191 protein-coding genes, 2 tRNA genes and 4 pseudogenes (1 of these 197 cut by a window edge) are annotated in these 230,686 nt (G+C 60.7%); 94 read left to right on the top strand and 103 right to left on the bottom strand.

The features are described 5' to 3' along the window. Positions 1–17 precede the first annotated feature (17 nt). The 3 genes from HX830_RS15300 to HX830_RS15310 all read right to left on the bottom strand — a co-directional run bounded on the left by HX830_RS15300 (position 18) and on the right by HX830_RS15310 (position 3,619). Positions 18–2,012 (bottom strand): RHS repeat domain-containing protein, encoded by a 1,995-nt coding sequence (locus HX830_RS15300; protein WP_256350515.1) that lies wholly within the window; start codon positions 2,010–2,012, stop codon positions 18–20. Between the two features lie 118 nt (positions 2,013–2,130). Continuing rightward, positions 2,131–2,934: a metallophosphoesterase gene (locus tag HX830_RS15305; RefSeq protein ID WP_177101030.1), complete on the bottom strand. Its 804-nt coding sequence runs from the start codon at positions 2,932–2,934 to the stop codon at positions 2,131–2,133. A gap of 394 nt (positions 2,935–3,328) precedes the next feature. Next, the gene (locus HX830_RS15310) at positions 3,329–3,619 is read right to left on the bottom strand and encodes a nucleotidyltransferase family protein (RefSeq protein WP_177101032.1); all 291 of its coding nucleotides are present in this window, start codon (positions 3,617–3,619) and stop codon (positions 3,329–3,331) included. A 549-nt stretch (positions 3,620–4,168) separates the two neighbouring features. Between HX830_RS15310 and HX830_RS15315 the strand changes: the two genes are divergently transcribed. After that, positions 4,169–4,489 carry a DUF6124 family protein gene (locus HX830_RS15315; protein WP_152739992.1) on the top strand — a complete coding sequence of 107 codons (321 nt, stop codon included), beginning with the start codon at positions 4,169–4,171 and terminating at the stop codon, positions 4,487–4,489. A gap of 191 nt (positions 4,490–4,680) precedes the next feature. On the opposite strand, the gene HX830_RS15320 is transcribed toward HX830_RS15315, so the two are convergent. The 6 genes and pseudogenes from HX830_RS15320 to HX830_RS15340 form a co-directional block, all read right to left on the bottom strand. Continuing rightward, positions 4,681–7,590, bottom strand: a complete 2,910-nt coding sequence (locus HX830_RS15320; RefSeq protein WP_256350516.1) for an RHS repeat-associated core domain-containing protein — start codon at positions 7,588–7,590, stop codon at positions 4,681–4,683. Between the two features lie 48 nt (positions 7,591–7,638). Further along, a complete protein-coding gene (locus tag HX830_RS15325; protein ID WP_177101034.1) occupies positions 7,639–13,257 on the bottom strand; it encodes an Ig-like domain-containing protein in 5,619 nt (1,872 codons plus the stop codon). Then, complete coding sequence (locus HX830_RS15330) at positions 13,254–17,939, bottom strand: neuraminidase-like domain-containing protein (RefSeq protein ID WP_256350522.1); 4,686 nt, start codon at positions 17,937–17,939, stop codon at positions 13,254–13,256. The genes HX830_RS15325 and HX830_RS15330 overlap by 4 nt, the downstream gene beginning before the upstream one ends. Positions 17,940–17,975: 36 nt before the next feature. Continuing rightward, positions 17,976–22,883, bottom strand: a complete 4,908-nt coding sequence (locus HX830_RS15335; RefSeq protein WP_177101038.1) for a Tc toxin subunit A — start codon at positions 22,881–22,883, stop codon at positions 17,976–17,978. Between the two features lie 74 nt (positions 22,884–22,957). Next, positions 22,958–24,211 (bottom strand): Ig-like domain-containing protein, encoded by a 1,254-nt coding sequence (locus HX830_RS32135; RefSeq protein WP_255916949.1) that lies wholly within the window; start codon positions 24,209–24,211, stop codon positions 22,958–22,960. Beyond that, positions 24,209–28,513, bottom strand: a pseudogene (locus HX830_RS15340) (SpvB/TcaC N-terminal domain-containing protein); the annotation flags it as partial. The gene HX830_RS32135 and the pseudogene HX830_RS15340, both read right to left, overlap by 3 nt. 391 nt (positions 28,514–28,904) lie before the next feature. On the opposite strand from HX830_RS15340, the gene HX830_RS15345 reads away from it, so the two are divergent. Continuing rightward, a complete protein-coding gene (locus HX830_RS15345) occupies positions 28,905–29,309 on the top strand; it encodes a thioredoxin domain-containing protein (RefSeq protein ID WP_152739998.1) in 405 nt (134 codons plus the stop codon). A 9-nt stretch (positions 29,310–29,318) separates the two neighbouring features. Beyond that, positions 29,319–30,143, top strand: coding sequence for an SDR family oxidoreductase (locus tag HX830_RS15350; RefSeq protein WP_152739999.1), 825 nt, complete (start codon positions 29,319–29,321; stop codon positions 30,141–30,143). A gap of 144 nt (positions 30,144–30,287) precedes the next feature. On the opposite strand, the gene HX830_RS15355 is transcribed toward HX830_RS15350, so the two are convergent. Further along, positions 30,288–31,178 carry a LysR family transcriptional regulator gene (locus tag HX830_RS15355; RefSeq protein ID WP_152740000.1) on the bottom strand — a complete coding sequence of 297 codons (891 nt, stop codon included), beginning with the start codon at positions 31,176–31,178 and terminating at the stop codon, positions 30,288–30,290. A 109-nt stretch (positions 31,179–31,287) separates the two neighbouring features. On the opposite strand from HX830_RS15355, the gene HX830_RS15360 reads away from it, so the two are divergent. From HX830_RS15360 to HX830_RS15375, 4 genes are all read left to right on the top strand, one after another. Further along, positions 31,288–32,508 (top strand): MFS transporter, encoded by a 1,221-nt coding sequence (locus HX830_RS15360; RefSeq protein ID WP_152740001.1) that lies wholly within the window; start codon positions 31,288–31,290, stop codon positions 32,506–32,508. Then, positions 32,505–32,903 (top strand): DUF4440 domain-containing protein, encoded by a 399-nt coding sequence (locus tag HX830_RS15365; RefSeq protein WP_152740002.1) that lies wholly within the window; start codon positions 32,505–32,507, stop codon positions 32,901–32,903. Before HX830_RS15360 ends, HX830_RS15365 begins: the two co-directional genes overlap by 4 nt. Positions 32,904–33,038: 135 nt before the next feature. Then, positions 33,039–33,443, top strand: a complete 405-nt coding sequence (locus HX830_RS15370; protein ID WP_152740003.1) for an antitoxin Xre-like helix-turn-helix domain-containing protein — start codon at positions 33,039–33,041, stop codon at positions 33,441–33,443. Further along, positions 33,437–34,129 (top strand): RES family NAD+ phosphorylase, encoded by a 693-nt coding sequence (locus tag HX830_RS15375; protein WP_152740004.1) that lies wholly within the window; start codon positions 33,437–33,439, stop codon positions 34,127–34,129. Before HX830_RS15370 ends, HX830_RS15375 begins: the two co-directional genes overlap by 7 nt. Positions 34,130–34,377: 248 nt before the next feature. On the opposite strand, the gene HX830_RS15380 is transcribed toward HX830_RS15375, so the two are convergent. The 5 genes from HX830_RS15380 to HX830_RS15400 form a co-directional block, all read right to left on the bottom strand. Beyond that, positions 34,378–34,713, bottom strand: coding sequence for a DUF6124 family protein (locus HX830_RS15380; RefSeq protein ID WP_152740005.1), 336 nt, complete (start codon positions 34,711–34,713; stop codon positions 34,378–34,380). A 469-nt stretch (positions 34,714–35,182) separates the two neighbouring features. Beyond that, a complete protein-coding gene (locus HX830_RS15385) occupies positions 35,183–36,043 on the bottom strand; it encodes an efflux RND transporter periplasmic adaptor subunit (protein WP_152740006.1) in 861 nt (286 codons plus the stop codon). Positions 36,044–36,053: 10 nt separating this feature from the next. Continuing rightward, positions 36,054–36,254 (bottom strand): DUF1656 domain-containing protein, encoded by a 201-nt coding sequence (locus tag HX830_RS15390; RefSeq protein ID WP_040064387.1) that lies wholly within the window; start codon positions 36,252–36,254, stop codon positions 36,054–36,056. Continuing rightward, positions 36,244–38,418 (bottom strand): FUSC family protein, encoded by a 2,175-nt coding sequence (locus tag HX830_RS15395; RefSeq protein WP_152740007.1) that lies wholly within the window; start codon positions 38,416–38,418, stop codon positions 36,244–36,246. The genes HX830_RS15390 and HX830_RS15395 overlap by 11 nt, the downstream gene beginning before the upstream one ends. 10 nt (positions 38,419–38,428) lie before the next feature. Further along, positions 38,429–39,940 (bottom strand): efflux transporter outer membrane subunit, encoded by a 1,512-nt coding sequence (locus tag HX830_RS15400; protein ID WP_103498500.1) that lies wholly within the window; start codon positions 39,938–39,940, stop codon positions 38,429–38,431. 329 nt (positions 39,941–40,269) lie between these two features. On the opposite strand from HX830_RS15400, the gene HX830_RS15405 reads away from it, so the two are divergent. Next, positions 40,270–41,226 carry a LysR family transcriptional regulator gene (locus HX830_RS15405; protein ID WP_152740008.1) on the top strand — a complete coding sequence of 319 codons (957 nt, stop codon included), beginning with the start codon at positions 40,270–40,272 and terminating at the stop codon, positions 41,224–41,226. A 183-nt stretch (positions 41,227–41,409) separates the two neighbouring features. Continuing rightward, positions 41,410–42,384, top strand: a complete 975-nt coding sequence (locus tag HX830_RS15410; protein WP_103496597.1) for a 2-hydroxyacid dehydrogenase — start codon at positions 41,410–41,412, stop codon at positions 42,382–42,384. A 17-nt stretch (positions 42,385–42,401) separates the two neighbouring features. On the opposite strand, the gene HX830_RS15415 is transcribed toward HX830_RS15410, so the two are convergent. The 3 genes from HX830_RS15415 to HX830_RS15425 all read right to left on the bottom strand — a co-directional run bounded on the left by HX830_RS15415 (position 42,402) and on the right by HX830_RS15425 (position 55,924). Continuing rightward, positions 42,402–48,737, bottom strand: a complete 6,336-nt coding sequence (locus tag HX830_RS15415; RefSeq protein WP_177101040.1) for an NEL-type E3 ubiquitin ligase domain-containing protein — start codon at positions 48,735–48,737, stop codon at positions 42,402–42,404. A 59-nt stretch (positions 48,738–48,796) separates the two neighbouring features. Beyond that, positions 48,797–54,937 (bottom strand): NEL-type E3 ubiquitin ligase domain-containing protein, encoded by a 6,141-nt coding sequence (locus HX830_RS15420; RefSeq protein ID WP_177101042.1) that lies wholly within the window; start codon positions 54,935–54,937, stop codon positions 48,797–48,799. Between the two features lie 84 nt (positions 54,938–55,021). Next, positions 55,022–55,924 (bottom strand): DMT family transporter, encoded by a 903-nt coding sequence (locus HX830_RS15425; RefSeq protein WP_152740012.1) that lies wholly within the window; start codon positions 55,922–55,924, stop codon positions 55,022–55,024. A 138-nt stretch (positions 55,925–56,062) separates the two neighbouring features. Between HX830_RS15425 and HX830_RS15430 the strand changes: the two genes are divergently transcribed. Continuing rightward, complete coding sequence (locus HX830_RS15430) at positions 56,063–56,938, top strand: helix-turn-helix domain-containing protein (protein ID WP_103496594.1); 876 nt, start codon at positions 56,063–56,065, stop codon at positions 56,936–56,938. A gap of 138 nt (positions 56,939–57,076) precedes the next feature. Here the strand turns inward: HX830_RS15430 and dacB are convergent, their stop codons facing one another. From dacB to HX830_RS15455, 5 genes are all read right to left on the bottom strand, one after another. Beyond that, positions 57,077–58,600 (bottom strand): D-alanyl-D-alanine carboxypeptidase/D-alanyl-D-alanine endopeptidase, encoded by a 1,524-nt coding sequence (dacB, locus tag HX830_RS15435; protein ID WP_152740013.1) that lies wholly within the window; start codon positions 58,598–58,600, stop codon positions 57,077–57,079. 170 nt (positions 58,601–58,770) lie between these two features. Further along, on the bottom strand, positions 58,771–59,823 hold the full coding sequence (locus HX830_RS15440) for a hypothetical protein (RefSeq protein ID WP_152740014.1): 1,053 nt from the start codon (positions 59,821–59,823) through the stop codon (positions 58,771–58,773). Then, positions 59,823–62,273 (bottom strand): TonB-dependent siderophore receptor, encoded by a 2,451-nt coding sequence (locus HX830_RS15445; protein WP_152740015.1) that lies wholly within the window; start codon positions 62,271–62,273, stop codon positions 59,823–59,825. The genes HX830_RS15440 and HX830_RS15445 overlap by 1 nt, the downstream gene beginning before the upstream one ends. A gap of 114 nt (positions 62,274–62,387) precedes the next feature. Further along, positions 62,388–63,377 (bottom strand): FecR domain-containing protein, encoded by a 990-nt coding sequence (locus HX830_RS15450; RefSeq protein ID WP_177101044.1) that lies wholly within the window; start codon positions 63,375–63,377, stop codon positions 62,388–62,390. Next, the gene (locus HX830_RS15455; RefSeq protein WP_177101046.1) at positions 63,374–63,976 is read right to left on the bottom strand and encodes an RNA polymerase sigma factor; all 603 of its coding nucleotides are present in this window, start codon (positions 63,974–63,976) and stop codon (positions 63,374–63,376) included. The genes HX830_RS15450 and HX830_RS15455 overlap by 4 nt, the downstream gene beginning before the upstream one ends. A 357-nt stretch (positions 63,977–64,333) precedes the next feature. Here HX830_RS15455 and HX830_RS15460 point away from each other — a divergent pair, with 357 nt between their 5' ends. Together HX830_RS15460 and HX830_RS15465 are read left to right on the top strand one after the other, a co-directional pair. After that, positions 64,334–65,026 carry a hypothetical protein gene (locus HX830_RS15460; protein ID WP_152740018.1) on the top strand — a complete coding sequence of 231 codons (693 nt, stop codon included), beginning with the start codon at positions 64,334–64,336 and terminating at the stop codon, positions 65,024–65,026. 80 nt (positions 65,027–65,106) lie between these two features. Beyond that, a complete protein-coding gene (locus HX830_RS15465) occupies positions 65,107–66,024 on the top strand; it encodes an EamA family transporter (protein ID WP_177101049.1) in 918 nt (305 codons plus the stop codon). A 63-nt stretch (positions 66,025–66,087) separates the two neighbouring features. Here HX830_RS15465 and HX830_RS15470 read toward each other — a convergent pair whose 3' ends face one another. Both HX830_RS15470 and HX830_RS15475 read right to left on the bottom strand, forming a co-directional pair. Continuing rightward, the gene (locus tag HX830_RS15470; RefSeq protein WP_103496590.1) at positions 66,088–66,501 is read right to left on the bottom strand and encodes an HPF/RaiA family ribosome-associated protein; all 414 of its coding nucleotides are present in this window, start codon (positions 66,499–66,501) and stop codon (positions 66,088–66,090) included. A gap of 299 nt (positions 66,502–66,800) precedes the next feature. Next, positions 66,801–68,000, bottom strand: coding sequence for a benzoate/H(+) symporter BenE family transporter (locus HX830_RS15475; protein ID WP_103496600.1), 1,200 nt, complete (start codon positions 67,998–68,000; stop codon positions 66,801–66,803). Positions 68,001–68,146: 146 nt separating this feature from the next. Between HX830_RS15475 and HX830_RS15480 the strand changes: the two genes are divergently transcribed. Beyond that, the gene (locus tag HX830_RS15480; protein ID WP_177101051.1) at positions 68,147–69,535 is read left to right on the top strand and encodes an aminotransferase-like domain-containing protein; all 1,389 of its coding nucleotides are present in this window, start codon (positions 68,147–68,149) and stop codon (positions 69,533–69,535) included. 158 nt (positions 69,536–69,693) lie between these two features. Continuing rightward, positions 69,694–70,059: a DUF3509 domain-containing protein gene (locus HX830_RS15485; RefSeq protein WP_103496588.1), complete on the top strand. Its 366-nt coding sequence runs from the start codon at positions 69,694–69,696 to the stop codon at positions 70,057–70,059. Between the two features lie 7 nt (positions 70,060–70,066). On the opposite strand, the gene HX830_RS15490 is transcribed toward HX830_RS15485, so the two are convergent. Then, positions 70,067–71,266, bottom strand: a complete 1,200-nt coding sequence (locus HX830_RS15490) for a DUF1501 domain-containing protein (protein ID WP_103496587.1) — start codon at positions 71,264–71,266, stop codon at positions 70,067–70,069. 28 nt (positions 71,267–71,294) lie between these two features. After that, entirely contained in the window at positions 71,295–72,833 is a 1,539-nt protein-coding gene (locus HX830_RS15495; RefSeq protein WP_177101053.1) for a DUF1800 domain-containing protein, read from the bottom strand. 264 nt (positions 72,834–73,097) lie between these two features. Between HX830_RS15495 and HX830_RS15500 the strand changes: the two genes are divergently transcribed. After that, the gene (locus tag HX830_RS15500) at positions 73,098–73,439 is read left to right on the top strand and encodes a YXWGXW repeat-containing protein (RefSeq protein ID WP_103496585.1); all 342 of its coding nucleotides are present in this window, start codon (positions 73,098–73,100) and stop codon (positions 73,437–73,439) included. A gap of 57 nt (positions 73,440–73,496) precedes the next feature. On the opposite strand, the gene HX830_RS15505 is transcribed toward HX830_RS15500, so the two are convergent. Further along, the gene (locus HX830_RS15505; RefSeq protein WP_177101055.1) at positions 73,497–73,997 is read right to left on the bottom strand and encodes a phosphate-starvation-inducible protein PsiE; all 501 of its coding nucleotides are present in this window, start codon (positions 73,995–73,997) and stop codon (positions 73,497–73,499) included. Between the two features lie 429 nt (positions 73,998–74,426). Here HX830_RS15505 and HX830_RS15510 point away from each other — a divergent pair, with 429 nt between their 5' ends. Further along, a complete protein-coding gene (locus HX830_RS15510) occupies positions 74,427–74,693 on the top strand; it encodes a YebG family protein (RefSeq protein ID WP_152740026.1) in 267 nt (88 codons plus the stop codon). A gap of 30 nt (positions 74,694–74,723) precedes the next feature. On the opposite strand, the gene HX830_RS15515 is transcribed toward HX830_RS15510, so the two are convergent. Next, on the bottom strand, positions 74,724–75,743 hold the full coding sequence (locus HX830_RS15515; protein ID WP_103496578.1) for a Leu/Phe/Val dehydrogenase: 1,020 nt from the start codon (positions 75,741–75,743) through the stop codon (positions 74,724–74,726). 178 nt (positions 75,744–75,921) lie between these two features. On the opposite strand from HX830_RS15515, the gene HX830_RS15520 reads away from it, so the two are divergent. The 3 genes from HX830_RS15520 (at position 75,922) to HX830_RS15530 (ending at position 77,403) form a co-directional block, all read left to right on the top strand. After that, a complete protein-coding gene (locus HX830_RS15520; RefSeq protein WP_103496577.1) occupies positions 75,922–76,725 on the top strand; it encodes a SirB1 family protein in 804 nt (267 codons plus the stop codon). A 121-nt stretch (positions 76,726–76,846) separates the two neighbouring features. Beyond that, positions 76,847–77,125, top strand: coding sequence for a CopG family ribbon-helix-helix protein (locus tag HX830_RS15525; RefSeq protein WP_152740027.1), 279 nt, complete (start codon positions 76,847–76,849; stop codon positions 77,123–77,125). After that, positions 77,122–77,403 carry a type II toxin-antitoxin system mRNA interferase toxin, RelE/StbE family gene (locus tag HX830_RS15530; protein ID WP_177101057.1) on the top strand — a complete coding sequence of 94 codons (282 nt, stop codon included), beginning with the start codon at positions 77,122–77,124 and terminating at the stop codon, positions 77,401–77,403. The genes HX830_RS15525 and HX830_RS15530 overlap by 4 nt, the downstream gene beginning before the upstream one ends. A gap of 10 nt (positions 77,404–77,413) precedes the next feature. Here HX830_RS15530 and maiA read toward each other — a convergent pair whose 3' ends face one another. From maiA to hmgA, 3 genes are read right to left on the bottom strand one after another with little or no spacing between them, the layout of a single operon-like run. Beyond that, the gene (gene maiA / locus HX830_RS15535; protein WP_177101059.1) at positions 77,414–78,052 is read right to left on the bottom strand and encodes a maleylacetoacetate isomerase; all 639 of its coding nucleotides are present in this window, start codon (positions 78,050–78,052) and stop codon (positions 77,414–77,416) included. 12 nt (positions 78,053–78,064) lie between these two features. Continuing rightward, on the bottom strand, positions 78,065–79,369 hold the full coding sequence (gene fahA, locus HX830_RS15540) for a fumarylacetoacetase (RefSeq protein WP_177101061.1): 1,305 nt from the start codon (positions 79,367–79,369) through the stop codon (positions 78,065–78,067). Positions 79,370–79,372: 3 nt separating this feature from the next. Beyond that, a complete protein-coding gene (gene hmgA / locus HX830_RS15545) occupies positions 79,373–80,671 on the bottom strand; it encodes a homogentisate 1,2-dioxygenase (protein WP_177101063.1) in 1,299 nt (432 codons plus the stop codon). A 185-nt stretch (positions 80,672–80,856) separates the two neighbouring features. Here hmgA and HX830_RS15550 point away from each other — a divergent pair, with 185 nt between their 5' ends. After that, the gene (locus HX830_RS15550; RefSeq protein ID WP_177101065.1) at positions 80,857–81,651 is read left to right on the top strand and encodes an IclR family transcriptional regulator; all 795 of its coding nucleotides are present in this window, start codon (positions 80,857–80,859) and stop codon (positions 81,649–81,651) included. Positions 81,652–81,662: 11 nt separating this feature from the next. Here HX830_RS15550 and HX830_RS15555 read toward each other — a convergent pair whose 3' ends face one another. Beyond that, on the bottom strand, positions 81,663–84,212 hold the full coding sequence (locus HX830_RS15555) for a LuxR C-terminal-related transcriptional regulator (RefSeq protein ID WP_177101067.1): 2,550 nt from the start codon (positions 84,210–84,212) through the stop codon (positions 81,663–81,665). 227 nt (positions 84,213–84,439) lie between these two features. On the opposite strand from HX830_RS15555, the gene HX830_RS15560 reads away from it, so the two are divergent. After that, on the top strand, positions 84,440–86,230 hold the full coding sequence (locus tag HX830_RS15560) for a glycoside hydrolase family 3 protein (protein WP_177101069.1): 1,791 nt from the start codon (positions 84,440–84,442) through the stop codon (positions 86,228–86,230). 85 nt (positions 86,231–86,315) lie between these two features. Here HX830_RS15560 and HX830_RS15565 read toward each other — a convergent pair whose 3' ends face one another. Together HX830_RS15565 and HX830_RS15570 are read right to left on the bottom strand one after the other, a co-directional pair. Then, entirely contained in the window at positions 86,316–87,683 is a 1,368-nt protein-coding gene (locus HX830_RS15565; protein WP_103496571.1) for a DUF1329 domain-containing protein, read from the bottom strand. Between the two features lie 24 nt (positions 87,684–87,707). Beyond that, complete coding sequence (locus HX830_RS15570; RefSeq protein WP_371317532.1) at positions 87,708–89,474, bottom strand: DUF1302 domain-containing protein; 1,767 nt, start codon at positions 89,472–89,474, stop codon at positions 87,708–87,710. Between the two features lie 554 nt (positions 89,475–90,028). Between HX830_RS15570 and HX830_RS15575 the strand changes: the two genes are divergently transcribed. Beyond that, positions 90,029–90,814, top strand: coding sequence for an N-acetylmuramoyl-L-alanine amidase (locus HX830_RS15575; protein ID WP_177101073.1), 786 nt, complete (start codon positions 90,029–90,031; stop codon positions 90,812–90,814). Positions 90,815–90,974: 160 nt separating this feature from the next. On the opposite strand, the gene HX830_RS15580 is transcribed toward HX830_RS15575, so the two are convergent. From HX830_RS15580 to HX830_RS15595, 4 genes are all read right to left on the bottom strand, one after another. Next, the gene (locus HX830_RS15580; protein WP_100941749.1) at positions 90,975–91,886 is read right to left on the bottom strand and encodes an SDR family oxidoreductase; all 912 of its coding nucleotides are present in this window, start codon (positions 91,884–91,886) and stop codon (positions 90,975–90,977) included. Positions 91,887–92,047: 161 nt separating this feature from the next. Further along, positions 92,048–92,830 carry a class II aldolase/adducin family protein gene (locus HX830_RS15585; protein WP_177101075.1) on the bottom strand — a complete coding sequence of 261 codons (783 nt, stop codon included), beginning with the start codon at positions 92,828–92,830 and terminating at the stop codon, positions 92,048–92,050. Between the two features lie 117 nt (positions 92,831–92,947). Next, the gene (locus tag HX830_RS15590) at positions 92,948–93,634 is read right to left on the bottom strand and encodes an LrgB family protein (protein ID WP_177101077.1); all 687 of its coding nucleotides are present in this window, start codon (positions 93,632–93,634) and stop codon (positions 92,948–92,950) included. Continuing rightward, on the bottom strand, positions 93,624–94,010 hold the full coding sequence (locus HX830_RS15595; protein WP_177101079.1) for a CidA/LrgA family protein: 387 nt from the start codon (positions 94,008–94,010) through the stop codon (positions 93,624–93,626). The genes HX830_RS15590 and HX830_RS15595 overlap by 11 nt, the downstream gene beginning before the upstream one ends. Before the next feature lie 97 nt (positions 94,011–94,107). Between HX830_RS15595 and HX830_RS15600 the strand changes: the two genes are divergently transcribed. Further along, a complete protein-coding gene (locus HX830_RS15600) occupies positions 94,108–95,004 on the top strand; it encodes a LysR family transcriptional regulator (RefSeq protein ID WP_103496564.1) in 897 nt (298 codons plus the stop codon). On the opposite strand, the gene HX830_RS15605 is transcribed toward HX830_RS15600, so the two are convergent. Further along, complete coding sequence (locus HX830_RS15605; RefSeq protein WP_152740037.1) at positions 94,988–95,440, bottom strand: flavodoxin; 453 nt, start codon at positions 95,438–95,440, stop codon at positions 94,988–94,990. The genes HX830_RS15600 and HX830_RS15605 overlap by 17 nt on opposite strands. A 158-nt stretch (positions 95,441–95,598) precedes the next feature. Here HX830_RS15605 and HX830_RS15610 point away from each other — a divergent pair, with 158 nt between their 5' ends. Continuing rightward, positions 95,599–96,063 carry a PAS domain-containing protein gene (locus HX830_RS15610; RefSeq protein WP_103496562.1) on the top strand — a complete coding sequence of 155 codons (465 nt, stop codon included), beginning with the start codon at positions 95,599–95,601 and terminating at the stop codon, positions 96,061–96,063. A gap of 44 nt (positions 96,064–96,107) precedes the next feature. Here HX830_RS15610 and HX830_RS15615 read toward each other — a convergent pair whose 3' ends face one another. Continuing rightward, the gene (locus HX830_RS15615) at positions 96,108–97,079 is read right to left on the bottom strand and encodes a MerR family transcriptional regulator (RefSeq protein WP_103496561.1); all 972 of its coding nucleotides are present in this window, start codon (positions 97,077–97,079) and stop codon (positions 96,108–96,110) included. Positions 97,080–97,290: 211 nt separating this feature from the next. Here HX830_RS15615 and HX830_RS15620 point away from each other — a divergent pair, with 211 nt between their 5' ends. The 7 genes from HX830_RS15620 to HX830_RS15650 all read left to right on the top strand — a co-directional run bounded on the left by HX830_RS15620 (position 97,291) and on the right by HX830_RS15650 (position 101,709). Then, positions 97,291–97,860 (top strand): antibiotic biosynthesis monooxygenase, encoded by a 570-nt coding sequence (locus HX830_RS15620; protein WP_103496560.1) that lies wholly within the window; start codon positions 97,291–97,293, stop codon positions 97,858–97,860. Positions 97,861–97,962: 102 nt separating this feature from the next. Next, positions 97,963–98,673, top strand: coding sequence for a dihydromonapterin reductase (folM, locus tag HX830_RS15625; RefSeq protein WP_152740039.1), 711 nt, complete (start codon positions 97,963–97,965; stop codon positions 98,671–98,673). A 24-nt stretch (positions 98,674–98,697) separates the two neighbouring features. Then, positions 98,698–99,258 carry a GTP cyclohydrolase I FolE gene (gene folE, locus HX830_RS15630; RefSeq protein ID WP_103496558.1) on the top strand — a complete coding sequence of 187 codons (561 nt, stop codon included), beginning with the start codon at positions 98,698–98,700 and terminating at the stop codon, positions 99,256–99,258. 2 nt (positions 99,259–99,260) lie between these two features. Then, positions 99,261–99,632 (top strand): dihydroneopterin triphosphate 2'-epimerase, encoded by a 372-nt coding sequence (gene folX, locus HX830_RS15635; RefSeq protein WP_103496557.1) that lies wholly within the window; start codon positions 99,261–99,263, stop codon positions 99,630–99,632. A 74-nt stretch (positions 99,633–99,706) separates the two neighbouring features. Beyond that, positions 99,707–100,003, top strand: coding sequence for a DUF1244 domain-containing protein (locus tag HX830_RS15640; protein WP_103496556.1), 297 nt, complete (start codon positions 99,707–99,709; stop codon positions 100,001–100,003). Next, positions 99,996–100,334 carry a HopJ type III effector protein gene (locus HX830_RS15645; protein ID WP_103496555.1) on the top strand — a complete coding sequence of 113 codons (339 nt, stop codon included), beginning with the start codon at positions 99,996–99,998 and terminating at the stop codon, positions 100,332–100,334. The genes HX830_RS15640 and HX830_RS15645 overlap by 8 nt, the downstream gene beginning before the upstream one ends. Positions 100,335–100,458: 124 nt before the next feature. After that, the gene (locus tag HX830_RS15650; protein ID WP_177101081.1) at positions 100,459–101,709 is read left to right on the top strand and encodes a 2-aminoadipate transaminase; all 1,251 of its coding nucleotides are present in this window, start codon (positions 100,459–100,461) and stop codon (positions 101,707–101,709) included. Positions 101,710–101,763: 54 nt separating this feature from the next. Here the strand turns inward: HX830_RS15650 and trxB are convergent, their stop codons facing one another. Then, entirely contained in the window at positions 101,764–102,726 is a 963-nt protein-coding gene (gene trxB / locus HX830_RS15655; RefSeq protein ID WP_177101083.1) for a thioredoxin-disulfide reductase, read from the bottom strand. 300 nt (positions 102,727–103,026) lie between these two features. On the opposite strand from trxB, the gene cysZ reads away from it, so the two are divergent. The 3 genes from cysZ (at position 103,027) to HX830_RS15670 (ending at position 107,028) form a co-directional block, all read left to right on the top strand. Further along, a complete protein-coding gene (gene cysZ / locus HX830_RS15660; protein WP_177101085.1) occupies positions 103,027–103,782 on the top strand; it encodes a sulfate transporter CysZ in 756 nt (251 codons plus the stop codon). 85 nt (positions 103,783–103,867) lie between these two features. Beyond that, the gene (locus tag HX830_RS15665) at positions 103,868–105,157 is read left to right on the top strand and encodes a DUF6538 domain-containing protein (RefSeq protein ID WP_177101087.1); all 1,290 of its coding nucleotides are present in this window, start codon (positions 103,868–103,870) and stop codon (positions 105,155–105,157) included. 323 nt (positions 105,158–105,480) lie between these two features. Next, entirely contained in the window at positions 105,481–107,028 is a 1,548-nt protein-coding gene (locus tag HX830_RS15670) for a DEAD/DEAH box helicase (RefSeq protein ID WP_177101089.1), read from the top strand. 862 nt (positions 107,029–107,890) lie between these two features. On the opposite strand, the gene HX830_RS15675 is transcribed toward HX830_RS15670, so the two are convergent. Then, on the bottom strand, positions 107,891–108,172 hold the full coding sequence (locus HX830_RS15675; protein ID WP_177101091.1) for a hypothetical protein: 282 nt from the start codon (positions 108,170–108,172) through the stop codon (positions 107,891–107,893). A 24-nt stretch (positions 108,173–108,196) separates the two neighbouring features. Next, entirely contained in the window at positions 108,197–108,721 is a 525-nt protein-coding gene (locus HX830_RS15680) for a hypothetical protein (RefSeq protein ID WP_177101093.1), read from the bottom strand. 191 nt (positions 108,722–108,912) lie between these two features. Between HX830_RS15680 and HX830_RS15685 the strand changes: the two genes are divergently transcribed. Together HX830_RS15685 and HX830_RS15690 are read left to right on the top strand one after the other, a co-directional pair. Then, the gene (locus HX830_RS15685; protein ID WP_177101095.1) at positions 108,913–109,164 is read left to right on the top strand and encodes a helix-turn-helix domain-containing protein; all 252 of its coding nucleotides are present in this window, start codon (positions 108,913–108,915) and stop codon (positions 109,162–109,164) included. A 112-nt stretch (positions 109,165–109,276) separates the two neighbouring features. Then, entirely contained in the window at positions 109,277–109,483 is a 207-nt protein-coding gene (locus HX830_RS15690; protein ID WP_177101097.1) for a hypothetical protein, read from the top strand. A gap of 49 nt (positions 109,484–109,532) precedes the next feature. Here HX830_RS15690 and HX830_RS15695 read toward each other — a convergent pair whose 3' ends face one another. Continuing rightward, the gene (locus HX830_RS15695) at positions 109,533–109,811 is read right to left on the bottom strand and encodes a bacteriocin immunity protein (RefSeq protein WP_177101099.1); all 279 of its coding nucleotides are present in this window, start codon (positions 109,809–109,811) and stop codon (positions 109,533–109,535) included. A 7-nt stretch (positions 109,812–109,818) separates the two neighbouring features. Then, the gene (locus HX830_RS15700; protein WP_177101101.1) at positions 109,819–111,153 is read right to left on the bottom strand and encodes an S-type pyocin domain-containing protein; all 1,335 of its coding nucleotides are present in this window, start codon (positions 111,151–111,153) and stop codon (positions 109,819–109,821) included. A 489-nt stretch (positions 111,154–111,642) separates the two neighbouring features. Between HX830_RS15700 and HX830_RS15705 the strand changes: the two genes are divergently transcribed. Further along, positions 111,643–112,212, top strand: a complete 570-nt coding sequence (locus HX830_RS15705) for a recombinase family protein (protein ID WP_177101103.1) — start codon at positions 111,643–111,645, stop codon at positions 112,210–112,212. A 419-nt stretch (positions 112,213–112,631) separates the two neighbouring features. Here the strand turns inward: HX830_RS15705 and HX830_RS15710 are convergent, their stop codons facing one another. From HX830_RS15710 to HX830_RS15730, 6 genes are all read right to left on the bottom strand, one after another. Then, positions 112,632–113,366: an HNH endonuclease gene (locus HX830_RS15710; protein WP_177101105.1), complete on the bottom strand. Its 735-nt coding sequence runs from the start codon at positions 113,364–113,366 to the stop codon at positions 112,632–112,634. A gap of 805 nt (positions 113,367–114,171) precedes the next feature. After that, positions 114,172–115,155: an anti-phage protein KwaB gene (gene kwaB / locus HX830_RS15715; RefSeq protein ID WP_177101107.1), complete on the bottom strand. Its 984-nt coding sequence runs from the start codon at positions 115,153–115,155 to the stop codon at positions 114,172–114,174. Further along, the gene (kwaA, locus tag HX830_RS32505) at positions 115,155–115,739 is read right to left on the bottom strand and encodes an anti-phage protein KwaA (RefSeq protein WP_371317525.1); all 585 of its coding nucleotides are present in this window, start codon (positions 115,737–115,739) and stop codon (positions 115,155–115,157) included. Before kwaA ends, kwaB begins: the two co-directional genes overlap by 1 nt. Positions 115,740–115,929: 190 nt before the next feature. Then, a complete protein-coding gene (locus tag HX830_RS15720) occupies positions 115,930–116,580 on the bottom strand; it encodes an Eco29kI family restriction endonuclease (RefSeq protein WP_177101109.1) in 651 nt (216 codons plus the stop codon). Further along, the gene (locus HX830_RS15725) at positions 116,577–117,788 is read right to left on the bottom strand and encodes a DNA cytosine methyltransferase (protein WP_177101111.1); all 1,212 of its coding nucleotides are present in this window, start codon (positions 117,786–117,788) and stop codon (positions 116,577–116,579) included. The genes HX830_RS15720 and HX830_RS15725 overlap by 4 nt, the downstream gene beginning before the upstream one ends. Continuing rightward, complete coding sequence (locus tag HX830_RS15730) at positions 117,785–118,204, bottom strand: very short patch repair endonuclease (protein WP_177101113.1); 420 nt, start codon at positions 118,202–118,204, stop codon at positions 117,785–117,787. Before HX830_RS15730 ends, HX830_RS15725 begins: the two co-directional genes overlap by 4 nt. Before the next feature lie 181 nt (positions 118,205–118,385). Between HX830_RS15730 and HX830_RS15735 the strand changes: the two are divergent. Continuing rightward, a pseudogene (locus HX830_RS15735) lies at positions 118,386–118,613 on the top strand (EI24 domain-containing protein); the annotation flags it as partial. 80 nt (positions 118,614–118,693) lie between these two features. Next, a complete protein-coding gene (locus tag HX830_RS15740) occupies positions 118,694–119,917 on the top strand; it encodes a glycosyltransferase family 4 protein (protein WP_103498236.1) in 1,224 nt (407 codons plus the stop codon). A gap of 6 nt (positions 119,918–119,923) precedes the next feature. On the opposite strand, the gene HX830_RS15745 is transcribed toward HX830_RS15740, so the two are convergent. The 3 genes from HX830_RS15745 to HX830_RS15755 all read right to left on the bottom strand — a co-directional run bounded on the left by HX830_RS15745 (position 119,924) and on the right by HX830_RS15755 (position 122,299). Continuing rightward, positions 119,924–121,027, bottom strand: coding sequence for an NADH:flavin oxidoreductase (locus HX830_RS15745; protein ID WP_152740044.1), 1,104 nt, complete (start codon positions 121,025–121,027; stop codon positions 119,924–119,926). A gap of 166 nt (positions 121,028–121,193) precedes the next feature. After that, positions 121,194–121,676 carry a glutathione peroxidase gene (locus HX830_RS15750; protein WP_177101115.1) on the bottom strand — a complete coding sequence of 161 codons (483 nt, stop codon included), beginning with the start codon at positions 121,674–121,676 and terminating at the stop codon, positions 121,194–121,196. 137 nt (positions 121,677–121,813) lie between these two features. Then, positions 121,814–122,299 (bottom strand): FKBP-type peptidyl-prolyl cis-trans isomerase, encoded by a 486-nt coding sequence (locus HX830_RS15755; RefSeq protein ID WP_103498239.1) that lies wholly within the window; start codon positions 122,297–122,299, stop codon positions 121,814–121,816. Between HX830_RS15755 and HX830_RS15760 the strand changes: the two are divergent. The 3 genes and pseudogenes from HX830_RS15760 to HX830_RS15770 form a co-directional block, all read left to right on the top strand. Then, positions 122,296–122,607: pseudogene (locus tag HX830_RS15760) on the top strand (DUF3565 domain-containing protein); the annotation flags it as partial. The gene HX830_RS15755 and the pseudogene HX830_RS15760 sit on opposite strands and share 4 nt — an antisense overlap. A 57-nt stretch (positions 122,608–122,664) precedes the next feature. Beyond that, positions 122,665–124,764 (top strand): phosphate acetyltransferase, encoded by a 2,100-nt coding sequence (gene pta / locus HX830_RS15765; protein ID WP_103498240.1) that lies wholly within the window; start codon positions 122,665–122,667, stop codon positions 124,762–124,764. Continuing rightward, positions 124,765–125,670: an acyltransferase gene (locus HX830_RS15770; RefSeq protein WP_177101119.1), complete on the top strand. Its 906-nt coding sequence runs from the start codon at positions 124,765–124,767 to the stop codon at positions 125,668–125,670. A gap of 82 nt (positions 125,671–125,752) precedes the next feature. Here the strand turns inward: HX830_RS15770 and cysN are convergent, their stop codons facing one another. The 3 genes from cysN to HX830_RS15785 all read right to left on the bottom strand — a co-directional run bounded on the left by cysN (position 125,753) and on the right by HX830_RS15785 (position 129,477). After that, entirely contained in the window at positions 125,753–127,651 is a 1,899-nt protein-coding gene (gene cysN / locus HX830_RS15775; RefSeq protein ID WP_103498058.1) for a sulfate adenylyltransferase subunit CysN, read from the bottom strand. A gap of 13 nt (positions 127,652–127,664) precedes the next feature. After that, positions 127,665–128,582 (bottom strand): sulfate adenylyltransferase subunit CysD, encoded by a 918-nt coding sequence (gene cysD, locus HX830_RS15780; RefSeq protein ID WP_100942227.1) that lies wholly within the window; start codon positions 128,580–128,582, stop codon positions 127,665–127,667. Positions 128,583–128,718: 136 nt separating this feature from the next. Beyond that, positions 128,719–129,477 (bottom strand): Nif3-like dinuclear metal center hexameric protein, encoded by a 759-nt coding sequence (locus HX830_RS15785; RefSeq protein WP_177101127.1) that lies wholly within the window; start codon positions 129,475–129,477, stop codon positions 128,719–128,721. 102 nt (positions 129,478–129,579) lie between these two features. On the opposite strand from HX830_RS15785, the gene algW reads away from it, so the two are divergent. Then, positions 129,580–130,737 carry a Do family serine endopeptidase AlgW gene (gene algW / locus HX830_RS15790; RefSeq protein WP_103498061.1) on the top strand — a complete coding sequence of 386 codons (1,158 nt, stop codon included), beginning with the start codon at positions 129,580–129,582 and terminating at the stop codon, positions 130,735–130,737. A 120-nt stretch (positions 130,738–130,857) separates the two neighbouring features. Here the strand turns inward: algW and hisC are convergent, their stop codons facing one another. The 10 genes from hisC to HX830_RS15840 form a co-directional block, all read right to left on the bottom strand. Beyond that, complete coding sequence (gene hisC, locus HX830_RS15795) at positions 130,858–131,910, bottom strand: histidinol-phosphate transaminase (RefSeq protein WP_177101129.1); 1,053 nt, start codon at positions 131,908–131,910, stop codon at positions 130,858–130,860. Next, positions 131,907–133,241 (bottom strand): histidinol dehydrogenase, encoded by a 1,335-nt coding sequence (hisD, locus tag HX830_RS15800; RefSeq protein WP_103498063.1) that lies wholly within the window; start codon positions 133,239–133,241, stop codon positions 131,907–131,909. Before hisD ends, hisC begins: the two co-directional genes overlap by 4 nt. 141 nt (positions 133,242–133,382) lie before the next feature. Further along, entirely contained in the window at positions 133,383–134,018 is a 636-nt protein-coding gene (gene hisG, locus HX830_RS15805; RefSeq protein WP_103498064.1) for an ATP phosphoribosyltransferase, read from the bottom strand. An 88-nt stretch (positions 134,019–134,106) separates the two neighbouring features. After that, positions 134,107–135,372 (bottom strand): UDP-N-acetylglucosamine 1-carboxyvinyltransferase, encoded by a 1,266-nt coding sequence (gene murA, locus HX830_RS15810; protein WP_100942234.1) that lies wholly within the window; start codon positions 135,370–135,372, stop codon positions 134,107–134,109. 24 nt (positions 135,373–135,396) lie between these two features. Continuing rightward, positions 135,397–135,636, bottom strand: coding sequence for a BolA family protein (locus HX830_RS15815; protein ID WP_103498065.1), 240 nt, complete (start codon positions 135,634–135,636; stop codon positions 135,397–135,399). 116 nt (positions 135,637–135,752) lie between these two features. Next, positions 135,753–136,058: an STAS domain-containing protein gene (locus HX830_RS15820; RefSeq protein WP_177101131.1), complete on the bottom strand. Its 306-nt coding sequence runs from the start codon at positions 136,056–136,058 to the stop codon at positions 135,753–135,755. Beyond that, a complete protein-coding gene (locus HX830_RS15825; RefSeq protein WP_152740052.1) occupies positions 136,051–136,710 on the bottom strand; it encodes an MlaC/ttg2D family ABC transporter substrate-binding protein in 660 nt (219 codons plus the stop codon). The genes HX830_RS15820 and HX830_RS15825 overlap by 8 nt, the downstream gene beginning before the upstream one ends. Before the next feature lie 11 nt (positions 136,711–136,721). After that, positions 136,722–137,189 (bottom strand): outer membrane lipid asymmetry maintenance protein MlaD, encoded by a 468-nt coding sequence (gene mlaD, locus HX830_RS15830; RefSeq protein ID WP_103498067.1) that lies wholly within the window; start codon positions 137,187–137,189, stop codon positions 136,722–136,724. After that, positions 137,189–137,986, bottom strand: a complete 798-nt coding sequence (mlaE, locus tag HX830_RS15835; RefSeq protein ID WP_177101133.1) for a lipid asymmetry maintenance ABC transporter permease subunit MlaE — start codon at positions 137,984–137,986, stop codon at positions 137,189–137,191. Before mlaE ends, mlaD begins: the two co-directional genes overlap by 1 nt. A 2-nt stretch (positions 137,987–137,988) precedes the next feature. Further along, complete coding sequence (locus HX830_RS15840) at positions 137,989–138,798, bottom strand: ATP-binding cassette domain-containing protein (RefSeq protein WP_103498069.1); 810 nt, start codon at positions 138,796–138,798, stop codon at positions 137,989–137,991. Positions 138,799–139,089: 291 nt separating this feature from the next. Here HX830_RS15840 and HX830_RS15845 point away from each other — a divergent pair, with 291 nt between their 5' ends. The 10 genes from HX830_RS15845 (at position 139,090) to HX830_RS15890 (ending at position 146,118) form a co-directional block, all read left to right on the top strand. Then, a complete protein-coding gene (locus HX830_RS15845) occupies positions 139,090–140,064 on the top strand; it encodes a KpsF/GutQ family sugar-phosphate isomerase (RefSeq protein WP_103498070.1) in 975 nt (324 codons plus the stop codon). Then, on the top strand, positions 140,065–140,589 hold the full coding sequence (locus HX830_RS15850; RefSeq protein ID WP_177101137.1) for a KdsC family phosphatase: 525 nt from the start codon (positions 140,065–140,067) through the stop codon (positions 140,587–140,589). 8 nt (positions 140,590–140,597) lie between these two features. Further along, on the top strand, positions 140,598–141,170 hold the full coding sequence (gene lptC, locus HX830_RS15855) for an LPS export ABC transporter periplasmic protein LptC (protein WP_103498072.1): 573 nt from the start codon (positions 140,598–140,600) through the stop codon (positions 141,168–141,170). Continuing rightward, entirely contained in the window at positions 141,157–141,702 is a 546-nt protein-coding gene (gene lptA, locus HX830_RS15860; protein ID WP_103498073.1) for a lipopolysaccharide transport periplasmic protein LptA, read from the top strand. Before lptC ends, lptA begins: the two co-directional genes overlap by 14 nt. Next, positions 141,702–142,427 carry an LPS export ABC transporter ATP-binding protein gene (gene lptB, locus HX830_RS15865; RefSeq protein WP_152740057.1) on the top strand — a complete coding sequence of 242 codons (726 nt, stop codon included), beginning with the start codon at positions 141,702–141,704 and terminating at the stop codon, positions 142,425–142,427. The genes lptA and lptB overlap by 1 nt, the downstream gene beginning before the upstream one ends. Before the next feature lie 187 nt (positions 142,428–142,614). After that, positions 142,615–144,111, top strand: coding sequence for an RNA polymerase factor sigma-54 (locus tag HX830_RS15870; protein ID WP_103498075.1), 1,497 nt, complete (start codon positions 142,615–142,617; stop codon positions 144,109–144,111). Between the two features lie 78 nt (positions 144,112–144,189). Then, entirely contained in the window at positions 144,190–144,495 is a 306-nt protein-coding gene (gene hpf, locus HX830_RS15875; protein ID WP_017126531.1) for a ribosome hibernation-promoting factor, HPF/YfiA family, read from the top strand. Between the two features lie 9 nt (positions 144,496–144,504). Beyond that, positions 144,505–144,969, top strand: a complete 465-nt coding sequence (gene ptsN, locus HX830_RS15880) for a PTS IIA-like nitrogen regulatory protein PtsN (RefSeq protein WP_103498076.1) — start codon at positions 144,505–144,507, stop codon at positions 144,967–144,969. Positions 144,970–144,971: 2 nt separating this feature from the next. After that, positions 144,972–145,829, top strand: coding sequence for an RNase adapter RapZ (gene rapZ / locus HX830_RS15885; RefSeq protein WP_152740058.1), 858 nt, complete (start codon positions 144,972–144,974; stop codon positions 145,827–145,829). 16 nt (positions 145,830–145,845) lie between these two features. Then, the gene (locus HX830_RS15890; protein WP_103498078.1) at positions 145,846–146,118 is read left to right on the top strand and encodes an HPr family phosphocarrier protein; all 273 of its coding nucleotides are present in this window, start codon (positions 145,846–145,848) and stop codon (positions 146,116–146,118) included. 209 nt (positions 146,119–146,327) lie between these two features. Here HX830_RS15890 and pmbA read toward each other — a convergent pair whose 3' ends face one another. Continuing rightward, positions 146,328–147,674, bottom strand: coding sequence for a metalloprotease PmbA (gene pmbA, locus HX830_RS15895; protein ID WP_177101139.1), 1,347 nt, complete (start codon positions 147,672–147,674; stop codon positions 146,328–146,330). 122 nt (positions 147,675–147,796) lie between these two features. Between pmbA and yjgA the strand changes: the two genes are divergently transcribed. Further along, on the top strand, positions 147,797–148,318 hold the full coding sequence (gene yjgA / locus HX830_RS15900) for a ribosome biogenesis factor YjgA (protein WP_103496431.1): 522 nt from the start codon (positions 147,797–147,799) through the stop codon (positions 148,316–148,318). 51 nt (positions 148,319–148,369) lie between these two features. Here the strand turns inward: yjgA and tldD are convergent, their stop codons facing one another. The 8 genes from tldD to mreB all read right to left on the bottom strand — a co-directional run bounded on the left by tldD (position 148,370) and on the right by mreB (position 159,640). Continuing rightward, a complete protein-coding gene (gene tldD / locus HX830_RS15905; protein WP_100942256.1) occupies positions 148,370–149,812 on the bottom strand; it encodes a metalloprotease TldD in 1,443 nt (480 codons plus the stop codon). A 19-nt stretch (positions 149,813–149,831) separates the two neighbouring features. After that, positions 149,832–150,677: a carbon-nitrogen hydrolase family protein gene (locus tag HX830_RS15910; RefSeq protein ID WP_177101141.1), complete on the bottom strand. Its 846-nt coding sequence runs from the start codon at positions 150,675–150,677 to the stop codon at positions 149,832–149,834. Between the two features lie 92 nt (positions 150,678–150,769). Beyond that, positions 150,770–154,585 (bottom strand): YhdP family protein, encoded by a 3,816-nt coding sequence (locus HX830_RS15915; protein ID WP_177101143.1) that lies wholly within the window; start codon positions 154,583–154,585, stop codon positions 150,770–150,772. A gap of 76 nt (positions 154,586–154,661) precedes the next feature. After that, the gene (gene rng / locus HX830_RS15920; RefSeq protein ID WP_103496434.1) at positions 154,662–156,119 is read right to left on the bottom strand and encodes a ribonuclease G; all 1,458 of its coding nucleotides are present in this window, start codon (positions 156,117–156,119) and stop codon (positions 154,662–154,664) included. A 59-nt stretch (positions 156,120–156,178) separates the two neighbouring features. Continuing rightward, entirely contained in the window at positions 156,179–156,784 is a 606-nt protein-coding gene (locus HX830_RS15925) for a Maf family protein (protein WP_152740062.1), read from the bottom strand. 103 nt (positions 156,785–156,887) lie between these two features. Further along, positions 156,888–157,376: a rod shape-determining protein MreD gene (mreD, locus tag HX830_RS15930; protein WP_100942261.1), complete on the bottom strand. Its 489-nt coding sequence runs from the start codon at positions 157,374–157,376 to the stop codon at positions 156,888–156,890. Beyond that, positions 157,376–158,455, bottom strand: coding sequence for a rod shape-determining protein MreC (gene mreC, locus HX830_RS15935; RefSeq protein WP_177101226.1), 1,080 nt, complete (start codon positions 158,453–158,455; stop codon positions 157,376–157,378). Before mreC ends, mreD begins: the two co-directional genes overlap by 1 nt. Before the next feature lie 147 nt (positions 158,456–158,602). Then, positions 158,603–159,640: a rod shape-determining protein MreB gene (gene mreB, locus HX830_RS15940; RefSeq protein ID WP_002555108.1), complete on the bottom strand. Its 1,038-nt coding sequence runs from the start codon at positions 159,638–159,640 to the stop codon at positions 158,603–158,605. Positions 159,641–159,896: 256 nt separating this feature from the next. Between mreB and gatC the strand changes: the two genes are divergently transcribed. From gatC to HX830_RS15970, 6 genes are all read left to right on the top strand, one after another. Then, on the top strand, positions 159,897–160,184 hold the full coding sequence (gatC, locus tag HX830_RS15945; RefSeq protein ID WP_152740064.1) for an Asp-tRNA(Asn)/Glu-tRNA(Gln) amidotransferase subunit GatC: 288 nt from the start codon (positions 159,897–159,899) through the stop codon (positions 160,182–160,184). Positions 160,185–160,200: 16 nt separating this feature from the next. Then, positions 160,201–161,652, top strand: coding sequence for an Asp-tRNA(Asn)/Glu-tRNA(Gln) amidotransferase subunit GatA (gatA, locus tag HX830_RS15950; protein ID WP_103496438.1), 1,452 nt, complete (start codon positions 160,201–160,203; stop codon positions 161,650–161,652). 10 nt (positions 161,653–161,662) lie between these two features. Further along, positions 161,663–163,108 carry an Asp-tRNA(Asn)/Glu-tRNA(Gln) amidotransferase subunit GatB gene (gatB, locus tag HX830_RS15955; protein WP_152740065.1) on the top strand — a complete coding sequence of 482 codons (1,446 nt, stop codon included), beginning with the start codon at positions 161,663–161,665 and terminating at the stop codon, positions 163,106–163,108. Positions 163,109–163,280: 172 nt separating this feature from the next. Then, a complete protein-coding gene (locus HX830_RS15960; protein WP_103496440.1) occupies positions 163,281–163,652 on the top strand; it encodes a septal ring lytic transglycosylase RlpA family protein in 372 nt (123 codons plus the stop codon). A gap of 51 nt (positions 163,653–163,703) precedes the next feature. Next, positions 163,704–164,747: a calcium/sodium antiporter gene (locus HX830_RS15965; RefSeq protein ID WP_177101237.1), complete on the top strand. Its 1,044-nt coding sequence runs from the start codon at positions 163,704–163,706 to the stop codon at positions 164,745–164,747. Positions 164,748–164,758: 11 nt separating this feature from the next. Beyond that, positions 164,759–165,139, top strand: a complete 381-nt coding sequence (locus HX830_RS15970; protein ID WP_040064245.1) for a carboxymuconolactone decarboxylase family protein — start codon at positions 164,759–164,761, stop codon at positions 165,137–165,139. Positions 165,140–165,339: 200 nt separating this feature from the next. On the opposite strand, the gene HX830_RS15975 is transcribed toward HX830_RS15970, so the two are convergent. From HX830_RS15975 to HX830_RS15985, 3 genes are all read right to left on the bottom strand, one after another. Then, complete coding sequence (locus tag HX830_RS15975) at positions 165,340–166,281, bottom strand: AEC family transporter (RefSeq protein WP_103496441.1); 942 nt, start codon at positions 166,279–166,281, stop codon at positions 165,340–165,342. Positions 166,282–166,360: 79 nt separating this feature from the next. Then, on the bottom strand, positions 166,361–166,834 hold the full coding sequence (locus HX830_RS15980; protein WP_152740066.1) for a WbuC family cupin fold metalloprotein: 474 nt from the start codon (positions 166,832–166,834) through the stop codon (positions 166,361–166,363). A gap of 3 nt (positions 166,835–166,837) precedes the next feature. Then, positions 166,838–167,395 (bottom strand): hypoxanthine-guanine phosphoribosyltransferase, encoded by a 558-nt coding sequence (locus HX830_RS15985; RefSeq protein ID WP_103496443.1) that lies wholly within the window; start codon positions 167,393–167,395, stop codon positions 166,838–166,840. Positions 167,396–167,558: 163 nt separating this feature from the next. Here HX830_RS15985 and upp point away from each other — a divergent pair, with 163 nt between their 5' ends. Together upp and HX830_RS15995 are read left to right on the top strand one after the other, a co-directional pair. Further along, the gene (upp, locus tag HX830_RS15990; RefSeq protein WP_103496444.1) at positions 167,559–168,197 is read left to right on the top strand and encodes a uracil phosphoribosyltransferase; all 639 of its coding nucleotides are present in this window, start codon (positions 167,559–167,561) and stop codon (positions 168,195–168,197) included. A 1-nt stretch (position 168,198) separates the two neighbouring features. Beyond that, the gene (locus HX830_RS15995; protein ID WP_103496445.1) at positions 168,199–169,473 is read left to right on the top strand and encodes a uracil-xanthine permease family protein; all 1,275 of its coding nucleotides are present in this window, start codon (positions 168,199–168,201) and stop codon (positions 169,471–169,473) included. A gap of 176 nt (positions 169,474–169,649) precedes the next feature. Here the strand turns inward: HX830_RS15995 and hemH are convergent, their stop codons facing one another. Both hemH and HX830_RS16005 read right to left on the bottom strand, forming a co-directional pair. After that, positions 169,650–170,675, bottom strand: coding sequence for a ferrochelatase (hemH, locus tag HX830_RS16000; RefSeq protein ID WP_177101145.1), 1,026 nt, complete (start codon positions 170,673–170,675; stop codon positions 169,650–169,652). A gap of 13 nt (positions 170,676–170,688) precedes the next feature. Continuing rightward, positions 170,689–171,591 (bottom strand): TIGR01777 family oxidoreductase, encoded by a 903-nt coding sequence (locus HX830_RS16005; protein ID WP_152740068.1) that lies wholly within the window; start codon positions 171,589–171,591, stop codon positions 170,689–170,691. Between the two features lie 195 nt (positions 171,592–171,786). On the opposite strand from HX830_RS16005, the gene HX830_RS16010 reads away from it, so the two are divergent. The 10 genes from HX830_RS16010 (at position 171,787) to HX830_RS16055 (ending at position 180,968) form a co-directional block, all read left to right on the top strand. Continuing rightward, positions 171,787–172,773: an NAD(P)/FAD-dependent oxidoreductase gene (locus HX830_RS16010; RefSeq protein ID WP_103499268.1), complete on the top strand. Its 987-nt coding sequence runs from the start codon at positions 171,787–171,789 to the stop codon at positions 172,771–172,773. Then, on the top strand, positions 172,770–172,985 hold the full coding sequence (locus tag HX830_RS16015; protein ID WP_152740069.1) for a TIGR02450 family Trp-rich protein: 216 nt from the start codon (positions 172,770–172,772) through the stop codon (positions 172,983–172,985). Before HX830_RS16010 ends, HX830_RS16015 begins: the two co-directional genes overlap by 4 nt. A 112-nt stretch (positions 172,986–173,097) precedes the next feature. Then, positions 173,098–174,063, top strand: coding sequence for a YbgA family protein (locus HX830_RS16020; protein ID WP_177101147.1), 966 nt, complete (start codon positions 173,098–173,100; stop codon positions 174,061–174,063). Position 174,064: 1 nt separating this feature from the next. Next, entirely contained in the window at positions 174,065–174,988 is a 924-nt protein-coding gene (locus HX830_RS16025; protein WP_177101149.1) for a MerR family transcriptional regulator, read from the top strand. A gap of 29 nt (positions 174,989–175,017) precedes the next feature. After that, a complete protein-coding gene (gene phrB / locus HX830_RS16030) occupies positions 175,018–176,463 on the top strand; it encodes a deoxyribodipyrimidine photo-lyase (protein ID WP_177101239.1) in 1,446 nt (481 codons plus the stop codon). After that, positions 176,456–176,878 carry a nuclear transport factor 2 family protein gene (locus HX830_RS16035; RefSeq protein ID WP_177101151.1) on the top strand — a complete coding sequence of 141 codons (423 nt, stop codon included), beginning with the start codon at positions 176,456–176,458 and terminating at the stop codon, positions 176,876–176,878. The genes phrB and HX830_RS16035 overlap by 8 nt, the downstream gene beginning before the upstream one ends. After that, positions 176,875–177,657, top strand: a complete 783-nt coding sequence (locus HX830_RS16040) for an SDR family NAD(P)-dependent oxidoreductase (RefSeq protein ID WP_177101153.1) — start codon at positions 176,875–176,877, stop codon at positions 177,655–177,657. Before HX830_RS16035 ends, HX830_RS16040 begins: the two co-directional genes overlap by 4 nt. After that, positions 177,654–178,901: an NAD(P)/FAD-dependent oxidoreductase gene (locus HX830_RS16045; protein WP_177101155.1), complete on the top strand. Its 1,248-nt coding sequence runs from the start codon at positions 177,654–177,656 to the stop codon at positions 178,899–178,901. Before HX830_RS16040 ends, HX830_RS16045 begins: the two co-directional genes overlap by 4 nt. Further along, positions 178,898–179,710, top strand: coding sequence for a DUF1365 domain-containing protein (locus tag HX830_RS16050; RefSeq protein ID WP_177101157.1), 813 nt, complete (start codon positions 178,898–178,900; stop codon positions 179,708–179,710). The genes HX830_RS16045 and HX830_RS16050 overlap by 4 nt, the downstream gene beginning before the upstream one ends. Then, entirely contained in the window at positions 179,697–180,968 is a 1,272-nt protein-coding gene (locus HX830_RS16055) for an SAM-dependent methyltransferase (protein WP_177101159.1), read from the top strand. The genes HX830_RS16050 and HX830_RS16055 overlap by 14 nt, the downstream gene beginning before the upstream one ends. Before the next feature lie 29 nt (positions 180,969–180,997). Here the strand turns inward: HX830_RS16055 and HX830_RS16060 are convergent, their stop codons facing one another. Beyond that, positions 180,998–185,872, bottom strand: a complete 4,875-nt coding sequence (locus tag HX830_RS16060) for a dermonecrotic toxin domain-containing protein (RefSeq protein ID WP_177101161.1) — start codon at positions 185,870–185,872, stop codon at positions 180,998–181,000. A 195-nt stretch (positions 185,873–186,067) separates the two neighbouring features. Then, a complete protein-coding gene (locus HX830_RS16065; RefSeq protein WP_177101163.1) occupies positions 186,068–190,729 on the bottom strand; it encodes a hypothetical protein in 4,662 nt (1,553 codons plus the stop codon). Positions 190,730–190,927: 198 nt separating this feature from the next. Between HX830_RS16065 and HX830_RS16070 the strand changes: the two genes are divergently transcribed. After that, positions 190,928–191,233 (top strand): YkgJ family cysteine cluster protein, encoded by a 306-nt coding sequence (locus HX830_RS16070; RefSeq protein ID WP_103497627.1) that lies wholly within the window; start codon positions 190,928–190,930, stop codon positions 191,231–191,233. 147 nt (positions 191,234–191,380) lie between these two features. Then, on the top strand, positions 191,381–198,019 hold the full coding sequence (locus HX830_RS16075; RefSeq protein WP_177101165.1) for a TcdA/TcdB pore-forming domain-containing protein: 6,639 nt from the start codon (positions 191,381–191,383) through the stop codon (positions 198,017–198,019). 17 nt (positions 198,020–198,036) lie between these two features. On the opposite strand, the gene HX830_RS16080 is transcribed toward HX830_RS16075, so the two are convergent. The 6 genes from HX830_RS16080 to hemA form a co-directional block, all read right to left on the bottom strand. Continuing rightward, positions 198,037–198,552, bottom strand: coding sequence for an acyloxyacyl hydrolase (locus tag HX830_RS16080; RefSeq protein WP_177101167.1), 516 nt, complete (start codon positions 198,550–198,552; stop codon positions 198,037–198,039). A gap of 110 nt (positions 198,553–198,662) precedes the next feature. After that, the gene (gene murI, locus HX830_RS16085) at positions 198,663–199,454 is read right to left on the bottom strand and encodes a glutamate racemase (RefSeq protein ID WP_177101169.1); all 792 of its coding nucleotides are present in this window, start codon (positions 199,452–199,454) and stop codon (positions 198,663–198,665) included. Next, positions 199,447–200,202: a molybdopterin-synthase adenylyltransferase MoeB gene (locus HX830_RS16090; RefSeq protein ID WP_177101172.1), complete on the bottom strand. Its 756-nt coding sequence runs from the start codon at positions 200,200–200,202 to the stop codon at positions 199,447–199,449. The genes murI and HX830_RS16090 overlap by 8 nt, the downstream gene beginning before the upstream one ends. After that, positions 200,196–201,026 (bottom strand): peptide chain release factor N(5)-glutamine methyltransferase, encoded by an 831-nt coding sequence (gene prmC, locus HX830_RS16095; RefSeq protein ID WP_152740080.1) that lies wholly within the window; start codon positions 201,024–201,026, stop codon positions 200,196–200,198. Before prmC ends, HX830_RS16090 begins: the two co-directional genes overlap by 7 nt. Further along, positions 201,027–202,109: a peptide chain release factor 1 gene (gene prfA / locus HX830_RS16100; RefSeq protein ID WP_103497632.1), complete on the bottom strand. Its 1,083-nt coding sequence runs from the start codon at positions 202,107–202,109 to the stop codon at positions 201,027–201,029. It lies immediately after the preceding gene. Beyond that, complete coding sequence (gene hemA / locus HX830_RS16105; RefSeq protein ID WP_152740081.1) at positions 202,106–203,395, bottom strand: glutamyl-tRNA reductase; 1,290 nt, start codon at positions 203,393–203,395, stop codon at positions 202,106–202,108. Before hemA ends, prfA begins: the two co-directional genes overlap by 4 nt. A 184-nt stretch (positions 203,396–203,579) precedes the next feature. On the opposite strand from hemA, the gene HX830_RS16110 reads away from it, so the two are divergent. The 8 genes from HX830_RS16110 (at position 203,580) to ychF (ending at position 210,484) form a co-directional block, all read left to right on the top strand. Further along, a complete protein-coding gene (locus HX830_RS16110; RefSeq protein ID WP_103497634.1) occupies positions 203,580–205,304 on the top strand; it encodes a tetratricopeptide repeat protein in 1,725 nt (574 codons plus the stop codon). A 4-nt stretch (positions 205,305–205,308) separates the two neighbouring features. Next, the gene (gene lolB, locus HX830_RS16115) at positions 205,309–205,926 is read left to right on the top strand and encodes a lipoprotein insertase outer membrane protein LolB (RefSeq protein WP_177101174.1); all 618 of its coding nucleotides are present in this window, start codon (positions 205,309–205,311) and stop codon (positions 205,924–205,926) included. Position 205,927: 1 nt separating this feature from the next. Continuing rightward, entirely contained in the window at positions 205,928–206,779 is an 852-nt protein-coding gene (ispE, locus tag HX830_RS16120; protein WP_103497636.1) for a 4-(cytidine 5'-diphospho)-2-C-methyl-D-erythritol kinase, read from the top strand. Between the two features lie 34 nt (positions 206,780–206,813). Continuing rightward, a tRNA-Gln gene (locus tag HX830_RS16125) sits at positions 206,814–206,888 on the top strand. A 46-nt stretch (positions 206,889–206,934) separates the two neighbouring features. After that, positions 206,935–207,876 carry a ribose-phosphate pyrophosphokinase gene (locus HX830_RS16130; RefSeq protein ID WP_003171603.1) on the top strand — a complete coding sequence of 314 codons (942 nt, stop codon included), beginning with the start codon at positions 206,935–206,937 and terminating at the stop codon, positions 207,874–207,876. A gap of 138 nt (positions 207,877–208,014) precedes the next feature. Continuing rightward, positions 208,015–208,605, top strand: a complete 591-nt coding sequence (locus HX830_RS16135; RefSeq protein WP_152740082.1) for a 50S ribosomal protein L25/general stress protein Ctc — start codon at positions 208,015–208,017, stop codon at positions 208,603–208,605. A 171-nt stretch (positions 208,606–208,776) separates the two neighbouring features. After that, positions 208,777–209,361, top strand: a complete 585-nt coding sequence (pth, locus tag HX830_RS16140; protein ID WP_100942297.1) for an aminoacyl-tRNA hydrolase — start codon at positions 208,777–208,779, stop codon at positions 209,359–209,361. 22 nt (positions 209,362–209,383) lie between these two features. After that, complete coding sequence (ychF, locus tag HX830_RS16145) at positions 209,384–210,484, top strand: redox-regulated ATPase YchF (protein ID WP_103496901.1); 1,101 nt, start codon at positions 209,384–209,386, stop codon at positions 210,482–210,484. A 74-nt stretch (positions 210,485–210,558) separates the two neighbouring features. Here the strand turns inward: ychF and HX830_RS16150 are convergent, their stop codons facing one another. The 5 genes and pseudogenes from HX830_RS16150 to HX830_RS32730 all read right to left on the bottom strand — a co-directional run. Next, positions 210,559–211,152, bottom strand: a complete 594-nt coding sequence (locus HX830_RS16150; protein WP_152740083.1) for a hypothetical protein — start codon at positions 211,150–211,152, stop codon at positions 210,559–210,561. Positions 211,153–211,156: 4 nt separating this feature from the next. Then, a complete protein-coding gene (locus HX830_RS16155; protein WP_152740084.1) occupies positions 211,157–211,600 on the bottom strand; it encodes a DUF3592 domain-containing protein in 444 nt (147 codons plus the stop codon). Positions 211,601–211,977: 377 nt separating this feature from the next. Further along, positions 211,978–213,030: a GGDEF domain-containing protein gene (locus tag HX830_RS16160; protein ID WP_152740085.1), complete on the bottom strand. Its 1,053-nt coding sequence runs from the start codon at positions 213,028–213,030 to the stop codon at positions 211,978–211,980. Positions 213,031–213,167: 137 nt separating this feature from the next. After that, positions 213,168–213,935, bottom strand: a complete 768-nt coding sequence (locus tag HX830_RS32725; protein WP_432443527.1) for a methyl-accepting chemotaxis protein — start codon at positions 213,933–213,935, stop codon at positions 213,168–213,170. Positions 213,936–214,022: 87 nt separating this feature from the next. After that, positions 214,023–214,910: pseudogene (locus HX830_RS32730) on the bottom strand (cache domain-containing protein); the annotation flags it as partial. Here HX830_RS32730 and HX830_RS32140 point away from each other — a divergent pair. After that, a complete protein-coding gene (locus HX830_RS32140) occupies positions 214,911–215,258 on the top strand; it encodes a hypothetical protein (protein ID WP_256350531.1) in 348 nt (115 codons plus the stop codon). It abuts the pseudogene before it with no gap. 61 nt (positions 215,259–215,319) lie between these two features. Here the strand turns inward: HX830_RS32140 and HX830_RS16170 are convergent, their stop codons facing one another. Continuing rightward, on the bottom strand, positions 215,320–216,537 hold the full coding sequence (locus HX830_RS16170) for an MFS transporter (RefSeq protein ID WP_177101176.1): 1,218 nt from the start codon (positions 216,535–216,537) through the stop codon (positions 215,320–215,322). A gap of 1,224 nt (positions 216,538–217,761) precedes the next feature. Here HX830_RS16170 and HX830_RS32510 point away from each other — a divergent pair. Beyond that, positions 217,762–218,916, top strand: a complete 1,155-nt coding sequence (locus HX830_RS32510) for a methyl-accepting chemotaxis protein (RefSeq protein ID WP_370868288.1) — start codon at positions 217,762–217,764, stop codon at positions 218,914–218,916. Positions 218,917–219,031: 115 nt separating this feature from the next. Further along, positions 219,032–219,108: transfer RNA gene (locus HX830_RS16180), tRNA-Met, on the top strand. Positions 219,109–219,112: 4 nt separating this feature from the next. On the opposite strand, the gene HX830_RS32515 is transcribed toward HX830_RS16180, so the two are convergent. Continuing rightward, a complete protein-coding gene (locus HX830_RS32515; RefSeq protein WP_371317530.1) occupies positions 219,113–219,355 on the bottom strand; it encodes a hypothetical protein in 243 nt (80 codons plus the stop codon). A gap of 41 nt (positions 219,356–219,396) precedes the next feature. Here HX830_RS32515 and HX830_RS16190 point away from each other — a divergent pair, with 41 nt between their 5' ends. Beyond that, a complete protein-coding gene (locus HX830_RS16190) occupies positions 219,397–220,242 on the top strand; it encodes a LysR family transcriptional regulator (RefSeq protein WP_256350518.1) in 846 nt (281 codons plus the stop codon). A gap of 621 nt (positions 220,243–220,863) precedes the next feature. On the opposite strand, the gene HX830_RS16195 is transcribed toward HX830_RS16190, so the two are convergent. Continuing rightward, the gene (locus HX830_RS16195) at positions 220,864–221,157 is read right to left on the bottom strand and encodes a helix-turn-helix domain-containing protein (protein WP_177101177.1); all 294 of its coding nucleotides are present in this window, start codon (positions 221,155–221,157) and stop codon (positions 220,864–220,866) included. Continuing rightward, positions 221,157–221,471 carry a hypothetical protein gene (locus tag HX830_RS16200; RefSeq protein WP_177101179.1) on the bottom strand — a complete coding sequence of 105 codons (315 nt, stop codon included), beginning with the start codon at positions 221,469–221,471 and terminating at the stop codon, positions 221,157–221,159. The genes HX830_RS16195 and HX830_RS16200 overlap by 1 nt, the downstream gene beginning before the upstream one ends. 649 nt (positions 221,472–222,120) lie before the next feature. On the opposite strand from HX830_RS16200, the gene HX830_RS16205 reads away from it, so the two are divergent. From HX830_RS16205 to HX830_RS16220, 4 genes are all read left to right on the top strand, one after another. Then, positions 222,121–222,462 (top strand): DUF6124 family protein, encoded by a 342-nt coding sequence (locus HX830_RS16205; protein ID WP_177101181.1) that lies wholly within the window; start codon positions 222,121–222,123, stop codon positions 222,460–222,462. Positions 222,463–223,022: 560 nt separating this feature from the next. Beyond that, entirely contained in the window at positions 223,023–223,487 is a 465-nt protein-coding gene (locus HX830_RS16210) for a hypothetical protein (protein WP_177101183.1), read from the top strand. A gap of 2 nt (positions 223,488–223,489) precedes the next feature. After that, complete coding sequence (locus tag HX830_RS16215) at positions 223,490–224,419, top strand: AMP-binding protein (protein WP_177101185.1); 930 nt, start codon at positions 223,490–223,492, stop codon at positions 224,417–224,419. Positions 224,420–224,857: 438 nt separating this feature from the next. Further along, positions 224,858–225,124, top strand: a complete 267-nt coding sequence (locus tag HX830_RS16220) for a hypothetical protein (RefSeq protein WP_103497528.1) — start codon at positions 224,858–224,860, stop codon at positions 225,122–225,124. Positions 225,125–225,227: 103 nt separating this feature from the next. Here HX830_RS16220 and HX830_RS16225 read toward each other — a convergent pair whose 3' ends face one another. Together HX830_RS16225 and HX830_RS16230 are read right to left on the bottom strand one after the other, a co-directional pair. Continuing rightward, on the bottom strand, positions 225,228–225,533 hold the full coding sequence (locus HX830_RS16225) for a hypothetical protein (protein ID WP_256350529.1): 306 nt from the start codon (positions 225,531–225,533) through the stop codon (positions 225,228–225,230). 453 nt (positions 225,534–225,986) lie between these two features. Next, positions 225,987–226,301, bottom strand: coding sequence for a hypothetical protein (locus tag HX830_RS16230; protein ID WP_370868286.1), 315 nt, complete (start codon positions 226,299–226,301; stop codon positions 225,987–225,989). A gap of 250 nt (positions 226,302–226,551) precedes the next feature. On the opposite strand from HX830_RS16230, the gene HX830_RS32145 reads away from it, so the two are divergent. From HX830_RS32145 to HX830_RS16245, 3 genes are all read left to right on the top strand, one after another. Beyond that, positions 226,552–226,773 (top strand): hypothetical protein, encoded by a 222-nt coding sequence (locus HX830_RS32145; RefSeq protein WP_248764372.1) that lies wholly within the window; start codon positions 226,552–226,554, stop codon positions 226,771–226,773. Positions 226,774–226,865: 92 nt separating this feature from the next. Further along, positions 226,866–227,528 carry a helix-turn-helix transcriptional regulator gene (locus tag HX830_RS16240; RefSeq protein WP_306110044.1) on the top strand — a complete coding sequence of 221 codons (663 nt, stop codon included), beginning with the start codon at positions 226,866–226,868 and terminating at the stop codon, positions 227,526–227,528. Between the two features lie 104 nt (positions 227,529–227,632). Beyond that, the gene (locus HX830_RS16245) at positions 227,633–228,004 is read left to right on the top strand and encodes a VOC family protein (protein WP_152740098.1); all 372 of its coding nucleotides are present in this window, start codon (positions 227,633–227,635) and stop codon (positions 228,002–228,004) included. A 92-nt stretch (positions 228,005–228,096) separates the two neighbouring features. On the opposite strand, the gene lysA is transcribed toward HX830_RS16245, so the two are convergent. Beyond that, positions 228,097–229,335: a diaminopimelate decarboxylase gene (gene lysA / locus HX830_RS16250; protein WP_152740099.1), complete on the bottom strand. Its 1,239-nt coding sequence runs from the start codon at positions 229,333–229,335 to the stop codon at positions 228,097–228,099. Between the two features lie 151 nt (positions 229,336–229,486). Between lysA and HX830_RS16255 the strand changes: the two genes are divergently transcribed. Further along, entirely contained in the window at positions 229,487–230,422 is a 936-nt protein-coding gene (locus HX830_RS16255) for a LysR family transcriptional regulator (protein WP_177101187.1), read from the top strand. Positions 230,423–230,432: 10 nt separating this feature from the next. Here HX830_RS16255 and HX830_RS16260 read toward each other — a convergent pair whose 3' ends face one another. Further along, positions 230,433–230,686 carry the 3' portion of a nuclear transport factor 2 family protein gene (locus HX830_RS16260; protein WP_103497536.1) on the bottom strand. Its footprint extends 178 nt past the window's final position, so only the last 254 of its 432 coding nucleotides appear in the window; its start codon lies off the right edge, out of view; the stop codon is at positions 230,433–230,435.

Raw genomic sequence — 230,686 nt, forward strand, 5'->3', positions numbered from 1 at the left:
CCGGAATTAGTTGACCACTACACTGAAAAGTCCCGATAGACGATTGGATTACCGGCACACATGGAAAACATATTCAATCCGTCCACCTCCCTCATCGGGTCAGGATTAATCCACCGTTGCAACCAAGGTGCGTAATACCTGAATCCATAGTAGTAAAGCCCCGTTGCATCCCGCTCCTTGCCCGAATAGCGCACGGTCTTGTAACTCGCCTCCACTTCACTTCGTCCGGCAAACCAGGCCGTACTGCCGTAGGGGTGATAGCTTTCCTGGCTGATCACCTCGGCCTGGCTGTCCAGTTCCAGGCTGCTGGAGCCCAGATGGTCGGTGAGGTTGTAGCGATATTGATCGTTGGCGATGCCGGACGGAGGAGCGGTTTCCCAGTGCAGTACCTGCATGGCGCTGCGTCCGGCCTGCACGCAGATCACCTGCAACACTTCCCCAGTGCCTTCACGGGTGCGGATTTCCAGGCCCGACAAGTAGCGGACTTCGGATATCAGCGAACGGGCTCTGGTCTGGGTGGAGCGGACCTTGCGTTGCCGCATGCCATCACCGCCGTACAGGTACAGCTCGCGATCATCGTCAGCACTTTCACGCTCAACCGGTTGCACTTCGCGCAACTGATCGCGTAGATCCCAACTCATCGTCTGTCCCGGTTGCAGCTCCAACAGATTGCCATTGCCGTCAAAAGCCGCAGCGATCTCCTCTTCAGTGGGAGGCCGGCCGTTCTGCTCAGGCAGGCAGCGATTGCTGTAGCGCGCCGCCGTCAACTTACGGCTGTGGCTTTGCGGGCCGACATGGACCAACTCCAGCAAATTGCCACCGGCGTCATAGCGGTAAGTTTGATGGTAGTTGGCGACGGCACCTGGATCGTCGAAGCGATTGAAACCCGGTCCTCGACTGGCGGCGCCCGCTTCCCAACCGGTCGCTTCGATCAGTTGGTAGAGACTGTCGTAGTCATAGCGCTTGATCGGTTCAACCCGCTGGTTGGCGAAATAACGAATCGGCAAGGCACCGTCTTCAATGCTCAACACATTGCCCACCGGGTCGTATTCATAATGCAGGTCTTGCAGCGCCGCTTCAGTTCCATGTCGAGCCTGAAGCCGGATCAAGCGGCCATCTTCAGGGCGATAGGTCAGCGTACTGACCACACCGTTGCCGGCGGTTTCCTGTACAACCTGAACGTAGGCGCTGTAGGCAATGGCGCTGACCAGGGTTTGCGGGGTTGCCTGAGCGCTGAGTTGCAGGTGACTAGCCAACAATTGACCGTCGAAGGTGTAGTCGAACAATTGCCGATTACCCTTGGCATCTGTCTGCTCCAGCACATCGCCCAGCGGGTTGAAGCGCGTCGCGCTGGTTGCCGCTTGCGCCACGGGTTCCAGCAGCGCATCCCGCGCAGGCAGCCCTGGCGGCCAATCCGGTGATTCCAGCGCACTCAGAAAGCGCTGGGTCTGCTCAAGCACTCCGCCCGTCAACGCGTAGTCATCTACCGTCAACGTGCCCGCCGGATCATCATGTCGGATCAACTGCCCACATTGATTGTGAGCGGCGAAATCGGCGCTGGCATCAGCGTATCCATAACGTTCGGTACATCGCGCTGCTTCACCTTCGCCCTGTTCGAAAATGGCCAGCGGTCGTAGCAGATCGTCGTACTCGACCCACCGCTCACTGCCCCGGCTATCCCAGGTTTGAACAAGCTGATCCCCATCGCCAAACAAGCTGACCCGCTTGCCCGCATCGACGCTGATCGACCCCAACACCTTCCCGGACAGTGAATAAGCATTGGTGAGATTGGCAGGCGTTGCGGCGTCTTCCACACTGAGCGCCCAAAGCCTGGGATCCCATTGCTCGACCAACCGCCCCATCGCGTCATAGGCACTGCGGTTGATCCGCTCTTCTGGCTCCTCCGTCTCGACGGAACGGCAATAAGCAACCACCCGCACCGCCAGCCCACGCGGATCAATCACAGACAGCGTCGGCGTATGAGTGTGAATACCACCCGTTAATATCGACATGACCCAGGCTCATCGTAGGATGCGTCAATCCAGTAACTACCTGATCCACGCCGCCGACTACTGTCAGAAATGACAGTACCGACAAATGGTAGATGCTCAATCTTTCGTACTGGGTTGCTCAGATCTCGACGACCTTGTCCCATCTGAACAACGGGTTTTCAGGCGCCCTCGAACGTTGATCGCTATATCCACGCGGATTACAGATCACACGTGTTCCCTCTGCGAAATAATCGAATGCAGTATGGGTGTGACCATGGATCCACAGCGCAACCGGCGCGCGCACGAGAGCAGGCAGATCGCTCACATAACCCGCCGAAGCTCGATCCGTCGCGAACTTTTCCGCCAGGCTTGGCCTGAGCGGCGCATGGTGCGTGACCACAATCGTCTGGCCATCGAAGGGCTTTGCCAGCTCACCTTCCAGCCATGCCCGCGCTTGCTTGTGGAGTGCCAGCGAGTCGCGGGGAGTAAACGAACGTGGCGAGGCTTCGAGCTCGGGCGACAAGACCTGAATCACGCCCTGGTAGTCGAGTATGACCCGCTCGGCCTCTGCAATGGACTCGCGCAGCGCCGCATCGCCAGCGCCGAACAACGAGAAGTCTGTCCACAACGTGGTACCGAGCACCCGCCATTGGCCATTTCGCTCAATGAAGGTTGTGTTGTTCAGGAAATGCACATTGGGCAAGCGGCGCGCGGCGGCTTGCATCGCGCTTTCAAGGGCAGCGAATTCACCACCGTAATACTCGTGGTTGCCCGGCACATAAATAACCGGCACCTGTGAACCGAAGTTTTCCGCCGCCCAACGCAAGCCTTTCGCATGGTTGTGGATATCACCGGCCAGCACGACCAGATCGGCTTCCACGTAGGGGATGGAAAGCGGTTCGTCGTACTCAAGATGCAGATCGGACAGAACGCGAATCTTCACGACACGGATCTCCTCAGTGCGGTTCCCGGTGCATCTGAGTATGGATGCTACTGATCAAACCGACATAACTCAGGTTTTGCCTGGGATACCGGGTCTAGTAATCACCTGATCCACGCTACCGGCTACTGTCAGAAATGACAGGGCCGATAAATAGTATTGAAAACACCACATAACCTGTAGGCCGGCAGTCAAACCGTGCTCGCGCGCCCCTCAAACATCGCTACTATCTCAGCATCCAGAGCCTTCGAAACCTCCACGTCGAACGCCGCATGGGATAGCATTCCTCGCCGCTTGGAGGCTGCGACGTGAACACGTTTGGCGATGGGTATGCTTGCTCTACCTGCGACAGCATCGGACAAAGCTTCGTAACGGGCGTCCATGCGCATATCACAACTCATACCGGCACAGCTTCGGCCAGTACGGTGTCGCGGAATTTGTCCGGCAACGCTTTGGGTGTCAGCACATCGACCGACACGCCCAGCAGCCGACGCAGCTCATGGCGGATGGCACCAATGTCGAACAGCGTTGTTTCCGGTGTCGGATCGACCAGGAGATCAAGGTCGCTGTCGTCAGTATCATCACCATGGGCGACTGAACCAAATACGCACGCATTACTGGCACGATGTGCCGCGACCACACGGCGGATATCGTCGCGGTGGGCCTGGAGAGCAATGGATGGCTTCATGGTCGTTCTCCCAATTATCCGGTCTCTGCTTGTCAGTTTGGGCCACACCCTGCCTGGCGTCCGGCGATGCGAATAAACAGGATCAAGGGGCCAATGTGATTGATATCTGCCGTCAAATCGCATGGGCAGTGCTGGCTTGGGTATCTTCACGCGCTACCGGTTATACCTCGCTGCGCGGGTCCCAGCCTATCACCTGTTCTGGATAGGCCCCCCCACGAAGACTATTCCCTTTCACTTGACTGAAATTTCCTAGAAAATCCCAACCCGTTGCTTCTGCCCATTTCGATGACTAGTCTGCATCCATCACCGTAAATTCGGTGATACGGACGTGCAAGTCCGGACTGGTGAACGAGCAATGACACCTGACCAAAATCTCAGAGACTTGTCTCTGAGATGCCGCGTTATGGTGGCTGTGCGTGGGAGATCTTCGGATCTGCCGGGATTTTGCTCCGATAACCACCGGTCTTGCACACCTGCGTACAGCTGCCACCCTACTTCGCGTGCAAGCGAAGCGTGGTTGCTCCCCATAACGGTTAACGGAGTATCACCATGTTCAAGATCACCCCCAATCCGCCTGTCGCGGAAGACCTCAGTTCCCCAGCATTCCGGCTCGCTGCCGAGCGTGCCTTCGCTCACTACGAATTACCCGCGACTCGTATCAGCCCCCGGAAACGGCAATCACGTAACACCGAAGAAACCCTGCTCCATATTTATGAAATACTCCAAAGCGCCTCGGCGACCGCCTACGAATCGGCGGACAATCTCCAGGGCTCGCAGCGCAAACTCGCCTTGGGGACCGTGCACTTGATCGATATGGCGCAACAGGAAATGGATGGGCTGCTCGATGACCAACAAGCAGTAACCACCTGATGGTGTGAAACAGCTCCCCCGCACAACCGTGCGGGGGGCAGCGGATTCATAGCCTTGCCCTCACTTCGAAGCTAACTCGCAAAATCAATTCGTCCCAGTAACGCCGATTTTACTTCCAATTTACTGTCTAAATCCGCTACAAGCACATGTAGATCCTAATCGACTTATCCTATGTTTCCATCCCACAGGCCCTATTGCTTTCTCATTGAAAAAGCAATGAAGCTCCCAACTTTCCTTTGGGGGTTCCCTCGCGCCTGAGCATCCATTAACGCGACTTTCGGACTGAGGACACCAAGCGCACTTGAGTCACCACCATCCAAATTTATCGAGCGTCCGGGCGTGGCATTCAAACGGTCGAGTCTATTTGTTACTTCGGCCCACTCCGCGAGAGTGAACCCCGGAGAATTATCGCCTCGTCCAACACCCAGACCAATCACAAGCCGAGTACGAGCATCCTTGCCTCCCGATTCAGCAGGCAAACTAATAGCCGATCTGTTATTGGGTCTGTTTGCGTGCACCAAGTATCCTGGTATATTTTTTTCTTCAGAGAATTGAAATTTTGGATCATCCAATTTATCTGAAGTAAATGCCACCGACCCACCTTCCGCCAATAAAGGTCCTGTATAAATAAATGAAGCATCATCCATTGTCAGCTGCACATAATCATCTTTATATTGGTCCGGCAAAGCCACTGACCTTTTGAGCTCCCCACCCACTGAAATAGGCCCGATCGACGCCCAAGCAGGTGCATTGGCGTCGGCTCGCCGACCCGCATTATAGAATCCTGAATTAATGTAAGCCGTAAACTCTGAGTGCGGACTCCCAATCGCAGCGTTCAAGCTATCGGCCGTGCTTGATTTTAATGGAATAGGCCCATCCCCTCCTACGATCTTGCTTTCATATCTTGAGTCTATGGACAAGTAAAAAAGTGAGCGTGCACCTACAAAATCGCGCGTAAGGGAAATACCTATTCGCTCAAACACTTCCGCACCTCCCATCATCACGACACCAATGATACCGGGAGCAAGCGTAACTATATCTCGCGTATCACGCGCCTGAATAACGCTCTCAATTGCAAATTTCCAAAGCCCCCGGGCCCGCTGAGGGGCCATCCCATCAGGATCAATATTTGCGATAGGATTACTGTTCAGCATTCGATAAAAGTTCAACCCATTGACAGCCCTACCTGGGTCAGGGTTTATCCACCCGCATAACCAAGGTGCGTAATATCTGAATCCATAGTAATAAAGCCCCGTCACGTCTCGCTCCTTGCCTGAATAGCGCACAGTCTTATAACTGGCCTCCACTTCACTTCGCCCGGCAAACCAGGCCGTACTGCCGTAGGGGTGATAGGTCTCCTGACTGATCACCTCGCCCTCACTGTCCAGTTCCAGGCTGCTGGAACCCAAATGGTCAGTCAGGTTGTAGCGATATTGATCGTTAGTGATTCCAGAAGGCGGCGTGGTCTCCCAGTGCAGCACCTGCATGGCGCTGCGTCCGGCCTGTACGCAGATCACCTGCAACACTTCGCCAGTGCCTTCGCGAGTGCGGATTTCCAAGCCCGGCAAGTAGCGGACTTCCGATATCAGCGAGCGGGCGTTGGTCTGGGTGGAGCGGACCTTACGCCGCCGCATCCCATCGCCACCGTACAGATACAATTCAAGATCATCGTCAGAGCTCTCACGCTCAACCGGTCGTACCTCGCGCAACTGATTACGCACATCCCAACTCATTGCCTGTCCCGGTTGCAGTTCCAGCAGATTGCCGTTGCCATCAAAAGCGGCAGCGATCTCCTCTTCGGTGGGAGGCCGGTCATTCTGCTCAGGCAGGCAACGATTGCTGTAGCGCGCCGCTGTCAGCTTGCGGCTGTGGTTTTGCGGGCCGACATGAACCAACTCCAGCAAATTGCCACCGGAGTCATAGCGGTAAGTTTGATGGTAGTTGGCAACGGCACCCGGATCGTCGAAGCGATTGAACTCCGGCCCTCGACTGGCGGCGCCCGCCTCCCAACCGGTCGCTTCGATCAGTTGGTAGAGACTGTCGTAGTCATAGCACTTGATCGGCTCTACTCGCTGGTTGGCGAAGTACCTGATCGGCAAGGCAGCGTCTTCAATGCTCAGCACATTACCCACCGGGTCGTAGTCGTAACGCAGATCTTGCAGCGTTTCACTTCCATGTCGAGCCTGAAGCCGAGTCAGACGACCGTCTTCAGGGCGATAGGTCAGCGTACTGACCACACCGTTGCCCGCGGCTTCCTGCTCAACCTGAACGTAGGCGCTGTAGGCAATGGCGCTGACCAGGGTTTGGGGTGTGGCCTGCCCACTCAGTTGCAGATGGCTCGCCAATAACTGGCCATCAACGGTGTAGTCGAACAGCTGCCGATTGCCCTTGGCATCAATCTGTTCCAGCACATCGCCCAGCGGATTGAAGCGCGTCGCGCTGGTTGCCGCTTGCGCCACGGGTTCCAGCAGCGCATCCCGCGCAGGCAGCCCTGGCGGCCAATCCGGTAATTCCAGCGCACTCAGAAAGCGCTGGGTCTGCTCAAGCACTCCGCCCGTCAAGGCGTAGTCATCCACCGTCAACGAGCCCGCCGGATCATCATGTCGGATCAACTGCCCACATTGGTTGTGAGCGGCGAAATCGGCACCGGCATCAGCGTATCCATAACGTTCGGTGCATCGCGCGGCTTCACCTTCGCCCAGCTCGAAAATGGCCAGCGGTCGCAGCAGATCGTCATACTCGACCCACCGCTCGCTGCCCCGGCTATCCCAGGTTTGAACAAGCTGATCGCCATCACCGAACAAGCTGACCCGCTTGCCCGCATCGACGCTGATCGACCCCAACACCTTCCCGGACAGTGAATAAGCATTGGTGAGATTGGCAGGCGTTGCATCATCCTCCGTACTGAGCGCCCAAAGCCTGGGATCCCATTGCTCGATCAACCGCCCCATCGCGTCATAGGCACTGCGGTTGATCCGCTCTTCAGGCTCCGCCGTCTCGACGGAACGGCAATAAGCAACCACCCGCACCGCCAATCCACGGGGATCAACCACCGCCAGTGTCGGTGTATGAGTGTGCATACCCTGCGCCAGAACCGACATAACCTACGCTCCTTGTTTGATGCCTACACGTGATCAGAGTCGCTCTGGTCACCCCTGATTATCGACAAACCTTGCAAGCTGTGGCTGCCCTATAGGGGCACCATCCTCGAAGGTCGCCGTAATGGAATAGGTGCCCTCAAGCGTTGAGGTGATATTCGTGCTGGTGGTTGCACTCCCCTGTTCAAAATGACATTCAAGAGGGTCAATGGTGAGGCCGGGCACCTCGGGGGACCGTATGTAGACGGTCGACGCCATCCCCGGAGTGGGGTTACCGTAGACATCACGAAAAGTCACTGTCGCACGGTGCACATCCACACCATCGGCCAATCGGGTTCCCTCGATCGGTTCCAGGGTGCAGGCGGCAGGGCTATACCACTTGGGAAGGAATGTCGTGTCGACCTGCGCCACTGAAGCGTCCCCCTCGAGCCTGGCAGTGATCGTGTGCGTCTTCGCCACGGTACTGCCCACCGACACAGTGCACTTGCCGGTATTGCCCGCGGTCCGGCAAGTGGTCGGGTTAAAAACAACGTCATCGACCGCGTCAAACGTTACCAGGGTACCCTCCGGAGCCGGGGAGCCATCGCTCATACGCACCTTCGCATACACCCTGTTATTTTGTTCCGTATCGCTGACGACCTTATTGTCAGGGAGCATCTCCAACGACAGTTGAGCCGAAACATCCGCGACGAACTCGACGATCTTCGGACTGCCGGCCACCGCCGTACCACCAAACAGCGTGGCGCGCACCGTCTTGGGACCGGGCATCGTCGAGGTGATGGTGGTTTCGCATTGCCCCTGCGCATCGGTCGTACCGGCTACATGCTGGAGCGAGGCGTTCGCGATTTCGGGAAACATCACCAGAACATCCTTGAGCGGACGGCCCTCGGCATCCTTGGCGGTGACGGTGACCGTATAGGCATCCACGCCATTGGCGAGTTTTGTGCCCGTGCTCACGGTCAAGGCCGTGGTCGCAGGACGGCCGACCTCATCCTGGGCTTCGACAAACTGCACCAACGGCTCGACCTGGGTAGCCAGCACCTTGCCGCCGTCCACCGCCAGGTAACGCACCTGCAGGATAATGTCGGTCAACGAATCGAAGACTTCTTGCTGATGCGCCGAGGCATGCCGGGGGAAGCTCAGTATCCAGCTCGACACCGCGCCCGTTCCCTCGAACGGCAGGTAGCGCTCATCGTCGAAGTTCAGGGTGAACAGGCCATAATCATCCAGGCCGCTGGACAAGCCGATTTGCTGGCTGATCCTTGGGTTGAACACAATGTGCCTTGGATCGAGTTCGATATCGCTGTCGGCGGCCAGTTCCCCGGCCTGGCTATAGAGACTCGCCACACCGCCCAATGAAGGTTTCAACAAGGTGCTGCTGCGCGTTTGCACCAGGGTGGCATGGATATCCTGATACCGCCCCAGCACTACCGGGAACGACAGGCTCACGCCCACCAGCTGACGCAGGTAATGGCCGGGATAATCCTTGTCGAACAGCGAGCTGTTCAGCTTGAACGGGATCTCGCCATGATCCCTGAGCTGATCCAGCACGGCATCCCAACCGGTCGCCATGGGTGTAGCGCCATGGCGGCCGGCATTGGGGTCGTAATCCTTGAGCAAGGCCTTCAGGGAGATCGTCTTGGTCAGTTCCAGGCGGCGTTCATGGCGGTTGAGAAACGCCGATTCCATGCGCAGCAAGCCCAGTTTCAAGGCTTCGCCGGCGTTCAGACCCTGACGGTTGTCGGCCCAGGCGTCATGGGGAATAAAACGCGTGTCATGATCGCCCAGCTCATATTGCCAACCCGATTCGGTGGCCAAGCACATCGACAACACGGCGTCATAAGCCTGGAAATACAGCGTCGACATCTGGCTGAGCAACCACTGGTACAGCCCCGGGCCGGCAGCACGGTGTTTGAGGAAGTCGTAGTAGATCTGGGCCTGTTCGCGGGCTTTTTCGGCTTGCCGCAAACCGGTGTTGGCGGAAGCGATAACGATGCGCTGAGCGTCTATCTGTTTATCGATCACTGCGATTTCAGCCTTGGCCTGCTCGATCATGAAGTCCCATTCTTCGCGTCGGCGGCGATACTGATCTTTCTGAGTTAGAAAATCGGCATGGACTACCAAACCTTTTGCAGCAGCATCGACAGCCGTTATTGCCGCGAAGGCAAGCGCGGCAGGCTTGCGTACGCCACCAGACGTCCCGACGAGATTCACCGTGACTGCATCCATTACCTGCGCGGCAGTCGTTGCCCCAGCCAAGCCCGCTGTAATGCCCCCCCCAACCACACGTTCATACATGGCCAATTTTTCATCGCCGGAAACGTCTTCTCTACGCAACCGCTCGTAATAATCTTGACGGGCAGCCACCATCGCCTTGCTGGCCGTCAGGGCATCCCTGCTGCTGCGGGCCTGCTCAATGGCCTGATCCTGCAAGGTCACAGCAAACTCGGAGAGTTCCTGCACATGGGCCTGCAGCAGCTCTTCCTGCTGGGTGCGGTCACGCAGCTCCATATAACCGCGTACCTGCTCGCCAAAGCGGATCAAGGTGTCAACGGCGCCCTGCACACGGGGCAACATGGCGCGGAAACGGTAAGGCGGGATAATCGCCAGGGACCCCAGCCGCCGGGCGCCGCCGCCTTCGCCGGCCAATTGCGCGCGCAACAGGTCGAACGGATTGGCCGGCGCCTCGTAAAGCGCCAGCAGCAAGGGTTTGCCGTCCAGAGTGAGGTTGTTGCGCAGGTTGCCCAGGCGCAAATCGAGGTTGTCCCACAGGTCGAGCAATTGCGTGTTCACCGGCAAGCGGAACCAGGGCGCGTCGATCAAGCGCAACCAGGGGTCGCCCTGGATATGCTGGGGAATATCCTCGGCGAACAGCGTCTGGATCGACGATTCGAAGGCGCTGAACAACGCGCTGTCATAGGCCGCCGCGTCCACCAGCGGCATGGGCTCCCAGCGGCTGATGCTGCGGCCCTTGGACAAGGGGCCGAGCAAGGACAAGGCACGTACATACAGGAGCTTGGCTTCGTTGAGGGCATCGCGGTTCAGTTGCCGGTAAAGCATGTCGCCTCGGGCAATCAGGTTTTTCACATAGTCGGTAAAGATCGCCTTGCGGTAGTGCGAAGGCACGCTGTAGGCAATCGCATCCGGATCGCGCAGGCCACCCAGGCCAAAAAACTGCTCGGCGGGACGGTCGGGCTGGGCTAGGGGCCTGACACACCAATACGGATAGTCCACCGCAGGCGGAGGATCGAGCGGCTGGATCCGCGCCAAGGGGTTGAACATGTGGTGATACCAGGTTTCCGCGCCCAGGTAATCGAACTCGCTGTGCAAGCGCTGTGCGACCAGGTGCGGGGCATGGAAAAACAACTCCCAGAAGTAACGACCGTTGGCACCGTTGAAATCCACGGGAACCGCTTGCGAAGAACCGGGAACGGGGGGTTCCTCCGTGTGCTGACTCTCCCAGCTCAAGGCCGCTTCCACGGAGAATGCCGCCTTGGTGACCAACTCGGCGGCGAACAAGCTGTTTAGCCGAACATAACGCAGGTCGTCCAGCGCCAATGCCTGCAGATCAAGAAACTGCGCGCCCGCCGCGGTGGTCATCACTTTAGGGGCGTCACGGAGCATGGGACTGAGACTCACCAGAAATCTATTCCAACCTATTCCAGGATCGGTAGATTTCGCCACACCAAAAGGAAAGGCATAAGAAGTGTTGGTTGCGCCAGTCCAACTTTTTGTGAACAAGGGAGTTTTAGCTGCACCGTTTAACGTAAGCGCCGCTGAGCCCAACCGCTCCTCCATATAAGCACCGTCACTCTCATAAGCGTACCAAACTCCAAAATCACGCGTCAGCGGGGCAAAAGTCTCAGAGAATATATTTGATTTATTTATAAAGTTAAAAGTCCCTCCGACCGAACCACCCCATTTGAGAGCGACTGTCGATACCACCTTAAATGAAGCCCCTTCCTGAACGTCTTCAAGTGTGAGAGGCAGGAGCGTATCCAGTTCCAGGCCCAATGGAATTTTGTAGCGCATCCGCCTGACACGCCCATTATGAAAAGAGCTGTTCCAATCCGCGCCTTCTGGGGTGCACGGCGTATTTTGATCTATCGTAACAAGCGCTGTTCCATCATGACTAAATACATGACTGTGATTTATTTTTTCCTCAAAATAGAGCACATGATTAATCATCTCGCACAGTGCCCAGGTCTGCCCTCCCTCATAATAAACTCCCCAAAGAACCTCAACCCGGCATAAACCAACCGGACTCGAGTATTCCCAAACGTGTCGATCCTGAAGGGAAAGCTTGATATCCACCCGTTCCATACGGACACTTGAACACGCGCCTTGAACCTCAAGTTTTCCTCCAATCAGCTCCTGCTGAGCGTTCTTACTCATGTGCAAGGTTGCACTGAACTCCAGATAGGAATTCAAGGCATCCGGATATTCTCCCGGAGAGGGATAGTAATTATAGGAGCTTTCACGATCCCACATCACCGAACCGATGATCCAGTCAATATTCGCCGAGCCGCTATCGATGCCCACATAAGGAAACTGCAAGCGCATTGGGTCGTTGCCGAACATCGAACTCGCCACGAGAGACAACTCATTCTGTTCTGCCACACTCAATATAATCTGATTGAATGACTCATCGTACACTCGCAGATCCGCATTCGCGCCCAGTTTAAAGGCTACGACTAACCGAGGGCTCGAGGCAATACGAACATCCATGGCCACCGAAAACGCACCACTCCGGATATAGACCTCCGCCGCCAACTTATCTGTCAAGGTGTTCACCGAGGTGAGCCCTGTATAAAGTATCGTCGCCGGCGACCATTGATCATTGAGTTGCTTATAAGCCATCTTGGCCGAATAAAAGTATTTTCCGGTTCTATGGCCGTCATCGTTGATCTGCGGCTGGCCGGCTTCGACCCAGACCACGTGCAATCGCTCGCGAATCACCACGGGGCGAACCTGGGTGACGCCAGCTTCAAAAGCAACATCGATGGTTTTCCATTCACTCCAGGCCGAGGGCGAAACGTGGGTACTTGAATCACTCAGGTCAATCGCCGCCTTGCGCCAATAGGGCGCAAAAGGTTCGACGTTTTGCCGACCGACAAAATAATAATTCGCGTGCCTGAAGTCCGTGCCGTCGATATAACCCGAGACCATCTTCAGGTTACTCACCAACTCAAACTGACTGAGGTAGTTTTTCAGCGCCACCTGCACGCTGTCCTCGGTCAAACGGCTTTGCCCCAGATCATTTTCCAAGGTCTTGAACTGGCTGGTCTTGCCCAGGCGCAGGGTCGGGTCGATGTAGTTTTCCGGGTAATCCTCGATCATCTGGTAACCGGCCCAGATGCTGTACTGACTCATGCTCTCGCGCCACAGACGCAGTTCCTCGGCGCTGAACCCATAGGGGTAACCGGGCTCCATGCCGTTGTAGATGGCGTGGATATACTGCTGGAGGCTGGCAATGCCCTGGGCGACACGGCTGGTTTCCACCTGGGCACCGACCTGGTTGTCGATCAGCAGGTATTCGTAGAGGTCCTCGGGGGTGGTCAGGCGCAAGGGCGCCGCCGTGTTCGATGACGGCACGATCTGGCCCAGGTAATAGGCGACCAGGGCGTCACGGCGTTGTTCTTCGAGTTCATGGATAATTCCGCTGTTCATAACTCACCCTGCTGCTGTAACAGTGGTGTTGAAAGCAAGGCTCGCACAGACTCTTGTTGCTCCACATAGGCCACCAACGGCTCGACCTGGGTAGCCAGCACCTTGCCGCCGTCCACCGCCAGATAACGTACCTGCAAGATAATGTCAGTCAACGAATCGAAGATCGCCTGTTGATGCTCCGAGGGATACCGAGGGAAACTCAGCGTCCAGCTCGACACGGCGCCCGTTCCCTCGAACGGCAAGTAGCGCTCATCATCGAAGTTCAGGGTGAACAGACCATAATCATCCAGGCCGCTGGACAGCCCGACCTGCTGGCTTATCCGCGGATTGAAGACGATGTACCGCCGATCGAGTTCGATATCGCTGCCCGCAGCCAATTCACTGGCATCGCTATAGAGACTTGCCACGCCACCCAATGAGGGTTTCAACAAGGTACTGCTGCGCGTTTGCACCAGGGTGGCATGAATGTCCTGATACGGACCCAGCACCACCGGGAACGACAGGCTCACGCCCACCAACTGACGCAGGTAATGGCCGGGATAGTCCTTGTCGAACAGCGAGCTGTTCAGCTGGAACGGGATCTCGCCATACTCTCTGAGCTGGTCCAGCACCGCATCCCAGCCGGTGACCCCAAGCGTAGCGTTATCAAGCGCGGCATTGGGGTCGTAATCCTTGAGCAAGGCTCTCAAGGAGATGGTCTTGGTCAGTTCCAGGCGGCGCTCATGGCGGTTGAGAAACGCCGACTCCATGCGCAACAAACCCAGCTTCAAGGCTTCGCCAGCATTCAGGCCCTGACGGTTGTCGGCCCAAGCATCATGGGGAATAAAACGCGTGTCATGATCGCCAAGCTCATATTGCCAACCAGCCTCGGTGGCCAGGCACATCGACAACACGGCGTCATAGGCCTGGAAATACAGCGTCGACATCTGGCTGAGCAACCACTGGTACAGCCCCGGGCCGGTGGAACGGTGCTTGAGGAAGTCATAGTAGGCTTCTGCCTGTTCGCGGGCTTTTTTGGCTTGCAACAAACCGGTTTCAGCGGAAGTGATAACGATTTTCTGAGCCTTTATCTGCTCATTGATCACTGCGATTTCAGCCGTGGCCTGCTCGATCATGAAATCCCATTCTTCGCGTCGGCGGCGATACTGCTCTTTCTGAGTTAGAAAATCGGCATGGACTACCAAACCTTGTGCAGCAACATCGACAGCCGTTATTGCCGCGAAGGCAAGCGCGGCAGGCTTGCGTACGCCACCAGATACACCGACAACATTCACCGTGATTGCATCCATTACCTGCGCGGCAGTCGTTGCCCCAGCCAAGCCCGCTGTAATGCCCCCCCCAACCACACGTTCATACATGGCCAATTTTTCATCGTCGGAAACGTCTTCTTTACGCAACCGCTCGTAGTAAGCGTGACGGGAAAGCACCATCGCCTTGCTGGCCGCCAGGGCATCCCTGCTGCTGCGGGCCTGTTCAATGGCCTGCTCCTGCAAGGTCACGCCAAAATCAGAGAGTTCCTGCACATGGGATTGCAGCAGCTCTTCCTGCTGGCTGCGGTCACGCAGTTCCATATAGGTGCGTACCTGTTCGCCAAAGCGGATCAAGGTGTCAACGGCGTTCTGCACACGGGGCAGCATGGCGCGGAAACGGTAAGGCGGGATGATCGCCAGGGACCCCAGCCGCCGGGTGCCGCCGCCCTCGCCGGCCAACTGCGCGCGCAACAGGTCGAACGGATTGGCCGGCGCCTCGTAAAGCGCCAGCAGCAAGGGTTTGCCGTCCAGGGTGAGGTTATTGCGCAGGTTGCCCAAGCGTAAGTCGAGGTTGTCCCATAAGTCGAGCAGTTGCGTATTCACCGGCAAGCGGAACCAGGGCGCGTCGATCAGGCGCAACCAGGGGTCGCCCTGGATATGCTGGGGAATATCCTCGGCGAACAGCGTCTGGATCGATGATTCGAAGGCGCTGAACAAAGCGCTTTCATAGGCCGCCGCATCCACCAGCGGCATAGGCTCCCAGCGGCTGATGCTGCGGCCCTTGGACAAGGGGCCAAGCAAGGACAAGGCGCGAACATACAGGAGCTTGGCTTCGTTGAGGGCATCGCGGGTCAATTGCCGGTAGAGCATGTCGCCACGAGCAATCAGGTTTTTCACGTAGTCGGTAAAGATCGCCTTGCGATAGTGCGAGGGCACGCTATAGGCAATCGCGTCCGGATCGCGTAGGCCACCCAGGCTGAAAAACTGCTCGGCGGGACTATCCGGCTGGGCCAGGGGCCTGACACACCAATAGGGATAGTCCACGGAAGGCGCGGGAGAGAGCGGCTGAATACGCGCCAGTGGATTGAAAATGGCGTGATACCAGGTTTCCGCGCCCAGGTAATCGAACTCACTGTGCAAGCGCCGTGCGACTAGGTGCGGGGCATGGAAAAACAATTCCCAGAAGTAACGCCCGTTGGCACCGTTGAAATCCAGGGGAACCGCTTGCGAAGTACCGGGAACGGGGGGTTCCTCCGTGTGCTGGGTCTCCCAGCTCAAGGCCGCTGCCACAGAGAATGCCGCCTTGGCGATCAGTTCCTTGGCAAACAGATTGTTGAGCCTTACATAACGCAATGAAGGCAATGCCAATGCTTCAAGATCGAGGAACTGAGCCCCTTGATTGGAGACCACGCGGGGGGCCGCACGGCTGAGCTCGGGAACCAGGTGAACGTCATATTGGTTGTAGGTGTGCTCGCCGACCTGATGACCAAACTGAAAATAGTAAAGTTCTTCCAGACTGGCCGCCGTGACTATCCGGGGGATCGCTGGAGTCGATGCGTTACCATTCAGCGTAAGCTTGCCTGTCCATATGGGCGTTCCCACTCTGCTACCGTCTTCCTCATACCAATAGGTCCAGATCTTGAAATCCTTGGTGACCGGCCGCTGCTTTTCCACACAAATATTACTCGCACTCCCCAATCCGAGTTCCAGCCCTCCCGACAACTCAACCTTGAACATGTCTGCTCTTTTTATCTCACCCGGTCCATAAGACGGAAGAGTGGCTATGTCAAGGTCAAGCTCCACTTGCGCAAAATAATAGAAATACCCCGACGGTTCGATGTACTTTTTATAGGTCCCCGGCTGAAAACTACCGACCACTACGCCTTCGTGAAGCCATTCTCCAGCCGGCAGCGGCAACGTGGAAAACCCCGCATCTACTCTCACCTCCCCGTATAACCTGCGATCACGGGTGGTGATTAACGCCGTGGCTTTCATATTATTGCCGATCGCCACCTGGGCTGAACTATTGCCCATGAAAATTTCAAGCGTATCCCTCTCCAGTTCGATAGCCGAACAATGCCCCTGGAGCAGGAACAACCCGACCGCTCCCGGCCCAGGGTCCATGAACAAAGCCGCGCTAAACTCCAAGCGCTGGTTCAATGCATTGGGTGGGTGTGGCGTGGACCACGGCGAGTCGGGTTGATAAACAATTTCTTTCAACCGCCACTTTATATTGACACCGCCATCATCGATTTCCGCATAGGGGAACTGCAAGCACTCGGCGTTGCGGCCAAACATCGCCTTCGCCACGGTCATCAACTCCCGCCCCTCTCCCGTGGTGCTCGACAAATTAACGACTTTGAAAAAGCGATCCATCACCAGGACCACCTCTTCAGTCGTAGTCTCTATCACTTCGTTTGCCCCCGAAGGGGCCCAGGCCGTGAAGCAAATAACCAGGTTCGTCTGACCAGATTTTCGGATATCCATGGTCACGGTAAAGACAAAGCCGCGAACAAAATCTCCATTGCTGGCCAGTTCATCTTCGAAGCGCTCTTTATCGGTATACCCGCTAAACAGCGTCGTGGAGGGCGCCCACTGGTCATTGATTTGTTTATAGGCCATCTTTATAAAATACGAATAGCGGCCGGTCTTCTGGCCATCCGCGTCGACCTCCGCCGGGCCGGGCTCCACCCAGACCACATGCAGACGGCCCATGATCGTCACCACCCGAACATGCGCCACCTTCGAATCGAAGGCCACATCAATGGCTTTCCATTCACTCCAGGCCGCAGGCGAGACATGGGTGCTGGAATCATTCAGGTCAATCGCCGCCTTGCGCCAATAGTGCGCAAAAGGCTCGACGTTTTGCCGACCGACAAAATAATAATGGGCGTGCCTGAAGTCCGTGCCATCGATATATCCCGAGACCACCTTCAGGTTACTCACCAACTCAAACTGGCTGAGGTAGTTTTTCAGCGCAGTCTGCACGCTGTCCTCGGTCAGGCGGCTTTGCCCCAGGTCGTTCTCCAGGTTCTTGAACTGGCTGGTCTTGCCCAGGCGCAGGGTCGGGTCGATGTAGTTTTCCGGGTAATCCTCGATCATCTGGTAGCCGGCCCAGACGCTGTACTCGCTCATGCTCTCGCGCCACAAGCGCAGCTCTTCGGCACTGAACCCATAGGGGTAACCGGGCTCCATGCCGTTGTAGATCGCGTGGATATATTGCTGGAGGCTGGCGATGCCCTGGGCGACGCGGCTGGTTTCCACCTGGGCACTGACCTGATTGTCGATCAGCAGGTATTCGTAGAGGTCCTCGGGGGTGGTCAGGCGCAAGGGCGCCGCCGTGTTCGATGACGGTACGATCTGGCCCAGGTAATAGGCGACCAGGGCGTCGCGGCGTTGTTCTTCGAGTTCGGGGATAATTCCAGAATTCATATCAAACACCTCCACTAGATCACGACAGCAAAACAATCAAGACGAAATATTGGTATCTGAAGCTGCGTATATGGCGTCGCCATTCGAAACAATATATTCGCTTGTGAACAGGCGCTGAGTCGCGATGGGTTGACCTTCGCTCTGTGCGATTAAAAAATTAACCATCCATTTCGAAGATTCATAGACCAGCTCAGCAGTACCTCTCCAGGGTGCCTCAGGCACTTCTCCGGTTATATAAACACCTTCGAGATCCCATCCCTTGACGGGGGCAGTTATTACACCATTAGTCCGTAGAGAGAACGAAGCCTTTATATAACCATCACGAATCAAGGCATGGTTCAGCCAATAAATCATGCCCACTCTATAATCCCTCGCCCATATCTTTTTCCCGCCAACGTCAAGTGACAACGACAAGAGGCCCGCGTACAAATACTGACCAGAGCTCCCTGGGAGAAATATGTCAAAGTCAACCCCTTCGCGCGTTGACTCAACGACCTTATCGATATCTTCAATCTCCACCCGGATGATCGACAAGCTAGTGCCCACATTTTTCAGCGCAAATGGAATCCCTTCCAGCGCCACACCGGTGCCATCAACCGTTTTCACATTAAGTTTATAACGCGCAAACCTGGCCAAAAACTCCGGAGCACGAGGATAGATATCTTTGCCGGACAAACTCACTTCAAACACAAAATAAGGTAATACAAACACAGAAAACTCAACATGCTCCGTCGTACCGGCAACAGTCGCCGAAACTATATATTCAGCCACCCCCTGCCCCGAGGATATAAATTTCGAACTAAATTTCGACAGACCTTCCTTATCCGTAAGGATCGTCGCCTTAACTTCGCCATTGATCGCCCAATCAACCGGTGTTTTTATAGCGGCCTCTCTATCCACTTCCAGCCAAACAGAAAACACGACGGGATCAGGCCTACCCAGAATATAATGTGTGTCGGAAGATTCATGTTTCACAATAACGGCCTGAGGATAAATCACTGTCTGAGCCGTAGACTTATCCTGAACGTCATTCTCAGCACTCACTGTCACGATTACCAAGCCTGCGACATCGGATCGAAAGCGAGAAAGTGCAATACCATTACTGTCGGTCCGACTGGTCACTTCCAACAGACCCTCCACATCGGCTGTCCAAGTGACCTCCGTTCCGGAAGACACCGGATCACCATTAAGCTCGACCAGCCGACAAGAAAGTTCTACCTCAACACCCTCAATGACAGTATTGGCAAACCGAACATATTGAAAATACGGCGTGCTGGTAAATTCCACGATTGGAAACGTCCACTGACTGCCGTTTTCGTATCGTGCGATCACCGTTGCTTCGCCCAGTGGTCCGCTGCGCAGACTCGAATAGCTGATGCCCTCATGGTTGGTCATCGTCTGGTAGCGCTGGAACTCGCCCAAGGTCGTTCCCCACTCGACCAGACGATCAATACCCAGGTTGGTAAAAGCATCCACCAGGGTGATGCTGAAATTGATCGCTTCGAGTTTGTTGGACAACGCTTGCGAAGGATCATAAGTCGGCGCTGAAAAGTGCAACGAGGCTTCATCACAACCAATGGTCACCGCCGGCGCAAGCACCTTGTCGCCCAGTCCATACTCGGCCACCACACGAGCAATGCCCATGGTGTTGCCGCTCGCCAGCGTGACGCTGCTTTCGCCGTACTGGTCGGTGACGGTCGAGGTCTGCTCCAATTCCCCGAGTTGGTTGGTACTCCAGTTGATGGTGACGTCTTCGAACGGCTCATCCATGAAGTCGCGCAGGGTGATGAAGTAGGTCGCGCTCTCGCCCGATTTGTTGGCCACCAGATAGTCCGGCGTCACCGTGATCACGCTGCTGTGACTCTGTCCGACCTCACCCGCCGGTGTTCCCGGCACAGGTTCGGTGAGGCTGGCCAAGGCCAACTCCGCGGCATAACGAAAGTCTGCCACATCACTGATCGGCGTCAGTCGGCCCAGCGCCAACAGCGCCTCGGCATCCAGATCGGTATGCCGCGCCAAGCGACAGGTGCGCACCAGCAGATCCAGCTCGGCGAGGGTAAAGATCACCCCCTCCTCCGGGTTCAGATGCGAGGCCACCACCAGCACCTGGCGCACGCCCCAGTCGAGAAAACCGGCCAACCTGTTCGCCGCGCTGTCGCGGATCAGCCGTTTGTCACCTTCCAACGCCTTGTCCCACAGGGTGTTGATCAGTTGCAGATAGTCCAGCAACCGCTCTTCCGGTTGTGCGCTCAGGCGTACCGTTGCAGCATATTGGGTGAAAAAGTACAGGGTCTGCAGCGACAACCCAACATCGCCGAGGCCGAACCACTGCGGCTGTTGCACACACTGATCGACAAATGCCGGGCTCAGGTCCAGGTGCGTGGTGACGGCGGCTCGCTTGACCAGGCTGTCAAGCACCAGCAGGACTTCGTCGCCAATGGCCAACTGCAAGGGGGCACTGCTGTTACCCGTTTGCCCATAAACCCGCAGCACCTCTATCAACAGCTGATAGCGATTGCCCTCGGCCCAGAACAGCAGCACCTTGACCAGATCGACGGAACAGTCCAGATAGCCGGCCAGTCCTTCCATCAGCAAGGCTTCCTGGGCGCCGCGAGCACGCATGATCATATTGCAGATCTGGGCGTGCTGGCCTTCGATCGGCAGATCGAATCGTTCCAACACCTCCGCCACAGTGCCGCTCAAGGCCGCTTCATAGTTCTCTTCGGTTTCCCCTTCCAGGTATTTGACCAGGCCCCTGGCCGCCCGAATGGTTTCTCCCGCCTCGATAAACTCTTTCAGTTCCTCGAACCAATCGATGGCGACCGAGGAGAACACCTCTTGGCCTCGCTCATCGATATTCACGACCACGCGGCTTTGCGGCGCACCGACTTCGGCAAAGCTGCTGTCACTGATCAGTGCCGCCGCCAGGCGCGAGTGCATCTGCTTGAGCAGGTTGAGCTCGGCCTCGCTGGCCACCGGTTTGGTCAGGGCCGGCAGCACGATCCGACAGACCTGGCCGACCGTCCACTTGTGCTCGGCCAACCAGGCACTGGCTTCGACCAGGGCGTGGATCACGCTCAAGGTGTCGGTGTTACCAGATGTCTGGTAGGAGGCGATATGAGTCGGCCCGGCCAGTTTCGCGACCAATTGGCTGCCGCCGTTATCCAGCAGTTCGAGCAACGCCAGGGCCTCAATGGTGGTCAGCCCCAGATAATGGGGCAGCCGGACCAACCGGTAGAACGCCGACACCACCGCTGTGTTCCAGCGCAAAGGCTCACCGGCGTAGGCCTGTTCGATGACCTTGGCGGTAAAACGGTACATCTCGAAGGTCATGCCCAAAGCGGCGCACAAATGATCGATTTTCTGGCGCTCGGCCTCATTGCCGGGAGTGATGTCGAATACCTCCCCATCCAGGATCAGCGGGCCGGGAAACAGCGCCTGGCTGTTGAACACCAGGTCAAACTGCGTCGACTGCTTGCCCCGGGCGTGCACGCCCAGCCCCCGGAGCAAGGCGGCAAAGTCGTCCGCGCTGACCTTGTAGCGCGTACGCAGACTCTGGAACAGGCCAAGGGCGCGCAGGGTATCGGTAGTGATCCGATAATCCGACGTTTTCCCTTCGGCGCCAATCGAGGCCACCAGCAGGCGATCAACCTGGTCGAACGGCAGCTTGAGCCAGCTCGCCAGACGGATCATGCGATTGAGCCGATCAAAACGATCATGGGACCAATTGACGATCTGGTGTTGGGGAGCACTCTCATCGTCGCTAGTCGTTTCAATGGCCATGGCCGGACTGAGACCCGCGTTGACGTACACCGAACCGAACACCGCGCCATCCACCGGCACGTCGTCTGACGCAATGAAATTGGCCGACGAATAGGGCGCATAAGCCCCCACGGACAACAGCGATTCGAGTTCATCGGTCTTCAGCCCGGTGTGCAGGCAGAAGGTTTGGGTATCGAGCAACCTGAAAACATCGCCCTCGCCAAAGTTGGCCCTGAAGAAGCTCTCGGGATCGGTGCCGGAGGTGTCGAGCCGATGGGTTCTCGGGTTGATACGGGCCAAGGCAAAGGTTTGCTCGGGTTCTTGATTGGGGTCGAACTCCGGAAAATAGGGCGCCTCCAGCAAAATCCCCTGCTGTACCGGGCCGAAGCCGGTGTCTTGCACCAGGGCAATATCCGACAGCAGCGAATGCACGCCGGGTTCCTTGAAATACGGATAGGCCCGGTCGGTGCAGCGGATAACGTCGCCGGGCAGGCGCTCCTTGCGCTGCAAGATGTAATTGATCTGTTGCTGATAGCGCTCATACGGCAAGGTCGTGGGGTAACGAACATCCAGCAGCACATCGTCCAGCGAACGTTCGTCGCCGAAGCTCTCCAGATAGCGGTACGCCGAGGTTTCCAGTATTTCGTTGACCAGCACCAAGGTCGGTTCGACACGCTCGAGGGCACTGTGATCCAGCCACAGGTCCGCCAGGTCCGGACGTCGATCGGCCAACAGAATACGGTTGCCCTGCCCGTCCCCCGGCCTGCCGCTCTGCTCGATCTTCTGTACTTCACGGTAGAGATCGGCCAGGTAGGCGATGGGCGAGGTCGTGGCTTCAATCGCATCCGTCGGGCAATGATTGGCCCAGTCCGGCCGGAACAGATCGTTGTAGGTCGGGGCATCCACCAGCCCGCGGATGCCGGAACCGGGCTCGAAGGCACGGTGTATCGCCGTGGTCAGCCGCTGCTCGCGAAACTGCCGCAGCGTAACGGCGCTGATGGCCCTGGCTTGCTCATGCAAGGCCCGCGCTTCGGTGATGTGCAAGGTTCTGTCGGTGCTCATCAGTTGCTCGAGCGAACCCTTGGCGATCTCCAATACCGAGTCGTAATGCTCCAGTAGCTGGCTGCGACTGCGCGCGTTCTTGTTCAACAACTGCAACAGTGAACTGGGTTTGTCGTTCATTGCCCGTCTCCGGTTGAGAACTTTTCAACTGTTAGAGGCGTCCTTACCCATTGAGGATTCTTCCAAGGTTCGGCTCAAGAAAACTGCGCAGACTGAGGATTGTTACTCAGGTAAATCAGCGTCCCACCCACCCTGCGATTGAGATTGGCCCTCACTTCTTTCGTACCTGGCGTGGTCGCGACCAGATCCACCGAACAGGTCCCATCCGGCCCGGTGACACAGGTTGTCTCTAGCAACGTCGCGCCCGTCGTTCCGAAATACACGGTAGCGCCCGCAAAGGGGTTATCGGCGGAATCTAGGATCAAGGCCGTGACGGTATGCGCGGTCAAGCCATCGGCCGGCTGGCTCCCCTCGCTGACACTGAAGGTCGAACGGCTTTCATCCCCGGCGATACCAATAAACCTCGCCGTCTGCGGTTGTCCTATGCCAGCGCCATTGCCAAAGGTCGCCGTAATGGAATAGGTGCCCGCGAGTTGCGACGTGATACGGGCACTGGTGGTGGCGCTACCCGGCACAAACTCGCAGCGGTCTGGCGCGGTAGGGTCAATGGTGACGCCGGCGACCGCCGGGAACAGGACATAGGAAGATGCTGTAGTCGCGGTGTAAGGGTTGCCGTAGGTATCACGCAACGTCACGGTTGCCAGGTGCGCGTCCACCCCATCGGCCCTCTTGTCACCCTCGATAGGTTCCAGGGTGGAAGCGGCTGGATCGTACGCCCCGTGAAGGAATGTCGCGTCGACCTGCGCTTCTGAAAGTTCCCCCGCGAGCCTGGCAGTGATGGTGTGCGTCTTCGCCACGGTACTGCCCAGCATCACAGGGCATCGGCCGGTATCGCCCGCGGTCACACAATAGCTCGCGCTAAAAACAACGTCATCGACCGGGTCAAACGTTACCCGGGTGCCCCGCGGAGCCGGGGAGCCATCGCTCAGACGTACCGTCGCCATGATCCAGTTGTTTTTTTCCGTATCGCTGACGAGCCCATGGTCAGTGTCCATCTCCAACACCAGTTGAAACGAACCGAATTCGACGGTCTTCGGAACGCCCTCCACCATGCCATCAGTCCGCGTGGCGCTGACCCTCTTGGTGCCAGGCACGGTCGAGGTGATGTGGGTTTCGACCAGCCCCTGCGCATTGGTATCGCCGTAGGGAGGATTGCGGGAGGCGTCCGGGATAGCGGGAAACACCACCGTAACGCCCTCGACCGGACGGTTATTGGCATCCTTGACGGTGACAGTTGCCGTATGGGCATCCACACCATTGGCAGCTCTTTGACCAGCGCTCACGGTCAAGGTAGCGACCACCGGAAGCGTTGGGGACTCTTCCTCCACCTCCCCCCAGGTATCGTTTTCGTCCTCGGCGATCCCGTACCACCCCAGGTACCGCTGGCGGCGCTTGTAGCCCATGGCGGTGAGGGTCAGGGTCGGGCGCCCGAGCGGATCGTAGAATTGCTGGTCGCAATGCCCGAAGACGCGAAAGGACTCGTCCTTGATATAGCGGTAGCCATCGGCGAAGTAAGGTCGGTAGACCCGTACCGCCAGGCCCTTGTTGTTGTATTCGACCCGTTCGCTGACCCGCCAGCGCTCGGCGGCCGGGGCGCTGACGGGCTGGTCGCCGTCCAGCACCAGAGTGCCGTCGGCCGCGATCTGGTAGGCGTCCCCCGGTTCGACTTTCTGCTTGGTCTGCAAGGCGCGGCCGAAGCCGTCCCAGCACTGGACGGCGATACGGATTTTTCGCCCGGGATTGTCCGCAGGTGCCGGGTAACGGTCGGCTTGCAGGACCGCCGCATGGACCGGCTCACGCTGCCGCATCCAACTGAACGCATCACGAAAGCTGGCACTGGCCGCCCCCTGCAACGCCGCGTCCGGATCGGCGATGGCTTCGGCGGGTAGGCGGGCCACAGGCTGGTACTCGTCTATCGGATCGAAACCGAGCGCAACGCCCGCCTCGGTGCCATGGAAACTGCTGGCCGACAGCTCGCCAAAACCGTCATAGCAGGCCTCCTGGATATTCTGGTTCGGATCGACGATGCGACGGGGCAACAGGAACCGGTAATCGGCGGCGTCCACGCGGGTGACACACTCATCGGCCGTGGTGACACTGATCGGCAGGCAGTAATAGGCATCGAACTCGATGTCCGTCGGCCCCTGGCTTTCGGTGGGCCGGGCACTGATCAGCCGATAGAAGCCGTCCAATTCAGCGTAGGTCATAAAGCCCTTGCGGGTCGACCACAACACCCTGTCCGGTTCCGTCGGCAACATGGCCTCAATGGGCCGATAACCGAGCCCGGGCAGTTTGTCCTCCAGCTCCGCGGGACTGAGCACAGACGCATACGCCTGCAGCGCCGCCTCATCCAGCTCGGCGGACTCCAGGAAGTCGACCAGCGCCTCGAAACTGGCCTGCCCCGCCGGCAGGGTCTGGCCGGCCTGTTGATAACGCTGCACGGAAAACTGCGTCAGCACCCGCTGGTAGTCACCCGCTGGCGGCGCATTGAGACGGTCGAGCATCGACTCATGGGAAATATCCTCCGGCCCCAGCACCGCCTTCGGCAGCACCAGCGCGTTGCCACGGGACAGGTAGGGCAAGCCCAGACGACAGCCTTCCGGATCATCCAGGTGAATAAATTGGGCGCGGCTTTCGTTCAGGTAGTAAAAGCGCTGGGCGTCGTCGTGGGCGGCGCGCCACCAGGTTTGCTCATGGACTTCGCTGAACGGTGGATCGTCGCTGACGCTCTTGCGCCGGGCATAGTCGACCGTCACCTCATGGATCAGCCCGCCATAAGGATCCCAGGCCAGGCTGATATGGTGCTGACACAGAGGGTCGTCAGGTTGACGCTCGTAGGTATAAGCAATCGACTCCAGTTCCAGCGGCTGCATTCTGCAGTACGGCTGGAATTCGTTGCGCCGTTGCAACAGACGCACGGCATAACGCGATTGCTGCACCGAGTAGGGCCGGTCCTGCAACAGGTCGTCGGCGTCGAGACCGAATACCTCGACCCGCAGCGGCATGCCGGCCAGGGCGTAGGCCATGTCGTGCCAGGTCAGATCATCGGCGTCGCTGATGATGTCGTCGGTCGAATCGACTTTCGGCGCCAGCAACAAGGCCGTACCCAGGGGCCGAGCCGCGCTGTCCGAGCGGTCATAGTCCAGGCCCGGCAGGTCGGGCAGGCGCCCGGTATGGAACCAGCTCTTGCGCAGCACCGGCGCGGTAAAACCGGCCAGTTGCTGTTCGTCGCCGGTGACGTCGCTGTCGGTTTGCAGCACCAGGCCAAAGCCGCGGAACTCGCGCTCCTGGCCATCGTAGAAGCCCTGGCAGTATTCAAAGCGCTGGGTCAGCCGATTGCCGGTGATTTCATCGAGCTGGATCTGCTCGACGGCCACCGGCATCGGAAACGGCACATAGCTGACAGGCTCCAGATTCGCCGCCAGCAACGCCTGTTTTTCATCCAGCCATTCCTGGGCCGAACTGCGGTAGATCACCTCCCCCACCGCGCCCATATTGTTGTTGGTGCTGTGCAGCAGATACGGCTTGGCCTGGACAAAATCGACACGCCAATGCTGGGGTTTCATATGGGGGATGGTGATTACCAGGCTGGAACAACCGAGCCCTTGCAGGTCGGCGGTGCTGACCTGGCACAGCCGGTCATAACGCACGCCCGGCGGCCAGGGCTGGATCAGTGGCGTGCCCTCAAACCCCATGCCGGTGCGGTTCATGAAGATCTCGGCATGGTCGCTGGTGAGGTAGATCAGGTCCGCCGCGCCGGAGCCGTCAAGATCGGCCAGCAACACCCGCGAAGCGTCGAAGGACTCGTAGGTATAGGGCAAGGTGCCCAGGCGAAAGCCCGGGTCGAAACGACCGTGGCCGCGGTTGGGCCAGCAGACGATTTCGTTATGGCGAATGCGCACCAGATGCTGCTGGCCGCTGCCCAATACATCGCTGAACGCCACCAGTTCAGTCGGCGCCGGACTCAGCACGGGGAGACGATCATCGGGCGCGGTTTCGATGAAGTGCGCCACATCCTTGCCCGAGGCAAAACCTTCGCGCCGGCGGTTGGCATACAGCCGCACGCTGCGCGGACCGATCAAGGCCAGGTCGGACAGGCCGGCGCCCATCAGGTCGGCCAGTTGGCTCTGCGGGTGGAAGAACTCCACGGGAAAGGCGTCAAAGGTGACGAACCTGGACCAACTGCGATCCGGGTTGAGGGTGAAAAAACCACTGACGCCGGGTTGCGCCATCACCCAGTCCAGGCGGCCGTCGCCGGTGAGGTCCATCAGCGACTGGCGCACCGGTTTGCGGCTGTCCATCACCGGGATGGCGTCCAGTCGCCGCCACGAATCGTAGACCACCTCATCGGCCGTTTCCGCCGGCTGCGCCCGTAGCGGCTCACGGTAGTACCAGGCCTTGTCGCTGCGATAGAGCACACCCGGCAGGCCCTCTCCATACAGGTCGACCAGTTGATACTGCTGACCGTCGTTCAGGCCGGGCATGGCATCGAATTCTTGATACTCACTGTCCTCGGGTTCAAACGCCGAGTAGCTGAACTCAACGGGCGGGCGCGACTGGATTTGCCCCTGCTCGTCATAACCTTGCTGGTGCGCGGCGGACAGCAGGTTGTAGCCCAGTTCAGTGGTCCGATATTCAAGCAGCAAGCGCTGCACCAGCAGCGGTTCGCTGCCCAGTTCAGGGAACTGGTGGAACATCAGCACCTGTCGGCACAGGCGCAGGTTACCCAGCAGGAAGCCATAGCCGTAGGTTGCGAAAGGATCGCTGCGCACCGGCCACACGCCCGTCGGCTCGTAGGCGGGAATGTCCTCCACCCCGGTGTCGCGCTCGCCGTAGTCAAAAATCAGATCGAAGTGCCACTGCACCTGCTCCAACTGTCCCGGCACCCAGTGGTAGAGGTGCGCGTTCGCCTCGGCATTGCCATAACGCACCCGGCTCAGATAACACTGGGCGCGAAAGTCGCGCGGCGTATCGTCAGGCATCCCGGCATGGTCTTCGCCAGCGTACTCATAGAGGATATGTTCACCAAGGGCATTGAGGCTTTCTTCCAGCAGCCATTCGCCGACGCGCAGGTGATCTTCCAGGTCGGTACTGCGTGACGAGCTGTTGTAGCCGTACAGGTGCAGGCTGCCGTCGGCCCCGTGAATCAACCAGAACCCCGGGTAGTCGTCCGCCGAACGCCAATGTTCGATCCGTTCGAACGCCCCTTCGATACGGGGGAAGTAACGCGCCACCTGATAGTCGATGCCCAGCTCCAGGCCTCGATAGCTATTCACGGGCCTGCGAATGATCTTCCCGTCGGCATCACGCTCGGCCATCCACACGGTGCCGTCGGGGCCGAGCATGACATCGTCATCGGTGTAATCCGGAACGCCCTTGCTGGTACGCCGTGCCACGCAACCCAACGACAATACCCAGCCGATGCCGAACAGGCTGTTACCGACGCTGCTGCCATAACCGAGGGTCAGGGCCGGGGCGAAACCGCGTCCGGGCGAGATCGGCAACGGCAGGTCAAAGGAGGCCTTGCCGGTGGAGCCTACCTCGCCCCAACCCTTGCCGATGCTTTGAATCGCGCCGCCGCCCTTGGGCAGCGACGGCGGCGTGATGCTGAAGTTCTCTTGTGGGTCCATCGCCGGGCTCCAGGCAGATCTGCTGGGAGCTAATGTGGGCGCAATCCGGGGGCCTCATCTACTGTCAGAAATGACAGTTTTTTAGTGATTAACGAAATAAGAAAGCATCAAACAGGGCATATGCCGGCCGGCCCCAGGCGATAACGTGACCCCATGACTCACTATTAACGACCAAGATCGAGCATAAAACGACCCATCCATTACAACGTAGTCCTCCGATTCCTGCCCGCAACCCCTTGAATTTATGGAAGTACACCTGCTGTAACACTCTTTCAGCCGACTCGCCTAGCAATGATGGCACTTTGACACCCGTCATTTCTGACAGGTTACATTGGATCACATTTGACGTTGAATACTCCCAACACCGAAACAGGGCGGCAGGGTATCGAGCATGAAAGGGACGAACACGGTCATCGAGATAAAAACTCGACAAGCGTTCAGGGCAGAGCTGGGCAGCCTGGAGGTGCCATTGATCCGGCCCCGACCCGCCGTGGTGCTGGTCTATAAACGTCACTGTCCGCCGTGCGAGAAGCTCAAGCCCTTGCTCGAAGCCCTGGCATCAGGGCCTTACCGGGATCGGGTGGCGTTCTATCAGATCAGTTATCCGATCTTCAAACTGTTCCAGCCGGAGATCAAGATTGAGTTCGTTCCGGCCTTGTTTTTCCTCGATGGCCATGGCGCCCAGACGCACATGTATGGCACGCAAAAGGACGAGGTAAAGAAGGGCCTCGATTCGCTCATTTTTGTCCCGAACGGGGTATTCTCGGAGATCTTCGACTCTCGACAAGCCCACTAAGGAAGTGCCATGCCCGTTGCCCTGATTACCGGATGTTCCAGCGGCATCGGCCGCGCGTTGGCGGATGTGTTCAAGCACGCGGGTTACCAGGTCTGGGCTTCGGCGCGTCGGGCCGATGATGTCGCGGCGCTCGCGGCAGCCGGGTTCACCGCCGTGCAGTTGGACGTCAATGATGGCAATGCCCTGCGGCGACTCGGCGAACGGCTCAACACCGAGTGCGGCGGCCTTGATGTGCTGATCAACAATGCCGGTTACGGCGCCATGGGACCGCTGCTCGATGGCGGGGTTGAAGCGATGCGTCGGCAATTCGAAACCAATGTGTTCTCCATTGTCGGGGTGACCCGGGCGATGCTCCCGGTGTTGCGCCGCGGCCGAGGGCTGGTGGTGAATATCGGCAGCGTGTCCGGGGTGCTGGTGACGCCGTTCGCCGGGGCTTATTGCGCCTCGAAGGCGGCGGTGCATGCCTTGAGCGATGCCTTGCGCATGGAGTTGGCGCCGTTCGGGATCCGGGTGATGGAAGTGCAGCCCGGGGCCATCGATACCCGCTTTGCCAAGAATGCCGGGCATGAGGCTGAACAGTTGATTGGCGAGCAATCGCCCTGGTGGCCGCTGCGCGAGGGTATTCGCGCACGGGCCAATGCCTCGCAGAACAATCCGACCCCGGCGGCCAGCGTGGCCGCCGACTTGCTCAAGGCCGTGCAACAGGCCCGGCCGCCGCGCCTGTTGCGCCTGGGTAATGGCAGCCGGGCATTGCCGTTGATGGCCTGGTTGCTGCCCAAGGGGTTGCTGGAAAAGGTGTTGATGAAGCGCTTTGGTTTGAGCGTACGGCTGTAACAACCGGTCACGCTCACTCAAGCCTGGCAGAGAGCGCTTGTGTGGGAGCGGAGCTTGCCCGCGAAGAACGATAACGCGGTGTACCTGAAAAACCGCGGTGCCTGCATTCGCGGGCAAGCTCCGCTCCCACAGCCAGCCTTGTGCTCAGGCGTGGTCTTTCATGAAGTCGATAAACACCCGCACCTTCAACGGTAGATGCCGGGTGTCCGGATACAGCGCGTAAATTCCCTGTTCGACAAAGCGGAAGTCATTCAACAGGCGACACAGCCGCCCCGCTTCCAGATCTTCGCGCACCAGCCAATCCGGCAAAATCGCCACGCCCTGCCCCGCCAGGGCAAAACCGCGCAGCACCGAGGAATTGTCCGCGACGATCCGTGACTGCTCGGCCGCCGGCCGGAAGAAAAACGGCTCGCCGCTCTGCACATGGGTCAGGCCCAGATCGCCCAGGCGCCGATGCACCAGGCTCTGCACCTGTTGCAAGTCCTCGAAGGTGTGCAACTCGCCGCCGGGTAGCCCGGCAACAAACTCCGGCGAGGCCACGGCAAAGATCTTGAAGGTGCTGAGCTGCGTCGCACGGTGATTGGAATCGGAGACCTGGCCGAGCCGGATCGCCACGTCGAAACGTTCCGAGATCAGGTCGGCGTGGGTCGAGGAGGTCGACAGATGCACCTTCAACTCCGGGTGAATCCGCCGGAACAGCTCCAGCGCCGGAACCACCTTGGCCAGGGCATATTCGACCGTGGTGGTGATCCGCAGCGTGCCGCGCAGTTGCGTATGTTCCGAACGCGCCTCGTCGATCGCCAGCCGGGCCTGTTCCAGCATGCTCAGACAGCGCCCGTAAAAGCGCTCGCCGGCCTCGGTCAGGGCCAGGCGCCGGGTGTTGCGGGTCAACAGGGTCACCCCCAGTTCGGCCTCCAGGCGCTTGAGGGTAAAGCTGACCACGGCCCGGGTCTGCCCCAGGCGTTCGGCGGCGGCGGTCAGCGAACCGGCCTCTACCACGGTCTTGAAGGTCTCGAAACGATCCAGGCTGACCATGGGTCAAGGTCTCCATTGTCAAAATATTTTTGACAAACTAGCAGTCAATGCGCGGTTTCCCAAGCCTTGCCGGCGACCTAACCTGTCGCCTTATCCGATGGAGACCGTCATGAGCTATCGCTCGAAAATCGCCCTGGTGTATCTGCTGGGGTTTTCCCTGGACCTGGTGAACATGTTTGTCGCCAATGTCGCCTACCCGGAAATCGGCCATGAGCTGCGGGCCACGGTGACGCAACTGGCCTGGGTCGGGAACGCCTATATGCTCGGGCTGACGGCGATCATTCCCCTGAGTGTCTGGCTGGCGGCGCTGGTCGGCGAGCGACGCTTGATCGCGGCCTCGCTGGTGCTGTTCGCCGTGGCCTCCTGGTGCGTGGCCCAGGCCGGCTCCATCGAGGCGCTGATCGGTTGGCGGTTGGTGCAGGGCCTGGGCGGCGGTTTGCTGATCCCGGTCGGACAGGCCATGGCCTACCGCAACTACCCGGTGAACGAACGCGCCGGTCTGACCTCGCGGATGATGCTGGTGGCCCTGTTGATCCCGGCCTTGTCCCCGGCGCTGGGCGGGCTGATTGTCGACCATGCGTCGTGGCGCTGGATCTTCTACGCCAATATCCCGCTGGCACTGCTGCCTCTGCTGCTGACCGGGTTGTGGTTCAAGCCGGACGTGCGCCCGGCCCAGCGGCCAGGGTTCAGCCATCGCGGCCTGTGGAGTGCAGCCCAGGTGGCACGTATTCCGCTGTTGCGCCTGGCGATGCTGGTGTACCTGTTCGTCCCCGGGGTGTTTATCGGCACCCAGTTGGTGGCAATTCTCTATCTGCGTGGCCTGGGGGCGAGCGCGGCGCAGACGGGCGCCCTGATGCTGCCCTGGGCACTGGCCTCGGGGGTGGCGATTGTGTTCGGCAAGCGCCATTTCAACCGACTCGGCCCCAAGCCCTTGTTGCTGGCGGGCCTGTTCGCCCAGGCACTGGGCATCCTGTTGTTGGTATTGATCATTGATCCCCACGGACCGCTGCCGATCATCGCCTATGCGCTGATGGGCCTCGGCGGCAGCCTGTGCAGCAGTACCGCGCACAACTGCGCGTTTCTCGATGTCGAGTTACCGCGCATGGGCCACGCCAGCTCGGTGTGGAATATCAATCGGCAACTGAGCTTCTGCCTCGGCGCGGCGCTGCTGATGGGACTGCTGGATCAGTTGGGTAGCACGCCGTTCGGGTTTCACGGCTGTTTTCTGATTGCCGCGGCGTTGACCCTGGTGCCGCTGTTCGCCGTCTTTCGTCTCGATACGCCAGCGGTGCTGGCACTGTTAACCCCCAAACAAGGAGAACCTGCATGAGCGATAAAGCGCTGTACCTCAATGAAGTGATCGAAGCCCATAAAGTCATCGAGCAATGGTTTGCCGGAGCCCTGGAGAACGACGCGTTGGCGCCGCTGCTGGCGCGGTTCTCGGAAGCCTTTTCAATGGTCACGCCGACGGGCAGGCAATTGGACAAGTCGGGATTGGGCGAGCTGTTTGCCGGTGCGGGCGGACGTCGACCGGGTTGCGCCATCACCCTGGGCGAGCTTGAAGTGTTTGCGTTGCACGAAGCCGGCGCCATCGTTCGTTATCGCGAATGGCAGGCCGATGACACGGGCACGCGTACAGACCGGCTATCGACGGCGGTGTTTGAGAAACAGTCGGATGGGCCGGTGCTGTGGCGGCATCTGCATGAGACCTTCACTCAGGCCTGAGAAATCAGTACATGTTTTTTTGGGGCAGTCATAAGGCAGCCTGTGGCACTGTCAGCCTTGGAAGAGTAGGATTAAAATCTACAGACTCAATTTTAATATTATTGAGTCTACAGATTATACTTCAAGGATATGATCATGACAGTCACCTCACCTGCTCCAGGACTGACCAAAGCGCATGGCGTGACAGGTCTGAGAGCCGCCGTGGGCGTACTCGAAAAATGGCAGGCCTCGAGTGACCAGGCCTGTCGTATCTTGCGTATTTCCCGCAGCACCTACACCCGTGCCAAACAGCGTGATCCCGAGTGGTCCGTTGGACTGGATGCCGACCAGATGCAACGAATCAGCTTCGTTTTGAACATCCACGCGGCCTTGCGCGGCATTTTCGATAATCCCGAGAACGCCTATGGTTTTCCGGCGATGGCGAACGATAACGAGTTTTTCAACGGACGTGCCCCGCTGGACATCATGGCGCAGGGCGACATGATCTCGCTGTACGAAACGTTTCGGCGGATTGACGCCCTGCGGGGCGCGCAATGGTGAAAACAGGCGATTTGCCGACGTTGCCCGGTGAGCACTTGCAAGCTTACCGATTGGTCAATTCCAAGTTCCCACCGATTGCCTTGTTCGATGACGTGGCGGACGCGGATGAGTTCGAGGTGCTTTACCAGATTCAGGCCCTCACCAATCCAAGGCTGCAGAATGAGCTGGGTCGGCTGGAACTGATCCCACGTGGCGAGATCCCCTTCGGCATTCCCGGATGCGCCTACGCGACGGCGCCCTTCACTCACGTCAATCCGGCGGGGTCGCGGTTCAGCGATGGCAGTTTTGGCGTGCTGTATCTGGCCGATACGATGGAAACGGCACTGGCCGAGGTGCGGCATCACCAGAACCATTACTGGTCGAAGGTGCAGGGCCTCAACTACGAACGTTTTGTTTTCCGGGGGCTTTCTTGTCAGTTCACTGACGCGGCGATGAAAGATGCCATGTCCATCCCTCTGGCAGACCCCATTTATGATCCGGATGACTACACCCATTCCCACGCATTGGGGAAGGCGGTCAAGAGTGACCGGTGCCCCGGCCTGCGCTACCGATCCGTGCGCCATCCGGGCAACCACTGCTGGGCGCTGATGACCCCACGCCCGGTCTTATCGATCATTCAAACCGCTCATTACGAAATGATCTGGAACGGCAAAATCACCGGTGTCAACCAGATCACCGGCGCCTGATCGTGATGGTGCGAGAAGCGGGTGTTTGTGGAGCCCCTAAGATCGCCAAGAGCTTCGCGGGCAAGTCGGGACGCCGAACCGCCTGCTCCTACAGGGTTGTGTCGTACACAAGATTGGTGAGCGGCAGCTTACTGTAGGAGCCGGGCTTGCCCGCGAAGAGGCCGGCGAGCCTTGCGTCGGTTGTGCGGACGCCATCGCCAGCAAGCCGGCTCCTACAAAATGTGTGTTTCAGGCCTGACTGATCGCGGTCAGTTCGTGACGGCGCCAGCCTGCTCATCCAACACCAAATCCACCCACCGCTGAGCCAACTCGATCAAGTGCACCACCCCCATCGCCACCTGTCGGTTGGAACCGCTCTGGTTGTCGGCGTGCTCATAGGCCGTGGCCGCTGCCGATTGCAGGACGGCATAGGCGTTGACGAGCGCATCTTCGCGGCTTTTGGATGGCGGCATTGGGTAAGCGCAGGAGGATTTCGGACGCTGATGCGGCCCCAGGTCATAGTGTGCGAAAGCACGATCGGCAGCTTGGGGGTCGATGATTTCGGCGCTGGTTGATAGCGGAGGATTGGGCGTGATCTTGAACATAGTACAAGTACTCCAAGTGCATGTTTGGGAGCCGCCACCATCGCTGCTAAACGAGGGGGTGGCAGCCGTACGCAGGTTAGCAGACCGGTGCACTAGGAACCCGGCGCGCCGTGAGGCGCCCTGCGCACGACCACCATAAAAGCAGGGCCGAAAAAAAGCGCCTTGCTGAAGGTGGCGCTGTGCGCCTAGTTACACGACGAGCTGCTAAACCCGGTCACTGAATTGGCAGTGACGAAATCAAGCCTAGTCGCGCAATCAGGCACAAACAAGCGCCCAGGATTTTCTAGGAAATTTCACTCAAGGGAAAGCGAGTTGTCTTGCTGTTCGAGGTTAACCCCAAAGCTTTTAGCGCTCTGGAGGACCTCTTCGCGGGCAAGCACCGCTCCCACAGTTTTAAGTCGTACCTGAATACTGCATACGACTGAGAACCTGTGGGAGCGGTGCTTGCCCGCGAAGCTTTTAGAGATCTTCAGGCTCCCGCCGGCTTGACGATCACCGTGCAGGTAATCCCCGCCGCCAACAGCACCCCGTCCGGCACCTGGTCGATATGAATCCGCACCGGCACCCGCTGGGCCAGGCGCACCCAGTTGAACGTCGGGTTCACATCCGCGATCAGCTCGCGGCTCTCAGGGTTGTCACGGTCATAGATCCCCCGCGAGATACTCTCCACATGCCCCTTGAGTACCTGGCCGCTCATCAGTTGCATATCCGCCGGATCACCCACCTGGAGATGCGGCAACTTGGTCTCTTCGAAGAAGCCATACACCCAGAACGAGTTCATATCGACCACCGCCATCTTCGCCTCGCCGATCCGCGCATAGTCGCCACGGTGCACATTGAGGTTGGTGACGTAACCGTCCACCGCCGCCCGCACTTCGGTGCGCGCCAGGTTCAACTGCGCCGCCTCCAGCTGCGCCTGGGCCTGCTGATAGTCGGCCAGGGCCGCGTCGGCGGTGTTGCTGGCGTCGTCGCGGCTTTCCTTGGAGATCACCAGGTTGTCCAGGTCGGCGCGGCGATGAGCGTTGAGCTTGCGCATCTCCCAGGTGGCCTTGCGCGAGTCCACCAGCGACTGCGCCTGCTTGACCGCAATCCGGTAGTGCTCGGGGTCGATGCGCATCAGCAAGTCGCCCTTTTTCACCACCTGGTTATCCCGCACCGGCACCTCCACCACTTCACCGGTGACGTCCGCCGCGACGTTGATGATATCCGCGCGTACCCGGCCATCGCGGGTCCAGGGGGTTTCCATGTACTGGACCCACAGGACCCGGCCGATCCAGATCGCCAGGGCCAGGACCAGCAAGGTGGCGATCAGGCTGAAAAGCTTTTTCATCAGGTCGTTCTCAACGGTAGACAGTGAGCGCCAAGGCGCCGAACAAGCAGCAGAACAGGCTCAGGCGCAACAGCGCCGGATGCCAGAAAAAACGGTACAGGTCATGGCTGGCGATAAAACGGTCCAGCGCCCAACCAAGCCCGGCCGCGATCAGGAACATCAGGGTCATGGTCGGCATATAGACGCCGTGGAAAGCGATTTCACGGGGCATGAGAGAGTCTCAGGTCGGCCAACGGGGATTGCGGGTCCAGCAACGAGGTGCGGATAAAGTGCAGGTAGCTCTGCACCCGGCGCAGCGCCGAGGTGTCGAAGTGCCGGGCAAAGGGTTCGTCGGTGGACTGGACCCGGCTGATAGCGTGGTCCACCGCCACCAGGGCGCGCTCCAGGTTGCTCGCGTTGGGCTGGATAAACAGGCGCATCAGCGCCCGCCCCATGACCCGGATCGACTGGCGCCACGGCTGCGATTCGGCATAGGCCGGGTGCACCGGCAGGATCGCCTGTTCCTTGCGCAGCTCGATAATGGCGTGGCCGACTTCCAGCACCACGAACATCCAGCGCAACAGTTGGCTCTGCACTTTCGGCTGCCGGACGGCCAGGCCATAGGCCTGGTGCAGCAGGTCGCGGGTGCCGCTTTCAAAGGTCGACCCGAGGCCCTTGAGCTTGCCGCTGATGGCGAACACCACCTGTTCGCGCAGGTCCTGCTCCAGCCGCCGCCATAGCCAGCGGCTGTTGGGCGGCAGGATGATCGCCCCCGCCGCCGCGCACACCAGCATGCCAATGACCATGCCGATGTAGTCGTTGATAAAGGCATAGGGGTTGTAGATCGTCAGGTTGTCCGGCACCGAACCGATGCTGAAAAAGATCAGCAGGCCCAGGCCGACACCCGCGTACGCCGGGCGCGAGGCCAGGAAGGCGCCGAGCACGATCACCGGCGCAAGCGTCAGGCACAGCAGCGCGAAGCCGTCGATGTAGGGGAAGACGAAGAACATCTCGACAAAACCGATCAACGCCCCGAGCAAGGTGCCACAGGCCATCTGGAACGCCATGCGCTTGGGGTTCGGCGTGGCCGCCGCCAGGCCGACCGTGGCCGCGGCGACCAGGGTCATGGTCGCCCCGCTCGGCCAGGCGGTTGCCACCCAGTAGCTGCCGAGCACGATCAGCACGAAGGCAGCGCGAATCCCCGAGGCCGAGGCCGCCAGCCAGTTGGTTTTCGGTACATAAGGCTCGTCCCACTGTTCGCGTTCGTGGTGGTGATCGGCCAGGGAGGCATGGGTCAGGGCGTAGCTGTGCAGTTCCTCGACGAAGCGATAAAGCAGTTCATACGCGGTGTGGAAATCCAGCAGGTCGGCTTCGCTCGGTTCGCTTTGCAGGAAACTCGCCCGCAGGCTGCGTACCTGCTCCGGCAACCCCAGTTTGTAATCGGCCAGGCGGCTCGCCAGGCGCTGGGCATCGGCGTCGGTCAGGGCGCGTCCGGCAAAATCGTCGAGCAGTTCGCCCAGTCCCGGAAAACCCGGTTCGATGGCCGCCAGCACCTGCGTCCGATCCCGGCTGCGCAGGCGTTCGAGCAACTGGTGCAGGGCGTTGAAACGGGTGGTCAGGGTCATGAATTCGCTGTTCAGGCGATTGAGCCGGCCATTGCGTCGACGCATGTGCGGGTCTTCGAACACCGTGACACTGCGCAGGCCCTCAAGCCCCACCGCCTGGGCGATAAAACCGATATTGGCGCTTTCAAACGCCGCGCTGGCATGGGGACCGCGCAAGCCGGCGCTGACAAATCCGGCAAACACGCCGAAGCGTTGATAGAGCGCATTGCGCATGGCCGCACTGGAGGTCTGCGGCAGGATCGCGGCGCTGACGAAGGTCGAGCAGACAATCCCCAGGGAGATTTCCAGTACCCGCCATACCGCCGCCATAAAGGCCCCTTCCGGATGGGCCAGGGCCGGCAGGCCGACCATCGCGGCGGTGTAGCCAGCCAGGACAAAACCGTAGGCGCGGAAGTTGCGGTTGCGTTGCGCGCCGGCCGAGCAAAGCCCGACCCAGATCGCCAGCGCGCCGATAAACAGTTCGGTGTACTGGGCGAACAGGGCGATCAGCGCGACCATCACCGCCGACCCGGCCAGGGTGCCGAGGAAGCGGTAGAAACTCTTGGCAAACACATGGCCGCTCTGCGGCTGCATCACGATAAACACGGTGATCATCGCGGTGCGCGGCTGCGGCAGTTCCAGGCGCATCGCCAGCCACAGAGTGAGGAAGGCGGCGGCCAGGACCTTGAAGATATAGATCCAGGTCACGCCGTCGCTACGGGCCCAGTCAAAGAAGCCGCGACGCCATTCCAGGGAGTACAGCCAGCGCACCGGGGCGGGCAAGGGAGTCATGACGCGGTTCTCAATGATCGAAGGCGGCCAGCACGGCCGGAGGTTTGTTCGCCACGGTGCGGTTCTCGGCCGGTACGTCGTTGCCCGCGCCCAATCCGCCACCCAGTTCGGTGACCAGTTCGGCATGGGCACTCAGGCGCGCCGCCTGGACCTGCTGTTCGACCTGCTGCTGGTGGAACAGCAGGGTCTGGGCGTTGAGCACATTGAGGTAGTCGGTCAGGCCGCGTTGGTAGGCGACCATGGCGATGTCGTAGGTTTTCTGCGCCGAGGCCACGGACTGGGCGGCGAACACCTGCTGCTTGTCCAGGGACTCGCGGCGGATCAACTGGTCGGAAATGCCCTTGAGGGCGTTGACCAGGGTCTGGTTGTATTTCGCCACGGCGAGGTCATAACCCGCCGCCGCTTCGCCCAGTTCGGCGCGCAGGCGGCCGCCGTCGAAGATCGGCAGGGACACCGCCGGGCCGACGCCATAGTTGAATTTCTTGCCGGTGAGAAACGCCAGCGGGCCGCCGCCGGTGGCCATGTAGCCGAGGTTGCCGACCAGGTCGATGTTGGGATAGAAGCCGGCGTGGGCGACATCGATGCCACGGGCCTGGGCCGCCACTTGCCAGCGACTGGCGACCACGTCCGGGCGCTGGCCGAGCAATTGCGCGGGCAGTGCCGAGGGCAGTTTCAACGCGGTGTGCAGGGACAGCGACGGGCGTTGCAGCTGCGCACCCTCCCCTGGACCGACGCCAGCCAGGGCGGCCAGCTGGTTGCGGCTCAGGGCGATCTCTTCGTCCAGCGCATCGAGCTGGCGATGGGTTTCCGGCAGCGGTGTCTCGGCCTGGCTGACTTCGAAATGGGTGCCGATGCCGCCGTTCAGGCGTTTTTGCGCCAGGTCGAGAATCTGCATCTGCTGCTTGAGGGTGGCTTCGACGATATCGCGCTCGGCGTAGTGCAATGACAGCTGGATATAGGCGTGGACGATGCTGTTCTGCAATTCGAGCCGGGCCTGGCGTGCTTCGGCGACGCTCATATGGGCGAGGTCCACGGCCCGTTCGCTGGCGTTGCTTTCGCGACCCCAAAGGTCCAGGGAATAGCTCAGGCCCAGCCCGGCATTGTTGTCCCAGGTGGTGGTGCTCGCCAACTCGCCGGGGCCGTAGAACTGATCGTTGGCCCAGTTATGCCGTTTGAGCGCGGCGTCGCCCTTGATCTGCAGCGACTCGGCGGACTCGGCCAACCCGGCCATGGCCCGGGCCTGGCGCACGCGGGCGGCGGCCATGGCCAGGCTCGGACTGCCCTGCACGGCGCGGTCGATCCACTGGTCGAGTTGGCGGTCGCCATAGGCTTTCCACCACTGCGCGGCCGGCCAGTGCGCGTCGCGCTCGGCGCCCTGGATCGCCTGGTCGGTCAGCAGGGTATTGGCGGCCAGGGCCTGACCCTGTGGAGCAATACCTCCGGTGCCGATGCAGCCGCTGATAGCCAAGGATAAAGCCCAAACACTGAGAGTCTTCAGCTCTCTGCTGATGCGACGCGGCACTGCTGCAAATTCCTGGGGTGGGGAGAAAAGCGGTTTTCTGTGAGCACGGGATTGGTCACAACGCCGTCCTGTAGGAGCAGGGCTTGCCCGCGAAGGGGCACTTGAGGCCGCCAAAAGCTTCGCGGGCAAGCCCTGCTCCTACAGTTATGGGGGTGTTCTTGAGATTGGAGGGTGCACACAGGTCGGGGCAATTCTAGAGGGCAGCCTGTCAGACGATAAGATGGCCTTTCTGTGAAGCTTTGTTACCGTTAGCGCGATAATCCCTTGGTCGTATGCCCATCACCCTGTTACTTCGTGTCACAATTTACCGTCACCCCAGAGAGCCTTCCATGGACACTTTGCAAAATATGCGCGCCTTCAGTTGCGTGGCCGAAGCCGGCAGTTTCACCGCCGCCGCCGTGCAACTGGACACCACGACGGCCAACGTCTCGCGCGCGGTCTCGGCTCTTGAGGCCCACCTGCAAACCCGCCTGCTCAACCGTACCACCCGGCGTATCGCCCTGACCGAGGCCGGCAAGCGTTATCTGCTGCGTTGCGCGCAGATCCTGGCCTATGTCGAGGAAGCCGAGGCCGAGGCCAGTGACGCCCATGCGCGCCCGGCCGGGCAGTTGAAAGTGCACTCGATGACCGGGGTCGGCCAGCATTTCGTGATCGATGCGATTGCCCGTTATCGCAAGACCCATCCGGACGTGACCTTCGACCTGACCCTGGCCAACCGCGTGCCGGACCTGCTCGACGAGGGGTATGACGTGTCCATCGTGCTGGCCAGCGAGTTGCCGGATTCGGGGTTTGTCTCGCAGCGCCTGGGGATCACCTACAGCATCGTCTGTGCCTCGCCGGCCTATGTCAAAGCCAACGGCTGCGCGCAGCGGCCCAGCGACCTGCTCAACCATGCCTGTTTGCGCCTGGTGAGTCCGGTGATCGCCCTGGACCGCTGGGCCTTCGATGGTCCGGATGGTCAGGAAGTGGTGAACATTGCGACCTCGCCGTTTCTGGTCAACTCCGCCGATGCGATGAAGGCGGCGATCACCAGCGGCATGGGGGTTGGGGTGTTGCCGGTGTATGCGGCGATCGAGGGGCTGCGCAATGGAAGCCTGGTGCGGATGATGCCCAGCTATCGGTCCCAGGAGCTGAATGTGTATGCGATCTATCCGTCGCGCCAGTACCTGGATGCCAAGATCAAGACCTGGGTCGAGCACTTGCGCAGTACATTGCCGGAAATCCTCGCGGGCCATCAGGCCGAGTTGGCGGCGTATGAGTTGAAAAACGTGCGTATCGCCAACTGAATGTTGTTGTAGGAGCGAGCTTGCTCGCGATGGGCGTCAACGATAACGCGGGGCATCTGATACCCCGCGGTGTCTGGACCACCATCGCGAGCAAGCTCGCTCCTACAAAGTCAGAATCCACCGCACAAATCCGACGAAAAATGATAGCGTGCTTGGCATTCCCGCCGTTCGATGAGCCCTGCGATGAAAAAGACCGTACTCGCCTTCAGCCGCGTCACCCCCGCCATGGTCGAGCACCTGCGCCAAGACTTCGAAGTGATTGTCCCCGATCCCAAGCTCGGTGATCTCAACGCTCAGTTCGACGAAGCCCTGCCCCATGCCCACGGCCTGATCGGCGTCGGCCGCAAGCTCGGGCGCGCCCAGTTGGAAAACGCCGCCAAGCTCGAAGTGGTCTCCAGCGTCTCGGTCGGCTACGACAACTATGACGTGGCCTACTTCAACGAACGCGGGATCATGCTCACCAACACCCCCGACGTGCTCACCGAAAGCACCGCCGACCTGGGCTTCGCCCTGCTGATGAGCAGCGCCCGCCGGGTCGCCGAGCTGGACGCCTGGACCAAGGCCGGGCAATGGCAAGCCAGTGTCGGCCCGGCCCTGTTCGGCGGTGATGTGCACGGCAAGACCCTGGGCATCGTCGGCATGGGCAATATCGGCGCCGCCGTGGCCCGCCGTGGTCACCTCGGTTTCAATATGCCGATCCTCTACAGCGGCAACAGCCGCAAGCCGGAACTCGAACAGCAACTCGGCGCCCAGTTCCGCAGCCTCGACGCGCTGCTGGCCGAGTCCGACTTCGTGGTGCTGGTGGTGCCCCTGAGCGACAAGACCCGTCACCTGATCAGCCATCGCGAACTGGGCCTGATGAAGTCGGACGCGATCCTGGTGAACATTTCCCGGGGTCCGGTGGTGGACGAACCGGCACTGATCCAGGCCCTGCAAAACGGCACCCTTCGCGGCGCCGGCCTGGACGTCTACGAGAAGGAACCCCTGGCCGAGTCGCCGTTGTTCCAACTGAAGAACGCCGTGACCCTGCCGCATATCGGCTCCGCCACCCACGAAACCCGCGAAGCCATGGCCAATCGGGCGCTGGCCAACCTGCGCAGCGCCTTGTTGGGCGAGCGCCCGCGCGACCTGGTCAATCCCCAGGTCTGGAAAGGCTGAGCGAACACCGGGCCCGGCTAATCCTGCCGGGCGTCGAGGTCTACCCGGAAAAGCCTGGGCAAGGCCTGGCGCGTGAGGATTCGCAGCCAGTTTTCACGCCGCTTCAGGTACTCACGCTGCAACGCTTCGCCACGGTTCTTGTAGTCCTGCGTGGTCTCGCCTTCCAACGGTTCATAGTCGAAGAACTCGCCAAAGAGCCGGTCGTGCTCGCTGATATGGCTGTTCTTCAGGAACGTCTGCCAGTGACGGTTGCCCATCAATATATTATCCAGCCCTTGTTCGGTTTCGACGTGCAGGACGAGCAGGCGCATGGACTCGACCGCCCTTGGATCAACGGCCCTCGGCGCCACGTCGTCAAGAAACAGCGGCGGCAGGTGCAGATCGCCGAGCTCGGAGACGTACCCCCGAAAACGCTCCTCCGGATACTGGACGTTCTGTCTGTACACCTCATTGTGCAAGGTGAAAAAGCGGAACTCTCCCCGGGCCAGAACAAAGACCCCCAGCTCCGTCTCACTCACCTCGGTCTGACGGCGCGCGAACGCATAAAACGCCTCCAACTCCATCTGCCGGAAAATCTCAAAGGCCGTCGAGTCCCCCAGCCCACCGTAGTGAACGATATCGAATAACCGGGTGCGCAACTCCCGGTCCTGTGCGCCCAAAGAGAGGAGGTACTCCATATGCCTGACCAGGTCGTCGCGAATCGCATCCTTGCTCTCCAGATACAACTCGGGAAGCTTGGCCAATTCCCTGAAAAAAACCAGGAACTCCTCCCCCGAGGCGTCGGACAAGCTCCGCCAGGCCTGCGTAAGCGCCTCGTCGAGGCCTTCCGAATGCCCCCCCAGCCACAGATCGAGCCCCTCCACTTCCGGCACATCAAAACCGAAACGGCTAGAGGGATGACTCAGTTTGAAGTATTGAAGGCGCCGCCGCGTATTGCCTGAAAGCGGGTTGTTGGTCAGCGTCACCGCTACCGGTTCAGCATTCTCGGCCCTGGCGGCCGCGAACCCGGTGAAGACCCGTCCCGAAATATCCCGAATGCGGTTGTTGCTCAAGTCGGCAAAGACCAGTTGGCGCAGCTGCTCGATCCCCTCAGGCAAGGTTTCTATCCGGGTATTGTGCAGATCCAGCTTTCTCAGCAAATGCAGCTCGTCGAGATCGGGTGGATACCCCAGCGGATTGTCACTCAGGTCCAGCTGGACCAGTTCGCTCATGCCGGCCAGGCGCCGATGACCGCCCCGGGGAAAGGCAATGCGGTTATGCGCCAGCTTGAGCCGGCGCAACTCGCGCATCGAGCCTTCCAATACAGGAAAATCGGACAGCCGATTGTGGGACAGATCCAGTTCCTGCAACGACACGAACTGACGCAGGAACTGGTCGAGAAACACCGGCGCCTCGATTTTCATGCTGCGCATCGACAAGCGCGTGACGTGGGAAAAATCGGCCACTCGGGGAAACAACGGAAAGCGACTGACCTCCAGGCGGTCCAGGTTCAGTAGGTAACCGGCTTCTCCACTGTTTTGCGCGGGGGCGCGCAAGGTTTCCCGGCGCCAACACTGCTTGATGCGTTTGGCGAACTGATACAAATGCGCCCGTGATTCAGCGTTATACCTCGTCTGGCGCCAGCGCTTGAGATCGCCTCGGAGTGCGTCCAGCTCCCGAACCCGTTGACGGATCACCCCGTCACGACTGGCGAAATCCTCCCCCAGCAACGCCAACTGTCGAGATGCTTCGGCATAGGAATAGCCCGAATACAGGCCTCTGAAACGCTTCAATTGCCGATTGTGCCGCCCTTCACCACCACTCAGTTCATAGCCGACCCGGCCGTCGGCCAGACGCCGGGGCGGCACGAAACCGGGGATCTCGGGGCGCATGCCCAACAAGCGCTTCGCCCGCCCACGGTCAGCGACCGCCGCACCGGCCAGGTCTCGCCGCAACTGGCTGGCAAACCCGCTGGGGACCAGCGCCCTGCGCGCGGGCTCCGGCAACGCGGCCACTATCGAGGGAATCAGGTTGCGACTCACCGGACGCAGGCCACGACCCTGACCGGCGGCAGGCGCGTAGCCTTCGGCGGACTTGACGATCACTGCCCGCTGGGACGCATCGGCACTGCCCAGGCTGTCGAGCAGCGTCCCCGAGGCCGAGGTCTCGCGGATCTCGATACGCAGGTCGGCCGGCCATCCCGGCAGATGTTCGAGCAGATGCAAGGCCAGCCGGTCGTTGTCGCCATTGATCAAGCTGTCGACCTGAAACCCTTCCAGCGCCCGAGCGAGCCGGACATCCTGAATCCACCAACGCGCCTCTTGCCCCAGCGCCAGGGGCAGCTTGCCGGTTTCCATCTCGCGGATCTGCGGGTCATCGGCCTGCTCGACGATCTCCCGGGCCAGCGGCTCCGGCAGGCTGGGGAAAAGCCGACGAATCAGCGCGGTCGACGGATCGCTGTCAGGCGCCCGGGCCCGCTCAAGCGCATTGCCCAGCAGGCTCTTGAGTGCCTGGGTATCCTCGCGGTTTTTTTCACCCAGCGCCTGCACACGGCTCGCTTCATCCCGTTCGCTGTCACCGAAGAGTGCGAGGCGCTCCTGATCGTTCAACTGTTCGAGCGCCCGGCTCAGCACCTTGTCGAGCTGGCCGGTGCTACCCAGTCGATCGAGGCTGTCACCGACCCGCACATGACTGTCCACCCGCTGCAGCGTATCCATCAGCAGGCCCGGTGCCCGCAAACGGGTCACATGCACCTTGCGCAACTGGTTCTCGCTGACATCACAGATCGCCATCAGTTGTCGCGCCAGCTCATCGGATTGCGCCGCCGCCCGCTCACCCAGCCGCCGAAACAGCTTCAGCCCTTCCCATTCCAGCGGCTGCTCCTGCTCATGCCACCAGGCACCGGCGCCGTTGTGCTCCAGCTCAAGCCGGTAAGCTCCGGGCAAGCGCGGATGCTCGATGCCCCAGTCGTCGAACAGCGGATGCCGGTCGACCTCGAACACCCCGTCATCCAGGGGCAGCCAGGTCTTGTCCTGCCAGCGATACAGCCCCAGCGAATCGGGTTCCAGCTCGGCAGGCAGGTCGACGGGTTGCCGATAGGCCTGCGCCGAATCGTTCCAGGGCCGTATATCACCGTCCTCGGTGCGCCGGTCCGTCAGGGCGTCCCCCGCGTCGCGGCGCAATCGCCCGGCATTGTCCGCGGTCGCATCGTTGATCCCCAGGCGGATCTGATCATCACGGTTCAACGCGCGGTTGAACGCCTTGTAGAAGTTGTCATCGCCCGCCGGGACCGGGCGCTCATCCTGGCTGAGCGTATCGAATACCGCATAACGTCCCTGCCCGTGATGGCGCAGCAACACCTGCTTGCCCGCCGGGTCGGCGGCCACCGACGCCACGGGTTGCCCAGGCCGGACCTCGGTAATCTCCAGGGTCATCCCGAGTTTTTGCCCGAGCAGCGCCGCCATGCCTTCACGGGCCCAGGCATCCGTCGACGCATTCCAGGCCCGGCGGTGATAGATGCCATCGAGCGCCCGCTCCAGGCTCAGGCTTCTGGCTGCTTGCGCGAGCCCATGGCGAGGGCCTTCGGGCAACAGGCCCGAGGTCATGAACCCGGCCCGTTCGGCGCTCGACAATGGCTGGCTGCGCCACCACTCGGCAACCCGCGCGGGGGACAGGTCCGGATGCAAGGTCAAGGTCTGTTCGAGCAACGCCGGTCGCGGCGTGCTCGCCACCGGAAGAAACCTGCGCAGACCCGGCGCCAACTCCGACCGCTCGGACTTCAGCCGCCCCGGATAACGGCTCAGGGCTTCGAACAAGTGGACTCTTTCACGAATGACAAGATCAACCACCCGCCGCCTGAGGATAACGGCCCTGCTCGAAAACGCCTGGTTGGGCGCAACGGGCCGGCTTATCACCGCATCGCTCGGCAACAACCCAAGAATCAACCCCACCGGCCCCAGATCGTGATCGGCGATGGCCTCCGGCGCAGCGTGATCCACATACCCGCCATCCGCCAGACGGCGTATCGAAACATGCAGGTCATGTTCGGCCAGGGTGTCTTTTTTCCCGTAGGCCTCCAGCAGCGTGCCCTCCTGGTCATGAATACTCAGGGCCAGCTCGTCCGGCCAGTCCGGCAATTGCGTCAGCGCCGAGAACAGTGCCCGATCACCTTCCTCCGGCAACGGCAGCCGCGACACCAACGGTGCGCTCAAGGCCTGCAGGGCGCGGTCGGTGTTATGCCGCTTGATGGTGTCGACCAGCGCGGCCGGCGCCGGCTCGCCCGCCCAGACCCGCTGCAGGGTGTGCGAGCGGCTCCCGCTGATCCGGCTCAAGCGGGTCAGCTCCTGGCCGGTCAAGGGCCCGCCGGGCAGCAGTCGCTCGCCCAGTTGGCTAAGGGTCGGCGGCTCGGGGTTGTCCAGTGCCAGCTGCCAACGCTGCAGGTCCGGATCGAAATTCACCGCCGGGCGGAATACGTCGGGGTCCGGATGCACCAGGGTGTATTGCCCGGAGACGGGGTCGTGGGCCAGCTCGAATGCCCGCCGTTCGCCCTCGACCAGAAACTCGCCGTATGGCTTGCCGCCCCGCTCGATCACCCCGGAGGCCCGCACCGCTTCGCCATGCAGCAGACCGATTTTCACGCTGACATAACGGTCCAGCCGGGAAGCCCAGAGGGTATGCTTGCCCGCCACCTGGACCCGGTGCACGGCGCCCAGACAACCCTGCAGTTCCCGGTGACGGCGTATCGACCACTTCACCGCGTTGCGATGAAGGCCCGCGCTGATCAACAGATTGCCGATATCGATGACCGACTGGGCCAGTTGCTCCGGACGCCCTTTCGCCGCTTCCGTCAGGCCCTGGATAAAGTTGTAGCCCAGGCTCCCGAACAGGGCGATCTGCACCACCCGCCCCATGCCGCGCAGCCCGCCCGGCACCGGCAACAGCAACAGGCCGAGCACTTCATCCAGCACCGCACTGGCACCTTCGATAAATGCGCGCCAATCCTGAACCGAGCGTTCGACCGCCAGTTCGTTAAGGTTCTGCTGGTCACGTTGTCGGTAATAGTCTCGCAACGCCTTCGCGGGCGTGCTCGTCAGTTCCAGGTACTTCCACTGGAGTGTTTCGAGCAGCGGCGCCGGAAAAGCCCAATGGAAGGCATCGTAGAGCCCGCCGGTCACGGCGTTCAGCCCTTCCGGGCGTGGATGCTCGGTGACGATATCGCGCACCACGGCCTGCTGCTTGATGCTCAATGGCGCCAGGAACCAGTTGAGGCGCTTTTGCCCATTGTCGTCCTTGAGCTGCTGCTTGAACTCGGTCTCGAACGTTGACCTGTCGCAGTGATAACGCAACGCCCCGCCCAGGCGGTTCGGGTAGTAACTGAAAACACCGTCGAACCGCTCGATTTCGAAGGTGAACAACGGCAGTTCGAGAAAACTGGAGATCACGTCGCTCTCGCCAAAAAGCGCCTTGCCCAGTTGATAGGAGAGGTTGACCTTTTTCAGAATGGCCACGACTTCGTTGTCCGGGAGCCGGATCGATACGGCATTCACCGTCACGCTGTCCGGCGCGCTCCATAAAGCATGGCGCAGGACAGTGAAGGGCGCGTTGGTGACCCCGGTGGCGGCGCCATTGCGATAGGCCTCGTAGGGATGGAACAGGATCTCGGCCCAGGCCATCTGCTCCAGGTGCTGGCCCAGCACGCCCCCCTCGCCCAGCGCCTTGTCCACGCGCGCCTTGAGATCGCGCCCGAAATCCAGGTCGCGGGCGATGCTCACGAAGTCGTGGATCGGCATCATGCTGACCTTGTTGATTTCATGGGGCGGGAAGCCCCATCGATAGCCGGGGCCGGGCCGCTCGTTGATCCAGCTGGCACGCACCTGGTTGGAGCTGAACAGATCGCCGAAGCCGAAGTTGAGGCAGGCCGCCTGCCAGAGCGACAAACTGTAGACATGGGCCAACGGTGCGTTGGAGTCGTAGGCCCGCTTGTTGCGTTGGCCGGGTACCCAACCGCTCTCCTTGAATTCCATGTGCAGGGTGTGGATATAGATCTTGCGGGGGTCCAGGTCGCGCCCGGTGCTTTCGCGCAAGGCTTCACGCAAACGCTTGAGCCCGTCCTGCTCGAAGGTGCTGCCGAGCTTGCGATTCTCGGCTTCGACAGCCTCGGTCATTTTGCTGAGGTAGCGAAACGCGCTGGCATAGGTCAGCCGCTCGACCTCGTTCAGGGGCCCCATCGCCGCGGCGGAAACGGACAACAGATGATTGCCGATGTCCGCGAATCGCCAACTCTTGCGCGAGTGCACAAAACGTTGCTGCTCCTCGATAAGCGATTGGGTCTCAAGCTCGACAGCGGGGTCGGGAAGGGGGTGGGAAGCGTCCATGGTTGCTCTTTTCATTGCTGGAAAAGCCCAGCCTAGCCCTCCCTCCCCGGGCAACGGTTCTAACTAAATACGACAGGGGTCGTGTCACTCAGGGCACTGATCGTCAGCGTGTCGATCCGCGCGTTACGCTCCGGCTCGGGCAACGATTGGAAATCCTCCCGGTAGGCCCGCTCCAGAAACCTGCGCCAGGCAATGTCCGACTTCAGGTAACGATGCAGGCCCGCCGGCTCCGCCGCCGTTTCCATCCGCCGGACATGCTGGACCATGACCTCGAGCTGAGCATCGCTCAACATCACCTGCTCCTTGTAGAAACGTCCGTTGAACAGGTCGGGCAATTCCAGCCGCTCGGCCAACAGCTCCCAATAAGCCCGGTAAACACCCAGATCGGCGACCTTGTTCCAGAGCACCTGCAAGCGGAACTTGCCTTTGAGCAAGCGCAGCAGCCGGGCCTGGGCCGTGGCCTTGTCGACCTCGTTCAAGGCCTGGCGGCAGAGCACCGCGAACTCCAGTTCGTTGAACACCCGCAACCTGCCCGTCCCCTCGGCCGTCAACACCAGTTGCCGGATAAACAGCTGTTCGCAAAAATCCGCGCTTTCGGCTATCGCCTCGAGCACCCGCCAGACACGTTGAGTCAGATCTCTGCGCACAGCGGAAAACTGCGGATCATAGAAGGTCGCCAAGGCGCTCAATTGCTCCAGGAAGTCGAAGAATGCATCGGCGTCCGGATCATCCCTGAGCCGTTGCCAGATCCAGTTCTGCTCATCGCTACGCTCCACGGCCGAGCCCCAGGCTTCGATACCGACAGGCCCTGAAAGCTCGGCGATGGCCAGCCCGAAGGTAATGCCCTCGCCCTTTTGTTTGCGGGCATCGACCGATAGTTTGGCCAGCGCGTCCTGCTCCAGCGGATTACCCTCCAGATGCACGCCACGCTTGAGCAGCCGCGGAGCCGAGAGCAGGGTATCGGGTACCTGGCGGATCCGGTTATGGGCCAGGTTCATGTAGGCCAGGCTCTTGAGAAAGACCGTACCCGAGGGCCATGAATCCATGCCGGTCCGGCTCAGGTTCAGTGACTGCAAGTCGGACAGGGCACCGAAATCGGGGAGCAGCTTCAGTGGATTCCCGCGCAAGTTCAGTATTTTCAAGCTTTTCAGCCCGACCAGTTGCAAGGCCGCAGGCTCGGTCAGGACAATCTGGTTTTCCTCCAGGTCGAGTTCTTCCAGCGCCTTCATCTGGCCAATCTCAGGGGGCAGACGCTTGAGGCCGGCGCCATACAGGCGCAGGTGCTTCAAGGCAGGAAACGCGCTCAGGAACGCATTCACATAGCTGATCTCAAGGTTCATGTCGCGCACCAGCAGTTGGGTAACGTGCCTGAACGACACACTGAGCCTGGGCATCTGCTCGACCGCAAAGCCTTCGAGCAGCAACAGGCCGCCCAGCAGATTGCGGCTTTCCCAGCGCCAGCAACGCCTGATCCGCGACGCCATGGCCATGCGCATCCTGAAGTTCACGTCCCATGCCATTCCGTCCGCGCCGCGCGGGGCATCGACCCAGGTCACCAGCTCGTTTTTCAACGTGATGTAGTCGCGCTCCAACGCCTCGACCGCCCGCCGTTGCTCCGCGCTGGTGCTACCTGCCGCGCGCAGCAGGTCGAACAACTCCTGATTGGTGGCACCGCGATAGAGTTTTTTCAACCGGCCAAACAGCTCCACCCCTGGCAGGCTTCGGCCGCGCCCGCTCAGCGCGAGGCCAATCTGACCGCTGCGCTGGCGCACCAGACGGCGCGGCAGTGAGGCCCAGGGCGGAGCGGGACGCAAGCCGAGCCGTTGGCGCAGTTCGGCGCGCTGGCGAATCGCCTGCTGGCTGATCAGGTTTTTCAACAGCGCCTCCGGTCCTTGCGCGCCTCCCCAGGGCAAGCGGGCGGGCAGATCCTGGACCACGCGGGACAAGGCCAGCAGCAGGTCGCTTTGCGCCGTGCCCTGTCGGGAAACCTGCTCGCCCTCGACGATAAACGACTCATAACCGTCGGGCCGCTTGACCACTACGCGTCGCTTGTCGATATCGGCGCTGCCGCTGCTCTCCAGCAGCGGACCGTCGACGCCCGTCTCGCGGATTTCGATCCGCGCCTGCTCCGGCCAACCCGGCAGGGCCTTGAGTACCACCAACAAGACCTGATCGCTATGGGCATTGCTCAAGCCGTCGGGGCTCAAACCCATGAGGGCCCGGCCCAGGAGAGCTTCCTCGCACCACCAGTGGGCCTCTTCGGCCAACGCCAGCGGTATACGTCGCGAGTCGGTGATCAGCTGACGTTGCCATGATTCGCTGTGCTCCAGTATCTCCTCGGCCACCCCGCCAGGCAGGTCGGCAAAAACCTGTTCCAGCAGTCTCGGCAAAGGCTTCGCCGCTTGGCCGCGCTGGCCGGACAGACCATCGGCCAGCGCCTGCCTGACCCGTCGCGGATCACTCGCCAGGCGACGCAGCAGGTAGCCGACCAACTGGTTTCCCGACAAGCCCGGATCGAGGGCCAGCCACAGATCATCCGCGGAGCCGAGACCATTGAGCGCCGTTTTGAACAACGCCGGCAGTTCCGCCGAGCGCCAGGTCAGCGAGGCGATATTCCGCTCGATATCCAGGTAATCCCTGAAGCGCTGCATGACCGACAGCAGGAAGGCCGGAGGTCGTTGATTGCAGAAAATCGTCTGGCGCAACAGGCTGTCGGAGGTATCGCTCACCGCCAGTATCTGCCGCGCGACCGTCTCGGAAAACGATGCCGCCTGCCCACCCAGGCGACGAAACGCCGTCGGCCCCTCCCACTCCAGCGGGTCTTCGAACTCGTGCCACCAGGCACTGGCGTCGTTATGTTCCAGGCGCGGTGTATAGGCCCCCGGCAGATCGGCGGGGTTGATTCGCCAATCCTCGGGCAACCCCGTGTTTTCAATGCGATAAAGGCCGCCCTCAAGCGACAGGTAGGTGTTGTCGCCCTGGCGATAGAGACCGGCGGCGTCGGGGATCAGGGTCGACGGCAGGGCGACCGCCTCCCGGTAATGCTCGATCGGCAGCAAGATACGCCCGTCAGCCGCCCGCCGGCGCTCCAGGACATTGGCGAGCAGGGTTTGCAGGGCCTTCACATCGGTCGCCGAAGTGACACCCAACTGGCTCAGCTCATGGGGTTTGAACAGCGCCGCCAGGGCGAGATAGAAGCTGTCGTGGGTCGGGCTGGTGCTGACCCGTGGACACAGGGCCGTTCCCAGTTGTTCCCGGACCAGCAACTCACCGGCCAGTTGCAACCATTGATCGGTATCGCGGTGGAACGAGCGAGCCTGATGGATTCCGTCCAGCGCACGACCCAGGCGGGTCATGGCTTGCGCATCGGCCAATGCCCGGGCATGGGTGCCGGATAATTCGCCGTGCTCCAGCAGCCGTTGGCGCTGAAGCGGCTCCAAGGGCATACGCCGTAGATATTCGGCGATGCGCGCCAGCGACAGCGCGGGGTACAAGGCGTGGAGCTTGAGCACCAGCGACGGCAGGGACGGCGCGACCAGCGACAGGTAATGGCGGGCGGGTGCCAGCGAGGCGGAGCGGTCCATGCCGTCGTGGGCGCCAAGCATCTCGAACAACGCCTGGCGTTCAAGCCGGGCCAGGGCGTTGACCTGCTGGCGTATCGCCTTGTTCCACTGGCGACGGACAAAGGGCTGGAAGTCGCCCTTGAGCGGGCAACCGTCGGGCAACAGGCCGAGGATCAGTGCCTGTACCCCCTCTTCATGGGCGAGACCGTCGGAAAGCAGCAGTGGATCGGCCGGCTGCTCGATATACCCGCCCTCTTCCAGGCGCCGGATCGCCACCCGGTGCTCGAAGTCGGCCGGCCGCGCCTGCCGGCCATGGACCGCCAGCAACTCGCCCCCGGGCCCATGGATAAACAACCCGGTGGTTTCGGGCCAATCGGACAAGCGCGGCAGCAGGCAGAACAGCACACGCTCGGCATCCGCCGGCAAGCTCAGCCGCGCATCACGGCTGCCGATCAAGGCATCGAGGCCCGCGTCGATCTGTCGGCGGCGCTCGGCCTCGACCAGCGACGCCGGGGGCAGCCCGCCCGCCCAGACCTCTTCCAGCGCCTCACGGCGAACACCGCTGATGGTCAACAGCGTCTCGGCCTCTTCGGCATTCCCCTGGACCATCATCCGTTCCAGCCAACGGGCATCGCTCAGGGTATGGCTGTCATCCAGGTCCGGCTTCCAGCATCGCTCTTTCCGGTCATAGCGCATGGCCGGACGAAATCCCGACGGGTCGGGCGCAACCGCCACATAACGCTTGAGCACGGCATCGTATTCCAACCTGACCTGAATCGGTCCGCCGGGCTCGCGCACCTCGCCGAACAGTACCCCGCCCTCCTCGAAAAGCCCGCGCTCATCGGCGGCAAAGCGTTCCCGCAGCCCTCGCACGGAAACCCCATAGCCGCTCAGGTCGACCTTCCACAGCCGGGGCGGGCCCTGGGCCGCCGTCACCTTGCGCCAACGTCCGACCTCCAGGGACAAGGCCTGCAGCCGCCGCTCCAGGACCTGTCCGGCATAACCGAGCGCCGCCCCGGTCAGGATCGCCATGCCGACGCTGGCCAGCGCTTGCCCCAGCGCCTTGGGACGCCCCTGGAAAGTCGCCAGGATGCCATCGGCCAATTCCACGCCCAACTGGGCGAACATGGTCACCGCGAGTATCCTCCCCAGGATCCCGAAACCGCCCGGCACCGGCAGCATCAGGACATTGAGCAGCAGGTGCATGACTTCAAGGAAGCCCTCCTTGACGGCTTGCAGATCGTGTTCGGTCTTGGAGACCGCGATCGCTTCGGTATTCAAGCGAAAACGCCAGGCATAGAACTCGGCCAAGGCCTGGCCGGGGCTGAAATCGGCAAGCGTATCGCCATACGCGAAAGCCAGGTCCTCAACCCCGCCCCCCGACCAGATCCACTTGTAGAGGTCCTCGAAGGTCGACATCCAGGTGAGGCGCCTGGGCTTGGGGTGATCCTTGAGCCACTGCCAGAACTGATGCTGCTGCTTGAACGCCAGCGACGAGATCAACCAGCCCAATTGCCCGCTGCTGCTGTCTTTTTCCAGTTGCGCCTTGAAGTCCTGCTCGAACGCCGCTCTTGAATCGTGGTAACGCAAGGCTCCCCCGGGACGGTCGACGCAATAGCTGTAAAGACCCGACTGGCCCGACACCTCGAAGACTTGCAGGGGCAGGTAGATCAGTTGCAGGGGCTCGTGCTCGACCTCGAACAGATGCAGCAACGCGCTTTCGACGGACTCCAGCACCCGGTCCAGGCGCGCCTGCAGGCCGCCGGTCAGGCGCAGCGCGACATAGGCGCCCTTGAGTCGGGGACGCGCCGTCGCCAGTTCGTCCCGCAAGGCGACGAAGGCGCCGTAGCTCAGGCCGGTGAGAGTCGGCTGGCGGGCCGCGTCGTACAGCGCAAAGTGAATCTGCGCATGAGCAAACGCCAGTATCGACTGATACAACCGCCCTTCCACGGCCATGGCTCGCGCCACATGGGGCTTGAGCACGGCGCCCAGATTGAGCTCGCGGACGATCCGGACAAACACCTCCGTCGCCAGCAGCCAGCGTCGATCGGAGATATCGACTTTTTTGTCGAAGGAAATCCAGCGCCGCTTGAGGTTGGCGTAGCTGGAATCGGAGAAGGCGAAATTCAGGCAGGCGGCCTGCCACAAGGTCATGGTCGAGACCGTGACCGTGCCGATGCGCCGCTCGAACGACTCCACCTGCACCGGCGGGCCTTCAGCCACGGGTTGCCGGACAGCCGCCGCCGAATCGATCACGGTGTGCAGATAGGTGGTCTGCGGGTCGAGGTCCAGGCCCGAGGCTTCCCGCAGGCGTTCGCGCAGCTTGGCCAGACCGGCCTTTTCGAAGGTGTCGACCACCTTGTGGCTCTCCTCGTCGAGGGTCGCCCGGGCCTCCATCAACCGGCGATAGCAGCCCAGCCAGGTGCGCTGTTCGGCTTCATGCAGCGGCCCCATGGCCGCCTTGAACGAAATCGCCAGTTGCTCGACGACCTGCTGTCGCGCCCAGCTTTCCTCGCTGTGCAGCAGGTCGCCGTCGCGCTGCATGAACCCCGCCAACAAGGGATCGTCGACCTCGGCGGGAGGCGGAGGCTCATCCCCCGGGTCGACAGCGGTGCCTGGTTCAACTGATCGGTTCATGGCCTGTCCTTCCTGATACGCCGTGGAAAGCGTCAGGTTATCGGGCCATGGAGCGGCGGCTGATCTACATAAATCTGCTGTCCGTCAGGCCATCCTGGCCGACGTCGGCCGCGGCACGGCCCTTGGCTTGCGGAACACCAGCACGTTGCCCGCCATCACCGCCACCAGCCCGAGCAGGGCCGGCGCGCTCCAGTGATACCCCTCGGCATAGGCCGAGACATTCAGCGCCACCAGCGGAAACAGCACCGTGCAGTAGGCCGCGCGCTCCGGCCCCATGCGCCCGACCAGGGTCAGGTAGGCGGTGAAGCCGATCACCGAGCCCGGAATCACCAGGTACAGCAAGGAGCCGATATAGCGGATGTTCCATTCCATCGCGAACGGGATGCCCTGGACCAGGCAGTAGACCGCCAGCATCGTCGCGCCGTAGAGCATGCCCCAGGCGTTGGTGGTCAGCGGCTTGAGCCCGGCCTTCTGCTGCAGGCTGGACAACAGGTTGCCGGCCGAGAAAAACAGCGTGCCGAGCAAGGCCAACCCCAGGCCCAGCAGGGTGTGCGGGCCGGCAGTGTGCCCGGAGAGTTCCGGCCAGAACAGCAAACCGAGTCCGAGCAGGCCAAGAGCGCCGCCCATCAGCACATTGCGGGCAATCTTCTGCTTGAAGAACACCCGGGCATTGAGGGCATTCCACAAGGTCGCGGTGGAAAACACCACCGCCACCAGGCCGCTGGGCACCCACTGGCTGGCGGTGAGGAAACACATGAAGTTCAGGCAGAACAGGCACAGGCCCTGGGCCAGGCAGATCAGGTGACCGCGGCGGTTCATCGGTTGCAGGCGGCGACTGAGCAGCAGCAGGACGAACAGCACCAGCGCCGCCAGGCCGAAGCGATAGACGATGGAAACCGGAATCGCCACCACCCCCAGTTGCAGTTTCAGGGCGATCCAGGTGGTGCCCCAGATCAATACGGTCAGCAGGTAGAGAAACAGGTTCATGCGGCAGACTCCAGAAGACAGGCTTCAGTGTCTGCGGACAAGCCGCTCCCGCGCTTGCAAAAACTTGCGCTTTTATCGGCCCGCGACTGCCAGGGCATTACGCGACGGAGTAGGATGCAAGGCGTTGGAGAACAGACCATGCCCGCACTGGATACCCTACAAGTCTTTCAAGCCCTGAACCGCTCGCCCCATTCGCGCCTGGAGCACAGCGCGGAGCTCGGTGACGGTTTGGCCGCGGCGTTGTGGAGCAACCACCACGACGCCCAGGACTACGAGGCGCCCGGTCATCACACCCTGTCCTGCTACATTGCCGGCGGTACCGGGACCTTTCGCCGTGACCGCCCGGACACCAAGGGCGGCCCGGACAAGCTGTGTATCCTGCCCGCCGAACATCAGTCCGGTTGGGTGATCAACGGCAGTATTCGCCTGGCTCACCTGTATTTCAGCCCGGAACAGTTTGCGCTCGGTTGTGTGACGCTGTTGGACCGTGAGCCCCGTGAGCTGCAGTTGCAGGAACATACTTTTCTGGATGACCCGCAGCAGGCCCTGCGCTTTCGCCAACTGATCAGCCTGGACTGGGATGAACCGGGAGAGCGCCTGCTCAGCAGCAGCCTGGCCCATGAGTTGCTCGGCCATACGTTGCTCAATCAGGTGGGGATGCGCCAGGGCTTGCGATTGAAAGGCGGTTTGGCGGCGCATCAGCGACGGCTGTTGGTGGAGTGCATCGACAGCCGCTTGGACCAGCCGTTGAGCCTGGGTGAGTTGGCCGGGTTGTGCGCGCTGTCGGAATACCACTTTGCGCGGATGTTTCGTACCAGCTTCGGCTTGCCGCCCCATCAATATGTACTGGCGCGGCGCCTGGAGCGGGCGCGGCTGCTGTTGCGCGGTAGCGGGCAACCACTTGGGGAGATTGCCCTGGCGTGCGGGTTTGCCAGTGCCAGTCATTTCGCCAATCGGTTTCGCCAGGTGCTGGGCGCAACGCCCGGCGAGTACCGGCAAGCCTTCGCGCACTAAAGCCGAACACCGTCCCTGTGGCAACCCCATTCCGGTAGGAGCGTGGCTTGCCCGCGAAGCTTTTGGCGATCTCAGGGGCCTCTTCGCGGGCAAGCCCTGCTCCTACAGGTTATGCGGTGTTTTCAAGATGCCGTTTTTTCAGTCAACCTTGTTGGCCAACGCCGTCACCACCTGGTCCTCCACCGCCTTGACCTGCCGCCCACCGACCAGGTAGTTGTTGCTCAGCATGGCGAACACCAGCAGCCGCCCATCACGGCTGGTGACATAACCGGCCAGCGACGACACACCGCCCATGCTACCGGTCTTGGCATGCAGGTTGTTCGCCGCCGCCGTACCATGCAGGCGTTTGCGCAGGGTGCCGCCGATCATCCGCTCGGAATTACCGGCAACCGGCAACGCCGCATACCAGGCCTGGAACCAGGGGCGACTGCGCGCCACCAGCAGCAAATCGCTGAGGGTCTGCGCCGACACCTGGTTACGCCGTGACAAACCGGAACCATCGAACTGCAGCAACTGCGCCGACGCCACCCCGTGCCCCTGCAGGAATCCGTTGACCGCCGCCACACCTGCCGCCGCCGTGCCCTCATGGGCGGTCTTGCGGCCCATGGACTTGAGCAGGATCTCCGCCATATTGTTGTTCGACAACTTGAGCAGCGGCGACATCAGCTCCGCGAGGACCGGCGACTGGTGCTCGACCAGCGGCTGCGCCGCAGCCGGCGTGGCAACACCCAGCAAGCTGCCGCCTTCCACCGCGATCCCCTGCTGGAGCAGGGCGCTGCGGAACAGATCGGCCACCAGCCCGGTCGGCTCCCAGACGCTGACCTGGGCAATGCGCTCCGCGCCCTTGGGCAACGCGCCGTCAATGCGCAACAGGTTGCCACCATGGCCGCGACTGACCACCAGCGGACCGCCACGGCCCGTCGTGGCCCGGTTGAGCACGTTCATGTAGTGGTTGGCCGGGGTGAAGCTGACCCGAACCGGCTGGCGCGCGGCGCCACCGGCACGCACATTCACCAGGATCGAACCGACATCGAGGTCCGCGTTCGGCGACACGCTCAGCGCGGAAATCTGCGCCGCAAAATACTGTTGCTCGTCATCGGCGGACCAATCGACCCCCAGCCGTTCGTGGTCGAAGGCGGTGTCATCGAGGATCAGCCGTCCGCGAACCCGCGTGATGCCTTTACGCGCCAGCCCGGCCGCCAGGGCCTGGTAGTCTTCCTGGCGCATGCTCGGGTCGCCCGTGCCGCGCAGGTACAGGTCGCCGTTCAGCACGTTGCCCTGCTGCACACCGGTGCTCAACAGGGTGGTGGAAAACCGATAATCGGCACCGAGGATTTCCATCGCCGCCGCCGTGGTCACCAACTTCAGGCTGGAAGCCGGAATCAGGCGGAATTGCGGATTGTATTCACACACCAGTTTGCCGGTGTTCGCCTCGCGTATCACCAGCGAGGTCATCGCGCCTTGCAGCGCCGGGGCGCGCAGGACACTGTCGAGCCCGGCGCAAAAAGCCGAGCGTGGCAACGGCAATGGTAACTGCGCTGCTTGCAGGACCACCGTCCGGGCCGGCTCGGGAGCCTTCGGCGCCTTGCTCGAACAGGCCGCCAACAGTACGCATAACGCCAACGCGACGCCCTTGCCCATGAAACCCTGTACCGAATTCATCTTCCGCCTCGAACTCAACCAATAAACACACAATAGCCGCTACCCGCGACTCATCACTCAGGAGGCACGTAAGAACAAGGTACTTAGCGAGTCAACGGGGGAATTATGCGGGAACACCGTCCCCGGAATCCATGCGTGGCGATTCGCTTTCCGGGGACAGGGTTTGTGGTTCAGGGCGCCAGGGTGGTGACGGAAAAGCTGTTGGCGTGAAACAGTGGATCGGCCTTGGCTTCGCCCTTGGCGGTCGCCGGCAGGGTGAAGTCCATGGCGGGCAGGTAGACCTTGCCGCTCAGCGGGTCGAACGCCATGTTGTAGGCCATCGGCAAGGTGCTGACGCTACCCAGCGTACGGTAGTGATCGAGGTCCGTCTGTTCCACCAGCGTCAGGTTGGCGTCCACCCCGCTGGGGATGATCAGCCGATGTTGTCGGGCATCCCAGGCCAGGGCGTTGACGTCCCGGGTGATCGGCAGGCTGGCCTTGACCGCGCCGCTCTCCAGGTCGGCCACGATCAGCCGGGGTTGCTCGCCGCGACAGGCGACGAACAATCGCTGCCCTGGCTGATCCTCGGCCAGGGCGCTGGGTTTGGGGCAACCCTCGAAGCTCCAGCTGTCGAGCACTTCGAAGGTGCTGGCGGAAAACCGCGCCACCTTGCCTTCGTCGCGCATCGGCAGGAAGAAACTGCCGTCGCCCTTGACCAGCAGCGGATCGATTTTCTTCACGTCCAGTTCATGGGCGGCGGTGATCTTTTCCTGCTTGGGGTCGAAGACAAACAGTGTCGAACGATCCGCCCGCCGTCCGCTGACGACGATCACCTGGCCGCTGCGCGGCTCATACACCGCGCTGTTGAGATTGCTCTGGGCCACGGGAATGCGTTTGAGCAGCTTGAGGCTCGACAGCTCCACCACGCCGAGGCTGCCGTCGGTATTGAGCACGAACACGCGATTGCGTTCGGGCACGAACACCACGGCGTTGGCCCCTGCCGAATGCTCGAGGGTTTTCACCAGGCGCTGTCTGGCCACGTCGAACACGCTCAGGCCGTTTTCCCGCCGGGCCAGGAACAGGTAGGGCCGGGTTGGATCGAGGGCAGCGAACCCCCAGCTGTCGCCGGAGCCGGGCAAGGTCACCTGATGCTCACGCTGGTACAGGCGCCCGTCCTCGGGTGCAGCCGCCAGGGCGGCACCACTCAGGGTCAGGGCCAGCAGGACTGCACTGATTCGTTTCATCAAAACTCCAGGGTGCTGGAGACAGACACCTGGCGCGCATCACCCATGGACACGAACAGCTGGCTGACCGCCGAGGTGTAGTAGACCTTGTTGAACAGGTTCTTCACGTTGAGCTGGAACTTGACCTTCTGCCCTTCGAGCTGGGTGTCGTAGGTGGCGAAGGCATCGGCCACGGTGTAACCCGGCAGGTCGAAGGTGTTGGCCGCATCCCCGGTGCGATGACCGATATAACGCGCGCCGGCGCCGGCCCGCAGCTTGTCGCCACCGCCCATGATCGAACCGAAGTCGTAGACCGCCGACAGCGACCCAGCATTCTTCGCCACGTTCTGCAGGCGGTTGCCCTGGTAATTGGCGTCCTGGGTGACCTGGGCATCGGTGTAGGCGTAGCTGCCGATCAGGCTCCAGCGATCGCTCAACTGACCGCTGGCATCCAGTTCCAACCCGCGCGAACGGACCTGACCGGCAATGCTGTACTGGGTGGTCAGGCCGTCGGCGACGGACACCAGCACGTTGCGCTTGTGGATATCGTAGATCGCCGCCGTGGCGGTGATGCGCCCTGGAATATCCAGCTTGGTGCCGATTTCCCAGGCCTTGGATTGTTCCGGTTCAAGGGAGCCGTCCAGCACCAGGCGGGTATTGCTGGTCACCGCCAACGGGGCGATGGTGGAGTTGGGCTTGAAAGATTCGGTGTAGCTGCCATAGAACGACAGCTCGTCGGTGTAGCGATACACCAGGCCGGCGCGCGGCACGAACTTCTCGCCATTGCCGTTGGTGTTGACCTGGAACGGCCGGCCCTTGCCCGCGAACTGGTCATACATCTGGTAGCGACCGCCGGCGACCAGGATCCACTGGTCGTTGAGGTGGATCGAGTCCTGGGCGAACAGCGAGTCGCTGCGCAACAGGTCGGTCTGGTCGCTGTCCTTGGGGCTGACGGTGGAGCCCGGGACTTCGCGTCCGTAGATCGGGTCCAGGTAGCTGAAGGTGTTCAGCGGGCTCTGGCGGATCAGGTCGGAGCGGTAGATCTTGCGGTACTCGTCGTCCATGCCGAACACCAGGTCATGCTGCATGCCGGCCACATCGACCTTGCCTTCGAGGCTGGCGGTGGTGAAGCGGTCGGTGGTCAGAGCGCCTTTGGTGCCGTCCATGCTGCGCACCAGGGTGCCGTTGGCCGGGTTGACCGAAACCACCCGGACCTGGCTGGCATCGTAGGTTTCGCGGTTCCAGCTGTAGCCGAGGTGCGCTTTCCAGCTGTCGTTCAGGTCGTGGTCGGCTTCGAAATGGACCAGGTCGGAACGGCCTTCCATGTTGTTGAACGGCTCATCCAACCGGCGATCCTTGGGGATGGCCAAGGGGTGGTTGGTCCGCGGGTCGATGGCCGTGCCACGGTCGAACGGGGTCAGGAACTCGCGGTGCTCGTAGGACAGCAGCAGCTTGGTGGTCTCGCCGAACCAGGCCAGGGACGGGGCGATCAGGGTCTCGCGGTGGGCACCGAAGTCGCGCCAGTAATCTTCGTCTTCACGGTCGAGGACCATGCGGTAGGCCAACCCGGAATCGCCGAGGGCGCCGGTGCTGTCGAGGCTGCCGCCGCTGCCGTTCTTGCCCGAACCGTAGGTCGAGCCGCGCAGGGTCACGGCGTTGTACTGCTCCAACTGGGGTTTCTTGCTGACCAGGTTGACCACACCGCCCGGGTCCTGGATGCCGTAGAGCAGGGAGGCCGGGCCCTTGAGCACTTCGACCCGATCGGTGGTGGCGTTCAGCGCGCGGCCCTGCACCAGCGGCATGCCGTCCTGCATGATCGAACCGTTACGGTTGTCGCCGAAGCCGCGAATCATCACCGCGTCCTGGGTGCTGCCGAGGGTGTTGGCCTGGGTGATGCCGCTGATGTTGTTCAGCGCGTCATCAAGGTTGCGCGGGGTCTGGTCACGCAGGACCTGGGCCGAGACCACGTTGATGGTCTGCGGGATTTCCTGCAGCGAGGCGCTGGACCGGGCCACCGAGGTGACCTGTGGCGGCTGGTAGCTGGTGGAGGACGCCTGCGGGGTGCCGTTGATGGTGGTGGCGCCGAGGTTCAGGGCGCCCTGGGTCGGCAAGGGTTCGAGGGCCAGGGTGTGGTCGTCGGTGCGGCGGAAGGTGAAACCGGAGTTGCTCAGCAGCTGTTGCATGGCCTGCTCGGCGCTCATCTGCCCGTTGATCGCCGGGGCCTGGTGACCGTAGGCGGCTTCGTCGGTGTAGACCACGCTCAGGCCGGTCACCCGACTGAAGTCGTTCAGGGCCTGGGGCAGCGGTTTGGCGGCAATGGCGAAGGTGAACTGCGCGCTGTGCTGCGCCGCGAACTCGGCTGCCAGGACCACGCCCGGGGGCAGCAAGGCCAACCCCGATACCGCCAGCGCCGACGCGCCGAACCACCGCTTGACCGAACTGCCTGCCACCGATTTTGCCCTGGACTTCATGTGTGCCTGACCCATACGTAGAGAAATCATTAATGCGAATGAATCGCACTTTCAACCACTACACGGATGGGCTTCGCGTTTACCTCACCTTTATTTTGAAAATATTTTCCCAGGTCAGCGCAAGACGATGACCCGACCCAGCAGACTGTGCTGTTCAAAGCCCAGCACGCCTTGCAACGAATCGAGCACCGCCCGCGGATCCTTGTTCGGAAAACTGCCGCTGATCCGCCGTGCCGCCAGGCTGTCGTTGAATACCAGGATCCGTCCCGGGTAATACCGGCCCAGGTCCTGGACCACCTCGGCGACGCTGGCTTTCGAATAGTTCAGCCAACCCTGGCGCCAAGCCAGCAACTGGTCGCTGTTCACCGGATGCAACGGTTGCGCCGAACCATCGACATAGGCCACCTGCTGGTTGGCGCCGAGAATCTGTTGCGGCGCGCCCGCACTCGCGCGAACCCCGACCCGCCCGGACAACACCGTCACCCGCGCACCACCCGGTTGCAAGCGCACTTCGAACTGCGTGCCGAGCACCCGCGCCTCGCCCCCCTGCGCATCCACCACAAAGGGCTCGCCGGTATGGGTCACCTGGAAAAACGCCGAGCCCCGACGCAGCCGGACATGCCGTTCGCCCGCGCTGAAATCCACGGAGATCGCACTGTCGGTGTCCAGGGTGACTTCGGAACGGTCGGCCAGGGTCACCGTGCGCACCTGCCCCGGCACCGACACATAGTCGGCGCCGAGGTCGTCGAGCCAACGACCGGGCTCGAAACCCAGGCCCATGGACACCGTCAGCAGCAGGCAGGCGGCCATGGCCAGGCCCGCCGACCAGCGCCAGCGCGTTGCCGGCTTGGGCCGGTCCATGGCCGCGAGCAAGGCTTGCAAGACCACGGCCTCCTCTTTGGCCAAGGTACTCGCCGGCACTTCGCTCAGTTCCCAGAGCACCTGGGCCTGGGCATAGGCCTCGACATGGGCCGGATCGGCTTGCAGCCAGAGACTGAAGCGCGCCTGGTCACCCCGGCTCGGTTGATTGTGCAACAGGCTGAGCCAGGCCAGGGCGGCCTGTTCCTGGTTGGGTGTCACGGCAATGCTGGAAGAATGGATCACGATGCTTTCCCTGGCAGACGTGTGGCGGATGGCGCTCGATGCCCGGCCGAAGGCTCTCGCAGACTGGCCTTGCAAGCCTCAAGGGCACGCATCATGTGTTTTTCCACGGCACTTTGCGAGAGGCCCATGACCTTGGCGATCTCGGTGTACTTGCGACCATGGATCCGGTTGAGCAGGAAAATCTGCCGGGTGCGCTCCGGCAGGCTGCGCAGCGCCGCCTCGACATGACGCAGATCGTTACCGGCCTCCAGGGCCGCCTCGGGCTCGCAGCCCTGGTTATCCTGCTGCTCGGGCAGCCAGCCTTCATTGACCCGCACGCGAACACCCTCGCTACGCAAATGGTCGATGGCAATGTTGCCGGCGCAGCGCAGCAGGTAGGTGCTCAGCTCCTCCACCTGCACCAGGGGCCGACGCCAGAAACGCAGGAACAGGTCCTGGACCAGGTCCGCCGCCGTCGCCCGACAACCGACCCGGCGACTGACCAGCGCCTCCATCTGCGAACGCTGGGACAGGAACACTTGCAGGAAGTGCGCGCGACCGGCGTGCAACTCGGTCCTCTCGGCATCCGGGTTCTCGGGGGGGCGCAGGGCCAGGTTCATCACGACACTCCCAGCAACAGTCAGCCGCCGAGCAGCAGTAGGCCAGCGGAAAGGACGCCAATATTAATGATAAAAATTCTCATACGCAAAAACATCCGACGAGCCGTGGTGGCACAAGGACATTTACCGGTGGCTATCCGAACGGATAGTCATGCTGAAAAAAACTGGAGGATGGGCCGAATGCTGGGCTAATTTCGGGCGGTCGACGGTTGCCGTCCCAGCACGGGCCGCCGACCCGTCTCGGGTTCTCATACGTGGAGGAGTCCCCGGGCCGGTCTTACTTGATCGTCCAACACACGGCCTCTTCAGCCAGGCAGTCGAGGGGAATGCCGTCCGCTAACCGAGCAGGGAGCTTCCATGAACAACACGCCGTTCAATCTCAACAAACATATTGCCGAATATCATTACGACTACGTCACGGTCCTTGACGACATCGTCCCCCCCGAGTTGTGCGACACCTTGAAAGAACGGGTCGAGCGCACCATCGAACAAGGTCGGGTCAAGCTGGTCAACCATCAGGGACTGGGCACCCGCGAGGTGTCCGATGCCGGCGGGCAATACCTGCACTACATCTTCCTGGGCCAGGATGTGCGCGATCACTTGCCGGAACTGACGGCGATCTATCACTCGTTGCTGCCGCTGATCAGCCTGGTCACCAGCCAGGCTGCGATTGTCTCGCCCCACAGCCGCTCGGACATCAATATCAAGGTCTACCCCGAAGGCGGCGGGACCTTGGGCGAGCACTACGACACCAACGCGATCACCGTGCTGTTGTTCCTCACCAGCAACCGCGAAGCCCCGCTGCGCATGCAGATTCCCCGGGCCCATCCGAGCAAGCCGGAACCCTGGATCGAACACCGGCATATCCACGCCAAGGCCGGTTCGGTGCTGGTCATGAAGGGCCGGGAAATCCTCCATGACTGCGAACCGACGGTGACGGAAAAGAAGATCACCGTGGTCCTGAACTACTACACCCGGGATGACGTATGGCGTCCGGAAAAATTCGATGCCTTCGTCTATGACGGCGTCGATCCGGAGATCGCCGCCTGAACCTCGTCCACGTCCTTGTCGTCGCCATTGCGGCGGCAAGGACGCCCTCCCCGCCTTCGCCAACAGGACCTCGAATCCCCATGAAATTTCAACCGCTGGACCTGGCCCTCGGGCTATTGGTCACGATTATCTGGGGCAGCAACTTCTCGGTGATCGAACTGGGCCTTGAGCAGTTGGACCCGTTTCTGCTCACCGCCCTGCGCTTCACCTGCTGCGCCTTGCCCCTGGTGTTCTTCATGAAACGACCGGCGGGCGTCAGTCTCACCGCCATCGCCGGTTACGGCCTGCTGTTCGGCGTCGGGCTCTGGTGGGTGGTGAACTACGCCATGCACCTGGGACTGACCCCAGGCCTGGCCTCGCTGATCCTGCAATTCAGCGCCTTCTTCACGATCTTCCTCAGCGCCTGGCTGCTCAAGGAAAAGATCGCCGGGCCGCAGATCGCCGGGGTGATCCTCGCCAGCCTCGGCCTGCTGTCGATCATTCACTTCACCGAAGGCCAGGCGGTGCTCACCGGCACCGTGCTGGTGCTGCTGGCAGCCCTGAGCTGGAGCGCCTGCAACCTGATCGTCAAGCAGACCCGCCCCGGCGATATGGTCGCCTTTATCGTCTGGTCCAGCCTGTTCGCGGCACCGCCGCTGTTTCTCATGACCTGGCTGGCCAAGGGCAGTGCACCGTTTTATCAACTGGGCACGAACCTGACACCTGCGGCGATCTTTTCGGTGCTGTTCCAGGCCTATGTCACCACGCTGTTCGGCTACCGGGTGTGGAACAACCTGATGAAGAAATACCCATCGTCCATGGTCGCGCCGTTGTCGCTGATGGTGCCGATTTCCGGTGTCACCACTTCGTGGCTGATGTTCGACGAAAGCATCGGGCCCTATAAGCTGGCCTCGATCGTGGTGATCCTGCTGGGCATTGCGCTGTTTATCAATGCCGCGCTGATTGCCAACTGGCTGCAGGCCAGGGCCGCACGTCAGGTCGACGAGCCGCTGGGTTGAGCGTTGTAGCCCAGAACGAAAACGGGCCTGCAAATGCGGGCCCGTTATGGTCAGTGTTGAAGATCAGCCGTTAGCGGCCAGCCGTACACGTTCTTTCTCTTCGAACTCCTCTTCCAGCAGTGCGTCTCCCAGGTCACGGCGCTCGCCCTTGATGGCGGTCGCGCGTTTGGCTTGCAGTTTGCCGAACAGATGCTCCAGTGCATGTTCCAGTTTGGTGGCCGCGCCATCGATCGCCTGTTCCAGCGTATCGGCTTTATGGGTGACCGAAATCGGTTGATGGCCTTTTGGCCGCGCTTCCATCTGGCAGCGCATATCGTGGGGACCCGGCTTGTCGCCGTTCTCGTCCGCCAGGTGAACTTCGACCCGTGTCAGGTCTTCTTCATAACGTTCGAGCGCGGTCTCTACGCTCGTCCGGACCCACTCCTCCAGTCGAATGCTGCTTTGAATATGGTTATCACTATTGACTTGGATTTGCATAGTTATTCCCTTATTTCAGCTAGCTAGTAAGAGACTCGTCGGCAGCGCCTGAAGGCGTGCTGAACATGACCTCTTAATGACAGAGTTGGGCAGTTGGAAAAACAATTCAACCCCTTTGAAAAGATAAATAATTATCCGACGAAATAGCCGGACAAGCCGGTAAAGCGCTGTTAATGTCGGGAGTTGGGTCGAGTCGCTTTCCTGTCATTTCCTGCAACAACCTTCCTGAAAAAGCCCCACTACAAGCTCGGCCAAAACGCCTTGAAACAGCGGACATCCTTGTCCGGCACTCGAACACATCAAGCCTCGCGCAACCCTGGCACCACCTTGCGTTCACGGGTGTAGCTCAGCACGAAATGCGCCACCAGGCCGAAGATCAATCCCCAGAACGCCGCCGCCAACCCCAGGTAACTCATGCCTGAAGCGGTCACCAGAAAGGTGATCAGCGCCGCTTCCCGCTGTTTCTCCTCGGCCATGGCCCCCGTGAGCCCGGCACTGATCGCGCCGAACAGCGCCAGCCCGGCCAGGGACGCGATCAACTCCTTGGGCAAGGCGCCGAACACCGAGGCCAGGGTCGCGCCAAAGGTGCCCATCAGGATGTAGAAAACCCCGCAGGCGATGCCGGCGATATAACGCTTGTCGCGGTTTTCGTGGGCCTCGCGACCAGTGCAGATGGCCGCCGTGATCGCCGCCAGATTGAGGCCATGGGCACCGAACGGTGCCAGCAACACCGCGCCCACCGCCGTCAGCGAAATCATCGGCCGGGCCGGCTGGGTATAACCGGCGGTGCGCAACACGGCCATGCCCGGCACGTGCTGGCCGGTCAGGGTCACCAGGGCCAGCGGCAGGCCGATATTGATGATCGCGTGCCAGCTCCACTCGGGCGCGGTGAAGATCGGATGGGCCACCGCCACGGTGATCGCCCCCTGGTTCAACTCGCCCATCAGCGCGGCGAAACCACAGCCGACGATCAACACCGAGAGAATCGCGTAGCGCGGCGAAAAGCGCTTGCACACCAGGTAGACAGCGATCATCGACAACACCAGCGCCGGTTGCAGGCGGATCGAGGTGAACAGCTCGGCACCGAAGCGAAACAGGATCCCCGCCAGCATCGCCGCGGCAATCGCCTTGGGCAGGCGGCTCATCAACTTGTCGAAGGCTCCCGACAGCCCGACCACGAGGATGATCACCGACGCCACCACATAGGCGCCGATCGCTTCGGCGAATGACACCGTCGGCAGCATCGATACCAGCAGCGCCGCACCGGGGGTCGACCAGGCGGTGATCACCGGGATCCGCAGGCGCCAGCTCAACAGCAGGCCGGTGACGCCGCTGCCGATGGAAATCGCCCAGATCCACGACGACACCTGGTCGCCGGACAGATGGGCCTGGGACGCCGCCTGGAACACGATGATCAGCGGGCCGGCGTAGGAAATGACCACGGCGATAAAACCGGCGATCACCGCGGATAACGAAAAGTCCTGTCTGAGGCTGCTCATAAGCGTCGGTACCTGGAGGTGGAAGTCATTGAGTCGATTGATGCGCATATAACCGCATAAATTGATTCGATTCAATAGAATCAATTTTGATTCATACACCCTGTGATAAGCTTGCCCGCACTTTTCAGGATCGGTAGCCATCAAGCATGTGGGTTCCTCGGCTCAGCGACTTCAACCAACCGGTGTACCTGTCCATCGCCGACGCGCTGGCGCGGGATATCGCCAGCGGTACGCTGAAAACCGGCAGCCGCCTGCCGACCCTGCGTGAACTGGCCCAGGCGCTGGAGGTCACGCCCGGTACCATCAGCCGCGCCTACAGCGAGGCGCAGCGGCGCAAGCTGGTGCAGGGCGAAGTCGGACGCGGCACCTATGTGCTGGAACAGGGCGCACCGATGCCGACCCGCCAACAGGCGCCGGCATTGCTGGCGCCGGGGCCGACCGACCTGCTCGACCTGTCGATCATCAAGCCCCACGGCGAGCCCCTCGAACACGAGCTGCGCGATGCCCTGGTGAACATGGCCAACGACTCGGATTTCGCCCGCGCCCTGGACTATGCCCCCGACGGCGGCCACCCTGCCCACCGCGAGGCCGGCGCGCAGTGGTTGCGCCAGTCGGTGCCGGATGCGCAATGGCAACAGGTGGTGATCACCGCCGGTGCGCAACATGGGCTGATGGTCGCCATGAGTGCCCTGAGCAACAGCGGCGACCTGGTGCTCTGCGAAGCGCTCTGCTACCCCGGCATCATCTCCCTGGCCCATGGCCTGGAGCGCCGGCTAGGCGGTGTGGAAATGGACGCGGAAGGGATCATTCCCGAGGCCCTGCGCGAGCGTTGCCTACGGGAAAAACCGGCGCTGCTGATCTGTGTCGCCACCTGCCAGAACCCGACCACGGCGATCATGTCGGCGGCGCGCCGGGCGCAGATCGCGGCGATTGCCGAAGAGTTCGATTTCATCATTATCGACGACGATATCTACGGTTTCCTCGCCAACGATCCGTCGATCAGACCGCTGTCCAGCTACGCCCCGGAGCGTTCGGTGTACCTCACCAGCCTGTCGAAATCGGTGATGCCGGCCCTGCGCATCGGCTACCTGTACAGCCCGCCGAAACTGCTGTCGCGCCTGACGTCGATGGTGCGCAGCAGTATCTGGATGCCCTCGCCGCTGACTGCTCAACTGGCCAGCATGATGCTCAGCGAAGGGCTGGACACTCGGTTGGTCGCGGTCCAGCGCGCCGAGGCGGCCGCGCGCCAGGCCATCGCCGCCGAAGTCTTCCACGGCTTGCAGATCACCACCCAGCCCCACAGTTATCATCTGTGGCTGACCTTGCCCGAGCCCTGGAGCGGCGATGAGTTCACCCTGCTGGCGCGGGCCAACGGCGTGCTGGTGCTCAGCGGCACACAGTTCCAGGCCGAGCGCCTTGGGCATACCCGCAGCGTGCGGATCGTGCTGATGTCACCCACCAGCCGCGACGAACTGCGTTTCGCCCTGACCAAGCTGGCCAGCCTGATCGACGCCGACCCGCGACGTTTCTACTGAACGGTCGTTTACCCGGCACAAGCCTTGCAAATTCAAATGGTGTAGTTGTGCCCCGACATGAGGTCAGGGCACCGATCTGCCGCCGGTCCGGAAGCGACGAACCAACCCGCCCGGCGCGCAGTCAATGAATGCAGGTTTCGATCAGAGTGGTGACACACATGGATAACCCCTTTCAGTTGATCAACGAGGCTTTCCAGCCCGAATACCGAGTCAACCTCAGCCTCCAGGGACTGGACGGCGACGTCATGCTGACCCTGTCCAACGCCGATGGCGTGGTGGCCAAACGGATGATCAGCGCCGAGCAACGCAATGATCCCAGACGACTGAAACGCCTGATCCAGAGCGTTCAGTTCGGCATCGCCATCGAGCAGGGGCACAGCGCGATGGATATCCTCACGGCCATGACCGACAGCGACAGCCTCAAGCTGGGAACGCTCCCGGCACCGGTCTGGAGCGGTGCCGGCCATCGTGTCGGGCGCCCGGTCACACCGACCGGACGGGTAGTGACGCTGCCGGTTCGTTAAGCAGCCGCTACACCAACTGCAACCCATTGGGGCGCGCGCCGGGAAAAACGCTCTGAAGTTGCGCAGTGGACAAACCCCAAGTGCGGCCCAACAGGCCGCCCAGCAAATCGCGGTAGTTGTTCAGCACTGGATAGTCGCGGTTCTGCAACAGGCTGCCCGGCGCCACTGCCACTTGCTCGCCGACGATGCGCCCACCGTGCACGCTGCCGCCCAGCACCCAGTAGACCGTGCCATGGCCATGATCGGTGCCGCGATTGCCGTTCTCGCGAAAGGTGCGGCCAAACTCCGAGACCACCACCACGGTGGTGTCCTTCCACTGATCGCCCATGGCGTCGGCAAAGGCCGCAAGGCCCTGCCCCAGGTTCGCCAGGTTGTTGGACAGCTGACCCTGGGCGCCGCCCTGGTTGACGTGGGTATCCCAGCCGCCGACATCGACGAAACCCAGTCGATACTGATCGCGCATCAGGGTGGCGATACGTCGGGTTTCCGCGGCGAAGTTCTGCGCCGTCTGCGCACCACGCCCGGCCTTGGTCATTTCATCCTGCAGGTCCTTCGACACTTGCTGGCGCAGTTGCAGGCCGTCGGTTACCGGTGCGGCCAGCGTCGTACCTTTGTACATCGAGGCGAGGATCGAGGACTGGCGCTCGTCGAACACCGGTTTTGAAACCCCACGCAACGACAGATTGGGAATATCCCGACCGCCCTGGAAACTCAGGGGCAAGGCGTCGGTAAAGGCAATCGGCGCACTGCCGGGCATGGCCCCGGCCAAACGGGCGAGAAAGCCCGAGCCATAGTGCCCATGCTGGTCGCCGGCCAGCCCGGCCTCGATATTGTCCTGGGTTTCGAAATGGCTGCGCGACAGGTCGTCGGTGCCGGCAAAGGGCACGAAGGCGAGCTGCTTGCGTTGCCAGAGCGGATAGAGCGAATCGTGCAACACCGGGTTTAGCCCCCAATGGCCGTCGAGAGCAATGGCGCTGTTGGGGTTGTGCGGGTCGGGCCGGGCAATCGCCAGGGTCGGCCGCGACTCGTAGTAGAAATCGCTGGCATAGGGCACCAGCAGGTTGTTGCAGTCGTAGCCGCCACGCAGGAACACCATCAGAAAACGCGGTGCCGACGCGGGAGCGGCGAACAACTTGCCGGAGAACGACAAGGTCGGCAGGGTCGCGGCGGCGACCGCTGAAGCGACCAGAAAGTCTCGACGATTCATCACTGCACCTTCCTTGAAGAGCACGACGTTAACGGTTGTTGAAGTCCGGTGAAGACAACAGGAAGGTGTTCCATTCCTGGGGCGAGGTGGCCTGATTCAGCGCGGCTGTGGTGGCGGCCGACAGATGCGGGCCGATGGCCTCGTAATACAACGGCGTGGTGATCATGGGGAAACCGCCCTCGGCCTTGTCACTTCCTTCAGGGGTAAACAACTTGTTGTAGCCCGAGCCGATGGACCGGGCGATTTCGAAACGCTTCGACATCTGCCCCGAGCTGGCCCAACCAGCGGCGTCCAACGGCCAGCCGTCCGGGGTCTGCCGGCCGAATACCGGTTCGCCCAACTGATTGAGCCAGTTGAGCATCGGCCGTGGATTGGCGATGGGCTTGCCGTCGTAAGCCAGGCGTACCGCCGAGACCACGAACTGGGTCGGGTCCTTGAATTTTTTCCCGGCGCTTTGCAGCAGTTCCGGCGACTCGAAGAGCGTGCGCAACACCTGGGCGATATCGCCATCACTGCGCTGGAAGGTCACGCTCATGCGGTCCACCAGGGACTGCGGTGGCTGGTCGGCGACAAAGTATTGCGCCAGTTTGCGCGAGATGAATTGCGCACAGGCTTTCTGCCGGGTGATCAGGTTCACCGCCTGGGTGATTTCACCGAAACCGCTGCCCTGGATCGATTCGCCCAGCAGCACCTTGTCGGAAAAGTCATGGCGCTTGGGATTGAACTGGAACATCCCGTCATTCACCACCAACGGCGCCACCCGGGGCCCGAACTTCTGCACCCGGCCATCCAGCGGCCGCACCCCGGCACCGGTAAGGATCAGCGCCAGTTGCTGGACATCCTGCTGGGTGTAGCCGGAACCGACCCCCAGGGTGTGCAGTTCCATCAGTTCGCGGGCGTAGTTTTCGTTGACCTTGCCATTGGCGTTCTGGGCATTGTCGAGAAACTCCAGCATGGCCGGACTCTTCAGGGTCGCCAGGACCAGATCCCTGAACTTGCCCAGGGCATGCGGGCGAATCACCTGTTCTTCGTAGTCCGCCGCCATCAGGCGTACCGCGCCCTTGCCGGCAAATACGCTGAAGTGATTGAGCCAGAAGCCGACCATCTGCTCCTTGAGCTGGTTGCTGCCATAGACCGCCCGTAGCAGGGTGATTTGCCGGGCCTGGTCGGCGGCGTCATTGAGCTGTTGCTGCTGGGCCTTCTTGGCATCGGCCTTGGCATCGCCGTCCGGCATCGACTGCAGTTGCTCCTGGCCCTGCTTGAAGGCGAGCAAGGTGGCCTGCAGCGGTTGCGCAAGGATCGGGAACGCGCGCAATTGTGCGTCGATACCCGGCGGCAACGGGTCACGAATACGGTCGCTCAGTTGCGCCTCGAGCAAGCCGCTACGGCCCATGGCCCGAAAGCGCGCGACGTTCGCCGCGTCCAGGTCGTAACCATCGCGCCGCAGCCAGGCCGAATCAGCGGGACTCAACGGCACGACAGGTGCCGCCACGGCGATGACGGGAAGGCCCGCCGCCAGACACACCGACAACCCCAGACAACGTAGAACAGCACCCGGTACTGGCATATCAAGAGGCTTCCAAAGGTGAGAACGGCAGTAATCCTTTCATCCCCAGTGTCTGTCGAACTGGCTGTACCAATGCTGACAAATGCGCATTCAGTTCTATCCTGCCAGAGGTCTGTGACAAGCGGCTTTTGCCGCAAAAAGACTGTGTCGGGTTCAGGATCCGGACAGATACATACTGTTACAACAAGCGTAGCCGGTGAGAAAACACGGCAACGATCCGTTCGCCAGGCGCGTGCCGTGGGCGGACCATCCCGAGGAGGCAACATGTTTTTACGTTACGCAGCACTTGCAGCGGTAGTCGTGGCGGCTTCCGGTTGCGTACAGGAACGCGTGGTTCACGATCGCCAGGTGGTGGTCGAACGGCCCGCGCCGCAATACGTGGAAGTGGTGGCTCCGCAGCCACCACCGCAGGAAGTGATCGAAGTGGAGCCGGCCTATCGCCCTGGATTTATCTGGGCACGGGGTTACTGGCATTGGGACGGGCGACGCTATGTAGCGATGCACGGTCATTGGGAACCGGTGCGCCAGGGTTATCGCTATGTACACCCGCACTGGGAACGGCATAACGATGGCTGGCATTTGCGTGCCGGGGCCTGGATCAACTGATCCACCGATAGGCTTCCTTTTCCTGCAGGAGCGAGCTTGCTTGCTCCTGCAGGGGGTTCAAAGCTCGCCCTTCTCCACTTCCGGATGCTCGCTGGAGCCCTCGCCGGTCTTGCGTTGCGGGTGCTCGATCTTCACCGACGGAAACTGCGACGAGGCATAGCGCACCACCAGGATCGCCAGCGCCAGCAACAGGATCGCACCGGAAAGGTAAACCACGCCCATGTCCGGTGGATTGTGGTGCGACACGTTGGAGATCAGCAGCCGGGTCAGCGCGGTGATCGCCACGTAGATCAGGAAGCGCACCGGCATATGGTTGGTCTTGAAGTAGATCCCCACCATCGCCCCCAGTTCGAGGTAGATGAACAGCAGCAGGATGTCGTCGATCTTCAGATGACCCTCTTCGATCATCACCAGAAACTCCATCACCGCCGCCCAGGCAGTCACTCCGCCGATGGCGAACAGCGCCAGGTAATGAAACGACTCAACCAGCAGGTTGCCCAGGGATTCGGCCACCTGATGCACGTTTTGTCGCAGGTTCTCGGCCCAATTGATTTTCACGGTACAGGTTCCTTGGTTCGGCTTGATCGAATGATGCGGGTGGAAGATGACTGTTTTCCCTGCATGCAGAAAAAAGGCCAGGGAAAGCGATGAGATGATGATAATGCCTGCCGGGGCACGTTGCGGCGGTGCGCCCACCGACACCTTCGCGGCGATGCGGCGTCCCGACAAACCCTGCTCCTACAGTACGGCGTCGTACGCAAAATTTGTACTCAACGCAGTACTGTAGGAGCAGGGCTTGCCCGCGAAGAGGCCCCAAAGATCACCCAAGGCCCCCGATGCAGACTCGGTTGTGCATCTGACAAACCGTGAAACCGGTCTACATTAAAAAGCCACTACCCAAACCCTGGGGATTCGCTTATGCTTTTAGCTGTATATAGATACAGTAATTGCAAAACACAACTATCGTGAAGGCATGTGAGGTGGTGAATGGCCGTCGAAGTGGTATACCGCAGCAGCCGAGATCTGGAGCGTTTGTTCATGGATAAAGCCGAAGCTGACCGTCATGACAAAATGCTCGAATTGGCCGAGCTGCTGGCCGAAGTCCTGCAAAAAGCCGTGCCCTCGCTGAGCGAGCAGCAGGTGGAAGAAGCCGGCATCTACATGGCGAAAAACCGCGATGTGTTCGCCCGGGCGTTCAAGAGCCAGCCGGATGCGCTGAGCGAATTGCTCTCGCCCCCTGCCCCTGTCGAATAAGACAGCGCCAGACGGCAGGAACCGGTTCGTTCAACGGTAAAGCAGGCGCTCCGCCAGTTCGTCGGCCACCCGCGCCGGCGAGCGCTTTTCCGCCTGGGCATGGGCGAAGACTTCGGTCAGGCGCGTGCCGATACGGGACAAGTGGGCGGTGATGGTCGACAGTTCCTCGCCCCGGTGCCTGAGGGTGACATAGATCAATCCGCCAGCGCTGATCACGTAGTCGGGGGCATAAAGAATCCCGCGTTTTTCCAACTGATCGGCAACGCTGATATGGGTCAGCTGGGTGCTGGCCGAACCCGCCACCGCCGCGCAACGCAGCTGCGCCACGCTCTGGCTGGTGAGCACATTGCCCACGCTGCAAGGGGCGAGAATATCGCATGGGGTACTGAGCAAGGCTTCACAGGCAATCGGATGGGCCCCCAGTTGCTCCATGGCCAGTTGCACCTTGCCCGGGTCGGTATCGCTGACCAGCAATTCCGCCCCCGCCGCGTGCAACTGCTCGGCCAGGGCATAACCGACGTTGCCCAACCCTTGCACCGCCACTCGCAAACCTTCCAGGTTGTCGCTGCCCAGCCGCGCCATGGCGGTGGTGCGAATCCCGGCAAACACGCCCATGGCCGCGTGCGGCGACGGGTCGCCAGCGCTGGTGGTGCTGGTGACGTGCTGGGTGTATTGGGCAATGCAGTCCATGTCGGCGGTGGAGGTCCCACTGTCGATGGCGGTGATATAGCGCCCGTTGAGCTGCTCGATACAACGGCCGAAGGCTTCGAACAAGGCGGCGCGGCTTTCCACATGGGGCGGACGAATGATCACCGCTTTCCCACCGCCCACCGGCAACCCGGCGAGCGCGGCCTTGTAGCTCATGCCTTGGGCCAGGCGAATGGCATCGACCATGGCACTTTCATCGTCGGGATAGGCCAGGTAACGACAGCCACCCAGCGCCGGCCCGAGGCGACGGTTATGGATGGCAATCACCGCCTTCAACCCGGTTACCGGATCGACACTGAGGTGCAGCGACTCAAGACGAGTGCTTTGCATGAGAGCGAACATCGAGAGGCCCCCTGGATACTGCCTGTAGCGAGTATAGGCTTCGTGGGAAAGCTTGCAGAAGCAAGCAGGAATAAGACCCAGGCGTTTGCAGTTTTTGCGACATAACCCTCGAGCGCTGCAAGCGGACTGGACGAAAGCCCATCACGGGGCTAAAACAGAGACTCTGCCGGAGATCTCGATGAACCCCCGCCAAGCCTTTTTCGCCTGCCTGCAACGTACACCGCCCGCCGTGTTTGAAGCAGCCGTGTGGATAGCAGCCGAACATGACCCGCAGGTCCTGCCTGAATCCGTATTGCGCGATTTCCGCGACTTGCAACAACGGGTCAGCGCCGGCCTGCCGATGCTGCCGGTCAGCGAGTTGGGCCAGCCGCTGTTGCGGCGGCTGAACGAACTGGGGTTCCAGCAGGACGAGTTCACCCCGCTGCGACCTCACGCGGCACTGCTCGACAAGGTCCTGCAGCGCAGGCGCGGGCAACCGCTGGCGCTGGCGTTGATCGCCCTGGAACTGGCCCGGCAGTTGGAGATCCCGCTGGTGGGGGTGAATTTTCCCGGGCATTTCCTGCTGCGGGTGCCGGGGGCCGACCATTTGCTCGACCCGTGTGGCGGCCGGCGCCTTTACCCCAACGACTGCCGCGAACTGCTGGTCCGCCAGTACGGCCCGAGCACGGTGCTGAAGGCCGAGCACATGCATAACGCCACGCCGGTGCAGATGCTCCAGCGCCTGTCGCGCAATCTGCGGCAATTGCACCAGGCCAACGACGACTTCCTCGGGGCCCTGGTGGATGCCGAGCGGGTCCTGGAACTGGGCCAGGCCAATGCTGGCGACTACCTGGCCCGCGCCAGCCTGTACCAGCGCCTCGATTGCCCACGGGCCGAACGCCATGACCTGGAACGGGCGCTGCTGCTCAGCGAAGACCCGCTCCAACGGCTACGGCTGACGGAACGGCTGGGGCAATTACCACCGAATGCGGTGGTGCATTAGGCGGTTGTGAGGCGCCATCGAAAAGACCGGTATGCGCTAGCCATCACTTTGTCCGCTTCTGTCGTATCGTGTAATGAAGATATATACACTACGTCAGTACTTTGTGATGAGATGCCTGTCCATGTCGAAAGAAGCCGTTTTCACGATGAAACTGGAACCCGAACTACGCGCCGAATTCATGGCCTGTGCTCAGGCTGTCCATAGGCCTGCGTCCCAAGTGCTGCGCGAACTGATGCGCGATTTTATTCAACGTCAGCACGAATCCCAGGAATATGAAGCCTTCCTGCATCGTAAGGTCGAGGCGGGACGGGCCTCGATGGAGGCGGGTCGGGGTCGCTCGAATGAAGAGGTTGAGGCCGAATTTGCGGCGCGCCGCGCGAGTGCGGCCAAGCTGGCGTGAGCGTTATCTGGACGCCAGAAGCGCAACAAGACCGTGTGGAAATATGGGATTACATCGCAACCGAGACCCCCTATGGGGCTGCACGGTTGGATGAACTGTTCAGTGCTGCGGCAAACAGACTGGCCACTCACCCCGAGATGGGGCGGCCGGGGACAGTACCCGGCACCCGTGAGCTGATACCACACGAAAATTATCGTCTGGTGTATGAAATCAACAGCGGAACCGTCTGGATACTAGCGCTGGTGCATACTGCGCGACTGTGGCCATTTGATTCGTGACTCGCGATCTTCAGGCCGGAGTATCCGGCTGATTCGCCGGATGCGCCTGGATAAACGCCGGATGCTGTTCCGCCAGCGCCGCCACCCGGCGAATACGCGGATAGGCGTCCAGCGATACCTTGAAACGCTGTGCCGCATACAGCTGCGGAATCAGGTACACATCCGCCAGCCCCGGCTCCTTGCCAAAGCAATAACCGACCTCGCCAATCAACTGCTCCACCGCCGTCAGCCCCTGGCTGACCCAATGACCGATCCACTCCTGCACCTGGGCATCGTCATGCCCCCACTGGCGCAGCAGGTTGGTGGTGCCGGAGTTGTGCAACGGATGAATATCGCAACCGATCACCGCCGCCACCGCCCGCGCGCGGGCACGGGTCAGCAGGTCCGAGGCCAGCAGCGGCGGCTGTGGATAACGTTCCTCGAGAAACTCGATGATCGCCGGCGACTGCGTCAGCACATCCCCGGCATCGGTGCGCAAGGCCGGCACCCGACCCTGGGGGTTGACCGCCAGGTACGCCGCCTGGCGCTGCTCACCACCGCCCGGGGCGATCAGGTTGATCGGCAGCGCGTGGTAATCCAGGCCCTTGAGGGCCAGGGCGATCCGCACGCGGTAGGACGAGGTGGAACGGTAATACGTGTAAAGCTCCATGGTCCTCTCCTCTCAACGCGCCGAGACAATCTTGCCGCGGCATTCGCCGAAGCCGATGGAAGCAAAACCTTCACGGTTGCACCGCGCCCGCAGGATGATTTCGTCGCCGTCTTCAAGGAACTTGCGCACCTCACCCGAGGCCAGCTCCACCGCTTTCTTGCCGCCTTCGGTGATCTCCAGCAGGCTGCCGAACTGCCCCGCTTCAGGACCGGACAAGGTGCCCGAGCCGAACAGGTCGCCGGCCTGCAACTGGCAGCCGTTGACGCTGTGGTGCGCCACCAGCTGCGCCACGGTCCAGTACATGTGCCGGGTGTTGCTCAGAGTCAGGCGCTGGGCCGGCAGGTTCTGCTCGCGCATCGCCTCGGTCAGCAGCAACACTTCCAGTTCGATATCAAAGGCGCCGCCCTGCTGATCGCGGGCGTCGAACAGGTACGGCAACGGCTGCGGATCGCCTTGCGGACGCGCCGGCTGGGCCTGGCGGAACGGCGCCAATGCCTCGGCCGTCACCACCCAGGGCGAGACGCTGGTGATAAAGCTCTTGGACAGGAACGGCCCCAGCGGCTGGTATTCCCAGGCCTGGATATCCCGTGCCGACCAGTCATTGAGCAGGCAGAAACCGGCGATATGCTCGGCGGCATCACCGATGGCAATCGACTCCCCCATGGCATTGCCCTGGCCGATCCAGATGCCCAGCTCCAGTTCGTAGTCCAGTCGTGCGCAGGGACCGAAAGTCGGCTCAGTCTGCCCAGCGGGCAAGGTCTGGCCCTTGGGCCGGCGGACCTCGGCGCCGGACGGGCGCACGGTCGAAGCGCGGCCGTGGTAACCGATGGGCACGTACTTGTAGTTGGGCAGCAGCGGGTTGTCGGGGCGGAACAGCTTGCCGACATTCTGTGCATGCTCGATGCCCACATAAAAATCGGTGTAGTCGCCGATCCTGGCCGGCAGGTGCAACTGGCAATCGGCAGCCAGGTGCAGCAGCTTCGCGCCCTGGGCTTCGATCTTGCCACGCAGGCTGCTGCCTTCGCCGAGCAGTTCCAGCAGGCGGGCACGCAAGGCCACACGAGCCGCGGTGCCGAGTTCGAAAAAGGCATTCAACTGACCGCCACGGGTCGCTTCGACAGCGGCCTTGGCCAGACCGTCAAACAAGCCGAGCTCCAGGGCTGCTTCCAGATCGAAGATCTGCTCGCCGATCGCCACGCCACTGCGCGGGGTAGAACCCTGGTAACTGAACACCCCCAGCGGCAGGTTCTGCAACGGGAAATCGGTATGGCCGTTGGCAGAGGCAACCCAGCTGCGAAGGATGGTTGGCTGACTCATGGGTTATCTCCGATTCGGGTTGAAAGTGACGGGCAAGGTGGCCCAGCAAGTATCGTAGTTGCTTTGCAGCTGCGGGCAATCAAGGGCAAAGCGGCTCGCACGCAATACCTGGCTGGTCTCGAACATGAAGGCCATGGTGTTGTCGATCTTGCTTGGCGCCAGTTCGGCGGCAATCGCCCGGGTGCAGGTTTCACCGTCCGGGCCGTGGGCGCTCATGCAACTGTGCAGCGACGCGCCGCCGGGCAGGAAGCCTTCGGCCTTGGCGTCGTAGGCGCCCTGGATCAGGCCCATGAATTCGTTCATCAGGTTGCGATGGAACCACGGCGGACGGAAGGTGTTCTCGGCCACCATCCAGCGCGGCGGGAAGATCACGAAGTCGAGGTTGGCCATGCCCGGCACGCTGGTGGGCGAAGTCAGCACGGTGAAGATCGACGGGTCCGGGTGATCGAAGCTGACCGTGCCGATGGTGTTGAACCGGCGCAGGTCGTATTTGTACGGCACGTTGTTGCCGTGCCAGGCGACCACGTTGAGGGGCGAATGATCGAGCTCGCAGCCCCAGAGCTCACCGAGGAACTTCTGCACCAGGGTGGTCGGTTGCCGCAGGTCTTCGTAATGGGCGACCGGCGTGAGGAAGTCCCGCGGGTTGGCCAGGCCGTTGCTGCCGATCGGCCCGAGGTCCGGCAGGCGTAGCGGCGCGCCATGGTTTTCGGCGAGGTAACCACGGGCTTGCGGGTCGAGCAGTTCGACGCGGAATTTCAGGCCACGGGGCAGGACGGCGATTTCCAGCGGTTCGATCTCCAGTACACCGAGTTCGGTGACGAGCCGCAGCCGGCCCTGTTCCGGGACCAGCAGCCATTCGCCGTCGGCGTTGAAGAACACCCGTTCCATGGAGCGGTTGGCGCGATAGCTGTAGATGCTGATACCGGCCGGTTTCTCCGCCGCCGAGTTGGCCGCCATGCTCACCAGGCCGTCGAGGAAATCCGTGGGCTCACCCGGGATCTCCAGCGGGTTCCAGCGCAGGCGGTTGGGGGTGACCGAACCCAGCGGGCCACCGGCCAGTTGCCGCTCCAGCTTGACGAACGCCGGGTGCCGGGCCGACGGCTGGATGCGATACATCCAGGTACGTCGCGCTTCGCTACGGGCCATGGTAAAGGCCGTGCCGGAGAACAGTTCGGTATACAGACCGTAGGGCGCTTTCTGTGGGGAGTTCTGGCCGACCGGCAGCGCGCCGGGCAAGGCCTCGCTGCTGAATTCGTTACCGAAGCCGGACTGATAGGCCAGCACCGTGGAATCGGGGTTCATGGAGCCTCCTGGAGGGAGTGGACCTGGGGCTGCCTCCGGATTCAAAGGGAGCGCGGCACGGGTCGGTTTATTTTTATGGAAACGAAATTATGCATAACGTAACTTGATTATGCAGAACGTAATTTGATTGACAGTGCCCGTCAAGCTATAAAGACGCCCATTCGTCCCGGGATTACATCGCCTCCATGGAAAAGCCGCGTACTACCAGCGACAGCAACGGTAAACAGAAAGTCCGCTCGGCGGAGGTCGGTACCGATATCCTCAAGGCACTGGCCGAACTGTCACCCAGCACCTCGCTCTCACGCCTGGCCGAGCATGTGCAGATGCCGGCAAGCAAGGTCCACCGTTATCTGCAGGCCTTGATCGCCAGCGGCTTCGCCGAACAGAACCGGGCAACCAACCACTATGGCCTGGGTCGCGAGGCGTTGCGGGTCGGCCTGGCGGCGCTGAACAGCATGGAGGTGCTGCATGTGGCGGCGATGCCACTGGCGGAGCTGCGCGACGACCTGAATGAAAGCTGCTTCCTCGCGGTCTGGGGCAACCACGGGGCGACCGTGGTGCATATCGAACCGGCCGTGCGCGCGGTGACGGTGGTGACGCAGTTGGGTTCGGTGCTGCCGCTGCTCAGTTCGTCCACGGGGCTGGTGTTCAACGCGTTCCTGCCGGATCGGGAAACGGTCGAGTTGCGGGAAGCGGAACTCAAGGCCGGCCACCCTCACCCGATGGCCGATGTCAGCGTATATACCGCGACCTGTGAACAGATCCGCCGGCGCGGGCTGCATTTCGTCCATGGTTTGCTGATGCCGGGAGTCGATGCCTTGTCGGCGCCGGTGTTCAATGCGCTAGGCCAGGTGGTGGCGGTGCTGACGGTGGTGGGGCCGACGTCACTGTTCCACGCCGATGAAGACGGCCCGGCGGCCAAGCGGTTGCTGGCGGCGAGCGAGGCGGTCAGTTGGCGGATGGGTTATCAGAAGACCTGAGTACCCAGCCGCTACCCCATCAAGCCCAGGGCCTTGGCCTTGGCCACTGCCTGGGTCCGACGCTCCACCCCCAGCTTGCTGTGAATCCGCCGCGCATGGGTTTTCACCGTGTGCAGTGAAATAAACAGCTGATCGGCGATCTGCAGATTGGAGCTGCCCAGGGCAATCAGCTTGAGCACCTCCAGCTCACGCTGGCTCAAGGGATTGTCACCCGTGGCGATCAGCGCCTCTTCAAACCCCAGGCTCGCCAGCATGCCCGGCTGGCGCAAGCGCAACTCGCGCAAGGCCTGTTGCAGATTACAGCGGCTGACCAGCGCCAGCCCCTCCTCCAGGTGACTCTTGGCCAGCGCCGCTCGCCCTTGCAGAAAAGCCACTTCCGCCAGCGCCAGGCGCAGTTCGGTTTCCATGCCCTGCATGCCCCGTCGCTGGGCCTGTTCAAGCAATAGCGCCAACGCCTCCAACGGCGCCTGGGCCTTGTGCAGATAGACCTGTGCCAACACCAACAGGTATTCAAGACGCGGGATCAACTCCAGCGTCGCCGGTGGCGCCTGCACCCCGTCCGCGCCGCTGTAGTGACGCAGTACCCGGGTCAGCGCCTCTTCCGCCAGCTCCGGTCGCCCCTGCTGCAACCAGAAATGGCAGCTGACCATCAGCAGCACCGCGCGATACACCACATCCGGAATATGCCGTTGCTGCATCAAGCGTTCGGCATCCCGCAGGCGCACAAACGCCTGGGCGTAGTTGCCGTGGTTGGCATCCAGCAAGGCCAGCCCGAGAAAACCGTACAAGGCCTGTTTATCCTGGCTGCGCAGGCATTCATCCAGGCCTGCCTGGAAATGCTCGGCGGCTTGTTGATCACGGCCCTGGCGCAGGGCAATCCGTCCCTGGCGCAAGGCGATCCGCCCCAGCAACGGGCCCGCCAGGTAACGCTTGGCCGACAACAGGGCATGCATATTGTCCAGCAGGCTCTCGCTGCGATGCAGGGCGCCGCGCTGCTCCAGCAACTGCGCATGGTCCAGTTCCAGCAGCGCCTCGAACAACAGCGAGCCTTGCGCCCGCGCCAGGCACAGGGCTTCGCGGCTCAAGGCATGAGCCTGTTCCAACTCACCATCGAGCAGCGCTTGCTGGGTCAGCCCCGACAGGCAGAACAACCGCGCCGGCCAGGCGACCGGCGGCAGGTCCTGCAAGGCTTCGAGAAAATGTCCGCGTGCCCGTTGCGCCTGCCCCTGCAAGTGCAGCAACCAGCCCTGCTGGGCCTGCCAGCGCGCCACCAGTTGCCGCTGTGCCGCCGCCGACGATTGCGGGGAGAAACGGGCCATCTGCTCGATGCTGTGGGCCGCCTCGTCGAAGCGTCCGGCGAACAACAACGCCGTGGTGATCAAGCCCACCAGATGCGGCGTGCCGAACATCAGGTCATCCGGCTGCTGCTCGTGCAGGCGCAACAACAGCGCCACGTTCTGTTCCTGGAACAGGTAATCGAAGGTGAAGTTGTGCAACAGGCTGGCCGCCACCTCGAACTCTTCGGCGGCCAGGGCCTGTTCCACCGCCGCCTGCCAGTCGCCGCGGGCACTGAACCACTGGCAGGCGCGGCGATGCCAGGAACGCCCGGCCGGCCAGGGTTCATCGCGCAGCAGCAGGGCCAGCGGCGCGAACACCCGCAGCCATTCCGAGGAGTCTTCCCAGGGTTCGATAAAACACCCCAGTTCCTGCAGGGTACGCATCCACTGGGCGCCCTCCCCCGCACCGAACAGGTGTTCGCAAAGGTCGGCATTGAAGCGCGGCAGATGCACCAGCACGCGCCAGGCTTCGGCCAGCTCCGGTGCCAGGGCATCGAACAGTTCGTGTTGCAGGTAGTCGAGCAAGGTCGCCGAACGTCGCGATCCGGCGTCGGGGACATTGGCGATCCAGGCCGGCGCTTCCAGCATCGCGACCCGCACCCCGGCGCACCAACCGGCGGTGTACTGCTCCATCCGGTCGAGGCATTGCGGGGTCAGGGTGATCGACGGGTGACTGACCAACTGTTCGATTTCGCCGCGTTCGAACGCCAGGCTCGGGCCTTCGACCTCGTAGAGTTCACCTTCGAGCAACAGCCGTGGCCAGTTGCAGTGAGGCCGCCGCCGCACGCCCAGCCACCAGTTGAGGACCGGACTGCTGAGCGCCAGCAAGCGATCGAGCAGTTGATCCAGTGCAGGGTTAGGCAAACGGCAATAGTCGTCGAGAAAAACCCAGGTAGGGGTGGTCCAGCGCGCCAGTCGCGCCAACAGACTCGATTCGTCCAGGCACTCGTCCAGCCCAAGTGCCTGGGCCAGGGCCGCGCAGAAGGCGTCGGGGGTGAGATTCGCACCGGACAAGGGTAGCCAGCACACGCCACAGCTGGGCGGGGCTTGCAGCAGGCATTCGGCGAGCAAGGCGCTCTTGCCGCTGCCGGCGGGCGCGCAGAGCAGGCGGACCCGTGCCTGGGACTCGATCAAGGGTGTGCTTAGCCGCGAACGTGGCAAATGGCGGGAGGATAAACGAGGCAGGAACCCGGGACGGTCCAGACGCGGGGTCATGGCGGTCATTGCGGCGGCCTTTCTTGATTTTATCCGGCCACCCTATCCCCCATGGATGGCTTTGTCGAATGAGTATTCAGGGCAGTGATTGGAGCCCATAAAAGAACCTGCGGGCCGGTCGCCTTGCTGACCACCCCGGATCGACCTTACACAAAAATACGAACAGGAGGACTTCGGTAAAAGTCCGTGGGGTATTAGCTTGATCTCAATGGATTCAGACATGAAGGAACATAGAGATGGGTATCAGGCAAACACTCGAAAGCATGACAATCGAGGAGAAAATCGGCCAGAAAATCATGTTGGATTTCCGCTATTGGGACCCGGCGGGCAAAGCCACCCTGGACATGACCCAGCCCGATGACACGATCAAGACTCTGATAATGGACCATCATATTGGCGGGGTGATTCTGTTTGCCAACAACCTCAAGGACAGGGATCAGATCGCACGCCTGACGTCATGGTATGCCTCGCTGGAGACATCCACGGGGCTGAGGCTTTTCATCGCCACGGACAATGAAGGCGGCAACGTTTTCCGTCTGCCACGCGGCGAATATGCTTCGTTTTCCGGAAATATGGCTCTCAGCGCCGCCATTGAGGGAGGCGCAGACCGACAGTTGGCCTACGAACAAGGCAAGCAGATGGCGCAGGACATGAAATCACTGCACATCAACACCAACTTTGCCCCGGTGGTCGACGTCAACGCCCATCCAGCCAACCCGGTGATCAACGTGCGCGCCTTCAGTGACGATGCCGCCACCGTCGCGGATCTGGCGCAACGAATGGTCGCGGGCATGCGTCAAGAGGGCCTGATCACCACCTACAAGCACTTTCCGGGACACGGCAGCACCAGCGTGGACTCGCACACGTCCCTGCCTCGCGTTGATCGCCCCCGTGAGCAGGCCTTCGCAATTGACCTGGCGCCTTACAAACAGGCGATTGATTCGCAGGCCGCGCCCGATATGGTGATGACCGCGCATATCCAGTACCCCGCGCTCGACAGCAGCCTGATCCGTACCCGCAAAGGTGAGGAGATCATCGTACCGGCCACCCTGTCCAGACAGATCCAGCATAACCTGCTGCGCGGCGAGTTGGAGTTCCGCGGCGTCACTATCACCGACGCACTGGATATGGGCGCCATTGTCGAGCACTTCAGTCGGGAAGAGGCACTGGCAGGCGTATTCAAGGCTGGGGTCGATATCGCGCTGATGCCTGTCAGTATTTCCGCACCCGACCAGGCCTATCGTCTGGCACCACTGATCCGGGCCATTGCCGGCAAGGTAAGAAGCGGTGAGCTTTGCGAGGCCGAAATCGATGCCTCCGTCGAGCGTATTTTGCGTCTGAAGCAACGTTATGCCCTGATCTGTCATCGGCCACGCAAGAGGGTCCAGCCGCACACCGCCGCGCAGCCCGCGGAAAAAACCATCGCTGACGGCTCCATCACCCTACTGGTCAATCAACAGGCAACCCTGCCACTGAAGGACAAGACTCGACGCTATTTCATCCTGACGCCTTGGAGCGAGCAAGCCAAAGGCATTGCAGCGGTCATGACGGAAAAGGGTTACTCACACGTCGTGGCTGCCAAGGAGAGCGCACTGGTCGAGGCCGAGATCAGGCAGAACATCGACCAGTGCGATGTGTTCCTCCTGGGTACCCTGTCGACCCGTTACACGCAAGTGGAAAGCAATGGTGTGGCCAACAAGAAGCCAGTGACCGACAAGGATGACGTTTACCTGAGCTACCTGCGTTACGCCGCCAGCCAGGGCAAGACCCGCGTTCATCTGTCATTGCGGGCGCCTTACGATGTGGTCAACTATGCCGAGTTCGTCGACGCCGCCGTGGCGAGCTATTCCTTTTACGGCTATGAAAACGGCGTCTGGCGAGGACGTTCGATGACGTCACTGGCAGAGGTCCTGATCGGCAATCGCCGCCCCGCAGGCAAGCTGCCGGTCAATACCTGGAAGCGCTACGATAGCCAAACCTATACCGGCGTGGTCGCCCAGCCCAAAGGGTTCGGGCTGAGCTGGTAACGCCACGCTCTGACAGCAGGTCCAAACAAAAAAAGGGGTCAACGCACTGCGGCGATGACCCCCGGGTACTTTGCGCCTGTGAGGCTTAGCGAACCCCGCTCGCCCGCAACGCCGCCGGCGTGTAGTCCGCCGCCTTGCCGACAAAGCCGAACTGGAAGCTGTGCTTCTCTTCGTTCTTCATGCCTAGGGCGATGTAACGCCCGGCAATCAGGTCATACAGGGTTTCAACGGTATAAGCCGGCACCTGGTGGTCGTAGTAGAACTGCGCATGACCTTCGGCCACCCGCCACAGTTGGCCGCGACCGTCGTAGTGATCCACCAGCGCGACCTGCCAGCTGTCTTCGTCGAGGTACATATGGCGCTTGGCATAGATATGCCGCTCGCTCGGCTTGACCGTGCCCTCGATTTCCCAGACCCGGTGCAGCTCGTAGCGGGTCAGGTCCTGGTTGATATGACCGGCCTTGATGATGTCGGTGTACTTGAGGGTCGGTGAGTCGAGCTTGTAGCTGTTGTAGGGGATGTACATCTCCTTCTTGCCGATCAGTTTCCAATCGTAACGGTCCGGCGCGCCGGAGAACATGTCGAAGTTGTCCGAAGTACGCAGGCCGTCGGCGGCGGTACCCGGACCGTCATAGGCGACTTGCGGGGCGCGACGTACACGGCGCTGGCCGGCGTTGTAGATCCAGGCCAGACGCGGTTCCTTCACCTGGTCGAGGGTTTCGTGCACCAGCAGCACGTTGCCTGCCAGGCGCGCCGGCGCGGTGACTTCCTGCTTGAAGAAGGTCAGCACGTTGGCGCCCTTGTCCGGCCCGAGGTCAGGGATCTCCGACGGCACGGCGGCTTCTTCCTCGAAGGTGATCGGGGTGAAGGAACCGTCGGTCTGCGGCGTGGCCTGGGTGATGGTGCGACGCAGGTTGCCACCGTGGTAGCGGGTGATGTGGTTCCACAGCACTTCCACGCCGGTCTTCGGAATCGGGAAGGCGTAGTAGCGGTTGCCGGTGAAGTTCGCCAGGCCGTTGCCGTCATTGATCGTCGTGACGTTCAAGGCGCTGCGCTTGGCCGCCTCGAGAACCGCGTCCGGCAGGACCACCGTGCGGTGGGTCGGATAGACCGGGATCTTGTAGGTCTGCGGATAGCGCTTGAACATAGCGAGCTGGCCTTCGGAAAGCTTGGCCTTGTACTGCTCGGCGGTGGCCGCGGTGATGATGAACAAGGGTTTTTCATTGGCGAATGGGTCGGCCAGGAAACCTTTACTGTCCACCGCACCGGCGTTTTTCGGGATACCGCCGGTGTAGGCCGGGATCGAGCCGTCGGCATTGCCGGCCTTTTCCGCGCCGATGGCGGTCAGGCTGGTGCCGAGCTTGGCCGCTTCCTCCGGGGAAACCGCCGCCATGACGTTGGCGGCCAGCAGGCTCAGGGCCAGGGCGCCACATTGCAAAATCATCTTGCGCATAAAGTTGTCCTTCTCAAGCCTGGATCAGAAGTTCGCGCCGACGCTGAGCGCCACGAAGTCACGGTCAATCAGGGTGTTGTAGTTGCCACCGAAAAAGTCGGTGAAGCTGAGGCTCGCGGTGTAGGTGTTGCGGTAGTCGGCGTCCACACCGATGCTGACCGCCTTGGCGCCCTGGTTGAAGATGCCGTTGGGGCCGTAACCCTTGACGTCATGGGACCAGGACAGGTTCGGCTTGAGGTTGATCCCGGCGAACACGTTGCTGTAGTCGAGGATCGCCCGGGCACGGTAGCCCCAGGAGGTGGCGGTGACGAAACCGCTGGTATCACCCTGGAAGCCGTAGGCACCGTAGACCGAGTCACGTCCGTAACGGACCTTGTCCTTGGTCTCCAGGCCGCCAACGTAGGTCATCCCCGCCTCGCCTACCAATGTCAGGCGCTCGGCGCCCAGGACCTGGTCGAAGAACTGCGTCAGGGTGCTTTGTATCTGGGTGATTTCCTTGCGGCGATAGCCGGGGTTGTCGGCGCCGGCAGCGGCTTGGAGTGGTGAAGAACCTGCAATGGATGGATTGATCAGAGCAAGTGTCAAGTCAGTGGTATTCAGTTGCACCGGTGCGTTGGGGCGATAGCTGATTTCGCCACTCCATGCGGTACCGGTAGGCAAAGTGGTGGAGAAACTGGCGCCGTAGAGACGAATGTCTTCGGGATACTCAAGGTAATACTTTCCTTGCCCCAGCATTACGCTTGAAGCCATGGAGCCCTGGAGCGCCAGTGGGAGAAACGCCTTCATCGCATCAATGGCATTGACGGTGCCTTGACCCGCGTTGGTGGTCCCGACTGTAGGCGTACGGCTGTGGTAGTTCATGAAATACAGGCCGTACTCGGTATCAGCACCCAGCCAGCGCAAGGCCAAACCATATTGACCGCCGTCACGGGCGTCCCGATCGTCTCCCCGCTGTACAACAATACCTTCCTGAGTGACTTGGAAACCCTGCCCGAACGCTGACGCCAACGGCTGGAACCCTGCACTCAACGGACTACCCACTGTGTAGTTGTTGTTGCAACCGTGTTGCACCACATCGTTGCCGAAGAAGGTGCCGCAGTTGTCGACGACGGTGTTTTCCCAGTTCAACTGGTAGAACCCTTCGACCGTCAGTTGGTCGGTCAGGCTCTGGGAAGCGAAGAACATATTGACCGGGATCAGGCCTTCCTTGATCTCGGCACCCGGCCGGCGGAAGGCCGAGACGTCGATGGGGTTGATGCTGTTGATCGAGTTACCGATAAAGGTACTTTCACCCCAACTGACCACCTGCTTGCCCAGGCGCACAGTGCCCGGCAGGTCGGCGATGGAGTAATTGTGATAGATGAAGGCGTCGAGGATCTGCGCGCCCGAAGAACGAGCCGCCTCATCGCGATGGTGATCGCTGATGTCCTTGAAGTCCTGGCTTTCGTCGGCGGTCGCGAAATCGTACCAGTACTTGCCCCGGACGAAGACGCCGGTGTCACCGTACTTCAATTCCAGGTCATGAATGCCCTTGATGATCTTCGAGAAGGCTTCGCCCTTCTTGTAGTTCAAGCGTCCGTCATCACCGGTGGAGGCCTGGCCGGTACCGCCGTTGGGCACCCCCACAAGGCTCTTGTCGGCATCGCGCAGGCCCCAGCTCACGCCGGCCGACAGGGATGAGTCGAATTTGCCTTCGATTTCCCCGATATTGAACGAAACCGCCTGCGCCTGCGCACTGACGCCCATGGCAACCGCGATGGCCAGAGCCTGCGGCGTGAAGATGGCGCGCATTGTTGTTTTTGTCATGCGTCTTCCCCGGTGTGTGACAGAAGGCTTCACCCTACTCACCACCAACGGGAGCGATAAGCGCACCAAGGAGGTATTCGTGCTGTACCTCGAAAGGATGAACGAGTGCCTGCGGCGCGCTTTGCAGCGCGCCATCGAACCTGTGGATAACGCGTCATAGCGCATATGGATGGAGGGCAGCCGGGACGGCTCCGGGTGTAGTGACTTGCGCAGACGACTGTTACTCCAACGGTAACAGTGATTGTCGCAAAGCAGGCTGTTTCAACGAAACCGAACGCCTTATTATGATCGTCATCTACTCTTTACTGACGTTGATTTACTCCTTGATCGAACGTCTTCCCTTGGCCACTGCGTTTGCAGTGGCTTTTTTTATGCCCGCGTCATTCAAGGTCACGACAGGCTTTCAGGACCGCTGAAACTTCAAAAGCAACCAGGGACCCTTCTTACAACCTGGAAAGACCCCGACCGCTATCCCGGCTCAACACCACGACTCACCCTGTTCCACTCAACAACATCACGGGATAGGGAAGGAGTCGCTTATGAAATCGATCAATTACAACACCTATCGCAGCACCCGGGGTTTCAACGACAGGGTTCGCTTTCTGGTGCTGCATTACACCGCCATCGACTTCGCCAGCTCGGTCAAGGCCCTCACCGGCGCCCAGGTCAGCAGCCATTACCTGGTGCCCGATGTCACCGACCCGAGCTATCTCCAGGCCGGTTTCAAGGAGCAGGAAATCTTCAATCTGGTCGACGAAGACAAGCGCGCCTGGCATGCCGGTGCCAGTGCCTGGGCCGGCAGAACGCAGCTCAACGACACTTCGATCGGCATCGAGATCGTCAACCTGGCTTCAGACAGCGGGGGGCAGTTTCATTTTCCGCCCTATGAGCCCCGGCAGATCGAGGCGCTCAAGCGGTTGTCGCTGAATATCCTCGCCCGTTATCCCGAGATCACGCCCACCCAGGTGGTCGGACATTCGGATATCGCCTGGAGCCGCAAGAGTGATCCGGGAGCCGCCTTTCCCTGGCACGATCTGTACCTGTCGGGCATCGGCGCCTGGTTTGACGAAAGCACCCGCGACCGCTACCTGCAGCACTATCTGCGCGCGGGCCTGCCCCCTCAGAAAACAACCTTGGAGCGGTTCAAGAAGTACGGGTATGACGTGACGGGAGCCGACACGCAAACGGGATTCAACCAACTGGTCAGGGCCTTCCAGTTGCATTTCCGAGCGGAGAATTACGATGGGGTGCTGGATGCCGAGACCGCGGCCATCCTCGCGGCACTGGTGGAGAAGTACTTCCCGGGGGCAATACAGGCCAACTGAGGCAAAACCGGTGCAGGGCTTGGCCCTGTCCGGTTATTACCCCCCCTGTAGGAGCCGGCTTGCCGGCGATGAGGACTTTGAGCCTTGTATCGCCCTCGCGGCCGCTATCGCCGGCAGGCCAGCTCCTACAGATGCTGCGTTGTGTCAGGCAGCCCTGTTTTCAGGCCATGTATTTCTGCAGATTCGCCATCATTTCCCGCAGGGCTTCAGGCGTGTCCTTCGGGTGCACGGCACCGTCGAAATCGCAGATCTGCTTCCAGCTGGCCGCCACGTCTTCCACGGAAAAACCATTGTGCGGATCGAAGCCGGCACCCAGGCTGCGCTCCCAGCGGGTCTTGCCGATCCAGCCGCCACCGACTTCGAACAGGCCGGATGTTTCATCGCACTGCTCACTGCCGAGGAATACCACCAGCGGACTGATCAGCTCCGGCTTGAGCAGCTCGAAGACCTGCGGCGGAATAAGGCCTTCGGTCATGCGCGTGCCACCCGTCGGGGCAATGGCGTTGACCAGGATATTGTTCTTGCGCCCCTCGATGGCCAGGGTCCGGGTCAGGCCATACAGGCCAAGCTTGGCCATGCCATAGTTGGACTGGCCGAAATTGCCGTAGATACCGGAAGTCGATGCGGTGAAGATCACCCGGCCATAGTTTTGCTCACGCATATGCGGCCAGGCAGCGTGGGTAACTTTGTAGGCACCTTCGACATGCACCCGGTAAACCAGGTCCCAGTCGGCATCCTCCATTTTCAGGAAGGTCTTGTCCCGCAGGATGCCGGCGTTGTTCACCACCACATCGATACGACCAAAGGCATCCAGGGCGTTCTGCACGATCTTGTCGCCATCGGTGACCGAGTCATGGTTGGCCACTGCGGTACCGCCGGCCTCGCGAATCTCCGCCACCACCTTGTCCGCCGCCGAGGCATTGGCGCCTTCGCCGTGGGCCGAGCCGCCGAGGTCGTTGACCACCACTTTGGCCCCATGGCGGGCGAACAGCAGTGCATGGGCACGTCCCAGGCCGCCGCCAGCGCCAGTGACGATCACCACTTTATCTTCGAAGCGCACAGACTCACTCATACAGGACTCCAGCCAGGGCCGATGGAAATAGACGCCGAGTGTCTGACACCCGGCCTTTGGTCACAATAAAGTCGGCCAGGGCTGAATGGTACGCGATAAGGCAGAGGGATAGTCCGGCCCTGGCCGCGACTGTCCCTGTTGACGCACGCCGAGCAGCGGCCTCAGAGCCGGAACCCGGAGTCCTCTTTGTCCAGCTTGCGCAGCAGCGCCGGCCAGGCCAGCGCCCCACCCATGCCCTGGGCGCTACGGGTGACCGCGGCGACCATGGCCTTGGCTCCGGCGAGTATCTGCGGCTCGATGACGATCAGCGGCGCGGCGCCATTTTGCGCCAGCACCTGGATATCGCAGGCGCGCTGGAAGGTGAACATCATCAGGAAGGTGTCGGCGATGGTCGAGCCACAGGTGAGCAGGCCGTGGTTGTGCAGCATCAGAAAGTTGTTTTCGCCGAGATCGGCCTGCAACCGCGCTTTCTCCTCATGGTTGAGGGCCACCCCTTCGTAGGCGTGATAGGCCAGGCTCGACAGCACGAACAGCGATTGCTGGCTGATGGGCAACACGCCCTGCTGCTGTGCCGAAACCGCGACACCGGCGGCGGTGTGGGTGTGCAGCACGCAGGTCACATCGTGCCGCACCTCATGGATAGCGCTGTGGATGGTGTAGCCGGCCGGGTTGATCTCGTAGGGGCTGTCCAACAGCTTGTTGCCGGCCTGGTCGATCTTGACCAGGCTCGACGCGGTGATCTCGTGGAACATCAGCCCATAAGGGTTGATCAGGAAATCCTCGGTACCCGGCACCTTGGCCGAGATATGGGTGAAGATCAGGTCGTCCCAGCCGTGCATCGCCACCAGGCGATAACAGGCCGCCAGGTCCACGCGGGTCTGCCATTCGGCGGCGCTGACCTGGCTCTTCACATCGGGTGCGGCGGTAACAGGGGCTGCGTTCACGGCACTGACCTCGGGGTTTGCGGTTTTTATTCTAGTACCGACCAGTCTAGAACAGCCGGTTACCCCGACGGAGTCGCATTGCCAGCCAGCTTGATGACTCAGCGGGTCAGCGAGCCATCAGATCACTGCCGCCAACAGCGGTGCGGCAAACAGGTTCAGCAAACCGGTCAACACCATCACCAGGCCCGCCACCGAGCCCTCTTCGCCACCGACTTCACGGGCGCGACTGACCCCGGCACCGTGGGCCCCCACACCGAACAACGCACCGCGGGCCAGACTGCTGCGCAACGGCAACCACTTGAGCAGCAGCCCGCCGAGCAATGCCCCGAACACCCCGGTGACCATCACGAACACCGCAGTCAGTTCCGGCACGCCGCCGAGGTCCTGCGCCAGCGGCATGGCAAAGGGCGTGGTGATCGAGCGCGGCACCAGCGACAGGGCCAGGCTGTTATCCAGCGACAGCGCCCTGGCCAATCCGTAGGAAGTGCCGATGGACGCCGCGCTCCCGGCGAGCATCCCCAGCAGCAACGCCGGGCCATGGCGCATCAACATCTGCCGCTGCTGCCAGATCGGCACCGCGAAGGCCACGGTGACCGGCCCGAGGATCAGCATCAGCCAGTGGGTATCGCGCGAATATTCGGCGTACGCCGTGTGCAGCGGCAGCGCCACCGCCAGCAGCACGAACGGCACCAGGATCAGCGGCGACAGCAGATAGCGACCCGTGCGCCCGTACACCCAGCGGCTGAACACATAGGCCGCCAGGGTCAGGCCCAGCCAGAACAGCGACATCCATTCAAGCTTCACGGCGGGTGCTCCAGCGGCAGACAAACTCGACGGTAAAGGCCGTCGCCAGCATCACCGCCAGGGTACTGACGCCGATCACCAGCAGGATCCGCCAGCCGTCCTGACGGACCATGGCGCCGTAGTCCAGCAGGCTCATCACCGCCGGGATAAAGAACAGCAACATCTCCGCCATCAGCAGCCCGGCCCCCAGTTGCAGGGTGGCGGGCTTGACCCGGCCGGTGGCGAAGGCCAGCAACAGCAGCGCCAGGCCGATCACCCCGCCGGGAATCGGCCAGTGGCTCCAGACGGCGAACAGCGTGCCCAGCTGATAGAGCCCCAGCAACACGGCCAGTTCGGCGAGCAAGCGGCAGGATTTTTTCAGCAACAGACGGTTCATCGGATTCAGTCCTCTCAGGAAGCCGATTTTAAAGTTGTCACTGTCATCCCAAAAGCGAATTGTTAGACTGGCAGCCATTCCACTTTGGAATCAGGCCATGGAATTCAAGCAACTGCGCAGCTTTATCGAGGTGGTCCGCCAAGGCGGTTTCACCCAGGCGGCGAAAACCCTGCACATCAGCCAGTCGGCGGTGAGCAAGCAGGTCGCCCAGCTCGAGCACGACCTCGGTACGCCGTTGCTCGACCGCCACGGCTCGCGGGTCCTGCTGACGGCGGCGGGCGGCGTGGTCATGCAACGGGCCGAAGCCATGTTGCGCCTGCGCAACGAGTTGCTCAGCGAACTGGATGACCTGAGCCACCTGGCCCGCGGTGAACTGCGCCTGGGTTTGCCGCAACTGGGCGGCGAGGCCCTGTTCGCCAGCCTCTTCGCCGAGTACCGACGGCGCTACCCCAATATCAGCATTCACCTGCTTGAAGGCGGTAGCCTGACGATCGAGCCGGCGGTGCTGAGCGGCGAGCTGGAACTGGGGGCGGGCCTCAAGCCGAGCGATCCGGCACTCGACTACCAGCCGTTTTGCGATGAGCCCCTGGATGTGTTGCTGGCGACCGATCATCCGCTGGCCGAGGAAGGCTCCATCCGCCTGGAACAATTGGCCGATACGCCGTTTCTGCTGTACCAGCGCAGCTTCGTACTCAACCACCGGTTGATGGAGGCCTGCCGGCAAGCCGGGTTCACCCCCAAGGAGAGCGGGCGCAGCGGCCAGGCGGACTTTCTCGCCGCACTGGTGGCCGCCGGGCAAGGCGTGGCGTTGTTGCCCAGCGTGGTCGCGCGTTCGCTGATACGGCCCGGGGTGGTGCGCCTGACCTTGAGCTCACCCACCGACCTGCGCTGGGACATCGCCTTTGTCTGGCGGCGCGGCGCCTACCTGTCCAAGGCCGCCCAGGCCTGGCTGGCGCTGGCGCGCGAGCGACCCAGCCTCAGCGCAACGCGCTGATAAATTCGGCCAGCCAGGGCTCGGCGTCGGTTTCCGGGGTGACGCTTTCGCTGGCATCCAGGCGCAGCATGTCCTTCACCTCGCGCACGCCCAGCTCGGCAAACAGCTCGCGCATTTGCTCGCCGCCGCCGCAGAAGGTGTCGCCGTAGCTGGAATCACCGAGGCCGATCACTCCGCCCGGCAAGCCGCGCCACGCCGCCGGTAGCTGGTCGCGGATGGCGTTGTACAAAGGTTGGAGATTGTCCGGCAACTCCCCCATGCCGGTGGTGGCGGTCACGGCCAGGAAGGCCTGCGGGGCAAAGGCCTGAACATCGGCGAGGGTCGCCCGCGGGTTGTGCCAGGCCTCGAAACCGGCCTCGCGAAGGATTTTTTCAGCGTGGCGGGCAACTTCTTCGGCAGTGCCGTAGACCGAGCCGGAAAGGATGGCGACTTTCATCAATCTGATCCTGATGCTTGATAAAAAACCCAGGATACCAGCAGATGAGAGACTTTCTCACAAAACCCGCCCCTCGCCGCTCGCAAATGGGATGGATTATTCAGGACGATGTCTTAAACTTTGCCGGACATGTCGATGGATTGCGCGGGCGTTGAACAATGATAAATCCCAAACTGCTGCAAATGGTGATTGACGCGTCGAACGACGGCATCGTGGTGTCCGAACAGGAAGGCGAAGACCATATCCTGATCTATGCCAATCCGGCGTTCGAACGCCTGACCGGTTACACCAACGAAGAAATTCTCTATCAGGACTGTCGCTTCCTGCAGTCGGGCGACCGCGACCAGCCGGCGCTGGAACTGATCCGCGAAGCCCTGCACACCCGCAAGCCGTGCCGGCAGATCCTGCGTAACTACCGCAAGGACGGCAGCCATTTCTGGAACGAGCTGTCGCTGTCCCCGGTGTTCAACGAAAGCGACCAACTGACCTACTTCGTCGGCGTGCAAAAAGACGTGACGGTGCAGGTCAAGGCGCAGCAGCGGGTGGCCCAGCTGGAAGCGCAACTGGCCGAGGTCCAGGCGCAACTGGCGGCGCTCAAGGCGGCAGGCACAAACCAGCCATGACCGATCAGCGCGGCCGGCCGGTGCAGGAGACGCCTGAGCGGCGATCAGGTGTCGAGGCGACCCGCCAACAGTTGTTGCAGGCGCCGGCGCATCAGCCGGCCGTCATTGCCCAGGCAACCGATGCTTGAGCCTTCCAGGCGCTCCTGTAACAGTTCCGAGACATCCCCGGCCAACATCACCGCACAGTCCACCGACAGCGCCAGGCGGTTGAGGCGGCGTGGCAGATCCGTCGTCGGCGAACGGTTGGAATACAGCACCAGCGCCTCGGGCCGGACCTTTTCACAGACCAGGGTCAGTTCATCGAAGGGCTGGCCAACCGCCAGGACACTGACGCAGCGGTCGCCGTCACCCAGCAACAGGCCGGCCACCAACAATTCGAGCTCACGACATTGATCCGGTAAAGCGGCGAGCACGATGCGTTGGGAGGGCAGCCCGCGAACCACGTGCAGGCGCTGCAGGACCCGCGCGCGCAGGAAGGTATCGAGAAACAGCCACTCGCTGGTCTGGCCGAATTCACCGCTCTGCAACTGCAGGCGCTGCCACAGGGGCAGGAGGATATTCTGGAACACCACGGTCAGCGGGTAGCTGGAAAACACCTGTCCGTAGAGACGTTCGAGGGCCGGTTCGTCGAAAGCGCTGACCGCCGCGCGCAATTGCGTCTGCCAATCGTCCCATTCCGTCTGGGCAATCGATTGCACCGCAATGCCGGAAGGGGTGTGAATGGGCGCTGCCTGGGCAGCGGTCTTCGCCAGGATCTTGCCGACCTTGCTCACCGCCACGCCGCGCTCGATCCAGCCCATGATGGTGCGGACCGTCTCGATATCGCTCATGGCATAGAGCCGATGCCCACTTTCGGTGCGGGTCGGCTGAATCAAACCGTAGCGCCGCTCCCAAGCCCGCAGGGTGACCGGATTGACGCCGGTCAGGCGCGAAACTTCGCGAATGGGAAACAACTCTTCCTGTTTCAGCGCCCGCAACAGCGGCGCGGCAGGTTCAAGTTCGGTCATGACGGGCATCTGTCACACATTTATGGGTAGGATTTAACCGATATTCTAGCCCACTGGATCCAACACCCTGCAAATCATACGCAATGCGACTTACTGGCTTGGTGCATTTCCCGGGAATAGGGAATAATTCTTGCCTGTCCAAACACGCAGCCCACCACCCCGGCGCTGCGTTGCGCATCAGCCCTATCCGGGCGGCATGCTTGTCTTACGGAGATACATGATGTCTACCTCACCCGTCACCATGATGGTGGCCCGTCGCGTTGCCGATGGCCGCTACCAGGACCTGCTCGCCTGGTTGCACGAAGGCGAACTGCTCGCCACCGACTTCCCCGGTTACCTGGGCTCCGGCGTGCTCGCCCCGCCGCCCGGGGACAACGAATTCCAGATGATTTTCCGCTTCAGCGATGCCACGACCCTGGGCGCCTGGGAGCACTCCGCTTCACGCAAGGCCTGGCTGGCGCGCGGCAGCGACCTGTTCGCCGGGCCACAGGAGCGCCGGGTCAGTGGCATCGACGGCTGGTTCGGCGTCGTCGGCCAACGTCCACCGCGCTGGAAGCAGGCGGTGGCGATCTGGCTGGCGTTCTTTCCCGTGTCGCTACTGTTCAACTTTGGCCTCGGGCCGTTGCTCGCCGAGCTGAATCTGCTGCCACGGGTACTGGTCAGCACCCTGGTGCTGACCCCGCTGATGGTCTACTTCTTCATTCCGCTGTCGACCCACCTCCTCGCGGGCTGGTTGCACAGTACCCAGGCCAAGGCGCTGCCCGGCGACACGGCCACTGCCCGGCATTGACGGTACGCAGTATCCGGCTTGGCAGTTGTACAAGCGGTGTGGCTGGTATAGCTTTGACTTCAACGTCAACCGACGCCTCTCCACCGCTGCCACGAGCCTTCGATGCCATCGTCTTGTGCCCCCATCCTGATTACTGGCGCCGGCCAGCGTGTCGGCCTGCATTGCGCAGAGCGACTGCTGGCCGACGGCTACCCGGTGATCTTCAGCTATCGCAGCGAGCGCCCAGGCGTCCAGGCCCTGCGCGACCTCGGCGCCACCGCGCTGTTCGCTGATTTCTCCAGCGAAGCCGGGATCCTGGCCTTTATCGAAACGCTGAAGCAGCACACCGACTGCCTGCGGGCGATCGTCCACAATGCCTCGGCCTGGCTGGCGGAAACTCCCGGTAACGAAACCGCGGCCTTTACCCAGATGTTCAGCCTGCACATGCTCGCGCCCTATCTGATCAACCTGCACTGCGCCGAACTGCTGGAACGCTCGCCAATGGCCGATATCGTGCACATCAGCGACGATGTCACCCGCAAGGGCAGCAGCCAGCACATGGCCTACTGCGCCAGCAAGGCCGGCCTGGACAGCCTGACCCTGTCCTTCGCGGCCCGCTACGCGCCACGGATCAAGGTCAACGGCATCGCGCCGGCGCTGCTGATGTTCAACCCCGACGACGACGCGGCGTACCGCGCCAGGACCCTGGCCAAATCGGCCCTGGGTATCGAGCCCGGAGCCGGGGTGGTCTACCAGAGCCTGCGCTACCTGCTGGACAACCCCTATGTCACCGGCACAACCTTGACCGTCAACGGCGGCCGGCACCTTAAATAAGCCGCCCCGCGAGGAATCCTTTCCATGAGTGCCACACTGCCCGAGCATTACCGCGAGATCCTTCTGGGGCTGGGCGAAAACCCCGACCGCGAGGGCCTGCTGGACACCCCGAAACGGGCCGCCAAGGCCATGCAGTACCTGTGTCATGGCTATGAGCAGAGCCTCGACGAGGTGGTCAACGGCGCGTTGTTCGCTTCCGACAATGACGAGATGATCATCGTCAAGGACATCGAGTTGTACTCGCTGTGCGAACACCACCTGCTACCCTTTATCGGCAAGGCCCATGTCGCCTACATGCCCACCGGCAAGGTTCTGGGGCTGTCGAAGATCGCCCGGATCGTCGACATGTTCGCCCGCCGCCTGCAGATCCAGGAAAACCTCACCCGGCAAATCGCCGACGCCATCGAGCAGGTGACCCAGGCCGCCGGCGTGGCGGTAGTGATCGAAGCCCAGCACATGTGCATGATGATGCGCGGCGTGGAAAAACAGAATTCGACCATGAACACCTCGGTGATGCTCGGCGCCCTGCGCGACTCGAGCACCACCCGCATGGAGTTCCTGCAACTGATTGGACGGAGCAAGTAGCAATGCCACAACTTCAACCCGGCATGGCACGCATTCGGGTCAAGGACCTGTGCCTGCGTACCTTTATCGGCATCAACGAGGACGAGATCCTCAACAAGCAGGATGTGCGGATCAACCTGACCATCCTCTATGCGGCCCAGGAAGCGGTGCGCGACAACGACATCGATCACGCCCTGAACTACCGCACCATCACCAAGGCGATCATCCAGCATGTGGAGGGCAATCGCTTTGCCCTGCTCGAACGCCTGACCCAGGAACTGCTGGACCTGGTGATGAGCAACGAAGCCGTGCTCTATGCCGAGGTCGAAGTCGACAAGCCCCATGCGTTGCGCTTTGCCGAGTCGGTGTCGATTACGCTCGCAGCGAGCCGTTGAGCCACTGAGCCGTCTGGCGTTCGCCGCGCCAGGCTCTTATCATCGCGCCCTACTTCACCCGCACAGAGCCCATCATGACCGAGCAAGAACGCCTCGAACTCGAAGCCGCCGCCTTTCGCCGGCTGGTCGCCCACCTGGACAGCCGCAAGGATGTGCAGAACATCGACCTGATGAACCTCGCCGGGTTCTGCCGCAACTGCCTGTCCAAGTGGTACAAGGCCGAAGCCGACGAACGCGGGGTCGAGGTCAGCCTCGACGATGCCCGTGAAGTCATCTACGGCATGCCCTATGCCGAGTGGAAGGCCCAATACCAGCAAGAAGCCAGCGCCGAACAACAGGCGGCGTTCGCCAAAGGAAAACCCCATGAGTGATTTGAACACCCTGCGCGCCAGCCTCAACAGCGGCGAACATGTTTTTGCCGACACCCTGGCTTTCGTGGCCGCCGGTTACGACTATCAGCCACAAGCCTTCAACAACGGCGGCGTGGAAAACGCCGCCGGGCAGAACGAAGGCTCGTGCAAGACCCTGGGCCTGGCGCTGCTGGAAGGCTTGAGCGACCAGGAAACCTTGCTGGCCTTCGGCGAGCATTACCGTTCGGTCCTGGCCACCCCTGAAGGCAGCGACCACGGCAATATCCGCGCGTTGATTGCCCACGGCCTGGCCGGCGTGAAGTTCACCCAGGCGCCGCTGACCCGGCGCTGATTCAAGCGCCCGGCCGGCACATCGCAACTTTTAAGATTGACCCGGCGACTTTATTTCGTTTGCCGGGGACCGCTGCTCACGGCTTAGATAAAAAGAAGTCTTCCTTCTTTCGAGTCAGGTCTCCATGAGCAGCGAAACCATCAGCCAGTCGATTTCCATCGTTCACCCGATCAGCCTCAGCCACGGCAAGAACGCCGAGGTCTGGGACACCCACGGCAAACACTATATCGATTTTGTCGGTGGCATCGGCGTACTCAACCTCGGCCATTGCCACCCGCGTATCGTCGAGGCCATTCGCGAACAAGCCACCCGGCTGACCCACTACGCCTTCAACGCCGCGCCCCATGCGCCCTACCTCGAACTGATGGATCGCCTGACGGCGTTTATTCCCGTGACCTACCCGGTCAGCGGCATGCTCACCAACAGCGGCGCGGAGGCGGCGGAAAACGCCTTGAAGATCGTCCGTGGCGCCACCGGTCGCACCGCCGTGATCGCCTTTGACGGCGCCTTCCACGGCCGCACCCTCGCCACCCTCAATCTCAACGGCAAGGTGGCCCCCTACAAACAGAAAGTCGGGGTACTGCCCGGGCCGGTGTATCACCTGCCCTTCCCCAGCCAGGACAATGGCGTGACCTGCGCCGAGGCGCTGAAGGCCATGGAGCGGCTGTTCAGCGTCGAAATCGATGTCGAGGACGTCGCCTGTTTTATCCTCGAACCGGTGCAGGGCGAAGCAGGCTTCCTGGCGTTGGACGTGGAGTTCGCCCAGGCCCTGCGGCGTTTCTGCGATGAGAAAAAGATCCTGCTGATCATCGATGAAATCCAGTCCGGTTTCGGCCGCACCGGCCAGCGTTTTGCATTCTCGCGACTGGGCATTGAGCCGGACCTGATCCTGCTGGGCAAGAGTATTGCCGGCGGTGTGCCGCTGGGGGCGGTGGTCGGCCGCAAAGCGCTGCTCGACACCTTGCCCAAAGGCGGGCTGGGCGGCACCTATTCGGGCAACCCGATTGCCTGCGCCGCGGCCCTGGCAACCCTGGATGAAATGACTGATGCGAACTTGCAGGCCTGGGGCGCGCAACAGGAAGAGGCGATTATCGGGCGTCACCAGGCCTGGCGCGCCAAGCAGCTTTCACCCTACCTGGGGCGCCTGACCGGGGTTGGCGCCATGCGCGGCATCGAGCTGATCAACCCCGACGGCAGCCCTGCGTCGGCACAGTTGACGCAATTGCTGGCCCTGGCCCGCGAGGCCGGTTTGCTGCTGATGCCCAGCGGCAAGTCGCGGCACATCATTCGCCTCCTGGCCCCCTTGACCACCGAGGCGGCAGTGCTGGAGGAAGGGCTGGATATCCTCGAGGCGTGCCTGGCCAGGCTTACCTGAAATCCGCGGGCAGAAAAAAACCGGCCGGGGCCGGTTTTTTTCATAACGATGCAATCAGAACGAAGCGTTCTGCAGGTCATCGAGGTAGCGCTCGGCGTCCAGGGCCGCCATGCAGCCGGCGCCGGCCGAGGTGATGGCTTGACGGTAAACGTGGTCGGCCACGTCACCGGCGGCAAACACACCTTCCACGCTGGTGGCGGTGGCATTGCCTTCACGGCCGCCCTGCACCACCAGGTAGCCGTCTTTCAACGCCAACTGGCCTTCGAACAGCGAGGTGTTCGGGGTGTGGCCGATGGCGATGAACACGCCGTCGACTTTCAGCTCGTCGAAGCTGCCGTCGTTGTTCTTCAGACGGGCACCGGTGACGCCCATGTTGTCGCCCAGGACTTCGTCCAGGGTGGCATTGAGCTTGAGGACAATCTTGCCCTCGGCGACGCGGGCATGCAGTTTGTCGATCAGGATCTTCTCGGCACGGAAGGTCTCGCGACGGTGCACCAGGGTCACCTTGCTGGCGATATTGGCCAGGTACAGCGCCTCTTCCACGGCGGTGTTACCACCACCGACCACGGCGACTTCCTTGTTGCGATAGAAGAAACCGTCGCAGGTGGCGCAAGCGGAAACGCCCTTGCCCATGAACGTCTCTTCCGACGGCAGGCCAAGGTAACGAGCGCTGGCGCCGGTGGCGATGATCAGGGCGTCACAGGTGAAGGTGCCGCTGTCGCCCACCAGGGTGTAGGGCTTTTTCGCCAGGTCCACCGCATTGATGTGGTCGAAGACGATTTCGGTTTCGAAACGCTCGGCGTGCTCTTTCATGCGGTCCATCAGCGCCGGGCCGGTCAGGCCATGCACGTCGCCGGGCCAGTTGTCGACTTCGGTGGTGGTGGTCAATTGGCCGCCGGCCTGCATGCCGGTGATCAGCAGCGGCTTGAGGTTGGCGCGCGCGGCATAGACCGCGGCGCTGTAACCGGCAGGGCCGGAACCGAGAATAATCACTCGCGAATGGCGTACTTCAGACATGACTCACTCCTATCGACCGCCCGTCAGCTACCGGTGCGGAACGCCGGCGGACCGGCTGGAATAAAAAAGGACTGCGAAAGCACTTGGGGAAGGCTTGTAGCACACAGTCCTGAAAAATAATGAGGTGCAGCGTATCGAGGAGGCGAAGATTAAGGAAATACGCAATAACAATCCAGCTCATAGCAGGTCTCTATCCTGAACGGTGTTCTTCAAGACGCCTTGTTACTGCAAATGTCGAACCTTTCACCGGCCCTGCAAAGCCGGTAAGGTCGGCGCGTTTCCCCCATCTCGGAGCACGTTATGCCCGCACCCGTCCTGTCCGGCCCGCAATATCTGCGCGAGGGCCTGAAGCTGGTCCTGAGCCCGGGCCTGCGCCTGTTCGTCCTGCTGCCGCTGGCGATCAACCTGGTGCTGTTCGTCGGCTTGATCTACCTGGCCGGCCACTATTTCAGTCTCTGGGTCGATACGCTGATGCCGACCCTGCCCGGCTGGCTGAGTTTCCTCAACTACATCCTCTGGCCGCTGTTCGTGGCGCTGGTGGTGCTGATGGTGTTTTTCACCTTCACCATGATTGCCAACGTGATCGCCGCGCCCTTCAATGGTTTTCTCGCCGAGAAAGTCGAAGTGGTGGTGCGCGGCACCGACAATTTCCCGGCCTTCAGCTGGGCCGAACTGCTGGCGATGATTCCCCGCACCCTGGCGCGGGAAATGCGCAAGCTGGGTTACTTCCTGCCGCGGGCCATCGCGCTGTTGGTGCTGTCGTTCATCCCGGTGGTGAATATCATCGCCGCACCGCTGTGGTTGCTGTTCGGGGTGTGGATGATGGCGATCCAGTACATCGACTACCCGGCGGACAACCACAAGCTGAGCTGGCAGGGCATGCTCGCCTGGCTGCGGCAGAAACGCTGGCAGTGCATGAGTTTTGGCGGGATCGTCTACCTGGTGCTGCTGGTACCGGTGGTCAACCTGCTGATGATGCCGGCGGCGGTGGCCGGGGCGACCTTGTTCTGGGTCCGTGAGCGGGGTGACGAGGCCCTGGCCGGCGAACGGCGCTGAGGCGCCCGCAAACCCTTTAGAGACCGTTCGCTAATCACGCTTGAACTGCCCTTTCCCAGCCCACTGATACACAAGGCTGGTACACATGGCACTGATAGCCCAACCGTTCCGGCACCCTGATTCGGGTATCTATTACCTTCGACGTAGGGTGCCGGACGACCTCCGACAAGTGATCGGCAAAACTGAAATTCGTCGCTCGCTGAAGACACGAAATCACCACCAAGCCAAGGCCGCGTTCGCCATCGCTTTTACTGAATCCGAACGCGTATTCAGTGATGCCCGCAATGGGCTTAGCATCGAATGGTTCCAACCAGAGACACCCCCGCCGACCTTACCTAGACTAGCGCTATCCACGTCCCCAGAACCCCTTGTAAAGCTGTCACAGGTGTTAGGCCGCTACATCCAGTCCGTATCGATGTCTGGCAGGTCTGAATACGTTCTACAGCGTCATACAGTCGATTATGGCCGTGCCGTCAATCGGTTCATCACGAAGATGGGAGACCAACCCATTACGGCGATTCAACCTTCTGACATCCATACGTTTGCGGCCGATCTCATCCAACCTAAAGACGCAGATGAAAGACCACTTGCGACCTCAACCACGCGATTGTTGCTGGCGAGGCTGTCATCGGTTCTGGCTTTCGCGGTGGATTCCGGCTTGCTCGAATCGAACCCCGTCCTCGTCTCTCGCATTCACAAGCGTCTAGGCCCGAGCAAACCCAAACGCCGCCTAAACGACAACAGGGGTTACACCTGGAATGAGCTGATCACTCTGTTTGGCCACCCTGAATTTCAGCGACTGAGGTATGCACAAGGCCGTCCAGGGAATGCCGTGTTCTGGCTACCATTGATTGCGGCGTATACAGGTGCGCGCAGGGAGGAAATAGCTCAACTGTATGTCGGTGATTTCCACCAACACGAAAGCAGCCAATGGTTCATCAGAATCATCGATGACCGTCCAGATAAATCAGTCAAAACCGACAGTAGCCGCAGGGAAATCCCAATTCATGACGATTTGATCGTCCTGGGCTTACTGACACTGGTGCTAGGCCGAGAACCTGACTCAAGGGTTTTTCCACAACTGATCAAGGTATCTGACGGTTTTGCGGGGATCGTATCCAAAACATGGCGTCCGATCAGCCAACGCTGCGGGGTATACAGACCAGACTGCAATCCGCTTCACGGCTTTCGACACAGCTTCAAAACGCTTGCCAGGGAGCACGGGATACCCAAAGAAGTCAGCGATTGGATCACCGGTCACGCATGCACGAATGAAGGTGATCGCTATGGAGTGAACCCTTTGTCCCGGATGGCAGAGGAAATCCAGAAGATTCCGAGTATTGCGAGGGACGCCGGACTAATCCCCGGAAAATAAAAAAGGGGGGGCATCTCAAAGCTGTTTCCACCGAGAAGGCACCCCAGACAATTACATCAAATCAAAAACAAATAATTAACACCACAGTACACCACCAACAAAACAGCGCCCATAACGATTCGACCAAGTTACTAGGCAACATAAACAAAAGCTCTTTCACTACTACTCATACCCCCACAAAAAAAATAACTCATTGATTCTGTTTAGAATCAACTAAAATCGTCGTATTATGGCCCCATCTCCAACGCCCTCCAACTGAAAAACGATAAACAATCATCGCTATCAGCCAGGGCCAACTCATCCTAAAAAAGGCATATACCGTAATGACCAACAAAATTATTAATATAGCAATCGCAATGCCCGGGACAGGCAAAACAAAAGCAGCCCTTGCAGAAATCCCAGGGATGCTAAACCTTGGAAAGAAAGTCCTTTATGTTGCACCTACATTTGCACTTGCCGATCAGGTTTTTGATGATATCAACAAAGTCAGCAAATACATTCAACCAATCAAAATTGATTCACGAAACGGGGTCTCTGCAGAAGCCATGTTGAATAAAATGCTGAACCCTAAAGAAAACAAATATCTTATTATCTGCCAACATGCAAGCTTCCAAAAGTGTTCAACAACACATTTAGGAAGCTGGACCATTATCATTGACGAACTACCAATGCCAATTAATCTTAGACATGTCACATTCGATAACACACAACTAAAGCGACTGGAGCTTGTCGAAAACATTGATGGTCAAATGAAGGCCAAAACCGGCATGCAAGAACTTATTAAAACCGAAGTAAAAACCTTCAACAAAGCCAACGGAACAAACAACAATAGAATCGACAGCACCCTGGCGAAACCCACGCATATTATTTATGAAGCGATTTTGGATGACACCCCTGTTTTTGTTGATATAAATAAAAATAAAAACGAAAAAAATTACCCCACCCAGGATGATCAAAAAACGATCATTCGCGTTGTCGAAGAATATGGATTCTTTGAACGACTCCATGCTGTGCGAGAAGTACATCTACTTTCAGCTACCCTTGATGGATCATTATTTGATTGGTTTGCACGGGCGAACGGTTTTACTTATGAAAAATCGTACTTCGCACCAAACAATGTCAAAAGCTGCAAAGATGTAACTATCTACCCTATGCTATCTGACGACAACTACTGTTCCCGTGGGGTCTTGGACTCAGTGGATGCTACATCCGATGAAGGTCACAAAACCTTGTATTCCATTACGAAATTGATAGACAGTCATTTAGGTGAGAAACAAGAGTGCCTGATGTTTTCGTACAGTTGGGGACAACAAGCGCATGGCAACAAACTCAAACAATGCAAAATTGATAGCCGTGGCCTTAATCACTTGAGCCATATACATAACGCATTCACGATATTCCATGGCAACCCGACACCGATTGCCCGCAGGTCTCTTGAATTCATTGCTAAAAAATACAATAGATCGATTGAGGAACTGGAAAAGGCTTGGAAATTCACACACAAACTGGAAATGACCTTACAGAATGTATTTCGCACCTCACTGAGAAACAAAGAAATTGACAACCCTATCAATCTATATGTCCAAGACACCGCAACCGCACAGTTTTTGCAAAAAACATATCTTCCGAATGCAATTATCGACGAGAGCTTGGCCAAAACTTACAAAGTGAAGAAAAAACCCGGGCCTACCCCTCACCCTAAAAAAGATTTAGCTCTTGAACTGCTTAAAGCAGGCATGAAACAGGTTGATGTAGCAAAGATAACTGGGCTGAACAAAATGACCATCTCCAATTATGCGAAACTCCTTCGCCAGGCTATTACTGAAACATTTAATTCAAAATCATTCAACACCCTTGAGGAATGGTTGTAAACCCGAACCTGACTACTCTAAAAAGTAAACAGTTCCCTTAAAAACCTATAAGGCATCCGTTTACAAATCACAGCTAAAATCGTTCAAGCTCATTCTAGAACCAGAACAGGTATTCCAACAACAAAGACAAACGGAATGCCGCAGGCATGACGTCGCGAAGCGCCAAACCTCAATATTTGAACAGAACAATACGTCTAGACTTCAAGACTACTAGAGTCATCAGTTCTCAGACAATGGTTTGGATCTTCGAACACATCTAAAAAACACTAGAAACGTTTGAATTCTATCAAACCTTAAAATAGCAATCGGTTCATATGGGTCTATCCAGCCCTGCGGGTGCACTCGCAAGCTCGTGCATACCCATATCAACTTCGCAGAATCCTACCAGTTCATTGATACGCTTTTAACGGTATACCCCTCCGAGAAGAACATCCGTTCCAGTCGCCTGCGGCGCTTTTTCGGATGTATCTAACGAATACCAGAAGTACAAAAACCCCAGATGCAGTTTGATCACACTCACGCTCGTCGGAAGCAGAAATATTTTTTAAACAACTGTTTTCCATAATTTCGGTTTTCTAAACATCTACCTTGGTTCTGTTGGAAAACCAAACCCTAGTAATACATCTAGTACATCACCAAGATGACACACCTGTTCTAGGTGCTTCTCACTGCATAATATCACTATATCCCCATCAAATCGTACAGTACCGACCTCATGTATTTTCTGTATACATGAAAACCACACCATTCTATCTCATGTTCTATTAAATCAAAGGAGTCCAAGATGGCACAACAAAAGCGACACATATGAAAAAGCCCCTAAAACGGGGCTTCGTACTACTGTGTTATCCGGCTTTCAAACCTAGCCAAATAAACCAAGTATCAATATCGACGTAACGGTCACAATCAATGATGCAACTGTCCATTTGATCGAGCCGAGAAAAGTCGACTTACTGGCCATGCCGAATCGAAACCCAAGCAGCCACAACCTCCACTTATTTCCTGTATAAATCACCACCGGTGCGACAATACTGGCAAGTATCCAGAACAAGATACCGGGCTCTTGATGGGCCTTGGTTCCTGCAAGCGCAAACCGTGCAAACCCCGTAAGAATTACAACAACCATCAACTCGATTTTATTCATAATATCCCCCTACAAATTGAACAACTAGATCGACCCACATGAAACTGTCACATCATCCGTACGTTCGTCCGGGTGCCAGACAATTTTCCCCGTCAAATCGGCGGGAATCCGATAGATCAGCTTAGTACTATAGGTGACTAATGGATTGATAGGTTCGACTGCAACACCAAAACCATCCCCACTAATCATTTCAAACTTATCAAATCTGTAAGTTTTCCCACCCTTATGAATCATTACACTCCCCGGCGATGGATACCTGCTGGTAGTCGAAATGTTCTTGAAACTAGCGTTGAGAATCAGAAACTTTGAACCAGCCCACGATTGAGGTTCTAAGACGGGATTCAGAGTTCCGATCTTCCGACGTGCTACACAACCATTTGCAACAACCTGAAGGCCGCCTACATTCGCCGAGTTGCTTCTAGGATGTAAAAGCTGTTTTTGATAGGTCACATCATCATGAACCGTTTTCTCAAAGCTCTCTTTGTCGACATCGGCCCATGCATTGATCGCAACAAAGGCCAGTCCGCAGAACACCAATTGGCTGGGCACCTTTGTCCTTACGCCCGTCAGATGGGCCGGTTGTAGGCTCAATGACGATAGAAGCATCCCGATGTGCCGTTTCATTTTGATCCGTTTCAGGGTTATGCATGGCCGATTGCCATGTGCTTCCAAATTTATCTGAAAATCAGATATCTGAAAAGCGGATATAGCGTGTAGGGCTATTTTCAATGGATAGCCGTATGCCCAAGGCCATTTACCGACCCGAATACGAGGTGTTTCTGACCTTGCTGAAAGACCGACGGATCAAGGCCGGTCTGACACAGGTGGAATGCTCAAACGCACTGGGACGTCCGCAGTCCTTCATGAGCGACGTGGAGCGAGGCACCCGCCGATTGGATATCATCCAGATTCACGACCTATGTGAGGTGCTTGGATGCGACCTTGTGGAGCTGATCAAGGATTTCATGGATGGGATTCAAAGGATAAAGTGACAAACCACCAGTGAGCTCGGGTCCTTGCTGGCCCAAGATGATGAAGCACCGTGATGTGGGGGCTTCTTTACTTGGAGAATAGATATTCATCCCACATCAAGGACGACATCCAATGCCAGACCGTGACGCTACCATTGCAGACGCCCTCGAGCTGATTGCACTCAATCAGAACGCGCTGGGTGCCGCGATAGAAGAGATTTCTCGTTGGGTCCTCGAACGTGGCAGCCAAAACGTTCAAGCCAATGTCTTGTCGGCGCTGCAAACACTCGATATCAACGCCGAAGGTATCGCCAACGCAATCGAATTGCTACGCCGCTAGCTATCAAAGAACTCTTGTTCGGTGTAATCCAAAATAATTTTTTTCGAATTCATTCCTGCACCTTGAAGCCGGGCAAGCCCTGAGCCTTGCGCCATTCCTTCACTATCTGTGTAACGCCTTCAGGGGAGTTATCTGCACCGTCTTCCGGGTAGTAGATCAGGTCTGATCCGGCTGGATGCTCGCTGATTTTCTCGAAGTGCAACAGAAGCAAGTCGGCACGATCATCTGTATCGGCTTCCTCGTCTTCCTTGGCGAGTTCTTCTAGTAGTTCAACGAACTCGGATTCAGTGTATTCTGAGATGTTGTTTTTCAGGAGTGTGTCTGTCATGGCTGGCCTATTCGTTCCGATGAAGATCAATGTGGTTTCTTGGAGTGTTTACTCGGAGGTTATCAACGTCGTACACGCCACCACCCTCTGACACTTTGTCGAGGTGGTGTAGCTCATAAGACAGTCTACCTCCAGCCCTATCGACTTTTCGCACCCGTGGAGCCCTGCCTGTACGCATTCGGCTGATGCTTTGAGGGATGAACTGATCAGCAACCGCCGACCCTGCGACAGCTTTCCAGAGTGCCGACCTGAACTTATCGAAGCTGTTGAAATCACGCCCCCTTAGTGTATCCGCCACTTCTGTTGGGATCGGGACTCCCACTCCCGAACTCGCCCCGATAAGCCAGATGCCCGTCACATCTTCGCCCTGGCCGCTGGCGGTGCCTGGTGTCTTTCGAACACTCATCACAATGTACAGCGGCTTCAACCCGGAATCAGCCGGGAACACAAGAATGAAGTCCTTGTACTCAGACGGGTAGATCGGGTTGACGATGATGTTATCCGCCTGTTCGGTCGGCGGATAAATCCAAATATGGGGAGCCTGTGGTGCGCCTTCTAGTGGAGGAATCCCTGTGATGCTGGACGGGTCAACCGCTGGTGTCCAGATCAGGGTTACGCCATCTCCGAAGTCGGCCACCTGCTGGGAACCTTGGGCCTTGAACTGCACGATTGGAATCATTTCCCAATCGCGGCGCTTCTGGGTGTTGTACCCGTATCCTTTCAAAGTGCCGTCGGCTTGTTGCTCGACATGCAACCGAACACGTGTACGGCCTTCCTTGAGCGACTTGAGTTGGTCGTCTGTGTACAGGCTGCTGTCACCCAAGCTCGATGGCCACAGCAATGCAACAAATCCAGCCAACGCACCAGCAGCAACGCCGGCAGTGACTACGCCAGCACCGCCGCTCGCCCCCGTTGCAGTCGTCCCAGTGGCAACAGCAGTTCCGGCAGTGCAGAGACCGCCACAAGACGCCCCGGCAGTAGCCGCAGCCGTTCCACCTAATAGCAGCGTCCCTAGTGCATCTGGTAACGCTTCACCACTGATTTTCTGGAGAGGGATGTTTCCCTGTGCATCCGTTCCACGACCGCCAAGAATTGCAAGCTCGCCGTAGTTGCCTATCTTCTCAACGGGGACAAACCCAGCCGGGTTTTTGTGATTGATCTCGCCGTCAGGAAGCTCACAGCTCTTTGAAAACACACAACCCACTATGTTGGACTTGGCACCTTCCTTCGATGGGAGGTCTTTGTATTCAGCCCAACGCTGAGCGTGGATATCTACAGGCTCGACACCGCTGTAGTTTTGAGTCTCGTTGGGGCGGGCTGGTTTTGGTACATAGCCAGACATTCAGTTTCCTTTCGTCCTTGAGGAATTCCAGCCTCCGGCTGGGCAGCATCGACCTTACCGGGAGGCTCAAGCGTTGGCTGTAGGACAAATCCCAAAAGCCTTGCTGATAGTTCCTAGTGTTCCTTGTCATTGCTGGGGGCGAAGGATAACCGGTTGGGTAGGGTGGGGTGAATGGTGGCTACTGGCTACGGCTACGGCTGCGTGGTGGGTGGTGGGTGGTGGGTGGTGGTTCAGCTTCTATCGCTTGGATGTCCTTAATTGACGGCCTGTCGCATAGCTTGTTTCCGGGCTGCGGAATTTCAGTACAACACCTACGCACAATGCAAAAACGAAAGTGTCCCCGCGTCTATGCAAGTAGAGCATCATTAAACGACCGTTAAACGATACCATCCAGACAGGCGGTATACAGGATCATGAAAATAGTATCATTGAATTGGTGATACCATGATAAGCTGATACCACGTTAAACGATCCCAAGGAATCACCGACATGTCCCGCACCTTCCTGTACTGCCGTGTCAGCACATCAACCCAGTTCACTGAGAATCAAGTGCAAGAAGTGAAGACAGCGGGCTTTGATGTACAGGCCAGCCGGGTAGTTGAGGAAACCATCTCAGGTAGCATTGCCGCCAAGGAACGATCAGGCTTCCAGAAGCTGTTGGAACGCATGGAGGGTGGAGACGTACTGATCGTGACCAAGCTGGACCGTCTTGGCCGAAACGCCATGGATGTACGTCAGACTGTCGAACATTTGGCAGCTACCGGCATTCGTGTTCATTGTCTCGCCCTAGGTGGTGTAGACCTGACATCAGCAGCGGGCAAGATGACCATGCAGGTCCTGGGGGCTGTCGCCGAATTTGAAAGGGACCTGCTGATTGAACGCACACAGGCCGGTTTGAGACGCGCCAAAGCAGAAGGTAAGAAGTTAGGTCGTCCAGCAGCAAACGACACCACCGCGTCTGTACAGCGTCTCAAGGCCATGGACATGACACAGGTACAAGTAGCGTCCGAATTGGAAATCGGAATTGCTACGGTCAAGCGTCATTGGAACAAGGTTTGATGTGCGCAACAATACAGACTCAGGTTGTATCAGAATTAGGGATTGGTATCACGACTGTGAAATGCCACTGGAATGCCGTCTAGCCGCCCCCCCCTACACCGGGGGTACAGATTTACGGTGGTTCCATACAATCACCGGTATCTACTAGTGGGTACATGTACCTGGTTCCGTTTTATGGAAAGAAGGAAATCCAGACGCCCCAAATTTCTATCGTGCGTAATTGCGTGCCGCTGATCACCCAGTCGACCACATTGGTATTGGTAACCGTTTGCATACTGGTGACCAATGCACGCCGAAGAAATGACCGACAGAGAACGGCCAGTTGCAGCCTGTCATGAACGTCTATTAAATCAGGTGCGGTTCAGTCCATGTCGTTGCGTACAGCACTCCCAGCAGCTTTGATATTGGGTGGTGTAGAGCTACGCGAAGCCGAACGTTTCTCTATGGGCAGCAAGATAGGGTAAATGCTTCGGATTGAGCTTGCGTAGCTTCATGGATTCCGACAGGCCAAACTCTGGAGGCAGCTTTTGGGCTATGCTGGACAGCAGAATTGAGCCATCGTCTTTGAATGAGATCAGGCCTTGGTCAAACAGCCGATCATAATGTGGAGCCAGTAGCAGACCGTTAAATGGATCGAGCTTGGCATCTGCTTCTGACTGGCTCCAAGGGACAATGTGCGATGCGACCAGCAGTTTAGGTTCCTTCACTCCGGTGAGTGCGCAAGCATCATCCCAAAACCCCATCAATTGCTTCCTAAACTTCTGCTGACCGACGCGTGCCATGATTGTCGTTGCGCGAGCGGTAATCAGGTTGGCCAAGTCTTTTGTACTGCCGACTTCGCCATCTTCCTGTTCAACGGCATCGAGCACGGTAACTATGAAGCTGGACTCGGGATTTTCCAGCACGATGGGGCTGATCATATCCACGAGCGCCTTTGGGAACTTGATCTCGCGCCCGCTGGTGATCTGAAAGTGATCGACAATATCCAGCTCGAATCGTGGCTCGAACGAAATTTGTAGGAGGCGGCGTGTGCCGTCTGCGAAATTGCAGTTTTCACGAACCTCGATGTGAGAGCCCCAAAGAATGTGTTCCTTTTTACGGTCGCGGAATGGTTGTTGCCAGGATGTATCCGTTAGTTTGATGAGCTTGGCCATACCAATCCCTTTTCGATGCTGGTAAAGGCAATGAGGCTATCGGTTTGCTAGCGAAGCGTCTATGTGTTTGGGTAGGATAAAACCGTTCGCCGGGTGCGTACTTTTGAATCACACCCAGTTCTTGAGCTTTTCCATCGGCCTGTTCGGGTCGTTCTCTGCCGGTCATGGCCACGAAACGAACTGATCAAATCCGATGAAATTGGCTGATCAGGTCAAATGCAAACGGGTGGGTAAACCTGTGCAAATGCCCATCAAAAATCTAATCAAGGACAGATCATGACGGGCCCAGACGTGTATAGGTATGTCCGTATCGCTTCATACTGATGAATCAGCTTGGACAGGGCTACCCGAAGGGATGACAGGGGGGACTGACTACGTGTCCTCAGAAAGGGCTAAAGGGGCTAAATGGGGCCCACTTTTGGGGTGTGGTCAAATCAAAAAAACGTCGATCATATTTTTTGCCCCAAGAGTTTTGAGGGTGAAAATTTTAGTACCATACCTCCGTACAATGCAGAAACAAAAAATCCGCAAACTTGATCTATGGGGGATTTCTTATGATTACAGATACGGATAATCGGATGATTGAGGAAGTTATCTCAGATTACATATCGGCATCGCCACTGTAAAGTGGCATTAGAACAAATAGTTAGCCTGTCGATGGCGTTGCCATAATCTACAGGTTCATAGCGAAAGGAACGTCGCCGACGGGGGGAACGTTGATCGGCCCTTATCCTAACTAGCAAGAACTAAAAAAAGCGCACTGTGAATTGACCCTACTAACCAGCAGGGTCAAAATATTGGAAAGTCATATCGCCTCGGCAACGGCATCTGCCACGCCCGCTTCAATCGCGTCTTTTGCCAAACTATCATAATATCGCTTTGTAAGCTCAGATTGAAGAAAGTCATCATTCAATAGCTTTAAAAATAAACCCTGAGATTTTTTCGTACGCAAACTGAATCGTTCGCCATCAGCTGTAAACTTGAATCTCCCACGCAATGCTGGGTGCGTACTCGCAAAACTAATAACGTCTGCATTCGGTATCAAATTTAGAACAGGCGAAGAGCTTGCAGCCCTTACCAGCTTTCTCGAAAACGAAATATCATCCAACCTATCAGAAAACACCTGTACGTTTTCAACCAAGTCTGCCTTCCTGATATTTTCAATACCTTGAGTAGCTATATTTTTGATGGCATCATGAAACCCAAAAAACCTTTCCAACGCTTTCAAATCAAGAATATAATATTGACCACCTATTTTAAAAAATTCAAACTTCGCATTGATCTTCAATACATCTTCATCGAGCTTTTTGAATCTATTGCTACCCCTAGCACGCATCAAGTTGAAGCCTGTATCTTTACGCAGCAACGCAACAGGATATTGATATTTATACAACGCCATCTGATGCTCTACATTACCGAGCAAAATCAATATCCCCTCAAGATTATTAAGCCTATCTTCGGCGAAAGAAAACTCGTCAAAGTTATCAGCCGCAATGATGCTTCTCAGGTGTTGTAGCTCATCAGGGACATCAGGTAGGTCATAGTGATAAACCGTTTCCCTACGATCATCGGCGCTCGAAAGCTCGATTAGGGAAAGGTCATCATTCAGAAGAATTCTGTTCGTTATCGCCTCAACAAACATATTAGTTAATTCAGCCTGCGGAACCTCATCAATATCCGCTTTTTTTATCTGCATGCCATTGTCGGAATCTAAAAGAAAATAGATTTCAGCCCCACATTTATCGGCGATAACCGCCGATATCTGCGCTTTCAACTCATCTATAGTCATTACGCTTTCCTTACGAAGTAGACTTTATCATCCAGGCCTAAGCGACTTATTTGGTCCCCTTCGGCCAAGCGCTCTTTTGAAATAACTACTATGCCTTCCAACAACCGCACGCGCGTCTGCAAACTTATTTTATACACCCTAAAACCGAGGACCGCCAAAGTCGGATTGGCGTAAAACTTATCAGTTTTGACGTATATAACGCCAATGACAAACAACAAAACACCCAGGGCGAGCAAGTACCTTACGTTTGTCAAATTAAAACAAATTAATGGAATAATATAGGTTGTTAGAAACGTAAGATGTTCATAATTCACATCTTCGATCTTAACCACTCTTGCCGCAATGCTTTTACTTCCAGCGATACGGTAGTCGAACCGAAAGTAGTACACTGTACCAAAAAGTAAAAACGCGAACGCAATAACAGAAACCACATTTCGTTCAAGTAGAGATAAAAAGCCTATGAACTTACAATCGTCACCATAACAAAACGGAATATCAATTGTGACAATTATAATCAGCAGAAATAAAAACCATAGCGAAAGTATGTATAACTCAAATTTCTCACTACTTTCATTTATCCGCATTGAGTCATGATCCCTTCGCTCAAGCTAGCTTATGATAAGCCGTTTTCTTCACCGTATTCCATTACGCGGTAGATGTCTATAGGCCACCACAAGGCAATCCGCCATGAATACATGGCAGATTGTACTGATCTTAAAATAGGTGACTTAGCAATTGAGCGAGGGCGGAGGCATTAGCTGCATGTAGAAGCTGCTATTCACCTTCCGCTTTGATGAATTGAGTAGAAAGGCTTGGGGTTCGCTCGCGAAGGTAGGTTGCCGCGTCTTCAGCGATGTCCTTCGCCTTCTCGGGCCTTTCGGCCAAACTCAATGCCCATGATCGGCCTGGATGCAATACGTCCCAGCGAGGGCGCATGCCAGCATGCCGCCCCTTACCTGGATTGTGGTTACCGAAACCATCAATCAGAGAATTCCAGACAGGGGTAAATCGAGCAATAATCAGCGACTCCCCCAACGGAATCCAAATGTCGTCCACGACCAAAAAACGGCAGTGGAAATCTTCGATATTCAGGTTCTCGGCAGACCGAATGCTGTCAGCGTGTTCCTTTAACCGCTTTTGAAGAACCTTTCCCGGAGAGGAACCTAAATCGCCCCCCATTCGAGCACCAGCAGGAACAGCTTTGCCTACATAAATCGGCAACATGAACTGTCCACTTTGATTCAACGACGCTAAGCGCGCATATGCAGGAAAGTCACCGGTGTAGTAAATCGCATACACCCCTGCCCCATCGAAAGCCGGTATCGCGTCGAGCGGATGAACTTCCTTCGACAGCAACGCTTCGGCAACGCTTGCACCTAGATTTTTCTTGTCCAGCGGATTGAATGGAATGACATTGCCCGTCATGCGACGTTTACCACCTTCTTGACGGTTTTCTGAATGCGGATGATCTCAGCGATTGCCAATTTTTCCGCGACACTCGAAGCCACCTGCTGCGCGAGTAGGACGGGCACCGCGTTACCAAGCTGCCGCATCGTTTCGGACCAACTTCCATGGAATCGGAAACCATCGGGGAAGGTTTGAATGCGAGCGCTTTCGCGAATCGTGAAATAACGAACGTCGCCATTTTCCTTGACCAGCATGTTCTCCCCGCCTGGGACACCATGATCCCCGGCTTTCAGGGTTTTGGCTGGTAAATCCAATGGGCTACCGGTGTGACCAGGGTATGAACGAGCGCCGCCTTGGAACGTATGGTTAGGTACTTTCAACGCGGCCTTGGTCTCTGGATCAGGAAGATCAGCAATAGCGTCACGCACCGTTCTCCATGGCAATTTATCCATGGGAAGAAGACCGCTTCTCAGCTTACAAACACGTGACCAAAGCTTGGCTGGGACTTCTGGCATTTTGAGACCATGCCGAGCCCAGTACTCGCCGGTAACCCATTGCGAGTGCAGCAAGGCATCGTAGCTATGGGTTTCCTCTGGAAAGGACCATTCAACGCCGAGGTCGTCCCTAAAACCAACAATGAAGACCCGTTCCCGCTTCTGTGGCACACCATAATCTGCGGCGTTCACGAGGGTTGGAACCACGTTGTAGGTATGCCCTTTGCCTTTGCGCTTACCGGACGTTCGCTCTGCTTGCAGGCGCATCAAATGATCATGCCACCCTTCGTCTTTTCGACGTGGCAGCTCTGGGAACTCAAGCTGAAGCAAAATGTACTGGTAGTAATTTGCAAATGCAGCCCGCGTCAGCCCCTTGACGTTCTCCACGATGAACGCTTTTGGTTTCAACGTCCGGATAATTTCAACGGTCGCGGGAAACATATCACGACGATCATCGTACGCCCCATGCTTGCCACCGATGGAGAATGGTTGGCATGGTGGACCACCAGCGAGCAGCTCAATACCTTCCGGAATGCTGCTCCAGTCGAAACCACGCACATCACCTTCGTGCAGATTCCAGTGCTGCACCAGAGGGTAACCACGCTTCTTGTTTTCGCGAACGGTATCACACGCCCATTTATCCCACTCGACGACCGCCAGATGTGAAAACCCCGCTATTTCACACCCCATGGCAAGGCCACCAGCCCCCGCGAATAGCTCAACGGATTTCATTGCGTGTTCCCCCGTTCAAGAAAGCCATTCAGCCTTTTCTCTAATAAATTCAAATCTTTAAGCTCACATTCCCAAATCACAAAAGCGTCCCACCCCTGTGACTTTAGCTGAAGCAGCGTGCGTGCATCGCGTTCTCTGTTGCCTTCCAATTTTGGAATCCAGAAGTCCGGCCGCGATTTGGGCAATCTTGCAAGCCGACAGCCCTCGTGTCGATGCCAAAAGCATCCATGAACGAAAATGACTTTCTTCTTGCTCTTGAAGATGATGTCCGGGCTGCCTGGAAGGCTACGGTCGTGAAGTCGATAGCGATACCCCATCGAAAAAAGTAACCGACGTACCGCCATTTCCGGCTTGGTGCCCTTTGACCTCACCTTAGCCATGCGAAGGCTTCGATCAGAGGGGGTCAGAGTATCCACGAATCTTACCAGTCACACGCAATTCATTCATTACCAAAAGCTCCGAACAGTGATCCAGCAGGGTCTATCAAAGCCCTATGACGACAGCTTTTCAAGACCTCCATATCACTGATACATTTCCCACTCACTCCCTTGGGAAAGGGCTGTGAACGACGTGGCTTTCGGACGATGCGTGCCCATTTCGCAGTACATCGACTACCCGGCGGACAACCACAAGCTGAGCTGGAACGGCATGCTCGCCTGGCTGCGGCAGAAACGCTGGCAGTGCATGAGTTTTGGCGGGATCGTCTACCTGGTGCTGCTGGTGCCGGTGGTCAACCTGCTGATGATGCCGGCGGCGGTGGCCGGGGCGACCTTGTTCTGGGTTCGTGAGCGCGGTGAAGAGGCCGTGGCCGGCGAGAAGCGCTGAGGCGCCCGCAACGCGGCCTCGTCACAAATCCATCATCAAACAGCCACAGTGTCGCAACCGCCCGGGGCGACACTGTAAACATGACGACAGCTCTGCATATCACCCTGATCACCGAAACCTTCCCACCGGAAATCAATGGGGTGGCCAATACCCTTGGCCGCTTGTGCGACGGACTGCGCGCCCGCGGACACCAGATCGAGCTGGTGCGCCCGCGCCAGAGCTGCGACCAGTCCCGCCCCAGCGATACCGAACTGCTGCTCTGCCGTGGCTGGCCGCTGCCCGGTTACCCCGGCCTGCAATGGGGGCAGTCGTCGATGCACAAGTTGCTGCGACGCTGGAAGAACCAGCGCCCGGATGTGCTGTATATCGCCACCGAAGGTCCGCTCGGCTTGTCGGCCCTGCGTGCGGCCAGGCGTTTGGGGATTTCGGTGGTCAGCGGTTTCCACACCAACTTCCAGCAGTATTCCCATCAATACGGCATGGGCTTGCTGACGCGGGTACTGACCCACTATCTGCGCTGGTTCCACAATCGCTCCAAGCTGACCCTGGTGCCCAGCGTCAGCCAACGCATGGAGCTGGAGCGGCGGCATTTCGAGCGCCTGGAACTGCTCTCCCGCGGCGTCGACAGCCAGTTGTTCCATCCGGCCAAGCGCTTGAGCGCCCTGCGCGACAGCTGGGGGCTGGCGGACGACGATATCGCCTTGCTGTATGTCGGGCGACTGGCGACCGAGAAGAACCTCGGCTTGCTCAAACGCACCTACGAGCGTCTGCGGGAAACTTATCCACAGCGGCGGATGAAGCTGATGGTGGTCGGCGATGGTCCGCAACGTGGCGTGCTGGAAAAGGAAATGCCCGAGGCGTTGTTCTGCGGCACACAGCGGGGCGAGGCCCTGGCCTGTCACTATGCGTCGGCGGATATGTTCCTGTTCCCGAGCCTGACCGAAACCTTCGGCAATGTGGTGCTCGAGGCGCTGGCATCCGGGTTGGGGGTGGTGGCTTACGATGAGGCCGCGGCGGCCCAGCATATCCGCCATGGTTACAACGGCGTGCTGGCCATGCCCGGCGACGAGGACGCATTTTGCGATGCCGCCTGCTGGTTGCTGGAAGGTCGGGAGACCTTGCGCAATGTCCGCCTCAATGCCCGCCAGCATGCCAGCCGGCAAGGTTGGGGAGCGATAGTCGAGCAGTTCGAGAAGCAGTTGCGTGGGGCCTGTGACGCGCCGCTCGTGGAGCGACGCGCTCCGGCCCTGCCGGTGGATGCCGTTGTGACCAATGGCATCCTGAAAACACCGCGCAACCTGTAACCGGGCTTACGCCAGGCTCATCAACGCCTCTCGGCTGAACGGCAGGATGTCCTGCTCGCGGCCGTCGCGCACTTTCACCGCCCAATCCGGGTCCACCAGCAGCGCGCGGCCCACGGCAACCAGGTCGAACTCATCGTTGCCCAGGCGCTCCAGCAGCTTCTCCAGGCTTGCCGGCTGGGCGACCTTGTCGGTGTTGACCATGAACTGCAGGAACTCGCCGTCCAGGCCGACGCTGCCCACGGTGATGGTCGGCTTGCCGGTCAGCTTGCGAGTCCAGCCCGCCAGGTTCAGCTCGGAACCGTCGAACTCCGGCTCCCAGAAACGCCGCGTGGAACAGTGGAAAATATCCACCCCGGCGTCAGACAACGGCTTGAGGAACTCGCCCAGGGCCTCCGGCGTCTGCACCAGGCGGGCGCTGTAGTCCTGCTGCTTCCATTGGGAAAAGCGGAAGATGATCGGGAAGCCAGGCCCCACCGCCGCGCGCACGGCCTGGATCAGCTCGATGGCAAAACGCGAACGGTTGGCCAGGCTGCCACCGTATTCGTCGGTGCGCAGATTGGTGCCTTCCCAGAAGAACTGGTCGATCAGGTAACCGTGGGCACCATGGATCTCGACACCGTCCATGCCGATGCTTTGGGCATCACGAGCCGCCTGGGCGAAGGCCGCGATCACCTCGTCGATGTCCTGTTTCGTCATGCCGTGCACCACGACCTGACCGTCCTTGAGCTTCTCGCTCGGGCCATAGCCCGGCACGCTGGCATCCGGTTCAGTGCCCAGGCGCCGTACATTACCCACATGCCAGAGCTGCGGAACGATCTTGCCTCCTTCGGCGTGCACCGCATCGACGACTTTTTTCCAGCCGGCCAGGGCCGCTTCGCCGTAGAAATGCGGCACGTTCGGGTAACCGTTGGACGCCTGGTGACCGACCGTGGTGCCTTCGGTGACGATCAGGCCGACACCGGCCGCCGCGCGCTTGCGGTAGTACTCGATGACTTTCGAGTTGGGCACGCCACCCGGGGAAAACGAACGGGTCATCGGCGCCATGACCACACGGGTCGGCAACTCCAGCGCGCCAAGATGGAAAGGTCGGAACAGGGCTTTAACGGGCATGGGAGCACTCCACGGCGCAAGGGGAATTTATGATCAGGATAATATTCCGCCATGAACGCGCCGCCCAGCACTATTGATCTGAGTGATTAAGCTTTAGAAGTCGTTGCAGGAGCAGCCGGTCGACATGCTCCTGCGGATACGGCCCGAACGGAACACGGGCAATGAATCAGGCCAGGGCCTTTTCGATCGCATGGATCACCGCCGGATCATCCGGAGCGGTGCGCGGCGAGAAACGCGCCAATACTCGGCCATCCTTGCCCATCAGGAACTTCTCGAAATTCCAGGTGATATCCCCAGGAAACTCCGCACCCTCGCCCGCCAGCAGACGGTACAGCTGGTGACGGTCATGACCGTTGACCTCCAGCTTGCTGCTCAACGGAAAGCTCACGCCATAGTTCAGGTCGCAGAACGCCTGGATCTCCTCCTCGGAGCCCGGCTCCTGCCCGGCAAACTGGTTGCACGGCAGGCCCAAAACACTGAAACCCTGGGCCTTGTATTGCTGATAGAGGTGCTCAAGGGCGGCATATTGGGGTGTCAAGCCGCACTTGGAAGCCACGTTGACCACCAGCACTACATGCCCTTTGAAAGGCGCCAGCGGCAGTTCCTGACCATCCAGCGCTTTTAGTGTCAGATCGTGAAAAGCACTCATGACGAACTCCCGTTTTTCCCGGACTTATACGCGAACATTGTTGCCTGACAGCCTGACCGGTTTCCAGTTAAAAACCGCGGCTGACTAAAAAAGGCGCCCGTGGGCGCCTTCCAACTACCAGAGCTTAGCAGCAGAAATCAGTGGTGATGGCCGCCTTCGCCATGGACGTGACCATGGGCGACTTCTTCCTGGCTGGCATCACGGATTTCGATGATCTTGACCTGGAAAGTCAGGCGCTGGCCAGCCAGAGGGTGGTTGCCGTCAACGGTGACATCGTCGCCGTCCAGGTCGCGAATGGTGACGATCTGCATCTGGCCGTCCGGAGCGGAAGCGTGGAACTGCATGCCGACTTCCAGCTCGTCGACACCTTCGAACATGCTGCGGCTCAGGGTGCTGACCAGTTCAGCGGAGTATTCACCGTAGGCATCTTCCGGCTCGACGGACACCTTCAGCTCGTCGCCGACGTTCTTGCCTTCCAGGGCCTTTTCCAGACCTGGGATAATATTGCCGGCACCGTGCAGGTACACCAGCGGGGCGCCGCCGGCAGAGCTGTCGATGACCTCACCAGCATCGTTGGTAAGGGTATAGTCGATGGAGACAGCCTTGTTGGCAGCGATCGTCATATGAGCGAGACCTTTTGCATAGGAATAAAGAGCGGACAAGTCTAAACAAGGATTCGTCCGAAAGCGAACTGAACCCGGACAGACGGGCCAAGACCATGCCTGTAACCATTATCGGCTTTCATCAGGACGAGGACGGGCACTGGGTGGCCGAGCTGTCCTGCGGCCATACCCAGCACCTGCGCCATCAACCGCCCTGGCAGTCGCGCGCCTGGGTACTCGATCCCGTGCGGCGCGCGGAAAAAATCGCTCAGGGCTTTGAATGTGGTTGGTGCGCTCGAGGCTCGGTTAACGATAACCTTGGCGACTGAACTTCGCAGACGACCAGACATAGGCCGTCGCACTTGCGCTTCCTCAAGAGAATACGCATGCAAACTTTTTTTATCGCGCCCACCGATTTTGGTGTGGGTCTGACCTCGATCAGCCTCGGGCTGGTCCGTACGCTGGAACGCGCCGGGTTGAAAGTCGGCTTTTTCAAACCCATCGCCCAGCCCCATCCCGGCGACCTGGGCCCGGAGCGCTCCACCGAACTGGTGGCCCGCACCCATGGCCTGAAACCGCCCCAGCCCCTGGGTCTGGCCCATGTCGAGCGGATGCTCGGCGACGGCCAGCTCGATGAGCTGCTGGAAGAAATCATCACCCTCTACCAACAGGCCGCCGTCGGCAAGGACGTGCTGGTGGTCGAAGGCATGGTTCCGACCCGTAGCGCCAGCTATGCGGCCCGGGTCAACCAGCACCTGGCCAAGAGCCTGGATGCCGAGGTGATCCTGGTCTCGGCGGCGGAAAACGAAGTGCTCAGCGAACTCTCCGGGCGGGTCGAATTGCAGGCGCAACTGTTCGGTGGTCCCAAGGACCCGAAAGTGCTCGGGGTGATCCTCAACAAGGTCCGCACCGACGAGAGCATGGCCGACTTCTCCGCCCGTCTGAAGGAGCATTCGCCGTTGCTGCGCAGTGGCGATTTCCGCCTGCTGGGCTGCATTCCGTTCCAGCCGGACCTGAATGCGCCGCGCACCCGCGATGTCGCCGAACTGCTCGGCGCCCAGGTGCTCAACGCCGGTGACTACGAGCAGCGGCGCATGAACAAGATCATCATCTGCGCCCGTACGGTGCGCAATACCATCGACCTGCTCAAGCCCGGCGTGCTGGTGGTGACCCCGGGCGACCGCGACGACATCATCCTCGCAGTGAGCATTGCCTCGATGAACGGCGTGCCCCTGGCCGGCCTGTTGCTGACCAGCGACACCCTGCCCGATCCGCGCATCATGGAACTCTGTCGTGGCGCGATGGCCGCGGGCCTGCCGGTATTGTCGGTGAGCACCGGCTCCTACGACACCGCCAACCAGCTCAATGGCCTGAACAAGGAAATCCCCATCGATGACCGCGAGCGCGCGGAGATCATCACCGATTTCGTCGCCGGGCACCTCGACGCCCACTGGCTGCACCAGCGCTGCGGCACCCCACGGGAAATGCGCCTGACCCCGGCGGTGTTTCGCTACCAGTTGATCCAGCGTGCCCAGGAAGCCAACAAACGCATCGTCCTGCCCGAAGGCAGCGAACCGTTGACCGTGCAGGCGGCGGCCATCTGCCAGGCCCGGGGCATCGCCCGCTGCGTGTTGCTGGCCAAGCCGGCGGAAGTCGAGGCGGTGGCCCGGGCCCATGGTTTCGAACTGCCGCCGGGGCTGGAGATTCTCGACCCGGACCTGATTCGCGGGCGCTACGCCGAGCCCATGGTGGCCCTGCGCAAGAGCAAGAGCCTGAACACGCCGATGGCCGAGCAGCAACTGGAAGACACCGTGGTGATCGGCACCATGATGCTGGCGCTGGACGAGGTCGACGGACTGGTTTCCGGGGTGATCCACTCCACCGCCAACACCATTCGCCCGGCCCTGCAACTGATCAAGACCGCGCCGGGTTGCACCCTGGTGTCATCGGTGTTCTTCATGCTGTTCCCGGACCAGGTGCTGGTCTATGGCGACTGCGTGATGAACCCCCATCCGTCAGCGGCGGAGCTGGCGGAAATCGCCCTGCAAAGCGCCGACTCGGCCCAGGCCTTCGGGATCACGCCACGGGTGGCGATGATCAGCTACTCCAGCGGCGAATCGGCCAGTGGCGAGGAAGTGGAGAAAGTCCGCGAAGCCACCCTGCTGGCCCATGAGTCCCAGAGCACGTTGCTGATCGACGGTCCGTTGCAGTACGACGCCGCCGCCAACGAAGCCGTGGCCCGGCAACTGGCGCCCAACAGCCAGGTGGCGGGACGCGCCACGGTGTTCGTGTTCCCCGACCTGAACACCGGCAACACCACCCACAAGGCGGTGCAGCGCAGCGCCGACTGCGTCAGCCTGGGGCCGATGCTGCAAGGCCTGCGCAAGCCGGTCAACGACCTGCCGCGCGGCGCCCAGGTGGACGACATCGTCTACACCATCGCCCTCACCGCGATCCAAGCCGCCAACCGACCTGTGGATATCTGAATGCTAGACTTTCTCCCGGCCCCGCTGCGGGGCGTGATCGCCTCGCTGCTGTTGACGTTGAATACCTTGCTGCTGTGTTCATTCCTGTTCTGCGTGGCGCTGCTCAAGGTGCTGCCCTTTGCCCTGACCCAGCGTGTCACCCACTGGCTGATGAACCATACCCATGAGGCCTGGGTCAGCAACAACAAGGCCTGGATGCAACTGGTCCGCCGCACCCGCTGGCACCTCAGCGGCCTGGAGGGCCTGGACTACCAGCATTCCTACCTGGTCACCAGCAACCACCAGAGCTGGGTCGACATCATGGTCTTGCAGTACGTGCTCAACCGGAAGATCCAGCCACTGAAGTTCTTTCTCAAGCAGGAGCTGATCTGGGTCCCGGTGATCGGCCTGGCCTGGTGGGCTCTGGGTTTTCCGTTTATGAAGCGCTACTCCAAGGCGTACCTGGAGAAGCACCCGGAAAAGAAAGGCAAGGACCTGGAAACCACCCGCAAGACCTGCGCGAAGTTTCGCGACAACCCTGTGGGTATCTTCAATTTTGCTGAAGGCACGCGCTTTACCAAGGGCAAGCATGCGCAGCAGCAGTCACCGTTCCGTTATCTGTTGAAACCCAAGGCCGGCGGTATCGCCTTTGTGCTGGATGCCATGGGCGAGCAACTGGAGTCCATCGTCAACGTGACCATCCACTATCCGGGCGGCAAGCCGGGGTATTGGGATCTGCTGTGTGGCAACGTGCGGGATGTGGTGGTGCACTTTGAAGAACTGAAGGTTCCGCGGCAGTTTGTCGGCAGGAACTACGACCAGGACGGAGAATACCGCCTGGCGTTCCAGGGCTGGATCAACCAGTTGTGGGAAGAGAAGGACGCGTTGTTGGCGCAGATGCATCGCGAGTATCCCGCCAAGTCTTGAGGCGCCGCGAAGACGATCTCCAAGACACAAAAAAGCCCGCAGCCGATCACTCGACTGCGGGCTTTTTAACAGCTGCTGATCCTTAGATCGCGCCGCGCTGGCGCAACAGCTCCAGGACTTGCTTCACGCTGTCTTCCAACGACAGTGCTTGCGTATCCACCACCAGATCGGCATCCAGCGGCACATCGTAGGGGAACGACTCGCCCGGAATGTTATCGCCACCGGCCGCGTACAGGCCCTGGGGATCACGTTCCTGGCACGCCTGCGGCGAAGCCTGGACATAGACCGTCAACACACGTTCGCTACCGATCAGCGCCTTGGCCTGTTCACGGCCCTCGGCATCCGGTGCGACGAACGCGGCCAATGTCAGCAAACCCGCCTCGTTGAACTGACGCGCCACATGCGCGGCACGCCGCCAGTTCTCGGTACGCCCGGCACGGTCCTGCGGCAAGCCCTTGTTCAGGTCATGACGCAGGTTCTGGCCGTCCAGCACAAATACCGCACGACCCAGGTCGAACAGCTTGCGCTCCACGGCGTAAGCCAGGGTGCTCTTGCCCGCGCCCGACAAACCGGTGAACAGCACCGTCGCCGGTTGCTGGCCGAAACGCTGGGCACGTTCCTCGGTGGCCACATGGGCCAGCTTGCCGTGATGGGTGGCGCTGCCATGGGCCAGCGGCTGGGCGACGATCATGCCGGCGCCCACGGTGCCATTGGTCAAGCGGTCAATAATGATGAACGAACCGGTAGTGCGGTTGCTGTCGTAACCGTCCAGGGCAATCGGCGCGTCCAGGGCGATCTTGACCTTGCCGATCTCGTTCAACTGCAAGGCGCTGGCCGGGCCTTCTTCCAGAGTGTTCACATCGACCTTGTTGACGATGCTGGCAATCGAACCCGGAACGTAGCTGGTAGCGCGCTTGATGTCGTATTTCTTGCCCGGCAGCATCGGTTCTTCAGCCATCCAGACCAGCATGGCCTCGAAGCTGTCGGTCACCGGCGGCACATTGTCGGCATGCACCAGCAGGTCGCCACGGGAGATGTCGATCTCGTCTTCCATGGTCAGGGTCACGGCCTGGCCGGGACCGGCGCTTTCCAGCTCGCCTTCGAAGGTGACGATGGACTTCACCCGGCTGCTCTTGCCCGAAGGCAGCACCACCACGTCATCGCCCTTCTTCACGATGCCGCTCGCCAGGGTACCGGCGAAGCCACGGAAGTTCAGGTTCGGCCGGTTGACGTACTGCACCGGGAAACGCAGGTCGGTGAAGTTACGGTCGCCCGCCACTTCCACGGTTTCGAGGATTTCCATCAGCGACTGGCCGGTGTACCAGGGCGAACGCTCGCTCTTGTTCACCACGTTGTCGCCCTTCAAGGCCGACATCGGCACGAAGTGCATGCTGGTCGGCTTCAGCTTCAAGCCCTCGGCGAACTTCAGGTAGTCGGCCTTGATCGACTCGAACACGCCCTGGTCGAAGTCCTTGAGGTCCATCTTGTTGATGGCGACGACGATATGCTTGATCCCCAGCAACGAGGCGATAAAGCTGTGGCGACGGGTCTGGGTCTGCACGCCGTAGCGGGCGTCCACCAGGATGATCGCCAGGTCACAGGTGGAGGCACCGGTGGCCATGTTGCGGGTGTACTGCTCATGGCCGGGGGTGTCGGCGATGATGAATTTGCGCTTGGCGGTGGAGAAATAGCGGTAGGCGACATCGATGGTGATGCCCTGCTCGCGCTCGGCCTGCAGGCCGTCGACCAGCAAGGCCAGGTCGATGTCGTCACCGGTGGTGCCGACTTTCTTCGAATCGCGGGTGATGGCTTCCAGATGGTCTTCGTAGATCATCTTGGAGTCGTGCAGCAGGCGCCCGATCAGGGTGCTCTTGCCGTCGTCGACGTTACCGCAGGTCAGGAAACGCAGCAGTTCTTTACGCTCGTGCTGGCCCAGGTAGGCGAGGATGTCCTCGCTGATCAAATCAGATTGATGCGACATGCTTAGACCCTGTTTAGAAATAGCCCTGACGTTTCTTGTCTTCCATCGAACCGGCACCATCGTGGTCGATGACCCGGCCCTGGCGCTCGGAAGTACGCGTCAGGAGCATTTCCTGAATGATGTCCGTGAGGGTTTCAGCCTCGGACTCCACCGCGCCCGTCAACGGGTAGCAGCCAAGGGTACGGAAACGCACCTTCTTCTTGACGATGCGCGCCTTGTCCTCGTCGGACAGGTGCTCGAGGATCCGCTCGTCGTCGATCATGATCAGGGTGCCGTTCTTCTCGATGACGTCGCGCTCGGCGGCGAAATACAGCGGCACGATCGGGATGCCTTCGAGGTAGATGTACTGCCAGATGTCCAGCTCGGTCCAGTTCGACAATGGGAAGACGCGGATCGACTCGCCTTTGTTGACCTTGCCGTTGTAGACGTTCCACAACTCCGGACGCTGGTTCTTCGGGTCCCAGCGGTGCTTGCTGTCGCGGAAGGAGTAGACGCGTTCCTTGGCCCGCGACTTCTCTTCGTCACGCCGGGCGCCGCCGAAAGCCGCATCGAAACCGTACTTGTCCAGGGCCTGCTTGAGGCCCTCGGTCTTCATGATGTCGGTGTGCTTGGCGCTGCCGTGGGTGAAGGGGTTGATGCCCTGCGCCACGCCGTCCGGGTTCACATGGGTGATCAGGTCCAGGCCCAGCTCGGCAACCATCTTGTCGCGGAAGCTGTACATCTCCTGGAATTTCCAGCGGGTGTCGACATGCATCACCGGAAACGGCAGCTTGCCCGGGAAAAACGCCTTGCGCGCCAGGTGCAGCATCACGGCGGAGTCTTTACCGATGGAGTACAGCATCACCGGATTATCGAACTCGGCGGCCACCTCGCGGATGATATGGATGCTTTCCGCCTCCAGCTGTTTCAGATGCGTCAGTTTGTCGACCATGGCTACTCACGAAAAGCGTTCTTATGGACGGCCAGCGGGCCGTGTTCGAGCGAGGCATGCTAGCACAGCACCCTATTCTATTGAGGGGGCCGACTAGATCGAAACGGTATAAGAATATACCGGGGCGTTTGACCGCTCAGATCGGGTTCGGACAATCGATAAACAGATGCTCCACCGCGAAACGCCGCGCCAGGTACTCGCCCAGCGCCTGCACGCCATAACGCTCGGTAGCGTGATGACCGGCGGCGATAAAGCTGATGCCATTCTCCCGCGCGCTATGGAAAGTCTGCTCGGAGGCCTCGCCACTCAGGTACAGGTCGACACCGGCCAACACCGCCTGGTCGATATAGCCCTGGCCGCCGCCGGTGCACCAGCCGACCCGGCGGATCATGTCGTCGCCCTCGATCAGCAACGGCTCGCGCCCCAGCACTTCCTGGACCTTGCGCGCGAAGTCACGGGCGGTCATCGGCTCGGTCAGGGAGCCCACCAGTCCGACAATCTTCGGGTTGTCCGGGTCCAGCGGGCCTTCCACGGTAATATCCAGCTGCTTTGCAAGCTGCACGTTGTTACCGACCTCCGGATGCAGGTCCAACGGCAGGTGATAGGCCAGCAGGCTGATGTCGTGCTTGAGCAGGGTCTTCAACCGGCGCTGCTTCATCCCGGTGACACAAGGGTCCTCGCCCTTCCAGAAATAACCGTGGTGCACCAGAATCAGGTCGGCCTGGGCTTCGACGGCCGCATCCAGCAGCGCCTGGCTGGCGGTGACGCCGCTGACGATGCGCATCACCTGTGGCCGGCCCTCGACCTGCAAGCCATTGGGGCAATAGTCGGCAATCCGCGCGCTGTTCAGAAAGCGATCCGCTTCCTCGACCAGCGTATTCAATGAAACCGCCATAAAAACTCCTGAATATCCCATTCAGAGGCGCCCGCGGCCTCGTATAATGCGCCACATTATGGGCCGTCCGACATGGCCTGCAACCTTCCAGGACTTTGCTCAATGCTCAAGGCTCTGCGTTTCTTTGGCTGGCCGCTGCTGGCCGGTGTGCTGGTCGCTTTGCTGATCATCCAGCGCTACCCGCAATGGGTCGGCCTGCCCAACCTCGATGTGAACCTGCAACAGGCGCCGCAGACCACCCTCCACCAGCAGGGTCCGTACTCCTATGCCGACGCGGTGGACCTGGCCGCTCCGGCGGTGGCCAACCTGTACACCACCAAGATGGTCAACAAGAACACTCATCCGCTGTTCGAGGACCCACAGTTCCGGCGCTTCTTCGGCGACAACCTGCCCAAGCAGAAGCGCATGGAGTCGAGCCTGGGTTCAGCGGTGATCATGAGTTCCACCGGCTACCTGCTGACCAACAACCACGTGACCGCCGGGGCCGACCAGATAGTGGTGGCCCTCAAGGACGGCCGCGAAACCCTGGCCAAGGTGGTCGGCAGCGACCCGGAAACCGACCTGGCGGTGCTCAAGATCGATCTGCCGAACCTGCCGTCGATCACCATCGGCCGTTCCGACCAGATCCGCATCGGCGATATCGCCCTGGCCATCGGCAACCCGTTCGGGGTCGGCCAGACCACCACCATGGGCATTATCAGCGCCACCGGCCGCAACCAGCTGGGCCTGAACAACTATGAAGACTTCATCCAGACCGACGCGGCGATCAATCCGGGCAACTCCGGCGGCGCGCTGGTGGATGCCAGCGGTAACCTGACCGGCATCAATACGGCGATCTTCTCCAAGTCCGGCGGTTCCCAGGGCATCGGCTTTGCGATTCCGATCAATCTGGCGGTGGAAGTGATGAAGGCGATCATCGAGCACGGCCAGGTGATTCGCGGCTGGCTGGGGATCGAGGTGCAGCCCCTGACCCAGGACCTGGCGGAGTCGTTCGGCCTCAGCGGGCGTCCGGGCATCGTGGTGGCGGGCGTGTTCCGTGACGGTCCGGCGCAGAAAGCCGGTTTGCAACTGGGGGATGTGATTCTCAGCATCGACGGCGAGCCGGCCACGGACGGTCGTCGTTCGATGAATCAGGTGGCGCGGATCAAGCCGACCGACAAGGTGGCCATCCAGGTGCTGCGCAACGGCAAGGAGCTCAAGCTGATGGCGGAAATCGGCCTGCGGCCACCGCAGCAGACGCCACCGCAGGAAGAGGAATAAGGCAAAAGCTTCGTCGGAACGCTGACCGGACCAAGCGCCACTCCCACAGAAATCAAATTGACTCCGAATCTCGCGTACGACTCGGAGTCTATGGGAGCGGAGCTTGTCCGCGAAGACGGCCTAGAGTACGCCCAAGGCGTCGATCAGCGCCTGGTTCTGAGCCGGCAAACCGATGGTGATCCGCAGGAACTGGGCAATGCGCTCCTGCTTGAAGTGCCGCACGATCACGCCCTGCTCCCGGACCTTGGCCGCCAGCGCCGCCGCATCGTGTTGCGGGTGACGGGCGAAGATGAAGTTCGCCGCCGACGGCAGCACCTCGAAACCCTTGGCCTGCAACTGCGCCACCAGCCACTCGCGACTGTCGATCACCTTGCGGCAGGTCTCTTCGAAGTACGCCTTGTCCTCGAACGCCGCCGCCGCACCGGCAATCGCCATGCGGTCCAGCGGGTAGGAGTTGAAGCTGTTCTTGATCCGCTCCAGGGCCTCGATCAGGTCCGGGTGCCCGACCGCCAGGCCGACCCGCAATCCCGCCAGGGAACGCGACTTGGACAGGGTCTGGGTCACCAGCAGGTTCGGATAACGGTCCACCAGGCCGATGGCCGTTTCGCCGCCGAAGTCGATATAGGCCTCGTCGACCACCACCACCGAATCCGGGCTGGCCTTGAGTATCTGCTCCACCGCGTCCAGTGCCAGCAGGCAACCGGTCGGCGCGTTCGGGTTGGGGAAAATGATCCCGCCGTTGGGCCGCGCGTAGTCCGCCACGCGAATCTGGAACTGTTCGTCCAGCGGCAAGGCGTCGAAGGTGATTCCGTACAGGCCGCAGTACACCGGGTAGAAGCTGTAGCTGATATCCGGGAACAGCAAGGGTCGATCCTGCTGGAACAGACCGTAGAAGATGTGGGCCAGGACCTCGTCGGAGCCGTTGCCGAGAAACACCTGGTTGGTGTTCACGCCGTAGTACTCGGCCACGGCGTGCTTGAGCAGGTCGCCGTTGGGGTCCGGGTACAGACGCAGATTGTCGTTCACTTCCGCCTGCATCGCGGCCAGGGCCTTGGGCGAAGGACCGTAGGGGTTCTCATTGGTGTTGAGCTTGACCAGCTTGGTCAGCTTCGGTTGCTCACCCGGCACATAGGGCACCAGGTCCTTGACGAATTTGCTCCAGAACTTGCTCATGCTGGTTTCCCCTGTTCCTTATCAGCGACAATCCGATATTCCGCACTACGGGCGTGGGCGCTCAACGACTCTCCACGGGCCAGCACCGAAGCGGTCTTGCCCAGCTCGGACGCGCCCTGCTCCGAGCAGAAAATGATCGACGAACGTTTCTGGAAGTCATACACCCCCAGCGGTGACGAGAAGCGTGCGGTGCCGGAAGTCGGCAACACATGGTTGGGACCGGCGCAGTAGTCGCCCAGGGCCTCGGAGGTGTGACGACCCATGAAGATCGCCCCGGCGTGACGGATCTGCGGCAGCCAGGCCTGCGGGTCGGCGACCGACAGCTCAAGGTGCTCCGGGGCGATGCGGTTGGCCACATCAATCGCCTGCTGCATATCTCGCACCTGGATCAAGGCGCCACGGCCGTTGATCGAGGTCTCGATAATCGCCGCACGCTCCATGGTCGGCAGCAGCTTGGCGATGCTCGCGGCGACCTGGTCGAGGAACGCGGCGTCCGGGCTGACCAGGATGGCCTGGGCATCTTCGTCATGCTCGGCCTGGGAAAACAGGTCCATGGCGATCCAGTCCGGGTCGGTCTGGCCGTCGCAGACCACAAGGATCTCCGACGGGCCGGCGATCATGTCGATACCGACCTGGCCGAACACGTGGCGCTTGGCCGTGGCCACATAGATATTGCCGGGGCCGACCACCTTGTCGACCTTGGGCACGCTCTCGGTGCCATAGGCCAAAGCCGCCACCGCCTGGGCGCCGCCGATGGTGAACACCCGGTCGACCCCGGCGATGCACGCCGCCGCCAGCACCAGCTCGTTGATTTCGCCACGGGGCGTCGGCACCACCATCACCACTTCGGCAACCCCCGCCACCTTGGCCGGAATCGCGTTCATCAGCACCGAAGACGGATAGGACGCCTTGCCACCCGGCACGTACAAGCCGGCACGATCCAGCGGCGTGACCTTCTGGCCCAGCACCGTGCCGTCGGCCTCGGTGTAGCTCCAGGAGTCCTGCTTCTGTTTTTCGTGGTAGCTGCGCACGCGCTCGGCGGCCTTTTCCAAGGCTTCGCGTTGCGGCGCGGTGATCCGCGTCAGGGCCAGTTCGAGGCGCTCACGGGGCAGGATCAGATCAGCCATGGAAGCGACTTCCAGGCCGTCGAAACGCTGGGTGAACTCCACCAGCGCCGCATCGCCGCGCTCGCGCACGGCCTTGATGATATCGAGCACCCGCTGGTTGACCGAGTCGTCGGACACACTTTCCCAGCTCAGCAGATGATCCAGATGATGAGCGAAGTCGGGATCGGCAGCGTTGAGTCGGCGAATTGCGTTGGACGTGGTCATAGCGTGGGCCTCAATAATTGGCGAATGCTTGGGAACAGCAGATCTCAGGCGCCGCAAGACTACCAAGCCATCCGCGTGGGCACCTGAGAATTCTGGCTATGACACGGATAGATGGGCGCGGCTCAAGGCCGCGCAATTGAATCAGCTGCGATGTCGCGATTCCACTGCCTTGCGCAGGGTATCGATCAGGGACTGGATGCGGGCGTGCTGCATTTTCATCGAGGCCTTGTTCACCACCAGGCGCGAACTGATGGTCGCGATCAGCTCCTGGGGTTCCAGACCGTTGGCCCGCAGGGTATTGCCGGTGTCGACAACGTCGATGATCTTGTCGGCCAGGCCGATCAGCGGTGCCAGCTCCATCGAGCCGTAGAGCTTGATGATATCGACCTGACGCCCCTGTTCGGCATAGTAGCGCTTGGCGACGTTGACGAACTTGGTCGCCACCCGCAGGCGGCCCTTGGGCTCGACGGCACCGATAGCACCGGCGGTCATCAGCCGGCATTGGGCGATCTGCAGGTCCAGGGGTTCATACAGACCCTGGCCGCCGTATTCCATCAGCACATCTTTACCGGCCACACCGAGGTCGGCCGCGCCATGCTCGACATAGGTCGGCACGTCGGTGGCCCGGACGATCAGCAGGCGTACATCGGCCTGGGTCGTGGGAATGATCAGCTTGCGGCTCTTGTCCGGATTCTCGGTCGGCACAATGCCCGCTTCTGCAAGCAACGGCAGGGTGTCGTCGAGAATGCGGCCCTTGGACAGTGCAATGGTCAGCATGGGGAAACTAAGTCCTTCAACCTGTATCAGTAAGGCTCATTCTCCCTTGTCGGCGCGAGCAGGCTCGCACCGGCAAAGGGGGACAACACTAGCCCGGAACGCGGCGGATCTTGGCACCGAGCATCTGCAACTTCTCTTCGATGCACTCATAACCACGGTCGATGTGGTAGATGCGGTCGATCAGCGTGTCGCCTTCAGCGGTCAGGGCCGAAATCACCAGGCTGGCCGAAGCCCGCAGGTCGGTGGCCATGACCGGCGCGCCTTTCAGGCGTTCGGTACCGGTCACGATGGCGGTGTTGCCTTCGACCTGGATCTTGGCGCCCATGCGATGCAGCTCGTACACGTGCATGAAACGGTTTTCGAAAATCGTCTCGATCACCGCGCCGGTGCCTTCGGCAATGGCGTTGAGCGAAATGAACTGGGCCTGCATGTCGGTCGGGAATGCCGGATACGGCGCGGTGCGCACGTTGACGGCCTTCGGACGCTTGCCATGCATGTTCAGCTCGATCCAGTCTTCACCGGTGGTGATTTCAGCACCGGACTCCTTCAGCTTCTCGAGCACGGCTTCGAGAATGGTCGGATCGGTGTCCTTGACCTTGACCCGGCCACCAGTGGCAGCCGCGGCCACCAGGTAGGTACCGGTTTCGATACGGTCCGGCATCACCTTGTAGGTGGCCGAATGCAGGCGCTCCACACCGTCAATGGTGATGGTGTCGGTACCGGCACCGCTGACCTTGGCGCCCATGGCGTTGAGGAAGTTCGCCAGGTCGACCACTTCCGGCTCGCGCGCGGCGTTCTGCAGCACGCTGCGGCCACGGGCCAGGGAAGCGGCCATCATGATGTTCTCGGTACCGGTCACGGAGACGGTATCGAAGAAGAAGTTTGCCCCGCGCAGGCCGCCTTCCGGCGCCTTGGCCTTGATGTAGCCGCCTTCGACGTCGATCACCGCACCCATGGCTTCCAGGCCACGAATGTGCAGGTCCACCGGACGCGAGCCGATGGCGCAACCGCCAGGCAGGGCGACTTCGGCTTCACCGAAACGGGCGACCATCGGGCCCAGCACCAGGATCGAGGCGCGCATGGTTTTCACCAGCTCGTAAGGCGCGATCAGGGTCTTGATGGTGCGCGGATCGATTTCCACGCTGAGCTTCTCGTCGATCACCGGCTCGATGCCCATGCGCCCGAACAGCTCGATCATGGTGGTGATGTCGTGCAGGTGCGGCAGGTTGGCCACGGTCACCGGGCCATCGCACAACAACGTGGCGGCCAGGATCGGCAGGGCGGAGTTCTTCGCCCCGGAAATGCGGATTTCGCCATCAAGACGAACGCCGCCAGTAATAATCAGTTTGTCCATAAGGGTCTCGACGCCAATTCAGGCTCAGGTGCGCTCGGCCCAGGCCGCGCGGCTGAAAAATTTCATAGTGACCGCATGGATGCTGCCATCGGCGATCCACGGGTTCAAATGGGCATAGATGCTCTGCTGACGCTTCACCGGGCTCAGGGCCACCAGTTCGTCGCTAATCACATTCAGCTGGAAGTTGCAGCCTTCGCCTTCAACTTCAACACGGCTTCCCGGCAGCTTTCCCTCAAGGAAGCTCTTCACTTCTATGGCCTGCATGCTCAACCTCAATCGGCGCCCAACGCGCGCGGGTCGGCCATCATACAAAAAAGCCCCGCGCCTGCGAACCCCGCATTGCAGGACTCTGACGGGGGGCTTCTTTATTCATGGCACTGTCAATGAACGCCGAGGATCTCCGTCAACTCGGAAACCTCGGCGATTTCACGCATGTCTTGCGGCATGGCGCGAATATTCAGGGATTTGCCACCCTCGGCGGCGTCACGCATGAATGCCAGCAGCAAGGCCAGGCCGACACTGCTGGATTTCTCCACCGCGGAACAGTCGACCACCAGGGCCGGCGCGGTGCTGGCCTTGATCAGCGCCTGCCCGTCCTTGCGCAAGGCCGGGCCGGTGCTGTAGTCGATCACACCGGCCAGCAGCACTTCACCGGCCTCACCGGCGCGAACGCTGGCTTCACTCACTCTGCGCCGCCTTCTGTGGGTTTTTCTCGGACTCGGCCTTGGCCTTCTCCACTTCGCCGGCCCAGTTGTTGATGGTCTGGTCCAGGTTGTTGCCGTTGCGCTGCATCGCGTCGGCGAACTGATCGCGGAACAGCTTGCCGATATTGATGCCGTTGATGATCACGTTGCGCAGTTTCCACTCGCCATTGATTTTCTCAAGGGTGTAGGAAACCGGATAGACGGCGCCATTGTTGCCTTTGACGGTCATGCCGACGCTGGTGCGATCGCCCGACTCATCCTTCGGCGCGTCGACGGTGATGCCCTGGTTGTTGTACTCCAGCAAGGCGTTGCCGTAGAACTGGAACAGACCCTTCTTGAAGTTCTCCTCGAAGGTTTTCATCTGCTCGGGCGTGGCCTTGCGCGAGTACTTGACCGTCATGATGCTTTTGGAAATACCTTCGGCGTCCACCACCGGGCCGACGATGCTGTTAAGCGCATCGTAGAAGGCCTGGGGGTTCTGCTTGTACTGGGCCTTGTTCGCGGTCAGGTCGGCCAGCATCCGGTCAGTGGTGCTCTTGACCAGGTCATGGGCCGACGTGTCCGCCATGGCGTTGCCCATAAGAGGCAAGGTCGCCAGCAGCACCAACAGACTACGTCGCAACATCGAGATCATGGAAAAACTCCTCATTTGGCGTCTTTGTTCACGGTATTGAGCAGGAATTTACCGATCAGATCTTCCAGTACCAGCGACGACTGGGTGTCGTGGATGGTCCCACCATCCTTGAGCACGGCACTTTCCCCGCCCACGCTGAGACCGATGTACTTCTCGCCGAGCAAGCCCGCCGTGAGGATAGACGCAGTGGAATCAGTCGGCAGGTTGTTCACGCGTTTTTCAACTTGCATGGTCACCCGGCCGGTGAAACTGTCATGGTCCAGATCGATCGCCGTCACCTTGCCGATAGTCACACCGGCCATGGTGACCTTGGCTCTGACAGTCAAACCGGCGATATTGTCGAAGTACGCATATAATTTATACGTTTCAGTGTTTGTCGTAGGGGACAGTCCACTGACCCGCAACGCAAGCAGCAGCAAAGCCAGGATGCCAGCCAGCAGAAAAAGGCCGACACCGATTTCCAGGGTGCGGTTTTGCATCAGAAATCTCCAAACATCAAGGCGGTCAGAATAAAGTCAAGGCCAAGCACGGCCAAGGAGGCATAGACCACGGTCTTGGTTGTGGCACGGCTGATCCCCTCGGAAGTGGGTTCGCAGTCGTAGCCTTGAAAGACGGCAATCCAGGTCACCACGAAGGCGAATACGATACTTTTGATAATCCCGTTCAGCACATCACTGTTGAACGTCACGCTGTTCTGCATGTTGGCCCAGTAGGAGCCGTCGTAGACCCCCAGCCAGTCCACCGCCACCCAGGAACCGCCCCAGATCCCGACCACACTGAAGATCATCGCCAGCAGCGGCAGGGAGATAAAGCCGGCCCAGAGCCGCGGCGCAATAATGTACTTGAGCGGATCGACACCGATCATTTCCAGGCTGGACAGTTGCTCGGTGGATTTCATGTTGCCGATTTCGGCGGTCAGCGCCGAACCGGCCCGTCCGGCGAACAGCAGCGCGGTGACCACCGGCCCGAGTTCACGCAGCAGCGTCAGGGCGACCATCTGCCCCACCGCCTGCTCGGAACCGTAGCTGGAAAGAATGTTGAAGCCCTGCAAGGCCAGGACCATGCCGATGAACACGCCGGAGACGACGATGATCACCAGGCTCATCACGCCCACGGAATGCAATTGCTTGATCAACAGCCCGAAACCGCCGCCAATGCCGCCGCGGCCGAACAGCACATGGAACAGGAACAACGTCGAACGGCCGAGCACGGCGAGCACGTCCAGGCCCGAACGGCCGAACAGACGCACTCTCTCGATAAGTGATTTCTTGCGCATTGTCAGCGCTTCCCCAACAGGTCGGCGCGGTAGTCCGTCGCCGGAAAGTGGAACGGCACGGGACCGTCGGGATCGCCCTTCATGAACTGGCGGATACGCGGGTTATCGGCGTTCATCAGTTCTTCCGGGGTGCCTTGCCCGAGCACCTGGCCGTCACCGACCACATACAGGTAGTCGGCGATGCTCGCGGTTTCGGCCAGATCGTGGGAAACCACGATGCTGGTGATGCCCAGGGCGTCATTGAGCAGTCGGATCAGGCGCACGAGGACGCCCATGGCGATCGGGTCCTGGCCGACGAACGGTTCGTCGTACATGAGGATCTGCGGGTCCAGGGCTATCGCCCGGGCCAGGGCCACACGCCGTTTCATACCACCGGACAGCTCGTCGGGCATCAGGTCGACCGCCCCGCGCAGTCCCACTGCCTGCAATTTCAGCAGAACAATGTCACGAATCATTTCTTCCGGCAGTTCGGTGTGGACCCGCAGCGGAAAGGCGACGTTCTCGAAAACATCCAGGTCGGTGAACAGCGCACCGCTCTGGAACAGCACGCCCATATGCTTGCGCGCGTCGAACAGATCGCCGCGCGACAGGGTGGGAAGATTCTGACCATTGACCCAGACTTCGCCGCCGCTGGGGCGCAGTTGCGCGCCCATCAGCCGCAACAGGGTGGTCTTGCCGCACCCGGAAGGTCCCATGATGCCGGTGACCTTGCCTCGCGGGATACGAATGTCGACATTATTGAAGATGCTGCGCGCACCGCGCTTGAAGGTCACACCCTTCAGCTCGACCGCGTAGGCGTTATCGGCGCTCATCTAAACTCCTTGCGATGCAGCCTCGGACTCGGACACCAGGCCTCTCTTGAGAAGAGGCACATACTTCCTGAGCGGGCCGAACTAGCCGCGAACTATATCACCGCTGATACGACCCGCCCAAGGCCGAAGCCACCCTTGTTCAGGATAAATAAAGCCGGGCTTGACGGCTTGCGAGATAAAAACCCGAGGCAAAGTCCTACAGGCACCACGCAAAACGTAATGATCTAGTGGGAGTGGAGAAGGCATTACCGCTATAATCGCGCCTTTTCATCAGGCTAACCGATTTCTGACATGAGCCAATCCAGCGACCTGATTCAATCAGCACAACGCACCATCCGCCTCGAACGCGAAGCCGTAGAAGGCTTGCTCGCCCATATCGACGCAGATTTCGTACGCGCTTGCGAAATGATTCTGGCCAGCAAGGGCCGTGTGGTCGTGGTCGGCATGGGCAAGTCCGGGCACATCGGCAACAAGATCGCCGCGACCCTGGCCAGCACCGGCACCACGGCGTTTTTCGTTCACCCCGCCGAAGCCAGCCACGGCGACATGGGCATGATCACCCGCGATGACATCATCCTGGCCCTGTCCAACTCCGGCTCGACCGCGGAAATCGTCACCCTGCTGCCCTTGATCAAACGCCTGGGCATCCAGTTGATCAGCCTGACCGGCAACCCCGACTCGCCGTTGGCCAAGGCCGCCGAAGTCAACCTCAACGTGCATGTCGAGCACGAGGCCTGCCCGCTGAACCTGGCGCCGACCTCCTCCACCACCGCGGCCCTGGTGATGGGCGACGCCCTGGCGGTGGCCCTGCTCGAGGCCCGCGGCTTCACCGCCGAGGACTTCGCCTTTTCCCACCCGGGCGGCGCCCTGGGGCGGCGTTTGCTGCTGAAAGTGGAAAATGTCATGCACGCCGGCGATGAGCTGCCGCAGGTCCTGCGCGGCACCCTGTTAAAAAATGCACTGATGGAAATGACTCGCAAAGGCCTTGGCATGACCGTGATCGCCGAAGCCGACGGGCGCCTCGCCGGGATCTTCACCGACGGTGACCTGCGCCGGACCCTGGACCGCACCATCGACATCCATACGGCCCTGATCGAAGACGTCATGACCCCTCACGGCAAGACCGCCCGGGCCGACATGCTCGCCGCCGAAGCCCTGAAAATCATGGAAGACCACAAGATCAGCGCGCTGGTGGTGGTCGACAGCGACGACCGCCCGGTGGGCGCCCTGAACATGCACGATCTGCTGCGCGCGGGAGTGATGTAAATGAACGACGATCTGTTGCAACGCGGCCAGGCCATCAAGCTGGCGGTCTTCGACGTCGATGGCGTACTGACCGACGGTCGCCTGTACTTCCTCGAGGACGGCAGCGAATTCAAGTCGTTCAGCACCCTCGACGGCCAGGGCATCAAGATGCTGATGGCCGCCGGCGTGCAAACCGCTATTATCAGCGGTCGCAAGACCGCACTGGTCGAACGACGGGCGCGGAACCTCGGCATTCCCCACGTCTACCAGGGCCGCGAGGACAAGCTGGTGGTGCTCGACACCCTGCTGGCCCAGCTCAATCTCAGCTATGAACAGGTCGCCTACCTGGGTGACGACCTGCCGGACCTGCCGGTGATCCGCCGCGTCGGCCTGGGCATGGCCGTGGCCAACGCCGCCAGCTTTGTCCGCGAACACGCCCACGGCATCACCCGGGCCCGGGGCGGCGACGGCGCCGCCCGCGAATTCTGCGAACTGATCCTGCAAGCCCAGGGCAGTCTTGAAGCGGCTCACGCCGCCTACCTGTAGAGCTATTTATGCTGAGCAAGAAAATTCGCAATATTCTGCTGTTCGCAGTCATCGCCGCCATTTTCGCGGCCGTTGGCTACTGGAACATCAGCCCGGAACGCTTCCTCGAGCGCCCGGTGGCGCAGGTCGATGAAACCCAGATCGACTACTACGCTATTAATGCCCACAGCATTCAGTACATGCCCGACGGTCGGGTACAGTACGACCTGACCGGCGACAAGGTCGAACACCTCAAGGCGTCCGACGTGACCCTGGTGACCAAGCCCGACATGCACATCTACCGTGGCACGGTCTATCCCTGGCATGTCCAGAGCGAGCACGCCGAGGTCAATCCAGACGGCACCGAGATCGAACTGATCGACTCCGTACGGGTGGCGCGGACCGACGAACTACAGCGGGAAGTCATCATTACCAGCAGTCGCATGACAGTATTCCCACAGAAGCAATATGCGCAGACCGAGCAAGCCGTTAGAATCGACGGCGCCGACGGCGTGACCACTGGCAAGGGAATGAAAGCGTATTTGAACGACAGCCGGATACACCTGCTGTCCAATGTAAGAGGACAGTATGAGTCTCGTTAAAACCCTCCCTATTTTGCTTGGCCTCGGTGCGGCACTGGGAAGCGTGAGCGCCTGGGCTCTGCCGACCGACAGCCAGCAGCCCATTCGCATCCAGGCCGACGACGCTCAGCTGGACGACAAGCAAGGCATCGCCACCTACAAAGGTGACGTGGTCATTACCCAAGGCTCGATGATCGTCAAGGGCAACACCGTGACGCTGACCCGGACCAAGGACGGCGCCATCGACGTGGTGACCTCCGTGGGTAACCTGGCCTACTTCGAGCAACTGCAGAAAGTCGGCGATCCGAAGCCGGTGCAGGGCTATGGCGTGACCATCCAGTACCACGCCCAACAGAACCGCATCATCCTGATCGACAAGGCCAAGGTGATCAACGACGGCAACACCACCGAAGGCGAGAAAATCGTCTACGACACGGTGAAGCAGATCGCCCAGGCCGGCCGCGCCAACGGCAGCACGATCACCGCCCCGCGCCCACGCATCGACATGGTCATCCAGCCGAAGCAGAAAACCGAACAGCAGAAGGCGCAGTAATGGCAACCCTGAAAGCCCAGCATCTGGCCAAGGCCTACAAAAGTCGCCAGGTGGTGCGTGATGTCAGCCTGTCGATCGACAGCGGGCAGATCGTCGGCTTGCTCGGCCCCAACGGTGCCGGCAAGACCACCTGCTTCTACATGATCGTCGGCCTGGTCCAGGCCGACCAGGGTCGCGTGCTGATCGACGACCAGGATGTCAGCCACCAGCCGATGCACGGCCGCGCGCGCGCCGGGATCGGCTATCTGCCCCAGGAAGCGTCGATTTTCCGCAAGCTGTCGGTGGCGGACAACATCATGGCGATCCTCGAGACCCGCAAGGAGCTCGACAAGAACAGCCGCCGCAAGGAGCTGGAAAGCCTGTTGCAGGAATTCCACATCAGCCACATTCGCGACAACCTCGGCATGAGCCTGTCCGGTGGTGAACGACGCCGGGTGGAAATCGCCCGCGCCCTGGCCACCGCGCCGAAATTCATCCTGCTCGACGAACCCTTCGCCGGGGTCGACCCGATTTCCGTTGGCGATATCAAACAGATCATCCATCACCTCAAGGCCAAGGGCATCGGCGTACTGATCACCGACCACAACGTCCGCGAGACCCTGGACATCTGCGAAACGGCCTATATCGTCAATGATGGACAGCTGATCGCCGAAGGCGATTCGGCCACTATCCTGGCCAACGAACTGGTCAAGGAAGTCTACCTGGGCCATGAGTTCCGCCTGTAAACATCGAGGTAACGGATCAACCGCCAGAGCGCTCCCTGTTCAATAAAAACCACAAGATTTTTATTGTTACAGCGCTCTAGGCAAAGGCTCGGGTTTCAGGCATATAATTTGCTTATGTTTGGCGCCCCGGCGCCCTGTAGAGTGGATGGCGCATGCGCGCCGGCGAATAAGGTGTTAAGCCCCTGCCATGAAACCATCGCTAGTCCTGAGAATGGGCCAGCAGCTGACGATGACACCGCAGCTGCAACAGGCCATCCGCCTGCTCCAATTGTCGACCCTGGACCTTCAGCAGGAAATCCAGGAGGCCCTGGAGTCCAATCCGATGCTCGAACGCCAGGAAGAAGGCGACGACTTCGACAATACCGACCCGTTGGCCGACAACGCCGAGCACAAACCCAACACTGAAATCCAGGAACCCTCCTTCCAGCAGGAAACCGCCCCGACGGTGGACAACCTCGAGGAAGGCGACTGGAACGAGCGCATTCCCAACGAACTGCCCGTCGACACCGCCTGGGAAGATGTCTACCAGACCAGCGCCAGCAGCCTGCCAAGCAACGATGACGACGAGTGGGACTTCACCACCCGTACCTCGGCCGGCGAGAGCCTGCAGAGCCATCTGCTCTGGCAACTGAACCTGGCGCCGATGTCCGACACCGATCGGCTGATCGCCGTGACCCTGATCGACTGCATCAACAATCAGGGCTACCTGGACGAAACCCTCGAGGAAATCCTCGACGCCTTCGACCCGGAGCTGGATATCGAGCTGGACGAGATCGAAGCGGTACTGCATCGCATCCAGCAATTCGAACCGGCCGGCATCGGCGCGCGCAACCTCGGCGAATGCCTGCTGCTGCAATTGCGTCAGCTGCCAGCACGCACGCCCTGGCTGGCCGAAGCCCAGCGCCTGGTCAGCGACTACATCGACCTGCTCGGCAGCCGCGACTACAGCCAACTGATGCGGCGCATGAAGCTCAAGGAAGACGAGCTGCGCCAGGTCATCGAGCTGGTCCAGAGCCTCAATCCGCGCCCGGGCTCGCAAATCGAGTCCAGCGAAGCCGAATACGTCGTCCCCGACGTGATCGTGCGCAAGGACAACGAGCGCTGGCTGGTGGAACTGAACCAGGAGTCGGTGCCGCGCCTGCGGGTCAATCCGCAGTATGCCGGTTTTGTCCGCCGCGCCGACACCAGTGCCGACAACACCTTCATGCGCAACCAGTTGCAGGAAGCCCGCTGGTTCATCAAGAGTCTGCAGAGCCGCAACGAAACCCTGATGAAGGTCGCCACCCAGATCGTCGAGCACCAGCGCGGCTTCCTGGAATACGGTGACGAGGCGATGAAGCCGCTGGTCCTGCATGACATCGCCGAAGCGGTGGGCATGCACGAGTCGACGATTTCCCGGGTGACCACGCAAAAATTCATGCATACCCCCCGCGGTATCTATGAACTGAAATACTTTTTCTCCAGCCACGTCAGCACCTCCGAAGGCGGCGAATGCTCGTCCACGGCGATCCGCGCGATCATCAAGAAACTGGTTGCAGCGGAAAATCAGAAAAAGCCGTTGAGTGACAGCAAGATCGCTGGTTTACTGGAGGCACAAGGCATTCAGGTGGCCCGTCGTACTGTCGCCAAATACCGTGAGTCCCTGGGGATAGCCCCCTCTAGCGAACGGAAGCGACTGATGTAGTGGACGGGCCCCGTTACAGCGTTCCAGTGGTGGGCAATCGCCTACCGCTTTATGCACTGGCAACGAAGGAGAAGCTGTATGCAAGTCAATATCAGTGGACACCAGCTGGAAGTGACCGAACCCCTGCGTGCTTACATCGGCGAGAAACTCGACCGACTGGAGCGTCATTTCGACAAGATCACCAACGTACAGGTGACCATGGCCGTCGAAAAACTGAAGCAGAAAATCGAAGCCACCTTGCATATCCACGGCGGTGAAGTGGTCGCCAACGCCGAGCATGACGACATGTATGCGGCGATCGACCTGCTCACCGACAAGTTGGACCGACAACTGAAAAAGCATAAGGAAAAGAACCTGCACCTGCTCCAAGGTACAGGTCGCTGATACCCATCCATGATCCGACTTGAAAGCATCCTGACCCCCGGCCGTTCTTTGGTGAACGTGCCGGGCGGCAGTAAAAAGAAAGCCCTCGAGCAAATTGCCAACCTGATCAGCCACGAAGTTCCTTACCTGGCCATGCAGGATGTCTTCGACAGCCTGATCGCCCGGGAGAAACTCGGCTCGACCGGTTTCGGCAATGGCATTGCCATCCCGCACTGCCGCCTGAAGGGTTGCGTGGCGCCCATCAGCGCCCTGATGCACCTGGACGCCCCTATCGATTTCGACGCCATCGACGGCGCGCCGGTTGACCTGCTGTTCGTCCTGCTGGTCCCGGAAGCCGCCACCGATGCCCACCTGGAACTGCTTCGGCAGATTGCCAGCATGCTCGACCGCAAGGACGTACGCGACAAACTGCGTGCGGCAACCTCCAACCAGGCCCTGTACCAGGTAGTCCTGGACGAGCAGAGCGGTCACTGACCATGCGCTTGATCATCGTCAGCGGCCGCTCCGGCTCGGGTAAAAGTACCGCCCTCGATGTCCTCGAGGACAACGGTTACTACTGCATCGACAACCTGCCGGCCGGCCTGCTGCCAGAGCTGGCCGAACGTGCGCTGATCCATACCGAGCTGGCGCAACCGCTGGTCGCCGTTTCCATCGACGCACGCAACCTGCCCAGCCACCTGTCACGCTTCCCGGAACTGCTCGATGAAGTGCGCAGCCGGCATATCCAGTGCGATGTGCTGTACCTGGACGCCGACGAGGAAACCCTGCTCAAGCGTTTTTCCGAAACCCGTCGACGCCACCCGCTGAGCAATGCCAATCGCTCACTGGCCGAGGCCATCCGCGACGAAAGCAACCTGCTGGGGCCGATCTCGGACCTGGCCGACCTCAAGGTCAACACCACCAACCTGAACCTCTATCAACTGCGCGACACCATCAAGCTGCGCCTGCTGAACCAGCCGGAACCGGGTACCGCCTTCCTGGTCGAGTCGTTCGGTTTCAAGCGCGGGATGCCGGTGGATGCCGACCTGGTGTTCGACGTACGCTGCCTGCCCAATCCCTACTGGAAACCGGAACTGCGCGAGCAGTCCGGGCTCGACCAACCGGTGGTCGAATACCTGGCCGCACAAGCCGACGTCGAGGAGATGTACCAGGATATTTCCAGTTATTTGCTTAAATGGTTGCCGCGTTTTGCCGCCAGCAACCGGGCTTATGTCACTATTGCCATCGGCTGCACGGGCGGGCATCACCGCTCCGTCTACCTCACCGAACGCTTGGGCAAGGCCCTGCAACAATCCCTGAAGAACGTCCAGGTCCGCCACCGCGACCTTAGCTGAAAGGACCACCACCGCGATGCCCGCTCTGGAAATTGAAATCATCAACAAACTGGGTCTGCACGCCCGTGCTTCGGCGAAATTCGTCGGCGTGGCCGGCCAGTTCCCCTGCCAGATCCGCGCCGGGCGTACACCGGAAAGCATGGTCGACGGCAAGAGCATCATGGCCATGATGATGCTGGCCGCTGGCAAGGGCACCAAGATTCACCTGAAGACCGAAGGCGAACAGGAAGACGCGGCCATGGCGGCGCTGGTCAAGCTGATCAACAACTATTTCGACGAAGGCGAATAAAGCCCGATAAGACATTCGGATCCTGCAGCGCCTATTCAGACGCCATCGCCGGCAAGCCGACTCCCGCAGGGACCGTGTTTGGCCTTAACTGAACGGCATCAGGGCAAGCCCGCTCGCCACGGGTCCAGTACAACCAAAGGTCCCCGTGAGGCCAAAAAAAGGGTGTCATCCATTGGATGACACCCTTTTTTTACAACCGATACGCCGAATCAGCTACCGGCGACCATCATCCGCTCGATCAACACCGAACCGGTACGGATATGGCTGCGCAGCTCAAGATCACTGCCAACCGCCACGATCTGCTTGAACATGTCACGCATATTGCCGGCAATGGTCACTTCCTGGACCGGGAACTGGATCTCGCCATTCTCGACCCAGAAGCCCGCCGCCCCACGCGAGTAATCGCCGGTGACCATGTTCAGCCCATGGCCCATCAACTCGGTCACCAGCAGGCCGCGGCCCATGCGCCGGATCAGCGCGTCCTGGTCCTCGACCCCATGGGTGACGAACAGGTTGTGCACGCCACCGGCGTTGGCCGTGCTCGGCAGACCCAGCTTGCGCCCCGAGTAGGTACCCAGCACATAGGAGACCAGGGTGCCATTTTCGACGAACGGCTTGGCATAGGTCGCCAGGCCATCACCGTCAAACGCCGAACTGCCCATGGCCTGCATCAGGTGCGGACGCTCGTCGAGGGTCAGCCACTCAGGGAACAGGCGCTGGCCCATCGCCCCTTCGAGGAAAGAGGACTTGCGGTACAGGTTACCGCCGGAGATCGCCGAGAGGAAATTGCCGAACAGACCACCGGCCAACTCCGCCGAGAACAGCACCGGCACTTCGCAGGTCGGCACCGGACGCGCGCCCAGCCGGCTGGCCGCCCGTTGCGCGGCCTTGCGGCCAATGCTCGAGGCATCCGCGAGCAATTCGCCCTGGCGATTGACGTCATACCAGTAGTCCCGCTGCATCTGACCGTCGCCTTCGGCGATCATCACGCAACTGAGGCTGTGCCGGGTAGAAGCCGAACCGCCGATAAACCCGTGGCTGTTGCCATACACCCGGCAGCCCTGGGAGGTGCTCAGGGTAGTGCCGTCGGCATTCTTGATCCGGCTGTCGGCGTCAAACGCCGCCGCCTCGCAGATCAATGCGCGCTCGATGGCCTGCTCAGGGGTGATGTCCCAGGCATGGAACAGATCGAAATCCTTGAGCTCCTTGGCCATCAGGGCCGCATCAGCCAGGCCCGAGTGCTCGTCTTCCGAGGTGTGCTTGGCGATGGCCAGGGCCGCCGCCACGGTTTCGCGAATCGCTTCAGGACCACTGGCCGAGGTGCTGGCCGAGCCCTTGCGCTGCCCCACGTACAAGGTGATGCCGAAGCCCTGGTCGCGGTTGAACTCGACGGTTTCCACTTCCCGCTGGCGCACCGAAGTCGACAGCCCCTGCTCCAGGGATACCGCCACTTCACAGGCACTGGCGCCCTGGCGTTTGGCTTCGGCGAGAATCTGCTCGACCTGCTCCTGCAGGACCGGCAACGCCTGCGGGCCGACGCTTTTGGCTGAACTCATGGCTTTCTCCACTCAGCTTTCTGTAATTAAATGCAGCTTTCGCTCAAGGTCTTCGAGCGACCGGGCCGGACAAGCGGCCCCCGACTGGTTATCATGGCGGCGTTTCTTTGCGGACTGCCACCATGGTTGATTCTTACGACGACTCCCTCGATGGGGAGAAAAGCAAAACCCAGGTCAAACGCGAGCTGCATGCTCTGGTTGATCTCGGCGAGCGCCTGACAACACTCAAGCCCGACTTGGTGGCAAAACTGCCACTGACCGACGGCTTGCGCCGTGCCCTGGCCGAAGCGCCGAAGCACACCGCGAATATCGCGCGTAAACGGCATATCCAGTTCATCGGCAGGCTGATGCGCGATCAGGACACTGACGCCATTCTGGTTCTGCTCGATCAACTCGACGCCTCCACCCGGCAATACAACGAACGTTTCCACAATCTCGAACGCTGGCGTGATCGCTTGATCGCAGGCGCCGACGATGTGCTGGAAAAGTTCGTCGCCGACTACCCGGACGCTGATCGCCAGCAACTGCGTTCCCTGATCCGCCAGGCTCAACACGAGCTTGCGCAGAACAAGGCGCCGGCCTCCAGCCGTAAAATCTTCAAGTACATCCGTGAGCTGGACGACGCTCAACGCGGCCTGCGTTGATCTTCGCCCCGGGTGAGTCGCCTTGGCGCTCACCCGACGCTCCACCTCTTCCTACGACCCCGTGCCACCCACGGTGATCGCATCGATTTTCAAGGTTGGCTGACCGACCCCCACCGGTACCGACTGCCCATCCTTGCCGCACGTGCCCACGCCGCTGTCCAGCGCCAGGTCGTTACCGACCATCGACACCCGACTCATGGCTTCCGGGCCGTTGCCGATCAGGGTCGCGCCCTTGACCGGTGCGGTGATCTTGCCGTCTTCGATCAGGTAGGCCTCGCTGGTGGAGAACACGAACTTGCCGCTGGTGATATCGACCTGGCCGCCGCCGAGGTTGGCGCAGTAGATCCCGCGTTTCACCGAGGCGATGATTTCCGCCGGATCGCTTTCGCCACCGAGCATGTAGGTGTTGGTCATGCGCGGCATCGGCAGATGCGCATAGGATTCGCGACGACCGTTGCCGGTGCGCGCCACACCCATCAGCCGGGCATTGAGCTTGTCCTGCATATAACCTTTGAGCACGCCGTTTTCGATCAGCGTGGTGCACTCGGTCGGTGTGCCTTCGTCGTCGACGCTCAGGGAACCACGACGACCAGCCAGGGTGCCGTCATCGACGATGGTGCAGAGTTTCGAGGCAACCATCTCGCCCATCCGCCCGCTGTAGGCCGAGCTGCCCTTGCGGTTGAAGTCGCCTTCCAGGCCGTGGCCGACCGCTTCGTGCAGCAGCACCCCGGACCAGCCGGAACCGAGCACCACCGGCAAGGTGCCGGCCGGCGCGGGAATCGCTTCAAGGTTGACCAGCGCCTGGCGCAGGGCCTCGCGGGCATAACCCATGGCCCGGTCTTCCGTGAGGAAATAACGATAGTCGGTACGCCCGCCACCGCCATGGCCGCCGCGTTCACGCCGGCCGTTCTGCTCGACGATCACACTGACATTGAAGCGCACCAGCGGCCGCACATCCGCCGCCAGGCCGCCGTCGGTGGAGGCCACGAGAATCCGCTCCCAGACCCCGGCCATGCTCACCGAAACCTGCTGGATACGCGGATCAAGGGCGCGAGTGGCGACATCGACACGCTTGAGCAACTCGACCTTCTCGGCACGGCTCATCACATCCAGCGGGTTGTCCGGCGCATACAACTGCGTGACTTCCTGGCTGCTGAACACCTGGACTTTGCCATGCTGCCCGGCCCGGGAAATCGAACGGGCGGCACGCGCCGCCGAGCCCAGGGCTTCGAGGGTAATGGCGTTGCTGTAGGCAAAACCGGTTTTTTCACCGGACTGGGCGCGTACGCCGACACCCTGGTCAAGGTTGAAACTGCCTTCCTTGACGATGCCGTCTTCCAGGGCCCAGGACTCGGAGATCTGCCCCTGGAAATACAGGTCGGCGGCGTCGATGCCCGGCCCGGCCAGGTCGCCCAGAACCGCTTGCAGACTTTCGATGGTCACGCCACCCGGCGCCAACAGGTGTTCGCTGACTGAGGACAACAACTCGCTCATGGTTTTGCGCCTTATTTCGTCATTCCGATGCAGGTCGCTGCGCGCCCTGCGAGAAAAAGCGCCGATGGCTCGCCACCGGCATCCGCGCCCGGATGGACGCTTGTTCATTACTGTCGCGTTCGGCCAGCAATACCGCTTCGCCTTGATCCTGTTCGGCGACTATGCGCCCCCATGGGTCGACAATCGCCGCATGCCCGAAGGTTTCCCGCGGCCCCGGATGCCCCCCACCCTGGGCCGCCGCCAGCAGGTAGCACTGGGTCTCGATGGCCCGGGCGCGAATCAGCACCTCCCAGTGCGCGGCACCGGTCACGGCGGTAAAGGCCGAGGGCGCGGTGATCAATTCGGCACCGGCCTTGCGCAATTCACTGTAGAGCTCGGGAAAGCGCAGGTCGTAACACACGCTCAGGCCCAGCCGACCTACCGGGGTATCGGCCACCACCACCTGGCTGCCATAAGCATAGTCATCGGATTCGCGATAACGTCCGCGCGTGTCCGCCACGTCCACATCGAACAAATGCAGCTTGTCGTAACGTGCCACCGTCTCGCCCTGCTCATCGATCAACAGCGAGCAGGCATTGGCCTTGGCATGCGGTTGGTCAACGGGCGGTAACGGCAAGGTGCCCGCCACTATCCATAACTTGAGGTCGCGGGCGGCCTGTTTCAACCAGGGCAGGACAGGTCCTTCACCCATGGCCTCGGCGCGGCCGATTTCGGCGACGTCGCGACGGCCCATGGCGGCGAAGTTTTCCGGCAGTACGGCCAGCCGCGCCCCTCCATCGGCCGCCCGCTCCAGCAACGCGCGGGCCTGGGCCAGGTTGGCCAGCACATCGCTCTGGCTGACCATCTGGATGACGGAAAAGGTCATGGCGCACTCCTTCAAAGACATAGCGTCATGCTACTCCATGCAGCTGCACGCCCAGTACGAAAAATGTCGGCGCAACAGGGTCGCGCCGGGCCTTACTTCGACTTGTCAAACGGCTTGTCGAAGGTGATCTTCGGTTCTTTCCAGGGGCCGGTGACGCTGTATTTGACGCTGGCGAAGCGCGCCACGCGGTCGCCGATCAGCTTGTCGATCAGGAACAGTGCGCCGCCGATGGCCGGCGCACCGACGATCAACGCGGCAATCGGCAGGTTGTTGGTCACCGGCAAGGTCACCAGCAGCTTGGCATCGACCCGGTCGGCGACCATATCGAGGGTGCCGTTGAGTTCCAGGTTGCTCGAAGGCCCGGTCAGGGTGATCGGCTTGCGCGTCACATAGACGCCATCGCTGGCCACCAGCAGGCCCTTGACCCGATCGTAGCTCAGGCCTTTGCCCAGCAAGTCGGAAAAGTCCAGACGCAGGCGGCGGCCGATGGAGTTGAAGTTCAGCAGGCCGAACACCCGTAGCGCCTGGGCACCGCCGTCAGCCTCGACGAACTGCCCCTTGTTCAGGGTCGCATCAAGACTGCCCGAGAAGCGCTTGAGACCGACCCAGGCCGGCGAACCGGGCCAGCGACCGTCAACGTCGAGCTGGAAATCCTCACTGGTGACGGTCGGGGCAAAGCTCCAGGCCTTGAGCACGTCCGCCAGGTTCTTGCCTTCCAGGCGCCCGTTGAACCAGCTGCCGCTGGCGCCGGGTAGGCCTTCCCAGCCACCGGAGCCCCGCAGTTGCAGGCCCTTGAGGCCGAGATCGAGGTCATTGAGCTTGATCCCCTTGGGGGTCGGGCGCGCCTTGAGCGACCAGGCACCGAGCAGGTCGTTGCCCTGGAACAGTTGCTCGATGCTCACGTCCACCGCTGGAATCTGCCGGGGGTCGACCGACGCCAACGGGTCCGGGGCATTCTCATCGGCGACCACGCTCGGGTCCGGTGCCGGCAAACGCACATAGGCCAGCTTGACGCCAATCGGCACACCCTTGGCATCCGGCAAGGTCACGCTGCCCTTGGCCTGCCGACTGTCGATCTGCAGGCCCCAGGCATTGGCACTGCGAGCCATCAGCAAACTCACCTGGTCGAACTGGCTACCGAAAGCGCTGAGCGTGCCGACCTTGAAATCCGCGCTGCTGAGCAATTGCTTGGCACTGCCGCCCGGATCCTGGCCGGCATAACGGTCAGCAACGGCTTTCCACGGCGCCAGGTCCAGCTCCGACAACACCCCACGGATCCGCAAGCCCTGGGTCGCCGGCAGTTGTGCATCGCCTTCGCCAAGGAACAACTCACCACGGCCATCGCCGAACTTGCCGCTCGGCGCGGCAAAGGTGAAATTGGCCAGGGTGCCGTAATCGAACCAGTAACGCCGCTCGGCGCCTTGCAGGGTCATGCGGAACACGCTGTCGCGGCCCAGGCCGGCGGGCATGCCGAACGGCGCCGGCAGGTCGACGGCAACGCCCTTGAGGTTGGAGTTGATCATCAACTGGCTGTCGGGACCGTCCAGGGTCAGTTGCAACTGGTAAGGCAGGTCGCCGGAAATCGGCAACGGCTGGCTGACATTCAGCCAATCGGTGAGTTTCTTGATCGCCACCTGCCCCTTGGCCACCACCCGGGTATTGAGGCTGCCCGGCTTGCCATCGGCGAAAATCTGCGCGGTGATCGGTCGCTCGAATGCCTGGGCACTGATGTTGCCGGCGCTGAGGCCCTTGGCGCTGTCGAAGCGGAAGTCGCCCTTGAGCTGGCTCAGTTCGAGGACCGGATCAGGCAGCTTGAGCGTGGCCTTGTCGGTCTTGAAGTCCACCAGGATCTTCGGTTCCTCGGCCTTGACCAGCGGCACATCGAGGCTCACCTTGCCCGACAGATCACCCGTGGCCTGCCAGCCGGCAAAGGTCGCGGCGGTGCCGATCGGCGCCTCCTGGAGAATCTTCAGGCCGTCGCCCAGGCCGCCGGCAAAGTTGCCGTCGAGGAACATGCGGCTGTGCTGGCCGCTGGGCACATGGGGAATATTGACCATGATGTCGCTGACCTGGGTGTTGAGCAACTGGCCTTCACTGGCCTTGATCCGCACCCCGCTGTCCTCGATAAAGACATCGCCCTTGACCTTGCTGACATGGGGCCAGCCCGGCTGGAACGTCAGTTCGGCATCATGGACCTTGAAAAACAGGCTGATATTGCGCGCCGCCGCCGAGGCATCGTGGTTCAGCGACCCCTGGTACTGGAAGAAGCCCTGCTCCACCGCGCCATGCAGGATCGAGCTGCGCAGCCATTCGTCCAGCGCCGGGCTCAACACCGCCGGCAGGTACTTGGGCGTGAAACGACCCTCGCCATCCACCAGGCCGACCCGCAGGTCCATATAGTCTTCGGTGCCCTGGGCGAAGTGCAGGCGAATCAGGAAGTCGGCGGCGATCTTGCCTTCTTCCCCGAGCACCTTGATGTAGGGCGCGATCAGGGTGAAACCTTCCTGGTCCAGGCGCCAGGTCAGGCGGGCATTGGCTTGCAGGTACTGCCAGGGGTTGTTGAAGATCGGGTACAGGTGCAGGGAGAAATCCTTGCTGTCCATGCGCAGTTCGCCCTGGCCGAGGTCGCCGCTGATGCTGCCGCTGACATTACGCGCCGCCGGGGCGCCATGGTAGGCGTCAAAGCCGACCCGCTCCAGGTTCGCGGCGAAACTCAGCTTTTGATCGCCGGTTTCCTGGGGCCGGTAATCCAGCAGCACGTTGCGCAGGGTACCGATGACCTTCAGGTGATCGATGGCCGTGGCCAGGCCTTCAGGCAAGGGTGCGAGGGCGTCGAGCAAGGGGGTGATGGGTGTCAGGTCAAGGCGGTCGGCCTGCAGGTGCCAACGTTCCGGATCCTTGTCGGTGGCCGCGAGTTGCTGCAACTGCAGATGGCTTTCCCAGCGCGTCTTCCCCAGGTTCATGGCCAGGGAATTGAGCTGCACGTCAAAACCCTGCCCGGTGTGCTGGACATAGGCGTTGAGGGCCAGGTTGTCGATGCTGACCGCCTTGCGCTGGGCATAGGCGCCCTGGAATTGCGGGGCATTGAGGCGGACCACGGCGTTCTGCACCGCGCCATTGGCCCAGTTCAACCAGAATTCGCCACCGGCCTTGAGTTCGGTGATTTTCATTTGCCCGGTCAGGCGCGCCGGCAGCCAGCGCGCCCAGTCGCTTTGCGGCAGGCTCAGGTAGGCTTGCGCGGTGCCGTTGCGCCAGTCGCTGGCGCGCAGGCGGGTCTTCAGGTTCAGGGCCAGGGGCTGGCCGTCAGGCAAATTCAAACGCAGGTCGAGGCGCTGGCGGGAAATACCGCTTTCCAGGTTGAGACCGACATAAGTCAGGGTCAGCGGCGACTCGCCGAACGGCTGCAAGGTCACCTGGCTGTCGAGCACCGACAGCTGCTTGACCATCTGCATGCGGGTCAGCAGCTGTGCGGGGTCCAGCGGCTGATCGTCCTGTACCGGCAAGCCCTGGAGGGCCCAGTGGCCGTCCTGGTCTTCTTTCAGGCTCAGTTGCAGGCCGCCCAGTTCCAGATGGGCGATCCGCACTTCGCGGGCCCGCAGGCTGGCCCAGAGATCGGGCACCACCTGGACCTTGTCCAGCAACAGCGCCGAAGCGCCCTCGCCGACTTTCACGTCATGGGCCAACAGCACCGGGGCCAGGCCATGCCAGCGCCCTTCCAGGCTGCCGATGGACAGCGGCAAACCTACGGCGGCCTGGGCCTTGCTTTCGATCTCGGCGCGATACTCGGCCACCAGCGGCACCAGTTGCCGGCCCAGGCTGGCATACAACGCCACCAGCACCAGCAACAACGCACAGAGGCCCATGGTCCAACGGGTCAAGCCGGCAACAAAGCGTGTCAGACGCTCCATGTCAGTGCCCCCTTGAGGCATGGTTCAATGAACAGGTCGACACCGGGCCGGGCTTGCAGGTTCTCAGTACGGGAAATCAGAGCAGCACCACGTCATATTGTTCCTGGGAATACATGGTCTCGACCTGGAAACGAATGGTGCGGCCGATAAAGCCTTCCAGCTCCGCGACATTGCCGGACTCCTCGTCCAGCAAGCGATCGACCACCTTCTGGTTGGCCAACACTCTATAACCTTCAGCCTGGTAGGCGCGGGCTTCACGCAAAATTTCACGGAAAATCTCGTAGCAAACCGTTTCCGGGGTCTTCAGCTTGCCGCGCCCCTGGCAGCTGCTGCAGGGCTCACAGAGCACCTGTTCGAGGCTTTCGCGGGTGCGCTTGCGGGTCATCTGCACCAGGCCCAGCTCGGTGATGCCGATGATATTGGTCTTGGCGTGATCGCGCTCCAGCTGCTTTTCCAGAGTCCGCAGGACCTGGCGCTGGTGCTCCTCGTCTTCCATGTCGATGAAGTCGATGATGATGATCCCGCCGAGGTTGCGCAGACGCAGTTGCCGGGCAATCGCGGTGGCCGCTTCGAGGTTGGTCTTGAAGATGGTTTCTTCGAGGTTGCGATGGCCGACAAAGGCCCCGGTATTGACGTCGATGGTGCTCATGGCTTCGGCCGGGTCGACCACCAGGTAGCCGCCGGACTTGAGCGGGACCTTGCGTTCCAGGGCCTTCTGGATCTCGTCCTCGACACCATAGAGGTCGAAGATCGGCCGCTCGCCGGGGTAATGCTCCAGGCGGTCGGCGATTTCCGGCATCAGTTCGGCGACGAACTGCGTGGTCTTCTGGAAGGTTTCCCGCGAGTCGATACGAATTTTCTCGATCTTCGGGCTGACCAGGTCGCGCAGGGTACGCAGGGCCAGGCCGAGGTCTTCGTAGATCACGCTGGGGGCGCCGATGGTCTTGATCTGCGCGCCGATCTGGTCCCAGAGGCGCCGCAGGTAGCGGATGTCCATCATGATCTCGTCGGCCCCGGCGCCCTCGGCCGCCGTGCGCAGGATAAAGCCGCCGGCTTCGGTGATGCCTTCACGGGCCACGCAGTCGCTGACCACCTGCTTGAGGCGCTCGCGCTCGGCTTCGTCCTCGATCTTCAGGGAAATGCCGACGTGGGCCGTACGTGGCATGTACACCAGGTAACGCGAGGGAATCGACAGTTGTGTGGTCAGGCGCGCCCCCTTGGTGCCGATGGGGTCCTTGGTGACTTGCACCACCAGGCTCTGCCCTTCATGCACCAGGGCGCTGATGCTCTCCACCGCCGGCCCTTCGCGCATGGAGATTTCCGAGGCGTGGATAAACGCCGCGCGGTCCAGGCCGATATCGACGAATGCCGCCTGCATGCCCGGCAACACCCGCACCACCTTGCCCTTGTAGATATTGCCGACGATCCCGCGTTTCTGCGTACGCTCGACATGAACCTCTTGCAACACGCCGTTCTCTACCACCGCCACGCGCGATTCCATCGGCGTGATGTTGATCAGGATCTCTTCACTCATGGCTGGGTCTCGTTCAGGCGTATTCACAATAAAGTTGCCGTATCGCGGGCGTGCGGCAATCAGCGCACGACAAGGTTTTGCCAACAGGGTATGCCGAAATGGCCAAGCAGTTCTGCGGTTTCGCACAGGGGCAGGCCGACGACGGCGGAATAACTGCCATTCAAGCCCACCACGAAAACCGCCGCCAGGCCTTGAATAGCATAGGCGCCCGCCTTGTCCCGGGGTTCCCCGCCGGACCAGTAGAGATGAGCTTCTTCCGGGTGTATTGCACGAAATTTCACCAGGCTGCGCACCACCCGCGACTCGCAGCGCTCACCGTCGAGCACGGCAATAGCGGTCAGCACTTCGTGTTCGCGGTCGGACAGGGCCAGCAACATGGCCAGCGCATCGGCTTCATCCACGGGTTTGCCGAGAATCCGACCGTCCAGCACCACGGCGGTGTCGGCCCCCAGCACACAGGTCCCGGCCGCCGCCTGACTGGCGCCCAGCCGTGCACGGCCGGCCGCGGCCTTGCCCCGCGCCAGGCGCTCGACATAGGCCAGCGGGCTTTCGTCGGGCAGTGGGGTTTCGTCGATCTCGGCACTGATGACGCTGAACGGCACGCCGATCTGTGTCAGCAGTTCACGCCGACGCGGTGAGCCGGAAGCCAGGTAGAGCGAGGTCATGGAGACATCTCCGTGTCGGGGCTCTTTGTAGGAGCTATGTCAGCTTAGAGGAGCTATATCAGTAGAATAAGCAACTCGCCCACCCATAGCAGGCGAGATCCCGTCAGTTGATTTTGTAGCGGCGGCGTAGCCCACGCAGGCCGAAGCTGACCCAGGGCCAGAGCAAGGCACTGACCAGGGCCGGCAGCACCAGCGCCAGGGTCGGTTGGCGGTTGCCGGTCAAGGCGCTGAGCCAGAGTTGCACCAGCTGCGCCAGGCCGAAGATCACCAGGATCACCAGGCTCTGTTGCCACATCGGGAACATCCGCAGGCGTTGTTGCAGCGACAGCACGAGGAAAGTGATGAGGGTCAGGATCAACGCGTTCTGCCCCAGCAGGGTGCCGTAGAGCACATCTTCGGCCAGGCCCAGCAGGAACGCGGTGACCATGCCGATCTTGTGCGGCAGGTACAACGCCCAGAACGCCAGCAACAGCGCCAGCCACAGCGGACGCAGGATCTCCATGAACTGCGGCAGCGGCGAGACGCTGAGCAGCAGGCCGATGGCGAAGGTCAGCCAGACGATCCAGCCATTGCGGGAAAAGGTACCAGCCATTATTCCTCCGTCCGGGGCGCAGCCCGTGTCGCCGCCGGCGGTTTGCTGGCAGCAGGTTTGGCAGGGGTTGGCTTGACGGCATGGGCCGCCGGCTTCGCCGTGGCTGCCGGTGCAGCGGCAGGTGCGACGGGTGCGTTCGGCTTGGCCGGTGCGGTCCCTGGCTTGGGCACGGTGGCCGGTACCACGGGCGCGCCGTCACCGCCCTGGCGATCAGCTTCCTGGGCCTGCGCCGCTTCGTTGGCACGCTCTTCCGGGGTACGGCCGTCGCTGAACACCAGCAACAGGTAACGGCTGCGGTTCAACGCGGCGGTCGGCACGGCGCGGACAATAGCGAAAGGCTGGCCCGAGTCGTGAATCACTTCCTTGACCGTCGCCACCGGGTAACCCGCCGGGAAGCGCTGGCCCAGGCCGGAACTGACCAGCAGGTCGCCTTCCTTGATATCGGCGGTGTCGGCGACATGGCGCAATTCCAGGCGCTCGGGGTTGCCGGTCCCGCTGGCAATCGCCCGCAGGCCGTTGCGGTTGACCTGCACCGGAATGCTGTGGGTGGTATCGGTGAGCAGCAGCACGCGCGAGGTGTAGGGCATCAACTCGACCACCTGGCCCATCAGGCCACGGGCATCGAGCACCGGTTGGCCGAGGACCACGCCATCACGTTCACCCTTGTTGATGATGATGCGATGGGTAAACGGGTTCGGGTCCATGCCGATCAACTCGGCCACTTCGACCTTCTCGTTGACCAGTGCCGAGGAGTTGAGCAATTCGCGCAGGCGTACGTTCTGCTCGGTCAAGGCCGCGAGTTTTTGCAGGCGCCCTTGCAACAGCAGGTTTTCGGTCTGGAGTTTTTCGTTTTCGGCGACCAGCTCGGTACGACTGCCGAACTGACTGGCCACGCCTTGCCACAAGCGTTGCGGCAGGTCGGTGATCCAGTACGACTGCATCAACACCAGCGACATCTGGCTACGCACCGGCTTGAGCAGCGTGAAACGGGCATCGACCACCATCAGCGCGACCGATAGCACGACCAGCACCAGCAAGCGCACGCCCAATGAGGGGCCTTTGGCAAAAAGCGGTTTAATGAGCCGCTCCTCCCAGGCAATGAGTCATTTTATTCATACGGCATCACACCGGCCTGGATGAAGTTGACAGAAGATAAACGCAACAGGCAGCACTGCCTATGCAAAGTGCTGCCTGCGAGCGGAACAGCATAGAGCTTCCCGGCGAACTTACTCGCTGGAAAGCAGATCCATGGTGTGCTTATCCATCATTTCCAGGGCACGACCGCCGCCACGGGCCACGCAGGTCAGCGGATCTTCGGCGACGATCACCGGCAGACCGGTTTCCTGGGCCAGCAGCTTGTCGAGGTCACGCAGCAATGCGCCACCACCGGTCAGCACCAGACCACGCTCGGCGATGTCCGAAGCCAGTTCCGGAGGCGACTGCTCCAGGGCGCTTTTCACCGCCTGGACGATGGTCGCCAGGGATTCCTGCAAGGCTTCCAGGACTTCATTGGAGTTCAGGGTGAAGGCACGTGGCACGCCTTCGGCCAGGTTACGGCCGCGTACGTCGACTTCACGCACTTCGCCGCCCGGGTAGGCGGTGCCGATTTCCTGCTTGATGCGCTCGGCGGTGGATTCACCGATCAGGCTGCCGTAGTTGCGGCGCACGTAGGTGATGATCGCTTCGTCGAAGCGGTCGCCGCCAACCCGTACGGATTCGGCATAGACCACGCCGTTCAGGGAGATCAGCGCGATTTCAGTGGTACCACCACCAATATCCACGACCATCGAACCGCGGGCTTCTTCCACCGGCAGACCGGCACCGATAGCAGCAGCCATCGGCTCTTCGATCAGGAACACTTCACGGGCACCGGCACCAAGGGCCGATTCACGGATGGCACGGCGCTCGACCTGGGTCGATTTGCACGGTACGCAGATCAGCACCCGAGGGCTGGGCTGCAGGAAGCTGTTTTCATGCACCTTGTTGATGAAGTACTGCAGCATCTTCTCGCAGACGCTGAAGTCGGCGATCACGCCGTCTTTCATCGGACGAATGGCCGCGATATTGCCCGGCGTACGGCCGAGCATGCGCTTGGCCTCGGTGCCGACGGCGACGACGCTCTTCTGGTTGCCATGGGTGCGAATCGCAACAACCGATGGCTCATTCAGGACGATACCGCGCTCGCGCACGTAGATAAGGGTGTTGGCTGTGCCCAGGTCGATGGAGAGATCGCTGGAAAACATGCCACGCAGTTTCTTGAACATTGGAAAGGGACCCTGGGCAACGCGTGGGTAAAAAAGTGCGGCAAACTCTAACAACGACGGGGATTTTGGGCAAGGCGCCAATATGTTAAATTAGGCGTTTTTCCGAGCACCATCCCATACAATCGCGGCCATGTGACCGTAGAAATGCGGTAGTGTTCCGACAATCGTAAGTCGCGCCCGCACTTATTGACACTCTTTATTGTGTATTGCCTAACCGAACGGACCCCTTTCGTCCGGTTTTCCACTGGAGATCCCCATGGCGCTTGAACGCTCCGACGTGGAAAAAATCGCTCACCTGGCCCGCTTGGGCCTGGTCGAAGCCGATCTTCCACGCACCACCGAGGCCCTGAACAGCATTCTGGGTCTGGTCGACCTGATGCAGGCCGTCGATACCAGCGGCATCGAACCCCTTGCCCACCCTCTGGAAGCGAATCAGCGCCTGCGCGCCGACGTCGTGACCGAGCGAAATCACCGCGAGGCTTATCAGTCCATCGCGCCAGCGGTCGAAAACGGCCTGTACCTGGTTCCGAAAGTCATCGACTAAAGGGAAAGAGCCTGCAATGCATCAGATGACCCTGGCCGAGATCGCCCGTGGCCTCGCCGACAAGAAATTCTCCTCCGAAGAGCTGACCCGGACCCTGCTGGCGCGTATCGCCCAGCTCGACCCGCAGCTCAACAGCTTCATCAGCCTCACCGAGGACCTGGCCCTGAGCCAGGCCAAGGCCGCCGACGTGCGCCGTGCCGCCGGCGAGAACGGTGCCCTGCTCGGCGCGCCGATCGCCCACAAGGACCTGTTCTGCACCCAGGGCATCCGCACCAGCTGCGGCTCGAAGATGCTCGACAACTTCAAGGCGCCCTACGACGCCACCGTGGTCGCCAAGCTGGCCGCCGCCGGCACCGTGACCCTGGGCAAGACCAACATGGACGAATTCGCCATGGGCTCGGGCAACGAATCGAGCTACTACGGCCCGGCGAAAAACCCGTGGAACCTGGAGCATGTACCGGGCGGTTCGTCCGGCGGTTCGGCGGCCGCGGTTGCCGCGCGCCTGCTGCCGGCGGCCACCGGCACCGACACCGGCGGCTCGATCCGCCAGCCGGCGGCGCTGACCAACCTCACCGGGCTGAAACCGACCTACGGTCGTGTCTCGCGCTGGGGCATGATCGCCTACGCCTCCAGCCTCGACCAGGGCGGCCCGTTGGCGCGCACCGCCGAAGACTGCGCCCTGCTGCTGCAAGGCATGGCCGGCTTCGACCCGCAGGACTCCACCAGCATCGACGAGCCGGTTCCGGATTACTCCGCCAGCCTGGGCACCTCGATCCAGGGCCTGCGCATCGGCGTGCCGAAGGAATACTTCAGCGCCGGCCTCGACCCGCGTATTGCCGAACTGATCCAGGCGAGCATCAAGGAGCTTGAGAAACTGGGCGCGATCGTCAAGGAAATCAGCCTGCCGAACATGCAGCACGCGATTCCGGCGTACTACGTGATCGCCCCGGCGGAAGCCTCGTCGAACCTGTCGCGCTTCGATGGCGTGCGTTTCGGCTATCGCTGCGAAGACCCGAAAGACCTCACCGACCTGTACAAGCGTTCCCGAGGCGAAGGCTTCGGCGCGGAAGTCCAGCGCCGCATCCTGGTCGGCGCCTACGCGCTGTCGGCCGGCTACTACGACGCCTACTACCTGCAGGCGCAGAAGATCCGTCGCCTGATCAAGAACGACTTCATGGCCGCCTTCAACGAGGTCGACATCATCCTCGGCCCGACCACGCCGAACCCGGCGTGGAAGATCGGCGCGAAGAACAGCGACCCGGTCGCCGCGTACCTGGAAGACGTCTATACCATCACCGCCAACCTCGCGGGCCTGCCGGGCCTGTCCATGCCGGCCGGTTTCGTCGACGGCCTGCCGGTGGGCGTGCAACTGCTGGCGCCGTATTTCCAGGAAGGCCGTCTGCTCAACGTTGCGCACCAGTATCAGCTCAACACTGACTGGCACACCCGCACACCTGAAGGCTTCTGAGGAGAAACACATGCAATGGGAAGTCGTGATCGGGCTGGAGATTCATACCCAGCTCGCCACCCAATCGAAGATTTTCTCCGGTAGTGCCACCACCTTCGGTTCCGAGCCGAACACCCAGGCGAGCCTGGTTGACCTGGGCATGCCCGGCGTCCTGCCGGTGCTGAACCAGGAAGCGGTGCGCATGGCGGTGAAATTCGGTCTGGCAATCGACGCCGAGATCGGCCAGCACAACGTGTTCGCGCGCAAGAACTACTTCTACCCGGACCTGCCCAAGGGCTACCAGATCAGCCAGATGGAACTGCCGATCGTCGGCAAGGGCCACCTGGATATCACCCTGGAAGACGGCACGGTCAAGCGCGTCGGGATTACCCGTGCGCACCTGGAAGAAGATGCCGGCAAGAGCCTGCACGAGGATTTCAGCGGTGCCACCGGCATCGACCTGAACCGTGCCGGCACGCCGCTGCTGGAAATCGTTTCCGAACCGGATATGCGCAACGCCAAGGAAGCCGTGGCTTACGTCAAGGCGATCCATGCACTGGTGCGCTACCTGGGCATCTGTGACGGCAACATGGCCGAAGGCTCGCTACGTTGCGACTGCAACGTTTCGGTCCGGCCAAAAGGCCAGGTCGAGTTCGGCACCCGCTGCGAGATCAAGAACGTCAACTCGTTCCGTTTTATCGAGAAGGCGATCAACACCGAAGTGCAGCGCCAGATCGAACTGATCGAGGACGGCGGCCGGGTGATCCAGCAGACCCGCCTGTACGACCCGAACAAGGACGAGACCCGCGCCATGCGCAGCAAGGAGGAAGCCAACGACTACCGTTACTTCCCCGATCCGGACCTGTTGCCGGTGGTGATCGAGGACACGTTCCTCGATGAAGTCCGCACACAGTTGCCGGAGCTGCCACCGCAGAAGCGCGAGCGCTTCCAGGCCCAGTTCGGCCTGTCGGTTTATGACGCCAGCGTGCTGGCTTCGAGCCGCGAGCAGGCGGACTACTTCGAAAAAGTCGTGAGCATCGGCGGCGACGCCAAGCTGGCGGCCAACTGGGTCATGGTCGAGCTGGGCAGCCTGCTGAACAAGCTGGGCGTGGACATCGACCAGGCGCCGGTCACGGCCGAGCAGTTGGGCGGCATGCTGCTGCGGATCAGCGACAACACCATCTCCGGCAAGATCGCCAAGATGGTCTTCGAAGCCATGGCCAATGGTGAAGGCAGCGCGGACGAGGTGATCGAGGCCCGCGGACTGAAGCAGGTCACGGACAGCGGCGCCATCGAGAAGGTGCTGGACGAAGTGCTGGCGGCCAACGCCGAGCAGGTCGAACAGTATCGGGCGGCGGATGAAGCCAAGCGCGGCAAGATGTTCGGCTTCTTTGTCGGCCAGGCGATGAAAGCCTCCAAGGGCAAGGCCAACCCGCAGCAAGTCAACGAACTGCTGAAAAGCAAGCTCGAAGGCTGACAGCGGCTAGGCTCTCAAGAGCGCTAAAAGCTTCGCGGGCAAGCCTGCTCCTACAAAATCTCGCCGTACACAAAATTTGTGTTCGACGATGAACTGTAGGAGCCTGGCTTGCCAGCGAAGAGGCCCTCAAGATCGCAAAAAACCTCGCAGGCCAACCGTTAGAGGACATCCGATGAAGCGTCTGCTAGCCGCCCTTGCCCTCCTCAGCCTGCTGGCCGGCTGCGCCAGCCACGACATCAATCCCCGCGGCTATGACGAAACCGGCATGGCTTCGTATTACGGCGCCCAGCACCAGGGCAAACGCACCGCCAGCGGCGAACCCTTCAACCAGCACGGCCTGACCGCCGCCCACCGCCAGCTGCCCTTCGGCACCCGGGTGAAAGTCACCAACCTGGCCAACGACAAATCGGTCATAGTGCGCATCAACGATCGCGGCCCCCATACCCGTGGACGCCTGATCGATCTTTCGCGCGAAGCGGCCGCCCAATTGGGTATGCTGCAAGGCGGCACCGCCCGCGTACGCATCCAAAGCCTCGACGACTGACCCGCTGGAGCCCCCGCCATTTTCGGATTGACCACCCTTCCCTGGCTAAGCCTGATTCAACTGGGCGGTGGCCTGCTGTTGCTGATCCTCGGCGCCGAACTGCTGGTGCGCGCAGCCGTGCGCCTGGCCGCAAGCCTGGGCGTGCGCCCGTTGCTGATCGGCCTGACCGTCGTCGCCTTCGGCAGCAGCGCGCCGCAACTGGCGGTCAGCGTACAGGCGGCCGCGGCAGAGAATGCCGATATCGCGGTGGGCAGCGTGATCGGCGGCAATATCTTCAATACCCTGGTCACCCTGGGCTTCTCTGCGTTGATCATCCCACTGCGGGTCTCACGCCAACTGATCCGCCTGGACATCCCACTGATGATCCTCGCCAGCCTGCTGGTGTTCGGCCTCGCATTCAACGAGGAGCTGGGGCGTCTCGACGGCCTGGTGATGCTGGGCGCCTTCGCGCTGTACCTCGGCCTGCTGCTGCGCCAGTCCCGCCATCACCAGGCCGCACCGCCGACCACCTCGCATAAATCCACACCCTGGCTGAGCAGCCTGGCGTGGATGGGCCTGGGCCTGGCGCTGCTGGTGGCGGCCGGACACCTGTTGCTGGACGCCGCCATAGACGTGGCCACCGAACTGGGCCTGTCCGAACGCATCATCGGCCTGACCGTGGTGGCGGTCGGCACCTCCCTGCCGCAACTGGCTACCTCGCTCATCGCCGCGGTTCGCGGGCAACGGGATATCGCCGTGGGCAATGTAATCGGCGGCAACCTGTTCAACCTGCTGGGGGTGCTCGGCCTTACCGCGCTGCTCGCCCCCACGCCGCTGTCGGTGTCACCCAATGCCCTGGCCTTCGACCTGCCGGTGATGCTCGGGGTGGCCATGCTGTGCTGGCCGGTGTTCTACTCCGGCTACCGCATCACCCGCGCCGAGGGCCTGCTGTTTCTCGGTTTGTACCTGGCCTACGGCCTGCATGTGGTGTGGTTCACCACCGGCATGCCGATGGCGGACAAGCTGGAGCGCCTGATGCTGTTTTTCATCCTGCCGGCGCTCTGTGCGTTCCTGCTCTTCAGTACGTTCAGGGCCTGGCGTCGCCAACACTCATAGGAGCTGCTGCAATGACCGATCAGAAGAAACCCGGTGTCGAGATGCGTCGTCAGGTCATGGGTGATGCGTTCGTCGACCGTGCCCTGGGCAATGCCACCGAATTCAGCCAGCCGTTGCAGGACTTCGTCAACGAACATGCCTGGGGCAGTGTCTGGAACCGCGAAGGGTTGCCGTTGAAGACCCGCAGCCTGATCACCCTCGCCGCGCTGACCGCGCTCAAGTGCCCGCAGGAACTCAAGGGCCACGTACGCGGCGCCTTGAACAATGGTTGCACGGTGGAAGAGATTCGTGAGGCGCTGCTGCATTGCGCGGTGTATGCCGGGGTGCCGGCGGCTATCGACGCGTTCCGCGCGGCCCAGGAAGTGATCGACGCCTACCAGAAGGCAGACTGACAACCTGTTACTGGCGGCGTCCGTATTGGCAGTGCATGGCTCACGGGCCTCTTCGCGGGCAAGCCCTGCTCCTACAATTTTGTGTCGATCACCGGTTTTGTGTACGACTCAGAACTGTAGGAGCAGGGCTTGCCCGCGAAGACATCAGCTCAAGCGATACAAGACTCAAGGGTTACAGCCTCCCTTGCAGGCACCAAACCTCAGATCCAGCCGCCCCACTGCAACACAAAAATCCCGATATTGGTGGTGATCGCCGCCATCAGGGTGGTGATCACGATAATCGCCGCCGCCAGCTCGTGATTGCCGTTGGCCGCCCGGGCCATGACAAAACTGGCCGCGGCCGTCGGGCTGCCGAAGTACAGGAACAGAATCCCCAATTCCGCCCCACGAAAGCCGCAGAGCCAGGCCCCCAGCGTCGACAGCAGGGGCATGCCGACCATTTTCACCAGGCTCGCACTCAACGCCAGGTCGCCACTCTTGCGCAATGCCGCCAGGGACAAGGTCCCGCCAATACAGATCAGCGCCAGCGGCAAAGTCATCTGCGCCAGGTAATTACCCGAGGTTTCCAGCCAGCCGGGCAAGCCGATCTTGAAATAGGCAAAAGGCGCCGCCGCGATCACGCTGATGATCAGCGGATTGCTCAACACACTCTTGAAGATGCTCCAGGGATCGGACTTGATCACCGGGCTGTAGACCGCCAGGACAATGGTCGACAGGGTGTTGTAGAACAGGATCACCAGGGCCGCGAGAATCGCCCCGAGGGAAATCCCGTAGGCGCCGTACATGCTCGCCGCCAGGGCCAGGCCGATCACCCCGTTATTGCCGCGAAAGGCACCCTGGGTATAGATCCCGCGATCAATCTCGGGGCAACGCCAGATCGCCCAGCACCAGGCCCCGGCAAAACCCAGCAGGGTCGCGACGGAGAAGTACGCCAGCACCTTGGGTTGCAACGCCGCATGCAGGTCGGCATGGAGGATGCCGAGAAACAGCAGCGCCGGCATGCAGACGTTGAACACCAGCGCCGAAGCCGTGTGGATAAAGCTGTCGTTGATCCAGCCCACGCGCTTGAGCAACACGCCCAGGAACAACATGGCGAAAACCGGCGCGGTGATGGTCAAGATACCGAGAAAGATGGCCAGCATGCCCTGGGAACCCGTTGCCTGTCGTCAGACAGCTAATGATAGGGCAAAGTTACCCTTACACCCGTCCATGGGGCCTCGTTCAATCGAACTGCGCGCGCATCCAGGCCTGGTACACGGCCACCTCGGCATCCCCTTCACGCGGCGCCCAGTCGGCCAGCTCGCCTTCGCCCACCGGCCGATAAGGGCCGGCCTTGCATTCGAACATCACGCTGTCGGCTTCGAGGATCACCAGGCCATGGAAGACCCCGGCCGGCAGGTCGACACCCGGGCATTCACCGCCCGCCTGCAACACGCGCTTGGCCAGCAGTTGTCCCGCCTCATCGAATACCAGCAAACCCAGGCTGCCCTTGAGCACCAGCAAGGTTTCCGCCTTGTCGGCACTCAGGTGCCGATGGGGGGCTATATAGGTATTGGGCTGTAGCCCGACCGCCAGGCGATGGCAGGGTTCGTCCATCTGGTGAAAATTGTGATGAACCCGGCCACGGGGACTCGCCGCGGCTTTCCCGGCCAGTTCGGCGAACAAGGTTGCATCGAGAAAGCTGGGCGTGCCCATCCCTTACATCCCCTTGACGGCGTAGATGCCGGCGGCGTTGCGCCAGTAGCCCTTGTAGTCCATGCCGTAGCCGAAGATGTAGCGGTCGATGCACGGCAGGCCGACGTAGTCCGCTTTCAGGTCCGGACGGGCCTTGCGGTCGTGGTCCTTGTCGATCAGTACGGCGGTGTGCACCCGACGTGCGCCGGCGTGTTTGCAGAAATCGATGATCGCGCCCAGGGTGTGCCCTTCGTCGAGGATGTCGTCGATGATCAGCACATCGCGGTCGATGAACGAGACTTCCGGCTTGGCCTTCCAGAACAGCTCGCCGCCGCTGGTTTCATTGCGGTAGCGGGTCGCGTGCAGGTACGAGGCCTCCAGCGGGAAGTCCAGGTGGGTCATCAGCTTGCCGCAGAAGATCAGGCCGCCGTTCATCACGCAGAACACCACCGGGTTGCTCTCGGCCAGTTCGGCGTTGATCTGCGCGCCGACACGGGCGATGGCCGCTTCGACTTCGGCGTTGCTGTACAGGCAGTCGGCTTCGCGCATGACTTGACGGATATGCTCGAGATCAGCGGACATGGCGCTCTCCAAAAGGGGGCTTATGTAAGAAAAGCGGGCAAAGGTACGCACCCCGCGCGACCAGATCAAGGGTTTCTGGACTAACGTACGGCTGATCTATAGGACATCACCTGCGGATAGATTAATCTAAGCCGTTTTTTGCCCGCCGCCGGAGCCTATTCCCATGCCCATCCGTGAGATCCGCCACCCGCTGATCCGCCACAAGCTCGGCCTGATGCGCCGCGCTGACATTAGCACGAAGAACTTCCGTGAGCTCGCTCAGGAAGTCGGAGCGTTGCTGACCTACGAGGCAACCAAGGACCTGCCCCTGGAAACCTACGATATCGAAGGCTGGTGCGGCACCGTCCAGGTCGAGAAGATCGCCGGCAAGAAGATTACCGTGGTGCCGATCCTGCGCGCCGGTATCGGCATGCTCGAAGGCGTGCTCAGCCTGATCCCGGGCGCCAAGGTCAGCGCCGTCGGCGTGGCCCGCAACGAGGAAACCCTCGAAGCCCACACCTACCTGGAAAAGCTGGTCCCGGAAATCGACGAACGCCTGGCGATGATCATCGACCCGATGCTCGCCACCGGCGGCTCGATGGTCGCGACCATCGACCTGCTGAAGAAAGCCGGCTGCAAGGACATCCGCGCGATGGTCCTGGTGGCGGCGCCGGAAGGCATCGCCGCGGTCGAGAAAGCCCACCCGGACGTGACCATCTACACCGCTTCCATCGACGAAAAACTCAACGAACACGGCTACATCATTCCGGGCCTGGGCGATGCCGGCGACAAGATCTTCGGCACCAAACAGAAGGACGGCTGATATGCAGGATGAGTTCAACGACCCGCTCTGGCGCACGGTGCTGTCGGGCGCGCAAATGCTGTTCGTGGCCTTTGGCGCCCTGGTGTTGATGCCGCTGATTACCGGTCTCGACCCGAACGTCGCGCTGTTCACGGCGGGCCTGGGGACTCTCTTGTTCCAGGTGGTCACCGGGCGTCAGGTGCCGGTGTTCCTCGCTTCGAGCTTTGCCTTTATCACCCCGATCATCCTCGCCAAGGGCCAGTTCGGCCTGGCGGCGACCATGGGTGGGGTGATGGCGGCCGGCTTCGTCTACACCTTCCTGGGCCTGGCGGTGAAGATCAAGGGCACCGGCTTTATCGACCGGCTGCTGCCGCCGGTGGTAATCGGTCCGGTGATCATCTCCATCGGCCTGGCCATGGCGCCGATTGCCGCGAACATGGCGATGGGCAAGGCCGGTGACGGTTCCGAGCTGATCCACTACCAGACCGCCATGCTGATCTCGATGCCGGCGCTGCTGACCACCCTGATCGTGGCCGTGTTCGGCAAGGGCATTTTCCGCCTGGTGCCGATCATCTCCGGGGTCTTCGTGGGGTTTGCCATGTCGTTCTATTTCGGCGTGGTCGACACGGCGAAGATCGCCGCCGCGCCCTGGTTCGCCCTGCCGCACTTCACGGCACCGGAATTCAACTGGCAGGCGATCCTGTTTATTGTCCCGGTGGCGCTGGCGCCGGCCATCGAGCATATCGGCGGAGTGATCGCAGTGGGCAGCGTGACCGGTCGCGATTATCTGAAGAAGCCGGGCCTGCATCGCACTTTGCTGGGTGACGGTATCGCCACCACGGCGGCCGGCCTGTTTGGCGGTCCGCCCAACACCACCTATGCCGAAGTGACCGGCGCGGTGATGCTGACCAAGAACTACAACCCGAAAATCATGACCTGGGCGGCAATCTTTGCTATCAGCCTGGCGTTTATCGGCAAGTTCGGCGCCTTGTTGCAGAGCATTCCGGTGCCGGTGATGGGCGGGATTCTGTGTCTGCTGTTCGGTTCGATTGCCGCGGTGGGGATGAATACCCTGATCCGTCACAAGATCGATCTGGGCGAGGCGCGCAACCTGGTGATTGTTTCGGTGACGCTGGTGTTCGGTATTGGTGGCGTGCTGGTGGGAACGGGTACCGGGCCGGATGACTTCGGCCTCAAGGGCATTGCGCTGTGCGCCGTGGTGGCGATTGCGCTGAACCTGCTGTTGCCGGGTAATGACGGTTGGAAAAACAAGAAGGCGGATGAGCCGTTGTTGTAAGGCTCCCCTCGCTCTTACAGTTCTGTGTTGTATGCAAATCGGCTATTCAACACAGAACTGTAGGAGCAGGGCTTGCCCGCGAAGCTTTTGGCGGCTTCAAGGGCCCCTTCGCGGCGGTGCGGCGATCCGACAAGCCCTGCTCCTACAAGGTTCTGCGGCGTTTTCGAGATTTGCGTTTAAAGAGCCAACGGCGCCCGCTCGCACAGGGTATTCAACGCCGCCGCCCATTGCGATTCGTCGTTCAGACACGGCACCAGCACCAACTCCCCGCCCCCCGCCGCGACAAACTGCTCGCGCCCGCGATCACCGATCTCCTCCAGCGTCTCGATGCAATCGGCGACAAACGCCGGGCACATCACCAGCAGCTTCTTCACCCCGGCCTTGGCCAACTCATCCAACCGCGCTTCGGTGTAGGGCTCGATCCACTTCGCCCGACCCAACCGCGACTGGAATGATACCGACCATTGCCCGTCCGCCAAGCCCATGCGCTCGGCAAACGCCGACGCCGTGCGCAGGCACTGGGCGCGGTAGCAAGTGGCAAGTACCGCCGGCGAGGCGTTCCTGCAGCAATCGGCGTCCTTGAAACAATGACTGCCGGTGGGATCGAGCTTGGTCAGATGCCGCTCCGGCAAACCGTGGAAACTCAGCAACAAGTGATCGAAACCCTGGGCCAGATGCGGCCTGACACTGGCCACCAGGGCCTCCAGATATTCCGGCTGATCGTAGAAGGGTTGCAGGATGGAGAACTGCACATCGAGCTTGCGCTCGCGCACCACTCGCCGGGCCTCCTCGATCACCGTCGTCACGGTGCTGTCGGCGAACTGCGGATACAGCGGCGCCAAGGTCACCTTGCGGATGCCTTGCTTGGCCAGGCGGGTCAGCACCGTCTCGACCGACGGCTGGCCGTAACGCATCGCCAGCTCCACCGGGCCCTGGGTCCACTGGGTGGTCATCTGCTGCTGCAAACGACGACTGAGCACCACCAGCGGCGAACCCTCCTCCCACCAGATCGAGGCGTAGGCATGGGCCGACTGCTCCGGGCGCTTGATCAGGATCAGCGACACCAGCAAGCGGCGGATCGGCCAGGGCAGGTCGATCACGTAGGGATCCATCAGGAATTGATTGAGGTAGCTGCGCACGTCCGCCACCGAAGTGGAAGCCGGAGAACCCAGGTTGACCAGAAGCAAGGCGTGATCGGTCATGCAACGTCCTATTTCAGAGGCGGCTCGAGAGATCGTCGAGGGCCGCGGGCAGATCGTTAAACTGAAAAACAAATCCGGCCGCCAGCAACCGGGCCGGCGTCACGCGCTGGCCGCCGAGCAACAGTAACGCCAGCTCACCCAGGCCAAGGCGCAGGACAAAGGCCGGCAACGGCACCAGCGCCGGGCGATGCAGGACCTTGCCCAACGCCTTGGCGAATATCTTGTTGCGCACCGGCTGTGGCGCGCAGGCATTATAGGGACCACGGGCATCACTGCGATGCAGAAGAAAATCAATCGCGGCGATTTGATCGCGCACATGTATCCACGGCATCCACTGCCGACCGTTGCCGATCGGCCCGCCCAGCCCCAGTTTGAACGGCAGCAGCAGGCGCGACAAAAAGCCGCCCTCGGCCGCCAGTACCAGGCCGGTGCGCACCAGCACCACACGAATCCCCAGGGCCTCGGCGCGTTGCGCGGTTTCCTCCCAGGCAATCGACAGGCGACTGGCGAAATCCTCGCTCACCGGCGGCGAATCCTCGGTCAGCTCACGCTCGCCGCCATCGCCGTACCAGCCCACCGCCGAGCCGGAAATCAGGACTGCTGGACGCTGCTCACGCCCCTCCAGCCAGGCCAGCAGGGTTTCAGTCAGCTGGATCCGGCTGCTCCAGAGCAGGGCCTTGCGCTTGTGGGTCCAGAGTCGGTCGGCAATCGGCGCGCCGGCCAGGTTGATCACCGCATCCAGCGGCTCACCGGACAGTTCCTCGAGATGCCGCACACCGCGCACCTGGGCACCGCATAAACGCGCCACCTGCTCGGGGCGACGGCTCCACACCGTCAGCCGATGTCCCTGCGTCGACCAGTACGCGCACAGTTGGCGCCCGATCAAACCAGTACCGCCGGTCAGCAATATGTGCATGAGTGCGTCCTCGCGTAACGTTTTGTCGAAAGCGTTAGTCTATTTTTAAAGCAGGGCTCTTTTCTCTCGACCGAAATATGTTTTAACAATAGGACAGTGTGAACCGACAGGCAGGTCGCAAGTTATACCAAAAAACAAGATTGTACAGGTTTTGCTGACGGCGTAGTCTGTGCTTACAGGTAACGAGGCCCACCCATGACTGTACCTATCGCAATAATCGGTGCCGGCATCGCCGGACTTTCGGCTGCCCGGGCGTTGCACGATGCCGGGTATTCCATCGAAATCTTCGACAAGAGTCGCGGCAGCGGCGGGCGCATGTCCAGCAAACGCAGCGATGCCGGTGCGCTGGACCTGGGCGCGCAGTACTTCACCGCCCGCGATCGCCGCTTCGTCAAGGAAGTCCAGCGCTGGCAGGGTGAAGGCTGGGTCGCCGAATGGGATCCGCAGCTCTACAACTTCCAGAACGGCCAACTGAGCCTGTCGCCGGACGAACAGACCCGCTGGGTCGGCACGCCGCGCATGAGCGCCATTACCCGCGGTTTGCTCGGCCGTCTCCAGGCGCATTTCAGTTGCCGGATCACCGAGGTATTCCGCGGTGAACAGCATTGGCACCTGCAGGATGCCGAAGGCTACACTCACGGCCCGTTCAGCCAGGTCATCATCGCCACGCCCGCGCCCCAGGCCACCGCCCTGCTGGCGGCCGCGCCGAAACTCGCCGGGGCCGCCGCCGGCGTGCAGATGGAGCCGACCTGGGCCATCGCCCTGGCCTTTGACACGCCGCTGGACACACCGATGGAAGGCTGCTTCGTACAGGACAGCCCCCTCGACTGGCTGGCCCGCAACCGCAGCAAGCCGGCGCGCGACAGCCAGCTCGACACCTGGGTCCTGCACGCCACCAGCACCTGGAGCAAGCAGCATCTGGACCTGTCCAAGGAGGCCGTGATCGAGCAGTTGCACGGCGCCTTTGCCGAGTTGCTCCACGCCAGCATGCCGGCCCCGGTCTTCACCCTCGCCCACCGCTGGCTCTACGCTCGCCCGGCCGGCGCACGGGAATGGGGGGCGCTGGCCGATGCCGACCTGGGCCTGTACGTGTGTGGCGACTGGTGCCTGTCGGGACGTGTCGAAGGCGCCTGGCTCAGCGGCCAGGAAGCCGCCCGGCGACTGATGGAACACCTGGGTTGAACCGCATCAACCCGCGCAAGCTGCTGCTGTCGAAATGGACGGCAGCCCGCCCTCTGAATCGGGAAAAACATTTCCTGGTCACCGAACTGTTTTGCGATGAGCAAGGCACCGTGCTCGAAGTCGAGCTGCAAGCGGTGATGAGCCAACGCAACCAGCGCATCAGTTGGACCCATCTGCAAGATGCCGAGACCTGGCGAATGGGCTGGCAGTAAACGCCCCAGAAAAACCTGTACAAATAATTTGACTTGTACAACACAGAACCTATGATGAGCTTTAGTTGTACAAGCATGCTTGCCTGTACAAGTATTTCTCTCGAGGTTCTCCATGCCCGCCACCACCGAGTTGCCGCGCAAACCCAAAATCGCTGTCAGCGCCTGCTTGATGGGCATTGAGGTGCGCTACAACGGTGGGCACAAGGAATCGCGACTGTGCAGCCGCACCCTCAGCGAATATTTCGATTTCATCCCGCTGTGCCCGGAAGCGGCCATCGGCCTGGGCATCCCCCGCGAGCCGATTCGCCTGGTGGGTGACCCGCAGCAACCACGGGCCGTGGGCAGCGTGCACGCCGAGACGGATGTGACCCGGGCATTGGCCGACTATGGCAATCAGATGGCCGTCGAACTCACGGATATCAGCGGCTACATCTTCATGCAGAAGTCGCCGTCCTGCGGACTGGAGCGGGTCAAGGTCTACCAGGAGGGTGGGCGGCCCGCCGAAGACGGACGCGGCATCTACGCCCAGGCGTTTTGCGCGCAACATCCCGACTTGCCAGTGGAAGAGGACGGCCGGCTGAACGATGCGGTGCTGCGGGAAAACTTCCTGACCCGGGTCTTCGCCTACGCGGCCTGGCAGGACCTGCGCCAGGCCGGCCTCACGCGACGCAGCCTGACGGACTTCCACGCCTGCTACAAATACCTGCTGATGGCTCACAACCCATTGCAGTACAAGGTACTCGGCAAACTGCTGGGCAGCATGAGCAACACGGATGCCGAAACCATCGGGCCACGCTATTTCAGCCAGTTGATGGCCGCCCTGAAAAAATGCGCAACCCGCCGCACCCACACCAATGTCCTGCAACACCTCACCGGCTACCTGAAGCAATCCATCAGCGCCGAAGACAAACAGGAAGTGCTGCAGGTCATCGGCCAATACCACCAGGGTATCGTGCCCTTGGTGGTGCCGTTGACCCTGCTCAAACACCATTTCCGCCAGCACCCCGATCCCTATATCGCCCGCCAGGTGTACCTGCAACCGCATCCGGAAAACCTCAGCCTGCGAAATGCCATCTGATATGACCGACTCCCTTGAAGCGCCCGTCGATTACGCCAGCGCACTGGAACAGGGCTGGTTGCCCATTCGCGAAGTGGCCCGGCAGACCGGCGTCAACGCCGTGACCCTGCGGGCCTGGGAACGCCGCTATGGCCTGGTGGTGCCGCACCGCACCCCCAAGGGCCATCGGTTGTTTTCCGCCGAGCACGTACAACGTATCCAGGCCATCGTCACCTGGCTCAATCGCGGTGTCGCGGTCAGCCAGATCAAGCAACTGCTCGATGCCGGCCCGACCCTCGCCGAGCCTGCCACCAACGATTGGCAGGCCTTGCGCCAGGACCTGGCGCGGGCCATCAGCCAGTTGGCCGAACGTCAGGTCGATGACCGTTTCAACCAGGCCATGTCGCTGTACCCGCCGCGCACCTTGTGCGAACAGCTACTGATGCCCCTGCTGGCGGAACTCGAGCAACGCTGGCAAGGCCAGTTCGGCGGGCAGATGGAGCGGGCGTTCTTCTACACCTGGCTGCGCAGCAAGCTGGGCGCGCGGATCTATCACAACAATAGGCAACTCAAGGGCGCACCGGTCTTGCTGGTCAACCATTCGGACCTGCCCATGGAGCCACACCTGTGGCTGACCGCCTGGCTGGTGAGCAGCGCCGACTGCCCGGTGGAAGTCTTCGACTGGCCCTTGCCGGCCAACGAATTGGCCCTGGCCAGCGAACACCTGAAGAGTCGCGCCGTGCTGCTGTATTCGAGCAAGGCCATGAACCTGGCGGCGCTACCCAGGCTGCTGGTGGGTATCAACTGCCCGATCCTGATTGCCGGACCAACGGTATGCATCCATTTCGCCGAGTTATCCGTAAGTACCCGGGAGAGCGCTGAGATGACCCTGGCCGAAGACCCGTTGTCCGCTTACCAGAGCCTGACCCGACTCGGCCTGATCTAGCGCCCTCGCCCACGAATCAAGGAATGACTATGCAACTGCTCTGGCTGCGCACCGATCTGCGCCGGCATGACAACACCGCCCTCGCCGCAGCCGCCGGGCAAGGGCCGACGGTCGCTGTTTACCTGGTGACGCCCGGGCAATGGCAATTGCACGACGATGCCCCGTGCAAGGTGGATTTCTGGCTGCGTAACCTGCAGGTACTGAGCAAGGCCCTGGCCGCGCTGAATATCCCGCTGCTGATTCGTCATGCCCAGACCTGGGAGCAGGTGCCCGAGGTGCTGGGCACCCTGTGCCAGACGCTGAAGATCGCTGCCGTGCACGTCAACGAAGAATATGGCGTTCACGAAAGCCGCCGTGATCAAGCCGTGGCGCACACCCTTGAAGCACAAGGTGTGAGCTTCCATAGCCACCTGGATCAACTGTTCTTCAAGCCCGGCAGCGTATTGACCCGCACCGGCACCTACTTCCAGGTCTTCAGCCAGTTCCGCAAGGTCTGCTACAGCCGTCTGCACGGCGCCTTGCCGCGCCTGGTCGCAATACCCAAAGCCCAGGCAGAGTTGGTGTTCAAGGCCGATCCGGTGCCTGGCGAAGTCGACGGGTTCGCGCGCCCCAGCCAGGCCCTGCGCCACCTCTGGCCTGCCGGCGAGGACGAAGCCCGGCGGCGCCTGAGCACCTTCGCCGAGCAGCAGATCGACTATTACCAGAGCGAACGGGATTTCCCGGCCAAACCCGGCACCAGCCAACTCTCCGCCTACCTCGCCGCCGGTGTGATCTCGCCCCGCCAGTGCCTGCACGCGGCGCTGCAAGGCAACCAGGGCGAGTTCGACAGCGGCAGTATCGGCGCCGTCACCTGGATCAACGAACTGCTCTGGCGTGAGTTCTACAAACACATTCTGGTGGGCTATCCACGGGTCTCGAAGCAGCGCGCCTTCCGCGTGGAAACCGAAGCCCTGGCCTGGCGTCAGGTGCCGGAGGAACTGGCGGCCTGGCAAGAAGCCCGCACTGGCCTGCCGATCATCGACGCGGCCATGCGCCAACTGCTCGAAACCGGCTGGATGCACAACCGCCTGCGGATGGTGGTGGCGATGTTCCTGACCAAGAACCTGCTGATCGACTGGCGCGAAGGCGAACGTTTTTTCATGCGTCACCTGATTGACGGCGACCTGGCGGCCAACAACGGCGGCTGGCAATGGAGCGCGTCCACCGGCACCGACGCGGCGCCCTACTTCCGGATTTTCAACCCGCTGAGCCAATCGGAAAAATTCGATCGCGAAGGGCTGTTTATCAAGCACTGGCTACCGGAACTGGCCGGCCTGGACAAAAAGGCCGTGCATAACCCGGCGGCACTCGGCGGCCTGTTCGGCCTGGCAAGTTATCCACAGCCCATGGTCGATCTGGGCCGCAGTCGCGAGCGTGCCCTCGCCGCCTTCAGGAACCTGCCACAACGGCTGGAGGCCGGAGGTGCCCATGAGTGAGTTCCTGCACCATTTCGCCCAGCAATTCGTCCTGCTCGACAAGGACAACCTGTCACGCCTCGGCGAACTCTACAGCGACGAGGTGCTATTCACCGACCCGCTGCACGAAATCACGGGCCTCGTGGACCTGCAGCACTATTTTGCGCGGATGTACGCCTCGATCAGCGAGCTGCAATACAACATCCACGGCCTCGATCACGTCGGTGAAGGCGAAGGTTATCTGCGCTGGCACATGAGCTATCGTCATCCGAGACTGGCCAGAGGAAGGCCTGTTCACGTCGATGGGTGTTCGCATCTGTTGTGGTTCGACAAGGTCTATCGGCATCGCGATTACTTCGATGCCGGGGCCTTGTTATATGACCATGTGCCGCTACTGGGCCACGCAACGGCCTGGTTGAAAAGGAGATTGGGATGAGCATTACAGCTCCACGACGTATCTGGCTGACGGGCGCCAGCAGCGGTATCGGCGCGGCCATCGCCGAAGTCCTGCTCAAGGCCGGCGTACACCTGGCCGTCAGCGCCCGCAGCCTCGAACCGCTGCAAGCCCTGGATAAGCGTTATCCCGACCAGGTCCTGCTGGTGCCCGGAGACCTGACCGACAGTCAGCAGGTCCGCGAAATCGGCGAGCGCATCACCCAGGCCTGGGGAGCCCTGGACACGGTGATCCTCAATGCCGGCACCTGTGAATATGTCGATGCCCAGGCCTTCGATGCTTCGATCATCGAGCGGGTGGTACGCACCAACCTGCTGGCCAGCAGTTACTGCATCGAAGCCGCCTTGCCGCTGCTGCGCGCCGGCATCCAGCCGCATCTGGTGGGCATCGCCAGTTCGGTCACCTTCCTGCCGCTGCCCCGGGCCGAAGCCTATGGCGCGTCAAAAGCCGGCATGCGTTACCTGTTCGAATCCCTGCGCATCGACCTGGCCCATGAAGGCATCACCGTCACCGTGGTCAGTCCCGGATTCGTCGACACCCCGCTGACCCGGAAAAACGACTTCCCCATGCCACTCAGTTGGTCAGCCGAAAAAGCCGCCGCCTACATCTGCGAAAAGCTCAAGCAGCGTCCCCTGGAGATTGCCTTTCCGGCACTGTTCATGGCCGCGCTCTGGCCCCTCTCGTGCCTGCCCAGACGGCTGCAACTGGCCATCGGCAAACACATGGCCCGCAACTCCGCTACCGATCAGGGCAAGCCATGAAGATTGCCCTGATCGGTAGCGGTATCTCGGGGCTGACCTGCGGCTATCTATTAAGCCGCCAGCACGAAATCACCCTGTTCGAAGCCGCCGACTGGATCGGCGGCCACACCCATACCGTGGATGTGACGGTCAACGGCCGAGAGTATGCCGTGGACACCGGTTTCATCGTCTTCAACGACTGGACCTACCCGAACTTCATCCGCCTGCTGGGCAGCCTGGGGGTGAGCTACAAAGCCACCGAAATGAGTTTTTCGGTGCGCGACCCGGCCGCCAACCTGGAATACAACGGCAACAACCTCGACAGCCTCTTCGCCCAACGGCGCAACCTCTGGTCGCCAGGGTTCTGGGGCATGCTGCGCGATATCCTGCGCTTTAACCGCCAGGCACTGGAAGACCTCGAACAGCAGCGCATCGCCAGCGACACCACCCTCGGCGACTACCTGAACAACGGCGGCTATGGCCAGCGCTTTATCCAGCACTACATCGTGCCCATGGGCGCGGCGATCTGGTCGATGTCCCTGGCCGACATGCTCGGTTTCCCGCTGCAGCTGTTCGTGCGTTTCTTCAAGAACCACGGACTGCTGTCGGTGAGCAACCGCCCGCAATGGCGGGTGATCGAAGGCGGTTCGCGCCAGTACATCGAGCCGTTGGTCGCCGGATTTCGCCAGCATATCCGCCTCAACTGCCCGGTGAGCCGGGTCGAGCGCGATGAACAAGGCGTAACGATCCACAGCAGCACCGGCCGCGAGCGCTTCGACAAGGTGATCTTCGCTTGTCACAGTGACCAGGCGCTGCGCCTGCTCGCCGAACCGAGCGAGGCCGAACGGCAGATCCTCGGCGCCTTGCCCTACGCGGACAACGAGGTGGTGCTGCATACCGATACCCGTCTGCTGCCGGATCGCCCGCTGGCCTGGGCCAGCTGGAACTATCGCCTGGGCGGTGAAGGCCAGCGCCTGGCCGCCGTCACCTACAACATGAACATCCTGCAGGGCATCGAGAGCGACATCACCTTCTGTGTCAGCCTCAACCAGCGTGCAGAGATCAATCCGCTGAAGATCCTCGCCCGCTACACCTATGCCCATCCCCAGTACAGCCTGAACGCTGTCGCCGCGCAGAATCGGTGGGAAGAATTGTATGGCGATCAACATACCTACTATTGCGGCGCCTACTGGGCCAACGGCTTCCACGAAGACGGCGTGACCAGCGCCCTGCGGGTCTGCGCCGCCTTTGGTGAGTCCCTGTGAACAGCGCCCTGTACAGCGGCTGGATCAGCCACCGACGCTTTTCACCGCAGGCCCATGCATTCCGCTACCGGATCGGCCTGCTGTACCTGGATCTCGACGAACAGGATACGGTGCTCGGGCTGTCGCCCCTGGCCGGCAGCCAGCGCCTGGCGCCCTTTGCCTTTCGCGAAACCGACTACCTGCGCAGCTTCACGCGCCAGGGCATGCGCCTGATCGATGCGGTTCGCCTGCAAGTCGGTGAGGCCCTCGGGCAACCCCCACAAGGCCCGATCCGCCTGCTGACCCAGGCCCGCAGCTGGGGCCTGGCGTTCAACCCGGTGAGTTTCTTCTACTGCCATGACCTCGACGGCAAGCTGCTGGCGATTCTCTGCGAAGTCACCAACACACCCTGGGGCGAGCACTACCACTACGTGCTGCCCGCCGAGGGCGACGGCCACCAGCACGTCAGTGTGGCCAAGGCCTTCCACGTCTCGCCGTTCCTGCCCCGGGAGCTGGAATACCGCATGAGCTTCAGCCCGCCCGCCGAACGACTCGGCGTGCACATGGCCGACTGGCAGGGCGACCTCAAGGTCTTCGACGCCACCCTCAGCCTGCACCGCGAAGTCCTTGATCGCGCCAGTCTGCACCGCTACCTGCGGCGCTTCCCCTGGATGACCGCCAAGACCTGCCTGGCGATCTACTGGCAAGCCCTGCGCCTGTTTCTCAAACGCACACCGATCTTCTCCCACCAGGCCGCCGACGGCACCTTCAGCCTGGCCGCCACGCAAACCGAGGAGCGACACCATGAGCAACGCCATGAAAAGTTCTAGCCTGGTGACCCGGGCCAATCGGTTCAGCGCCAACAGCCTCTCCAGCGCCGTCTTGCGCCGGGGTGTGCTACGCCAATTGAACCAGCTGCGCCATGGCCAGTTGCTGGTGGTCGAAGACGGCGAGCGACAACTGTTCGGCCAGGCCGGCGCCAGCCTGCTGGGCGAGATCCATATCCAGGACCCGGCGGTCTGGGGCATGGTCGCCGGCAACGGTTCCATCGGTGCCGGAGAGGCCTTTATCCATGGCTACTGGAGCAGCCCGGACCTGACCGCGGTGGTGCGGGTATTTGTCAGCAACCTGGACGTGCTCGATGCCATGGAGAGTGGCCTGGCCCGCCTCGGACGGCCGTTCATCCAGATCCTGCACTGGCTCAATCGCAACACCCGCAAGGGCTCGCGGAAAAATATCGAAGCGCATTACGACCTCGGCAACGAGCTGTTCGAAGAGTTTCTCGATCCGACCATGATGTATTCCGCCGCGCAGTTCCTCAGTCCCGACGACAGCCTCGAACAGGCCCAGTTGAACAAGCTGGAGCGCATCTGCCAGAAGCTCGACCTGCAATCGAGTGACCATTTGCTGGAGATCGGCACCGGCTGGGGCAGCATGGCGATTTATGCCGCGCAGCACCATGGTTGCAAGGTCACCACCACCACACTGTCCCGGGAACAGTTCGCCTACACCCGGCAACGCATCGACAGCCTGGGCCTGCAAGAACAGATCACCCTGCTGCTCGAAGACTATCGCGACCTCAGCGGCCAGTACGACAAACTGGTGTCCATCGAAATGATCGAAGCCGTCGGTCATCAGTTCCTCGACAACTACTTCAAGCAATGCGCGCACCTGCTCAAGAGCGATGGGCTGATGCTGCTGCAAGCCATCACCATCCGCGAACAACGTTATGAGCAGGCCAGGAGCACGGTCGACTTTATCCAGCGTTATATTTTCCCCGGTGGCGCCCTGCCCAGCGTGCAGAAGATGCTCGAGGTGGTCAGCCACGAAACCGACATGAACCTGCTGCACATGGAAGACTTCGGCCTGCACTACGCGCGCACCCTGCGCCTGTGGCACGAGAACTTCCGCCGTGCCCACGGGCGCCTGAGCGAACTGGGCTACGACGATTATTTCCTGCGTTTGTGGGAGTTCTACCTGTGCTACTGCGAGGGCGGTTTCCTCGAACGCAGCATCGGCACCGCGCAGTTGCTGCTGGCCAGGCCGACCGCCCGAACGCAGCCGCTGCTCGGGCGCTTCGATAGTTAAGGCGGCTGGTTGGTCGTGGCCCGGATCAGCTAAAGCTGACGCAGTTGCTCACGCACCACGGCTTCGCGTTCCGCGGCATTGAAAAACAGCTGGCGCGCCATGTTCAGGCTGATCTCGCTGCGCCAGATCCGGAACACCTCCAGGGCCCGCCCGGGTTGACCTTGGCGGATACGTTCAAAGCGCTCCTGCTCGGCCCGGGCCTGGGCCTTGACCCCGAGAAAACGCTCGTCCCAGCGCTTCAGATGGGCTCCATGGGCTTGTGGCTTGCCGTCCTTGCCCAGGGCGCCGCGCATCACGAACAACTCCTCCGGGGTGGTTTTTTCGGGATAGTGGAAATGCGCCACCCAGATATTCTTGCCGCCCGCCTTGTCGCGCACCACATACTCCTGGAGAAAGTCATCTTTCCCGAGTCTTGTGCGCGGCCCGTTGCGAAAGATCTCGACCTCGTTGTGTTCCTTGAGAAACAGCAGCCGCTCGGTGTCCGGCGCACTCGACTTGGTCACTGCGATTCGCGCCAGCAATCCCTCATGCCTGAGCGTCCCGGCCTGGAGACGCAGTTCCGAGGCCTGAACCTTGGCGGCGGAGATTTCGCTTTGGCTCACCGAACTGTTTGACTCAGCCAGCGACCGGTCGATTTGCCCGGCCAGCGCCTCCAACTCCCGCGCCCGGACTTCGAGCACATCCTGCAGATAGACCGGGTCCTTGGCGACCGGGATCTGCCCCTTGGCCATCTCGACCTCCCGGCCAGCCTGGCGGATCTGGCTCTCGGCCATCTGCACCAGGCGCTTGAGGCCCGGCTGCGGCAGGGGCCTGGGCAAGGGGGCCGCCGCCGGCTTGGGCAACGGCTGCCAGTAGCCGTCCTCTTCTTCAACAAAGGAATCGATCGGTTGACCGGTCTGGGGATCCATCAACTCGACGACCTCATGGCCATCCTGGCGCGTGTCCCGAACATAACCGAGGTAGTTTTTCTTGCGGCGGGTACGGATGACTTTCCGGGTCTTGCCGGGTTGCCGCGACGGCACCTCAGGTTCGTCTTGCTCCGGAGCCTGCGCCTCGATGCGCTCGACCAGGCTGCGCTCGGCCTCCTGCTGCAACTCGACCAGGCGCCGGACAAACAGATCGCCCCAGACCAGACGGCTACCTTGCGGCAAGAAGCCGGCCTTGTACTCGACCATGGCCAGCACTTCGTTATATTGGCTCACGCAGGTGTTGAGCACCGCCATGTCCGCCTCGGCGGACAGCGGCGAAGCGGCTCGCTCATCGAGAATGGACTGGGAGGCCAAGGCACTGCGCAGATCCTCGAACTTCATCCAGATATCGCTATCAAGCTGCTGCGGATCCAGCTCCCGGAAGCAATACAGCCCGAGCCGACAGGTTCTGATGGCTTTCAATCCAGCCACATCACTCCCTTGCCCCCTGACCTCGCGGATGCCCTGGTATTCCGTCAAATCCCGGTTGCGATGACGGCCCAGTTCGGAAAACGCCTGTTTCTCCCGCTCCGCCCAGTCGATATACAGGTCTGCGGCACGGTTTTCTCGTTGCTCTATCTGCTGCCTTTCCAGCGATACCCGGCCCGCGGCGTCCTGATAGGGCAAGCGCTCAATGATCAGCAGGCAACGACGTTCGACGATCCTTATCGAGTCCAGGGCAAACTGCATCCCCACGACGAACCGATGCAAGCAGGCAAAGAGTGTCCCCTTGTAGCCCCGCAGGAATACCGTCTCGTTCATCCGCAGCTTGTTGATCTGTTGCTCGTAACCGTCGAGAAAGGCTTTTACCCGGTCGCCGAGGCGGTCCATTCGAGCGAACCACTGCTGGTTGGTATAACGCTCGGGATTGCCTTCCATCGTCCTCAAGGCTTGCGCCTCGGGTAGTAGCGCTTCTGCCCGCGTCCCCTGCGCCTGAACCCCCTCATTCCACTCGTCCATGAAGCGCGAACTGACCTGGTCCCTCTGTTCCTGCTCCCGGCGTTTTTCCTCCAGCAGGGCGGCTCTTCTTTTCCCGACATTTCCCGAACGCCCCGAGCCGCCGCGCAGGCGTAGCTTCAAGTCCGGCGTCCAGCTTCCCGCGCCATCGTTTTTCAGATAGAACCCTTCACTACGAGCGTCCGGCGAGACCACCCGGACATTGCCCTCGGTATCCACCTTTACCGCAAACAGCCAGCCACCGAAGTAGGCTGCCAGCCGGCTCGACTCTTTCAATCGGATCAGTCCCTGCAAATCGCCGGAGGCGATGACTTCCCCCAGGGTCTCGGGCTCGGGCCAGGGATACGGGTAAATCTTCAAGGTGAACGAACTGACACTCGGACGCGAGGAAACCGTGCCGGGCGCCACCGGGTTATCCAGTTTCATCGGCAGCGGCCGGTCCGGCCCCTCGCTGATCGTTGCCCGGATCGGCGAGCGCTGGCCCTCCTCTATCGGGATCCGCGGCGGTGTCTCGGTGTGCGCCTGCTGGCGGGTCAAGCGATGCCCGAGAATAAAGGCAATATTCACCAGTACATCGGCCCAGGCACTGGCCTTGGTCCCGGGGTCCTTTTCCTGCAGGCGTCGAAAGTCGGCATCGACACTGGCGACCACGGCGAAAATCCAGCCGGCCACCGCCGCCGGGCCGCGGATAAACATCAGCGCCACGTTGAACAGTTGCCAGCCGCCTTCCTTCAAGGTATTCCAGCGCAACTCGGCATTGGACACCGATTGCCGGTCCGCCAGGGCGATCAGGGTCCTGGCCAGCGAGCCGAACAGGTGATGCAGGTAGTCGCCCTGGACCACCGCGTCATCGAGGGTGGCCGGCGCCACCGGCAATAGCGCGGCAAAGTCGTCCTCGAACGAGCGCCGCAGATGAGGCTCGACAAAGCCACCATTGGCATAGGTGCGTCGGGCCTCATCGCTCAGCCAGGTCAGGATGCTGTCCTGCACCGCACCGGGTTGCTTGAGCGCCTCGAACAGGGCCGCCAACGTCGGGTATTGCAGGAGGGGTTCGACGGGAGGCGTGGGGCGGGCGTCATTGTCGTGGGGACAAAAGGCCTTGCCCGGCGCCGACTGGAACTGCTGGAAGACCGACGCCTGTGGGTCGGCCTTGGCGAGCAGGGGCCGATAGAGAATGAACGGGCCGTGGCGAGTGTCCCTCGGGCCGATAATGAACATGGACGCCACCACATCCGCGGCCGCATCGGCTTCGGCCTTGAAGGCCAGGGGACGCAGGACGATCTCCTGGCCATTGACCTGGCGCTTCGCCGCGTCGGCCTGCACGACCGCTTCGACAGAGCGGTATCCCGCTTCGTCGAAGTTCGCTTCGCCGCGAATCTTCAGCTCCAGCGCCGCCATGGGCAATTGCACTCGCAGTTGCTCGCTGAACAGTTGTTCCCGGCGCCGGGCCTCGTCGGCGTCGTCGATAAGCTTGGCCCGCAGTGCATCCAGGTAGGTTTTGCCGATGTCCACGGCAGTGACCAGCCCCTTGACGTAGTCCGGGGTCAGCCATTCGGGCACCGGCATTTCCACGCCACAGTGGCGGATGCCGATCTTCATCTTCGCATGCCGAAAACCGCCGAGATTCTCCAGGGCAAACTCCGTCAGGCTCATCCGCACCTTGACCACCGTCCCCAGCGCCCCACCCGCGCCCCCGGCAACGGCCACCGCGATGACCTTGTCGAGTTCCAGGCGAATATCGTCGGGGTTGGCGATATCGGCGGTTTGCGGATGATCCTCGCCCATCTGCTTGAGCAGCGCCTTGGCGGCGAAGCCCGGCAGATCACCCACGTCATCAAGATAGGCCTTGCCGCCCGACGCGCGCTGCACATCGGCGAGTTTTTCCAACAGGGCGCGGTAGACCCCGAGGTCTTCGCTCGGCGCCCCCAGCAACCAATGTGGCAAGCCGTCACTGAGCGCCGCCAGCGCTTCGGGCAACTCGACCACCGTATGGGGCTCTGCCCGCACCGGCGTGAAAAACCAGTTATCGGGACGGGTGATCGCGTCGAGCCGGCGCTGGTAGTCCTCGAGCGTCCACTCGCTATCGGGCCCGATCAGCGAAATCGCCTGGAGCTGGTTTTCCAGCAGGCTTTCGGCGAGGCTGGCGAGCGCTTGCTCCAGCTGCATATCCGGGTCGCCCTTCTGCCAGAGCAGATGTTCGCGGTACTCGATATTGCGACCATTGGCCCGGGCACTCATGAACAAGGGCACCAGTTCTCCGAGATCCGTGGTGCTGGCCCTGAAAAGGCCTTTGGCCAGACTGAGCACCAGCGGGTTCTGCTCGATCCCCCGTTCCTTGCGGCGGGCCACCAGCACGGGCAAGGCTTCCGGATAAGCGCCGCCCCAGGTGTCCTTGCTCACCGCCTGTACGCCATAGAGAGAAAATTGCTCCTCGGGCCGTTCCAGATTGATCGACATAAAGGCACGATGCTGTTCACGATCGGCGGACAGGATCCGCCCCAGTATCCTGCCAAGCCGATAAAAGCGGCTGTAGCCGTCCTCATCCTCGGCGTTCCAATAGTCGACCAAGGCCTGCTGATAGAGTTTCAGCAGGATATCGCCCCAGGACCCGAGCACAGCCTGGATGGCCGGCGCATCCACCACAAGCCGGTCACCGGGCAAACTGTCGAGCTTGATCTCCAGCACATGCTCGGCGGTAAAGACCGGCGCCACGCCGGTCATGAAATGCTCGAGCACCAGGTCGATCACGGCGCGATATTGATAGCCGCCCGAGAACCTTTTTCCGTTGCGCTCAAGCCATTGGAGTTTGCCGACATACAGATGCGAGGCATTGCGCTGCGGATTCCAGCGGCTGAAAAAATACCCCTGGATGGCCGACAAGGCCACTTCCCGCAAAGTCGGCGGCTGGGCAAAAAGCGCCTTGGCCGCCTCGATCTCGTGCTCAAGCGACAGGCCTGGCAGTGTGACTGTGTCATTCATACAGACTATTCCCTTCAAGCAGATCCGACAGGTCCGGGTTCAAGCGCCATGCCCGGCACCGAACACCGGTACAGGGCCAGTAGACGCCTGACACACCAGGCCCATGCGGTATCCGCGTATCGTGGAAATGTTCCATACCGCTATCCGCCAGCCAAACCAGCGGCGCCACTTGCTCGGAGGGTTCAATGGGTGAAACTAGTCCACCTCGGGTACCCAGGAAGCTATCTTCAGTCGCATGGAAAAATGCCTGAGATCGCGTAGCGCGTCGGCGGTTGAAGTGCCCAGGGCCAGACGCATAGTCTCGTCGCTGTATTCAGGGGAGATCAGCAGGCCCCACAGTGGCTGCGCCACCGTTCGAGGATGCCGGGACAAGGTCGTGAACAGATCGGGGATGTCCAGCAACAAGGCCACCCGACTGTTGGACAACCTGCCTGAGGCGGGTGTGAACGCGGCCGTGACATAAGACATGGCGAACGAGTCGTTGAGTGTCTGTTCACTCATATACGCGACAAACTCAAGCAGTGTGTCGGCAAAGGCCCGGTCGCCAGGATGCCGACGCCGGTTGAGGGCGCGCTCGACGATATTGCGCAGATTGTGATCGTCGAACGGGCGCATCCACTCCGTATCGACGATCTCGTGTTCCTGCATCTCGCCCGCACGGGTTTCCAGGTAATCGGAGATAATCCTTAACCGGGCATTTGACAGGCGCGGGTCCCGTATCAAGTACGCCAACTCTTCCAGCCCGACACTCCAGCCCAGATGAAAGCTGAAGACGTCCGAGCGCAGGACAATATCCGCCCTCGCCGATAAATCGGCAAAGCGCCCCAGCGCCACTCTCAGCGAGGCAACGCTCCTTTGCCCTTCATCGTAGGCCCTCCAGTTGCTCAGCAGCGCCTCCCGGTCAACGAACAGATCGTCCCTGTTGTTACGCTCGGGGTTCCTCTCGAAAAAAGCCAGGTAGTCATCCAGAAACCTGTCGATTTCGGCCGGATCCGGTTCAAGGCGATTGCCGGCATCATCGAAGCCGATTGCCCGATAATGATCAGTCAGTTCCTGAACCGTCAGGCCGTACTCCAGCAGGATGTACATGACCTCATTGCTCGGCCAGATATAACGACGGGCGAACCGTTGCAGCAGCCTGTCCAGCCCTTGGCTCAGTTGCGGCCCGGGAAGCAGGGTATGGTTCAGAAACGCCCGGATATCACGATCACGCTGGAACAACCCCTGCACGGGATTTCTGAACGGCAGATAAGCCGCGATGATCTGTAGTAATTCAGCAGGCAGGTGCGCCTCTCCCGTGCGGGTCGTCCATAGCAGTTGCCGGTTCTGCCGGTCGTTTGGCCAATTCGCAATGTTGTTCAGATAACGGATAGCTGGCCTGAAAAGACCGAGCACCGCCAGGTGCTCCTCGATCCTCGACAGGAGATCGACCGGCAAGACACCGTTGTTTTCGGCGCGCAGCGTTATCAGTTGGCGTGCGCTGTCTGGCCAGTCGTCGATAAGCTCCGGGTTATTCGCCATGGCCGATGCCAGCTGTGACTCGTAGGATTGTCCATTGACGATCCGGGTCAGCACCGCGAACGCATGGTTGCCCAGAATGCCCTCCAGCGGGTAGGCCACGTCAAACAATGCCTGCTGCACGGGGGTGCGTCGCGAGACCACATAGTCAGCCACTTGCGGGTGTTGATCGATATGATCCGCAACCCTGGCCCGCAGGTTCTGCCCTGAGTGCCCTGAGTGCCCCCTACCCGCCAGGGCACCGGCCAGCGCATTGAAGAAACAATTGCCATCGGCGGGAACGTCCTCCCAGCGCCGGTTTCTCCACATCTGGTAGTGATTGCTTTCGATCCTGCGCAATACGACATCACTCACGGTTCGCTCGGGGTGGCGAACCGTGGGGTGCGTCACCTGGTGACGTCCCGGGCTATAGCGCACCGACCAGCCCTGTCCCGCACTGATCTCGTCGAGAATCAGCAAAGCCCTGTGCCGTGGCCAGTCCGCAAGCTCGGTCATCAGCGAGGGGACCAGATCCATGATAGGGGTGTTCCAGTTTCCGGGCCTGCGTATGGCGTCGGAAATGCGCCCGGCGGTGGTTTGCACGACAGGCACGTTCGGGGTCGGCGTTTCCAGCCTTGGTCGTGACGGGCCGGGTTGGGGGGTCAGGGGAGAAGCGGCGGGCCGTTTACCGCCCAACTCATAGCCCAAGCGCCCCTCGGGCTGACGCTGGGGCGCATTGAAGAACGGCCTCTTCGGTACCCGCGCCGTTGCCATGGCCCTGGGCGCGGTGGCCAGCACCTTTCGGCCACCCTCGGTGGCGCGATACACCAGGGCGAAGACGCCCTTGTCTTGCGGTAAAAGCCCCGTGGCCCTTAGCGTATTGAAGGTGATCAAGGTTCCCCTGGCGGCCCGCAAGCCCACCGCCCCGAGCGTGCTCACGGTGGGAAGTACTTCAGCCGCGGTCAGCACCAGGTTGAGACGGGTCCGGAGCTCGACCTCCGCGTTGCTCCTGGCGCGATGATCGGCATGCCGGATCTGAAAGCGCACGCCCGCCTGCGCCAGTTCCCTGATGAAATGCCCGCGCAATGGCAGGCAGCTCACCAGCGCTCCCGAGCCCGTCAGTCCCAGCAAATGCTTGATCTCGCTTTTGTTCGCGGTGGCGATGCGCTGGGTGAAGTAACCTTGCCACTCTTCGCTGTTCAGCAGTTCCCGGACACCCGTCTTCAAATCGGCAAACTCGCAAATATCGTTGCCATCCGGGCTGTCCGGAAAATAAACCCCCACCGTTCCCACGGTTTGTCCCCCTTGGAGGTGATCGGAAAACACCAGCACGCCATCGATACTGGCGGGGTCAGGTACCCAGTAGCCGGCAGGTGGACGCGCCATGAAGCTGTTACCCAGGAACAGACGACACACCTGCACATCCCGGCCATTGACCTGCAGGCGCGAGGCCGGCTCGGGTGACAACAGGACTGTCTCCAGCCAGCGTGGAACCTGTTTCTCCGTGAGCGTGATGCCATTGACCTCGGTACACACCTGCGCCCTGAACACCTCGCCATTGTCCTTCAGGGCCGCCTCCAGGCTTTTCAATTTCAGCGTGAGGAGGGTCAGCGCTTGCGTGGCGCTGGCAATGGCGCGACTGGTTGGCGTGTCGTCCTGCAAGGTCTTGTGGAGCAGCGCCCGATAGTTTTTATCGACATCGCAGGTTTTCACCAAGGTCTCGATGTAATCGGGGCCCAGGACGATGTGATAACCATTGGCCGGATTGACCAGTTCATCGCCCTTGCTGTCGCGCAGCTTCGTCGGCATCAGCACCACGATGTCCTTGCTGGCCTCAGCCTTCCAGGCCGGCAAGTTATTGATCACCAGTTCAGTCAACGACATGGCGTGGGACTGATCACCGAATATCGCGCGGTCGATCACGGTCATCCAATGGTGCCACTTGACTTCGGGCACATCGAAACGAATCACCATCTGGTCCGGGTCGGGATCCAGTCCCGGGTAGCTTTTGTGCAGGTACTCCCTGGCCTGCTGTCGGGCAAACTGATTCAGCGTCGGGATATCCCGGGTCAACTCGCTCAATACCCGTTGCGCGGCAACGATCTTTTTCTCCAGCGCCCGATACTGCTTCTGCCGTGCTCGCGTGGCGGTTTTATAAAAAGCCGGACGCATGGATTCGAGCACATCCCGGTTATGCGCGGCCACCAGGCCTTCGACGCCCGCCATGGGCATCGACGAAGCGTCTTCGAGTTTTTTGGCGAGCGACTCTATCGTCAAGGTTGCGCGACTGGCCTCATGCAGCACATTGACCAGAGTGGCGTACTGCTGATCGAACAGGTCGCGGGCGGCCTGTTCAAAAACCTGCTCGAGGGGTTCATCGTCGATCCCCTGGATCGTCCAGGCGGTCCCGGCATGGTGGAGTTGAACCTCTTCTTTCAATACCTCCGGCGAAGAGAATCTCTGGAAGCCGCCCTCCCGGGAGTAAAGAAAAAGACGCGTCTGCCCCGGCAGCTTCAAGACCATGGCAGCGGGCCATTTGCGTACCTTTCCGTCACCCGCCATCAACCTGACAGCATGGGCCTGGGCAACGGGGCTTGTGCCCAGGCGATTGCGCGCTTCTCGGGAAGGGTGGGCCGCCAGGTCATCCAGGAGGTTATCGTCCCGCTGTTGCTGAGTGCGTTCCGTGGAGGTGAGCTGGCTCTGCGGGGGGCGATCGGTTTTATAGAGTTGCAGCGCGTATTGGTATTGCCATTGAAACTCATGGGTGAGGAAGGCTTCTGCCGTAAGCCCTTGCGGATTATCAAGCGCCTCGCCCCAACGGCAAGTCCTCCATTGCCGGTAATCCCCGGTCAATTGCTCGTGCAATGCTCGGTTGCTGCCGGGTTCGGCAATATAGAGCGCGGTCGCCAGCGTACGCAGTATTTCCGCACTCGCCGGACAACCCAAAAGGCTGTCCGCCTCCTCGATCGCCTCCGGGTGATCGGACAACACCACGGCACCGGAAGAATAGGTCGCCGCCGTATCGGTGATCAGCCCCTGCTTCATCGCCGCCATGAATGTTTGGGAGGCCATCTGTTTTCGCGTGCCGTCCGCGCCCACGGAAAATGTGTTGATGTACAAGGCATCCGGATCAAGCACCCGTTGGTGGAGGCCGGGAAAGTCTTCTTCGGTAAATCTCAAGCGGATCTGCGCAATCAAATAATGGCCGAGCACAGTGTCGAAAGTCGGCTGGCTGGCCAGCAGCGCAGCCACTCTCTGGTCCGACTGATCCAGAAGGTCCAGTTGCGTTATCTGTTGTTCTTCTTGTGAGCCGACCAAAGGTGATGTCGCATTTGCAGCAGGCGTGGCTTCAGTGTTCATGATGGATTCCCTTCGGGAGCAGAAAAGTGCCGGTACAAACGCAAACCGGCACGGCTTTGCAGCCAGTACACAGGGGAAACTCGTCTGAAGGCGGTAGCCCGATAGGACCGCGCCTGGCCTGGCGCCTTGCATGCCCGGCTATCGCGAGACCCGCTCCCCGGGCATACAGCACCGTGGCACTGGCATACACTGGCGCCCATGACCACTATCCCCCTGACCGACCTCACCACACCGGCAATCAGTTGCTCTTCCTGCGCGGCCTGCTGCTGCCGGCTGGAGGTGCTGCTGATCACCGATACCGGTGTGCCCGAGCGCTATATCGATATCGACGATTGGGGCGGCGAAGTGATGTTGCGCCTGGACGACGGCTGGTGCGCGGCGCTGGATCGCGACACCATGCGCTGCACCATCTACGCGAAACGCCCGTTGATCTGCCGGGAGTTCGAAACCGGCTCGGAGGAGTGCATGGAGGAACGCCAAGGAATCACCACGGCCTATCGCTGAATCGAAGGACCGAATCAGGGCGATTTCATCCCTGAGTCAAAGACACGTCTCATATATCCAGTGAACCCGCTCAATCCACACTTGGGACCACACGTCACAAGCAGCGGGCAACTCAATGTTGCCCCCGGACCCTGAGATCACTGGCTCATGAAAACCCTCGACCCTCCCCGTATTTCGCCCCCCGGCGCCGCCGATAGCCCTCCGGCGCCGATCGACACCGCGCAGCTCCAGTCGCAGTTGCTGCTGTCGCTCAATAGCGCCAATGCGCAAGTGGCCGCCCTGCTCGATGAGCTGCCGCGCCCGGCCATGCCCGAAGTGAATCCGACGACTGACAAGACCGAGCAGATACGCCAACTCCAGCAGGCTTATCTGGCGCAGTTGCAACGGTTCTGGACACAACCCAATAGCGCCACCGACGGTTTGCCCGCCGATCAATGGCTCGCACTGACCCTGGAGACGCAACTGCGGACCGAGGCGCAACTGCGCGGCGTCGATGGGACGCTGGACGCCGATGACCGGCAACTGATCGACCAGGTACTGGACCTGCCCACACGGGAACAACGGGAAAGTGCACTGCCTGTCCTGCCCGTCGTCTATCGACCCGGGGTCTACTGCATCGCCTTCCTGGAAGAAAATACCTCGGCCCCGACCCCATGGCCTGGCGCATTCGTAATCACCAGCCGAGACGGTGCGGTGCTGCAGGGCAGCGATCCCGACCCGAAGCAGTTCAAGGGCAAGAAAGCGGTCGAGATCCACAGTGATCTCGGGCCGGTCGTGCTCTACACCCTGGAATATGGCCTCGAAACCTTTGCCTCCCTCAGGATCCTGCACACGACACTGCTGGTGCGAACCGGGCAAAAAATCGCTGACCGTTTCAGCGCCAGCGATGACAAGCACGAAAACCTGTTCGCCTGGCAGGTCCGGTCACTGCGCAATGCCCAGCAACGGCAGGTGAACGATGTGTTTGCCGCCTCCCCGGCGGACGCGTCGCAGGCCATGCTGGAACGCCTCGAAGCCGCCGCGGACCTACGTGACGTCCTGGATATCGGCACGCGAGTGAATCGACGTGCGCAAGCCTTGCAATACAGCATCTGGCGGCAAGTCTTCAAGGCGGCCGACAGGCAAGACTGGCAACGCTACAGCACCGCCGCCGGCCGAGTGCAGGCCGGCCGCCTGGCGCTGGCCCTGGCCTTGATCAATGTACTGCCGCCAACCTCGCCCAACGACAGCTACGACGGGCCGATCATCCCGGATCAAGCGGCACTGGAGGCCATCGTCCAGGCCCTGAGCGAGCAGCCGTCGGCCTCGGCCTCGGCCACCGCGCAGCGGGCGCAGGCGATACGCGATACCTGGCAATACGCCAATGCCGCGTGCCTGCAACTGGCGCTCCTGGACGCCACGCTCCGCGGCCGAATCGCTAGGCGCCAGCGACAGTGGGTCCAGGTGGTGCTCGACTATCCGACCCCGGCCACTCGCCCCACGATCGGTACACACGTCATCAGCGCCAATGCGCTGGGTTTGTGGGTACATCACAAGAATGCCCAGAGCACGCTCCATATCATTGGCGGCGGCGTACTCGCGATCACCAGCGCGGACCCGGACGACCCGAGTGTGGTGCTGCATACCCCGGATTCAGCCGATGACAACGACCTCAAGGTACTGAGCCAACGCGGTGACCTGGACCGGTATTTCCAGGAACCGCCATGGCGGGACTACGTTGCCGCGCGACTGAGAAAATCCAGTACGCCAACCCTGCAGTCGCCGCCCCCGGCAAACGCCGCTCACGTCCAACTGATCCCGATGCCGGGCAACGTGCATCAGTGCCTCTACGAAATACAGCGTGACGCGCTGATCGAGCAGGCCCGCCACCGTCTCCCCGACGGGACCGCGAGTAACCGGCAAGCACTCATCGATCAGTGGGCGTTTGGCAATGTCGTCGCTCAGAAGAACGCCGGCTTGATCAGCACCTTCCTGCCCGCAAAGGCTTGGCTGCCACGAATAAGGGCGACCGGACAAACAGACATTGCAGTGCAGCCGGGCAGCCGGGCAACAGATCGCCAGGGCACAACCAGTACCGACACCCTGCCACCTGCGAGCACGGACATTGCGACCCCGGTCAGCCGGACGGGTGCCGACGGCAAGACCTTGCTGACTGCCGGCCCGGTCCTGCAAGCGATGCCCCAGCCACGCCAAACCCTCGGCACCGTGCGGCTGAGGTTGCGAGGCGGTGCGCCGACGGGGCCATCCCTCGGCGGGCGATTGCCTCCTGCCGTATCAGCGCGACTTTCAACCCTGGCCGGCCTGATTCGCCTGGGGTCCTGGAACTCACAGGTCATGGACATCATTGCGCCCCTCATGCCCAGCCTGGCGGAGTGGCCGCAAGACAGCAACCTGGTGATTATCGACGCCCGCGATCCGGGATTTGGCTGGTCAGTACGCTACCGGCAGGGACTGCGCGAAGACACCTATGGATACCGGGTGAACCCGGAGTTGTTCGGTGCCCTCCATGATGTGGTGCTGTACCGATACAGTCCGAATCATTATCGCGTCTGGCTCGACGGCAACCCGGTGGACGTCCCCGCCGGAGAGGACAGCTTCTTTCATGCCGTGGCCCTGTCACTGAACCAGGACCATGAGCCCGACACATTCACGGTCGAGAGACTGCGCAATGCCGCCGCCGATCATATCGAACACAATCCGGATATCGCGCCCTTCGTGACCGCCGAGCATTTGCCTCTCTATGCCCAGGCACTGGAGCATTGCCTGGAACTGAATATCTGGCTGGGCGATAGCAGCTATCGAGAGTTGACCGCCATCCTCAAGGGGGCCGCCAATCCATACGGTCTCTTTCAGCCGGCCATCCGCTACCTGGAGACGACTTTGCCGGCCCGCTCACAAAGGATCCGCGCCGCCGTCGATGATGCGTTCAACTCCGTTCGCGAGCGCCATGACCTGCGCCCGCTACCCGCCGAAATACGTCAGATCGTTGATCGCTACATTGACAGCGACCCTCGTCCGGAACTGTCCTTGTGGGTCGACGAGCCGAGGCGCAGGCGGTTGCTGGAAACACTGTTGAACGGCCCCTCACAAGCGGCAGACATCGACTTCCTGACTCACCACACCTTCATTTTCAATGACAGCGTCCGGCATATTCTGCTGGAGTATGGGGTGACGGCCACCCAGCTACGCCTGTATGCCGCCCAGCACTTGGGCAATCAGATCAGCGCACGACGTGACCTGATCAGGGCCGTGCTCGGTCGTGTCCCGGCGCTGCTTGAGCGGGTCGATATCATTTTCAGTTCAGCGAACCTGACCCCGCCCCTGGAAGAGGGGCTCAACACCAATCAAATCGCCCATTTGCTCCACGATCCGCAAATCTCAACGGACAGGCTACGATTGATCGCCCGCTGCGCGGATGCCGGCATCATCCGTATCAACCTGCTGGAGAACGCCGACGGGATAAAGTCGTTGACCGACGACGTGTTGAGCCGGCTCCTCGGACATCAGCAGGAACTGCTGGCGGTGGCCCGGCAAATGGGCTTCCAGGAAATCGCGCCGCTGCTTTTGCCCTTCAAGACCAATGCTACTGCATGGAGCCGACATTGCTTCCGATCGGCCTATCTCGCCAATGCCAGGCTCCAGCTTCTGCTCGATACACCCGAGTTGTTTACCTTGCTCAGGAAGAAGTCGGGCCGGGTCGTCGACAAGATGTGGACCCAACTGACCAGCAACACCCATGACAATGCCAGGATTCGATATGCACTGGCCAACCCGTTCCACACGCTCAGCAGCCTGGCCCAACTGAACAGAGTTCTGAACGCAGCTCTTCCGAACACAGGAGAAGCCGGACCTTCGACGCAGTCGCAGCCGGCCTGGCTGAGGGGATATGAGATGCGCAGCCGATCGGCGCTGGATCCGACCGGACCGGATGCGCGAGGCCTGTATCTCACGCCGGACGGCAGGACGTACATCCTCTACGAGGGCCTGCGCTACGAAGTCCGGGCCTTCCGCGACAGGTTCCGGATCATCCATGCCACCGAAGGTTTCAGGCGCTCGACCTATGAGGTGCAACGCCGTACCGACGGCTCGTGGCAGATCATGGACACTCCCGGTCTGGGCGGCGATGTACGCAGGCCCTATCCCGCCATAAGCGAGCAATCGCGGATGCAACGCAACGCGTTCGCCGAGCTGGGCCAGGCCGCACAACAGGAATGGCAAAGGCTCGGAGCCGACTCGGCAGTGTCCGGCCGGGTCCCCGACCTGAACGCCATCGAATCCAGAGCCGCTGGCGACACGCTGGAGCTGATCGGCCCGGCTGGTGCACCACGCCAGCACCTGGAACTGGAGAAAGACAGCGCACTGGCCAGGCTCTCGGCACGTATCCGCGACACCGTCGATACGCTCCACCACGACTTCGAGTTCCAGGACGGTCAGATGCTGCCGCGCCCTGGCGTCACCCATCACGAGGTGGTCCATGGCCTGGCGCAACTCGATGGCCTGAACAGCCTGAATACCGGCTTCGCCCTGTTGCTGCTCAATAGCGGCAGGCGCCATGTCTTGTCGACGGAACTGGCCAGCGCGGTCCAGGTGCAGTTCTACACGCAACTGGCCCAGGTGGTGGCCGGCGTAGCCTGCGATGGAAAAATACTCGCCCAGGCGATTTACCTCGGCCTGAAGGAGGCCGGGCACCTGGGTACAGAAAGCATCAGCCTGCTGGACAAGGCCGGCCGAGTTATCAGTCTGGGCGGCAAGACACTGACCCTGGGTGGACTGTTGGCCGCCGGCAATGCCTTGCTGCTCCTCGCGAGCCTGGGGGTGGACAGCTATCTGCTGGCCCATGCCGAGAGCGCCGAGGAAAAAGCCACCTACGGCACCAACGTCGGGCTCGACACCCTCGCGCTGGGCACGGTACTGGCCGGGTTTGCCGAGGGCGCCGAATTTCTCGGGCCACTGTCGATACCCTTGGCCGGCCTGGGCCTGGGTGCCAGCAGCCTGGTGTCGGTGTTCTTTGCCAAGGCCCATAAGGTCCTGGCCACGGGTGAGCAATTCATCCGGGAGATCCAGGCCTATCGCAGCGGCTATATCGAGGATCCTGAAAGCCATGCGCTGCGGATGGCCGGTCCCGTGGTGGTGACCCATCTGGATCAGCGCAACGGCCAGGTCTACCTGGGCAGCCCGAAGATCTACGCCGTCGACAATTCGCATTCGGGCGATCCACGGGTGATCCTGGACGAACAGCAGGCGATCGATGTCGGCCAGGTCTTGGAGCTTCCCGGGCAGAGGCCGTTACCCGTTTCGGAAAGCCTCCGTACCCTGCATCTGCCGGGTACGCCCGAGCACACCTATCTGCCGCAATACGGCTGGCTAGTGGGCGCCACCCAGCGCAATGACGCGGAACTGCAGCTGTTCAAGGCGCTCGAGCAAAAGACCCAAGGCAAATTCATCGAAACCGAATGGGTCGCGGCCTTCCAGAAGGTCGTGGAAAAGCTCGAGCCCCGCTACCACGCCACGCGTATCCGGGTCAGCCTGGGACAGGTCGCGCCGCCGTTGGTCATGGACGATCTGGCGGAAGGCGGTCGGTACCTGCGCTACGACATCGAAGGCCAGGGTAGCCAATATGACCTCTACCTGAGTGACGGCGCGACGATCAATCTGTCCAGCTGTGCCACGTCACGGCCCTCCACCTGGGTGCTGCACACCGATCACCTGAGCCGCCCTGACGACATCCGGCTTGAGCCCGGCCGGCTGACGGTGGGTGGCGTCGTGGTGCAGGTTCAGGACAAGGAGGTCCTGTACGCGGTCAACAAGCTTGATGAGGCATTCCGGCTGGATCTTGCCGGCGGGCGCTGCACGCTGGCGACACTGAGTGCCCGGGACCACGAGAATATCGATACGCTGGTGCAACGCCTGCAAGCACTGCAAGGCCGCCAGCAACTGGGCGCGCCAGTGCCTATCGAAGACCTGTCGGTGCCCGAGTGTCCGGGTCGGGGGATTTATTATCGGCCCACCGATGGCAGCTTCGCGGCCATTCCCGTGGACGGGGAGGATCACGGCGACGAGCTGTACCAGATCCCGGTGTCGCCCGACATGCTGGTGATCGCCCCCAGCCCGCAGCGCGAGAAAGTCCTGGAGGCCGCCGCGACACTGGCCGAACTGACGACCTATCTGAACACCGAGTATCAGAGGTTCGGCGGGCGTTCGGCAGGATTCTGGAGTGCCCACCCCGCCGACGGCTTGTTCGGCAACGAACAGTGCTATGGCGATTATCTGCGGGCGCAATACCGGCTGGAGGTGCAGCGCGCGCGCCTGCAAGGCGGCTACTCGGACACCGCCTACCCAATGATGTTGCAACTGCTGCCCCGGCACGAACGCGAGCACCCGGCTCCGGGCCCACGCCAAGTCCAGGTGCACCGTTTGAGCATCAACGGCTATCCCTCCGATGACATCCTGGTACTCGGTGATCCCCAGCAGGGCACGCTGTTGTTGTGGGTGCCGACATCAACCCCGGCATTGAGCGAGTTCAGTGGCGTCAGCGGGCTCAAGGCCCGTGTGCAAAGATTGGCCGCCGCAGACGCGACGCGCCAGGAGCTACAGGAACACTTCCCGCGCAGCTGTCGCGCCAGTAGTCACAGTGCCCTCTGGGGCTATACCGGAACGGACGAGGCGCTGGAAAAACTCGGGGACAACGGCGACTGGACGATGATCCAGATCGACCGCTACCCCATCGATGACGATGATGTGTTTGCCGCGCTGGCCCGCCTCAAACGCCAGAGCGAAGGAGGCTGACGCCGAACGAACGGCCGTTACAACGGCATCGTGTAGTGCAAGGCGTAGCTTTCGATGCCCTCGTTCGGCGTGCGGATACCGGCATTGGAATAATGGGTCGCGCGGATCCCCACTTCATGCCCGCCGGCGAAGCGCAGGCCGAAGCCCAAGCGGTCCTCGAAGAGGAAGGCCGAGCCCAGCTTGTTGCCTTCCACTTCGGTGTGGGCAAACAGGGCGACACCTATCCCCGCCTCGATATAGGGTTTGATCGATGCCCCGGAAAATTCGTAGACGAATACGGGGGAGAACGACAGGCTGTGATTGCCGGGACTCTTGTCGCCTTTCCAGTAGGTGTAGGCACCGCTCCAGTAGCCGGTCAGGCGGCCTGCGTCGCTTTGCAGCCAGCCTTTGTCCCAGTCCGATTGCAGGCCCAGGCGATAGGACCGGGTCGAATCGCTCGTCTGGCCAACGGAGAACTCGACACCGGCCGCCTGTGCCATGGTGCCATACCCCAGGGCGACCGCAAGCGCAGCCAAGCAGAACAATTTCTTCATGAGAAATATCCTATTTCCAACGCATTTCAGGTGCGACCAACAAGCTCCTCGCAATGAAAGCTTGGCGTTAAGCCTGGGTTCACCAGGGATTCGCCGCTCTACGCCGACGTTTACCCTGTGAAGCTTTGCACAACCCCGGACTTCTGCCAGAGCAGCGGCAGAATTTTCCTGAAGTGATCCGGATCGGCGCTGGTCCAGAATTGCGCGTCGCGCGCAGGTCCCGGGGACAGCAGGTCGCGCGCTTCCAACAGGCGCTGAAGTTGCCGGGCCACGGCGGCGCCGGTGTCGATCAGGCTGATGGACGCCGGAATCATCTCCAGCAGCAGCGGCTTGAGGAAGGGATAGTGGGTGCAGCCGAGGATGATGGTGTCGCAGCCCGCCGCCAGCAAAGGGTCGACATAGCTGCGCAGCAACTGGCGCAAGGCCTCGCTGTGCAAATCGCCGTCTTCGATCATTTCCACCAGGCCGGGACAAGGCTGGGTGATCACCCGTACATCGTTGGCAAAGCGGTCGAGCAAGGCGGCGAACTTGGCGCTTTGCAAGGTCCCGGTGGTTGCCAGCACGCCGACCACACCACTGCGAGTGGCCGCCGCCGCGGGTTTGACCGCCGGTTCCATGGCCACCAGCGGCCAATCCGGGTAACGCTGGCGCAAATCGGCGGCCGCCGCCACCGTGGCGGTATTGCAGGCAATCACCAGGGCCTTGGCGCCCTGCTCGCGAAGGAAGCCGGAGATCACCGCGCAGCGCTGGCGAATATATTCCGGGCTTTTTTCGCCGTAGGGGATATGGCCGCAGTCGGCGACATAGAGCAGCGACTCGTTGGGCAACAGGACCTGGATTTCATTGAGCACCGACAGGCCGCCGATGCCAGAGTCGAACACCGCAACCGGTGCGTCACGCATGGCCACCCCCACAGACGCTGCATTGCGGATCGCGCTTGACCCGCAGTTCACGGAATTTCGTGCCCAGGGCATCGATCAGCAGCAGGCGGCCGACCAGCGGCTCGCCGAAACCGGCGAGCAATTTCAAGGCTTCCAGGGCTTGCAGGCTGCCGACCAGGCCGACCAGCGGGCCGATGACGCCGGCTTCACTGCAGGTCAGTTCGGCTTCGCTGCCGTGCCCGTACAAGCAGTGGTAGCAGGGGCTTTCCGGACGCCGCGGATCGAACACCGAGAGTTGCCCCTCAAGGCGAATCGCCGCGCCGCTCACCAGCGGCTTGCCGGCGGCGACACAGGCAGCGTTGACCGCCTCGCGGGTGGCGAAGTTGTCGCAGCAGTCGAGCACCAGGTCCACCGCCGCCACTGCGACACCGAGGGAATCCGCGTCAAGGGCGTGGCGATGGGCGACCAGGGTCACTTCAGGATTGATCGCCGCCAACCGGCGCAGCGCCGAATCGACCTTGGTCGTACCGATGCTGGCGGTGTCATGGATGATCTGGCGTTGCAGGTTGGTCAGCTCGACCGTGTCGAAGTCCGCCAGATGCAGTTCGCCGACCCCGGCGGCCGCCAGGTAAAGCGCCACCGGGGCGCCAAGACCGCCAAGACCGACGATCAGCACCCGGCTGTTTTTCAGACGCAACTGGCCGTCGATATCGACCTGTTGCAACAGGATCTGCCGGCTATAGCGCAACAGCTCCTGGTCACTCAGCACGATAGGCGCCCCAGACTGATGCGTTGATGGCCGCCCAGGTCAGTGCGGCTGTGGACGTCGCTGAAACCTTGCGCCGAGAGCAACTCACGCACGGCTTCAGCCTGATCGTAACCATGTTCGAGCATCAACCAGCCGTTGGCCTCCAGGTGCGCGGGCGCCTGGGCGATGATCAGGCGCAGGTCGTCCAGGCCATCGGCACCGGCCACCAGGGCGCTGGCCGGCTCGAAACGCACATCGCCCTGGGCCAGGTGCGGGTCGCTCGAAGCGATGTACGGCGGGTTGCTGATAATCAGTTGAAAACGCTGGCCATCCAGGGCGCTGAACCAATGGCTGCTCAGCACCGTGGCATTGTTCAGCCCCAGGCGCTGGCGATTGCGTTCGGCCAGGGCCACCGCTTCCGGCACGCGGTCCACCGCCGTCACCTGCCAGGCCGGACGTTCATTGGCCAGGGCCAATGCAATCGCGCCGCTGCCGGTGCCGAGATCGAGCACCCGGGCCGGAGTTGCCGGCAACAGCTCAAGGGCGGCTTCCACCAGCAGTTCGGTGTCCGGGCGCGGAATCAGGGTATGCGGCGCCACTTCCAGGTCCAGCTTCCAGAAGCCCTGCTGGCCGAGGATATAGGCCACCGGCTCGCCACCGCGACGGCGCTCCAGGAAGTCGGAAAAGGCCAGCGCGGCTTCGCTGCTGACGATTTTTTCCGGCCAGGTGTGCAGGTAACTGCGGGATTTGCCCAGGGCCGCCGCCAACAGCAGTTCGGCGTCCAGGCGCGCGGTCGGCGAGTCAGGCAGGTCGGCGGCGCGTAGCAGACTGGCAATAATGGTCATTCAATCACCCAAGGCGGCCAGTTGATCGGCCTGGTATTCGGCCAACAGCGGTTCGATAACGGCTTCCACCCCCCCGGCCAGGACTTCATCCAGGGAGTACAGGGTCAGGTTGACACGGTGGTCGGTGACCCGGCCCTGTGGAAAGTTGTAGGTACGGATACGTTCGGAGCGATCGCCTGAGCCTACCAGCAGCTTGCGCTCACTGGCGATGGCATTGGCCGCGGCGCTGGTCTGCTGGTCGTTGAGCTTGGCCGACAGCCAGGACATGGCGCGCGCGCGGTTCTTGTGCTGGGAACGCTCTTCCTGGCATTCGACCACGATCCCCGAAGGCAAGTGGGTGATGCGGATCGCCGAGTCGGTCTTGTTGACGTGCTGGCCACCGGCGCCGGAGGAGCGGTAGGTGTCGACGCGCAGGTCCGCCGGGTTGATCTCGATGGCTTCCTGTTCGTCGGGCTCGGGCAATACCGCGACCGTGCAGGCCGAGGTGTGGATGCGGCCCTGGGATTCGGTGGCCGGTACGCGCTGGACGCGGTGGGCACCGGATTCGAATTTCAGCTTGCCGTAGACATTGTCGCCTTCGACCCGGGCAATGACTTCTTTATAGCCGCCGTGCTCACCCTCGTTTTCCGAGAGGATTTCCACCCGCCAACCACGCCGCTCGGCATACCGCGAGTACATGCGGAACAGATCGCCGGAGAAGATCGCCGCCTCGTCGCCGCCGGTGCCGGCGCGGATTTCGAGAAACACGTTGCGACCGTCGTTGGGATCCTTGGGCAGCAACATGCGTTGCAGGCTGCCTTCCAGTTCAACCAGCTGTTCCTTGGCCTCGCGGACTTCCTCGACGGCCATTTCGCGCATGTCCGGGTCGTTGTCCTTGAGCAGCGCCTGGGCGCCTTCGAGGTCGGACTGGACCTTCAACACCTGCTTGTAGGCCGTGACAATCGGCTCGACTTCGGCGTACTCCTTGGAATAGGCGCGGAACTTGTTCTGATCGGAAATGACTTCGCCATCGCCGAGCAAGGCGGTCAGTTCCTCGAAACGGTCCTGGAGGATGTCCAGCTTATTGAGCAGTGACGCTTTCATTGCGGTTTCTTATCCGAAAAGCTATCCGATGAGCCCTCACCGAGGGCAAAGAGTTCCTGGGCCATGGCCAGCGCATCGAGGCGGCCTTCGGCGGACAACTTTTTCAGTTGCACGCTGGGCGCATGCATCAACTTGTTGGTCAGGCCACGGGCCAGTTGCATCAGCACCTCTTCGGCGCTGCCGCCGTTGGCCAGCAGGCGCTGGGCCTTTTGCAGTTCTTCGTCGCGCAGGCGTTCGCTCTGCTGGCGGTAGGCGCGCAACACATCCACCGCGGCCAGCTCGCGCAGGCGCGCCATGAAGTCGTCGACGCCGCTGCTCACCAGTTCTTCGGCGGCTTGGGCGGCGCCCTGGCGGCTCTTGAGGTTTTCGGCGACCACTTCGTGGAGATCGTCGACGCTATAGAGGTAAACGTCGTCCAACTCGCCGACTTCCGGTTCGATATCCCGGGGTACGGCGATATCCACCATGAAGATCGGCTTGTGCTTGCGCAGCTTCAAGGCACTTTCCACCGCGCCCTTGCCGAGGATCGGCAACTGGCTGGCGGTGGAACTGATGACGATGTCGCTGTGCACCAGTTCCTGGGGGATGTCGGACAGCAACACCGCGTGGGCACCGAACTCTTCGGCGAGGATCTTGGCCCGCTCCAGGGTCCGGTTGGCCACCACGATACGCTTGACGCCCTGCTCGTGCAGGTGGCGGGCGACCAGGGTGATGGTTTCGCCGGCGCCGATCAGCAACGCACTGCTGCGCTGCAGATCACTGAAAATCTGTTTCGCCAGGCTGACGGCGGCAAACGCCACCGACACCGGGTTCTCGCCGATGGCGGTGTCGGTGCGCACCTGCTTGGCGGCGCTGAAGGTGGCCTGGAACAGGCGCCCGAGCAACGGCCCGATGGTGCCCGCCTCCCGCGCCACGGCATAGGCCGACTTCATCTGGCCGAGAATCTGCGGTTCGCCCAATACCAGCGAATCCAGGCCCGAGGCCACGCGCATCATATGACGAACGGCAGCATCGTCTTCGTGCACATAGGCGCAGGCCCGCAGGTCTTCGAGGCTCAGGTGGTGATAATCGGCCAGCCAGCGCAGGACCGTGTCCGACGTAATGTGCTCCTGCTCGATATACAGTTCACTGCGGTTGCAGGTCGAGAGGATCGCGGCTTCACGGCTGTCGGTGAGGCGACACAGCTGCTGCAGGGCCTCCACCAATTGCTCGGGGGTAAAAGCCACGCGCTCGCGTACGTCTACGGACGCCGTCTTGTGGTTGATGCCGAGTGCGAGGAAGGCCATTCAGGGTCGCTGATGATGTCGAGAAGCCGACAATTGTCCACCTTCGAATGATTCAGAACAACCATTGCCGACTATTGTCCTAATGTAACGTTGCTATAAGTGTCTGGTGAGCGTCTCGGGTATGGTTCTGCCCGCCGCTTGTGTCATGATGCCCCGACCCGCAGGTAAGTCGTCCTTCTCCTATATGAATAGATCCTCCGCGTTGCTCCTCGCTTTTGTCTTCCTCAGCGGCTGCCAGGCCTTGGCACCCGTGTCGCCGGGGCGTACGCCGCCGGCTGAAGACACCACTCCGGCCCCGGAAAAGCCCAAGGTCTACAGCTCGTTCACCGAAGATACGGTGTTCAGCCTGTTGAGCGCGGAGCTGGCCGGACAGCGAAATCGTTTCGATATCGCGCTGGATAACTACGTGACCCAGGCGATCAACACCCAGGATCCGGGGGTTTCCGAGCGCGCTTTCCGGATTGCCGAGTACCTGGGCGCCGACCAGGCGGCCCTCGACACCTCGCTGATCTGGGCGAAAAACGCCCCGAATGATCTCGAGGCACAACGCGCGGCCGCCATCCAGCTGGCCCGCAGCGGGCGTTATGACGACTCCATGGTCTATATGGAGAAGGTCCTGCAAGGCAAGGGCGACACCCATTTCGACTTTCTCGCCCTGTCGGCCGCCGACACCGACCAGGACACCCGCAACGGCCTGAAGAAAAGTTTCGACCGTCTGCTGGTCAAGCACCCAAAGAACAGCCAGCTGATTTTCGGCAAGGCCCTGTTGCTGCAACAGGACGGCGACACCCAGGCCGCCTTGGCGCTGCTGGAGAAAAACCCGCCGGAAGACGGCGAAATCGCCCCGATCCTGCTGCGCGCACGCTTGCTGCAAGCGCTCAACCGCGGCAAGGAAGCCTTGCCGATCCTGGAAAAAAGCATCAAGCAGTACCCGGACGACAAGCGCCTGCGCCTGACTTACGCGCGCATGCTGGTGGAACAGGACCGCATGGCCGACGCCAAGACCCAGTTCTCCAGCCTGGTGCAGCAATACCCGGAAGATGACGAACTGCGTTTCTCCCTGGCGCTCGTCTGCCTCGAGGCCAAGGCCTGGGATGAAGCCAAGGGTTACCTGGACGAACTGATCGCCCGCGACAGCCATGTCGACTCGGCGCACCTGAACCTGGGCCGCATCGCCGAAGAGCACAACGACCTGCAGACCGCCCTGGATGAATACGCCCAGGTCGGGCCGGGCAACGACTACCTGCCGGCACAACTGCGCCAGACCGATATCCTGGTCACCACCGGGCGCGGCGCCGAGGCATCGAGCAAACTCAAGACGGCCCGCGACGAGCAGCCGGACTACGCGATCCAGCTTTACCTGATCGAGGCCGAGATCCTCTCCGCCAACCATCAGGGCGATCGTGCCTGGAGCGTTCTGCAGCAAGCCCTGTTGCAGTACCCCGACGACCTGAACCTGCTTTACACCCGCGCCATGCAGGCGGAAAAGCGTGACGACCTGGCGCAGATGGAGAAAGACCTGCGCGCTATCCTCAAGCGCGAACCGGACAATGCCATGGCGTTGAACGCCCTCGGCTATACCCTGTCGGACCGCACCACCCGCTATGCCGAAGCCAAGGAACTGATCGAGAAGGCCCACCAGCTGAATCCGGAAGATCCGGCCGTGCTCGACAGCCTTGGCTGGGTGAACTTCCGCCTGGGCAACCTCGACGAAGCCGAACGCCTGCTGCGCCAAGCCCTGGAGCGGTTCCCCGACCAGGAAGTCGCCGCACACCTGGGCGAAGTCCTCTGGGCCAACGGCAAGCAACGCGAAGCCAAGCAAATCTGGGGCAAGTTCCTCAAGGATCAGCCCGACAGCCCACTTCTGCGCAGCACCATCAAGCGCCTGACCGGTTCCGAGACTCTTTAAGCTTATGTTTTTGCGCCACCTCGTTGTTTTCAGCCTGATCGCCCTGCTCGCCGGTTGCGCGGGCTTCGGTGCCCGTGAGTCCGTTGAAGGGCACGGCGACCCGGCCCTCTGGGCCAAGCACAAACAGCAATTGAGCAGCCTCGACGGCTGGCAGATCAATGGCAAGGTCGGTATCCGCGCACCGAAGGATTCCGGTAGCGGCACCCTGTTCTGGCTGCAACGCCAGGATTACTACGACATTCGCCTGTCCGGCCCGTTGGGGCGCGGCGCTGCCCGCCTGACCGGGCGTCCCGGCCAGGTGAGCCTGGAGGTCGCCAACCAGGGCCGCTATGCCGCCACCAGCCCCGAGGCCCTGCTCCAGGAGCAATTGGGCTGGGAGCTGCCGGTGTCCCATCTGGTCTGGTGGGTCCGTGGCCTGCCCGCGCCGGACAGCAAGAGCCGCCTGAGCCTGGACAACGACAGCCGCCTGGCCTCCCTCGAACAGGATGGCTGGCAGGTCGAGTACCTGAGCTACAGCGAGCAGAACGGCTACTGGTTGCCCGAGCGCATCAAGCTGCACGGCCGCGACCTCGACGTGACCCTGGTGATCAAGGACTGGCAGCCGCGCCAGCTGGGCCAGTGACATGAGCGCCGCCCGCCTGACGCTGCCGTCGCCGGCCAAGCTCAACCTGATGCTGCATATCCTTGGTCGCCGCGCGGACGGTTATCACGAGTTGCAGACGTTGTTTCAGTTTCTCGACTACGGCGACGAACTGAGCTTCGCCGCGCGTGACGACGGCGTGATCCAGCTGCACACCGAATTCGAAGGCGTGCCCCACGACAGCAACCTGATCGTGCGCGCCGCGAAAAAACTCCAGGAACAATCGGGCAGCCCCCTGGGCGTGGATATCTGGATCGAAAAAATCCTGCCCATGGGCGGCGGCATCGGCGGCGGCAGCTCGAATGCCGCGACGACTTTGCTCGGCCTCAATCACCTCTGGCAACTGGGCTGGGACGAAGATCGCCTGGCCGCGCTGGGCCTGACACTGGGCGCCGACGTGCCGGTTTTCGTCCGTGGCCACGCGGCTTTCGCCGAAGGCGTGGGGGAAAAACTCACCCCGGTAGACCCCGAAGAACCCTGGTATGTCGTGCTCGTTCCGCAAGTCTCTGTAAGTACAGCAGAAATTTTTTCCGATCCGCTGTTGACACGTGACTCCGCGCCCATTAAAGTGCGCCCCGTTCCCAAGGGAAACAGTCGTAATGACTGCTTGCCGGTTGTCGCAAGGCGTTATCCAGAGGTACGTAACGCTTTGAATTTGTTAGGTAAATTTACCGAAGCAAAGTTAACCGGAACTGGAAGTTGTGTGTTTGGGGCCTTCCCAAACAAAGCTGAAGCTGATAAAGTCTCGGCCCTTCTTACAGAGACCCAAACAGGGTTTGTGGCAAAGGGAAGCAATGTTTCGATGTTGCATCGCAAGCTGCAGAGTCTGCTCTAGGAATCGAGTACTGGGTACTCGTTGCAACAGATACAGGGGCGTCGCCAAGCGGTAAGGCAGCAGGTTTTGATCCTGCCATGCGTTGGTTCGAATCCAGCCGCCCCTGCCATTTTCCTATACTCATCCAGGTTACCCTCAGCCTTCAGGTACTGCGCGTGTCCAAGATGATGGTCTTTACGGGGAACGCTAACCCCGATCTGGCTCGGCGTGTTGTACGTCAGCTGCATATCCCTCTCGGTGACATCTCTGTCGGTAAATTCTCCGACGGCGAAATTACTGCCGAGATCAATGAAAACGTCCGCGGTAAAGACGTCTTCATTATTCAGCCGACGTGTGCTCCGACCAACGATAACCTGATGGAACTCGTCGTGATGGCTGATGCCTTCCGCCGTTCCTCAGCCACTCGAATCACTGCGGTGATCCCTTACTTTGGTTATGCCCGTCAGGATCGCCGTCCGCGTTCCGCGCGTGTGGCTATCAGCGCGAAAGTCGTTGCTGACATGCTCACCGTCGTCGGCATCGACCGTGTTCTCACGGTTGACCTGCACGCAGACCAGATCCAGGGCTTCTTCGATATTCCGGTAGATAACATCTACGGCTCCCCCGTTCTGGTGGATGACATCGAAGACCAACGTTTCGAAAATCTGATGATCGTGTCTCCGGACATTGGTGGCGTCGTGCGTGCACGGGCCGTTGCCAAGTCGCTGGGCGTGGATCTGGGCATCATCGACAAACGTCGTGAGAAGGCCAACCACTCCGAAGTGATGCACATCATCGGTGACGTCGAAGGCCGCACCTGTATTCTCGTCGATGACATGGTCGACACCGCCGGCACCCTGTGCCACGCGGCGAAGGCCCTCAAGGAACATGGCGCTGCCAAGGTCTTTGCCTACTGCACACACCCTGTGCTGTCGGGTCGCGCGATCGAGAACATTGAAAATTCCGTGCTGGACGAGCTGGTGGTGACCAACACCATCCCGCTGTCCGCCGCAGCACAAGCCTGTGCGCGTATCCGTCAACTGGATATCGCACCGGTAGTCGCCGAAGCGGTTCGCCGCATCAGCAACGAAGAATCGATCAGCGCGATGTTCCGCTAAGGGCCCAGCCCTTTCGGATGTCTCGTTGACGAAAAGCGCCCCGCCCCAACACCTGTTGGGGCGGGGCTTTTTTGCCCATACCGCCTTTAGCGCTGGTCGCAAACGCTAGGGTGGATGTGGTTAATTTGGAGAGTCAACATGAACGAATTTACCCTGAATGCTGAAGTGCGTTCCGACCTGGGGAAAGGTGCGAGCCGCCGCCTGCGTCGTCTCGCAAGCCTGGTTCCAGCTGTAGTCTACGGTGGCGAAAAAGCCCCTGAGTCCATCAGCATGCTGGCCAAAGAAGTTGCCAAACTGCTCGAAAACGAAGCGGCTTACAGCCACATCATCGAGCTGAACATCGGCGGCGCCAAGCAGAACGTCATCATCAAGGCACTGCAACGTCACCCGGCCAAAGGCCACGTGCTGCACGCTGACTTCGTCCGCGTTGTCGCCGGTCAGAAACTGTCCGCTCACGTTCCTGTGCACTTCATCAACGAAGCAGCAGCAGTCAAGAAAGGCGGCGAGATTTCCCACGTTGTGGCCGAAGTCGAAGTAACCTGCCTGCCGAAAGATCTGCCTGAGTTCATCGAAGTCGACCTGGCTGATGCCGAAGTCGGTTCGATCATTCACCTGTCGGACCTCAAAGCTCCGAAAGGCGTTGAGTTCGTTGCACTGGCCCACGGTAACGACCTGGCTGTTGCCAACGTTCACGCGCCACGTGTTGCACCAGAAGCCGCTGCCGAGTAATTTTTTACTCCGCAACGTCGGAGTCATGGAAACATCGCGAGCTGGCAAGTAGCGAGTAAAGCGGGCGGGATCGCGAAGTTTGCATCATGTAAATGAGCATGTTTCGTCCACGTTCGCCGCTAGGCTCAATAGCCGCGATGTTATCCACAACTCCTAGGAAGGGCCCCTGTCGTGACTGCCATCAAACTGATCGTTGGCCTGGGAAATCCAGGCACCGAATACGAACAGACCCGGCATAACGCGGGGGCCCTTTTTGTTGAGCGCATCGCCCACGCCCAAGGTGTCAACCTGGTGGCCGATCGCAAATATTTCGGCCTGACCGGGCGCTTCAGTCACCAGGGTCAGGATGTTCGTCTGTTGATCCCCACCACCTACATGAACCGTAGCGGCCAGGCCGTCTCGGCATTGGCTGGATTCTTCCGTATCACGCCTGAAGAAATCCTGGTGGCCCACGACGAACTGGACTTGCCTCCCGGCGTCGCCAAGCTCAAACAGGGCGGCGGACACGGCGGGCACAACGGCCTGCGCGACATCATCGCGCAGCTCGGCAACCAGAATACCTTTCACCGCCTGCGGCTTGGCATTGGCCACCCGGGCGTTGCCAGTATGGTTTCAAATTTTGTCCTGGGTCGTGCGCCACGCGCCGAACAGGAAAAACTCGATGCCAGCATCGATTTTGCCCTCGGCGTGCTGCCGGATATCCTCGCCGGGGAATGGAACCGCGCGATGAAAAACCTGCACAGCCAGAAGGCCTGACTCTTACCCGAGGGGAAACACCATGGGATTCAACTGCGGCATCGTCGGCCTGCCCAACGTCGGCAAATCCACCCTGTTCAACGCCCTGACCAAATCCGGTATCGCGGCGGAGAACTTCCCCTTCTGCACCATCGAGCCGAACAGCGGCATCGTGCCGATGCCCGACCCGCGCCTGCAGGCCCTGGCCGAGATCGTCAAGCCCAAGCGCATCCTGCCGACCACCATGGAATTCGTCGACATCGCCGGCCTGGTGGCCGGCGCCTCGAAGGGTGAAGGCCTGGGCAACAAGTTCCTCGCCAACATCCGCGAGACCGATGCCATTGCCCACGTGGTCCGCTGCTTCGAAGACGAGAACGTGATTCACGTCTCCAACAGCGTCGACCCCAAGCGCGACATCGAGATCATCGACCTGGAACTGATCTTCGCCGACCTCGACAGCTGCGAGAAGCAACTGCAGAAAGTCACGCGCAACGCCAAGGGCGGTGACAAGGACGCCGTGGTGCAAAAGGGCCTGCTGGAGCAGTTGATCGCCCACTTCACCGAAGGCAAGCCGGCGCGCAGCCTGATGAAGAGCATGAGCGACGACGAGAAAGCGGTGATCCGTGGTTTCCACCTGCTGACCACCAAGCCGGTGATGTACATCGCCAACGTTGCTGAAGACGGCTTCGAGAACAACCCGTTGCTGGATGTGGTCCGGGCCATTGCCGAGGAAGAAGGCGCGGTCGTGGTGCCGGTGTGCAACAAGATCGAAGCGGAAATCGCCGAGCTGGAAGACGGCGAGGAGAAGGATATGTTCCTCGAGGCCCTGGGCCTTGAAGAGCCAGGCCTGAACCGCGTGATCCGTGCCGGTTACGAAATGCTTCACCTGCAGACCTACTTCACTGCCGGTGTCGAAGAAGTCCGCGCCTGGACCGTGCGTGTCGGTGCGACCGCGCCACAGGCCGCTGGTGTGATCCACACCGACTTCGAGAAAGGCTTTATCCGCGCCGAAGTGATCGCCTACAACGACTTCATCCAGTACAAGGGCGAAGCCGGGACCAAGGAAGCCGGTAAATGGCGTCTGGAAGGCAAGGAATACATCGTTAAAGACGGCGATGTGATGCACTTCCGTTTTAACGTGTAAGCGTTGCTGGAATCGAAGAAGCCGCGTTGATACGCGGCTTTTTTGTGGGCGTGATATCGACCCGCTATGCGCGACTAGAACAGATAGCCCATGTAGATCGCGGCGCTACCACCGGCCTGCACGCCAGCGTTCATGCCGGCCATGACTACCGCGCCCTTGGCCGACTGCAGCAACTGCCGGTTGACCGTGGCAGAGGCAATGAGCGAGGTCGCCGGGTTGGAACTCACCGCCGCCGCCAACGCCAGCAGCTTGGGATCAAGCCCGAACAACAGGGCCGTGGCCGAACCGCCGACCACCAGACCCGCTGCCACCTCGGTATACAGGCAGGGCCCGGTGATATCGTCATCGGTCAGGTCACGACTGAGCAAGGCGTCGCTGACAAACACCTTGCCGGTACTGGGAAAAGCCTCCGCCGCGCCGGCTGCCCCCACGCTCTTGCCCTTGAGCTGGATATTGATCTTGCCGATACGCGGCAGGCGCGCGCCAAATCCGACACCCACCCCGACGCCACCGTAGCGGTAGCTGACGTCCTTGCCCTGGGGCGAACGCAGGATGATCGAACCGCCACTGCCGGCCAACAGGGCCACGCTCAGACCGCCGCCACTGGCGGTCTGATACTGCCAGCGACTTTCATTGACCGGGATCGGGATCGGGATGTTGTAGCTCATACGTTCAAAGTCCTTTAAGTGAATGAACCGCACCACGACCGCGCTGACGGACACCCCTTGTCAGGCCGGCAATGATGAACACCAGACCGATACCAGCCAGTACCCCGGGAGTGCCCCACAGTGCGGCCGGGTCATCGATAACGGCGCTACTGGCCGGCTGCTCGGGCAGGTAATACACCCGCACCCTCTGATCCTTCTGGTAGCCGAAAATAAACCCGCCCTGGGGGTAGGAGATCTTTTCACCACCGCTGGCGGTGAAGGCAATTTCAGGATGTGAACCACCGGCATTCAAGTGGCTGACGATGCCATCGGCGGTTTGTGCGTGGGCGAGGAATTCGCGTCGATCAAGGGTGAGATTGACGGCAATGCCCAACAAGACGATACCGATCAGGGCAAAGAGCAGACCCTGCAATATCTTCCCGAGGCGTGACGGGGTGGAGTTAGCCATGGCTTCTCTCGGTATTCGTCCATGAAAGAGGATGGTCAGGATAGCAAGAAACCTTCGGGAAGTGCTTTGTACAGCACGACGGGTGAGGCATGTTCGAGTATTGCGACGTGCTGACCGAAGCAAGGAAAGTATTGAGAATCCCAGGACTGACTGAGCTGTAATGAGCTTTATTGAGCCGTAATGAGCCGTAACGAGCTATAACTCGCGCCTGGAGGGCAACCGTTACTCCTTGCTCGCCACCGAGGAGTTGTTCAAGAGTGGCGCTACCGGCTGACGATGAAGCAGACCGAGAACTGGATCAGTGCCGGTCGCCCTTTGCAGGGTTAAGCATGCGTGCAAGTGAGATCGACCAGTTGCCGAGTGCACCTACAGCGCAATCAAGCCAGCGCCACTTCCACCCTGTTGCGCCCAGCTGACTTACCCTCGTAGAGCGCGCGATCGGCCCGCGCAATAGCGTTGCTCAGCGCCTCCTGGGCCCGATATTGGGTAATGCCGATGGACAGGGTCACGCTGACTTTATGACCGTCACTGTCAATCACCAACGCCTGGATCGCCTTGCGTATGCGCTCCGCGCTTACAGCCGCCTGATCAAGATCGGTTTCCGGCAATACCGCCAGAAACTCTTCGCCACCCCAGCGCCCGATAAAATCCTGTTCGCGCATTGAGTGCTTGAGTACCAGGCTCACCGCATCAAGCACCCGGTCGCCGATATCGTGACCGTACTGATCATTGACGTGCTTGAAGTGGTCGATATCCATCAACATCAAGGTCAGGTTGCCGGGGCATCGATGGTGCCGCGCCAGTTCCTTCTCGGTCAGCGCAATCATGTGCCGGCGGTTGAACAGGCCGGTTAAGGAGTCTGTCGTTGCCATCCGCGCCAGGCTCCTGTGGGCACGGGTCACCGTGACCACATAGAACAGCGCCAGGTAGCTGAACATGCAGAACACCACGGTCAGGTTGAAAATGTGCACACCCAACAGGGCATTGGAGGAAATGGGTTGCAGGGGCTGGATGTACCACATGAGCGCATCCAGCCCCACATAGTAGGCCCACAGGCAAGCCGCGAGGATCCAGGCGCTACGGGCACGCATGGTCACGAACAGGGGCGGAATGAACATCAGCAGGAAATAATGGAAGCCGCTTTCCCAGCCAATCAGTACCGTTCCCAACCCTGCGTGCACCAGCACTTCAGCGCGGATCAGCAGGATCGCCAGCCGATTGCGCCGTTGGCTGAACGCGCGATAGGCGTAGACATACATGGCCACGCTGATCACGTTGACCCAGGCCAGGATGGGTGAACCCAGCATGAGAAAAATGAAGAGAAAAGCGACGTCCACAGCACCAGCCAACTGGCAGCAACGCATGGAAAGCTGCCAGAACTCGGGACGCGCATAACTCTTGTGCTGGTTTTCCGGGGAAGTCCCTGACATCAAACCTGTCACCTCAGGTTCCGGTTATGATTCCCGGTCCCTATGTAGGTTGACTACCTGATAGCCGACAGCTAAGTAGAGCCTGAAGTGTAGTGAATCGCCAGGGGATCGGCCAGCCCAAAAATGGCACATTGCCTCTATGATTTGAAGCGCCCCACCAAGCCGTTCAATTCATTCGAGAGGTGCGAAAGCCGGCCCGAGTCTTCCTGTGCGGAACTGGCCAGGCTTTCGACCAATCGCGCCTCGTCGTAGATCTGCTGGATATGCCGATTGATCTCCTCGGCCACGCTGTGCTGCTCTTCCGCCGCTGCCGATATCTGCAGGTTCTGATCGCGGATTTCATTCACCGACTGCTGGATGCCTTCAAAGCTGTCACGGGCACTCTCGATCGAGGACACACTGGCGCGCGACAGGTCCAGGCAGCTTTCCATCTTCTGCGACACTTCTTGGGTCTTGCTGCCGAGCGTACCGAGCAACTGGTCGATTTCCCCGGTGGAGTCGGACGTGCGCTTGGCCAGGGCCCTGACCTCATCCGCGACCACGGCAAAACCCCGCCCCTGGTCACCTGCCCTGGCCGCCTCGATCGCCGCGTTCAGCGCCAGCAGATTGGTCTGCTCGGCGATGGCGCGGATGGTGCCGAGAATCTGGTTGATGTTGCGGCTGCCCTCCTCCAGCTCAACCATGGCCTGGGAAGACTCGGTCAAGCGCCGGCCCAGGCGGCCGACGTTCTGGGTGGTCAATTCGATCTGCTGTTTGCCCTCGGCCACACGCTGGTGTCCGCTCTCGGCGGAGTCGGCGGCCGTGCTGCATGAACGGGCCACTTCGTTGGCGGTGGCGACCATTTCGTTGAAAGCCGTGGACACCAACTCCACCGCTTCACGCTGGCGACCGGCCGCCTGGTTCATGTTGTCGGCCACTTCGCTGTTGACCCGCGAGGCGTCCTGCAAATTGGTCGAGGCGGCGCCGATACGCTGGATCAACTGGCGTATCGCGGCGAGAAACTTGTTGAACCAGCCGGCCAGCTCCGCGGTTTCGTCCTTGCCCTGCACCTCGAGATCACGGCGCAGATCGCCCTCGCCCTCGGCAATCGACTGCAACCCCGTGCTGACCTGGCCGATGGGCTTGACGATGACCCTGGCGAACGCCGCCGCGAGCAGCGCAAAGAGCAACACCAGCACGACCACGATCACCGCCGTCACATAGGTCATGCGCGTAGCCGCGCCCATGACTTCGTTGTACTCGATCAAACCGACATAACGCCAACCCAGGCCGGGGGATGTCCAGACATTGGCCATGTACCTGACCCCATTGATTTCCACCTCGGTGGAACCTTGCGCGGTGGCGGCCAGTTTGGCGTAGGGCTCGCCCAGATCCTTGAGCTGCTTGAAGCTGTGCGCGGCGTCACGGGGGTCGACCAGCACGGTGCCGTCTTCGATCAGCATCACGTAGCCGCTTTCGCCGAGCTTGATGCTTTTGACCAGCTCGGTGAGGTTTTTCAGCGAAACGCTGACGACAAACACACCCTTGGCTTTGCCGGCGTCATCGAGCATTGCCCGGGCAGTGCCGACCAGCGCCACCGCGTCCTTGTCATAGTAGTAAGCGGGGGTTCGCACCGTTTTGCCGGGGCTGGCCATGGCGGCCTTGTACCAGGGGCGCGAACGCGGGTCGTAGTTCGATAGCTGCGGGTCGTCCGGCCATTTGGCGTAGCTGCCATCTTCCAGGCCGATGGACAGGATGGCGGCGGCCGGGTGGGTCGCGCCATAACGGGCGAACGCATCGATCACCCGGCGAGCGGCCGCTGGCAGAGGATGGCTGGCGGCATCCGCGGTTTCATAGTGTTTCAGGCTGGCGACCGATGTGTATACAGGATCAACGGCCATTTGATCGACATTCTGCTGAGATCCATCGAAAAACTGCCGGATATTGCCGTCGATCTGGCGTATTTCACGGGTGCTGCCGTCGATAAACTGATCGACGGCCTGAGCCCGTATATTCAGCACCGATATCACTGCCACAAGGCTCACCGGGATAAAGGCGACCAATACAAAGGCAAGGACAAGCTTGTTTTTTATTTTCATTACGACAATCACCATCCGCGCAAGTGGGGTGCGAATGGCCAGACTACACGGGCAAATAGCGATTTGCCACCCAACCTGGATCAGATGACCAGATACAATATCCGCCGATTTTTCGTATACAAAAATATAAAACATTGTACCAATCGTTAGCGAAGACCTACCGTTTGACCAAGACCGGCCGCCCCTTTTCGAGCGATCCGGCCCTTCAGGCTCAAACTTTTCTGGTCTTCGGCAACAACACCGCCAACACCCCGAACAACGGCAGGAACGAGCACATCGTGTACACGTACTCGATGCCATGAATATCCGCCAGATGCCCCAGCAACGCCGCGCCGATCCCGCCAAAGCCGAACATCAAACCGAAGAACACCCCGGCGATCATCCCGACATTGCCCGGCACCAGTTCCTGGGCAAACACCACGATGGCCGAGAAGGCCGACGCCAGGATAAAGCCGATCACCACACTCAGCACCGTGGTCCAGAACAGGCCCACATAGGGCAGCATCAAGGTGAACGGCGCCACGCCCAGGATCGAGAACCAGATCACCGCCTTGCGCCCGATCTTGTCGCCAATCGGCCCGCCGGCAAAGGTCCCCGCCGCCACCGCGCCGAGAAACAGGAACAGGTGCAGTTGCGAGCTGGCCACCGACAGCTGGAATTTCTCGATCAGGTAAAAGGTGAAGTAGCTGGTGAAGCTGGCCATGTAGAAATACTTGGAGAACACCAGCAAGCCGAGCACCACCAGCGCCCCGATCACTCGATGCTTCGACAACCCGTGAGTGGCCTTCTGGCCCTGCTTGAGCTTGAAAAGATTCAGGTGCGCGCGGTACCAGCGACTGATCCCGTAGAGCACGCCCAGGGCAAACAGCGCGAACAGGCCGAACCAGGCGACATGGCCCTGGCCGAACGGAATGATGATCGCCGCCGCCAGCAACGGGCCAAAGGCAGAACCGGCGTTACCGCCGACCTGGAAACTCGACTGCGCCAGCCCATAACGCCCACCCGAGGCCAGGCGGGCAACCCGTGAAGCTTCCGGATGAAAAGTCGAGGAGCCGACACCGATCAAGGCCGAGGCCAACAGGATCAGCGGGAAACTGCCAACCTGGGACAGCATCAGAATCCCGATCAGCGTGCTGATCATCCCCATCGGCAACAGCAAGGGCTTGGGATGACGGTCGGTATAAAAGCCGACCCAGGGCTGCAACAAGGAAGCCGTCACCTGGAAGGTCAGGGTAATCAGCCCGACCTGGGTAAAGGTCAGGCCATAGTTGGCCTTGAGCATCGGATAGATCGACGGCAAGACCGACTGGATCAGATCGTTGATCAGGTGTGCCAGCGCCACGGCGCCTATAATGCGCATCACCAATGGACTGGTTTGCGGTGACGCCGACGCCAGGGTCGGGCCTTCGGAGGTTTGAGTAAGGGCCATGAAGTGATTCCGTAACACGGATGGATGCACAGTTGCAGGTGCAGCAATGTGCCATTTTTCGGTGCACTCACGCCAGATACTTGCAGAGCTAACAATCGGTTTTTTCCCGATGAAATGGCTGATAGCGTAACGCCATTGGTCTGAATCTTGCGTGCTCTGAGTGCTTACAGCACGCCCCCTTACAAAGGGAGCCGAGAATGGGAAGTTTCGCTACAACGGCTAACCTACACCGCCTCACAGCCGGACTTCCGAAGTATCTAATGACGGCACCCGTTACGATCGCACCAAAATCGTGCGCGGCGCCCTGAGGAGTAGTCGACCATGCACGCTTTTTTATCACCGGGGATTCGACTGCTGGGCCACTTCGGGTTCGCCCGCAAGTTTCAGGTACTGTTCCTGTTGTTCATCGTCCCACTGATGGGCAGCCTGTACCTGATCGGCCAGGATTATCGCAGCAAGCTGGCACTGATCACTGAAGAGCGCGCCGGCGTCCATCAACTGCTCTCCCTCGATTCACTGGACAACCTGCTGGAGGCCCAGCGTGATCGTGCCGCTCGTTGGCGCGCCACGGAAACCAACCGGCAGCCGACACCCGCCACCCTGGCGGCCATGGCAACACTGGACAAGGCCCAACCGGAGATCGACCAGGCCGTCGAGGCACTGGGCAAAACCCTGCAAAGCGAAGGTGCCGATGCCGACACCCTGAAGCGCTACCAGATCCTCCAAGCCGCCCTGAGCGGCCTCGACTCCGCCAGCCTGAGCAAGGTCGGCTGGTGGCCGGACGGCTACGATCGTTTCACCAGCGCCTTGAGTGCACTGCAAGCGCTGCGCGAACAAATCGCCATGGACAGTCGCCTGATCCTCGCCCCCTGGATGGAAACCTACCTGCTCACGCAAATCGCCACCCAGCATGCGCCGGACCTGATCGAACGGGTCGGCCGGCTGGCCAGTGTCGGCCAGGCCTCTGTGGTCTCGGGCCAGTTCAGCCTGCAAAGCCGCCTGCAATTGAAGGACCTGCGTAGTCGTATCGGCGATGCCCGGGACCAGTTGACCAAGACCGGCAACCTGCTGGAAAGCCGTCTGCCGGCGGAGCTGAAAAGCTGGGCCGAGCGTTACCATGCCAGCCTGACGCACCTGGACGAGGGCCTCAAGGTGCTCGACGACGGCATGTTCGGCGGCAGCATCACCCTCAAGCCCGATGGCTTCGAACAGGCCCTGGACAAAATGCTGGGTGAGCTCGCCAGCTTGCGTCAGGACAGCCTCACCTCCCTCGATAGTCGCCTGGACTATTACCACGGCGCGGCCATCCGCCAGTTCAGCCTGTTGGCGGCGATCTTCGGTTGCCTGCTGCTGGCGGCGCTGTACCTGTTCGTCTGCCTGCAAGCCTCGATCCGCCGTAGCGCCAGCGGTATCACCCTGCTGGCCGAATCCCTGCGCGACGGCAACCTCTGCTTGCAAGTGCCGGTGGAGGGGCGTGACGAACTCGCGGCCATCAGCACCGCGTTGAACGTCGCCGTGGTGCAACTGCGTACCAGCCTGCAGGGGGTCGACCATGAAACCCTGCAACTGAGCGCGGCCGTGCGCACCCTCAACACCCACTCCAGCGGTGCCCTCAGCGAGGTCGAGACGCAACAGGCGCAGATCAGCCAGATCGCCGCGGCGGCCACCCAACTGGCGGCCACCTCCCAGGGCGTGGCGCAGAGTTGCGAACAGGCTTCCGGCAGTGCCCAGAACACCCAGCGCATTGCCTCGGAAAGTAGTCGCGACAGCCAACGCACCACCGCCAGCATCCAGCAGTTGAATCAACGCCTCAACGAAACGGCAGCCGCATTGGGCCGGGTCAGCGAGCAGGGCCAGCAGATCCAGCTGGTGGTCGACACCATTCGTGGGGTGGCCGAACAGACCAACCTGCTGGCCCTGAACGCCGCTATCGAAGCGGCGCGGGCCGGCGAGCAAGGGCGGGGCTTTGCGGTGGTGGCGGATGAGGTGCGCAGCCTGTCCCAGCGCACGCAATCGTCCACCGCGCAGATCGCCAGCACCGTCGACAGCCTGCGCTCCACGGTCAGCCAGGCGGTGACCTTGATGGAAGCGGCCTGTATCCAGGCCGAGACCGACGCCCAATCGGTGACCGGACTGGGTCAGCGCCTGGTGGAAATCGCCGGCGCGGTGCAGACCGTCACCGACACCCTGGCGCAGATCGCCACGGCGGTGGACGAACAGGCGAGCACGGCGGATGAGGTCAGCGGCAATATCCAGCAAATCGACCAGGCGGCCGTACGGCTGCTGGAAGGGGCTCGCGCCGTTAACCGCGCGGCGGACAGCCTGAGCGAAGGCAGCAAGGCTCTGAGCGACAATACCGGGCGTTTCCGCCTGAGTTGAGACGGCGTTGGCCCGCGGTTTTCACCGTCGGGCCTTAACCGGTTGATAGCGCAGAGAAAATTTTCAGATATTTGCTTGACACAATTGCGTTACCGGCGAATAATGCGCGCCACTTGGCTACATAGCTCAGTTGGTTAGAGCATAGCATTCATAATGCTGGGGTCCGGGGTTCAAGTCCCTGTGTAGCCACCAAGTACTAAAAACGGCTTACCGAAAGGTAGGCCGTTTTTTTATGCCTGGAGAAAAGTGCCAGGCCGGGCAAGCCGCTCCCGACCTCAAAAAGGCAGGTCTCGGCGGCCTGAAAAAGCCGTGCGTCTCTGGAAAGCCCGCCCGGGATAAAGGGCAGGGATTTGCCGCCCAAGACCGACTGGATAAGCGCCGACTCAAGGTAAATCATACGGTAGCGAAAGCCGGCTTCGGTACAGGTGTCACTGGCCATGGTAACTTCATTACCTTCGAGACAGGACCTCCAGCTCAACCATGAAAATGCCCGACATCGACGCTATCCAGGCGTTTGTCCTGGTCGCGGAGCTCAAGAGCTTCACCCGCGCCGCGGATGTTATAGGCGGCACCCAGGCAGCCATCAGCCTGAAGATAAAGCGGCTGGAAGAAACCCTGGGGCGCAAGCTGCTGGAACGCACGCCGCGGCGGGTAACGCTATCTGCCCATGGGCAGACTTTCTTGGCCAGCGCACGGCATTTGCTGGATAACTACCAGCAAGCGCTGAACTGCTTCGGCAAGCAGAAACGCACCCTGCGGGTCGGCGTCAGCCATCACATTGTCGGGGCCGATCTCACCCTATGGCTGCGACGTATGGCGAACACCGACCCGGAGGTTATCGTCGCCTTCAGCCTGGGCACTTCCCGGGACATGCTGGAGAACTACGAGCAGGGCAAGCTGGATGTGGCCTTGATCCTGAGGCACGACAACCGACGCCAGGACGGTGAGGTGATTGGCGCGGCACGATTTAGCTGGATGGCTGCACGCGACTTCGAACTGCCGCCCGGAGCACCTTTACCCCTGGCGATACAACCGGCGCCCTGTGGCATGCGGAGCATGGTGATGGCGGTGCTACAAACACAGAATCGCCCTTGGGAAGAGGTCTTTGTCGGCAGCGGGATTCTGGCCATCGGCGCAGCCGTCGCCGCCGGCATCGGAATAGGCGCGATGGTCGGGCGCATGGCTCCAAACGGCTGCGTCGACGCGGCACAGCGGATCGACCTGCCGCCCCTGCCCTCTCGCGAAATCGTGCTCTACACCGCGCAGCGCGACGCCCAGGCGCAAGCGCTGATCAGTACTTTGAGCGCAGACATTTCAACTGGTTGAGCTAGAAGAATAAGCGCCCAGTCAAGGCCATCATCATCGTCAGGCTCAGCAAACCCAGGCTGACGAGGACGAATGCCGCGAGATGTACAAGTACGATCATGAGCGACCGCATTCGATACTGTTCCATATTGGCTTCCTTGGTGGGCTCCAGAAGCAGCAGTATGGGGAGGGGGATAGTGCGTGAAACAGACGTCGCGGGCTATTTCAGTGATAACCAAGTACTAAAAACGACTTACCGAAAGGTAGGCCGTTTTTTTATGTCTGGAGAAAAGTGGCGGCGCTGGTGATCGGTCTTCCCGAGAGTGTCAGATTTTTTGTGTGCAGGCTGGTAATGGCCTCCGTTAGGCAGGCCTTTGTTTCACCTTGGCGGCCAGATCGTAGCGTGACCTGGGACGCATTGGTTCCGATCCCACCTCCCGGCAGCAAGGTGTTGCTCTGTGAAGACATTGCTGGAGCCGGGCGCCCGGAGATAGATCGCGCGCGCACTCAAGCGTGGCTGTCCCAGCACGGCCATGGCGAGACGCCAATGATCATGAGAGACACCCAGAGCAGGTTGCCTCCTACAAGGCCCAAGCGACTCTGCAACTGGGGTGTCCACACTTTGAAATGTTTGTTTGTGCCTCAGTGATACTCCAACGCCGCCAGTACATGCCCAGGATCATTATACAAGGCTCGCAACAACGCCCTTGCCGGCCCTTCCGGCTCACGTCGCCCCTGCTCCCAGTTCTGAAGCGTCCCCACCGGCACATCAATCGCTTTCGCGAAACGTGCTTGAGAAAGCCCAGTAGCCTGCCTGATCATTTTGACCTTCATAGAATCGACGTGAAATTCGCGGGAAGGTGAGCGCTCGCCACGATCAATTTCATCCATCTGGGTCATGCTTTCGACCAGGCGGTTGAATAGATTTTTTTCCATCAGCTCCACCCTTTGTTCAAATCACTCAAGATCTTCTTTTCCGCCGGAGAAAGATCATCCTTGATTCCCTTGCGGTAGATCAGGATCAGCCTGATCTGGTAGGCCTCAGAAATGTGGTAATAGATCACTCTGACCCCGCCACTCTTGCCTTTGCCATTCGCGGCCCAACGAACCTTTCTCAGACCGTTGGTGCCCTGTATCAGATCACCCGTCGATGGGTTCTCAGCCAGATATTCTTGAAATTCGCTGTAGCTTTCATCACTCAGAAGAGCCGTGAGGTCTTCCGTAAAAATGGGAGACTCAATGAATATCATTTTTACGCCTATACGTCATTGGCGCACAGCCAGATTAGTCGCTCAGTTGCGGTTACGCAACATGCAGCCGACCATCCACCTGAGAACGTACTCACGCACAGTAAGTGGTTTTCGAGGAAGGCAGTGCGGCTTGAGGAGTTCGAACCACGAGACGCCAGGGCTCGCGATACGCTCAGATGGAGTCCACCATGATGAGGGCGGTCGCCAGTTTATGAACTGCACGCTTTCCAGCCGATCAGAACGGCCAGCGATGGCCGGACACACAACCTATGTCTTTCGAGGCACGCTGGCTGTAAGAAAGCGCTCTCCTCCAGCGCTCTTCAAAGGCCAGCAAGACGCCTCCCTTTCCATCGTCTGAAATTTCCTAGAAACTTCCGCCCTGTTGCGCCTGCCGATTTCGGTGGCTAGCCTTGAGTCGTCACTGCCAAATGCAGTGATCGGGTTTAGCAGCTCGGATTCGATTGGCGCACAGCGCCCCCTTTAGTCAGGCGCTTTTTATTGCCTGCCTTTTATGGTGGCTGTGCGCAGGGCACCTTCGGGTGCGCCGGGTTCTCCAATCGACCGGTCTGCTAACCTGCGTACAGCTGCCACCCCAAAATCGTTTAGCAGCGATGGTGTCAGCTCCAACCGATTTGATTGGAGATTCATCATGTTCAAGGTAACGCCCAATCCACCCGCCTCATCCGGCATGGAAACCATCGACCCACAAGCTGTCGACCGCGCCCTGGCTCACTACATACAGCCAGAAGGCCACGCACCAAGGCCTCCCAGCTCGATAGCACCGCACAAACACCCAGTCACCTCCCAAAGCCGCGAAGACGCCCTGATCAACGCCAGCTCGATCCTCGACTCCGCTGCCGCCACCGCCTATGAAAATGCCGACAACCTCACAGGTGCCAACCGCAAGGTGGCGATGGGTATCGTGCATCTGATCGAGCTGGCACAGCGGCAGGTAGACTCGGTGATTGAAGAAATAGCCGTGCCGGGCTGACAAGAGCAGTGCAATGGGGGCACCTGGCTAAATGCCCTCTCCTTTTTACCATCCAAAAGCCCTTGCTATTAGCCCCACAAAAAGCCCCGGGCGCTCGCAATGCTCTGGGGCTTTGACCTTGTCCCTGAAAAACGTATTCCTTACCAGCGCCCAACGTCGCCGCAAGGATATGGCGTGGCTAAGCCCAAGGCAGATCGCGCAAAGCATGCGCCAGCGGCCTATTTGTCTAATTGATTTATCTATTTAAATGAGTTGGCCGCCTGTTTCCTGATTATTTAGATTATCGAATTCCCCGCACAGAAAACCAGCACCGACACCGCGCTGACACGGATCGTGGCGGTGTTCGGCGTGGTGAAGCGTTACTGTGTTTATCTGTTCACGAAGCGCCTGTCTAGCGAGGCAACCGTCCTATCTGTGTAGTTTGAAGGAACCGAATAAAGAATTTGGTACAGATTTCAAAAAAAACCACCATACAGATGACCATCTGATTAGTTGTACGGTGAAAAAAACAACGGTCTGGATCTTAGTTTTTCGGTAAAAACGGTAAAAAATATCACGTCATGGATATTGACCACTCTCTAACAAACACCAACAAGCCAATAAATAATGGCGAATTTATCACTATCTATAAGCACTCAAATACTTTAAATAAATCAAGTTATGAGCCCGCTAGCGTCGCTTTCAACCACTGTTCTTTTGAAAACGCCCACTCAATGGATGAGCTCGCCGTGAACAAAACAGCTGAATTCAACAACCGCCAGGATAATAAAGCCTCACAACTGAAAGCACGAAATGCGTCGAGAATGGCTGAAATAAGCCGTCCACATTTCGACGGCACTTATGAAAAAAGCCTGATGGGCGTGTCTTGCAGAGTTTTCGAGAACCGACGCATCGAGATTGCCACCCGCGCAAGGGAGGTGATCGATTACACCCGATACGGCTACCTCAGCCTGGACAGTCATCCCAAAGTGCTCGCAATAGCGCTCGCCAACTTTGCCTCGGTCCTTCAGACATACAGGTGCTGAGCATGAATATCGCCAACTGGCTGGACCAAGCCGGCCTTCGCTACCCGAAGCATCCCGCCTTGTTCGAGGGCCGGCAGCAAGTCGCCAACTATGGCGACTTTGTCGCTCTGGTCCGGCACCGAGCTGCGTATCTGATCGACGAGCACGGCATTGCCCCCGGCGACCGTGTCGCGCTGTCCATGAAGAACTGTTGCGAATACCTCGAACTGCTCTACGCCATCTGGTGGGCCGGTGCCGTGGCGGTGCCGATCAACTGCAAGCTGCACCCAGTCGAAGTCGGCTGGATCGTGCGCAACTCGCAGTCTCGGCTGATTTTCACCGATGGCGGCCAGGTGTTCGCGCCCGGAGCCCTGCCCCAGGAGTGTCGAGAGCTGGATCGAGAGGACATGGGAGCACTCACATCAATCACTTCGCCACCGGACACGCCTTGTCCGCGTCAGGCCGATGACGTGGCCTGGTTATTCTACACCTGCAGCCCCACTGATCACTCCCAGGGGGTGATGCTGAGCCACGGTGACATGACGGCCATGTCGCAAGACTGTACGCCCGATGTCGATCCGATCGACGCCATGGTGTATGCCGCGACAATGTCTCACTGCGCCGGACTCTACAGCCTGATCCATGTGCGTCGGGGCGCTCGCCATGTCGTCCCGGAGTCCCGCGACTTCAAGGCCGACGAGCTGTTCGAACTGGCGAGCAGGTTCGGCAATATCACGTTGTTCGTGGCTCCCGCCATGTTCACAGACATGGTCGAACAGGCCCGCCGCCAAGGCTACGACGGCAAGGGAATCAAGACAATCATCTATGGCGACGCGCCCATCTACCCGATAGATCTGCGCAACGTACTGCTCAGGAACAACTACGGCGAGCTCCTCAAGACGGAGCTGAGCCTGTGGTTGAAGGTGAGCGCCAATGACGCCAGTGTTCCCTGAAGAACGTTTTCGCCGATAGCCGAACCTTCGGCGGGATCGACCCTACAGCAGTTCATCCAACTGGGGCTGGTAGAGATCGTCATTGCCACATGGAGGGAGGGCTTACGTGAAAATAACGACCGTTATAACAAGGGCCATACTTCTCGTTCAGGAAACTTAAACGCTCACTGACACACGATGTCGGGCCGCCTACTCACTCATGTTCTCTTGCACCTGCACGCAGGATCAAAAGCAAGTTAAACAGTGTACAAAAACCCCCACACAGACCCGACATTACGCTGATAAAGCCGACAAAGTAGTGGTGTTAACCTCTGATCAGCTTCGGGACTTTCCCGCAGCCGGCCCCTCTGAATGGTCAAATAATTCAGAGACTACAAATGACTACCTGCGCCTCTCGTTCCGACTCACGCAGGCTTTCCCAATATTCCGGAGGTCACGATGTCTATCGGTGCAATCTCAGCTTCGATTTCAACCCCCACCACCGCCACCACCCAGGCCGCGACAACCGCTGCGAACCAGGCCGCTACGCAATCCGCGACCACCAGCACCACCGCCAGCAGCACCGCGGCAACCCATAAGCACCATCACCGCCACGCCGCACAAAGCAGCACCAGCAGCGACAGCGAAAGCACAACCGCTTCGGCCAAACCGTCTGTAAGCGGCAGCGGGCAGAGCATCGGCGAGACCATCAGCGTCACCGCCTAAGCGCTGCTCAAGCCCGTCAAAACAACAAACCCCGCTTCGGCGGGGTTTGTCGTTATACAGCGCAATCCGAGTCATCACGCCAGTGGCCATGAGCCACAAGCCCCTATTGTTGCATCGGAACCGGTTGTGGCTGGTAGTAGTAGCCCGGCGGCGGAGGGGGTGGCGGTGCCTGGTAGTAAACCGGCTGCGGCGGCTGGACGTACACCGGCGGCGGCTGGACGTAGACCGGCTGTTGAACGTAAACCGGTGGCTGGGAGTTGGCGACGACCGTCCCCACTACCGCGGCGCCGACCACACCACCCAGTAAGGCCGCCCCCAAACCATACCCACCACGGGCCTCAGCCTGCCCCGCGACGGCGAGCACGCCCAGGAGCACGACGGCTATTTTTGCTCTTGAGAGCGGAGTCATCATGATAAATCCTCTTTTCTGCATCAAACCGGCTATTTTAATAAATGCTCCGGGAATACTGATCAGACCGTTTTTCCTGGGGAATACGTCACGCGCCAAAGTAAATACTTGGTAAATTTTGTATCTCATTTGTTACCTTTAACTTCCCCCCCGCCGCCCGGCAGTTCCAAAAATACAGAAACCCCCTCATAAATGGATTGAACTCACCGATCCAACACCAACTTCCGGCTATTTTTTATGTATATAAAACGATACACGATATAAAAACAGCGCGACATATTAAATGCAGCACGGCGATAGCAGTATGCCTGCACCCTCGCACCCGCCATTTTGACCACGCCTCGACGGCGCAAGGGTGTCAGCCGGGTCCTGCCTTTTTGTCGCGCAAACAAACAGGTCCCGTTTTCAGGTGGGACCTGCATCACTCAGAACATCACGGTGACCAACGAGCACTTAACGCGGCGCCGGAACCGGTTGTGGCGCGTAGTAGTAGCCCGGAGGCGGTGCCTGGTAGTAGACGGGCGGCGGTTGCTGGATATACACAGGCTGCGGCTGGACGTAAACCGGCTGTTGAACGTAAACCGGTTGGGAGTTGGCGACAACCGAGCCCACTACGAGCCCGCCGACCACCGCACCCAACAGGGCCGGACCGCCCCAACCCCAGCCGTAACCGTGGCCGTAGCCATAGTGGCCGTAACCGTACCCACCCCGGGCATCAGCCTGCCCTGCAATGGCGAGTACGCCAACAAGCAAGACAGCTACTTTCATTTTTGAGAGTCGACTAATCATGATAAGTCCTCTGCATTTGCACCGAACCGGATTTAATAATATCCCCGGGCATACCTTTCAGACAGTTCTTTTTGATGAATTCGCAACGCGCCAAAGTAAAGACTAGGTAAAGTTTGTACCCCGTTCGTCACTTGACATCGAAACCGAATTAAACACCTGCTTTGGGCAGTTTCATGAATACGAAAATAAGCCCGCAAATGAATGGCTTCCGCCCTCCCCGTCTCAACTTTTGACACGTTTATATGTATATAAAACCATACTCGGCGGCGACGACTTCGATGCGCTGACGGCGGAACGCTATGGCTGGCTCAATCGTGCGTTACCGGATGTCGAGCTGGATGGTTTCGTCGACCGGCTTGCCAGACGAATCGCCTCGTTCGACGGTCAGGCCCGGGCGAACGCGCCGCCGGACTGGGCCTTGAGTTCGAGCTGCGCATGGGTCACCCCCTAGGGTGGTTGTAGTGCCTTCTCTGATATGAAATTCTCTCAAGCATCACCTTTTTTGAACTCACCTCAATGTCTCGCTCCCAACGTCTCCTGGCCTTGATCCAGATTTTACGGTGCCACCGCTTTCCGGTGGCCGGTGCAGTGCTGGCCCAGGAGCTTGGCATCACCTTGCGCAGCCTCTACAGGGACATCGGGACCTTGAAGGAACAAGGCGCAAACATCGAGGGGGTAGCCGGACTGGGGTTTGTGCTGCACCCCGGCTTTCTACTTCCGCCACTGATGTTTTCAGAGGAGGAGATAGAGGCCCTCGTCCTGGGTTCGCGCTGGGTAGTCGAGCGTGCAGATGAACGCTTGGGCCGGGCAGCACGTAATGCCCTGGATAAAATTTCGGCGGTCCTTCCATCAGGCCTGAGGGACGAACTGGACGCCTCTGCGCTACTCATCGGGCCCAGCACCTCGCCGTTGCCGGTAGACATTGTGCAGCCGCTGATTCGCCAGGCGATCAGGGCAGAACTGAAAGTGGACATCGTCTACCAGGACTTGAAAGGCGAACAGTCCTGCCGAATCATCTGGCCGTTTGCTCTGGGTTATTTTGATGAAGCCCGCGTACTGGTGGCCTGGTGCGAACTGCGTGAGGGCTTTCGGCATTTCCGCAGTGACCGGATAACCGAATTCAAGGTGGCCCAGGAGCGATATCCGCGCCGACGCCAGGCACTGCTTAAGGCTTGGCGTCTACAGGAAGGAATCAGGCCCCAATAGGCGATGACTGCTGACAAAAATGGGTAGGGGCCTGCGTAGGATAGAAAGCGCCAGTCAGCACTGTGCTGATAGCACCACTTCCATCCCAGGCCAGGAGCCCTTCAATGATCAAGCCCAATTTTTTCATCTTGTATGTCGACAGCCCAGAAGCCAGCGCCCGCGTCTACGCCGATTTGTTCGGTAGCGCGGCGATAGAGGCTTCGGCCACGTTTGCGATGTTCGCCTTGGGCTCCGGGGTCATGTTGGGTCTTTGGTCGAAGCACACGGTGGAACCACGGGTCGCCGACATCGGGGTTGCCGGAGAAGTAGCGTTCTCCGTCGCGGAAAAATCGCTGGTTGAGTCAACCTATCAAGCGTGGCTCGCCAAGGGGCTGAGCATTCTCCAGACACCGGTAGAGATGGATTTCGGCTATACCTTTGTCGCCCTTGATCCGGACGGTCATCGACTGCGTGTGTTCGCTTCGTCGGACGCCTAGTGGCGGACCAGGCGAGCACCTCCCCAGGTCGGCAATCCCACTCACCCGCAGTGTCGGCGGGCGAGTGGGGCCAACTCCCGCGCTCCGCCTTGTCAGTCGTCTTCTTCAAGCAGCAACAGCGCACTCAGCGTCTGGCGCTTCCTGATCAGACGATGCTCGCTACCCGTCACCAACACCTCCGCCGCCTGGGTACGGCTGTTGTAGTTGGAAGACATGGAGGCGCCGTAAGCGCCAGCGGTATGGAAAACCAGATAATCGCCGACCTCGGCACTGGGCAACAGGCGAGACTCGACGATCCCACCTTCAGACTGGGTGAAGACGTCGCCGGACTCGCAAAGAGGTCCCGCCACAACCGTCGCCCGCATAGGCAATGGCTGATCGCGCCGGGTCAGCAACGATATCTCGTGATAACTGCCGTACAGCGAGGGACGCATCAGGTCATTGAAGCCGGCATCGACCAGCGTGAAATGGTTACCGCCCATTGGCTTGGTGGCACGCACTTCCGATACCAGCACACCGGCCTCTGCCACCAGGAAGCGCCCCGGCTCGATTTCCAGGCGAACCGGGTGGCCCAGATGGCGTTCAATCTGCTTGCGGGCGTGGTCCCATTGGGCAAAGTAATGATCGACATCCACAGGCTGTTCGCCCGCCCGGTAGGGTACTGACAATCCGCCACCGGCTGAAATGGCCTCGATATCCTGATCCAGGCCCACGACCAATTCCGCCATGGTGCTGCACACTTGCTGCAGATGCTGGTAATCCACCCCGGAGCCGATGTGCATATGTAGGCCCACCAGATGCAGGCCGTAGTCCCGAACCAGCCTCAGGGCTTCGTCCAACTGGGTGTGCCAGATCCCATGTTTACTGTTTTCGCCGCCGGTATTGGTCTTGCGGCTGTGCCCGTGACCGAAGCCCGGGTTGATCCGCAGCCATACGCGGTGGCCGGAGGAAAGCGGCCCCAGTTGATGCAGCATGTCAATGGAGCCGATATTGACCTCGACCTGCGTCTCCACTACTCGCTGCAAAGTGGCCCGATCAAACACATCGGCCGTAAACACGATACCTGCCGCTCCCGCCACAGAATCGGTACTGAATCCGGCCTGCAACGCCCGCTCGATCTCGCCGAGAGAAACCGCATCCACCCTCGCCCCGGCCTCGCGCATCAAACGCAAAATATGGAGGTTGGAACAGGCTTTCTGGGCAAAACGCACTGTGTCAAATGCGCAAAGCTGCCGGATGCGCTCTTGAATCAAGCGACCGTCATACACCCACAAAGGAGTGCCATGTTGCTCGGCCAGTTGCAACAGCAAGTTGTCAGCGAGGGTTTTCATATCAGCAGGTCTCAGGCAAGCAATGCGCGCGCAGCAAGGGGCTATCGCGCAGTCGGCGGCATGATGACGAAACAAGACTCAATCATAAAATATCAATATTCAGAAAGATCATTCATTTATGATATGGCTTTCGAAATCGGTGAGCAGATCCATGTCAGTCACGTTGCGCCATATAGAAGTGTTCAGGGCCGTGATGACCAGCGGCAGCGTGACGGAGGCCGCGGCCATGTTGCATACCTCCCAACCGACGGTCAGTCGCGAACTGGCGCGTTTTGAGCAACTGACTCAACTCAAACTGTTTGATCGCGTGCGCGGCCGCCTGCGACCGACGGCACAGGCCCTCTCGCTGTTCGAGGAGGTGCAACGGGCCTACTTCGGTTTGGGGCGGATTCTCAATACAGCGGCGTCATTGCGCGAGTTCGAGCAGGGCCAGCTATCGATTGCCTGCCTGCCGGTGTTCTCGCAATCCTTGCTGCCCAAGGCGTGCCAGCGTTTCGTTACGCAGTTCCCCAAAGCGAGCATGAGCATCACGCAGCAGGAATCACCGTTGCTGGAGGAGTGGCTGTCGGCGCAGCGCTACGACCTGGGGCTGACCGAAGTGGCGAATGCGCCGCCGGGGACAGAGCTGTCCCCCTTGATGACGGTGGATGAAGTCTGCGTCTTACCGACTGGCCATCCGCTTTTGGAAAAATCGGTTCTGGCACCTGAAGACTTTGCCTTGAAACCCTTTATCAGCTTGTCCAGCCTCGATAGCTACCGGCAACAGATAGACGAAATTTTCCGACAAGCCCAGGTCGAGCGACACAGGGTGCTGGAGACCCACAGTGCCGCTTCGGTCTGCGCCATGGTTCGCGAGCGTGTCGGCCTGGCCATCGTCAACCCGCTGACAGCCTTGGACTTCGTCGGGCAAGGCCTGGAGATCCGCCCCTTCACCGTTTCGATCCCCTTTACCGTCAGCCTGATCAAACCTTTGCACCGCCCGGCTTCCAGGCTGGTCAGCCTGTTTGAGGAAGCCTTGCGGGAAGAGGCTGCGGTAATTGAAGCCCGATTGGCGGCGATCAGTGCTCATTCAAGGGTGAACTTGTAGACTCCAGGCATTAGAGATGAAAAGCCTGCCGGCCAACCAGCAACCATTTGCCATGCTGCTTCTGCCAGACCTGGAAGTTCTCGATCTCAGTGGGAATCAACTCGCTGCCCTTGATCGCCTGTCCCGAAAAGTGATGGCGGACGAACGCCACGTCACCTGACAGGGTGATGGTCTGGTTCTGCATCTCCAGCGTCTTGAACGCGCTTTTCCCTGTTTCGATATCGCCGATAAAGTCCTTCTTGCCCTGCACCTTCCCGCTGGAAT

It is taken from the genome of Pseudomonas gingeri (assembly GCF_013385425.1).
Lineage (GTDB): Bacteria > Pseudomonadota > Gammaproteobacteria > Pseudomonadales > Pseudomonadaceae > Aquipseudomonas > Aquipseudomonas gingeri_D.

Coding starts and splice junctions, on each gene's coding strand:
- HX830_RS15300 (WP_256350515.1), bottom strand. CDS start 2,012: ATGTCGATATTAACGGGTGGTATTCACACTCATACGCCGACGCTGTCT.
- HX830_RS15310 (WP_177101032.1), bottom strand. CDS start 3,619: ATGAAGCCATCCATTGCTCTCCAGGCCCACCGCGACGATATCCGCCGT.
- HX830_RS15315 (WP_152739992.1), top strand. CDS start 4,169: ATGTTCAAGATCACCCCCAATCCGCCTGTCGCGGAAGACCTCAGTTCC.
- HX830_RS15320 (WP_256350516.1), bottom strand. CDS start 7,590: ATGTCGGTTCTGGCGCAGGGTATGCACACTCATACACCGACACTGGCG.
- HX830_RS15325 (WP_177101034.1), bottom strand. CDS start 13,257: ATGAACAGCGGAATTATCCATGAACTCGAAGAACAACGCCGTGACGCC.
- HX830_RS15330 (WP_256350522.1), bottom strand. CDS start 17,939: ATGAATTCTGGAATTATCCCCGAACTCGAAGAACAACGCCGCGACGCC.
- HX830_RS15335 (WP_177101038.1), bottom strand. CDS start 22,883: ATGAACGACAAACCCAGTTCACTGTTGCAGTTGTTGAACAAGAACGCG.
- HX830_RS15345 (WP_152739998.1), top strand. CDS start 28,905: ATGAAAGGGACGAACACGGTCATCGAGATAAAAACTCGACAAGCGTTC.
- HX830_RS15350 (WP_152739999.1), top strand. CDS start 29,319: ATGCCCGTTGCCCTGATTACCGGATGTTCCAGCGGCATCGGCCGCGCG.
- HX830_RS15355 (WP_152740000.1), bottom strand. CDS start 31,178: ATGGTCAGCCTGGATCGTTTCGAGACCTTCAAGACCGTGGTAGAGGCC.
- HX830_RS15360 (WP_152740001.1), top strand. CDS start 31,288: ATGAGCTATCGCTCGAAAATCGCCCTGGTGTATCTGCTGGGGTTTTCC.
- HX830_RS15365 (WP_152740002.1), top strand. CDS start 32,505: ATGAGCGATAAAGCGCTGTACCTCAATGAAGTGATCGAAGCCCATAAA.
- HX830_RS15370 (WP_152740003.1), top strand. CDS start 33,039: ATGACAGTCACCTCACCTGCTCCAGGACTGACCAAAGCGCATGGCGTG.
- HX830_RS15375 (WP_152740004.1), top strand. CDS start 33,437: ATGGTGAAAACAGGCGATTTGCCGACGTTGCCCGGTGAGCACTTGCAA.
- HX830_RS15380 (WP_152740005.1), bottom strand. CDS start 34,713: ATGTTCAAGATCACGCCCAATCCTCCGCTATCAACCAGCGCCGAAATC.
- HX830_RS15385 (WP_152740006.1), bottom strand. CDS start 36,043: ATGAAAAAGCTTTTCAGCCTGATCGCCACCTTGCTGGTCCTGGCCCTG.
- HX830_RS15390 (WP_040064387.1), bottom strand. CDS start 36,254: ATGCCCCGTGAAATCGCTTTCCACGGCGTCTATATGCCGACCATGACC.
- HX830_RS15395 (WP_152740007.1), bottom strand. CDS start 38,418: ATGACTCCCTTGCCCGCCCCGGTGCGCTGGCTGTACTCCCTGGAATGG.
- HX830_RS15405 (WP_152740008.1), top strand. CDS start 40,270: ATGGACACTTTGCAAAATATGCGCGCCTTCAGTTGCGTGGCCGAAGCC.
- HX830_RS15410 (WP_103496597.1), top strand. CDS start 41,410: ATGAAAAAGACCGTACTCGCCTTCAGCCGCGTCACCCCCGCCATGGTC.
- HX830_RS15415 (WP_177101040.1), bottom strand. CDS start 48,737: ATGGACGCTTCCCACCCCCTTCCCGACCCCGCTGTCGAGCTTGAGACC.
- HX830_RS15420 (WP_177101042.1), bottom strand. CDS start 54,937: ATGAACCGATCAGTTGAACCAGGCACCGCTGTCGACCCGGGGGATGAG.
- HX830_RS15425 (WP_152740012.1), bottom strand. CDS start 55,924: ATGAACCTGTTTCTCTACCTGCTGACCGTATTGATCTGGGGCACCACC.
- HX830_RS15430 (WP_103496594.1), top strand. CDS start 56,063: ATGCCCGCACTGGATACCCTACAAGTCTTTCAAGCCCTGAACCGCTCG.
- dacB (WP_152740013.1), bottom strand. CDS start 58,600: ATGAATTCGGTACAGGGTTTCATGGGCAAGGGCGTCGCGTTGGCGTTA.
- HX830_RS15440 (WP_152740014.1), bottom strand. CDS start 59,823: ATGAAACGAATCAGTGCAGTCCTGCTGGCCCTGACCCTGAGTGGTGCC.
- HX830_RS15445 (WP_152740015.1), bottom strand. CDS start 62,273: ATGAAGTCCAGGGCAAAATCGGTGGCAGGCAGTTCGGTCAAGCGGTGG.
- HX830_RS15455 (WP_177101046.1), bottom strand. CDS start 63,976: ATGAACCTGGCCCTGCGCCCCCCCGAGAACCCGGATGCCGAGAGGACC.
- HX830_RS15460 (WP_152740018.1), top strand. CDS start 64,334: ATGAACAACACGCCGTTCAATCTCAACAAACATATTGCCGAATATCAT.
- HX830_RS15465 (WP_177101049.1), top strand. CDS start 65,107: ATGAAATTTCAACCGCTGGACCTGGCCCTCGGGCTATTGGTCACGATT.
- HX830_RS15470 (WP_103496590.1), bottom strand. CDS start 66,501: ATGCAAATCCAAGTCAATAGTGATAACCATATTCAAAGCAGCATTCGA.
- HX830_RS15475 (WP_103496600.1), bottom strand. CDS start 68,000: ATGAGCAGCCTCAGACAGGACTTTTCGTTATCCGCGGTGATCGCCGGT.
- HX830_RS15480 (WP_177101051.1), top strand. CDS start 68,147: ATGTGGGTTCCTCGGCTCAGCGACTTCAACCAACCGGTGTACCTGTCC.
- HX830_RS15485 (WP_103496588.1), top strand. CDS start 69,694: ATGGATAACCCCTTTCAGTTGATCAACGAGGCTTTCCAGCCCGAATAC.
- HX830_RS15490 (WP_103496587.1), bottom strand. CDS start 71,266: ATGAATCGTCGAGACTTTCTGGTCGCTTCAGCGGTCGCCGCCGCGACC.
- HX830_RS15495 (WP_177101053.1), bottom strand. CDS start 72,833: ATGCCAGTACCGGGTGCTGTTCTACGTTGTCTGGGGTTGTCGGTGTGT.
- HX830_RS15500 (WP_103496585.1), top strand. CDS start 73,098: ATGTTTTTACGTTACGCAGCACTTGCAGCGGTAGTCGTGGCGGCTTCC.
- HX830_RS15510 (WP_152740026.1), top strand. CDS start 74,427: ATGGCCGTCGAAGTGGTATACCGCAGCAGCCGAGATCTGGAGCGTTTG.
- HX830_RS15515 (WP_103496578.1), bottom strand. CDS start 75,743: ATGTTCGCTCTCATGCAAAGCACTCGTCTTGAGTCGCTGCACCTCAGT.
- HX830_RS15520 (WP_103496577.1), top strand. CDS start 75,922: ATGAACCCCCGCCAAGCCTTTTTCGCCTGCCTGCAACGTACACCGCCC.
- HX830_RS15525 (WP_152740027.1), top strand. CDS start 76,847: ATGTCGAAAGAAGCCGTTTTCACGATGAAACTGGAACCCGAACTACGC.
- maiA (WP_177101059.1), bottom strand. CDS start 78,052: ATGGAGCTTTACACGTATTACCGTTCCACCTCGTCCTACCGCGTGCGG.
- fahA (WP_177101061.1), bottom strand. CDS start 79,369: ATGAGTCAGCCAACCATCCTTCGCAGCTGGGTTGCCTCTGCCAACGGC.
- hmgA (WP_177101063.1), bottom strand. CDS start 80,671: ATGAACCCCGATTCCACGGTGCTGGCCTATCAGTCCGGCTTCGGTAAC.
- HX830_RS15550 (WP_177101065.1), top strand. CDS start 80,857: ATGGAAAAGCCGCGTACTACCAGCGACAGCAACGGTAAACAGAAAGTC.
- HX830_RS15555 (WP_177101067.1), bottom strand. CDS start 84,212: ATGACCGCCATGACCCCGCGTCTGGACCGTCCCGGGTTCCTGCCTCGT.
- HX830_RS15560 (WP_177101069.1), top strand. CDS start 84,440: ATGGGTATCAGGCAAACACTCGAAAGCATGACAATCGAGGAGAAAATC.
- HX830_RS15565 (WP_103496571.1), bottom strand. CDS start 87,683: ATGCGCAAGATGATTTTGCAATGTGGCGCCCTGGCCCTGAGCCTGCTG.
- HX830_RS15570 (WP_371317532.1), bottom strand. CDS start 89,474: ATGCGCGCCATCTTCACGCCGCAGGCTCTGGCCATCGCGGTTGCCATG.
- HX830_RS15575 (WP_177101073.1), top strand. CDS start 90,029: ATGAAATCGATCAATTACAACACCTATCGCAGCACCCGGGGTTTCAAC.
- HX830_RS15580 (WP_100941749.1), bottom strand. CDS start 91,886: ATGAGTGAGTCTGTGCGCTTCGAAGATAAAGTGGTGATCGTCACTGGC.
- HX830_RS15595 (WP_177101079.1), bottom strand. CDS start 94,010: ATGAACCGTCTGTTGCTGAAAAAATCCTGCCGCTTGCTCGCCGAACTG.
- HX830_RS15600 (WP_103496564.1), top strand. CDS start 94,108: ATGGAATTCAAGCAACTGCGCAGCTTTATCGAGGTGGTCCGCCAAGGC.
- HX830_RS15605 (WP_152740037.1), bottom strand. CDS start 95,440: ATGAAAGTCGCCATCCTTTCCGGCTCGGTCTACGGCACTGCCGAAGAA.
- HX830_RS15610 (WP_103496562.1), top strand. CDS start 95,599: ATGATAAATCCCAAACTGCTGCAAATGGTGATTGACGCGTCGAACGAC.
- HX830_RS15615 (WP_103496561.1), bottom strand. CDS start 97,079: ATGCCCGTCATGACCGAACTTGAACCTGCCGCGCCGCTGTTGCGGGCG.
- HX830_RS15620 (WP_103496560.1), top strand. CDS start 97,291: ATGTCTACCTCACCCGTCACCATGATGGTGGCCCGTCGCGTTGCCGAT.
- folM (WP_152740039.1), top strand. CDS start 97,963: ATGCCATCGTCTTGTGCCCCCATCCTGATTACTGGCGCCGGCCAGCGT.
- folE (WP_103496558.1), top strand. CDS start 98,698: ATGAGTGCCACACTGCCCGAGCATTACCGCGAGATCCTTCTGGGGCTG.
- folX (WP_103496557.1), top strand. CDS start 99,261: ATGCCACAACTTCAACCCGGCATGGCACGCATTCGGGTCAAGGACCTG.
- HX830_RS15640 (WP_103496556.1), top strand. CDS start 99,707: ATGACCGAGCAAGAACGCCTCGAACTCGAAGCCGCCGCCTTTCGCCGG.
- HX830_RS15645 (WP_103496555.1), top strand. CDS start 99,996: ATGAGTGATTTGAACACCCTGCGCGCCAGCCTCAACAGCGGCGAACAT.
- HX830_RS15650 (WP_177101081.1), top strand. CDS start 100,459: ATGAGCAGCGAAACCATCAGCCAGTCGATTTCCATCGTTCACCCGATC.
- trxB (WP_177101083.1), bottom strand. CDS start 102,726: ATGTCTGAAGTACGCCATTCGCGAGTGATTATTCTCGGTTCCGGCCCT.
- cysZ (WP_177101085.1), top strand. CDS start 103,027: ATGCCCGCACCCGTCCTGTCCGGCCCGCAATATCTGCGCGAGGGCCTG.
- HX830_RS15665 (WP_177101087.1), top strand. CDS start 103,868: ATGGCACTGATAGCCCAACCGTTCCGGCACCCTGATTCGGGTATCTAT.
- HX830_RS15670 (WP_177101089.1), top strand. CDS start 105,481: ATGACCAACAAAATTATTAATATAGCAATCGCAATGCCCGGGACAGGC.
- HX830_RS15675 (WP_177101091.1), bottom strand. CDS start 108,172: ATGAATAAAATCGAGTTGATGGTTGTTGTAATTCTTACGGGGTTTGCA.
- HX830_RS15685 (WP_177101095.1), top strand. CDS start 108,913: ATGCCCAAGGCCATTTACCGACCCGAATACGAGGTGTTTCTGACCTTG.
- HX830_RS15690 (WP_177101097.1), top strand. CDS start 109,277: ATGCCAGACCGTGACGCTACCATTGCAGACGCCCTCGAGCTGATTGCA.
- HX830_RS15695 (WP_177101099.1), bottom strand. CDS start 109,811: ATGACAGACACACTCCTGAAAAACAACATCTCAGAATACACTGAATCC.
- HX830_RS15700 (WP_177101101.1), bottom strand. CDS start 111,153: ATGTCTGGCTATGTACCAAAACCAGCCCGCCCCAACGAGACTCAAAAC.
- HX830_RS15705 (WP_177101103.1), top strand. CDS start 111,643: ATGTCCCGCACCTTCCTGTACTGCCGTGTCAGCACATCAACCCAGTTC.
- HX830_RS15710 (WP_177101105.1), bottom strand. CDS start 113,366: ATGGCCAAGCTCATCAAACTAACGGATACATCCTGGCAACAACCATTC.
- kwaB (WP_177101107.1), bottom strand. CDS start 115,155: ATGACTATAGATGAGTTGAAAGCGCAGATATCGGCGGTTATCGCCGAT.
- kwaA (WP_371317525.1), bottom strand. CDS start 115,739: ATGCGGATAAATGAAAGTAGTGAGAAATTTGAGTTATACATACTTTCG.
- HX830_RS15720 (WP_177101109.1), bottom strand. CDS start 116,580: ATGACGGGCAATGTCATTCCATTCAATCCGCTGGACAAGAAAAATCTA.
- HX830_RS15725 (WP_177101111.1), bottom strand. CDS start 117,788: ATGAAATCCGTTGAGCTATTCGCGGGGGCTGGTGGCCTTGCCATGGGG.
- HX830_RS15740 (WP_103498236.1), top strand. CDS start 118,694: ATGACGACAGCTCTGCATATCACCCTGATCACCGAAACCTTCCCACCG.
- HX830_RS15745 (WP_152740044.1), bottom strand. CDS start 121,027: ATGCCCGTTAAAGCCCTGTTCCGACCTTTCCATCTTGGCGCGCTGGAG.
- HX830_RS15750 (WP_177101115.1), bottom strand. CDS start 121,676: ATGAGTGCTTTTCACGATCTGACACTAAAAGCGCTGGATGGTCAGGAA.
- HX830_RS15755 (WP_103498239.1), bottom strand. CDS start 122,299: ATGACGATCGCTGCCAACAAGGCTGTCTCCATCGACTATACCCTTACC.
- pta (WP_103498240.1), top strand. CDS start 122,665: ATGCAAACTTTTTTTATCGCGCCCACCGATTTTGGTGTGGGTCTGACC.
- HX830_RS15770 (WP_177101119.1), top strand. CDS start 124,765: ATGCTAGACTTTCTCCCGGCCCCGCTGCGGGGCGTGATCGCCTCGCTG.
- cysN (WP_103498058.1), bottom strand. CDS start 127,651: ATGTCGCATCAATCTGATTTGATCAGCGAGGACATCCTCGCCTACCTG.
- cysD (WP_100942227.1), bottom strand. CDS start 128,582: ATGGTCGACAAACTGACGCATCTGAAACAGCTGGAGGCGGAAAGCATC.
- HX830_RS15785 (WP_177101127.1), bottom strand. CDS start 129,477: ATGGCGGTTTCATTGAATACGCTGGTCGAGGAAGCGGATCGCTTTCTG.
- algW (WP_103498061.1), top strand. CDS start 129,580: ATGCTCAAGGCTCTGCGTTTCTTTGGCTGGCCGCTGCTGGCCGGTGTG.
- hisC (WP_177101129.1), bottom strand. CDS start 131,910: ATGAGCAAGTTCTGGAGCAAATTCGTCAAGGACCTGGTGCCCTATGTG.
- hisD (WP_103498063.1), bottom strand. CDS start 133,241: ATGACCACGTCCAACGCAATTCGCCGACTCAACGCTGCCGATCCCGAC.
- hisG (WP_103498064.1), bottom strand. CDS start 134,018: ATGCTGACCATTGCACTGTCCAAGGGCCGCATTCTCGACGACACCCTG.
- murA (WP_100942234.1), bottom strand. CDS start 135,372: ATGGACAAACTGATTATTACTGGCGGCGTTCGTCTTGATGGCGAAATC.
- HX830_RS15815 (WP_103498065.1), bottom strand. CDS start 135,636: ATGCAGGCCATAGAAGTGAAGAGCTTCCTTGAGGGAAAGCTGCCGGGA.
- HX830_RS15825 (WP_152740052.1), bottom strand. CDS start 136,710: ATGATCTCGATGTTGCGACGTAGTCTGTTGGTGCTGCTGGCGACCTTG.
- mlaD (WP_103498067.1), bottom strand. CDS start 137,189: ATGCAAAACCGCACCCTGGAAATCGGTGTCGGCCTTTTTCTGCTGGCT.
- mlaE (WP_177101133.1), bottom strand. CDS start 137,986: ATGCGCAAGAAATCACTTATCGAGAGAGTGCGTCTGTTCGGCCGTTCG.
- HX830_RS15840 (WP_103498069.1), bottom strand. CDS start 138,798: ATGAGCGCCGATAACGCCTACGCGGTCGAGCTGAAGGGTGTGACCTTC.
- HX830_RS15845 (WP_103498070.1), top strand. CDS start 139,090: ATGAGCCAATCCAGCGACCTGATTCAATCAGCACAACGCACCATCCGC.
- HX830_RS15850 (WP_177101137.1), top strand. CDS start 140,065: ATGAACGACGATCTGTTGCAACGCGGCCAGGCCATCAAGCTGGCGGTC.
- lptC (WP_103498072.1), top strand. CDS start 140,598: ATGCTGAGCAAGAAAATTCGCAATATTCTGCTGTTCGCAGTCATCGCC.
- lptA (WP_103498073.1), top strand. CDS start 141,157: ATGAGTCTCGTTAAAACCCTCCCTATTTTGCTTGGCCTCGGTGCGGCA.
- lptB (WP_152740057.1), top strand. CDS start 141,702: ATGGCAACCCTGAAAGCCCAGCATCTGGCCAAGGCCTACAAAAGTCGC.
- HX830_RS15870 (WP_103498075.1), top strand. CDS start 142,615: ATGAAACCATCGCTAGTCCTGAGAATGGGCCAGCAGCTGACGATGACA.
- hpf (WP_017126531.1), top strand. CDS start 144,190: ATGCAAGTCAATATCAGTGGACACCAGCTGGAAGTGACCGAACCCCTG.
- ptsN (WP_103498076.1), top strand. CDS start 144,505: ATGATCCGACTTGAAAGCATCCTGACCCCCGGCCGTTCTTTGGTGAAC.
- rapZ (WP_152740058.1), top strand. CDS start 144,972: ATGCGCTTGATCATCGTCAGCGGCCGCTCCGGCTCGGGTAAAAGTACC.
- HX830_RS15890 (WP_103498078.1), top strand. CDS start 145,846: ATGCCCGCTCTGGAAATTGAAATCATCAACAAACTGGGTCTGCACGCC.
- pmbA (WP_177101139.1), bottom strand. CDS start 147,674: ATGAGTTCAGCCAAAAGCGTCGGCCCGCAGGCGTTGCCGGTCCTGCAG.
- yjgA (WP_103496431.1), top strand. CDS start 147,797: ATGGTTGATTCTTACGACGACTCCCTCGATGGGGAGAAAAGCAAAACC.
- tldD (WP_100942256.1), bottom strand. CDS start 149,812: ATGAGCGAGTTGTTGTCCTCAGTCAGCGAACACCTGTTGGCGCCGGGT.
- HX830_RS15910 (WP_177101141.1), bottom strand. CDS start 150,677: ATGACCTTTTCCGTCATCCAGATGGTCAGCCAGAGCGATGTGCTGGCC.
- HX830_RS15915 (WP_177101143.1), bottom strand. CDS start 154,585: ATGGAGCGTCTGACACGCTTTGTTGCCGGCTTGACCCGTTGGACCATG.
- rng (WP_103496434.1), bottom strand. CDS start 156,119: ATGAGTGAAGAGATCCTGATCAACATCACGCCGATGGAATCGCGCGTG.
- HX830_RS15925 (WP_152740062.1), bottom strand. CDS start 156,784: ATGACCTCGCTCTACCTGGCTTCCGGCTCACCGCGTCGGCGTGAACTG.
- mreD (WP_100942261.1), bottom strand. CDS start 157,376: ATGGCTGGTACCTTTTCCCGCAATGGCTGGATCGTCTGGCTGACCTTC.
- mreB (WP_002555108.1), bottom strand. CDS start 159,640: ATGTTCAAGAAACTGCGTGGCATGTTTTCCAGCGATCTCTCCATCGAC.
- gatC (WP_152740064.1), top strand. CDS start 159,897: ATGGCGCTTGAACGCTCCGACGTGGAAAAAATCGCTCACCTGGCCCGC.
- gatA (WP_103496438.1), top strand. CDS start 160,201: ATGCATCAGATGACCCTGGCCGAGATCGCCCGTGGCCTCGCCGACAAG.
- gatB (WP_152740065.1), top strand. CDS start 161,663: ATGCAATGGGAAGTCGTGATCGGGCTGGAGATTCATACCCAGCTCGCC.
- HX830_RS15960 (WP_103496440.1), top strand. CDS start 163,281: ATGAAGCGTCTGCTAGCCGCCCTTGCCCTCCTCAGCCTGCTGGCCGGC.
- HX830_RS15970 (WP_040064245.1), top strand. CDS start 164,759: ATGACCGATCAGAAGAAACCCGGTGTCGAGATGCGTCGTCAGGTCATG.
- HX830_RS15975 (WP_103496441.1), bottom strand. CDS start 166,281: ATGCTGGCCATCTTTCTCGGTATCTTGACCATCACCGCGCCGGTTTTC.
- HX830_RS15980 (WP_152740066.1), bottom strand. CDS start 166,834: ATGGGCACGCCCAGCTTTCTCGATGCAACCTTGTTCGCCGAACTGGCC.
- HX830_RS15985 (WP_103496443.1), bottom strand. CDS start 167,395: ATGTCCGCTGATCTCGAGCATATCCGTCAAGTCATGCGCGAAGCCGAC.
- upp (WP_103496444.1), top strand. CDS start 167,559: ATGCCCATCCGTGAGATCCGCCACCCGCTGATCCGCCACAAGCTCGGC.
- HX830_RS15995 (WP_103496445.1), top strand. CDS start 168,199: ATGCAGGATGAGTTCAACGACCCGCTCTGGCGCACGGTGCTGTCGGGC.
- hemH (WP_177101145.1), bottom strand. CDS start 170,675: ATGACCGATCACGCCTTGCTTCTGGTCAACCTGGGTTCTCCGGCTTCC.
- HX830_RS16005 (WP_152740068.1), bottom strand. CDS start 171,591: ATGCACATATTGCTGACCGGCGGTACTGGTTTGATCGGGCGCCAACTG.
- HX830_RS16010 (WP_103499268.1), top strand. CDS start 171,787: ATGACTGTACCTATCGCAATAATCGGTGCCGGCATCGCCGGACTTTCG.
- HX830_RS16020 (WP_177101147.1), top strand. CDS start 173,098: ATGCCCGCCACCACCGAGTTGCCGCGCAAACCCAAAATCGCTGTCAGC.
- HX830_RS16025 (WP_177101149.1), top strand. CDS start 174,065: ATGACCGACTCCCTTGAAGCGCCCGTCGATTACGCCAGCGCACTGGAA.
- phrB (WP_177101239.1), top strand. CDS start 175,018: ATGCAACTGCTCTGGCTGCGCACCGATCTGCGCCGGCATGACAACACC.
- HX830_RS16035 (WP_177101151.1), top strand. CDS start 176,456: ATGAGTGAGTTCCTGCACCATTTCGCCCAGCAATTCGTCCTGCTCGAC.
- HX830_RS16040 (WP_177101153.1), top strand. CDS start 176,875: ATGAGCATTACAGCTCCACGACGTATCTGGCTGACGGGCGCCAGCAGC.
- HX830_RS16045 (WP_177101155.1), top strand. CDS start 177,654: ATGAAGATTGCCCTGATCGGTAGCGGTATCTCGGGGCTGACCTGCGGC.
- HX830_RS16055 (WP_177101159.1), top strand. CDS start 179,697: ATGAAAAGTTCTAGCCTGGTGACCCGGGCCAATCGGTTCAGCGCCAAC.
- HX830_RS16060 (WP_177101161.1), bottom strand. CDS start 185,872: ATGAATGACACAGTCACACTGCCAGGCCTGTCGCTTGAGCACGAGATC.
- HX830_RS16065 (WP_177101163.1), bottom strand. CDS start 190,729: ATGAACACTGAAGCCACGCCTGCTGCAAATGCGACATCACCTTTGGTC.
- HX830_RS16070 (WP_103497627.1), top strand. CDS start 190,928: ATGACCACTATCCCCCTGACCGACCTCACCACACCGGCAATCAGTTGC.
- HX830_RS16075 (WP_177101165.1), top strand. CDS start 191,381: ATGAAAACCCTCGACCCTCCCCGTATTTCGCCCCCCGGCGCCGCCGAT.
- HX830_RS16080 (WP_177101167.1), bottom strand. CDS start 198,552: ATGAAGAAATTGTTCTGCTTGGCTGCGCTTGCGGTCGCCCTGGGGTAT.
- murI (WP_177101169.1), bottom strand. CDS start 199,454: ATGCGTGACGCACCGGTTGCGGTGTTCGACTCTGGCATCGGCGGCCTG.
- prmC (WP_152740080.1), bottom strand. CDS start 201,026: ATGACCATTATTGCCAGTCTGCTACGCGCCGCCGACCTGCCTGACTCG.
- prfA (WP_103497632.1), bottom strand. CDS start 202,109: ATGAAAGCGTCACTGCTCAATAAGCTGGACATCCTCCAGGACCGTTTC.
- hemA (WP_152740081.1), bottom strand. CDS start 203,395: ATGGCCTTCCTCGCACTCGGCATCAACCACAAGACGGCGTCCGTAGAC.
- HX830_RS16110 (WP_103497634.1), top strand. CDS start 203,580: ATGAATAGATCCTCCGCGTTGCTCCTCGCTTTTGTCTTCCTCAGCGGC.
- lolB (WP_177101174.1), top strand. CDS start 205,309: ATGTTTTTGCGCCACCTCGTTGTTTTCAGCCTGATCGCCCTGCTCGCC.
- ispE (WP_103497636.1), top strand. CDS start 205,928: ATGAGCGCCGCCCGCCTGACGCTGCCGTCGCCGGCCAAGCTCAACCTG.
- HX830_RS16135 (WP_152740082.1), top strand. CDS start 208,015: ATGAACGAATTTACCCTGAATGCTGAAGTGCGTTCCGACCTGGGGAAA.
- ychF (WP_103496901.1), top strand. CDS start 209,384: ATGGGATTCAACTGCGGCATCGTCGGCCTGCCCAACGTCGGCAAATCC.
- HX830_RS16150 (WP_152740083.1), bottom strand. CDS start 211,152: ATGAGCTACAACATCCCGATCCCGATCCCGGTCAATGAAAGTCGCTGG.
- HX830_RS16155 (WP_152740084.1), bottom strand. CDS start 211,600: ATGGCTAACTCCACCCCGTCACGCCTCGGGAAGATATTGCAGGGTCTG.
- HX830_RS16160 (WP_152740085.1), bottom strand. CDS start 213,030: ATGTCAGGGACTTCCCCGGAAAACCAGCACAAGAGTTATGCGCGTCCC.
- HX830_RS32725 (WP_432443527.1), bottom strand. CDS start 213,935: ATGAACCAGGCGGCCGGTCGCCAGCGTGAAGCGGTGGAGTTGGTGTCC.
- HX830_RS16170 (WP_177101176.1), bottom strand. CDS start 216,537: ATGGCCCTTACTCAAACCTCCGAAGGCCCGACCCTGGCGTCGGCGTCA.
- HX830_RS32510 (WP_370868288.1), top strand. CDS start 217,762: ATGCTGGGTGAGCTCGCCAGCTTGCGTCAGGACAGCCTCACCTCCCTC.
- HX830_RS32515 (WP_371317530.1), bottom strand. CDS start 219,355: ATGGCCAGTGACACCTGTACCGAAGCCGGCTTTCGCTACCGTATGATT.
- HX830_RS16190 (WP_256350518.1), top strand. CDS start 219,397: ATGAAAATGCCCGACATCGACGCTATCCAGGCGTTTGTCCTGGTCGCG.
- HX830_RS16195 (WP_177101177.1), bottom strand. CDS start 221,157: ATGGAAAAAAATCTATTCAACCGCCTGGTCGAAAGCATGACCCAGATG.
- HX830_RS16200 (WP_177101179.1), bottom strand. CDS start 221,471: ATGATATTCATTGAGTCTCCCATTTTTACGGAAGACCTCACGGCTCTT.
- HX830_RS16205 (WP_177101181.1), top strand. CDS start 222,121: ATGTTCAAGGTAACGCCCAATCCACCCGCCTCATCCGGCATGGAAACC.
- HX830_RS16210 (WP_177101183.1), top strand. CDS start 223,023: ATGGATATTGACCACTCTCTAACAAACACCAACAAGCCAATAAATAAT.
- HX830_RS16215 (WP_177101185.1), top strand. CDS start 223,490: ATGAATATCGCCAACTGGCTGGACCAAGCCGGCCTTCGCTACCCGAAG.
- HX830_RS16220 (WP_103497528.1), top strand. CDS start 224,858: ATGTCTATCGGTGCAATCTCAGCTTCGATTTCAACCCCCACCACCGCC.
- HX830_RS16225 (WP_256350529.1), bottom strand. CDS start 225,533: ATGACTCCGCTCTCAAGAGCAAAAATAGCCGTCGTGCTCCTGGGCGTG.
- HX830_RS16230 (WP_370868286.1), bottom strand. CDS start 226,301: ATGAAAGTAGCTGTCTTGCTTGTTGGCGTACTCGCCATTGCAGGGCAG.
- HX830_RS16245 (WP_152740098.1), top strand. CDS start 227,633: ATGATCAAGCCCAATTTTTTCATCTTGTATGTCGACAGCCCAGAAGCC.
- lysA (WP_152740099.1), bottom strand. CDS start 229,335: ATGAAAACCCTCGCTGACAACTTGCTGTTGCAACTGGCCGAGCAACAT.
- HX830_RS16255 (WP_177101187.1), top strand. CDS start 229,487: ATGTCAGTCACGTTGCGCCATATAGAAGTGTTCAGGGCCGTGATGACC.